This is a genomic window from Streptomyces sp. NPDC006294 (assembly GCF_042870895.1).
Lineage (GTDB): Bacteria > Actinomycetota > Actinomycetes > Streptomycetales > Streptomycetaceae > Streptomyces.
The window spans coordinates 1-222,042 of record NZ_JBIAHV010000008.1; the positions used below are offsets into that span (position 1 = coordinate 1).

The 222,042-nt window shown below is 69.9% G+C and carries 234 protein-coding genes, 6 tRNA genes, 1 pseudogene and 2 riboswitches; of the genes and pseudogenes, 106 read left to right on the forward strand and 135 right to left on the reverse strand.

Annotated features, from left to right (window positions below; translation table 11 throughout):
- The 10 genes from ACFYOP_RS15375 to xerC (ACFYOP_RS15420) all read left to right on the forward strand — a co-directional run.
- On the forward strand, window positions 1-1,074 hold a 1,074-nt coding region (locus ACFYOP_RS15375; RefSeq protein WP_388451640.1), incomplete at its 5' end, for an FtsK/SpoIIIE domain-containing protein.
- Window positions 1,075-1,162: 88 nt separating this feature from the next.
- Window positions 1,163-1,762, forward strand: a complete 600-nt coding sequence (locus ACFYOP_RS15380; protein ID WP_356893758.1) for a DUF2637 domain-containing protein — start codon at window positions 1,163-1,165, stop codon at window positions 1,760-1,762.
- A gap of 20 nt (window positions 1,763-1,782) precedes the next feature.
- A complete protein-coding gene (locus tag ACFYOP_RS15385; RefSeq protein ID WP_356893760.1) occupies window positions 1,783-1,977 on the forward strand; it encodes a hypothetical protein in 195 nt (64 codons plus the stop codon).
- 1 nt (window position 1,978) lies between these two features.
- Window positions 1,979-2,173: a mobile element transfer protein gene (locus tag ACFYOP_RS15390; protein WP_017947662.1), complete on the forward strand. Its 195-nt coding sequence runs from the start codon at window positions 1,979-1,981 to the stop codon at window positions 2,171-2,173.
- Window positions 2,174-2,189: 16 nt separating this feature from the next.
- Window positions 2,190-2,348, forward strand: coding sequence for a hypothetical protein (locus ACFYOP_RS15395; protein ID WP_017947661.1), 159 nt, complete (start codon window positions 2,190-2,192; stop codon window positions 2,346-2,348).
- A gap of 25 nt (window positions 2,349-2,373) precedes the next feature.
- A complete protein-coding gene (locus tag ACFYOP_RS15400; RefSeq protein ID WP_356893763.1) occupies window positions 2,374-2,691 on the forward strand; it encodes a SpdD-like protein in 318 nt (105 codons plus the stop codon).
- A 91-nt stretch (window positions 2,692-2,782) separates the two neighbouring features.
- Window positions 2,783-2,977: a hypothetical protein gene (locus tag ACFYOP_RS15405; protein ID WP_356893765.1), complete on the forward strand. Its 195-nt coding sequence runs from the start codon at window positions 2,783-2,785 to the stop codon at window positions 2,975-2,977.
- Entirely contained in the window at window positions 2,974-4,353 is a 1,380-nt protein-coding gene (repSA, locus tag ACFYOP_RS15410) for a replication initiator protein RepSA (RefSeq protein ID WP_356893767.1), read from the forward strand. Before ACFYOP_RS15405 ends, repSA begins: the two co-directional genes overlap by 4 nt.
- Window positions 4,350-4,556 (forward strand): excisionase family DNA-binding protein, encoded by a 207-nt coding sequence (locus ACFYOP_RS15415; RefSeq protein WP_356893769.1) that lies wholly within the window; start codon window positions 4,350-4,352, stop codon window positions 4,554-4,556. Before repSA ends, ACFYOP_RS15415 begins: the two co-directional genes overlap by 4 nt.
- Entirely contained in the window at window positions 4,544-5,779 is a 1,236-nt protein-coding gene (gene xerC / locus ACFYOP_RS15420) for a site-specific integrase (RefSeq protein ID WP_356893771.1), read from the forward strand. The genes ACFYOP_RS15415 and xerC (ACFYOP_RS15420) overlap by 13 nt, the downstream gene beginning before the upstream one ends.
- A gap of 88 nt (window positions 5,780-5,867) precedes the next feature.
- Here xerC (ACFYOP_RS15420) and ACFYOP_RS15425 read toward each other — a convergent pair.
- Window positions 5,868-5,940: transfer RNA gene (locus ACFYOP_RS15425), tRNA-Arg, on the reverse strand.
- A 205-nt stretch (window positions 5,941-6,145) separates the two neighbouring features.
- Window positions 6,146-6,239 (reverse strand) — tRNA-Ser (locus tag ACFYOP_RS15430).
- 203 nt (window positions 6,240-6,442) lie between these two features.
- Here ACFYOP_RS15430 and ACFYOP_RS15435 point away from each other — a divergent pair.
- Both ACFYOP_RS15435 and ACFYOP_RS15440 read left to right on the forward strand, forming a co-directional pair.
- Window positions 6,443-6,889, forward strand: a complete 447-nt coding sequence (locus ACFYOP_RS15435; protein ID WP_356893773.1) for an SSI family serine proteinase inhibitor — start codon at window positions 6,443-6,445, stop codon at window positions 6,887-6,889.
- 169 nt (window positions 6,890-7,058) lie between these two features.
- The gene (locus ACFYOP_RS15440) at window positions 7,059-11,201 is read left to right on the forward strand and encodes a PAS domain-containing protein (RefSeq protein WP_356893775.1); all 4,143 of its coding nucleotides are present in this window, start codon (window positions 7,059-7,061) and stop codon (window positions 11,199-11,201) included.
- Between the two features lie 164 nt (window positions 11,202-11,365).
- Here ACFYOP_RS15440 and ACFYOP_RS15445 read toward each other — a convergent pair whose 3' ends face one another.
- The 6 genes and pseudogenes from ACFYOP_RS15445 to ACFYOP_RS15470 form a co-directional block, all read right to left on the reverse strand.
- The gene (locus ACFYOP_RS15445; RefSeq protein WP_356893777.1) at window positions 11,366-13,012 is read right to left on the reverse strand and encodes a long-chain fatty acid--CoA ligase; all 1,647 of its coding nucleotides are present in this window, start codon (window positions 13,010-13,012) and stop codon (window positions 11,366-11,368) included.
- Between the two features lie 246 nt (window positions 13,013-13,258).
- Window positions 13,259-13,813, reverse strand: a complete 555-nt coding sequence (locus ACFYOP_RS15450; RefSeq protein ID WP_356893779.1) for a SigE family RNA polymerase sigma factor — start codon at window positions 13,811-13,813, stop codon at window positions 13,259-13,261.
- Window positions 13,814-13,935: 122 nt separating this feature from the next.
- A complete protein-coding gene (locus tag ACFYOP_RS15455) occupies window positions 13,936-15,105 on the reverse strand; it encodes a lipid-transfer protein (protein WP_356893781.1) in 1,170 nt (389 codons plus the stop codon).
- Window positions 15,106-15,299: 194 nt separating this feature from the next.
- Window positions 15,300-15,704, reverse strand: a pseudogene (locus tag ACFYOP_RS15460) (protein dehydratase); the annotation flags it as partial.
- Window position 15,705: 1 nt separating this feature from the next.
- A complete protein-coding gene (locus ACFYOP_RS15465) occupies window positions 15,706-16,629 on the reverse strand; it encodes an OB-fold domain-containing protein (protein ID WP_356893783.1) in 924 nt (307 codons plus the stop codon).
- A 204-nt stretch (window positions 16,630-16,833) separates the two neighbouring features.
- On the reverse strand, window positions 16,834-17,139 hold the full coding sequence (locus ACFYOP_RS15470) for a hypothetical protein (protein WP_356893785.1): 306 nt from the start codon (window positions 17,137-17,139) through the stop codon (window positions 16,834-16,836).
- A 303-nt stretch (window positions 17,140-17,442) separates the two neighbouring features.
- Between ACFYOP_RS15470 and ACFYOP_RS15475 the strand changes: the two genes are divergently transcribed.
- From ACFYOP_RS15475 to ACFYOP_RS15490, 4 genes are all read left to right on the forward strand, one after another.
- A complete protein-coding gene (locus tag ACFYOP_RS15475) occupies window positions 17,443-18,318 on the forward strand; it encodes a bifunctional DNA primase/polymerase (RefSeq protein ID WP_356893787.1) in 876 nt (291 codons plus the stop codon).
- A 616-nt stretch (window positions 18,319-18,934) separates the two neighbouring features.
- Window positions 18,935-20,119, forward strand: coding sequence for an ice-binding family protein (locus ACFYOP_RS15480; RefSeq protein WP_356893789.1), 1,185 nt, complete (start codon window positions 18,935-18,937; stop codon window positions 20,117-20,119).
- A 198-nt stretch (window positions 20,120-20,317) separates the two neighbouring features.
- Window positions 20,318-21,049 carry a DUF5819 family protein gene (locus tag ACFYOP_RS15485; protein WP_356893791.1) on the forward strand — a complete coding sequence of 244 codons (732 nt, stop codon included), beginning with the start codon at window positions 20,318-20,320 and terminating at the stop codon, window positions 21,047-21,049.
- A 61-nt stretch (window positions 21,050-21,110) separates the two neighbouring features.
- Window positions 21,111-22,205 carry an HTTM domain-containing protein gene (locus ACFYOP_RS15490; protein ID WP_388451653.1) on the forward strand — a complete coding sequence of 365 codons (1,095 nt, stop codon included), beginning with the start codon at window positions 21,111-21,113 and terminating at the stop codon, window positions 22,203-22,205.
- A gap of 206 nt (window positions 22,206-22,411) precedes the next feature.
- Here ACFYOP_RS15490 and ACFYOP_RS15495 read toward each other — a convergent pair.
- The 5 genes from ACFYOP_RS15495 to ACFYOP_RS15515 form a co-directional block, all read right to left on the reverse strand.
- Window positions 22,412-22,527, reverse strand: a tRNA-Ser gene (locus ACFYOP_RS15495).
- A 213-nt stretch (window positions 22,528-22,740) separates the two neighbouring features.
- Window positions 22,741-22,980: a hypothetical protein gene (locus ACFYOP_RS15500; RefSeq protein WP_356893793.1), complete on the reverse strand. Its 240-nt coding sequence runs from the start codon at window positions 22,978-22,980 to the stop codon at window positions 22,741-22,743.
- A gap of 179 nt (window positions 22,981-23,159) precedes the next feature.
- A riboswitch (cobalamin riboswitch) is annotated at window positions 23,160-23,280 on the reverse strand.
- Between the two features lie 121 nt (window positions 23,281-23,401).
- Entirely contained in the window at window positions 23,402-25,324 is a 1,923-nt protein-coding gene (locus tag ACFYOP_RS15505) for a DUF4231 domain-containing protein (RefSeq protein WP_356893795.1), read from the reverse strand.
- A 216-nt stretch (window positions 25,325-25,540) separates the two neighbouring features.
- Entirely contained in the window at window positions 25,541-26,194 is a 654-nt protein-coding gene (locus tag ACFYOP_RS15510) for a YdcF family protein (protein ID WP_356893797.1), read from the reverse strand.
- Entirely contained in the window at window positions 26,191-26,982 is a 792-nt protein-coding gene (locus tag ACFYOP_RS15515; protein WP_356893799.1) for a GntR family transcriptional regulator, read from the reverse strand. Before ACFYOP_RS15515 ends, ACFYOP_RS15510 begins: the two co-directional genes overlap by 4 nt.
- A gap of 550 nt (window positions 26,983-27,532) precedes the next feature.
- Between ACFYOP_RS15515 and ACFYOP_RS15520 the strand changes: the two genes are divergently transcribed.
- From ACFYOP_RS15520 to ACFYOP_RS15585, 14 genes are all read left to right on the forward strand, one after another.
- Complete coding sequence (locus ACFYOP_RS15520; RefSeq protein ID WP_356893801.1) at window positions 27,533-27,796, forward strand: DUF6284 family protein; 264 nt, start codon at window positions 27,533-27,535, stop codon at window positions 27,794-27,796.
- Window positions 27,796-28,074, forward strand: coding sequence for a DUF6303 family protein (locus ACFYOP_RS15525; RefSeq protein ID WP_356893803.1), 279 nt, complete (start codon window positions 27,796-27,798; stop codon window positions 28,072-28,074). Before ACFYOP_RS15520 ends, ACFYOP_RS15525 begins: the two co-directional genes overlap by 1 nt.
- Window positions 28,071-29,078, forward strand: coding sequence for a DUF2637 domain-containing protein (locus ACFYOP_RS15530; protein WP_356893805.1), 1,008 nt, complete (start codon window positions 28,071-28,073; stop codon window positions 29,076-29,078). The genes ACFYOP_RS15525 and ACFYOP_RS15530 overlap by 4 nt, the downstream gene beginning before the upstream one ends.
- 50 nt (window positions 29,079-29,128) lie before the next feature.
- The gene (locus tag ACFYOP_RS15535; protein WP_356894076.1) at window positions 29,129-29,818 is read left to right on the forward strand and encodes a DNA methylase; all 690 of its coding nucleotides are present in this window, start codon (window positions 29,129-29,131) and stop codon (window positions 29,816-29,818) included.
- Window positions 29,818-30,195: an RRQRL motif-containing zinc-binding protein gene (locus ACFYOP_RS15540; protein ID WP_356893807.1), complete on the forward strand. Its 378-nt coding sequence runs from the start codon at window positions 29,818-29,820 to the stop codon at window positions 30,193-30,195. The genes ACFYOP_RS15535 and ACFYOP_RS15540 overlap by 1 nt, the downstream gene beginning before the upstream one ends.
- Window positions 30,196-30,267: 72 nt before the next feature.
- A complete protein-coding gene (locus ACFYOP_RS15545) occupies window positions 30,268-31,803 on the forward strand; it encodes a hypothetical protein (RefSeq protein ID WP_356893809.1) in 1,536 nt (511 codons plus the stop codon).
- 2 nt (window positions 31,804-31,805) lie between these two features.
- Window positions 31,806-33,896 (forward strand): hypothetical protein, encoded by a 2,091-nt coding sequence (locus tag ACFYOP_RS15550; RefSeq protein WP_356893811.1) that lies wholly within the window; start codon window positions 31,806-31,808, stop codon window positions 33,894-33,896.
- 297 nt (window positions 33,897-34,193) lie between these two features.
- Window positions 34,194-34,664 (forward strand): hypothetical protein, encoded by a 471-nt coding sequence (locus ACFYOP_RS15555; protein WP_356893813.1) that lies wholly within the window; start codon window positions 34,194-34,196, stop codon window positions 34,662-34,664.
- 12 nt (window positions 34,665-34,676) lie between these two features.
- Window positions 34,677-34,958: a hypothetical protein gene (locus ACFYOP_RS15560; protein ID WP_356893814.1), complete on the forward strand. Its 282-nt coding sequence runs from the start codon at window positions 34,677-34,679 to the stop codon at window positions 34,956-34,958.
- 85 nt (window positions 34,959-35,043) lie between these two features.
- On the forward strand, window positions 35,044-35,949 hold the full coding sequence (locus ACFYOP_RS15565; RefSeq protein ID WP_356893816.1) for a bifunctional DNA primase/polymerase: 906 nt from the start codon (window positions 35,044-35,046) through the stop codon (window positions 35,947-35,949).
- The gene (locus ACFYOP_RS15570) at window positions 35,946-36,314 is read left to right on the forward strand and encodes a hypothetical protein (protein WP_356893818.1); all 369 of its coding nucleotides are present in this window, start codon (window positions 35,946-35,948) and stop codon (window positions 36,312-36,314) included. Before ACFYOP_RS15565 ends, ACFYOP_RS15570 begins: the two co-directional genes overlap by 4 nt.
- Window positions 36,311-37,567 carry a DUF3631 domain-containing protein gene (locus ACFYOP_RS15575; RefSeq protein WP_356893820.1) on the forward strand — a complete coding sequence of 419 codons (1,257 nt, stop codon included), beginning with the start codon at window positions 36,311-36,313 and terminating at the stop codon, window positions 37,565-37,567. Before ACFYOP_RS15570 ends, ACFYOP_RS15575 begins: the two co-directional genes overlap by 4 nt.
- Window positions 37,568-37,707: 140 nt before the next feature.
- Entirely contained in the window at window positions 37,708-37,893 is a 186-nt protein-coding gene (locus tag ACFYOP_RS15580) for a helix-turn-helix domain-containing protein (protein WP_356893822.1), read from the forward strand.
- Between the two features lie 64 nt (window positions 37,894-37,957).
- A complete protein-coding gene (locus ACFYOP_RS15585; RefSeq protein ID WP_356893824.1) occupies window positions 37,958-39,346 on the forward strand; it encodes a site-specific integrase in 1,389 nt (462 codons plus the stop codon).
- A gap of 143 nt (window positions 39,347-39,489) precedes the next feature.
- On the opposite strand, the gene ACFYOP_RS15590 is transcribed toward ACFYOP_RS15585, so the two are convergent.
- Window positions 39,490-39,574 (reverse strand) — tRNA-Ser (locus ACFYOP_RS15590).
- A 90-nt stretch (window positions 39,575-39,664) separates the two neighbouring features.
- Entirely contained in the window at window positions 39,665-41,224 is a 1,560-nt protein-coding gene (locus ACFYOP_RS15595) for a trypsin-like peptidase domain-containing protein (RefSeq protein WP_356893826.1), read from the reverse strand.
- Between the two features lie 318 nt (window positions 41,225-41,542).
- On the opposite strand from ACFYOP_RS15595, the gene ACFYOP_RS15600 reads away from it, so the two are divergent.
- The 3 genes from ACFYOP_RS15600 (at window position 41,543) to ACFYOP_RS15610 (ending at window position 44,219) form a co-directional block, all read left to right on the forward strand.
- The gene (locus tag ACFYOP_RS15600) at window positions 41,543-42,343 is read left to right on the forward strand and encodes a glycerophosphodiester phosphodiesterase (RefSeq protein WP_356893828.1); all 801 of its coding nucleotides are present in this window, start codon (window positions 41,543-41,545) and stop codon (window positions 42,341-42,343) included.
- A 168-nt stretch (window positions 42,344-42,511) separates the two neighbouring features.
- The gene (locus tag ACFYOP_RS15605) at window positions 42,512-43,024 is read left to right on the forward strand and encodes an ATP-binding protein (RefSeq protein ID WP_388451666.1); all 513 of its coding nucleotides are present in this window, start codon (window positions 42,512-42,514) and stop codon (window positions 43,022-43,024) included.
- A 202-nt stretch (window positions 43,025-43,226) separates the two neighbouring features.
- Window positions 43,227-44,219, forward strand: coding sequence for a DUF5926 family protein (locus ACFYOP_RS15610; RefSeq protein ID WP_356893832.1), 993 nt, complete (start codon window positions 43,227-43,229; stop codon window positions 44,217-44,219).
- Between the two features lie 1,035 nt (window positions 44,220-45,254).
- Here ACFYOP_RS15610 and ACFYOP_RS15615 read toward each other — a convergent pair.
- Complete coding sequence (locus ACFYOP_RS15615) at window positions 45,255-46,025, reverse strand: bifunctional DNA primase/polymerase (RefSeq protein WP_356893833.1); 771 nt, start codon at window positions 46,023-46,025, stop codon at window positions 45,255-45,257.
- Between the two features lie 506 nt (window positions 46,026-46,531).
- On the opposite strand from ACFYOP_RS15615, the gene ACFYOP_RS15620 reads away from it, so the two are divergent.
- Complete coding sequence (locus tag ACFYOP_RS15620; RefSeq protein WP_356893835.1) at window positions 46,532-48,067, forward strand: PP2C family protein-serine/threonine phosphatase; 1,536 nt, start codon at window positions 46,532-46,534, stop codon at window positions 48,065-48,067.
- A gap of 119 nt (window positions 48,068-48,186) precedes the next feature.
- Window positions 48,187-49,677 carry an aminopeptidase P family protein gene (locus ACFYOP_RS15625; protein ID WP_388451671.1) on the forward strand — a complete coding sequence of 497 codons (1,491 nt, stop codon included), beginning with the start codon at window positions 48,187-48,189 and terminating at the stop codon, window positions 49,675-49,677.
- Window positions 49,678-49,716: 39 nt separating this feature from the next.
- Here the strand turns inward: ACFYOP_RS15625 and ACFYOP_RS15630 are convergent, their stop codons facing one another.
- Complete coding sequence (locus ACFYOP_RS15630) at window positions 49,717-50,178, reverse strand: ATP-binding protein (protein ID WP_356893837.1); 462 nt, start codon at window positions 50,176-50,178, stop codon at window positions 49,717-49,719.
- 192 nt (window positions 50,179-50,370) lie between these two features.
- On the opposite strand from ACFYOP_RS15630, the gene ACFYOP_RS15635 reads away from it, so the two are divergent.
- The 9 genes from ACFYOP_RS15635 to ACFYOP_RS15675 all read left to right on the forward strand — a co-directional run bounded on the left by ACFYOP_RS15635 (window position 50,371) and on the right by ACFYOP_RS15675 (window position 60,071).
- Window positions 50,371-51,153, forward strand: coding sequence for a hypothetical protein (locus ACFYOP_RS15635; RefSeq protein ID WP_356893839.1), 783 nt, complete (start codon window positions 50,371-50,373; stop codon window positions 51,151-51,153).
- A gap of 91 nt (window positions 51,154-51,244) precedes the next feature.
- Window positions 51,245-51,988, forward strand: coding sequence for a YcnI family protein (locus ACFYOP_RS15640; RefSeq protein WP_356893841.1), 744 nt, complete (start codon window positions 51,245-51,247; stop codon window positions 51,986-51,988).
- A gap of 39 nt (window positions 51,989-52,027) precedes the next feature.
- Window positions 52,028-52,729, forward strand: coding sequence for an SCO family protein (locus ACFYOP_RS15645; RefSeq protein ID WP_356893843.1), 702 nt, complete (start codon window positions 52,028-52,030; stop codon window positions 52,727-52,729).
- Window positions 52,684-53,178 carry a copper chaperone PCu(A)C gene (locus ACFYOP_RS15650; RefSeq protein WP_388451676.1) on the forward strand — a complete coding sequence of 165 codons (495 nt, stop codon included), beginning with the start codon at window positions 52,684-52,686 and terminating at the stop codon, window positions 53,176-53,178. The genes ACFYOP_RS15645 and ACFYOP_RS15650 overlap by 46 nt, the downstream gene beginning before the upstream one ends.
- A gap of 22 nt (window positions 53,179-53,200) precedes the next feature.
- Entirely contained in the window at window positions 53,201-55,105 is a 1,905-nt protein-coding gene (locus tag ACFYOP_RS15655) for a copper resistance protein CopC (protein WP_356893847.1), read from the forward strand.
- 15 nt (window positions 55,106-55,120) lie between these two features.
- Window positions 55,121-56,398, forward strand: a complete 1,278-nt coding sequence (gene efeB / locus ACFYOP_RS15660) for an iron uptake transporter deferrochelatase/peroxidase subunit (protein ID WP_356893849.1) — start codon at window positions 55,121-55,123, stop codon at window positions 56,396-56,398.
- 32 nt (window positions 56,399-56,430) lie between these two features.
- A complete protein-coding gene (gene pheA, locus ACFYOP_RS15665) occupies window positions 56,431-57,366 on the forward strand; it encodes a prephenate dehydratase (RefSeq protein ID WP_356893851.1) in 936 nt (311 codons plus the stop codon).
- A 618-nt stretch (window positions 57,367-57,984) separates the two neighbouring features.
- Window positions 57,985-59,262 carry a serine--tRNA ligase gene (gene serS / locus ACFYOP_RS15670; RefSeq protein ID WP_356893853.1) on the forward strand — a complete coding sequence of 426 codons (1,278 nt, stop codon included), beginning with the start codon at window positions 57,985-57,987 and terminating at the stop codon, window positions 59,260-59,262.
- Window positions 59,259-60,071 (forward strand): HAD family hydrolase, encoded by an 813-nt coding sequence (locus ACFYOP_RS15675; RefSeq protein ID WP_356893855.1) that lies wholly within the window; start codon window positions 59,259-59,261, stop codon window positions 60,069-60,071. Before serS ends, ACFYOP_RS15675 begins: the two co-directional genes overlap by 4 nt.
- A gap of 313 nt (window positions 60,072-60,384) precedes the next feature.
- Here ACFYOP_RS15675 and ACFYOP_RS15680 read toward each other — a convergent pair whose 3' ends face one another.
- The 5 genes from ACFYOP_RS15680 to ACFYOP_RS15700 all read right to left on the reverse strand — a co-directional run bounded on the left by ACFYOP_RS15680 (window position 60,385) and on the right by ACFYOP_RS15700 (window position 64,862).
- Window positions 60,385-61,074, reverse strand: a complete 690-nt coding sequence (locus ACFYOP_RS15680) for a hypothetical protein (protein WP_356893857.1) — start codon at window positions 61,072-61,074, stop codon at window positions 60,385-60,387.
- Between the two features lie 272 nt (window positions 61,075-61,346).
- Window positions 61,347-62,066, reverse strand: coding sequence for an ABC transporter permease (locus ACFYOP_RS15685; RefSeq protein WP_356893859.1), 720 nt, complete (start codon window positions 62,064-62,066; stop codon window positions 61,347-61,349).
- A 17-nt stretch (window positions 62,067-62,083) separates the two neighbouring features.
- Complete coding sequence (locus ACFYOP_RS15690; RefSeq protein ID WP_356893861.1) at window positions 62,084-62,995, reverse strand: ABC transporter ATP-binding protein; 912 nt, start codon at window positions 62,993-62,995, stop codon at window positions 62,084-62,086.
- On the reverse strand, window positions 62,992-63,903 hold the full coding sequence (locus ACFYOP_RS15695) for an ABC transporter permease (RefSeq protein ID WP_356893863.1): 912 nt from the start codon (window positions 63,901-63,903) through the stop codon (window positions 62,992-62,994). Before ACFYOP_RS15695 ends, ACFYOP_RS15690 begins: the two co-directional genes overlap by 4 nt.
- The gene (locus ACFYOP_RS15700; RefSeq protein WP_356894080.1) at window positions 63,900-64,862 is read right to left on the reverse strand and encodes an ABC transporter ATP-binding protein; all 963 of its coding nucleotides are present in this window, start codon (window positions 64,860-64,862) and stop codon (window positions 63,900-63,902) included. The genes ACFYOP_RS15695 and ACFYOP_RS15700 overlap by 4 nt, the downstream gene beginning before the upstream one ends.
- A 264-nt stretch (window positions 64,863-65,126) precedes the next feature.
- Here ACFYOP_RS15700 and ACFYOP_RS15705 point away from each other — a divergent pair, with 264 nt between their 5' ends.
- The 3 genes from ACFYOP_RS15705 to ACFYOP_RS15715 all read left to right on the forward strand — a co-directional run bounded on the left by ACFYOP_RS15705 (window position 65,127) and on the right by ACFYOP_RS15715 (window position 68,612).
- Window positions 65,127-66,911, forward strand: a complete 1,785-nt coding sequence (locus ACFYOP_RS15705; RefSeq protein ID WP_356893865.1) for an SDR family oxidoreductase — start codon at window positions 65,127-65,129, stop codon at window positions 66,909-66,911.
- A gap of 49 nt (window positions 66,912-66,960) precedes the next feature.
- A complete protein-coding gene (locus tag ACFYOP_RS15710; protein WP_356893867.1) occupies window positions 66,961-67,902 on the forward strand; it encodes a MerR family transcriptional regulator in 942 nt (313 codons plus the stop codon).
- Window positions 67,903-68,030: 128 nt separating this feature from the next.
- On the forward strand, window positions 68,031-68,612 hold the full coding sequence (locus ACFYOP_RS15715; RefSeq protein ID WP_356893869.1) for an RNA 2'-phosphotransferase: 582 nt from the start codon (window positions 68,031-68,033) through the stop codon (window positions 68,610-68,612).
- Window positions 68,613-68,630: 18 nt separating this feature from the next.
- On the opposite strand, the gene ACFYOP_RS15720 is transcribed toward ACFYOP_RS15715, so the two are convergent.
- A complete protein-coding gene (locus ACFYOP_RS15720) occupies window positions 68,631-69,530 on the reverse strand; it encodes an LLM class flavin-dependent oxidoreductase (protein WP_356893871.1) in 900 nt (299 codons plus the stop codon).
- Between the two features lie 94 nt (window positions 69,531-69,624).
- Here ACFYOP_RS15720 and ACFYOP_RS15725 point away from each other — a divergent pair, with 94 nt between their 5' ends.
- Window positions 69,625-70,494, forward strand: coding sequence for a Cof-type HAD-IIB family hydrolase (locus ACFYOP_RS15725; protein ID WP_356893873.1), 870 nt, complete (start codon window positions 69,625-69,627; stop codon window positions 70,492-70,494).
- 30 nt (window positions 70,495-70,524) lie between these two features.
- Here ACFYOP_RS15725 and ACFYOP_RS15730 read toward each other — a convergent pair whose 3' ends face one another.
- From ACFYOP_RS15730 to ACFYOP_RS15750, 5 genes are all read right to left on the reverse strand, one after another.
- Complete coding sequence (locus tag ACFYOP_RS15730) at window positions 70,525-71,610, reverse strand: M23 family metallopeptidase (RefSeq protein WP_356893875.1); 1,086 nt, start codon at window positions 71,608-71,610, stop codon at window positions 70,525-70,527.
- A gap of 280 nt (window positions 71,611-71,890) precedes the next feature.
- Window positions 71,891-73,645, reverse strand: coding sequence for a GAF domain-containing protein (locus ACFYOP_RS15735; protein WP_356893877.1), 1,755 nt, complete (start codon window positions 73,643-73,645; stop codon window positions 71,891-71,893).
- 9 nt (window positions 73,646-73,654) lie between these two features.
- Window positions 73,655-77,221 carry a thiol reductant ABC exporter subunit CydD gene (gene cydD, locus ACFYOP_RS15740; protein ID WP_356893879.1) on the reverse strand — a complete coding sequence of 1,189 codons (3,567 nt, stop codon included), beginning with the start codon at window positions 77,219-77,221 and terminating at the stop codon, window positions 73,655-73,657.
- A gap of 15 nt (window positions 77,222-77,236) precedes the next feature.
- The gene (gene cydB, locus ACFYOP_RS15745; RefSeq protein ID WP_356893881.1) at window positions 77,237-78,238 is read right to left on the reverse strand and encodes a cytochrome d ubiquinol oxidase subunit II; all 1,002 of its coding nucleotides are present in this window, start codon (window positions 78,236-78,238) and stop codon (window positions 77,237-77,239) included.
- A 23-nt stretch (window positions 78,239-78,261) separates the two neighbouring features.
- Window positions 78,262-79,770 (reverse strand): cytochrome ubiquinol oxidase subunit I, encoded by a 1,509-nt coding sequence (locus ACFYOP_RS15750; RefSeq protein ID WP_356893883.1) that lies wholly within the window; start codon window positions 79,768-79,770, stop codon window positions 78,262-78,264.
- Between the two features lie 199 nt (window positions 79,771-79,969).
- On the opposite strand from ACFYOP_RS15750, the gene ACFYOP_RS15755 reads away from it, so the two are divergent.
- Window positions 79,970-80,356, forward strand: coding sequence for a cyclophilin-like fold protein (locus ACFYOP_RS15755; protein ID WP_356893885.1), 387 nt, complete (start codon window positions 79,970-79,972; stop codon window positions 80,354-80,356).
- Between the two features lie 20 nt (window positions 80,357-80,376).
- Here ACFYOP_RS15755 and hisC read toward each other — a convergent pair whose 3' ends face one another.
- Entirely contained in the window at window positions 80,377-81,456 is a 1,080-nt protein-coding gene (gene hisC / locus ACFYOP_RS15760; protein WP_356893887.1) for a histidinol-phosphate transaminase, read from the reverse strand.
- A gap of 407 nt (window positions 81,457-81,863) precedes the next feature.
- On the opposite strand from hisC, the gene ACFYOP_RS15765 reads away from it, so the two are divergent.
- The 3 genes from ACFYOP_RS15765 to ACFYOP_RS15775 all read left to right on the forward strand — a co-directional run bounded on the left by ACFYOP_RS15765 (window position 81,864) and on the right by ACFYOP_RS15775 (window position 85,342).
- Window positions 81,864-82,976 (forward strand): LacI family DNA-binding transcriptional regulator, encoded by a 1,113-nt coding sequence (locus ACFYOP_RS15765; RefSeq protein ID WP_356893889.1) that lies wholly within the window; start codon window positions 81,864-81,866, stop codon window positions 82,974-82,976.
- A gap of 308 nt (window positions 82,977-83,284) precedes the next feature.
- A complete protein-coding gene (locus ACFYOP_RS15770; protein WP_356893891.1) occupies window positions 83,285-84,367 on the forward strand; it encodes a metallophosphoesterase in 1,083 nt (360 codons plus the stop codon).
- A gap of 147 nt (window positions 84,368-84,514) precedes the next feature.
- On the forward strand, window positions 84,515-85,342 hold the full coding sequence (locus tag ACFYOP_RS15775) for a hypothetical protein (RefSeq protein WP_356893893.1): 828 nt from the start codon (window positions 84,515-84,517) through the stop codon (window positions 85,340-85,342).
- Window positions 85,343-85,429: 87 nt separating this feature from the next.
- Here the strand turns inward: ACFYOP_RS15775 and thiC are convergent, their stop codons facing one another.
- Window positions 85,430-87,205, reverse strand: a complete 1,776-nt coding sequence (gene thiC / locus ACFYOP_RS15780; protein ID WP_356893895.1) for a phosphomethylpyrimidine synthase ThiC — start codon at window positions 87,203-87,205, stop codon at window positions 85,430-85,432.
- Window positions 87,198-87,330, reverse strand: a riboswitch (TPP riboswitch). It overlaps the preceding gene by 8 nt.
- Window positions 87,331-87,401: 71 nt before the next feature.
- Between thiC and ACFYOP_RS15785 the strand changes: the two genes are divergently transcribed.
- Window positions 87,402-88,727, forward strand: a complete 1,326-nt coding sequence (locus ACFYOP_RS15785) for a YibE/F family protein (RefSeq protein ID WP_356893897.1) — start codon at window positions 87,402-87,404, stop codon at window positions 88,725-88,727.
- Window positions 88,728-88,745: 18 nt separating this feature from the next.
- Here ACFYOP_RS15785 and ACFYOP_RS15790 read toward each other — a convergent pair whose 3' ends face one another.
- The 4 genes from ACFYOP_RS15790 to ACFYOP_RS15805 form a co-directional block, all read right to left on the reverse strand.
- Window positions 88,746-89,180 carry an SsgA family sporulation/cell division regulator gene (locus ACFYOP_RS15790; protein WP_356893899.1) on the reverse strand — a complete coding sequence of 145 codons (435 nt, stop codon included), beginning with the start codon at window positions 89,178-89,180 and terminating at the stop codon, window positions 88,746-88,748.
- A gap of 134 nt (window positions 89,181-89,314) precedes the next feature.
- A complete protein-coding gene (locus tag ACFYOP_RS15795; protein WP_356893901.1) occupies window positions 89,315-90,088 on the reverse strand; it encodes an IclR family transcriptional regulator C-terminal domain-containing protein in 774 nt (257 codons plus the stop codon).
- 256 nt (window positions 90,089-90,344) lie between these two features.
- Window positions 90,345-90,557 carry a DUF5326 family protein gene (locus ACFYOP_RS15800; protein WP_356894082.1) on the reverse strand — a complete coding sequence of 71 codons (213 nt, stop codon included), beginning with the start codon at window positions 90,555-90,557 and terminating at the stop codon, window positions 90,345-90,347.
- A 141-nt stretch (window positions 90,558-90,698) separates the two neighbouring features.
- Window positions 90,699-91,016, reverse strand: coding sequence for a cupin domain-containing protein (locus ACFYOP_RS15805; RefSeq protein ID WP_356893903.1), 318 nt, complete (start codon window positions 91,014-91,016; stop codon window positions 90,699-90,701).
- A gap of 51 nt (window positions 91,017-91,067) precedes the next feature.
- On the opposite strand from ACFYOP_RS15805, the gene ACFYOP_RS15810 reads away from it, so the two are divergent.
- The 6 genes from ACFYOP_RS15810 to ACFYOP_RS15835 all read left to right on the forward strand — a co-directional run bounded on the left by ACFYOP_RS15810 (window position 91,068) and on the right by ACFYOP_RS15835 (window position 95,812).
- The gene (locus ACFYOP_RS15810) at window positions 91,068-91,445 is read left to right on the forward strand and encodes a phage holin family protein (RefSeq protein ID WP_356893905.1); all 378 of its coding nucleotides are present in this window, start codon (window positions 91,068-91,070) and stop codon (window positions 91,443-91,445) included.
- 11 nt (window positions 91,446-91,456) lie between these two features.
- Window positions 91,457-92,593: a cystathionine gamma-lyase gene (locus ACFYOP_RS15815; RefSeq protein WP_356894084.1), complete on the forward strand. Its 1,137-nt coding sequence runs from the start codon at window positions 91,457-91,459 to the stop codon at window positions 92,591-92,593.
- 227 nt (window positions 92,594-92,820) lie between these two features.
- The gene (locus tag ACFYOP_RS15820) at window positions 92,821-93,711 is read left to right on the forward strand and encodes a LysR family transcriptional regulator (RefSeq protein ID WP_356893907.1); all 891 of its coding nucleotides are present in this window, start codon (window positions 92,821-92,823) and stop codon (window positions 93,709-93,711) included.
- A gap of 63 nt (window positions 93,712-93,774) precedes the next feature.
- Entirely contained in the window at window positions 93,775-94,254 is a 480-nt protein-coding gene (locus tag ACFYOP_RS15825; protein ID WP_356893909.1) for an NUDIX hydrolase, read from the forward strand.
- Window positions 94,255-94,407: 153 nt separating this feature from the next.
- Window positions 94,408-94,953 carry a DUF2269 domain-containing protein gene (locus ACFYOP_RS15830; protein WP_356893911.1) on the forward strand — a complete coding sequence of 182 codons (546 nt, stop codon included), beginning with the start codon at window positions 94,408-94,410 and terminating at the stop codon, window positions 94,951-94,953.
- Between the two features lie 4 nt (window positions 94,954-94,957).
- Entirely contained in the window at window positions 94,958-95,812 is an 855-nt protein-coding gene (locus ACFYOP_RS15835) for a GNAT family N-acetyltransferase (RefSeq protein WP_356893913.1), read from the forward strand.
- Between the two features lie 65 nt (window positions 95,813-95,877).
- Here ACFYOP_RS15835 and ACFYOP_RS15840 read toward each other — a convergent pair whose 3' ends face one another.
- The 3 genes from ACFYOP_RS15840 to dnaB all read right to left on the reverse strand — a co-directional run bounded on the left by ACFYOP_RS15840 (window position 95,878) and on the right by dnaB (window position 99,235).
- The gene (locus ACFYOP_RS15840; RefSeq protein ID WP_356893915.1) at window positions 95,878-97,263 is read right to left on the reverse strand and encodes a serine hydrolase domain-containing protein; all 1,386 of its coding nucleotides are present in this window, start codon (window positions 97,261-97,263) and stop codon (window positions 95,878-95,880) included.
- A 105-nt stretch (window positions 97,264-97,368) separates the two neighbouring features.
- Window positions 97,369-97,704, reverse strand: a complete 336-nt coding sequence (locus ACFYOP_RS15845) for a hypothetical protein (RefSeq protein WP_356893917.1) — start codon at window positions 97,702-97,704, stop codon at window positions 97,369-97,371.
- 70 nt (window positions 97,705-97,774) lie between these two features.
- Window positions 97,775-99,235, reverse strand: a complete 1,461-nt coding sequence (gene dnaB / locus ACFYOP_RS15850) for a replicative DNA helicase (RefSeq protein WP_356894086.1) — start codon at window positions 99,233-99,235, stop codon at window positions 97,775-97,777.
- Between the two features lie 456 nt (window positions 99,236-99,691).
- Here dnaB and ACFYOP_RS15855 point away from each other — a divergent pair, with 456 nt between their 5' ends.
- Window positions 99,692-101,029, forward strand: a complete 1,338-nt coding sequence (locus tag ACFYOP_RS15855; protein ID WP_356893918.1) for an MATE family efflux transporter — start codon at window positions 99,692-99,694, stop codon at window positions 101,027-101,029.
- A gap of 155 nt (window positions 101,030-101,184) precedes the next feature.
- On the opposite strand, the gene rplI is transcribed toward ACFYOP_RS15855, so the two are convergent.
- From rplI to rpsF, 4 genes are all read right to left on the reverse strand, one after another.
- Window positions 101,185-101,631, reverse strand: coding sequence for a 50S ribosomal protein L9 (rplI, locus tag ACFYOP_RS15860; RefSeq protein WP_356893920.1), 447 nt, complete (start codon window positions 101,629-101,631; stop codon window positions 101,185-101,187).
- Between the two features lie 18 nt (window positions 101,632-101,649).
- Complete coding sequence (rpsR, locus tag ACFYOP_RS15865; protein WP_003956534.1) at window positions 101,650-101,886, reverse strand: 30S ribosomal protein S18; 237 nt, start codon at window positions 101,884-101,886, stop codon at window positions 101,650-101,652.
- A gap of 42 nt (window positions 101,887-101,928) precedes the next feature.
- On the reverse strand, window positions 101,929-102,513 hold the full coding sequence (locus ACFYOP_RS15870) for a single-stranded DNA-binding protein (RefSeq protein WP_356893922.1): 585 nt from the start codon (window positions 102,511-102,513) through the stop codon (window positions 101,929-101,931).
- A 73-nt stretch (window positions 102,514-102,586) separates the two neighbouring features.
- A complete protein-coding gene (rpsF, locus tag ACFYOP_RS15875) occupies window positions 102,587-102,877 on the reverse strand; it encodes a 30S ribosomal protein S6 (protein ID WP_356893924.1) in 291 nt (96 codons plus the stop codon).
- A 270-nt stretch (window positions 102,878-103,147) separates the two neighbouring features.
- Between rpsF and ACFYOP_RS15880 the strand changes: the two genes are divergently transcribed.
- From ACFYOP_RS15880 to ACFYOP_RS15890, 3 genes are all read left to right on the forward strand, one after another.
- A complete protein-coding gene (locus ACFYOP_RS15880) occupies window positions 103,148-103,462 on the forward strand; it encodes a hypothetical protein (RefSeq protein WP_356893926.1) in 315 nt (104 codons plus the stop codon).
- Between the two features lie 209 nt (window positions 103,463-103,671).
- On the forward strand, window positions 103,672-104,790 hold the full coding sequence (locus ACFYOP_RS15885; protein WP_356893928.1) for a peptidoglycan bridge formation glycyltransferase FemA/FemB family protein: 1,119 nt from the start codon (window positions 103,672-103,674) through the stop codon (window positions 104,788-104,790).
- Between the two features lie 83 nt (window positions 104,791-104,873).
- Window positions 104,874-105,905, forward strand: coding sequence for an alanine racemase (locus ACFYOP_RS15890; RefSeq protein ID WP_356893930.1), 1,032 nt, complete (start codon window positions 104,874-104,876; stop codon window positions 105,903-105,905).
- A 36-nt stretch (window positions 105,906-105,941) separates the two neighbouring features.
- On the opposite strand, the gene ACFYOP_RS15895 is transcribed toward ACFYOP_RS15890, so the two are convergent.
- On the reverse strand, window positions 105,942-107,513 hold the full coding sequence (locus ACFYOP_RS15895) for a glycosyltransferase 87 family protein (RefSeq protein WP_356893932.1): 1,572 nt from the start codon (window positions 107,511-107,513) through the stop codon (window positions 105,942-105,944).
- 147 nt (window positions 107,514-107,660) lie between these two features.
- Window positions 107,661-110,300 (reverse strand): transglycosylase domain-containing protein, encoded by a 2,640-nt coding sequence (locus ACFYOP_RS15900; protein ID WP_356893934.1) that lies wholly within the window; start codon window positions 110,298-110,300, stop codon window positions 107,661-107,663.
- A gap of 357 nt (window positions 110,301-110,657) precedes the next feature.
- Here ACFYOP_RS15900 and ACFYOP_RS15905 point away from each other — a divergent pair, with 357 nt between their 5' ends.
- From ACFYOP_RS15905 to ACFYOP_RS15920, 4 genes are all read left to right on the forward strand, one after another.
- Complete coding sequence (locus ACFYOP_RS15905) at window positions 110,658-111,374, forward strand: helix-turn-helix transcriptional regulator (RefSeq protein ID WP_356893936.1); 717 nt, start codon at window positions 110,658-110,660, stop codon at window positions 111,372-111,374.
- A gap of 58 nt (window positions 111,375-111,432) precedes the next feature.
- Window positions 111,433-112,515, forward strand: coding sequence for an inositol-3-phosphate synthase (locus tag ACFYOP_RS15910; RefSeq protein ID WP_356893938.1), 1,083 nt, complete (start codon window positions 111,433-111,435; stop codon window positions 112,513-112,515).
- A gap of 76 nt (window positions 112,516-112,591) precedes the next feature.
- A complete protein-coding gene (locus tag ACFYOP_RS15915; RefSeq protein ID WP_356893940.1) occupies window positions 112,592-113,863 on the forward strand; it encodes an MFS transporter in 1,272 nt (423 codons plus the stop codon).
- A gap of 47 nt (window positions 113,864-113,910) precedes the next feature.
- A complete protein-coding gene (locus ACFYOP_RS15920) occupies window positions 113,911-114,531 on the forward strand; it encodes a hypothetical protein (protein WP_356893942.1) in 621 nt (206 codons plus the stop codon).
- 104 nt (window positions 114,532-114,635) lie between these two features.
- Here ACFYOP_RS15920 and ACFYOP_RS15925 read toward each other — a convergent pair whose 3' ends face one another.
- Window positions 114,636-116,102, reverse strand: coding sequence for a CCA tRNA nucleotidyltransferase (locus ACFYOP_RS15925; protein ID WP_356893944.1), 1,467 nt, complete (start codon window positions 116,100-116,102; stop codon window positions 114,636-114,638).
- Between the two features lie 178 nt (window positions 116,103-116,280).
- Between ACFYOP_RS15925 and ACFYOP_RS15930 the strand changes: the two genes are divergently transcribed.
- The 7 genes from ACFYOP_RS15930 to trxA all read left to right on the forward strand — a co-directional run bounded on the left by ACFYOP_RS15930 (window position 116,281) and on the right by trxA (window position 125,859).
- Window positions 116,281-118,614: a DUF6049 family protein gene (locus ACFYOP_RS15930; RefSeq protein WP_356893946.1), complete on the forward strand. Its 2,334-nt coding sequence runs from the start codon at window positions 116,281-116,283 to the stop codon at window positions 118,612-118,614.
- A gap of 45 nt (window positions 118,615-118,659) precedes the next feature.
- Window positions 118,660-120,804, forward strand: coding sequence for a murein biosynthesis integral membrane protein MurJ (murJ, locus tag ACFYOP_RS15935; protein WP_356893948.1), 2,145 nt, complete (start codon window positions 118,660-118,662; stop codon window positions 120,802-120,804).
- Window positions 120,805-120,953: 149 nt separating this feature from the next.
- Window positions 120,954-122,711, forward strand: coding sequence for a protein kinase family protein (locus ACFYOP_RS15940; protein ID WP_356893950.1), 1,758 nt, complete (start codon window positions 120,954-120,956; stop codon window positions 122,709-122,711).
- Between the two features lie 39 nt (window positions 122,712-122,750).
- Window positions 122,751-123,455: an RNA polymerase sigma factor SigM gene (gene sigM, locus ACFYOP_RS15945; RefSeq protein ID WP_356893952.1), complete on the forward strand. Its 705-nt coding sequence runs from the start codon at window positions 122,751-122,753 to the stop codon at window positions 123,453-123,455.
- Window positions 123,452-124,369, forward strand: a complete 918-nt coding sequence (locus tag ACFYOP_RS15950) for a hypothetical protein (protein ID WP_356893954.1) — start codon at window positions 123,452-123,454, stop codon at window positions 124,367-124,369. The genes sigM and ACFYOP_RS15950 overlap by 4 nt, the downstream gene beginning before the upstream one ends.
- A 133-nt stretch (window positions 124,370-124,502) precedes the next feature.
- Window positions 124,503-125,477 (forward strand): thioredoxin-disulfide reductase, encoded by a 975-nt coding sequence (gene trxB / locus ACFYOP_RS15955; protein ID WP_356893956.1) that lies wholly within the window; start codon window positions 124,503-124,505, stop codon window positions 125,475-125,477.
- A 49-nt stretch (window positions 125,478-125,526) separates the two neighbouring features.
- A complete protein-coding gene (trxA, locus tag ACFYOP_RS15960; RefSeq protein ID WP_356893958.1) occupies window positions 125,527-125,859 on the forward strand; it encodes a thioredoxin in 333 nt (110 codons plus the stop codon).
- Window positions 125,860-125,935: 76 nt separating this feature from the next.
- On the opposite strand, the gene ACFYOP_RS15965 is transcribed toward trxA, so the two are convergent.
- The 9 genes from ACFYOP_RS15965 to rpmH all read right to left on the reverse strand — a co-directional run bounded on the left by ACFYOP_RS15965 (window position 125,936) and on the right by rpmH (window position 132,818).
- Window positions 125,936-126,553 carry a GNAT family N-acetyltransferase gene (locus tag ACFYOP_RS15965; RefSeq protein WP_356893960.1) on the reverse strand — a complete coding sequence of 206 codons (618 nt, stop codon included), beginning with the start codon at window positions 126,551-126,553 and terminating at the stop codon, window positions 125,936-125,938.
- Between the two features lie 308 nt (window positions 126,554-126,861).
- Complete coding sequence (locus ACFYOP_RS15970; protein WP_356893962.1) at window positions 126,862-127,962, reverse strand: ParB/RepB/Spo0J family partition protein; 1,101 nt, start codon at window positions 127,960-127,962, stop codon at window positions 126,862-126,864.
- Complete coding sequence (locus ACFYOP_RS15975) at window positions 127,959-129,032, reverse strand: ParA family protein (protein WP_356894088.1); 1,074 nt, start codon at window positions 129,030-129,032, stop codon at window positions 127,959-127,961. The genes ACFYOP_RS15970 and ACFYOP_RS15975 overlap by 4 nt, the downstream gene beginning before the upstream one ends.
- A 233-nt stretch (window positions 129,033-129,265) precedes the next feature.
- Window positions 129,266-129,982 (reverse strand): 16S rRNA (guanine(527)-N(7))-methyltransferase RsmG, encoded by a 717-nt coding sequence (gene rsmG, locus ACFYOP_RS15980; protein ID WP_356893963.1) that lies wholly within the window; start codon window positions 129,980-129,982, stop codon window positions 129,266-129,268.
- Between the two features lie 120 nt (window positions 129,983-130,102).
- On the reverse strand, window positions 130,103-130,615 hold the full coding sequence (locus ACFYOP_RS15985; RefSeq protein WP_356893965.1) for a R3H domain-containing nucleic acid-binding protein: 513 nt from the start codon (window positions 130,613-130,615) through the stop codon (window positions 130,103-130,105).
- Window positions 130,616-130,629: 14 nt separating this feature from the next.
- Window positions 130,630-131,928 carry a membrane protein insertase YidC gene (yidC, locus tag ACFYOP_RS15990; RefSeq protein WP_356893967.1) on the reverse strand — a complete coding sequence of 433 codons (1,299 nt, stop codon included), beginning with the start codon at window positions 131,926-131,928 and terminating at the stop codon, window positions 130,630-130,632.
- 3 nt (window positions 131,929-131,931) lie between these two features.
- On the reverse strand, window positions 131,932-132,294 hold the full coding sequence (gene yidD / locus ACFYOP_RS15995) for a membrane protein insertion efficiency factor YidD (RefSeq protein ID WP_356893969.1): 363 nt from the start codon (window positions 132,292-132,294) through the stop codon (window positions 131,932-131,934).
- Entirely contained in the window at window positions 132,291-132,662 is a 372-nt protein-coding gene (gene rnpA / locus ACFYOP_RS16000) for a ribonuclease P protein component (RefSeq protein ID WP_356893971.1), read from the reverse strand. The genes yidD and rnpA overlap by 4 nt, the downstream gene beginning before the upstream one ends.
- Window positions 132,663-132,680: 18 nt before the next feature.
- The gene (rpmH, locus tag ACFYOP_RS16005) at window positions 132,681-132,818 is read right to left on the reverse strand and encodes a 50S ribosomal protein L34 (RefSeq protein WP_078850492.1); all 138 of its coding nucleotides are present in this window, start codon (window positions 132,816-132,818) and stop codon (window positions 132,681-132,683) included.
- A 360-nt stretch (window positions 132,819-133,178) separates the two neighbouring features.
- Between rpmH and dnaA the strand changes: the two genes are divergently transcribed.
- From dnaA to ACFYOP_RS16055, 10 genes are all read left to right on the forward strand, one after another.
- Window positions 133,179-134,918, forward strand: coding sequence for a chromosomal replication initiator protein DnaA (dnaA, locus tag ACFYOP_RS16010; protein WP_356893973.1), 1,740 nt, complete (start codon window positions 133,179-133,181; stop codon window positions 134,916-134,918).
- Window positions 134,919-135,736: 818 nt separating this feature from the next.
- Window positions 135,737-136,867, forward strand: a complete 1,131-nt coding sequence (dnaN, locus tag ACFYOP_RS16015; RefSeq protein WP_356893975.1) for a DNA polymerase III subunit beta — start codon at window positions 135,737-135,739, stop codon at window positions 136,865-136,867.
- A gap of 101 nt (window positions 136,868-136,968) precedes the next feature.
- Window positions 136,969-137,847, forward strand: a complete 879-nt coding sequence (gene gnd, locus ACFYOP_RS16020) for a phosphogluconate dehydrogenase (NAD(+)-dependent, decarboxylating) (protein WP_356893977.1) — start codon at window positions 136,969-136,971, stop codon at window positions 137,845-137,847.
- 56 nt (window positions 137,848-137,903) lie between these two features.
- Window positions 137,904-139,031: a DNA replication/repair protein RecF gene (recF, locus tag ACFYOP_RS16025; RefSeq protein WP_356893979.1), complete on the forward strand. Its 1,128-nt coding sequence runs from the start codon at window positions 137,904-137,906 to the stop codon at window positions 139,029-139,031.
- Entirely contained in the window at window positions 139,028-139,585 is a 558-nt protein-coding gene (locus tag ACFYOP_RS16030) for a DciA family protein (protein WP_356893981.1), read from the forward strand. The genes recF and ACFYOP_RS16030 overlap by 4 nt, the downstream gene beginning before the upstream one ends.
- Before the next feature lie 308 nt (window positions 139,586-139,893).
- On the forward strand, window positions 139,894-141,963 hold the full coding sequence (gene gyrB, locus ACFYOP_RS16035) for a DNA topoisomerase (ATP-hydrolyzing) subunit B (RefSeq protein WP_356893983.1): 2,070 nt from the start codon (window positions 139,894-139,896) through the stop codon (window positions 141,961-141,963).
- A 41-nt stretch (window positions 141,964-142,004) separates the two neighbouring features.
- A complete protein-coding gene (gene gyrA, locus ACFYOP_RS16040; protein WP_356893985.1) occupies window positions 142,005-144,608 on the forward strand; it encodes a DNA gyrase subunit A in 2,604 nt (867 codons plus the stop codon).
- 87 nt (window positions 144,609-144,695) lie between these two features.
- Complete coding sequence (locus ACFYOP_RS16045) at window positions 144,696-145,262, forward strand: DUF3566 domain-containing protein (protein WP_356893987.1); 567 nt, start codon at window positions 144,696-144,698, stop codon at window positions 145,260-145,262.
- 83 nt (window positions 145,263-145,345) lie between these two features.
- Window positions 145,346-145,419 (forward strand) — tRNA-Ile (locus tag ACFYOP_RS16050).
- A gap of 558 nt (window positions 145,420-145,977) precedes the next feature.
- A complete protein-coding gene (locus ACFYOP_RS16055; RefSeq protein ID WP_356893989.1) occupies window positions 145,978-146,223 on the forward strand; it encodes a helix-turn-helix transcriptional regulator in 246 nt (81 codons plus the stop codon).
- Window positions 146,224-146,267: 44 nt separating this feature from the next.
- Here ACFYOP_RS16055 and ACFYOP_RS16060 read toward each other — a convergent pair whose 3' ends face one another.
- From ACFYOP_RS16060 to ACFYOP_RS16070, 3 genes are all read right to left on the reverse strand, one after another.
- Window positions 146,268-147,368, reverse strand: coding sequence for a methyltransferase domain-containing protein (locus ACFYOP_RS16060; RefSeq protein ID WP_356893991.1), 1,101 nt, complete (start codon window positions 147,366-147,368; stop codon window positions 146,268-146,270).
- Window positions 147,369-147,581: 213 nt separating this feature from the next.
- Window positions 147,582-147,869, reverse strand: a complete 288-nt coding sequence (locus ACFYOP_RS16065) for a hypothetical protein (protein ID WP_356893993.1) — start codon at window positions 147,867-147,869, stop codon at window positions 147,582-147,584.
- A complete protein-coding gene (locus ACFYOP_RS16070) occupies window positions 147,862-148,146 on the reverse strand; it encodes a hypothetical protein (protein ID WP_356893995.1) in 285 nt (94 codons plus the stop codon). The genes ACFYOP_RS16065 and ACFYOP_RS16070 overlap by 8 nt, the downstream gene beginning before the upstream one ends.
- A 403-nt stretch (window positions 148,147-148,549) precedes the next feature.
- On the opposite strand from ACFYOP_RS16070, the gene ACFYOP_RS16075 reads away from it, so the two are divergent.
- Genes ACFYOP_RS16075 through ACFYOP_RS16085 form a run of 3 tightly spaced genes read left to right on the forward strand, consistent with a single transcriptional unit; the run spans window position 148,550 to window position 150,189 of the window.
- Window positions 148,550-148,810: a hypothetical protein gene (locus tag ACFYOP_RS16075; protein ID WP_356893997.1), complete on the forward strand. Its 261-nt coding sequence runs from the start codon at window positions 148,550-148,552 to the stop codon at window positions 148,808-148,810.
- Window positions 148,782-149,309, forward strand: a complete 528-nt coding sequence (locus tag ACFYOP_RS16080; RefSeq protein ID WP_356893999.1) for a DUF6879 family protein — start codon at window positions 148,782-148,784, stop codon at window positions 149,307-149,309. The genes ACFYOP_RS16075 and ACFYOP_RS16080 overlap by 29 nt, the downstream gene beginning before the upstream one ends.
- Window positions 149,310-149,334: 25 nt before the next feature.
- Window positions 149,335-150,189: a helix-turn-helix transcriptional regulator gene (locus ACFYOP_RS16085; RefSeq protein ID WP_356894001.1), complete on the forward strand. Its 855-nt coding sequence runs from the start codon at window positions 149,335-149,337 to the stop codon at window positions 150,187-150,189.
- Between the two features lie 58 nt (window positions 150,190-150,247).
- Here ACFYOP_RS16085 and ACFYOP_RS16090 read toward each other — a convergent pair whose 3' ends face one another.
- From ACFYOP_RS16090 to ACFYOP_RS16275, 38 genes are all read right to left on the reverse strand, one after another.
- A complete protein-coding gene (locus ACFYOP_RS16090) occupies window positions 150,248-150,586 on the reverse strand; it encodes a hypothetical protein (protein WP_356894002.1) in 339 nt (112 codons plus the stop codon).
- Window positions 150,583-150,813: a hypothetical protein gene (locus ACFYOP_RS16095; RefSeq protein WP_356894004.1), complete on the reverse strand. Its 231-nt coding sequence runs from the start codon at window positions 150,811-150,813 to the stop codon at window positions 150,583-150,585. The genes ACFYOP_RS16090 and ACFYOP_RS16095 overlap by 4 nt, the downstream gene beginning before the upstream one ends.
- A 5-nt stretch (window positions 150,814-150,818) precedes the next feature.
- The gene (locus ACFYOP_RS16100; protein WP_356894006.1) at window positions 150,819-151,928 is read right to left on the reverse strand and encodes a peptidoglycan-binding protein; all 1,110 of its coding nucleotides are present in this window, start codon (window positions 151,926-151,928) and stop codon (window positions 150,819-150,821) included.
- A 5-nt stretch (window positions 151,929-151,933) separates the two neighbouring features.
- A complete protein-coding gene (locus ACFYOP_RS16105) occupies window positions 151,934-152,257 on the reverse strand; it encodes a hypothetical protein (protein WP_356894008.1) in 324 nt (107 codons plus the stop codon).
- Window positions 152,258-152,336: 79 nt separating this feature from the next.
- Complete coding sequence (locus ACFYOP_RS16110) at window positions 152,337-152,543, reverse strand: hypothetical protein (RefSeq protein ID WP_356894010.1); 207 nt, start codon at window positions 152,541-152,543, stop codon at window positions 152,337-152,339.
- 9 nt (window positions 152,544-152,552) lie between these two features.
- A complete protein-coding gene (locus tag ACFYOP_RS16115; RefSeq protein WP_356894012.1) occupies window positions 152,553-153,047 on the reverse strand; it encodes a hypothetical protein in 495 nt (164 codons plus the stop codon).
- Window positions 153,048-153,057: 10 nt separating this feature from the next.
- Window positions 153,058-156,447: a hypothetical protein gene (locus tag ACFYOP_RS16120; RefSeq protein ID WP_356894014.1), complete on the reverse strand. Its 3,390-nt coding sequence runs from the start codon at window positions 156,445-156,447 to the stop codon at window positions 153,058-153,060.
- 4 nt (window positions 156,448-156,451) lie between these two features.
- Window positions 156,452-158,602 carry a hypothetical protein gene (locus tag ACFYOP_RS16125; protein WP_356894016.1) on the reverse strand — a complete coding sequence of 717 codons (2,151 nt, stop codon included), beginning with the start codon at window positions 158,600-158,602 and terminating at the stop codon, window positions 156,452-156,454.
- Between the two features lie 206 nt (window positions 158,603-158,808).
- Window positions 158,809-159,315 (reverse strand): hypothetical protein, encoded by a 507-nt coding sequence (locus tag ACFYOP_RS16130; RefSeq protein WP_356894018.1) that lies wholly within the window; start codon window positions 159,313-159,315, stop codon window positions 158,809-158,811.
- A complete protein-coding gene (locus tag ACFYOP_RS16135; protein ID WP_356894020.1) occupies window positions 159,315-159,785 on the reverse strand; it encodes a phage tail tube protein in 471 nt (156 codons plus the stop codon). The genes ACFYOP_RS16130 and ACFYOP_RS16135 overlap by 1 nt, the downstream gene beginning before the upstream one ends.
- Before the next feature lie 12 nt (window positions 159,786-159,797).
- Entirely contained in the window at window positions 159,798-160,229 is a 432-nt protein-coding gene (locus ACFYOP_RS16140; protein WP_356894022.1) for a minor capsid protein, read from the reverse strand.
- 58 nt (window positions 160,230-160,287) lie between these two features.
- A complete protein-coding gene (locus ACFYOP_RS16145) occupies window positions 160,288-160,638 on the reverse strand; it encodes a hypothetical protein (RefSeq protein ID WP_356894024.1) in 351 nt (116 codons plus the stop codon).
- Window positions 160,635-160,952, reverse strand: a complete 318-nt coding sequence (locus ACFYOP_RS16150) for a hypothetical protein (protein WP_356894026.1) — start codon at window positions 160,950-160,952, stop codon at window positions 160,635-160,637. Before ACFYOP_RS16150 ends, ACFYOP_RS16145 begins: the two co-directional genes overlap by 4 nt.
- A complete protein-coding gene (locus ACFYOP_RS16155) occupies window positions 160,949-161,629 on the reverse strand; it encodes a hypothetical protein (RefSeq protein ID WP_356894028.1) in 681 nt (226 codons plus the stop codon). The genes ACFYOP_RS16150 and ACFYOP_RS16155 overlap by 4 nt, the downstream gene beginning before the upstream one ends.
- 67 nt (window positions 161,630-161,696) lie before the next feature.
- Entirely contained in the window at window positions 161,697-162,206 is a 510-nt protein-coding gene (locus tag ACFYOP_RS16160; RefSeq protein WP_356894030.1) for a hypothetical protein, read from the reverse strand.
- 12 nt (window positions 162,207-162,218) lie between these two features.
- Complete coding sequence (locus ACFYOP_RS16165; RefSeq protein WP_356894032.1) at window positions 162,219-162,638, reverse strand: hypothetical protein; 420 nt, start codon at window positions 162,636-162,638, stop codon at window positions 162,219-162,221.
- A 2-nt stretch (window positions 162,639-162,640) separates the two neighbouring features.
- Window positions 162,641-163,705 carry a major capsid protein gene (locus ACFYOP_RS16170; RefSeq protein ID WP_356894034.1) on the reverse strand — a complete coding sequence of 355 codons (1,065 nt, stop codon included), beginning with the start codon at window positions 163,703-163,705 and terminating at the stop codon, window positions 162,641-162,643.
- A gap of 16 nt (window positions 163,706-163,721) precedes the next feature.
- On the reverse strand, window positions 163,722-164,495 hold the full coding sequence (locus ACFYOP_RS16175) for a hypothetical protein (protein ID WP_356894036.1): 774 nt from the start codon (window positions 164,493-164,495) through the stop codon (window positions 163,722-163,724).
- A gap of 390 nt (window positions 164,496-164,885) precedes the next feature.
- Window positions 164,886-166,046, reverse strand: coding sequence for a phage minor capsid protein (locus ACFYOP_RS16180; RefSeq protein ID WP_356894038.1), 1,161 nt, complete (start codon window positions 166,044-166,046; stop codon window positions 164,886-164,888).
- Window positions 166,006-167,571 (reverse strand): capsid protein, encoded by a 1,566-nt coding sequence (locus ACFYOP_RS16185; protein WP_356894040.1) that lies wholly within the window; start codon window positions 167,569-167,571, stop codon window positions 166,006-166,008. The genes ACFYOP_RS16180 and ACFYOP_RS16185 overlap by 41 nt, the downstream gene beginning before the upstream one ends.
- The gene (locus ACFYOP_RS16190; protein ID WP_356894042.1) at window positions 167,555-167,755 is read right to left on the reverse strand and encodes a hypothetical protein; all 201 of its coding nucleotides are present in this window, start codon (window positions 167,753-167,755) and stop codon (window positions 167,555-167,557) included. Before ACFYOP_RS16190 ends, ACFYOP_RS16185 begins: the two co-directional genes overlap by 17 nt.
- Window positions 167,756-167,911, reverse strand: a complete 156-nt coding sequence (locus ACFYOP_RS16195; RefSeq protein ID WP_356894044.1) for a hypothetical protein — start codon at window positions 167,909-167,911, stop codon at window positions 167,756-167,758.
- Complete coding sequence (locus ACFYOP_RS16200) at window positions 167,911-169,203, reverse strand: PBSX family phage terminase large subunit (RefSeq protein WP_356894046.1); 1,293 nt, start codon at window positions 169,201-169,203, stop codon at window positions 167,911-167,913. Before ACFYOP_RS16200 ends, ACFYOP_RS16195 begins: the two co-directional genes overlap by 1 nt.
- A gap of 10 nt (window positions 169,204-169,213) precedes the next feature.
- Window positions 169,214-169,693 (reverse strand): helix-turn-helix domain-containing protein, encoded by a 480-nt coding sequence (locus ACFYOP_RS16205; protein WP_356894048.1) that lies wholly within the window; start codon window positions 169,691-169,693, stop codon window positions 169,214-169,216.
- Window positions 169,694-169,758: 65 nt separating this feature from the next.
- Window positions 169,759-170,259, reverse strand: coding sequence for a DUF4429 domain-containing protein (locus tag ACFYOP_RS16210; RefSeq protein WP_388451740.1), 501 nt, complete (start codon window positions 170,257-170,259; stop codon window positions 169,759-169,761).
- Window positions 170,260-170,390: 131 nt separating this feature from the next.
- A complete protein-coding gene (locus tag ACFYOP_RS16215; protein ID WP_356894052.1) occupies window positions 170,391-171,131 on the reverse strand; it encodes a site-specific DNA-methyltransferase in 741 nt (246 codons plus the stop codon).
- Window positions 171,132-171,313: 182 nt separating this feature from the next.
- A complete protein-coding gene (locus tag ACFYOP_RS16220) occupies window positions 171,314-171,730 on the reverse strand; it encodes a hypothetical protein (RefSeq protein ID WP_356894054.1) in 417 nt (138 codons plus the stop codon).
- A gap of 217 nt (window positions 171,731-171,947) precedes the next feature.
- Window positions 171,948-172,352 carry a hypothetical protein gene (locus tag ACFYOP_RS16225; RefSeq protein WP_356894056.1) on the reverse strand — a complete coding sequence of 135 codons (405 nt, stop codon included), beginning with the start codon at window positions 172,350-172,352 and terminating at the stop codon, window positions 171,948-171,950.
- 147 nt (window positions 172,353-172,499) lie between these two features.
- Window positions 172,500-172,883 (reverse strand): hypothetical protein, encoded by a 384-nt coding sequence (locus tag ACFYOP_RS16230; RefSeq protein WP_356894058.1) that lies wholly within the window; start codon window positions 172,881-172,883, stop codon window positions 172,500-172,502.
- A 161-nt stretch (window positions 172,884-173,044) separates the two neighbouring features.
- Entirely contained in the window at window positions 173,045-173,416 is a 372-nt protein-coding gene (locus ACFYOP_RS16235) for a hypothetical protein (protein WP_356894060.1), read from the reverse strand.
- 153 nt (window positions 173,417-173,569) lie between these two features.
- Complete coding sequence (locus tag ACFYOP_RS16240) at window positions 173,570-173,779, reverse strand: hypothetical protein (RefSeq protein WP_356894062.1); 210 nt, start codon at window positions 173,777-173,779, stop codon at window positions 173,570-173,572.
- A gap of 7 nt (window positions 173,780-173,786) precedes the next feature.
- Window positions 173,787-173,918 (reverse strand): hypothetical protein, encoded by a 132-nt coding sequence (locus ACFYOP_RS16245; protein ID WP_356894064.1) that lies wholly within the window; start codon window positions 173,916-173,918, stop codon window positions 173,787-173,789.
- A 140-nt stretch (window positions 173,919-174,058) separates the two neighbouring features.
- Window positions 174,059-174,670, reverse strand: coding sequence for a hypothetical protein (locus ACFYOP_RS16250; RefSeq protein ID WP_356894066.1), 612 nt, complete (start codon window positions 174,668-174,670; stop codon window positions 174,059-174,061).
- Complete coding sequence (locus ACFYOP_RS16255) at window positions 174,667-175,167, reverse strand: hypothetical protein (RefSeq protein ID WP_356894068.1); 501 nt, start codon at window positions 175,165-175,167, stop codon at window positions 174,667-174,669. The genes ACFYOP_RS16250 and ACFYOP_RS16255 overlap by 4 nt, the downstream gene beginning before the upstream one ends.
- Window positions 175,164-175,418 carry a hypothetical protein gene (locus ACFYOP_RS16260; RefSeq protein ID WP_356894070.1) on the reverse strand — a complete coding sequence of 85 codons (255 nt, stop codon included), beginning with the start codon at window positions 175,416-175,418 and terminating at the stop codon, window positions 175,164-175,166. Before ACFYOP_RS16260 ends, ACFYOP_RS16255 begins: the two co-directional genes overlap by 4 nt.
- A gap of 326 nt (window positions 175,419-175,744) precedes the next feature.
- Entirely contained in the window at window positions 175,745-176,860 is a 1,116-nt protein-coding gene (locus ACFYOP_RS16265) for a conjugal transfer protein (RefSeq protein ID WP_388451748.1), read from the reverse strand.
- 59 nt (window positions 176,861-176,919) lie between these two features.
- Window positions 176,920-177,072, reverse strand: a complete 153-nt coding sequence (locus ACFYOP_RS16270; RefSeq protein WP_388451751.1) for a hypothetical protein — start codon at window positions 177,070-177,072, stop codon at window positions 176,920-176,922.
- A complete protein-coding gene (locus ACFYOP_RS16275) occupies window positions 177,069-177,374 on the reverse strand; it encodes a hypothetical protein (protein ID WP_356897977.1) in 306 nt (101 codons plus the stop codon). Before ACFYOP_RS16275 ends, ACFYOP_RS16270 begins: the two co-directional genes overlap by 4 nt.
- Window positions 177,375-177,571: 197 nt before the next feature.
- On the opposite strand from ACFYOP_RS16275, the gene ACFYOP_RS16280 reads away from it, so the two are divergent.
- The 4 genes from ACFYOP_RS16280 to ACFYOP_RS16295 all read left to right on the forward strand — a co-directional run bounded on the left by ACFYOP_RS16280 (window position 177,572) and on the right by ACFYOP_RS16295 (window position 178,762).
- Complete coding sequence (locus ACFYOP_RS16280) at window positions 177,572-177,874, forward strand: hypothetical protein (RefSeq protein WP_356897978.1); 303 nt, start codon at window positions 177,572-177,574, stop codon at window positions 177,872-177,874.
- A 102-nt stretch (window positions 177,875-177,976) separates the two neighbouring features.
- Window positions 177,977-178,297, forward strand: a complete 321-nt coding sequence (locus ACFYOP_RS16285) for a DUF6233 domain-containing protein (protein WP_356897979.1) — start codon at window positions 177,977-177,979, stop codon at window positions 178,295-178,297.
- A gap of 26 nt (window positions 178,298-178,323) precedes the next feature.
- A complete protein-coding gene (locus ACFYOP_RS16290; RefSeq protein ID WP_356897980.1) occupies window positions 178,324-178,545 on the forward strand; it encodes a hypothetical protein in 222 nt (73 codons plus the stop codon).
- A 40-nt stretch (window positions 178,546-178,585) separates the two neighbouring features.
- On the forward strand, window positions 178,586-178,762 hold the full coding sequence (locus ACFYOP_RS16295) for a hypothetical protein (protein ID WP_356897981.1): 177 nt from the start codon (window positions 178,586-178,588) through the stop codon (window positions 178,760-178,762).
- 44 nt (window positions 178,763-178,806) lie between these two features.
- Here the strand turns inward: ACFYOP_RS16295 and ACFYOP_RS16300 are convergent, their stop codons facing one another.
- The 31 genes from ACFYOP_RS16300 to ACFYOP_RS16450 all read right to left on the reverse strand — a co-directional run bounded on the left by ACFYOP_RS16300 (window position 178,807) and on the right by ACFYOP_RS16450 (window position 197,664).
- Window positions 178,807-179,613, reverse strand: coding sequence for a phage antirepressor KilAC domain-containing protein (locus ACFYOP_RS16300; protein ID WP_356897982.1), 807 nt, complete (start codon window positions 179,611-179,613; stop codon window positions 178,807-178,809).
- Between the two features lie 367 nt (window positions 179,614-179,980).
- Window positions 179,981-180,733 (reverse strand): hypothetical protein, encoded by a 753-nt coding sequence (locus ACFYOP_RS16305; RefSeq protein ID WP_356897983.1) that lies wholly within the window; start codon window positions 180,731-180,733, stop codon window positions 179,981-179,983.
- Window positions 180,734-180,825: 92 nt separating this feature from the next.
- Window positions 180,826-181,134 carry a hypothetical protein gene (locus ACFYOP_RS16310; protein WP_356897984.1) on the reverse strand — a complete coding sequence of 103 codons (309 nt, stop codon included), beginning with the start codon at window positions 181,132-181,134 and terminating at the stop codon, window positions 180,826-180,828.
- Complete coding sequence (locus tag ACFYOP_RS16315; protein WP_356897985.1) at window positions 181,131-182,111, reverse strand: hypothetical protein; 981 nt, start codon at window positions 182,109-182,111, stop codon at window positions 181,131-181,133. Before ACFYOP_RS16315 ends, ACFYOP_RS16310 begins: the two co-directional genes overlap by 4 nt.
- Entirely contained in the window at window positions 182,108-182,926 is an 819-nt protein-coding gene (locus ACFYOP_RS16320) for a DUF6011 domain-containing protein (protein WP_356897986.1), read from the reverse strand. The genes ACFYOP_RS16315 and ACFYOP_RS16320 overlap by 4 nt, the downstream gene beginning before the upstream one ends.
- Window positions 182,905-183,138, reverse strand: a complete 234-nt coding sequence (locus ACFYOP_RS16325) for a hypothetical protein (protein ID WP_356897987.1) — start codon at window positions 183,136-183,138, stop codon at window positions 182,905-182,907. The genes ACFYOP_RS16320 and ACFYOP_RS16325 overlap by 22 nt, the downstream gene beginning before the upstream one ends.
- Window positions 183,128-183,931: a hypothetical protein gene (locus ACFYOP_RS16330; RefSeq protein ID WP_356897988.1), complete on the reverse strand. Its 804-nt coding sequence runs from the start codon at window positions 183,929-183,931 to the stop codon at window positions 183,128-183,130. Before ACFYOP_RS16330 ends, ACFYOP_RS16325 begins: the two co-directional genes overlap by 11 nt.
- 68 nt (window positions 183,932-183,999) lie before the next feature.
- Window positions 184,000-184,530: a 3'-5' exoribonuclease domain-containing protein gene (locus ACFYOP_RS16335; RefSeq protein WP_356897989.1), complete on the reverse strand. Its 531-nt coding sequence runs from the start codon at window positions 184,528-184,530 to the stop codon at window positions 184,000-184,002.
- A complete protein-coding gene (locus ACFYOP_RS16340; protein ID WP_356897990.1) occupies window positions 184,527-185,120 on the reverse strand; it encodes a hypothetical protein in 594 nt (197 codons plus the stop codon). The genes ACFYOP_RS16335 and ACFYOP_RS16340 overlap by 4 nt, the downstream gene beginning before the upstream one ends.
- A gap of 20 nt (window positions 185,121-185,140) precedes the next feature.
- Window positions 185,141-185,329 carry a hypothetical protein gene (locus ACFYOP_RS16345; RefSeq protein ID WP_356897991.1) on the reverse strand — a complete coding sequence of 63 codons (189 nt, stop codon included), beginning with the start codon at window positions 185,327-185,329 and terminating at the stop codon, window positions 185,141-185,143.
- Window positions 185,329-185,457: a hypothetical protein gene (locus ACFYOP_RS16350; RefSeq protein ID WP_356897992.1), complete on the reverse strand. Its 129-nt coding sequence runs from the start codon at window positions 185,455-185,457 to the stop codon at window positions 185,329-185,331. The genes ACFYOP_RS16345 and ACFYOP_RS16350 overlap by 1 nt, the downstream gene beginning before the upstream one ends.
- Complete coding sequence (gene ssb / locus ACFYOP_RS16355) at window positions 185,457-185,963, reverse strand: single-stranded DNA-binding protein (protein WP_356897993.1); 507 nt, start codon at window positions 185,961-185,963, stop codon at window positions 185,457-185,459. The genes ACFYOP_RS16350 and ssb overlap by 1 nt, the downstream gene beginning before the upstream one ends.
- A 57-nt stretch (window positions 185,964-186,020) precedes the next feature.
- Window positions 186,021-186,536 carry a hypothetical protein gene (locus tag ACFYOP_RS16360; protein WP_356897994.1) on the reverse strand — a complete coding sequence of 172 codons (516 nt, stop codon included), beginning with the start codon at window positions 186,534-186,536 and terminating at the stop codon, window positions 186,021-186,023.
- A gap of 8 nt (window positions 186,537-186,544) precedes the next feature.
- Window positions 186,545-186,907 carry a hypothetical protein gene (locus tag ACFYOP_RS16365; protein WP_356897995.1) on the reverse strand — a complete coding sequence of 121 codons (363 nt, stop codon included), beginning with the start codon at window positions 186,905-186,907 and terminating at the stop codon, window positions 186,545-186,547.
- On the reverse strand, window positions 186,904-187,203 hold the full coding sequence (locus tag ACFYOP_RS16370; protein WP_356897996.1) for a hypothetical protein: 300 nt from the start codon (window positions 187,201-187,203) through the stop codon (window positions 186,904-186,906). Before ACFYOP_RS16370 ends, ACFYOP_RS16365 begins: the two co-directional genes overlap by 4 nt.
- 181 nt (window positions 187,204-187,384) lie before the next feature.
- The gene (locus ACFYOP_RS16375; protein WP_356897997.1) at window positions 187,385-187,849 is read right to left on the reverse strand and encodes a hypothetical protein; all 465 of its coding nucleotides are present in this window, start codon (window positions 187,847-187,849) and stop codon (window positions 187,385-187,387) included.
- Window positions 187,849-188,547 carry a hypothetical protein gene (locus ACFYOP_RS16380; protein ID WP_356897998.1) on the reverse strand — a complete coding sequence of 233 codons (699 nt, stop codon included), beginning with the start codon at window positions 188,545-188,547 and terminating at the stop codon, window positions 187,849-187,851. The genes ACFYOP_RS16375 and ACFYOP_RS16380 overlap by 1 nt, the downstream gene beginning before the upstream one ends.
- A complete protein-coding gene (locus ACFYOP_RS16385; RefSeq protein ID WP_356897999.1) occupies window positions 188,544-189,521 on the reverse strand; it encodes a hypothetical protein in 978 nt (325 codons plus the stop codon). Before ACFYOP_RS16385 ends, ACFYOP_RS16380 begins: the two co-directional genes overlap by 4 nt.
- A gap of 65 nt (window positions 189,522-189,586) precedes the next feature.
- Window positions 189,587-190,441: a DUF2303 family protein gene (locus ACFYOP_RS16390; RefSeq protein ID WP_356898000.1), complete on the reverse strand. Its 855-nt coding sequence runs from the start codon at window positions 190,439-190,441 to the stop codon at window positions 189,587-189,589.
- Window positions 190,441-190,824 (reverse strand): hypothetical protein, encoded by a 384-nt coding sequence (locus ACFYOP_RS16395; protein ID WP_356898001.1) that lies wholly within the window; start codon window positions 190,822-190,824, stop codon window positions 190,441-190,443. The genes ACFYOP_RS16390 and ACFYOP_RS16395 overlap by 1 nt, the downstream gene beginning before the upstream one ends.
- Entirely contained in the window at window positions 190,821-191,135 is a 315-nt protein-coding gene (locus ACFYOP_RS16400) for a hypothetical protein (protein ID WP_356898002.1), read from the reverse strand. Before ACFYOP_RS16400 ends, ACFYOP_RS16395 begins: the two co-directional genes overlap by 4 nt.
- A 1-nt stretch (window position 191,136) precedes the next feature.
- Window positions 191,137-191,418, reverse strand: coding sequence for a WhiB family transcriptional regulator (locus ACFYOP_RS16405; RefSeq protein ID WP_356898003.1), 282 nt, complete (start codon window positions 191,416-191,418; stop codon window positions 191,137-191,139).
- On the reverse strand, window positions 191,415-191,705 hold the full coding sequence (locus ACFYOP_RS16410) for a hypothetical protein (RefSeq protein WP_356898004.1): 291 nt from the start codon (window positions 191,703-191,705) through the stop codon (window positions 191,415-191,417). The genes ACFYOP_RS16405 and ACFYOP_RS16410 overlap by 4 nt, the downstream gene beginning before the upstream one ends.
- Window positions 191,702-193,177 (reverse strand): UvrD-helicase domain-containing protein, encoded by a 1,476-nt coding sequence (locus ACFYOP_RS16415; RefSeq protein ID WP_356898005.1) that lies wholly within the window; start codon window positions 193,175-193,177, stop codon window positions 191,702-191,704. The genes ACFYOP_RS16410 and ACFYOP_RS16415 overlap by 4 nt, the downstream gene beginning before the upstream one ends.
- A gap of 74 nt (window positions 193,178-193,251) precedes the next feature.
- Window positions 193,252-194,517, reverse strand: coding sequence for an AAA family ATPase (locus tag ACFYOP_RS16420; RefSeq protein WP_356898006.1), 1,266 nt, complete (start codon window positions 194,515-194,517; stop codon window positions 193,252-193,254).
- The gene (locus tag ACFYOP_RS16425; RefSeq protein ID WP_356898007.1) at window positions 194,514-194,810 is read right to left on the reverse strand and encodes a hypothetical protein; all 297 of its coding nucleotides are present in this window, start codon (window positions 194,808-194,810) and stop codon (window positions 194,514-194,516) included. The genes ACFYOP_RS16420 and ACFYOP_RS16425 overlap by 4 nt, the downstream gene beginning before the upstream one ends.
- Window positions 194,807-195,424 (reverse strand): hypothetical protein, encoded by a 618-nt coding sequence (locus tag ACFYOP_RS16430; RefSeq protein WP_356898008.1) that lies wholly within the window; start codon window positions 195,422-195,424, stop codon window positions 194,807-194,809. The genes ACFYOP_RS16425 and ACFYOP_RS16430 overlap by 4 nt, the downstream gene beginning before the upstream one ends.
- Window positions 195,421-196,185 (reverse strand): BN159_2729 family protein, encoded by a 765-nt coding sequence (locus tag ACFYOP_RS16435; protein ID WP_356898009.1) that lies wholly within the window; start codon window positions 196,183-196,185, stop codon window positions 195,421-195,423. Before ACFYOP_RS16435 ends, ACFYOP_RS16430 begins: the two co-directional genes overlap by 4 nt.
- Window positions 196,182-196,493, reverse strand: a complete 312-nt coding sequence (locus tag ACFYOP_RS16440) for a hypothetical protein (RefSeq protein WP_356898010.1) — start codon at window positions 196,491-196,493, stop codon at window positions 196,182-196,184. The genes ACFYOP_RS16435 and ACFYOP_RS16440 overlap by 4 nt, the downstream gene beginning before the upstream one ends.
- Window positions 196,490-197,089, reverse strand: coding sequence for an RNA polymerase sigma factor (locus ACFYOP_RS16445; protein ID WP_356898011.1), 600 nt, complete (start codon window positions 197,087-197,089; stop codon window positions 196,490-196,492). Before ACFYOP_RS16445 ends, ACFYOP_RS16440 begins: the two co-directional genes overlap by 4 nt.
- Window positions 197,090-197,175: 86 nt before the next feature.
- Window positions 197,176-197,664, reverse strand: coding sequence for a hypothetical protein (locus tag ACFYOP_RS16450; protein ID WP_356898012.1), 489 nt, complete (start codon window positions 197,662-197,664; stop codon window positions 197,176-197,178).
- A gap of 229 nt (window positions 197,665-197,893) precedes the next feature.
- Between ACFYOP_RS16450 and ACFYOP_RS16455 the strand changes: the two genes are divergently transcribed.
- The 5 genes from ACFYOP_RS16455 to ACFYOP_RS16475 all read left to right on the forward strand — a co-directional run bounded on the left by ACFYOP_RS16455 (window position 197,894) and on the right by ACFYOP_RS16475 (window position 202,350).
- A complete protein-coding gene (locus ACFYOP_RS16455; RefSeq protein ID WP_356898013.1) occupies window positions 197,894-198,313 on the forward strand; it encodes a transcriptional regulator in 420 nt (139 codons plus the stop codon).
- A gap of 184 nt (window positions 198,314-198,497) precedes the next feature.
- A complete protein-coding gene (locus tag ACFYOP_RS16460; protein WP_356898014.1) occupies window positions 198,498-198,734 on the forward strand; it encodes a hypothetical protein in 237 nt (78 codons plus the stop codon).
- Window positions 198,735-198,816: 82 nt separating this feature from the next.
- Window positions 198,817-200,181, forward strand: a complete 1,365-nt coding sequence (gene xerC / locus ACFYOP_RS16465; RefSeq protein ID WP_356898015.1) for a tyrosine-type recombinase/integrase — start codon at window positions 198,817-198,819, stop codon at window positions 200,179-200,181.
- Between the two features lie 302 nt (window positions 200,182-200,483).
- The gene (locus ACFYOP_RS16470; protein ID WP_003958712.1) at window positions 200,484-200,618 is read left to right on the forward strand and encodes a DLW-39 family protein; all 135 of its coding nucleotides are present in this window, start codon (window positions 200,484-200,486) and stop codon (window positions 200,616-200,618) included.
- A 307-nt stretch (window positions 200,619-200,925) separates the two neighbouring features.
- Window positions 200,926-202,350, forward strand: coding sequence for a hypothetical protein (locus tag ACFYOP_RS16475; RefSeq protein WP_356898016.1), 1,425 nt, complete (start codon window positions 200,926-200,928; stop codon window positions 202,348-202,350).
- A 33-nt stretch (window positions 202,351-202,383) separates the two neighbouring features.
- Here the strand turns inward: ACFYOP_RS16475 and ACFYOP_RS16480 are convergent, their stop codons facing one another.
- Both ACFYOP_RS16480 and ACFYOP_RS16485 read right to left on the reverse strand, forming a co-directional pair.
- Window positions 202,384-203,700: a protein kinase gene (locus ACFYOP_RS16480; protein WP_356898017.1), complete on the reverse strand. Its 1,317-nt coding sequence runs from the start codon at window positions 203,698-203,700 to the stop codon at window positions 202,384-202,386.
- Window positions 203,701-203,750: 50 nt separating this feature from the next.
- Entirely contained in the window at window positions 203,751-204,299 is a 549-nt protein-coding gene (locus ACFYOP_RS16485; protein ID WP_356898018.1) for a DNA-binding protein, read from the reverse strand.
- 191 nt (window positions 204,300-204,490) lie between these two features.
- On the opposite strand from ACFYOP_RS16485, the gene ACFYOP_RS16490 reads away from it, so the two are divergent.
- Together ACFYOP_RS16490 and ACFYOP_RS16495 are read left to right on the forward strand one after the other, a co-directional pair.
- Window positions 204,491-204,563, forward strand: a tRNA-Ala gene (locus ACFYOP_RS16490).
- A 480-nt stretch (window positions 204,564-205,043) separates the two neighbouring features.
- The gene (locus ACFYOP_RS16495) at window positions 205,044-205,856 is read left to right on the forward strand and encodes a DUF6344 domain-containing protein (protein WP_356898019.1); all 813 of its coding nucleotides are present in this window, start codon (window positions 205,044-205,046) and stop codon (window positions 205,854-205,856) included.
- Between the two features lie 55 nt (window positions 205,857-205,911).
- On the opposite strand, the gene ACFYOP_RS16500 is transcribed toward ACFYOP_RS16495, so the two are convergent.
- Window positions 205,912-206,592: a DUF5324 family protein gene (locus ACFYOP_RS16500; RefSeq protein WP_356898020.1), complete on the reverse strand. Its 681-nt coding sequence runs from the start codon at window positions 206,590-206,592 to the stop codon at window positions 205,912-205,914.
- A 287-nt stretch (window positions 206,593-206,879) separates the two neighbouring features.
- Between ACFYOP_RS16500 and ACFYOP_RS16505 the strand changes: the two genes are divergently transcribed.
- Window positions 206,880-207,407, forward strand: a complete 528-nt coding sequence (locus ACFYOP_RS16505) for a peptidylprolyl isomerase (RefSeq protein WP_356898021.1) — start codon at window positions 206,880-206,882, stop codon at window positions 207,405-207,407.
- Between the two features lie 174 nt (window positions 207,408-207,581).
- Window positions 207,582-208,481 carry a rhomboid family intramembrane serine protease gene (locus ACFYOP_RS16510; protein WP_356898022.1) on the forward strand — a complete coding sequence of 300 codons (900 nt, stop codon included), beginning with the start codon at window positions 207,582-207,584 and terminating at the stop codon, window positions 208,479-208,481.
- A gap of 272 nt (window positions 208,482-208,753) precedes the next feature.
- On the opposite strand, the gene crgA is transcribed toward ACFYOP_RS16510, so the two are convergent.
- Window positions 208,754-209,008 carry a cell division protein CrgA gene (crgA, locus tag ACFYOP_RS16515; protein WP_356898023.1) on the reverse strand — a complete coding sequence of 85 codons (255 nt, stop codon included), beginning with the start codon at window positions 209,006-209,008 and terminating at the stop codon, window positions 208,754-208,756.
- A 143-nt stretch (window positions 209,009-209,151) separates the two neighbouring features.
- On the opposite strand from crgA, the gene ACFYOP_RS16520 reads away from it, so the two are divergent.
- The 6 genes from ACFYOP_RS16520 to ACFYOP_RS16545 are packed head-to-tail and all read left to right on the forward strand — an operon-like array spanning window position 209,152 to window position 213,489.
- A complete protein-coding gene (locus ACFYOP_RS16520) occupies window positions 209,152-209,919 on the forward strand; it encodes a DUF881 domain-containing protein (RefSeq protein ID WP_356898024.1) in 768 nt (255 codons plus the stop codon).
- A 30-nt stretch (window positions 209,920-209,949) separates the two neighbouring features.
- Window positions 209,950-210,657, forward strand: a complete 708-nt coding sequence (locus ACFYOP_RS16525) for a class E sortase (protein WP_356898080.1) — start codon at window positions 209,950-209,952, stop codon at window positions 210,655-210,657.
- Window positions 210,658-210,713: 56 nt separating this feature from the next.
- Window positions 210,714-210,887 carry a hypothetical protein gene (locus tag ACFYOP_RS16530; RefSeq protein WP_356898025.1) on the forward strand — a complete coding sequence of 58 codons (174 nt, stop codon included), beginning with the start codon at window positions 210,714-210,716 and terminating at the stop codon, window positions 210,885-210,887.
- Window positions 210,884-211,522, forward strand: coding sequence for an aminodeoxychorismate/anthranilate synthase component II (locus ACFYOP_RS16535; protein ID WP_356898026.1), 639 nt, complete (start codon window positions 210,884-210,886; stop codon window positions 211,520-211,522). The genes ACFYOP_RS16530 and ACFYOP_RS16535 overlap by 4 nt, the downstream gene beginning before the upstream one ends.
- The gene (locus ACFYOP_RS16540) at window positions 211,519-212,745 is read left to right on the forward strand and encodes a class E sortase (RefSeq protein WP_388451784.1); all 1,227 of its coding nucleotides are present in this window, start codon (window positions 211,519-211,521) and stop codon (window positions 212,743-212,745) included. The genes ACFYOP_RS16535 and ACFYOP_RS16540 overlap by 4 nt, the downstream gene beginning before the upstream one ends.
- Window positions 212,746-212,796: 51 nt before the next feature.
- A complete protein-coding gene (locus tag ACFYOP_RS16545) occupies window positions 212,797-213,489 on the forward strand; it encodes a class E sortase (RefSeq protein WP_356898027.1) in 693 nt (230 codons plus the stop codon).
- Window positions 213,490-213,582: 93 nt separating this feature from the next.
- Here ACFYOP_RS16545 and pknB read toward each other — a convergent pair whose 3' ends face one another.
- From pknB to ACFYOP_RS16575, 6 genes are all read right to left on the reverse strand, one after another.
- Window positions 213,583-215,610, reverse strand: coding sequence for a Stk1 family PASTA domain-containing Ser/Thr kinase (gene pknB, locus ACFYOP_RS16550; protein ID WP_356898028.1), 2,028 nt, complete (start codon window positions 215,608-215,610; stop codon window positions 213,583-213,585).
- 172 nt (window positions 215,611-215,782) lie between these two features.
- Window positions 215,783-217,240: a penicillin-binding transpeptidase domain-containing protein gene (locus ACFYOP_RS16555; RefSeq protein ID WP_356898029.1), complete on the reverse strand. Its 1,458-nt coding sequence runs from the start codon at window positions 217,238-217,240 to the stop codon at window positions 215,783-215,785.
- Entirely contained in the window at window positions 217,237-218,664 is a 1,428-nt protein-coding gene (locus ACFYOP_RS16560; protein WP_356898030.1) for an FtsW/RodA/SpoVE family cell cycle protein, read from the reverse strand. Before ACFYOP_RS16560 ends, ACFYOP_RS16555 begins: the two co-directional genes overlap by 4 nt.
- A gap of 25 nt (window positions 218,665-218,689) precedes the next feature.
- Window positions 218,690-220,189: a Stp1/IreP family PP2C-type Ser/Thr phosphatase gene (locus tag ACFYOP_RS16565; RefSeq protein ID WP_356898031.1), complete on the reverse strand. Its 1,500-nt coding sequence runs from the start codon at window positions 220,187-220,189 to the stop codon at window positions 218,690-218,692.
- A gap of 144 nt (window positions 220,190-220,333) precedes the next feature.
- Complete coding sequence (locus tag ACFYOP_RS16570) at window positions 220,334-220,846, reverse strand: FHA domain-containing protein (protein ID WP_356898032.1); 513 nt, start codon at window positions 220,844-220,846, stop codon at window positions 220,334-220,336.
- 10 nt (window positions 220,847-220,856) lie between these two features.
- The gene (locus tag ACFYOP_RS16575; RefSeq protein ID WP_356898033.1) at window positions 220,857-221,744 is read right to left on the reverse strand and encodes a DUF3662 and FHA domain-containing protein; all 888 of its coding nucleotides are present in this window, start codon (window positions 221,742-221,744) and stop codon (window positions 220,857-220,859) included.
- Between the last annotated feature and the right edge of the window lie 298 nt (window positions 221,745-222,042).

Here is a 222,042-nt window from a genome sequence, read left to right on the forward strand (position 1 = left end):
AGGCCCGGACAGGACGCCTTCGACGTGGCCGCATCGTGCGACCGGCTGCGGCACTCGTTCGCCATGTACGGCGTCACCTCGCGTGAGATCCGCTCGGGTGTGGTCGAGCTGCGGATGACCGGCTACGACGTCCTGGCCCGGGTGCAGATGCCCGCCAAGCTCGACCGCGTGCCGATGCACGTCCCTGTCGCTCTGCGCGAGGACGGAGCCGTCCACTACCGCGACTACCGCGCCTGCCCGCACGCCCTGACCATCGGGGCCACGAAGTCCGGCAAGTCCGTCTACCAGCGCAACCTGGTCGCCGAACTCGCCGCCGAGAACGTGGCCTTGGTCGGCATCGACTGCAAGCAAGGGGTGGAGCTGTTCCCGCTGGCCCGCCGGTTCTCCGCGCTGGCCGACAACCCCGACACCGCCGCCGAACTCCTCGACGCGCTCGTCACGCACATGGAAGGCGTCTACCAACTGATCCGCGCCGACCAGCGCATCACCGCCGACATCCCCGACGCAGAGATCGCCGCCGACATCTGGGACCTGCCCGACCGACTGCGCCCGACCCCGATCGTCCTGCTCGTCGACGAGGTCGCCGAACTCGCCCTGTTCGCCACCAAGGAAGAGGAGAAGCGCCGGGACCGCATCATCACCGCGCTCGCCCGCCTCGCCCAGCTCGGCCGCGCCGCCGGCATCTATCTGGAGATCTGCGGACAGCGCTTCGGCTCCGAACTCGGCAAGGGCATCACCATGCTCCGCGCCCAGCTCACCGCCCGCACCGCCCACCGCGTCAACGACGAAACCAGCGCGAACATGGCCTTCGGCGACATCGCCCCCGACGCCGTCCTGGCCGCCATCTCCATCCCGACCGACACCCCCGGCCTCGCCGTCACCGGCGACTCGACCGGCGGCTGGGCCCGCATCCGCACCCCGCACACCTCGATGCGCCAGGCCGTCAACGCCTGCAACCGGCACGCCCACCGCACCCCGAACCTGCCCGGCCTCGCCGCCTTCCGGCCCGAACTGCCGCCCACGGTCTCGCTCGTCAAAATCCCGGCCCAGGCAGAGGCACCCGCCTCCGTCTGACCCGCCCCCGCATCCCGGTCGGCGCGACCGTCTCGCGCCAGCTCCCTACCCCCGCCATGCCCAAACGCCCTGCAAAGGAGGTGAAGACATGACCCGCAAGCTGCGCATCGACGCCGTCCTGGTGCAAGCCGTGATCGCCGGGGCCCTGTCCTTCGCCCACCTGCACGACCTCGCCGCCGCTGCCGGACAGACCGGATGGAAGGCATGGGCCTACCCCGTCTCCGTCGACCTGCTCCTGGTCGCCGCCTGGCGACGACTGCGCAACGACGGACCCTCCCGGCTCGCCTGGTGCTGGTTCCTCATCGCCCTGGTCGCCTCGCTCGGTGCGAACGTCGCCACCGCCGGATTCCTCGACCTCCAACACCCACCCGCCTGGCTGCGCTTCGGCATCGCCGGATGGCCCGCCCTCGCCTTCCTCGGCGGCACCCTCCTCGCCCACTCACCCGCCGCGACCGACCCCGCCCATGAGCCGGCTCCCGTCCCTGAGCCGGAGACCGCCCCGGCCCTGCCCACAGCGCCCGAGCCCGCCCCGGCTCCGCCGGTCCCGGCCGCGCTCGTCGACCACGCCCGCAAGGTCGCCGACGACCACCAAGCCCGTACCGGCACACCGATCGACACCGACACCCTGCGCGCCCGCCTCGGCGTCCCGGCCCCGATGGCCGACGCCATCGCCGCCCAACTCGCCTGACCTCGAAGGGAGAAGCACCCGTGACCCGTGAACCGGCCGACCTGACTGCCGCCGACTACCTCGACAGTGCCCGCGAGATGACCGCCGCTGACCGGCCTTATCTCGCGCACCTGCTCGCCGAGGAAGCCGCCCAGCTCACCGGCGACCCGGCCACCGCCGCCGGTATCCGCGCCACCTACCCCGACCCGACGACCACCCGAACGGAGAGCGACTGACATGCCCGCCCGCGACCACTTCCACTCCGTCATGCGGATCGGCCCCGTACAGATCGGCACCCACCGCGACCGGCACGGCCGCACCAAGCACGCTGCCGTCTGCACCGCCGACCGCTGCGGCTGGTCCGCCGACTTCTCCAGCTCCTCGGCCGCCCAGCTCGCCGCCCGCACCCACCGCTGCCGCATCTCCGACTGAACGGGAGACCACCGCCATGGACGTTCCGCTCTGGCTCGCCCTGATCGTCGTCGGCGCCCTCGGCATCAAGCTCATCCGCCCGCCCTGGTGGCTCGTCGCCGTGCTCCTCCTCGGCGGCTTCCTCCTCGCCGACAGCCTCCTGGCCCCCGTCATCGACACCGCCATCAGCAAGTAGCCCACCGCAGAAAGGAGAACCACTCATGTTCCGACCGAAGATCCCGACCATGCCGACCCCCACCGGCATCGTCACCCCGCCCGCCGTCGAGCCGACCGCGATCGTTCAGCACACCGCTGCCCCGGCTCCGGTCCCCGTCGCCCCGGCGGCACCCGCCCGGCCCACGGTCCAGCTCACCCCCGGCACCGCGCTCGCCCTCGTCGGTGGCGGCACCGCCGTCGTCCTGGTCGTCGGCGCGGTCCTGGTCTCGATGCTCCTGGCGGTCGCCGTCACCGCGGCCTCGGTCGCCGTATGCGCGCTCGTCGTCCGCTCGCTGATCGCCTCCGAGCACAAGCGCCGCTGACCGGCCCCCGGGGCGGTCTCAACCGCCAAGTCTCGCCCGCCCCGGGAGCCGTGCCCCAACCCATCGCAAAGGACAAGAAGGGACACCCATCATGGCCCAGCCCACCACCACGCCCGCGCGGGTCTGCTCGAACTGCGACGGCTTCCCCACCGTCCGCGTCACCCTCGGCGGCCGCGACCGCCGGGGCAACCTGCGCACCATCACCGTCCACTGCCCCGCCTGCCACGGCACCGGCACCCGCCCCGCCCGCCGGCCGATCCCCGCCCGCATCGAGGTGGCCGCGTGACCCACACCGCCACCGCGGCGAGCCTGGACCCGGCCACCCTGGACGACGTCCTCCGGGTGGCCGGGTCCCCCGGCTTCGACCGCTGGAAAGACCAGATCCACCGCACCGGCGGCTGCTCCGACCCCATCCACCTCACCGGCTGGACCCTCGCCAAGGACAAGACCACCGGCGAGACCCTGCGCCGCTACTCCACCGACACCGAACCGGACGGACGGCTCCGCGTCGCCTGCGGCAACCGCCGCGCCTCCCGCTGCCCCACCTGCGCCTACACCTACGCCGGAGACACCTACCACCTCATCCGCGCCGGACTCGCCGGAGACGAGTCCAAGGACATCCCCGCCACCGTCCGCGACCACCCGCGCGTCTTCGCCACCCTCACCGCCCCGTCGTTCGGCCCGGTCCACAACCGGCCCGACCGTGGCGTCTGCCGCTGCGGCACCCACCACGCCGACGACGATCCCGCCCTGGGCACCGCCATCGACCCGGCCACCTACGACTACGCCGGGACGGTCCTGTTCAACAACCACGCCGGACAGCTCTGGCAGCGCTTCACCACCCGCCTGCGCCGCGAGATCGCCGCCCGCGCCGGGCTCACCCAACGCGAACTCAAAGACGCCCTGCGCCTCTCCTACGGCAAGGTCGCCGAGTTCCAGAAGCGCGGCGCGATCCACTTCCACGCCGTGATCCGCCTCGACGGACCCGACGGCCCCGACACCGCCCCGCCGTCCTGGGCGAGCGTGCAGCTGCTCGACGACTCCATCCGCGCCGCCGTCGCCCACTCCTACACCTCGATCACCGTCCCGGCCGCCGGGGACCAGCCCCGCCGGCCTTTCCGCTGGGGCACCCAGCTCGACATCCGCCCCGTCAAAGCCTTCGGCGACGGTACGGACATCACCGAGCAGGCCGTCGCCTCCTACGTCGCCAAGTACGCCACCAAGGCGGCCGAGTCGACCGGCAGCCTCGACCGCCGTATCGGGAACCGGGAAGTGCTCGACCTCCTGGACGTGCCCGACCACCCCCGCCGCCTCATCGAGGCCTGCCTCGACTTGGCCCCGCTCTACCCCGACCGCAAGCTGGGCGCCTGGGCTCACATGCTCGGCTTCCGCGGCCACTTCTCCACCAAGTCCCGCCGCTACTCCACCACCCTCGGCGCGCTGCGCCAGATCCGTGCCGACTACCGCGCCGCCCAGGAACACGACGCCCTCGGCGACCCGGACACCGTCCTGGTCCTCGCCTCCTGGGAGTACGCCGGGCACGGCCATACCCCCGGCGAGTCCGCCCTCGCCGCCACCATCGCCCGCGACATCCAACTCAACCGAGAAACCGCCCGCGAAGCCCTGCAAGACCAACTCGCCCTGGAAGGAGTGACCGCATGACCACCACCGTGATCGAGCGGAAGTGGCACACCACCGCAGAGGTCGCCGACATGCTCGGCTTCGGCCTCTCCAAGACCAAGATGCTCGTGCTCACCGGGGAGATCCGCTCCGTGAAGGTCGGCCGCAACCGCCGCATCCTCCCGGCCTGGGTCGACGAGTACGTCGAGCGGGTCACCACCGACGCCGAAGGGTGGGCGGCATGAGCGGCAAGCGGGGCAACGGGGAGGGCTCCATCTACCCCTACAAGAACGGCTACGCGGCCTACGTCTGGGTCACCAAGCCGGACGGCAAGCGGGCCAGGAGGTACGCCTACGGCAAGACCCGCGAAGAGGTCCACGACAAGTGGCTCAAGCTCCACGCCGAAGCGAAGAAGGGCCCGGTGCAGACCGCACACCGGACGCTCGCCGCCTTCCTCGCCTACTGGCTGGACTCAATCGTGAAGCCCAACCTCGCCCCGCTGTCGTACGTCTCGTACGAGGGGTACGTACGGCTCTACATCGGCCCGTACCTCGGTGCGAAGCGGCTCGACAAGCTGACCGTCCGGGACGTGCGCGAGTGGCTGACCAAGCTGGCGACCGTCTGCCAGTGCTGCGCCCAGGGCAAGGACGCGAAGCGGGAGCCCAACCGCCGCAAGTGCTGCGCGGTCGGGGAGTGCTGCGAGTCGTACCCGTCCCGGCGGGTGATCCAGGGTTCCCGCGATGCGCTGCGGGCCGCGCTCACCCATGCGGTTGCGGAGGAAGAGATCAGCAAGAACGTCGCCTCCCTCGTGAAGGTGCCCAAGCCTCGCCGCCGCCGGGTCAAGCCCTGGTCGGTCGCCGAGGCGGGCCAGTTCCTCACCGACGCCGCTGCCCGCGATGACCACCTCTTCGCGGCCTGGGTGCTCGTGCTCTGCCTCGGGCTGCGCCGCGGGGAGGTGTTGGGCCTGACGTGGAAGTCCGTCGACTTCGAGAACGGGGAGCTGTACGTCGACCACCAGATCCAGCGCGCCGGGCGGCAGATCCTTCACCGCGAGACCAAGACCGAGGACTCGGACGACTTCCTCCCCCTGCCGGCACTGTGCCTCAAGGCCCTGCGGATGCGCCGCGCCCAGCAGCTCGGCGACCGGAAGGCCGCCGGGGAGCTCTGGCAGGACACTCACGGCCTGATCTTCACCACGAAGTACGGCACCCCGATCGAGCCGGGCAACCTCACCCGCATGTTCGCCCTTCGTGCTCGCCGCGCCGGTCTGCGGGCCATCCCTCTACGGAACACCCGGCACACGTGCAGCTCGCTCCTGGTCGCCCTCAAGGTCCACCCGAAGGTGGCACAGCGCATCCTGCGGCATTCGCAGATCGCCATGACGATGGAGGTCTACGCCGAAGCGAGCGAGGAAGCGGTACGCGCCGCGATCGGCAAGCTGTCCGACGCGATGGGCGGCACCGGCTGACAGCGATCGGCACGGTTGCTGTACTTCGCTGCTGTACGGCCCAACGCGAGAGGCCCCCGGATCATCTCCGGGGGCCTCTGGCCTGCTGTGCACTCGGCAGGATTCGAACCTGCAACCTTCTGATCCGTAGTCAGATGCTCTATCCGTTAAGCTACGAGTGCTTGCCCGCGGCGTCAGCCGCTGGTATTACCGGCGGGCTTTCGGCCCGGTCGGCGTTGCGGGAACAACATTACATGACCTGCGCCGCGACGCGAAATCCATTAGCCGCACCCCGCCTGACCTGGGCAAATACCCGAACGGGTGTATCTGCGCGGGCCCGGGAACGACCGAAGCCCCGGCCTGGTGGCCGGGGCTTCGGTGATCAGCTGGCGGAGGCGGAGGGATTTGAACCCTCGATGGGCTTTAAGACCCAAACCGCATTAGCAGTGCGGCGCCATAGACCGGACTAGGCGACGCCTCCAGCACACCCGCACACGTGCGGGTGGTGCGTGCAGATGATGACACAGCCCAGTGGCGTGTCACCAATCGCCGTCCACGGTACTAGGCACCGGGGCCGCAGAGCAAAGCATCTTCGGTTGCGCAACGCCGGGGCCTGAGCAGCGTTAGACATGCCGGGGCCCATCACGGCCCCCGCCGGAGCCAGTGACCTTCCCAGGAGCCCCCATGCTGCGCCGCCTCTTCCTCACCGCAACCGCGTCCGCCGCCGCGCTCGCCGCGGCCGTGCCCGCCGCGGGAGCCGCCGCCTCCCCGCTGCCGCTGCCCCTGTCGCTGCTGGAGAGACCGGAGCGGCTGACCGTGATCGTCTCGGAGACGGGCAACGCCCGCACGGACGGCAGATACGAGCTCGAGTGCGGGCCCGCCGGCGGGACGCACCCGTCGGCCGAGTCGGCCTGCGACCGCCTCGAAGAGCTTTCCCGAGAGCGCCAGGACCCTTTCGCCCCGGTGCCGACGAACCGGATGTGCACCCAGCAGTTCGGCGGGCCGGCCACCGCCCGGATCACCGGAATCTGGCAGGGACGTCACGTCGACGCCACCTTCAACCGGAGCAATGGTTGCGAGATCTCACGCTGGCAGAACCTCCAGCCGGTACTGCCGGACACCAGGTCATAGGCCGACGGCGCACGTCGTGCGCACACATCCTTGGTGAGAGCTCCCCCTCATCCGCCGTCCCGGCCGCCGCCGCTGCCCTTAGACTCCCTTCAGTGACAGGCCGAGGCCCGAGGGGCAGGATGGGACAGGCCGTCCGCAATACGCAGTTGGTCAGGGAGGAACCGTCGTCGTGAGCAGCAGGCCATCCCGAGGCGCTGCTCGCCTCGCAGCCATACTCGACGCCCTCCCGGACGGGCTCGTCCTCGTCAACGCCAACGGCACGGTCGTCAACGCCAACACCATCGCGCTCGAACTCTTCGAGACACCGGGCACCGCCCTCGTCGGGCGGGGCCTGCTCGATCTGCTGCCCGAGTTCGACTCCCGGCTGATCCCCGGCTCGATGCGCCGGCCCGACGCCGCCGACCACCGGGGGCGTACCAAGCCGACCCGCATGATCGCGCGGCGTACGGACGGCGGCGAGTTCCCGGTCGAGGTGACCAGCGCGAGCCTGGAGGACGGGCGCGAGGCCTACGACTCGTACAACGCGTACACCGGCGACGAGCTGCTGATGCTGGTCGTCCGGGACCTGTCGGGGACCGTGGACACCGAGGCGGAGCTCGCACGTTCGCAGCGGCAGACCGAGATGATCCTCCGCGCCGCGTCCGAGGGCGTGGTGGGCACGGACACCGACGGGCGGGTCGTGCTGGTCAACCCGGCCGCCGCGCAGATCCTCGGCTTCCGTGCCAGCGACCTCGGCGGCCACGAGCTGCACCCGCTGATCCTCCACTCGCGGGCGGACGGCGAGCCGTTCCCGTACGAGGAGTCGCCGCTCGCCGACACCCTCAAGTCCGGCCGCAAGCACCGGGTGCGCGGCCAGGTGCTGTGGGCCAAGAACGGCGACAAGGTCTCCGTCGACCTGACGACCGCACCGGTGCGCGACGGGGACCAGCTGGTCGGCGCGGTGATGACGTTTACCGACCGGCGGCCGTACGAGGAGCAGGCGCAGAAGCACGCCGCGGAGCTCACGGAGACGACGGAGCGGCTCACGACGGAGCTGGCGGAGACGACCGAGCGGCTCACGGCCGAGCTCGACGCCACGTCGGAGCGGTACGAGGCCGAACTGGCCGACAAGGTGGACCGCTACACCGCCGCGCTGGAGAACGGCGCGGAGCGGTACGCCGAGCTGGCCGCCCGCCACGCGCAGCTGACCGCCGTGCTGGGGGAGTCGCTGCGCGGCCCGCTGGAGGAGCTGCGCACCGAGTTGAGCACGCTGGCGGCCGACCCGGCCGGCCAGCTGTGGCCCGAGGCGAACCAGATCCTCCACCATCTGGCCGCCGGTTACGCCCGGATGACGACACTTGTCGACAATGTCCTCAGCTACCAGCTGCTCGACATGGGCGCCGAACAACTCACGAAGTCCAACGTGCTGCTCGACGCCGTCGTGACGGCCGGCGTCGAGGGCGCGATCGAGCTCATCGGCCCCGGGCGGGCCCAGTTCGCCGTGCACGCGCCGCCGATCGAGGCCGAGGTCGACGGAGGCCGTCTGGCCACGGCACTCGCGCACCTGGTCGCGGACGTGGCGGGCGTCGACTCGACCGGCAAGGCCAAGCTGCCCCCCGGTGGCGGATACGTGGACTCGACCGTCGTGGTCGCGGCCGCCCAGCGCGGCGACGTCGTACGGATCGAGGTGCGCGGCCCGTTCGCCGGGGGCGACCCGGTGCACGAGCCGATCGTGCGCGGGATCGTACGGGCGCACGGCGGAGTGCTCCAGACGCACGAGGTGCCGGGCATGAGCGGCAGCGCGTACGTGCTCGAGGTGCCGCTCGGCGAGGGGGCGGGGTCGGTCACGCCGCCCGCCGCGGCCCCCGACCGGATGCCCGCCCTGCCCGCCCAGCAGTCGGCGGAGCCGTCCGTACCCGCTCCGCCGTCCGGGCCGGTGGCGGTCCCCGCGAACACGATGGGCGGTGGCGGTGGCCGCCGCCGCGCCCGACGGGCCTCCACGGACGCGTTCCTGGAGAGTCCCGTGGCCATGGAGGACCCGGTGGCGGCCGCGCCGCCGACCGGGCGGCGCCGCGCGGCACAGGCGGACGCGGAGCTCATTCCCGCCCAGGGCACCGGCGAGGACACGGGTGAGCGCCCGACCGGAAACGGTGGGACCGGGCGCCGGCGTGGCCGCCCCAGCCCCGCCGAGAACAGCGCCGTGGCCCTGCGGCCCACGGAGGGCTCCGTGGTGACGGCCGCGGAGGGCGCGAGCGGACGGGCCGCACGGGGGGAGACCGTGCCGCCGCAGGGCGTGCCGGTCGACGCCCACGGCGTCCAGTCGGCTCCTTCTGGGCGGCGCGCGCGCAGGGCCGTCGAGAGCGGCCTGCCCAGGCCGGCGGAAGGGCAGCAGGGCCCGTCGTCCGCGCAGTCGCCGCAGCCCGCACAGCCCTCCCCGGCTTCTCAGCCCCGTCAGCTCCCACAGTTGCAGAGCGCGCTGAGCATCCCGGACGCCCAGGCGGCGCAGAGGGCCCAGGACCCGCGCGAAGCCCACAACCCGCAGCCGGAGCCCCAACCGCAGGCCCAGCACACGCCGCAGCCGACCGGCCGTCGGGCCAGGCGGGCGCTGGCGGCCGCACCGGCCGAGGCCGAGGTCGAGAGCAAGGCGCCGCGTACGGCGTTCGCGCTGCCGCCCGCCGAGGCCGACAGGGCACCTGCCGCGGCGGCCGACTCAGCGGCGGAGCGGCACGACGCCGTGGCCGGGACCCCGGACGCCCAGCACCACACGCCGCCGCAGCAGCACCCGGTTCCGACGGGACGCAGGCGCGCGCGCAGCGACACGCAGCCGCCGCAGCTTCCGGCGCAGACTCAGCCCCCGCAGGACCCGGCTGAGGCGGCGACGGGTCCGGCCGGGCCGCCTGCTCCCGGCGGTCACGCGGTGCCCGGTCAGGCGGCCCATGGACAGGACGGCAGGCCGGGCGGCACCGGTACGCCGGCCGCACCCGCCGCCGTGCCCTCCTCCGACACCGGGTCCGTGTCGCTGCCCCTGCCGCCCGCGGCCCCGACGCCGGCCGAAACGCCGGCGCAGGCCCAGGTGCCGGCCGAGGCGCAGGCACCGCAGCCGCAGCCGCAGCCGCGGGGAGCAGACGGACCGCAGCCCACCGCGCTGCCCTCAGCCCAAACTCCCCCGCCCGCGGCCGCACGGGTCGCGCAGCCTCTTCCCGAGGAGCAGCCGGCGCCCGCGGACTCCACCCAGGGCCGTGCCTTCAGCGTGCGCACCCTGGGCCAGGGCGTCCCGTTCGCCCAGCACCTCACTCAGCAGCAGAACCAGACGCTCGGCTCCGGCCGCCGCCGGAAACTGGGCACGCGCCCGGACGCGGAGGATCCCGAGCTCGACGCCCGCCCCCACCCGCAGCCCGCGGCGTCGCCGACTCCCGCGCCGATGCCGTCCGCCGCGCCGCAGAACGGCGCCCGGCTGCCCGCCGACCCGGCGGACAACCGCTCGGAGGGCCGGGCGTACGCGATAGGAGCCCCGGACGAGGGCGCGGAGGGCCCGGAGCCGCTCGACGGCCCCGGCGGCGCGGTCGAGGTCGCCAACCGGCCCCAGCCGCAGCCCGTCGACGACGAGCTGCCCCCCGAGCCGCTGGACAACCCGCGCCGGCTGCTGGTGTGGCCCGCCCCCGACGTCTCCACCCAGCAGGCGCTCAGCGACCGCGGCTACCGCCCTGTCGTCGTGCACTCGCGCGAGGAGGTCGACGCGCAGATCGCGGCGTTCCCCGCCGCGCTGTTCGTGGACCCGCTCACCGGGCCGATCACCCGGACCGCCCTGCAGTCGCTGCGCCAGGCCGCCGTCGCCGCCGAGGTCCCGGTGCTGGTGACCGCGGGGCTCGGCCAGGCCACGCGGGAGGCCGCGTACGGCGCCGATCCGGCCGTGCTGCTCAAGGCGCTGGCGCCGCGCGACAGCGAGCAGCACCCGTCGCGGGTGCTGCTGATCGAGGAGCACGAGGAGATCGCCCTCGCGCTGACGTCCACGCTGGAGCGGCGCGGTATGCAGGTGGCGCGGGCCGGGGCCGACGCGGACGCGGTCACGCTCGCCGGCCAGATGCGGCCGAACCTGGTCGTGATGGACCTGATGCAGGTGCGCCGCCGGCGCGCCGGGATCATCGACTGGCTGCGGGCGAACGGCCAGCTGAACCGCACCCCGCTGGTCGTCTACACGTCGGCCGGCCTCGACCCGGCCGAGCTGCCGCGGCTGGCGTCGGGGGAGACGGTGCTCTTCCTCGCGGAGCGCTCGACGAGCAACGAGGTGCAGGCGCGCATCGTCGACCTGCTGGCGAAGATCGGCACCAACTGAGGCCGGACGCTTTGGACGCCGGACGCTTCAGACGGCCCAGAGGGGCCGGCGGTCAATGACCGTCGGCCCCTCTTCCGCTTCCCCGCTCGCCGCAAGGAGGCCAGGCCCGGCTCGGGCGGGCGCTCTTCTGCGGACACGGCCGGCGTCTCCCGCCGGTGCGGGGGCTACAGCTCGGTGACGTCGAGCTCGCCCTCCGCGTACTGCCTGCGGATGACCTTCTTGTCGAACTTGCCCACGCTGGTCTTCGGTACCGCCGGCACCACGGCCCAGCGCTCCGGCAGCTGCCACTTGGCGATCTTCCCGGCGAGGAACGTCTTCAGCGTCTCGTAGTCCGCGGTCGAGCCCTCCTTCAGCACCACGGTCGCCAGCGGGCGCTCGCCCCACTTGTCGTCGGGCACCGCGACGACCGCCGCCTCCGCGACCTCCGGGTGCGCCATGAGCGCGTTCTCCAGCTCGACGCTGGAGATCCACTCGCCGCCCGACTTGATGACGTCCTTGGCCCGGTCGGTCAGCGTCAGATAGCCGTCGGGGCTGATCACGCCGACGTCGCCGGTCTTCAGCCAGCCGTCCTCGTTGAACTTGTCCTCCGGGCGGAAGTCCTCGCCGCTCGCGCCGCCGTAGTACGCGGCGGCGATCCAGTTGCCGCGCACCTCCAGCTCACCGGCCGACTCGCCGTCCCACGGCAGGAACTCCCCGCCGGGACCGACCAGGCGCGCCTCCACGCCGGCCGGGAATCGGCCCTGCGTGATGCGGTACGGCCACTCCTCCTCGGCGGTCAGCCCGGCGGGCGGGTGCGCCATCGTGCCGAGCGGCGAGGTCTCCGTCATGCCCCAGGCGTGGCAGAGCCGCACACCGAGCTTGTCGTACGCCTCCATGAGGGACGGCGGACAGGCGGCGCCGCCGATGGTGACCTGCTGCATGGACGACAGGTCGCGGGGGTTGGCGGTGACCTCGGCGAGCAGTCCCTGCCAGATGGTGGGGACCGCCGCGGCGTGCTGCGGCCGCTCCCGCTCGATCATCTCGGCGAGCGGCGCGGGCTGCAGGAAGCGGTCGGGCATCAGCATGTTGATGCCGGTCATGAACGTGGCGTGCGGCAGGCCCCAGGCGTTCACGTGGAACTGAGGGACGACCACGAGTGTGGTGTCCTTCTCGGTCAGCCCCATCGACTCGGCCATGTTGACCTGCATGGAGTGCAGGTAGATCGAGCGGTGCGAGTAGACGACGCCCTTGGGGTCGCCCGTCGTGCCGGAGGTGTAGCACATCGCCGCCGCGGTGCGCTCGTCCAGCTCGGGCCAGTCGTAGGTGGTCGGACGGTCCGCGATCAGCTCCTCGTACTCGTGGACCTGCGCCTGCGCGTCGGCGAGGAGCGAGCGGTCACCCGGGCCGGAGACGACGATGTGCTCGATCGTCGGCAGGTGCGGCAGCAGCGGCGCCAGCAGCGGCAGCAGCGAGCCGTTGACGATCACGACGCGGTCGGCGGCGTGGTTGACGATCCAGACCAGCTGCTCCGCGGGCAGGCGGAGGTTCAGGGTGTGGAGCACGGCGCCCATGGAAGGGATCGCGAAGTACGCCTCGACGTGCTCGGCGTTGTTCCACATGAGCGTGGCGACTCTCTGGTCACCGTCGATGCCGAGCTCGTCACGGAGGGCGTTGGCCAGCTGAGTGGCGCGCCGGCCGGCGTCGGCGAAGGTGCGGCGCTGCGGCTCGGCCTCGCCCGTCCAAGTGGTGATCAGCGACTTGCCGTGGATCGTCATCCCATGCTGAAGGATGCGGGTCACAGTCAGCGGTACGTCCTGCATGGTGCTCAGCACGGCGTCCTCCCGGTGGGCGCTAGCGCTACGTGGCAGAAAAGGTGGGTAGATTCTGCGCACATACCAAGCGGTATGTCACTACCCGGGGGTAACGAATCGCAGCACATCCCCGCTCAACACCGCACAGCGACGCACTCGACTCGGCCACCGGGCGCACGCCCGTATACGCACGAAGGGGGCCTGTCCGTTCGGGCGCGGGAGCCATCCGTGCAGACGGAAGGCCGTCGCTACGGATGGAGAGCGCCGTCAGCGGACCGGCGCGAGCTCCGGGTCCTCGCGCAGCTTGGTGAGCGCCCGCGACACGGCGCTCTTGACCGTGCCGATCGACACCCCCAGCACCTCCGCCGTCTGCGCCTCGCTCAGGTCCTCGTAGTAGCGGAGCACGACCATCGCGCGCTGGCGGTCCGGCAGCTTCATCACGGCGCGCCACATCGCGTCGTGCAGCACCTGCTGCTCGGCGGGGTCGATGCCCGGCACCGTCTCCGGCTCCGGCAGCTCGTCGCAGACGAACTCGTCGACCTTGCGCTTGCGCCACTGCGACGTGCGCGTGTTCACCAGGGCCCGGCGGACGTATCCGTCGAGCGCCCGGTGGTCCTCGATCCGCTCCCAGGCGACGTACGTCTTGGTCAGCGCCGTCTGCAGCAGATCCTCCGCGTCGCTCGGGTTCGAGGTCAGCGACCGTGCGGTCCGCATCAGTACGGGCCCCCGCGCCCGTACGTACGACGAGAACGAGGTGTAGGGCGTGTACGACGGCACCGGCGCGGCGGCCTTGGAAGCGCTCGTACAGACTGGCGTGGTCATGGCTCCACGCTAGAAGCGCGCCCGCCTTCGTGGATCGGCCCCAGGTCCCGAAGCGTTGTCCCCCTCAGGTTGTAGGGCCGACGGGAGCCGAACCTCCTGAAGGTGGAGAACACCCTCACGGACTACCCGGGAGCGGCCCCGAGAACCAGTCCCGACGTCGGCACACCGGTGCCCGCGGTGACCAGGGCGGTGGCCGCGCCCGGTATCTGGTTCACCGAGGTGCCGCGGAGCTGTCTGACCGCTTCCGCGATGCCGTTCATCCCGTGCAGATACGCCTCTCCCAGCTGGCCTCCATGGGTGTTGAGCGGCAGCGTGTCCCCGGCCACGAAGTCGGCCCCCTCGCCGGGCCCGCAGAAACCGAACTCCTCCAGCTGCATCAGCACGAACGGGGTGAAGTGGTCGTAGACGATCCCGACGTCGATGTCGGCCGGGGCGAGTCCCGAGGTCCGCCACAGCTGCCGGGCGACGACCCCCATCTCGGGCAGACCGGTCAGCCCGTCGCGGTAGAAACTGGTCATCTGCTCCTGCGCCCTGCCCGCCCCCTGCGCCGCGGCGAGGATCACCGCCGGCGGGCGGGGGAGGTCGCGGGCCCGCTCGACACCGGTGACGACGAACGCCTGGCCGCCGTCGGTCTCCTGGCAGCAGTCCAGCAGCCGCAGCGGCTCGACGATCCACCGGGAGGCGGCGTGGTCGGCGAGTGTGATCGGGCGGCCGTGGAAGTACGCCGCGGGGTTGGTGGCGGCGTGCCGCCGGGCGGTGACGGCGACATGCCCGAACGCCTCGGGCGACAGCCCGTACACATGCAGATAGCGCTGGGCCGCCATCGCCACCCAGGAGGCGGGGGTGAGCAGCCCGAAGGGGAGGTTCCAGCCGAGCGCCGCGCCCTCCGCGGACGGCTCGCGGTGCTGTACGCCGGAACCGAAGCGCCGGCCGGAACGCTCGTTGAACGCCCGGTAGCAGACGACGACTTCCGCGATGCCTGCGGCGATCGCCAGCGCCGCCTGCTGCACGGTGGCGCAGGCCGCGCCGCCGCCGTAGTGGACGCGGGAGAAGAAGGACAGTTCACCGATGCCCGCGGCCTGGGCGACGGTGATCTCCGGACTGGTGTCCATGGTGAAGGTGACCATGCCGTCCACGTCCGAGGGGGCGAGGCCGGCGTCGTCCAGCGCGGCCCGTACGGCCTCGACGGCGAGCTGCAGCTCACTGCGCCCGGAGTCCTTCGAAAACTGGGTCGCCCCGATACCGACGACGGCCGCCCTGCCGCCGAGCGCGTCCTTGCCCCGGATGGTCATACGCCGCCCTCCACAGGTTTCTCGGCTCCTGGGCGGATCGCCGTGCCGGGGGCTGTCGTTGGGGTGGGGGCGGTTGCTGGAGCGGGGGCGGCGGGGGCGGCTGCCGGGCGCGCGTCGGGCGCGGGGGCAGAGCGCGCGTCGGCCGCAGTGGCCGGACGGACCCGCTCGTCCGGACGGGAACCCGCGCCCGGACGAGCGCCCGCATTCGGGAGGGTCACCGTCACCGTGCCGGTGACATGGTTGCCGAGACGGTTGGCGCCGACGACCCGGACCTCGGCGGTCGTGCCGTCGAACGTATCGATCGTGCCCCTCAACACCATCGTGTCTCCCGGATGGTTGGGCGCGCCGAGCCGGATGGCCACCCTGCGCAGCACGGCCCGTGCGCCGAAGAAGTCGGTGACGTACCGGCCCACCAGGCCGTTCGTCGTCAGGATGTTCATGAAGATGTCCGGGGAGCCCTTCTCTCTGGCGAGCTCCACGTCGTGGTGCACATCCTGGAAGTCCCGCGAGGCGATGGCTCCGGCGACGATCAGCGTCCGTGTCACGGGGACGCTGAGGGGCGGCAGCTCGGTCCCGGCACCGAGGAGTCGGGCGTCCACGTCAGCCGTCACCTCCTTGCGCGGCCCGGAACACGGGCAGCTCGAACCCGCCGTCCGCGCAGGTGAATTCCAGCTCCACCGGCATCCCGATCCGCACCTGGTCGTGCGGCACGCCCACCACGTTGCTCACGATCCGCACTCCCTCCGCGAGCTCGACCAGCCCCACCGCGAACGGGGGGTCGAACGCCGGGAACGGCGGATGATGCATGACTACATAGGAGAAGACGCTCCCCGAGCCGCCCGCCTCGACCGTGTCCCAGTCCGGCGATCCGCAGCGGCCGCATCCGGGCAGCCAAGGGAAGCGCAGCGTCCCGCACCCGCCGCAGCGCTGGATCAGCAGCCGGTGTTCTGCCACGCCCTCCCAGAAGCCCGCGTTGTCCCTGTTGACCACCGGCCGCGGCCGGCTCCCCTTCGGCCTGCGCGCCCGGGGCGTGTACTTGAGGATCCGGAAGCGATGCGTGCCCGCGGGCTCCCCGTCCGCATACACGTCCGTCCGCGTGGTGACGAAGTAGCCCGTGCCCAGCTTGGTCGTCTTGCGCTCCGACACGGACTCGACCACCGCGTCGTACGTGATCCGGTCGCCCGGTCGCAGCGGCCGCAGATACTCCTGCTCGCAGTCGGTCGCCACCACCGAGGTGTATCCCGCACCGTCGAGCAGTGCGAACAGCTCGTCCTGCGCGGCGGCCCGGCCGGTGTGCCCCGACAGGCCAGGGTCGGTGTGCCCCGACAGGCCGCCCATCGTCCAGACCTGGAGCATCGTCGGCGGAGCAACGGCGTCCGGGCCGGCGTACGCCGCGTTGCCGTCCCCCATCGCCTCGCACCAGTGCCTGATCATCGGCTCGTTGACCGGGTCCTTTCCGACGCCAGAGGCAGCGGCGGCCCTCCCCTCGTACGCCCTCAGCCGTACGTACAACTCGTCGGCCACCCCTCCCCCTCCCCTGCCGCTCTGCCCTGCCCTCTCCAGAAACTGACTGTCCGTCAGTTATCGGTGGAGTGTCAAGGCCGCGAGCACCGTCCGTCGCCCGACCCCACCCCGGCGTCCCCCTGCGGGCGCCTGCGCGGCGGCGCCCCCAAGCGCCGCCGCACAGACGATCTCCTCCCCCTGCTCACACTCCCCTCGGGCCCGCCCTCACCACAGCGGCGAGAAGTTCACGGCGACGTTGTCCTGATCGATGACCGTGAACCCGAGCCCGTTGACCCCGGCGGTATTGCTCTGATTACTGGCGCCCGGTCCGGTCGCCACCTGCTGGGTGGTGGACGAGTTGCCGAAGTTGCTGCCACCGACGCCGCTGCCGGTGATGGTCGCCACCGACACATTCGACCCGTCGTTCGCGAAGCCGCCGCTGTCGGCCTGGGCCACCCCACCGAGGACCGAGAACGCGAGCGGCAGGGCGGCGGCAAAGGCGAGAACGCGGGCAGAACGGATGCTTGCCATGTCTTTCCTCCATGAAAGGGACTGCTCAAGTGCTGTGGACGTCGGGGCGGTTGGCCGACCGCACCCGACTTGATCACGACGTCGCAAGATCAGAGTTGCCCACGCGATCCCCCGCGAACCGTCCCGGAAGGGGCGATTCGCTCGCAAGCGTGATGACATATCGATAAACCCCTTTCCTGCCCCGAGAAGAGCTCCATGGCGCACTCCGCCGACAGCCCCGCACCGCCCGGGATGAAGCGTTTCTGCACACTTTGCGGCGCACCCCCTCTTCCCTTATTCGAACCTCTGTACGAACATGGACGCATGGCCATCACCGCCCGGCAGACCGCCACCCTGGCCCTCGCCCACGCTCTCTCCGCCGCGGAGCGCGGGCTCCCCGTCATCCCCCTGTCCGCCACCAAGCTCCCCGCCCTGCGCTCGCCCCACCGGGACGACCCCCACCCGGTCCTGTGCCGGGGCGAATGCGGGCTCCCGGGCCACGGCGTCCACGACGCCACCACCGACCCGGCCGCCGTGCGGGCCCTGTTCGCCGCCGCCCCCTGGGCCACCGGTTACGGCATCGCGTGCGGCCGTCCGCCGCACCGTCTGATCGGCATCGACCTCGACGTCAAGTCCTCGACCGACTCCATGGCGGAGCTCCAGCACCTGGCGCTGCGCCATCTGTTCACGATCCCGGAGACGGTCACCGTGCTCACCCCGAGCGGCGGCCGCCACCTCTGGCTCACCGGCCCGGCCGACACCGTCGTCCCCAACTCGGCGGGCCGGCTCGCCCCCGGCATCGACGTCCGCGGCACCGCGGGCTACCTCGTCGGCCCCGGCTCGGTCACCGCCCACGGCGCGTACCGCCTCGCGCCGGGCACGGCGCACCTCGCCCCAGCGCCCTGCCCGCCCGCCCTGCTGCGCCTGATCGCCGCTCCGGCGCGCCCCCGCTCCACGCCGGGACCGGCCGCCCACCACGGAGACGGGCACGGCCTGGTCCAGTTCGTTCTCGCGGCACAGGAGGGCCAACGGAACACCCGGCTGTTCTGGGCGGCCTGCCGCGCCTACGAGAACGGCCTCGGCGACACCCTGACCGCCGCCCTCACCGACGCGGCGGTCCACGCCGGCCTCTCCGAACACGAGGCCCGCGCCACCATCGCCTCCGCCGCCCGCCTCACCTCGGACCGCAGCCCCCGCTGACCGCATCGGCGCCCGCAGACGTGCCTCCGCGATAAGGGGCGTCGCAGCGGTCGCCGGCGAACTCACGGGTCCGACGGCTCGATCCGAAGCTGAGCGCAGCGCGGCGCCCTGACGGCGCTCTCACTGGCATGGGGCTCGGCCGGTTCTCCGGCCGCGGTCGGCAATCACCCCGGAATAGTGAGCGACGGCGGCGAACGTTTCGCCGGCCTCCGCAATCCGGGTGCATCCACTGCCACCTGCTTCAATTCCACCGCGAGCGCCCGCGGCTGCAGGACCACTGACCCGGGTGAATCAGGAGATCTTCCCTGCTTCCTGGCGCCGGGGAGGTGGCTGCCATCAATTGGGTTCGATGACAGGCATCGCTGAATTCACAGCGGTTGCCGCACGGATGAATGACGGCCATTCGGCTCAACATTTGGTCACACATCCCTTGGTTCATACTGATTGCTTCCGGCAACATCCCCTGCCTGAATCATCACCCGCGTTGAGCCTCTGCGTAATATGCCGCCGACAGAAGAGGCGATTCCGTTCGACGAGGAACGCCGGATGTCACCAACCCACAGGAGTTGGCTCCTCTATGAGACTAGACATTGCCGATGCGTCGCATCGGCGCAGAATGACGGCCTGGATCGCGGGGGTACTCACCCTGCTGGTCGCCGTCGCTGTTGTGGCGGTGACGCCAACACGGGCGAGCGCCGTCGCAACGCAAGTAAACCTGGGAACGGCCGAAAGCTTCGCGGTACTGGGCGGCTCCGCGGTCACCAACACCGGCCCCTCGGTGATCAACGGAGACCTCGGAGTGAGTCCAGGGTCGTCCGTCACCGGATTCCCTCCCGGAATCGTGAACGGGGCTGTGCACGTCACGGATGCTGTGGCCGCTCAAGCCCAGAACGACCTGACCACGGCGTACAACGATGCGGCCGGTCAGGCACCGGACGTGGTGTTCCCCGACGACCCTCCGGTGGAACTCGGTGGCAGGACACTGACTCCAGGCGTCTACAACGCCCCGGTCAGTGCCGCCATCACCGGCACGCTCACCCTGGACGCCGAGAACGACCCCGACGCCGTCTGGGTGTTCCAGATCGGTTCGACGCTGACGACGGCAAGCAACAGCGAGGTTTCCCTCATCAACGGCGCTTCGCCGTGCAATGTGTTCTGGCAGATCGGAAGTTCGGCCACCCTCGGCACCGACTCCGACTTCGTGGGCACCATCATGGCCCTGACCTCCATCAGTGCCACCACGGGGGCGAACATCGAGGGACGAGCGCTGGCCCGTAACGGCGCCGTGACGCTGGACACCAATGTGATCACCCGACCTCTGTGCGAGGACGACACCACCACCGCTGACGTCGCTGCCGCAACGGGCGACGACGCCGTTGCCGCCACGGGCGATGACGCCGCCGCTGCGACCGGTGACGACGCCGCAGCCGCAACCGGTGCCGACGTAGCCGCCGCTGCCGCAGCCGCAGCCGCCGCAGCAACCGGTGACGACGCAGCCGCCGTCACCGGTGCCGACGTAGCTGCCGCTGCCGCAGCCGCAGCCGCCGCAGCAACCGGTGACGATGCCGCAGCCGCAACCGGTGACGACGCAGCCGCCACAGGTGCCCACACGGGTGGCCACGACACGGGCGGTCACGACACGGGCGGTCACGACACCGGTGGACACCACACCAGCGGTCACGACGACGACCACCCCGGGAAGCCCGGCAAGCCCGACAAGCCCGGCAAGCCCGACAAGCCTGGGAAGCCCGGCCCGTATGACATGAAGCCCCAGGAAGACAAAGTGCACATGCACCACTGAGTGAGTTCTTCCCCCACGGGTCAGCGGGGGCGACGAGTCACGCTTGATCCCTTCAGCGGAATGCACGCACGGGTGGTCGCCCCCACACGCGAGTAAGGGGTGGCGCGCGGCGGATCGGCATCGATTCCGCCGCGCGCCACCCTCGGAAGCAGGAGAAGCAGGTGCGAGCAGTCGCAATGAGAAGGACGGGGTGGAGCCGTGCCGGGCGGCGTTGAGTCGACGAAAGTAAAGGATTCACAGCAGGCCGGCACTGCGTCGGCAGCGCAGGACGGTGGCGACGAACCGCGCAGGACGAATGGAAATGCAGAGCCGCCCCGTCTGCTGATCGCCGGAACGGGAATCGCGGTGGCCCTGTGCCTCGCAGTGACCCTGGTCCATGTGGTCCTGGTATTTCTGTACGTGGCGCCCTCGAACGCCATCTCCCAGGCGTACAACCAGCAGATCAATGCGTGGGTCCGGCCCTTGTTCTCACAGAATTGGCGGCTCTTCGCCCCCGATCCGCAGTCTGTCAACAGGCAGATCTCGGCGAGGGTCGCGCACACAGCACCGAACGGCACCACACAGGTGAGCGACTGGATCGATGTGAGCTCCATGGACGATGCCGCTGTCAAACACAATGTCTTCCCGAGCCACACGGCACAGAACCAGCTGCGCCAGGCCTGGAATTCCTATCTCAAAACGCATGGCAGCGACGACCAGCCGCAGTCGGAGCGGGCTCTTCTGATCCGGAAATACCTCCGCAACATCGCGGCGGACCGCGTCACCGCCCAACGAGACGGCACCTTCGACTCCATCCAGCTGCGGGTGACCACGCTGCCGATTGCCGCTCCCCGCCCGGCGGACGGATCCCGCCCGACCTCCGCGGCACCTGCGCCGGCCACAACCCGGTACCTGCCCTGGTGGAAGGTGGACTCGCATGACGCGGACTGAGAAGGCTCCGACCACGGCACCCACAGCGCCACAAGAAGCCAACGGGCAGGCTGCCGCAGGCGTGCTCCATCGTGTGCTCCAGCGCGTGCTCGACCGGACCCACGCTTCCCTCGTCCTCCTGACCGGGCGACCGGTCTCCCTGTACGCGGCGGCGATGCTGCGCATCGGGTACGGGCTGCTCTACCTCGTCTTCCTGCTCCGGGAGTTCCCGCACCGCGACGAGATGTGGGGCCCCGGTTCGCCATGGACGCCCGAACTTGCCAGGGAGATGTACGACCAGAGCGGATGGGCCAGTCTCCTCCTCCTGTCCGACAGCCCGGTGTACTTCGAGATCTGCTACGCCGTCGCTCTTGTCACGTGCGCGCTGTTCGTACTGGGCTGGCGCACGCGTGCGGTGTCCCTGCTGTTCGCGATCGTGGTGGTGTCGTTCCACGCCAGAGCGATCTACCTGGCGGACGGCGGGGACAACCTCATGGTCCTCATGGCCGTCTACCTGGTCTTCACCGCCTGCGGCCGGCGCTGGTCCCTCGACGCTCGCAGAAACCGGCTCAAGGCGGCGGCCGACAAGGCAGGCGACCCGTGGGGCAGCGGTCTCCGTCACCGACTCGGCGGCGCCCAATCCATCTTGACCACCGTGCTGCACAACTGCGGCATGTTCGTCATCGCCGCCCAGGTCTGTTTCCTCTACGGATGCGCGGGCCTGTACAAGGTGCAGGGTCACAAGTGGGCCGACGGCTCCGCCCTCCACTACGTCCTGAACATCGGCCTGTTCCGCCCCTGGCCCGAGTTGTCCCAGGCGATCGACGGCCACCATGTACTGCTCACCGTCGTCGGCTATATGACGGTGCTGGTGCAGGTCGCCTTTCCCTTCGTCCTCTTCAGCAGGCTGAAATACCCCGTACTGCTCCTGCTTCTGGGCATGCACGTGAACATCGCGGTGCTCATGGGACTGCCGTTGTTCTCCGGCGCGATGATCGTCGCCGATGCGGTGTTCCTGCCGGACCGCTTCTACCGCGCCCTGGGGCGGCTACGGCGGCGCGGCATCCGACGAACAGGCATCACTGCGGAGGAAGCCTCCCCCGACTCCGGGACGACACCTGCCGCGGTACCTCCACAGCCCGGCCGGGCAGGCGACGCACACCCCGCAGGCCTGTGAAGAACGGAGTGGGGCCGCTCCCGGCACCCGAGTGCCTCGTTCGGACGCAGTGGCTCTCGGGTCCGGGACGCAGACGAGCGACCTGGCTGGCCACACGCACCGGTCAACGGTGGGACACCCCGCCCCAGGGTGAGACAAGGTGAACGCCAAGGGCGCGGCTCCGAACCGGAGCCGCGCCCTCTGACCTGCTACTTCTCTGACCTGCAAGCGGTGGGTGTGGGATTTGAACCCACGGTGACTCGCGCCACGACGGTTTTCAAGACCGCCACGCGTAACGCGCGCGTCCTGGTCTCACCTGCAGTTATGAGCGCACGGCGACCGCTATTCAGCCCTGTGGCCCACAGATGGCCCAGTAGCCAGGCCCTCGGGGCCAGTGACAGTCTGCTGGCCGGCTGGTAACCAGAACAACGCAACCCAGCAGACCCGCGGCGGAGCTGCTCGCCACACCGAAATTTTCTTCTGCAGCAGCAGCAGCCGACAACGCAACGCCTGCGAGGGTTGTCGGCAACTGACCGCCGCCACACCTAACCGTCGACTACTGGACAGGCTCGGCCGCGCCCGGGGTGGTCGTCGATGTCGCGGGGTTGGCCGGGGTCTGTCCGAACCCGGGGGCGAGCAGCAGCGCCAGGACCATCGCCACGGCAGCCCCCGAGCCAATCGCCGTCCCCAGATCGCCGCGGCCGGCGGTACGGGCGGTGTACTTGAAGACCGTGATGCCGACGGCAATGCTCACGACAAGGAGCAGGGCCGCCAGCGGCGCGATCTGAATAGTCACGAAGTCCTCCTGGCTGTCTCCGCCGGTGACGGCGGCAACTCGTCTGCGCGCTCGCACAGACCTCGCCCCTTCGTTGGAGAGACCTGGAGGTCGACAGCAAGAAAGCTCGATCCATATGGATCGAGCTTCAAGTCGATGTCCCGAAGCCCTCCCAGAAGGGCACGGGCGCGCGGACACGCTCGGGCACGTTCTGGATGGGCAGGTCCTCGGACTGACGCCTGGAGGCGCACACCGTTGCGGGACAGTTCCGGATTCGCACCGGATCCCCCTGCGTCCAGGGCCCATTGTACGGCCACGGAGTGCGGACCACGGCCCGGAAGTGAAGGACTGAACCAGGGCAGCAGAGCGGTGCACTCCAGCCCGTGCGACCTCGAGGGTCTCGGGCGAGGTGGGCGTCTGACCGCAGTCCAGCCGCCGCCAGTCAGATGACCTCTTGCTGTCCCTGGTTGGGTTGCTCTAGCTGCTGTTGGCGCTTGCGCTGCTCTACCCTCAGCGTCTCGACGTTCTCGGCCAGTTTCTCCAGGTTGGCCGCCTCGTCCTGCTGGTTGTACGGGGAGATCGCCAAGTCAAAGGCAGTGACGTGCTGTTCGATCGCGTCGGAAGTCTGCTGAAGGTTGAAAGCGCGTTCCCGGTACTTGAAGTAGCCAGTCACCGCAGTGGTCAGCGACACGAATGCCCCGAGAGAGATCATAATTGCCTTGCCGGGCTGCGGCTGCTCGTAGACGGCCGAGGTCACCATCATGGCCACTGACGCAACGAAGAGGCCCCACTGAAAGAAGTTGTGCACCCGTCGATAACGCCGCGTCTCGCGCCGCAACCGGTCGATCTCCTGCGGGATCGACTCCCGGTAGGAGTGCTGCCGATCCTTCGAGGACCGTGCCCCGGTGGACGCTTCGAGGATGCGCCGCTCCTCCAAAAGGTCGACTTCTAGTCTCAATTCCGCAACCGACTTCGGCTCCACCCCCTTCGGCTGACCGGTGCTCATGCGCCGGCCAAAGACGAACACCACCAGGAGCAGTGCAAGGAGCACACCACCTGCCGCGTTATACGGTCGCATGTCCACCTGGCGCCAGGTCACCGCGGTGACCACTGCCGCAGCGGAGAGCAGAAGAGCTCCGGTCAGGGCCGAGCCCACGGTCAAGAAACGCGAAATCCGGGACAGCTGTATCTGACTACTCAGCGCTGCATACGTACGCCGGTAGGCCAAGGCCCGTTCCACATGGGATACATCGACACGACCAGCCTCGGCTGCGCCCTCCTCCGTATCGCCTCTCCCATTCTCGCGACCCCTATCGAAACCCTCTTTGAGAGCCTGGTCCACAATAGCCCGAAACGCTTCTTCGGAAATAACCTCTTGCCTGCCCCGCGAAGACTCTTCGGGTGCCCTCGAATACTCCAAATCGGGAGAATCTGGAATATCGCGAAGGCCACGAAGGACTTCTTCGAGGACGCCACCCCAGGTACTAGGATCTCGGAGGTCGTGATTCGCTATCACATTCCCGATAGGAACACCCAACCAGATGGTTCCCGATCCGTCTTCACAGTTGTGCCATACCGTAGCCCGAGATAGATCGTCATGATCAGGAAACACAGACCAAGCACGGAACTCCTGAACCCCCGCGGCAAGAGCAGCGTCAATGAAGCTGTGAACGTGCGACCAGTCAACGGGCTCGGGAAAGGATTCCAAAGCGTCTTTGGCGCTCAGCGTAAGATCACCATGAGCAAGTCTAGGAAGGACCTCGTACACCCACGGTTCGTAACGAAGATCCGCTTCTTCCCGAGGTTCCGGCTCGGAACCCGCAGATGAGTTGTGCTGCGTTCCGTCGAATTCGGGTTCGAGACCCTCCAGCTCCATCTCGACGTTCTCCTCGGTGTCCAGCTGCAGGTAATGGTCTGAGTCGGAGACTGGCACGGCCCCCCGGGGAGATCTCCGTATATCCGGAACCGTCCGGTACAGGCGCTCCATGCTCGCGAGCGTCTGAAATGTAATATCTCCCCATGTCGAGCCGGGAGTCGTAGGCGGCCTATGATCCTGAATGCGAACGTCTTTCCATACGCTCTCGCCGCCATCGTTGTGCTCGAATCGCACGAGGGCCCTGTCTTGGTCGCTACCGTGCGGAGCTACAGACCAGGGGGCTAGCCACTCCACGCCAGCATCGGAAGCCGCGCTGATGAGCGTTTCGACGTTCGTCCAGTTGACTGACAGGAGGGGACACGACTTGAACACGTCCCCGCGAGTGAGCTTCCGCCCCCCGTATTCGATGCGTTCGATGAGGGCGAACACCCACGGAGGGTAGTGCTCGTGCCCGTCCGCCGGCGGAGCGGGCGGGATGTCGTCAGGCATGGCATGGCCCCCCTTTCGCAGTGGCGCTCTGGGCGTCCGAATAGTGACCCCAAGGCATCCGGAAGATTACCCGTACTACTGGTGACATCTGGCTCCAACCGCGCATCAAAGAGCACGAGTTGACCGGAAGCGCACCAGGGTGCCACTGCCGCGGAAGGCCCCTACTCCGGGTAGAGCGGGAGGGCGCGATATAGGCCGCCAGGCTCGATCCTCGCGTCAGCCGTTGGGCACGATGCGGCTTGTGAAGCCATCGGCGCAGAGGCGGTCATACGCCGCAGCGACGGGATCCGGAATCTCTTGACCGATCATGAAGCGACGTTCCGGGTAGATCAGCAACCGCTGCTGGGCGCCGACCAGCATGTCGACGACGAGCCGGGGGTCTTGGATCGAGTCCACGTACTCCGCGAGAGTCATCGACGCGGAAGCACTGATCACTTCGACGTCGGGCCAGAGTTTGCGGGCCGTCGCGTAGGCGCGCCGCTCCTCATACGGCTTGCTGACCAGCACAACGGATGAGGCGTCCACGCCGAGCCCCGCCAGCAGTTCACGGGAGAATCGGATGTTCTCCCCGGTGTTCCGCGCGTTCGGTTCGACCAGGATGACGGAGGCTGGCACGCCCAACTCGAGTGCCCGCTCCCGGTAGTGCTCCCCCTCGCCTCGCGGCATCAGCCCCTCGGTTGTCCGGCTCGTGGCACCCGTGAAGACGATCAGCGGGAACATGCCGCGCTGGTACAGATCGGCCGTCACGTCAGCCACGCCCAGATCGTGACTGCCCAGTCCGATGCCCACTGAACAGGGGCGCGGATCGTGGTGCATTTGCTGGTAGTCCCATAGAAGTTGGGCATCGGACCATGCCTGTGCCGAGATCACGCCGTCACCTCCCCCGGAGCCGAGTCGGGCACCTTGAAGTCGTACTCCCACGCAAAGCGCGAGGCCGCGTGGATACCGATGGCGAACTCGACAACCGTGCCGTCAGCCGTGAACGTGGTGCGGTGCAGCTCCACAACCCACTCGCCGGGTGCCAGCTGGAGGAGCTTCGCCTCTTCCGTCGTGGGGACACGCGCAAAGAGCTGCTCTCGCATGTGGTCGACCTCGTATCCGGCGTCGTACAGAACGCGGAAGCCTCCGCCGCGGCCGGCAGGGCCGGGCGAGGGGTCAACGATGCGCGTGCCCTCAACGTGCTCAGGCCGGTAGTAGCTGGTCAGCGTGTGCGTGGGCTGGTCACCCTCCTTCACCAGGCGAGCACGCGCGTACACGTCGGCGCCGACGGGCAGGCCGTGCGCATCGGCAACCGCCGGCGGGGCTTCAACACGGGAGACAGTCTGCGTCTGCCCTCCGCGACGGTATGACCGTCCCGACGCCACCCGGTCGGCGATGAACGCCACCTGGTCACCGTCGCGCCACTTCGCCTTGTCGTACCGAGCGATGCCGAGTCGTTTCAGCGGAGCCTGCTGCCGCACCACCGTGCCGTGGCCGCGTGACGAGGTGACCAGCCCTTCCGCTTCCAGCGCCTTGTAAGCCGCGTGGACCGTGGACTTTGAGCCCTCCCCGGCCTCGACGAGGTCTCTGATGTGGGGCAACTGCTGACCGGGCGCGTACTCGCCCGACCTGATCCGGTCCGCCAGCTTGTCCGCCAGCTCCCGCCACTTCGGCGCCATTCGAGCCTCCTCTCGACACGACCAGTCAAACACAGTCCCAGGACTGTTGACAGTCCTGGGACTGTGGGTGCATTGTCTCACTAGTGGTCACGCAGTCCCAGGACTGCGGAGTCACTGCGCTCCGAGGGGCCTTCTTTGGGCTGCTCGGACATTGCTCAACAACTGGACAGCGTGATCCACCGCAGCACCACGGCCGTGAGGACGCCGACCGAGGCGAGTGGAGACCAGCCGACCGAGACCGGGCCCGCGTCACAACCGGGCCCCACACCCCGCGCAGGGGGACACGCCATCGGCTCTAAAGAACCGCGTGGCCGACATTGACGCCGCGACGCGCCCCGGGAGCCAGACCTCTCCGGGGTTAGCGGCACCACGCGAATGGGAGGTCTGAACGACCGCGCAGCACCCGCTGCGGCCGGTTGCCTCCGCTGCTCGTCCCGTACGAGCAGCGCTGAGGGGAGCCGGATCTACCGACTTCAACGGCGTGCGGCCCCGGTGCGGGAACACCGGGGCCGCTGTGTTGAGCCGTTCCTGCCTGAGAGGAACACGACTCATGAAGCACATCGGTGCTGTTCAGGCGGTTGTTACCGCCCCCGAGTTCGACCGCGAGCCGACAGCGGCGGAGCTGGACGCGATCGACCTGGAGATGCCGCTCATCACGGCGGAGCTGGAACTGCTGGACACGCAGATCGTCACCCTGGACCGGGAGCCGTCGCCGCTGGACGTGCGCCGGATCCGGCGGGCCCGCCAGCGGGTGCTGGTCGCCCGCCGTGAGCTGACCAACCGGGGCGTCGCCGGTTCGCCGGAGGTGGCGTGATGGCCGCCGCGTTCACGGCGCAGATGTCGCGCCGCCGGGGCCGGTGGCGCCTGTATGTGGTGCTGCTCAACACCTGTGCGGCGTGGCCGGAGCGGGACCTGGGTGGCGGCACGGTGGTGCCGACTGTTCAGGAGCGTTCACGGGCGCTGAACGCGCTCGGCTACGCGCTCACGGAAGAGGCGCGGTGGGAGTGGACCGAGGACAGCGAAACCCCGGACGACCCGTCGTCAGCGGTGCTGCTGATCGCGTCGGTCACGGTGCGGGAGGCGGCGTGGTGAACAGTGTTCAGATCCGTTCAGCCGAGCGTGCGTTGTCGGTCGGGACGTGGATGATCGTGGCCGGGGCGATGCTCTACTCGATCCTCACCGTCACCCCGCTGGCTGCAGCGCACACCCCCGACGAATGGGACTGGACCGCGCCGATTCTGCCGCTGGTGGTGGACGCCGCGGTCGTCATCGTGGTCCGCCTCGATGCCGCCCTGGCCCGCCTGGGCGGGCACGGCGGCCGGTGGCCGGTCGTGCTGCGCTGGATGACCGGCTGCATGACCCTCGCCCTCAATGTCGCCGATTCCGCACTGCGAAAAGACCTGGTCGGCGTGGCCGTGCACGCGGTCGCGCCATTGCTGCTGATCGTCACCGCGGAGACCGGGCTCGCCTACCGGCGCGCCATCACCGCCGCCCAGGCCGCCCAGGAAGCCCGCCGCAAAGCGGAGCAGGCAGAGCGGGAGCAGGCAGCCGAGGAACGGCGCGCGGCGGCCGAGAAGCGGGCCCGCGAGGAACGCGAGCACGCCGCGACGCTCGCCCGTGAACAGCGTGAACACGAGGCCCGCCTCGCCCGCGAACAGACCGAACGGGAAGAGGCCGCACGCCGTGCGGACCGTGCCGAGCGCGAGGCGCGGGAGCAGGCGGAGCGGGAAGCGCGTGAACGCCGTGAACGCGAGCGTGAACAACAGCAGCGCGAGCGTGAACGCCTTGAACGCGACGCTGAACAGCGCCGCGAGGCGGAGCGTCTGGCACGGGAACAGTCGGCCCGCCGGGAGCAGGCGGAGCGCGAGGCCCGTGAACGCCGCGAACGTGCCGCGCTGCTGTCTGGCGGTCCGGTGAACGAGAAGCTGCCCGAGGACCGCGCCCGCGCCATCGTCCATGCCGCCTTCGGTGAAGGGCTGCCGGTGCGGTCGGCCGCGGACCTGTGCGGCTGGTCGATCGGCTGGGTCTCCACCCGCTACCAGGAACTGCGCGACGCTGCGGCGGACGCGCGTGCTCTGGAAGGAGCCGCCTCGTGAGGCGCCGGCCGCGTGTGCTGGATCTGTTCTGCGGTGCCGGCGGCGCGGGGATGGGCTATTGGCGGGCGGGGTTCGAGGTGGTCGGGGTGGACATCGTGCCCCGGCCCTCGTACCCGTTCCGCTTCATCGAGGGCGACGCGCTCGATGCCATGCGGGAGATGTGCCAGGACTTCCACCTGGTGCATTCCTCGCCGCCGTGCCAGTCGCAGTGCACGCTGACCAAGGGCACGAACAAGGGCCGCCGGTACGTCGACCTGATCCCGCAGATGCGGGAGCTGGGCCAGTGGTACGGGGTGCCCTGGGTCATCGAGAACGTCAACGGCGCTGGCATCCGCAAGGACCTCACCCTGTGTGGCGAGATGTTCGGGCTCGGGGTGATCCGGCACCGGCACTTCGAACTCGGCTGGTTCAACGAGGCCGCCCAGCCCCGGCACCGGCCGCACCGTGGCCCGGTCCGGGGCTGGCGGCACGGCGTGTGGCGGGACGGCCCCTACATCGCCGCCTACGGCAAAGGCGGCGGCAAGGGCAGCGTCACGGAGATGCAGCAGGCCATGGACATCACATGGACCGCTGACCATCACGAACTCACCGAGGCGATCCCGCCCGCCTACACCCGCTACATCGCCCTGCAGTTCATCGGCGGCGACTGGGGCGCCGCCTACGAACCCTCCGCAGCCGCCCGGCTCCGGCAGCTCGCCCGCACCACGCCCCACCCGAACCACTTCGCGGCAGCCGCCTGATGGCCGCCCGCTGCGACCTGTACGACCCCACCGGCCGGCGTCACGGCATCCCCACCTACCCCTGGCGCATGGCGCCGGACGGCTACGCCACCTACCGCCAACTCCGCGCTGCCGGGCTGCGGCCCGGCGGCCAGGACGTCGCCGCGCAGTGCCTACGCCCCCGCCGCCGACGCGGCCCGCTGGTCGCCTACCTGTACCGCATCGACCGCGCCCTGCCGGTCCGCCCGATGACGCCGGGCCGGTGGGCGGCTCTGGTGAAGGCGAACACCGCGCAGCGGATCTGCCCGAACTGCCGTCGCGACGCCGGGTATCGCATCCCGCGCTCGCACGGCATGTGCGGCCTGTGTGTCCACCACGAGGAACAGCGCGCCGCCTGACATCCGCAGGGCCCGGCCCTCTCCACCACAGATCCGGCCGGGCCCCTACTCCCGCGAAGGAGTGCACTCAGCATGACCGACACCACCATCACTCCGGTAGCAGCCCCCGAGGCCCCGCCGGACACCACACCGCCCCCGGCGCCCGCCCAGGCCGCTGCCGAGGTCGACCACACGCCGGGCGGGTGGCCGGTCGTCCCGCTCGCGGTGACCGGCACGAACGCCACCACCTCCCTGATGGCCGCTGCAGCGCTGGTCGGCGGACCGGCCGCGCTCGCCGTCGCCGCCACCGGCGCGGTCGTGCTGGGCACCGCCGCCGCAGCCCGCAACCGCCGTGACCAGAAGGGCAAGGGTGCCGCTCGCGGCACCCGCACGGGCACAGCAGCCGGAGCCGCACCCGCGCGGCGGCCGGGTGCCGGGCGGGTGCCGGGGCAGGCCCGTACCGGGAGCGCCGGCACCGCTAAGGCTGCTGGTCGCGGCCGGGGTAAGTCGCCCCGCGCTGCGACCGGTTCCGCTACCGGTACCAGGGCGGGAGAGCTGAACCTCGGTGGCCGCAAGGCTGCCGCGGGGTCGCCGTCCGCTGCGTCCGGCAGGAGCCGGGGCAAGGTCGGGCAGGTCAAGGCGCTGCGGGAAGCGGCCCGGCAGACGTCGCCGTCGCGGGCCGCTCGCCGGAACGAGACGACGGGCGCGCGGCGTTCGGTCGCTGATACCCGGCGGCAGGCGAAGGCCGACCAGCGGTCCGCCGGCCTGGCCGCTAAGGGTCCGGTGGGCCGGGCCGTGGGCAAGGCCGCCGGACGCGTCGGGAAAGCCCGCGGCGCGGCGATAGAGCGAACCCGTAAGGCGCGCGACCAGCGGGCCGCTGGGCAGGTCGCTGCCGAACGTGATCAGGCGCGCAAGGCACCGGCCCGCCAGAAGGCGCGTAAGGCGCTGCTGCGGTCTGCGGCCCGGTTCCAGCGCCGCCGTCTGCTGGCTGCGCTGCTGTCCGGGGCGCTCGGGTTGGTCGGGTTCATCACGTCGCCGATCGGCCGGAAGCTCGGGCTTCCGTGGCTCATCCACCCCGGCCGCCGCCTGTACGCGCGGATGATGCGCACCGCCGACGAGCAGCGCGAGCAGCGTGACGAGACCACCCTCGCCGCTCTGCAGGAGGACGAGGCCGCCGCCGACGCGGAAGCGACCGACGACAGCGGCCAGATCGGGGACACGGCAGAGCGTCCGATCGGTGTCGTCCCCGCAGCCCCCACCACCACAACCAGTGAGGGAGAGATCGTGTCTGGTTTCCGGTTCGAGGAGTACGCGGCGGAGATGGAAGCCGCCGCCAACAGCTACGACCCCGACAACGCCATGGAGATCCTGGCCATGGTCGAAGGGCTCCCGGCCGCGCTGACGTCCGTAGCGAACGTGATGCGGATCCTCGCGGAGCGGGCCGACTCGGAATTCCCGCTGGAGAAGGAAGTCGCGGACGGCTTCAACGACATCTTCGGCGCGGTCATGTCCGCGGTCGCGGTCGCGGAGGACATGGGCCCGCTGTTCCGCACCGCGCACGAGCAGGACATCGCCCGCCACGAGGACCCGCGTAACGGGCCCGAGGCCGAGAAGGGATGGAACGTCTGACCATGGCAAACAACACCGCCACGAACACGGGGCCGGTGTGGGACTGGGCTGCCGGTCACGGACCCGTGACCGGCGCCCTGTCCGCCACCACCGGATGCCTCGCCGTCGCCACCACCGGCGCCGCCGCCGGCATGCCGCCCGGCTGGGCACTCGCCATCGGCGCGGCCGGAGCGATCGGCCACACCGTCACCAGCCTCCGCGACCGGCTGTCCGCCCGCACGATCGGCATGCGCGCCGCCTCATGGCTGGTCGGCGCAGGCTGGACCACGTGGGCCATGACGACCGGCCCGCTCACCTGGACCGCCCTCGGATCCCTCGCCACCTTCGGCGTCGGCCTGGGCGCCGCCGCCCGCGCCACCCTTCTCCGGGAAGAGGCCCGGGAGCTGGAGGCGATCGCCCAGGCGGAACGACAGGTCGCCCGTGAACTGTCCGCCGAACGCCGGGCGATCGCCGCGGAATGGGTCGACCGCATCCAGCGCGTGTGCGGCATCTCTGTCCGCGTCCTGGCGGTCGAGCAGTGGCCCACGGGTGCCGGGTTCACTATCGACGCCGAACTCCCGCCCGGCGGCACCACCTACGACAAGATCGCGCGGGAGTCCGCGCGGCTGTCCGCCGACGCGCGCCTGCCGCACGGTTGCACCGCATCCGCCTCTCAGGGCGTCGACCAGGGCCGCGTCCTGATCGACGTGACCACGGTCAACGTGCTCGCCGCCGAGGTCACCTACCCCACCGACTACGGGCCGCTATCCCTGCACACCGGGATTCCGTGGGGGCTGCGGACGAACGCGGACGAGATCCGCGCCTACCTGCGCGAGCAGTGCGCGCTGGTCGTCGGGCCGACCGGTTCGGGCAAGACGAACATGGTCCACACGATCCTGGCCGGGTTCGCCCGCGCCACCGACGTCCTCACGTGGGTGATCGACCTGAACGCCGGATCCGCCGGCCTGCCGTGGGTGCGGCCCGCGCTCGACAGCAGCGGGCAGACCACGGACGGCATGCGGCCCGGTATCGACTGGCTCGCCTCCACTCCGGAGGAAGCCGCGGTGATGCTCGATGCTGCGGTCCGGATCGCCAAGCACCGGAAGATGGCCTACCAGGACCTGATGTCCAAGGCGAACACCGATCTCCTCCCGATCAGCGCGCAGATTCCCCAGATCGAGATCGTCATCGATGAGGGCGCGGAAATCCTGGCCGGCAGCGACAAGGAATCCCGCAAGCTCGCCGCCAAGATCCTCGAAGTCATCCGGATCGCCCGCGCCATGGGCATCCGCACCGTCCTGACCGCCCTCGGTGCCACCGGGGCCGTGCTCGGGAACCTGATGATCCGCCGGGAGGCCAAGGTCAGGGTCGCCCTGACCGGTGGCGAGACCGAGGGCATGGACCTGGGCAAGCAGTTCCCCGGATCCCGCGGGCTGCGCGTCGACCAGGCCCCGTACAAGGGTGCCGGGTTCATGGGCACCCCCGAATCCGCGGCGGCCCTGTTCAAGTCGTGGCGGATCCTGCCCAACCAGATCCGCGACATCATCGCCGCCACATCCGACCGGCACCCCACCCTCGACGCCACCTCGAGCAAGGCGGCCGGGCCCGAGTACGCCCGCCGCTGGGACAGCGCCCGCACCGCATGGATGCGCGACGACCAGCCCGCCACCGCCAACGCGCGGGAGACCGGCAACGGGGGCGGGCTGAATCTCTCCGCGCTCCGCGACGAGCAGCAGCCCGCGCGCACGTCCGCCGAGGAGGAACTGGCGCGCCGGTTCCGCGAGCAGATCGACGCCCAGTTCGCCACAGCCCCCGAACCCGGTACTACCGAACCGGGCCCGGCGACGGAGCAGCCGCCCACGGCGGCCGGGCTGAACCTCTCCGCGCTGCGGGGCGAGGACAACGCCGCGAAGGACGCCGCGCTCGCGCTGCTGCTCGCCGCCGGCCCCGAAGGGACCGGGGCGTCCGCGATCGCCCGCGCGCTCGCGGACGAGCACGGCACCACCCGGCAAACGGTCGTCGGATGGCTCAAGACGTGGACCGACGACGGCACCGCCGTCCGTGTCGGCACTGGCACCAAAGCCCGCTACGTCCACCGCCGCCACACTCCATAAAGGCCTTCTGCGTGTGACCAAGTGGCTGATGAATTGCTACCGATTCATGGTCCACTTTGCACCCCGGCGATCCCGCCGAAGGCTGCCGCCTTGTCGCCTGTCGCCCGCACCCGCAGGAAGGGCCCTGGGCGGCTCTGTGAGGGCCTAAAACGGCTTGTGACCTGCAAGGCGACAAGCGACAAGACAAGACAAGCGACAAGCCGCACGACAAGGCAGACGACAAGCGACACGACAAGCAAGGCACCGGGCAGCACCCCACGGCGGGGTGCTGCCCGCCGTCGTTGAAGGGACCCCGTTGTGCCCTCCCAGACCCCGTACGAGATCACCACCATCCCCGCGCAGCCGACCGTCCGGCACAGCGAGCTGCTGCCGCACGAGATCCCGCCCGGCATCCAACTCGTCACCCTGCCGGGCGGTATCCGCACCCTCGCCTACACCCAGCCCCCGGCCGCACCCGCGCCGCAGCCGGTACCGGTCGCGCAGCCGATTCCGACGTGGGCCAAGACCACCGCTCTCCTCACGCCGACGATCGGGGGCGGCGTCGCCGCTGCCGGTATCGGACTCTCCTACGCCGCACCGGGACTGATCGCCATGAGCCAAGCCCTGTGGGCCGCCGTCGCCCTCATCGCCGCCGGAGCCATCGCCCTGCCCCTCCTGCTCGGCACCGCCCGCAGCCGCACCGGCCGGGCCGCCCCAACCCAGATCACACAGAACATCACCGCCACCGGCCTCTTCGGCCGCGCCAGCGGCTCTATCAACCACCGCTGAGGAGAACCACGTATGCCCCGACTGCGCATTCGCCGGATCACCTGGCCCCGGCCCACGCTCATCCTCGCCGATACACCCCGCCCTGGCTGCGCCAACTGCGGTGGGGAGGGCGGCTTCGAGCACGACTACGGCGACTACGAGACCGGCGAATACGCCGGAACCGATTGGGAGCCCTGCCCCTGCTGGAACGAGGACCGCACATGGGTCCTGCTGCCGCTGCCGCGCCTGCCGCGTCGCCATCGCGCGCACCCGGACCCGTGGGGCTCCGGCTACCCCGACGAACCGCCCTTCTGACAAGCCGAGAGCGGCCCCCGTCTCGCCAAAGTCCGGGGCCGCTCTCGTCTGCCAGCAATCACCAAGAGAACTGGAGACATCCAGCATGACCCATGACCGCAAGTCCGCGCTGCTCGCCGCAGCGCTCGACACCGCCGCCCGCGGCTGGCCGGTCCTGCCCCTGCGGCCCGGCGGCAAGCGCCCCGCGTTGCACGGTGAGAACGCGTGCGCCCGCACCGGCCTGTGTGCCGGCGGGCACGTGAAGTGGGAGCAGCGCGCCACCACCGACCCCGCCCGCATCCGCGCCGCTTGGGCAGTCGGGCCGTTCAACGTCGGCATCGCCACCGGCCCCGCCGGCCTGCTCGTCGTCGACCTCGACAAGCCCAAGACCAACAGCAATGCGGACACGCCTTGCGGCGTGACGACCTTCCATGCGCTCTGCGAGCGCACCGGGCAGACCGTCCCCACCACCCGCACGGTGCGGACCGCGAGCGGTGGTCGGCACCTGTACTTCACCGCCCCGGCCGGTGTCCGGCTGGGCAACACGGCGAGCACCCTCGCGCCGCTGGTCGACACCCGCGCGCACGGCGGATACGTCGTCGCCCCCGGCAGCACCACCCCCGGCGGGACATACGAGGTCATCCACGACGGCCCCGTCCTGCCGCTGCCGGGGTGGCTGGTGGACGCGCTCAAGCCCGCGCCGAAGCCGTCCCGGCCAGTGCAGATCGCGCGCCCGGTCATTAGCGGTTCGCGGGTGGCCGACGTGGCGTTCGAGCGGGAGAAGGCCGCGATCCTCGCCTCCCGCGAGCCGCACCGCGAGGACACGCTCTTTCGGGCCGCGCGGTCCATGGGGCGCTTCGTGGCATGGGGCGACATCCCCCGCCACGTGGTCGAGGAGGCTTTTCAGAGCGCGGGGGAGTCGGTGGGACTCAAGCCGTACGAGTGCCGCTCGACTCTGCGCTCCGCCCTGAACTGGTCGATCCGCACCTGCCGGCCCCGGGAGACGGCATGAACAACCCGCCGCCCTGCCCCGCCCTGAAAAGCCTGCCCGCCACCACCGAGCGGGCGTCGGCAGCCGAACAGCCGGTCGTCATCACCGGCATCATGCCCGGCTTGCACATCCGCATGGTCATGAGTCCGCCGGTCGCGGACTGGCTCTGCCGCTGCGGCCACCACGAACGCGCCGTCGGCCGCGCCGCCGTCATCGAGCTGACCACCCGCGTGCGTGTCTGGCACTGCCCGCACGCCGCCGACGGACAGAACGCCCCCGCCACCGAGGGCGCGGAAGTCGTCGCCCGTCAGGGCGTCCTTTCTGCTCTTCGTCCTGACCCGCACCCGACCACCGCCGGACCGGCGGACAGGAGGACCGCCGCATGACCGCCACCAACACGACCGCCCCGGCCATCGACGGGGCCGCGCTGCTCAATGAGGTCGAAGCCTTCCACCGCCGGTTCAACGTCTTCCCCACCCAGGCCGCCTACGTCGCGGTCGCGTTGTGGGACGCGCACGCCCACCTGCTCGACTGCTTCGACTCCACGCCGCGGCTCGCGTTCCTCTCCCCGGAACCGGGGTCGGGCAAGTCCCGCGCGCTGGAGATCGTGGAAACCCTCGTGCCGCAGCCAATGGTGGCGGTCAACGCATCCCCGGCAGCACTCTTCCGGGCTGTGTCCGGCGCCGAGGGGCGGCCGACGATCCTCTTTGACGAGATCGACACCGTGTTCGGCCCAAAGGCCGGAGACAACGAGGAACTGCGCGGCTTCCTGAACGCCGGACACCGGCGCTCAGGAGTCACCTACCGGTGCGTCGGGGACGGCTCGAACCAGAGCGTGCAGCCCTTCCCTTCCTACTGCGCCGTCGCGGTCGCCGGACTCGGCTCGCTGCCGGACACGATCCTGACCCGCTCCGTCATCATCCGCATGCGCCGGCGGGCACCGAACGAGCACGTCCAGCCCTACCGGCAGCGCCGCGACGAGAAGGAGGGGCACGCCCTGCGGGACCGGCTCGCCCGCTGGGCCGACCAGGTGCGCGAGCCCTTGACCGGGGCATGGCCCGAGATGCCCGAGGGCGTCACCGACCGGCCGGCCGACGTGTGGGAGCCGCTGCTCGCCGTCGCCGACGCAGCCGGGGGCGACTGGCCGGCGCGTGCCCGCGCCGCCTGCCTGGAGCTGGTCACCGCCGCCGCGCGGGACGACGAATCCTCGCTCGGTATCCGGCTGCTGACCGACCTGCGTGACACCGTGTTCTGCGGCATCGACCGCATGCCCACCGCCGCGATCATCGAGTGCCTGACCGCGATGGACGACGCCCCGTGGGTCGACATGGGCGGCAAGCCCCTCACGCCACGCGGACTCGGACGGCTGCTCAGCGGCTACATGACCGGCGCCAACCGGCCCGTCAGAGCCCGACCGATCCGCACCCCCGGCGGCACCGTCCCGCGCGGCTACTACGCCGAGGACCTGGCCGACGCCTGGGCCCGCTACTGCCCCCCGGCCCCCGGAAAGTCCGCTACATCCGCTACATCTGCTACAGCCCAGGTCAACGGGGGTGAATCCGTAGCAGAAGAGATCCCCGGCATCTGCTACACGACCCCTCAAACCGCTACGCCCAGCGCGGCCACCGCCGCCCCGTAGCAGCAGCTATCTGCTACATCCCGCGCATCTGCTACACGAAACAGGCCCCTGACCTGCGGTGTAGCAGATGTAGCGGATGTAGCACTTCTGACAAGAGAGGGCCGGGCCCCGCTCCCTTCCCAGAGCAGGAGAAGTCACCGATGGCACGTCCGCAGATGCTCAAACTCCCGGAAGTCCTCAGCGAACTCGGCATGAGTCGCGCCGCCTTCTACCGGATGCGCGCCCGCGGTAAGGGTCCGCGCCTCATCAAGCTGCCGAACGGGCAGATCCGCGTCCGCCGCAACGACCTCGACTCCTGGCTCGCCAGCTACGAGGAAGCCGCCTGACAACCAAGCACCACCACGACTTGAGAGGGCCCGCCATCGGCGGGCCCTCTCGGCATGGGGAGACATGCTCACGTACGACGTAGACATCTGGTCCATCCGGCAACGCAAGGGCCGCCCGAAGCCGTTCGAGCTGCGGTGGCGCGTCGGCGCGCGCCCGCACTCAAGGAGCTTCAAGCTCAAAGCACAGGCAGATGGCCGGCGTTCGGAACTCATGGCGGCGCTCCGCGACCGCCAGCAGTTCGACGAGGACACCGGCCTGCCCGCGAGCGAGCTGGAAGCGCTCAACACGCCTACCTGGTACGAGCACTCCAAGGCGTACGCGGTCATGAAATGGCCCAAGGCCGCTGCCAAACACCGAGCGAGCATCGCGGAAGCGCTCGCCACGGTGACGCCGGCGTTCGTGGCGACGACGCGGGGCGCACCGGAGCCGGAGGTGCTGCGCACCTCCCTGTACTCCTGGGCGTTCCGCGCGGCCCAGGCCGACGACGGCACGTTCGTCTCCCGGGCCGACGCCGAGGAACCGCCGGCGGACGTACAGGCGGCGCTCACCTGGTTGGCCAAGCACTCGCTCAAGGTCACCGACGCGGCCAAGCCGGACCGGATGCGAGCAGCCTTGGATGCTCTCTCCCGGAGGCTCGATGGGAAGCCCGCCGCCGACAACACGGTGAACCGCAAGCGGATGGTCCTCAGCAACGCCATGCGCTACGCGATCGAGAAGGACGTCCTTTCGGTCAACCCGCTCGCCCGCGTCGACTGGGACCCGCCGACCAAAGACGACGAGGTCGATTTCCGGTACGTCCCCAATCCCAAGCAAGCCGCCGCACTCATCGCGGCCGTGCGCGAGCAGGGAACCAGGGGCGCGCACCTGGCCCCGTTCTTCGGCTGTCTCTACTACGCGGCCATGCGGCCCTCCGAGATCGCCGCCCTGACGGCAGCGGACTGCAAGCTGCCCGAGACCGGGTGGGGTGAGCTGATCCTCGCGGGCAGTCGCCCGGAAGTCGGCTCCGGGTGGACGGACGACGGCGCATCGTTCGAGCAGCGCGGGCTGAAGCGCAGGGCGCGAAAGGCGACCAGGCCCGTGCCGATCCCGCCAGTTCTCACGGCGATGCTCCGCGATCACATCGAGGCGTACGGCACTGCCGAGGACGGACGGCTGTTCCGCGCGGCCCGCGGCGGCCGGGTGCGGTCCACCGAGTACTGCGAAGTCTGGGACACGGCGCGCGGCAAGGCGCTGACCAAAGCCGAGGTGGCATCGCCGCTCGCCGATGTCCCGTACTCGCTCAGGCACGCCGGCGTCTCCCTGTGGATCAACTCCGGCGTGGACCCGGTCGAAGTCGCCCGGCGGGCAGGACACAGCCTCACGGTGCTGTTCCGCTTCTACGCGAAGATCCTGCGCGGGCAGCAGACGCTCGCCAACGACCTCATCGACAAGGGTCTGAGCAGCGGCGATTGATTAGAATCCTGGCCCACGCCTGGCCCACACGCCCTGATCAGAGGTGGGATACGGGCGGCGCAGGGTGAGACAAGGTGAACGCCAAGGGCGCGGCTCCGAACCGGAGCCGCGCCCTCTGACCTGCTACTTCTCTTACCTGCAAGCGGTGGGTGTGGGATTTGAACCCACGGTGACTCGCGCCACGACGGTTTTCAAGACCGTTCCCTTAGGCCGCTCGGGCAACCCACCCACGCCCCGCCTCACCTGCTGCGGAGCGGGCTACAGACTACCGGGCCCGCGTCGTGGAGCGCAGCAGCGTTCCAGGAAGGGGTGGGTGGGTCAGCTGTCGCCCTTGCGTTCGCCGAGGACGAGCTCGACCTCGTGGGACTTGCCGTCCCGTTCGTAGGTCAGGGCGACCTCGTCGCCCGGCTTGTGGGTCCAGATCTCGCTGATCAGCGTCGGGCCGCTGTCGATCGGCTTGCCGTTGAACCTGGTGATGACATCGCCCGCCTTGAGCCCCGCCTTCGCGGCCGGGCCGTTCGGGCTCACCGCCGGGCTGCCGCCCGCACCCTCTTCCGTGATGCGCGCGCCCGAGCCCTGCTCCGACATGTCGACCGTCGCGCCGATCACCGGGTAGACCGGCTGGCCCGTCTTGATGAGCTGCTCCGCGACCGTCTTCGCCTGGTTGATCGGGATGGCGAACCCGAGGCCGATGGAGCCTGCCTGGGTCTGGCCGAAGCCGCCGTTGCCCGCCGACTGGATGGCCGAGTTGATGCCGATGACCGCACCCCGCGAGTCCAGCAGCGGGCCGCCGGAGTTGCCCGGGTTGATGGACGCGTCGGTCTGCAGCGCGCTCATGTACGAGTTCTTGCCGCTGGAACCGTCGCCGGAGGCGACCGGGCGGTTCTTGGCGCTGATGATGCCGGTGGTGACGGTGTTGGACAGCCCGAAGGGCGCGCCGATCGCGATGGTCGAGTCGCCGACCGCGACCTTCTCCGAGTTGCCCAGCGGCAGCGGGTCGACGCCGGAGGGGGCGTTCTTGAGCTTCAGGACGGCCACGTCGTAGCCCTGGGCCCGGCCGACCACGTCGGCGTCGTACTTCTTGCCGTCGGAGAAGATCACCGACAGGTTGCCGCCCTCTGCCGCGGAGGCCACCACGTGGTTGTTGGTCAGGATGTGGCCTTCCTTGTCGTAGACGAAGCCGGTGCCGGTGCCGCCCTCGCCCTCCGAGCCCTCGATGCCCGCGCCGCCCGACTTGGCCTCGATCGTGACCACGCTGGGCAGTGCGTTCGACGCGACCGCGGCGACGGTGCCCGGTTCGCGCTTCAGGTCCTGCGGGCTGGCCGCGGAGACCGTGGTGGAGCCCGAGCCGTCGTCGTTCCGCTCGGCCGCCCAGTAGCCGACGCCGCCACCGACACCGCCGGCGACGAGTGCCGCGGCGAGGACGGTGGCCGCCAGCCCGCCGGCGCGCTTGCGCCGGGGCTGCTGGGCCGGGGGCGGCGCTCCCCAGGCGGGACCGCCGCTGCCGCCGCCGTACGAGGGGAGCGGGGGCGGCGGCGGGGGCCAGCCGCCGCCCGCGTGGTGCGCGGTCGGGGGAGCGCCGGCCGGGGCCGGTGCGGGCGGCGGGGTCTCCCCACCGTGGACGGGGATCGGCGCCGTGGCGGGCTCCGGCCCGGACCCGGGGGAGTGCGTGGGCTGCGCCGGCGAGGCCGCCGGCCGCTGCCCGCCCTGTGACGCGTCGTGTCCTTCGTGTCCTTCGTGTCCTTCGTGTCCTTCGTGTCCCGCGTCGTGCGACCCGGTTCCCGGCGCCGGGGACGTCGATCCCTCGGGAGCGGCGCCCGGCACGGGAGGTGCGGACGGGGCGGCCGGGACCGCGTTGCCCTCGTTCTCGGTGCTCACAGCTCTCTTCTCCTCAGGTTCCACGTCGGTCGCCTGCCGGCGGCCATCCGCACCGGCCGGTACCGGGTCACGTCATGACATCCGCTTCGCACGTGTCGACGGTCAGCTTTTCCCACAGCACGTCAGGCCACTGTAAGCAGGACCTGTGCGTATCCCGGCAATCCTTTACTTCCGGCAAAAGGGGCGCACCTCCACGGCACCCATCGGGTCACCCGCCGACCACGCCCCGTGCCCGGCTCGGGCATCGGCCCCAGTCCGCCCCGGCCGCTCCCGGGGGCCCCGCACACGCCTACCCCGTGGCGGTGACACCATGACGCGGTGACCCAAGCACGGCAGCAGAGCATTCAGGTCGTCGCCCACCGCGGCGCATCGGAAGACGCCCCCGAGCACACCCTGGCCGCCTATCGCAAGGCGATCGAGGACGGCGCGGACGCCCTCGAGTGCGATGTGCGGCTCACCGCCGACGGTCATCTGGTCTGTGTCCACGACCGCCGGGTGAACCGCACCTCCAACGGGCGGGGCGCGGTCTCCGCCCTCGAGCTCGCGGATCTCGCCGCCCTCGACTTCGGCTCCTGGAAGGACGCGGTGGAGAGCCCCGACTGGCGTGACCCGTCGCTCACCTCCGTCCTCACCCTGGAGCGCCTGCTGGAGCTGGTGGCCGATTCCGGCCGTCGTGTCGAGCTGGCCATCGAGACCAAGCACCCCACCCGCTGGGCCGGGCAGGTCGAGGAGCGGCTGCTGCACCTGCTGGGGCGCTTCGGGCTGGCCGCACCGGCGTCCCCCGACGACTCCGCGATACGCGTCATGAGCTTCTCCGCCCGTTCCCTGCACCGGATCGCGGCGGCCGCGCCGCGCATCCCCACCGTGTATCTGATGCAGTTCATGACCCCGCGGCTGCGGGACGGGCGGCTGCCGGGCGGCGCGCGGATCGCCGGCCCCGGCATCCGGCTCGTGCGCAACCACCCCGGCTACGTGGAGCGGCTCCACCGTGCCGGCCATCGCGTCCATGTGTGGACCGTCGACGAGCCCGAGGACGTCGAGCTCTGCGCCCGGCTTGGCGTGGAGGCGATCATCACCAACCGCCCCCGGCAGGTGCTGTCGCAGCTGGGACGGCACTGATCCGGCCACCGGCTCCTCCGACCGGTCCGGCCGCCCCGCGGGAGTGCACCGGCGCGTTCGGCGCCTGCTCGATCGTGTCGAGTGCGTCACTGGTGACCCCTTGGCCGGTTTCCGGTGCAGTCCAGTGGGGCATTCACACCGTGGCGTGGGGCAAAGGAGGTCTCGGGGGTGGCGTTTGTGGTGGCACAGGAGGTGCCCACGTCGTCGAGCATGGCCGTACCCCATGGCCCTGCGGGCGTGGGCAGGGCGCGACGCAGGATGCGCGAGCAGCTGTTCCGCGGCGGGGTGCCGGACTCGGTGGTCGACGACGCGGTGCTGATCCTTTCCGAGCTGCTCAGCAATGCGTGCCGGCACGGCAGACCGCTGGGACACGGGGACGCGGGCGACGGTGACGTACGGGCCGCGTGGCGGGTGGACGAGGCCGGGCGGCTCACCGTCGAGGTGACGGACGGAGGCGGTCCGACCCGCCCTGTTCCGGCCACGCCCTCGGTCACCGCACGGGGTGGGCGCGGGCTCAACATCATCAGCGCGCTGGCACAGGAGTGGGGCGTACGCGACAGCGCCACCGGTGAGGTCACGGTGTGGGTGATCGTCACGGAAGGGCACCGGCGGGAGGACTTCGCCGCGCGTGTCGCCGGACCGTCGTTCGACTTCGCGGACGCTTTCGACGACCTCGACTGACGCGGAGAGAACGGAGCGACGCGGGCGGACCGGGTGGTGTTGCGGCCGGACCGCACGCCCAAGGAGGCGCCCGCGTCGGGAGGCAAAGGCTCCCTGAGCGCCGACTTGGGCGGCGCCCTGGGCCGCTGCTCCCCCGCGACGGCGGCGTACGGCTAGGCTCGCGCCCGACACAGCACCGCCGCAATCGGGAGAAAGCCACACCATGGCCAAGAAGCGCCCCCAGACGAAGGCGACGAAGCCCCAGCCCAGGAACGGGGCCCGCGCCGCAGGCGTCAATGAGCCGGTTCCGGTCGTGGGAGCCCGCGAGCCCTGCCCCTGCGGCTCCGGCCGCCGCTACAAGGCCTGCCACGGCAGGGCCGCCTCGCACGCCGTGACCGAGTTGGTCCAGCGCCCCTTCGAGGGACTGCCGGGCGAGTGCGACTGGGTGGCCATGCGCGAGCTGGTACCCGCCGCGACCGTTGAACTCGCCCTGAAGGGCGGGCTTCCCGAGGGCGTGCCCTCCGTGACGCTGGCGACGGTCCTGCCCATGGCCTGGCCCGCGCTGCGCCGCGACGACGGTTCGGTCCTGCTCGGGCTGCAGAACGACACCCCCTCCGGGGACCTCAGCCGCGACCTCGCCGGCACCCTGCAGCGGGCGCTCACGACCGAGCCGGGCTCCCCGGTCACCGCCGGGACCGCCGCGGCCGACGGCGTACGGCTGCAGGACCTGCTCGATCCGGACGCGGCTTTCGAGCCGACCGTCCACTCCGGCTTCGAGTTCTGGGTGCCGGGGTCGGCCGAGGAGGCCTCCCCCGAGGTGGCCGCCTCTCTCGAACGTGCCAACGCGGCGGCCATCCCGACGATGAAACTGTCGGGCGTCGACGCGTCCTACTGGTGCGAGACCCCGGAGAAGAACCACCTCCGGTGGGTCATGCCGCACCCGGAGGAGCGGCTGCTCGACGCCCTGGCCAGACTGCATGCCGCGGGCGCCTCGTCGCTCGGCGAGGGGACCAGGCTGGTCGGCTCTTTCCGTGCGCACGGCCTGATGGTTCCGGTCTGGGACCTGCCGACCACGATGAACGCCGAGGACTGCGAGAAGCCCGCCGCGGAGTTCGCCGAACGGCTGGCCGCCGCGCTGGAGACCGAGACTCCGCTGACCGCGGAGGAGCGCCGTGCGCGCGGTGGACTCACCAACCGCCAGGTGACGCTCAGCTGAGAGTGACGATTACCGCCGGGCGTCGGGTGACACCAGTCACAACTCGCGCAATGGGGAGGTAAATCCCTGTCCGAATACGAGAGATCGAATTTGCGAACCACAGATCTCTTGTTACGGTTCTGGAAGCCCGGTCGCTGGTGCATCCCCCGTCGCCAGCGATCGGGCGCTTTCATTTCTCCGGCGCCTCTGCCGCCTCAACGGCCCCTGGCCTCCTGCGAGTTGCTCCCGGAGCGCAGCAGTAGTGGCCCGTCTCCTGTTCCGTCATGAGCAGCGAACTCGGCCACTGCGGAGTAGGCGGAAGCGGCACCACGCGAAGGCTCGCGGGGAGTTTCGCAAGTACGTGGCTCGTCGCCCGCAGCCACAACGCAGTTGGTCTGCACAGTACGTCCACCCGGTGCCATCAGAGTGAGTACGGACGTCAATTTCTCACCCGTCGCATTGCGGTAATAAGTGCGGGCCCAGGTCGAACCACTACGCGTCAGCACACAGGTCTGCGCCTCGACGCCGCCGGGAGAGGCGAGTTCCGGCCCACATCGGGAGTTAGTGCGTACGGCGGAATCACCGTAGGCTTCGCCCTCGCCTCGCGCGCCGACGCCCAACGCCCCGTCCTCGGCGGCCTGCTCGTCGGCGGCGCCGAGTCCCGGCAGCAGGTGGGCACCGGCGTCGCCGACCCCGCCCCTGGCGTGGCCGGCGGGACTCTTCTCCGGCGAGGCACCGGAGTTCGGCGCTCCCGCCGGACCCGCCGAGGCGACGAGCGGCACCAGCGTGGCGGTGACCACGGCGGCAGCGAGCCCGATCACGCGGAGATTCATCGGGCACCTGCCGGCTGCGGAGAATTCGTCACGACGGGCTGAAGATATCCGGCGAGTACGGGCGCACGGCCGACCGCGCGCCCGATTCCGGGACAACTCGGCCCGACTGCTACCCGTACGAGTGACGGTGCCGCGCCGATACGACCGGCCGGGGCCGCGCCGGTCACCGGACCGGCTCCGCCAAAGACCGGGGCGAGGCCGGGCAAGACCGAGGCCCGGGCCGTCAGTACGTGAGCCGGCTGGTGCCGTCTCCCGCCTCCGGCGGGTGGAGCCCGCCGGGTGCGCCGCTCGCGCTCGCCTCGACGAGGGCGTCGACGACCGCTTCCACGTCCGGCAGCCACGGCGCGGCTGAACCGGGCAGCGGCGCCCGCTCCCACCGCACCTGCCCCTTGCCGGTCTCCGACGGCGGCAGCACCAGGTACCCGCCGCTGCCGTGGAAGCGCAGCGAGCTGGGCACGCAGTCCTTGACGAAAAGCAGTTCGCCGAGCTGTTCCAGGGTGTAGGGCGCCACCAGGATCGACCACCGGGTGGGCGTGGCGACGACCGGGCCGAGCCGCATGTCCATCCGGTCGAGCTCCGACAGCGCACGGGCGGCGGCGCCCGCGGGCAGGCTCACGGCGCACGGCGCACGGTCGTCACCGGAGCCGGCCGCCCGGGTGGGGCCGCCGGTGGCCAGCACGATGGGCGCGGTGGGGCGGTTGGTCCACCACCAGCGGATCATCCGCTCGTCGGTGGTCGCCGCGAGGACGCCCGGGTCGAAGGGGTGTGCGCCGGGCACGACGCATTCGGGGTCGGGGCAGGCGCACCCGCGCTCGCGGTCCGCGCGGTCCCTGCCGCCGTCCGCCGGCCGGTCACCGCCTGCCGCTTTCAGTCCCACACCGGGAAGTACGGGCCATTTCCACTCGACGGCGCAGGTCAGCGCCGCTTCGAGTTGAACAGGCCCCTTCTTGCGCCGGTACCGGAGCCTGCGTCGCCTTCCGAGGATCTCGCGCATGAGCGCTCGTTCCTTTCCGTTGAACGCCGGGGTCCACATCACATAGGTGTGCAGCTGTTCACTGTGCGTACAAGTGCGCGTACTGATCGGCGTTTCATCGCCCTTGCCGGAGGCATGGGCACTCCCTGTTGCATCAGCGACAGGATCGTCGCCCGGGGGCCGAACGTGGGCTGTGGTCCATTGAACGCGTGGCGAGGTGTGGCGCGCGCCTGGCGCTCGCCGTCCCGCTGTAGTTCTTCCCCGCCACTTGGGGATGAGGCGTGGCCTGCGGCTCTTAGGACGCCGGGGCCCACCGCCAGGTTCCGGGGCGCTTTCAACTGCCCCTGGACATCACCGTTCAGGTACCCAGCACGCTTGCGATGACGCTCCTCCCGAGGGCCTTCGCCCTGGGAGTCCCCCTGCCGAACGCCTTCAGTCGACACCGATCGACCGCCATCCCATGCATTTTTCAGCCAAGTTAGCAGGTGCCCGCGCCCCTCGCGGACACCATCAATACCACTGGAACAGTGCTGGACATCACCTTACGTGTGCGTGTAGATGTGGATGCATTGATAGCGGCGCAGAATGACATGGGGGTTTGCGATGCTATTGAGCGAAACGCGACTTCCGGAAAGCCGGCTGCCATGAGCGCCCCTCACCTGCCGAAAGTGGCCGGAATCGACTCCACGGTTCCTGCTCCCGCGCACAATCCCGCACCCATGTCCGCTGCCCCCGCCCCGCTCCCCGCGGCCGGAGCCGTGCTCCAGGACCGACTGGCGGGCTGGGTCTCCGACCTCACCACGCTCCACGAACTCACTGAACGGCTGATCAGGACCGGCACGCTCGACGACGCTCTCGACGAACTGCTCGGCGCGGGCGCCGCGCTCGTCGGCGCCCGCCGCGGTCTCGTGATGCTCGAACCGGCGCGGGCCGTCGCACGCGACAGCCCTCTCGACGACGACCCCGGTCCCGGCCTCGCCAAAGGTCTGGGCCTGAGCCGCTCCGACCTCGGCCACATCGAGACGGTGCCACGCAGAGCGACGGCGTACGGCCGCATCATGGACGGCGGGCACCGCGGCCGGTCAGGCGTCCCCGCCCCCGTCGCCCACCCCGATCTGTTCGCCGACGACTCGCTCGACCCCCTCCACCGCGAGGTCGCCACCCGTCTCGGCTACGCGGCCAGTTACACGGTCCCGCTGGCGACCGAGGAGTCCGGCGCGCTCGGCGCGGCCGTGTGGCTCTACGACGAGCCGGCCACGCCCGTCGAGCGGCAGTGCCATCTGGTCGGCCTCTACATGCGCTACGCCACCGAGCACCTGGCCCGCCTGCGCGAGCTCGAGGAGGCCCGGTCCACCGTCGCGACCGTCGCCGAGGAACTGCTGCCCAGCCGGCTGCCGCGGGTGCCCGGCGTCCAGCTCGCCGCACGGCACCACACGGGGCCGCACGGCGGCGGCGACTGGTACGACGCGCTCCCGCTGCCCGAGGGCGCACTGGGCCTCGCGGCCGGGTCGGTCAGCGGCGGCGGGCCCAGCGCGCTCGCCGCGATGGGCAGACTGCGGGCGTCCCTGCGGGCGTACGCGGTGATGGAGGGCGAGGATCCGGTCGCCGTCCTGTCCGACCTCGAACTGCTGCTGCGCCTCACCGAGCCGGCGCGCACGGCGACCGCCCTCTTCGCGTACGTCGAACCGGCCGACCGGAAGATCGTGCTCGCGGGCGCGGGCCACGCGCCCCCGCTGGTGACCGGCGAACGGCGCACCGAGTTCGTCGAGACGTCCCTGTCTGCACCGCTCGGGATGCTCGCCTGCTGGGAGGCCCCGAGCGTGGAGCTGTCCCTCCAGCCGGGAGAAACGGTGCTGCTGTACAACGACGGGCTGCTGCGCCGCACCGGCGAACCCATGGACCGCGCCTTCGCGAGACTCCACTCCGCGGCGGCGAGCGTCCCGCGGGCGCTGCGCGGCGACCCCGCCGCGCTCGCCGACCAGGTGCTGCGCACACTGCTTCCCGAGGATCCGGACGCCGCCGACGGCGAGGACATTGTCCTGCTTGCCGCCCGTTTCGACTGATTCCCCACACTCCTTCGGGTCGTCTTCCGGTCACACATACGATGGAGAGGTCCCCCGTGCCGACCCGGCAGAGGGGCCAGAGTCGTAAAGGTCAAGGCCGACAAGCCCAGGAGGCACACGTGGCTGAGGAGCTCACCCCGGCGGAATCCGAACTGGCTGCCGACGCAGCGGGCGAGGAGGGCGAGGAGCAGCCGATCAAGCAGCGCAAGAACGGCCTGTACCCGGGCGTGTCCGACGAGCTGGCCGAGAACATGAGCACCGGATGGGCCGACACCGAACTGCACGGTCTGGAGCCCATCCCGCAGGCCGAGCAGACCGCTGCCCGGCGTGCCGCGCTCTCGGCGCGCTTCCCCGGCGAGCGCCTGGTGATCCCCGCGGGCAACCTGAAGACCCGCTCGAACGACACCGAGTACAGCTTCCGCGCCTCCACCGAGTACGCGTACCTGACCGGCGACCAGACAGAGGACGGCGTCCTGGTGCTGGAGCCCCGGGGCGACGGCCACACCGCCACCATCCACCTGCTGCCGCGCTCCAACCGTGAGAACGGCGAGTTCTGGCTGTCGGGCCAGGGCGAGCTGTGGGTGGGCCGCCGCCACTCCCTCGCGGAGGCCGAGCAGCTACTGGGCATCCCCGCAGAGGACGTGCGCGAGCTGACCGGCAAGCTCGGCGAGGCCACCGGACCGGTACGGGTCGTCCGCGGCCACGACGCCGCGATCGAGGCCGCGCTGACCGACAAGATCACCGCGGAGCGCGACGAGGAGCTGCGCGTCTACCTCTCCGAGGCGCGGGCCGTGAAGGACGACTTCGAGATCGGCGAGCTGCAGAAGGCGTGCGACTCCACCGCCCGCGGCTTCGAGGACGTCGTCAAGGTCCTGGACAAGGCGGAGGCCACCAGCGAGCGCTACATCGAGGGCACGTTCTTCCTGCGCGCCCGCGTCGAGGGCAACGACATCGGCTACGGCTCCATCTGCGCCGCCGGCCCGCACGCCACCACCCTCCACTGGGTGCGCAACGACGGTCCGGTCCGCTCCGGGGACCTGCTGCTGCTGGACGCCGGCGTGGAGACCCACACCCTCTACACCGCGGACATCACCCGCACCCTGCCCATCAGCGGCCGCTACACCGAGCTCCAGCGCAAGATCTACGACGCGGTCTACGAGGCCCAGGAGGCCGGCATCGCGGCCGTCAAGCCGGGCGCCAAGTACCGCGACTTCCACGACGCCGCGCAGCGGGTGCTCGCCACGAAGCTCGTCGAATGGGGTCTGGTCGAGGGCCCCGTGGAGCGGGTGCTCGAGCTGGGCCTGCAGCGCCGCTGGACCCTGCACGGCACGGGCCACATGCTCGGCATGGACGTCCACGACTGCGCCGCCGCGCGCACCGAGGCGTACGTCGACGGCACTCTGGAGCCGGGCATGTGCCTCACCGTCGAGCCCGGTCTGTACTTCCAGGCCGACGACCTGACGGTGCCCGAGGAGTACCGCGGCATCGGCGTCCGCATCGAGGACGACATCCTCGTCACGGAGGACGGCAACCGGAACCTCTCGGCTGCGCTGCCGCGCCGGGCCGACGAGGTCGAGGCGTGGATGGCCTCGCTGAAGCAGAGCCGCTGATCAGGCCGGTCAGCACGGAGCCCCGGAAGGGTGCGCCGCTCACGACACGTCGAGCAGCGCGCCCTCCCGCCATTTGAGGACCTTGTCGAAGCTCACCACGGCGCCGCGGCCCGGCCTGTTGCGGACGTGGACGTGGTCGGCGAGCTGCTCGATCAGACACAGCCCCCGGCCGCTCTCCGCGGTGGCCGGGGACACGGCGGCGGTGCGCCCGCACAGGGCGCCGCGGCTCGCGGGAAAGCCCGGACCCGAATCGGCCACCTCGATACGGCACTTCTCGCCGTCCAGGTAGGCGGTCACGCGATACGCCCTGGACGCCTCGTCGGTGTCACGGTCGCCGCCGTGCTCCACGGCGTTCGCACACGCCTCGGTCAGCGCGACCGACAGGTCGTAGGAGATGTCCGGATCGACACCCGCGGTCTCCATGGCGCCGAGCAGCAGCCGCCGGGCGAGCGGCACGCTCGCAGCCTCGCGCCGCAGATGGAGGGACCACCAGATGCTCATGCTCCAGCCTCCTGGCCACGGCTCGACATACCGATACGTATTGCCCTCCGGCACGCTCGGTAAGCGCATCGTCGCGGTGACGGCCCTCGTTCGGCGGATGCGCGTTTCCCGCCCGCCGGTGTATGTCGGCAAAGGGGATCTTCCGGACCTGCCGTACGGGCGCCGGCACCGCAGTGCGATGATGGCCCGGCCATGTCGTCCCCACGCCACGCACGCGCCGGAACCGGTCTGCGGCTGCTGAGGGCCGCGGTGTTCACCGCGGTCTGCGTCGCGCTGTCCGGGACGGGACATGTGCTGGCCGCCTGCCGGGCCGTCCCGCTGTGGACCCTGGTCCTGGGCTTTGCCGGGGTCTTCGCCCTGGTCACGCCCCTCGCGGGCAGGCAGCGTTCGCTGCCCGCCATCGCCGGGGTGCTCACCGCCGGACAGCTGGGTCTGCACACTCTCTTCGCCGCCGGCCAGACTCCGCTGCGGGTCGCGCCGACGGCCGACGAAACCCTGGTGCGGATGGCCGCGAAGCTGGTGTGCGGAGCGGGCGCCTCCGCCATGAGCGCCGCCGACGCCCGCCGCATCGTCACCCTGGCGGGCATCGCCCCGGACGGGCACACGGGGCACCCGCACACCGCGGGAGCCCTGTCCGCTCCGGAACTGCTGCCGACCCTGCCCATGGTGCTCGGGCACCTGCTGGCCGCGATCGCGACCGGCCTGGTGCTGCGCCGCGGCGACGCCGCGCTGCTGCGGCTGATCCGGCTGTCGGCCGAATCGGCCCACGAGGGCGTCCAGTCGGTGTGGCTGCGCCCGCTGCGCGCGGCCCTCGCCCTCGTACGCGCGCTGCGCAGCGGGCTCCGGGCGGCGCCCGGAACCGGGCCGTGCCCCGCACCGGCCGCGGACGGGCCCGTCCCGCTCCGTGCGGGCCGGGAACTTCAGCACACGGTGATCAGGCGCGGGCCGCCGCCCGTATTCGTCCTCAGCGCCTGACGCGGCCCGCTCGGAGGGAGTGGCGCCGCCGTGCCCGCGCACCCTGTGCGGCGAGGCACACCACAAACCTCTCACCGTGGAGCTTTCTGTCATGAACGTTTCCCGTATCGCCGCCGCGTCCGCCGTCGCCGCCGCCTCGGTACTGATGTTCTCCGGCGCGGCGTTCGCGCACGTCGGCGTCCAGCCGGAGGGCGAGGCCGCCAAGGGCGGCTACGCCGTCGTCAACGTCAAGGTGCCCAACGAGCGCGACAACGCCTCGACCGTCAAGGTCGAGATCAACTTCCCCGTGGAGCACCCTCTGTCGTCCGTGATGCCGCAGCCGGTGCCCGGCTGGAAGGCCGAGGTCGACAAGACGAAGCTGGACAAGCCGCTCGAGGTGCACGGCAAGAAGATCACCGAGGCGGTCACCAAGGTCACCTGGACCGCCGACGGCGCCAAGATCGGACCGGGCCAGTTCCAGCAGTTCCCGCTCTCGTTGGGCCGACTGCCCGAGGACGCCGACCAGCTCGTCCTCAAGGCCATCCAGACGTACGACAACAAGGAGGTCGTCCGCTGGATCGAGGAGCCTGCCGAGGGCGGCGAGGAGCCCGAGGCGCCCGCTCCGGTCCTCAAGCTGTCGGCCGCAGCCGACGACCACCACGGCGCGGCCGCGACCGGCGCCGCCGCCAAGGACGACGCCAAGGCGTCCGGCCACCAGGAGGAGCCGAAGTCCCGGCCGGGGGCCTCCGGCACCGGCAGTGACTCGACAGCCCGCATCCTTGGTGTGGTCGGCATTCTCGTCGGTGCCGCGGGCGTGGCCTTCGGCGTCCTCGCCGGCCGCCGCCGCTCCGCCTGACCCCGGTCCGTACCGAACCCGCTTGCGAAAGAGAAACCCATGCACAGCCCCAAGAGCGACGCGGAGCCCCGCCGCAGCCGGCGAGCGCCACTGATCGCGGCGGTCGCCGTCACGGCCGTCTTCGCCGTCGCGGCGGGTGTCGCCGTATCGCAGAACAGCGGCGCCGGCACCGGCAGTCCCGTCAGTCAGGTCTCCGCCGAGGCGAAGAACAAGCCCGCGACCGTACTCAGCCGGCCGTTCACCAAGCCGAACCTGGTGCTGACCGACACCAGCGGCAAGAAGTACGACCTGCGGGAGGAGACGAAGGGCAGGCCCACGCTGATCTACTTCGGCTACACGCACTGCCCCGACGTCTGCCCCCTGACGATGAGCAACCTCGCCATCGCCGAGAAGCAGCTGCCGAAGGCCGACCAGGACAAGCTCCAGGTCGTCTTCGTCACCACCGACCCCGAGCGGGACACCGCCGCCGAGCTCGGCAAGTGGCTGCCCAGCGCGGGCGACCCGTCGTTCGTCGGGCTGACCGGCGACTTCGCGACCATCCAGGCCGGGGCACGGCAGATCGGCATCGGAATCGACGCTCCGACGAAGGACGAGGACGGCACCGTCGTGTCCATGCACGGCGCCCAGGTCGTCGCCTTCTCCCCGAAGACCGACGAGGGCTACGTCCTGTACGGCGAGGACACCACGGCCGACGAATGGGCCGCGGACCTGCCGAAGCTGATCAAGGGCGAGAAGCCGTGACCCGCCGCACTCCGTTCGCCGCCGTCGCCGCGGCCGCGCTCGCCGCCGGGCTGGTGCTGGCGGGCTGCTCGGCCGACGGCGGGCCCGAGTTGAAGGTCAGCGGCGCCTTCATGCCCCAGCCCGTCGGTGACATGGCGGCCGGATTCCTCACCGTCGAGAACGACGGCGACGGCGAGGACAGACTCACCTCGATCACCAGCACGCTGTCCGACGAAGTCACGATCCACGAGACGGAGAACCAGAAGATGCGGGAGGTGAAGTCCTTCGACATCCCGGCCGGCGGCGAGCTCGACCTCGAACGCGGTGGCAGCCACATCATGTTCATGGCGCTCAAGCAGCGGCCGAAGCAGGGCGACACGGTCTCCATCGAGCTGCACTTCGAGAAGTCGGATCCGATCAAGGTCGAGCTCCCCGTGAAGGAGACCACCCACAACCCGCAGAAGCAGTGAGCACCGAGGGACTGGTCCTCCGATGACAGCCACCGCCCCGCGCCTCGGCCGCTCCCCGGCCCGGGTGCTGCTCGCCGTGCTCGTGCTGGCCGGCACGCTCCTCGGCGCGCTGCTGGCCGGCGCGACCCCCGCGTCGGCGCACGCCGTGCTCACCGGGAGCAATCCGAAGGACGGGGCGGTGGTCGCCACCGCGCCCAAGGAGGTCACGCTCACCTTCTCCGAAGAGATCGCCATGGGCGACGACTCGATCCGGGTCCTCGAACCGAGCGGCAAACGGGCCGACACCGCCGAGGTCCGCGACCTCGGCGCCGGGGGCGCCGTCACCTACGGCGTCGCACTGCACCCCGGCCTGCCCGACGGCACCTACACCGTCGCCTGGCAGGCCGTCTCCGCGGACAGCCACCCCGTCTCCGGAGCCTTCACCTTCGCCATCGGCGCGCCCTCGCAGACGACGGTCACGCTGCCGGACGAGGAGGCCGGCGGCGGACTCGTCGGATTCCTCTACGACGTCGGGCGCTACGTCTCGTACGGCGGCTTCGTCCTGCTCGTCGGCGGCGCGGCCTTCGTCCTGCTGTGCTGGCAGCGGGGCGCCGCGGTGCGGCCGGTGCAGCGCCTCGTCGTCCAGGGCTGGGCGGCCATGACCGCGGCCACCCTCGCGCTGCTTCTCCTGCGCGGCCCCTACACCGGCTCCGGCGACCTCGCGGACGTGCTCGACCTGGGCGCGCTGGCGCCCGTGCTCGCGACGAAGACGGGCGCGGCGCTCGTCTCCCGGCTGCTGCTGCTCGGCGCGGCCGCACTGTTCGTGGCCGTCCTCTTCGGTACGTACGCGAGGCGAGAGGACTCGGACGAGAAGAAGGACCTGACCTTCGGGCTGGCCGTCGGCGGCACGGTGGTCGCCGCCGGGATCGCCGCGACCTGGGCGCTGTCCGAGCACGCCTCGACCGGCGTCCAGCCGGCCGTCGCGATGCCCGTCGACGTCCTGCACCTGCTGGCCGTCGCGGTCTGGCTCGGCGGTCTCGCCACCCTGCTGACCGCCCTCTACCGGTCGCCGGCGATCGAACGCCGGGCGGTACGGCGGTTCTCCACCGCCGCCTTCGCCAGCGTGGTCGTGCTCGCCGCGACCGGGCTCTACCAGTCATGGCGACAGGTCGGCTCCTGGTCGGCGCTGACCGGCACCTGGTTCGGGCAACTGCTGCTGATCAAGGTGGGTCTGGTCGGGGTCATGCTCGGCACGGCCTGGATCTCGCGGCGCTGGACGGGGCGGCTCGCCGAGGTCACGGAGGCCGCGGAGGCCGTCCCTGAGGAATGCGAGGAGGCGGTCGCCGATTCCGGTGCGGCCGCGGAGGCCGACCCGAAGCGCGCCGCCCAACTCGCCCGGCAGCAGGCCGCCGTGGCCACCGCCGAACGGAAGCGGAACCGGGACGCGGACAGCGAGCGTTCCGGACTGCGGCGTTCCGTGCTGGCGGAGACCGCTGTCGCCGTGGTCCTGCTGGCCGTGACGACCGTGCTCACCTCCACAGAGCCGGGCCGTACGGAGGAACAGGCCGCCAAGGCCGGTGACTCCCGGCCCGCCGCGCAGCAGGCCGGGCCGGTGGAGCTCGAGATGCCGTTCGACACCGGCGGCGAGAACGGCAAGGGCACGGTACGGCTCAGCCTCGACCCGGCACTGTCCGGCGGCAACGACATGCACCTGTGGGCCCTTTCACCGGACGGCAAGCCGCTGGACGCCCCCGAGGTGAAGGTCTCCTTCACCCTGAAGGCGAAGCAGATCGGCCCGCTGCCCATCACCCCCGACCGCGTCAGCGCGGGACACTGGAGCGCGAGCGCCGTCCAGATCCCGATGCCGGGCGACTGGCAGGTCAAGGTGACCGTACGGACCTCCGACATCGACCAGACGACCATCGACGAGAACATCAAGATCGGCTGACCCACCGTGACACCCGTGACACCTGTGACCTCCGCGGACGACGCACCCGACGCACCCGACGCACCCGACGACGGCATCTCCAGGCGACGGCTGCTCGGCACCGCGGGCGCCGCCGGCGCGACCGGTCTCCTGCTCGGGGCCGGGGGCGGCGCCGCGGCCTACGCGGTGACGGAGAAGAGCCCGACGGCTCTGGCGATCGTCGGATCCACCGGCATCGCGTTCCACGACCGCCCGCACCAGGCCGGCATCACGGAGCCGCAGCAGGCGCACGGCCATCTCGTCGCCTTCGACCTCGCCCCCGGCGCCGGACGCAAGGAAGCGGCGGCACTGATGCGGCGCTGGTCGGTGCTGGCGGGTGAGCTGATGGCGGGCCGGCCGGCGGGCGGCGCGGACACGGGCGTGGCGCTCGACGCCGGGCCCTCGTCGCTGACCGTCACGTTCGGTTTCGGCCGCTCCTTCTTCGACCGCACGTCCCTGGTGGCGCAGCGGCCCGGCGGCCTGGACCCGCTGCCGTCGTTCTCCTCCGACCACCTGGACGCCAGGCGTTCCAACGGCGACCTGTGGGTGCAGATCGGCGCGAACGACGCGCTCGTCGCCTTCCACGCGCTGCGGGCGATCCAGAAGGCGGCGGGCGAGGCGGCCGGGGTGCGCTGGCAGATGAACGGCTTCAACCGCTCACCGGGGGCCACCGCCCAGCCGATGACCGCGCGGAACCTGATGGGCCAGATCGACGGCACCGGCAATCCGAAGCCGTCGGAACCCGACTTCGACCAGCGCGTCTTCGTACCGTCCGGTGGTGAGCACTCCTGGCTCGAGGGCGGCTCCTACGCGGTCGTGCGCCGCATCCGGATGCTGCTCGACGACTGGGAGGAGCTCTCCCTGCACAAGCAGGAGCAGGTCATCGGCCGGCGGAAGTCCGACGGCGCCCCGCTGACCGGCGGCACCGAGACGACCGAGCTCGCGCTGGACGCGACCGGCCCGGACGGGAAGCTCGTCATCCCCGAGAACGCGCACGCGCGCATCTCGGCCCCCGAGCAGAACGGCGGCGCCGCGATGCTGCGGCGTCCCTTCTCCTTCCACGACGGGATCGGCCCCGACGGCACCCCTGACGCCGGCCTCCTGTTCGTCTGCTGGCAGGCCGATCCGCTGCGCGGTTTCGTACCCGTGCAGCGGAAGCTGGACCGGGGGGACGCCCTCTCCCCGTTCATCCGGCACGAGGCGAGCGGGCTCTTCGCCGTGCCGGGCGGACCCGCCGAGGGCGAGTACGTGGGACAGCGTCTGCTGGAATCCTGATGGGCGCCTCCCGGGCCCATTAGGGTGACGGTATGTCGGCCACGCGCTTCACCTATCTCGGTCCCGAGGGCACCTTCACCGAAGCCGCCCTGCGCACGCTCCCGGAAGCCGCGACCCGGGAACTCGTCCCGATGGTCTCCGTACCGGCGGCGCTCGACGCCGTACGGGCCGGCGAGGCCGCGGCCGCCCTGGTACCGATCGAGAACTCGGTGGAGGGCGGCGTCACCGCCACACTCGACGAGCTGGCGTCCGGCAAGCCGCTGATGATCTACCGCGAGGTGCTGCTTCCCATCGCCTTCGCGCTGCTCGTGCGCCCCGGTACCAAGCTCTCCGAGGTGAAGACGGTGACCGGCCATCCGGTCGCCCAGCCGCAGGTGCGGAACTGGCTGCGCAACAACCTGCCGGACGCCGTGTGGGAGTCGGCCGCCTCGAACGCCGACGGGGCCAGGCAGGTACAGGAAGGGCGCTTCGACGCGGCCTTCGCGGGCGAGTTCGCCGGGGCCACCTACGGGCTGGTGCCGCTGGTCACCGAGATCCACGACGCGGAGAACGCGGAGACGCGCTTCGTCCTGGTGGGCCGCCCCGCGAGGCCCGCGGCGCCGACCGGGGCGGACAAGACGTCCGTCGTCATCTGGATGGGCGAGGACCACCCGGGCGCGCTGCTGGAGCTGCTGCAGGAGTTCGCCGTGCGCGGGGTCAACCTGATGCTCATCCAGTCCCGGCCGACGGGGGCCGGTATCGGCAACTACTGCTTCGCCGTCGACGCCGAGGGGCACATCGCGGACCGGCGGGTGGGCGAGGCGCTGATGGGTCTGAAGCGCATCTGCCCGAACGTGCGCTTCCTCGGTTCGTACCCTCGGGCCGGTGTCGCGGTGGAGGATGTGCGACCGCTGCGTGCGGGCACGTCGGACCCGGAGTTCACGGCCGCGTCGGACTGGCTGGCGCGCTGCCAGGACGGCCGCCCCTGAGACGAGCCGTCCGGCGGCGCCTGAGGCGACCCCGGCGGGCCCGGGACGTCGGCAGCCGTGCCTGACTCGACAGCGGCGGCCGGCAGCCTGCGAGTTCTGCTTGTCCACAGAGTTGTCCACAGGCGCGCTTCTCGACCTGGGGACAAGTCGACAACAGAACGCCACAGGGTCGACAAATCGCCTCACCTGCACCCCTTCCATCCACAGGGCACCGGGCCGGACTCGTCCACCCCATTCCATTGATCAACTCTTTGGACGAGAAATTCCCACTCGAATGAGTGCGTGAGCCCGGTTTGATACGGGAATTCGCCAGCTCGGGAGCGACTTCCTGAGTGATCACTCCCGGAATCCACAGATCCCCCACACAGGCTGTGGATAACCTTCCGGAACGGCCCACCCCTGTGGACAACCCGTCCGCAGCCCCGCCGCACACGGCCCCCGCACCAGGGGGAGACGGCCCGCGCCCGCCCCTTTTTGGCGAAAGCGGACCGATTGTTCGACACTGCGGGACGAAGGTTTACCGCCGCCTCCACCACCGCCACCAATTGCACCAATCACGGCAATTGGTACGAAGTAACGTGCAAGCGGAAATGGAGTCGGCACCGGTAGCCTGGTGGGGTGATTGACCTTCGCCTGCTTCGTGAGGACCCAGACCGTGTTCGCGCATCCCAGCGCGCCCGTGGAGAGGACGTCGACCTCGTCGACGCCCTGCTCTCCGCCGACGAGCGGCGAAGGTCCTCGGGCCTCCGCTTCGACGAGCTGCGCTCCGAGCAGAAGTCGCTCGGGAACCTGATCCGCAAGGCAACGCCGGACGAGCGGGCCGAGCTGCTCAAGAAGGCCGAGCAGCTGAAGACCGACGTCAAGGCGGCGGAGGCCGAGCAGAACGAGGCGGACGAAGAGACCCGCCGACTGCTGCTCCAGCTGGGCAACATCGTGCACGAGGACGTCCCGGTCGGCGGCGAGGAGGACTTCGTCGTCCTCGAGACGCACGGCGCGATCCGCGACTTCGGCGCGGAGGGCTTCACGCCCAAGGACCACCTGGAGCTCGGCGAGGCGCTCGGCGCCATCGACGTCGAGCGCGGCGCGAAGGTGTCCGGCTCACGCTTCTACTACCTCACCGGCGTCGGCGCGCTCCTGGAGCTCGCCCTCGTCAACGCGGCCATCGCGCAGGCCACGGAGGCCGGCTTCATCCCGATGCTGACGCCCGCGCTCGTCCGCCCGCGGGCCATGGAGGGCACCGGCTTCCTCGGCCAGGCCGCGGAGAACGTGTACCACCTGGAGAAGGACGACTACTACCTGGTCGGCACCTCCGAGGTCCCGCTCGCCGCGTACCACATGGACGAGATCCTGGAGGCGGACAAGCTGCCGCTGCGGTACGCGGGCTTCTCGCCCTGCTTCCGCCGCGAGGCCGGCACGTACGGCAAGGACACCCGCGGCATCTTCCGGGTCCACCAGTTCGACAAGGTCGAGATGTTCTCGTACGTCGCGCCGGAGGACGCGGAGGCCGAGCACAAGCGGCTGCTGGACTGGGAGAAGCAGTGGCTGACCGCCCTGGAGCTGCCGTTCCAGGTGATCGACGTGGCGACGGCCGACCTGGGCTCCTCGGCCTCGCGGAAGTTCGACTGCGAGGCGTGGATCCCGACCCAGGGCAAGTACCGCGAGCTGACCTCCGCGTCCAACTGCGACAGCTTCCAGGCGCGCCGCCTGTCCGTGCGGATGCGCGACGGCAAGAAGGTGCAGCCGCTGGCGACGCTGAACGGCACCCTGTGCGCCGTGCCGCGCACCATCGTGGCCATCCTGGAGAACCACCAGCTGGCCGACGGCTCGGTGCGGGTTCCCGAGATGCTCCGCCCCTACCTGGGCGGTCGTGAAGTGCTGGAGCCGATCTCCAAGTGAGCACCGCCCCCTTCCCGTACCGGCTCGTCGCCACCGATCTCGACGGAACGCTCCTGCGCACCGACGACACGGTCTCGGAGCGCACACGCGATGCGCTCGCCGCGGTCACCGCGGCGGGCGCGGCGCACATCGTCGTCACCGGGCGGGCGGTGCCGTGGACCCGGCACATCCTGGACGACCTGGGGTACGACGGTCTGGCGGTCTGCGGGCAGGGGGCGCAGGTCTACCACGCGGGTGAGCACCGCCTGCTGACCTCCGTGACGCTCGACCGGCAGCTCGCGGGCCTCGCGCTCTCCAAGATCGAGGCGGAGGTGGGCCCGCTGCTGCTCGCCGCGAGCCGCGACGGACTCGAGGGCGACGTGATCATCGGCCCCGGCTACCGGGTGCAGGAAGGCCCGCTGCCGTACGTGCCGATGCAGGACCCGGCCGACCTGTGGTCGGCCCCGCTCAACAAGGTCTACATCCAGCACCCGACACTCGGCGACGACGAACTGGCGAAGGCGGCCAGGGCGACGGTCGGCAGTCTGGTGGACGTGGTCATGGCGGGCGCGGGCGTCGTGGAGATCCTGCCGCTGGGTCTGAGCAAGGCCACGGGACTGTCGCTGGCCGCCCGGCGGCTGGGGCTTCGGGCGTCCGACACGATCGCGTTCGGCGACATGCCCAACGACATCCCGATGTTCGGCTGGGCCGCGCACGGCGTGGCGATGGCGAACGCGCACGACGAACTGAAGGCCGTGGCCCACGAGATCACCGCGTCGAACGACGACGACGGCATCGCGGTGGTCCTGGAACACCTGCTCGCCGGCTGACCCGGCCCGGTCGCCGGCGGCCTTCGCCGCCGCGCACCGGGAGGGGGCGGCCCGCGCTGACGCGCGCTCGAAGCGGCCGCCCCCGGGCGGCCACCCGGCGGTCCTGCGGAGTGCGATGACTACTCCGCCGCCTGCCGGACGCCGCCCCGAAGGGAGCACGAGGGACCGGGACTCGAACCCCTGGTCGTCATCGCGCTCCTCTCCCGGTCGGTGTGCTCCTCAACTCTCCTCGCGGCAGAATCTCGGCGCCACCGAATTTCGGGCCCCCGTCCAAGGCCTCACCTGCGGCCTCGCTTCGGCCACGCTTCGGTCTCTACCTGCGGCGTCGCCGCCTCAGGTCCCTGAGCTGACGGGCGAAGTCGTCCATCCTGGCGTCCATCCGGACCATGTCGTCGGACAGCTCGCACAGCCGGTTGCTCATCGCCGCGACGACCCGGGTGGTGGCGTCCAACCGCTGGTCGAGGCTGTCGAGCCGCTGCGACATCCGGTTCAGCACCGGCCCGAGCTCCTGGAGCGCCGAACCGACCCCTGCGAGGCAGCTCTCGACGTTCGTGACCCGCCGGTCGAGCGACGCGTAACCCTCGCGCCAGCCGTGTTCGGCGTCGAGGAGGTAGCTGCGCACCCGGCGGGCGATGTCGCTGTCGCGCAGCAGCATGGCGACGTTGAGCACGGCCCGGCGGGTGAAGAGGGTGAGACTGGAACGGCGCTGTGGATAACTTCCGCCACGCCCGGATGAGAGTGACATGTTGTCACTCTGATATTCGCGCAGGTCAGATCCCCGCAGGATCTGCATTCCGTTCTGAGTGAGCTCCTCACGATGCCGCGACGTCAACTGCCTGATGACGGCTGTGGATACTTCGAAGTACCCCGCGACCCCCTCTGTGGATACGTGCATGGAATCAGGAAGCAGGGCGAGCGCCTTCACCTTGTCGAGCGCTTCGACCCGCCCCACGTGCTCGACGCGCATCGCGCGCGACTCGAGCAGGGCGATCTCCGATGGCATGAGGATGCCTTCCGTTCGTGAACCGACGGGAACGGCCCTCTCCCCGGGCACAGGGGTGGAGATCGGCTTACGGTGCGACTCACTCAATGACCGGCCCGGACGATGTGCTCTCCGCCGGCACCGGCAATCCCCGACTTCACGAACCCTCGACGCTACGAACCCCAGTTGCCTCCACGCACCGTGGCCAACGAGCCGATAAACGTACAGTTACGCGATACGCCTCGGCCCCCGCCGGGCAGGGCAGGGGCCGAGGCGGAGAGCGGACTCCCGGATCACTCCTCGCCGGCGAGCTTGAGGACCCGCAGCTTCTGGCCCGCGTACCAGGTCGCGGCCACCGTGACGCCCGCCAGCAGGGCGACGGCGGTCGGGAGGCCCACGTCCGAGCCGATCAGGCCCTCGCCGCCGATCTTCTCGGCGAGCGCCAGGGACCACTGCTGGACGCTCAGGGTGCGGGCGCCGGGCACGAGGCTGCCGAAGAGCGTCTCCCACACCAGGGCGTAGACGAGCCCGATGACGACGGCGTGCCTGCTGACCGTGCCGAGCAGCAGGAACAGCGCGCTGTAGGCGATCGACGCGACGAGCGCCGCCACCGTGTAGGCGATGGCGATCTGCTGGCCGTTGCCGTTCAGGATGAGGCCGGCGATGAAGGTGGGCACCGCGGAGAAGGCCATCGTCACGGCGATCGCGACGATCAGCTTGGTGAAGATGATCGTCGGCCGCTTCACCGGCTTGGCCAGCAGATAGACGATCGAGCCGTCGTCGATCTCCGGGCCGATGGAGCCGGTGCCCGCGATGACACCGATCAGCGGCACCATCGTGGCGATGGCGAACCCGCCGAGGACGTCGGCGGCGACCTGGTCGTCCGCGCCGTTGAAGCCGCGTACGGCGGCCGCGATCAGCAGCAGCAGGCCGGGCAGCACGAACAGGACCGCGGCGCGGCGCCTGCCGAGGACGGCCCGATAGGTGAGCCGGGCGACTGTGGGGTCGTACATGATCGTCACAGCTCCTTTCAGGCCGCTACGAGGTAGGAGAAGACCGACTCGAGGGACTCGTCGGAGGGCGAGACCGTGAGCAGCCGGATGGAGTGCTCGCGGGCGACCTTCGGCAGCAGCTCGGTGAACCGGCCGAAGTCGACGGCCTGGATGCGCAGCGCCCCCTCCGCCAGGTCGACCTCGATCCCGGCGGTCGACGGGTCGGCGATCAGGGCCGCGGCGAGCGCCCGGTCGTCGCTGGACCGTACGAGGTAGCGGTGCGGGCGGTCCGTCATCAGCCGGCGGATACGGCGGAAGTCACCGCTGGCCGCGTGGCGTCCGGCGACGATCACCTCGATGTGCGAGGCGAGCTGCTCCACCTCCTCCAGGATGTGGGAGGAGAACAGGACCGTCCGGCCTTCGGCGCCCATCCGCCGCAGCAGCTCCATCAGCTGCATCCGCTGCCGCGGGTCCATGCCGTTGAACGGCTCGTCGAGCAGCAGCACCGACGGCTCGTGCACCAGGGCGGACGCCATCTTCACGCGCTGGCGCATGCCCTTGCTGTACGTCGAGATCTTGCGGTCCTGCGCATACTCCATCTCGACGGTGGCGAGCGCCTTCTGCGCCTCCTTGGCGCTCAGGCCGTGCAGTTCGGCGTTGGCGACGACGAACTCGCGGCCGGTGAGGAAGTCGTACATCGCCTCCCGCTCCGGGACGACGCCGATCTGCCGGTAGACCGACTCGTTCCGCCAGATCGGCGCCCCGTCGAGGGTGACGGTGCCGTTGGAGGGGGCGAGGAAGCCGCCCATCATGTTGATGAGGGTCGACTTTCCGGCGCCGTTGGGGCCGAGGAGCCCGGTCACGCCGGGGCCGACGGTCATCGTCACGTCGTTGACGGCGACGACGTTGCCGAACCACCGTGACGTGTTGTCAATGCTGATCGTGGTCACAGCCCGACCTTTCGGTAGCGGCGCATGAGGACGCCGTACGAGCCGGCGACGAGCGCGAGGACGACGAGCAGATAGACCACGCCGACACCCGCGCCGGGGCCCTCGCCGCCGGGGAAGGCCGAGGTGGCGCCGAGGAAGGCGGTCTGCACCCCGTCGATGAGCGTGACCGATGAGAACAGGCCCAGCCACTGGATGGCGCCGGCCGAGCCGGTCTCCCAGGCGATGGCCTGGACGGTGGAGACCGCGCCGTAGGTGATGGTCATGGTCGCGATGACCGCGGCGACGCCGAAGCCGCGACGCGGTGTGAACGCGGCGAGGACGAGACCGATCCCGCCGAAGAGGACGGACAGCAGCGCCACCGACACCATGCCCTGTGCGAACCCCTTCGTCTGGTCGGCGAAGTCGAACTCCGCCAGCATCGCGCCGAGGTAGAGGATCACCAGCGGTGTCGCCGTCAGCAGGAAGACGGCCGACGCCATGGCCGCGAGCTTGGCCAGGACGTAGTCGGCGCGTTCGATCGGCCGCGAGAAGTACAGCGGCACGGATTTGAAGCGAAGGTCCCGCGAGACCGACTGCGGTGCCTGCGCCGCCAGGAACAGGGCGATCAGCGCCTGCATGACGATCGCGTACCGCGTGTACTGCAGCGGCAGGTCGGTCATGTTGGGCGTGGCGACCGCCACGGCCACGATGATCGCCGCGACCAGGCACATGATGCCGAGCAGGATCATCGGCAGCACCTTGGACTTGGCCGAGCGGCCGAGTCCGAAGGCGCCGCGCAGCGACTGCGAGTAGAGGGAGCGGCGCGCGTAGGCGCGGCCGAGGCGGGGCCCGTCGTAGTGGCGGTACCCGATGTTGTGGATCCGCGTCGTCCCGGGGGCGCCCTGGCCGCCGTGCGTGGGTGTACTCATCGGGCCTGCGCCTCCATGGTCCGGGCGGCCTCGGGGCGGAAGACTTCCGCGATGTGGTGGCGTCGCTGTTCCATCCGTACGAGGCCGATGCCGAGGTCGGCGACGGCGTCCCGCACGAGGTCGTACGTCTCCTCGCCGGTCGCCTCCAGCAGCAGGATGTGGCCGGCGCCGGGCAGACCGTCCTCGGTGCGCTCGTGGATCTGGACCCCGGCGGCGGCGAGGGCCGCACGGAGCGCGGCCGTGCCGTCGGGGTGGGTGTCGGAGTCGGTGACCTCGACGGCGAGCGTGGTGGTGGTCTGGGTGAAGTCCTTGGTGGAGCTGGAACGCAGCAGCGTCCCGCCGTCGACCACGACAACGTGGCCGCAGGTGCGCTCGAGTTCGCCGAGGAGGTGGGAGGTGACCAGGACCGAGATGCCGAAGTCGGTGTGGACGCGGCGGATCAGGCCGAGCATCTCGTCGCGGCCCACCGGGTCGAGACCGTTGGTCGGCTCGTCCAGGAGGACCAGCTGCGGGTCGTGGACCAGCGCCTGGGCGAGTTTGACACGCTGTTTCATGCCGGTCGAGTAGCCGCCGATGAGGCGGTACCGCTCCTCGTAGAGGCCGACGTGGCGCAGCGTGTCCGCGGTCCGTTCCCGTGCGGCGGTCGGCGGGAGGCCGGACATGCGCGCCATGTGGACGACGAACTCGGTGGCCGACACATCGGGCGGCAGGCAGTCGTGCTCGGGCATGTAGCCCACCCGTTCACGGATCTCGGCGCCCTGGGTGGCGACGTCGAGGCCGAGCACGGCGGCACGGCCCTCCGTGGCGGGGGACAGTCCCAGCAGAATCTTGATCAACGTGGACTTGCCGGCTCCGTTGGCGCCCACCAGGCCGGTCACACCGGGGCCGATGTCCAACGAGAGCCGGTCAAGCGCGGTCACCCTGGGGAACCGCTTGCTCAGGCTTTCGGTCGCGATCACAGTCACGTTTTCGAAGGTAGTGGCGCGCGACAGGGCTGACGTCAGCCTGGCGGCTCTATCCGTCTCCGACTCAAGAGGTACGGGCCCGTAGGGGCTGTCCCACCGAAGTCGCGGCAGGCGCCCGCCTGTGGGCAACCTGGATTCCGCTTGTGCACAGCCTGCCGGGGTTGTGCACACCCCTTGACGCAGCCGCCGGACATTGTCACATTCATCGGTGTCAGCTTACGGATCGTGTCGCACAGGGGACGGACGGTGGATGAACCGGTGAGCGTGCGAGGACTGTCGGGGGCGCGGGAGCGCCGTGTCCGCACGGGCGGCATCGAGCTGTGCGTCGCCGAACTGGGCGACGCCGCGCGGCCGACCGTGATGCTGGTCCACGGCTACCCGGACAGCAAGGAGGTCTGGTCCGAGGTCGCGTCCCGCCTCGCCGAGCGCTTCCACGTCGTGCTGTACGACGTCCGGGGCCACGGCCGCTCCACGGCGCCGAAGCCGCTGCGCGGAGGTTTCACGCTGGAGAAGCTGACGGACGACTTCCTGGCCGTCGCCGACGCGGTGAGCCCGGACCGGCCCGTGCACCTGGTGGGGCACGACTGGGGGTCGGTGCAGGGCTGGGAGTTCGCCACCGTCGAACGCACCAAGGGCCGTATCGCGTCCTTCACCTCCATGTCGGGGCCGTCCCTGGACCACTTCGGCCACTGGATCAAGCGCCGGACGAGCCGCCCCACGCCGCGCAGGGTGGGCCAGTTGGCCGGTCAGGGCGCCAAGTCCTGGTACGTGTACCTGCTCCACACGCCGGTGCTCCCCGAGCTGGCCTGGCGCGGCCCGCTGGGCAAGCTCTGGCCGCGGATTCTGCAGCGGGTCGAGAAGATTCCGGCCGGTGACTACCCGACGGCCTCCCTGCCGCGGGACGCGGCCCGCGGCGCCTGGCTCTACCGGGACAACGTCAGGGCCCGGCTGCGCCGGCCCCGTGCAGACGCCCATGCCCACGTCCCGGTCCAGCTGATCACTCCGACCGGCGACGCGTTCCTCTCCGAGCGGCTCTACGACGACCTCGGCACCTGGGTGCCGCGGCTCACCCGGCGCACGCTGGACGCCAAGCACTGGGTCCCGCGTACCCGGCCCGACCAACTCGCCCTGTGGATATCGGGATTCGTCGACGCCCAGGAGGCGGGGGCCGGCCGGACAGACGGCTCGGCAGCGGCGCTGCCCCGACACGGGCCGTACGGCGAGCGGTTCGGCGACCGCCTCGTCCTGGTGACCGGTGCGGCGAGCGGCATCGGACGTGCCACGGCGCTGGCCTTCGCGAAGGCGGGAGCCCGGGTCGTGGCCGTCGACCGTGACGCGCAGGGCGCCGTGCGGACGGCCGACGCGGCGCGGGTCGCCGGCGCCGCGGCAGCGTGGGCGGAGACGGTGGACGTCAGCGACGAGCAGGCCATGGAGAAGCTCGCGCAGAAGGTCACGACCGAGCACGGGACCGTCGACGTGCTCGTCAACAACGCGGGCGTCGGTCTCTCCGGCCCGTTCCTGGCCACGACGTCCGACGACTGGCGGAAGGTGCTGGACGTCAATCTCTGGGGCGTGATCCACGGCTGCCGTATCTTCGGCAGCCTGATGGCCGGGCGCGGCCAGGGCGGTCACATCGTCAACGTCGCTTCCGCCGCCGCCTATTTGCCGACCCGGACACTGCCCGCGTACAGCACCTCGAAGGCGGCGGTGCTGATGCTCAGCGAATGCCTGCGCGCCGAACTGGCCGGCCGGGACATCGGTGTCACCGCGATCTGCCCGGGCGTCGTCAACACCAACATCACCGCCACCGCCCGCTTCGCCGGGGTGGACGAGATGGAGGAGAAGCGCCGCCAGAAGAAGACGGCCCGGCTGTACGGCCTGCGCAACTACCCTCCGGAGAAGGTCGCGGAGGCGATCCTGCGGGCAGTCGTACGGAACCAGGCGGTCGTGCCGGTCACCCCCGAGTCACACGGCGCTCGTCTCCTGTCCCGCCTCGCTCCCGGCGTGCTGCGGGCGTTCGCCAGGATCGAGCCGAGGCTGTGAGCCCTGCGGCCGACCGTCGTTGAGGGAGTGGAGAGGAGCGGAGGGGAACGTGTCGGAGCAGCCGGCGGCCGAGTACCGGATCGAGGACCTGGCGCACCACAGCGGCGCCACGGTCCGTACGATCCGCGCCTATCAGGACCGCGGGCTGCTGCCCAGGCCCGAGCGGCGCGGACGTTCCAACGTGTACGGCACCGCCCATCTCACCCGGCTGCGGCAGATCGCGGACCTGCTCGACCGCGGTTACACCCTCGCGTCGATCAAGGAGCTTCTGGAGGCCTGGGACACGGGCCGTGGGCTCGGCGGAGTGCTCGGCCTGGTCGCAGAGGTGCAGGGCCCGTGGACCGACGAGAAGGCCGACCGGATCTCCCGGCGGGAGTTGGAGCACAGATTCGGCGGGGCGAGGGACGAGGACGCCGTCGCGGAGGCGGTGGAGCTCGGCGTGCTGGAGCCCGTTCCCGGGGAGGAGGACACCTTCCTGGTGCCCAGTCCCCAGGAGCTGGCGGCGGCAGGGGAGTTGCATGCCGCCGGTGTTCCACTGAGCGCGATCACCGGGCACCTCAGGGAGGTTCGGCAGCAGGTCGAGCACATCGCCTCCCGCTTCCTGGAGTTCACGACGGAGCATGTGTTCGCCCGCTTCCTGGAGAACGGCCCTCCGGACGACGCCGACGCGGCGGAGGCGGCGGCGCTCGTGCGGCGTCTGCGGCCCCTCGCGCAGCAGACGGTGGACGCGGAACTGGCACGCGCCATGCGGACGTTCGCCACCCGCCATCTGCAGCAGCACCTCCTGCCGGAGGGGCGGGCGCAGGTGGCGGAGGGGCCTGTCGCGGTGGCACTGCCACGGGAGACGACCGAGGCCGTGGGACGCCTCGTTGGCGAGGACAACGTCGCCGCCTTCGTTCACGCAGCGGTCCAACGAGAGCTGCACAGCCGGGCTTTGGACTCCCTGACCACAAAGCGCAATGAACCGGGGCGAATTAACCAATTGGGCTGATCTCACACGGTCGTTGTCCACAGAAGCGTCAATTTTCCTGTGGATAACCGAAGTTGACTGTGGATCAAACATCCGGGACAGAATTATTTGAGTGGCGTCGCAGAGGTCCGGCCGGACACGCTGGCCGCATGAACGCAAGGACCGACCACCAACCCCCCGACGAGAGACGCACCGTCAAGGTCTCGAAGTACCTCTCCAAGCATCTGCGCCACAGCCCCGACCGCATCGGCGTCACCCTCGACGCCAACGGCTGGGTGGAGATCGACGCGCTGATGCGTGCGGCGGCCGAGCACGGCTTCCGCTTCACCCGCTCCGAGCTGGAGCACGTCGTGGCCGCCAACGACAAGCGGCGTTTCACGATCGACGGCACCCGCATCCGCGCCAACCAGGGGCACACCGTCGGCATCGACCTCGGCCTGCCCCCCGCCGAGCCGCCCGAGTACCTGTACCACGGGACCGTCGCACGCAGTCTCGACGCCATCCGCTCCGAGGGCCTGCGCCGCATGGCCCGCCACGACGTCCATCTGTCACCCGACCGCGAGACGGCGACACGCGTCGGCGCCCGCCGCGGACGCCCCGTCGTCCTGTCCGTGCACGCGGGCGAACTGCACCGGGCGGGCCACGTCTTCCGGGTGAGCGCCAACGGCGTCTGGCTCACCACCTCCGTACCGCCGCGGTTCATCCGGTTCCCGGACGCCCGGCATCCCTGAGGGCCCCCCGGCCGGCCGTCAGCCGCCCAGCTGAACCAGGGCCTCGGTCGCGATCCGCTCGAAGACCGCCTGGTCGGCGGCGAAATCCGAGTCCGGGATCGGCGCGTGGACGACGATCTCGGTGAACCCGAGGTCGAAGTGCCGGCCCGCGAAGTCCACGAAGGCGTCCAGCGACTCCAGCGGACGGCCCCGCTCAGGCGTGAAGCCGGTGAGCAGCACCTTGTCGAGTTCGGCCACGTTCCGGCCGCTGTCGGCACACGCCTTGGCCAGCTTGTCCATCTGCCCGCGCAGGGCCTCGTGCGACTGCTCGGCAGTGCCCGTCTCGAACAGCTTCGGGTCACCGGTGGTCACCCACGCCTGCCCGTACCGCGCCGCGAGCTTCAGCCCGCGAGGGCCGGTCGCGGCGACGGCGAACGGCAGCCGCGGCCGCTGCACGCACCCGGGGATGTTCCGCGCCTCCACCGCCGAGTAAAAAGTGCCCTCGTGCGTCACGGAGTCCTCGGTCAGCAGCCGGTCGAGCAGCGGCACGAACTCGGCGAGGCGGTCCGCCCGTTCCCGCGGCGTCCACGGCTCCTGACCCAGTGCGGTGGCGTCGAAACCCGTGCCGCCCGCGCCGATGCCCAGCGTGAACCGCCCGCCGGAGACGTCGTCCAGCGAGATCAGATCCTTGGCCAGCGTCACCGGATGCCGGAAGTTGGGCGAGGTGACCAGCGTGCCGAGCCGCAGCCGCCCGGTCGCCGCGGCGGCAGCCGTGAGCGTCGGAACCGCGCCGTACCAGGGGCCGTCGCGGAAGGTCCGCCACGACAGGTGGTCGTACGTGTACGCGGTGTGGAAGCCGAGCTGCTCGGCTCGCACCCACTCGTCGCGGCCGCCGCTGTGCCAGGGGCGGACGGGAAGTATCACAGTGCTCAGACGCATGCCGTCGAGCGTACGCGGCGGATCAGCTCCCGAGCACCTACTCAGATGTGCGCCCTCCCGCACGCCCGTGCACCCGGTACGGGAGAATGGCTCCGTGACCTCAGCTATCGATCCCCGCCACCTGCCCGCCACCCCGCCCCGGCTGATCGCCACCGACCTCGACGGCACGCTGCTGCGGGACGACAAGTCGGTCTCCGACCGGACGATCGCCGCACTCGCCGCCGCGGAGGCGGCCGGGATCGAGGTCTTCTTCGTCACCGGCAGGCCGGCCCGCTGGATGGACGTCGTCAGCGACCACGTCCACGGCCACGGCCTCGCGATCTGCGCGAACGGCGCCGCGGTGGTCGACCTGCACGCCGGCGGCAGAATACTGGAGGTCCGCGAGCTGCCCCGGACGACCGCGATGAACGTCGTACGGACACTGCGCGCCACCGCTCCCGGCACTTCGTTCGCGGTCGAGCTGTCCACCGGCATCCACTACGAGCCCGACTATCCGCCCTTCCATCTCGACCCGGGGGCCACCGTCGCCACGGCCGAGAAGCTCCTCCACGAGGGGGAGCCGGGCGAGGGCGCTCCGGTGATCAAACTGCTCGCCCACCACGCCGAGATGACGCCCGACGGCTTCCTCACCCTGGCCCGTACGGCCGCGGGCGAGCTGGCGTCGTTCACCCGTTCCAGCCCGACGGCGCTCCTGGAGGTCAGCGGCCTGGGTGTGAGCAAGGCGAGCACCCTCGCACTGTGCTGCGCGCAGCGCGGGATCTCCTCCGACGAGGTGGTCGCCTTCGGCGACATGCCGAACGACGTCGAGATGCTGACCTGGGCCGGCACGTCCTACGCGATGGGCAACGCGCACCCGGACGTGGTCGCCGCCGCGTCCGGGCGGACGGTCGCCAACAACGACGACGGGGTCGCGGTGGTCATCGAGCAGATCCTGGCCCGCCACGCGGAGCAGCGGCGGTCCTGAGGCACGGCTGCCGGACCGGGGGAGGGCGGCTCAGAGCTCCACGCCCCGCTCACGCAGCCAGGCCGCCGGGTCGACCCCCGACCCCAGATGCGGCGTGAGCCGCACCTCGAAGTGCAGGTGCGGCCCCGTCGAGTTGCCCGTCGTGCCCGCCTGGCCGATCCACTGACCGGCGGCCACTTTCTCGCCCTGGTCGACGGTGACGCCCGCCAGGTGCGCGTACTGCGAGTAGTAGCCGTCGGGGTGCCGCACCAGGACCTCGATGCCGAAGCCCCCGCCGCAGGAGACGGAGACGATCCGGCCCGCTCCGACGGAGCGCACGGGGGCGCCGATGTCCACGGCGAAGTCCTGGCCCGTGTGGCGGCGCGCCCACCGCTCACCCGTGCTGGCGAAACCGGCGGACAGGGTGTAGTCCTCCACGGGCGCCACCCACTTCGGCCCCTTCGGCGGGCCGCCCGGCTGCTCCAGCCGCACGGCTCCGGCGCACGTGCCCGCGGCCGCGCTGCGGTCCGCCTGGGCCTGCAGCTTCCACTGCGCCGTCTCCAGCTTGGTCTCGATACCCCGCCTGACCGCTGCCAGCCGGCTGTTGCGCACGGCGAGGTCGTTCCACGCGGCCCGGGCGTCGCGCTCCGCGGCGGTGAGCTGCCGCTCCGCCGCCCGCTCCTGGTCGAGCAGCCGGCTCACGGCCTTCTCGGCCCGGTCGGCGACGCGGTAGCCGCGCAGCAGCGCGTCCGGGTCGTCCGCGAGCAGCAGTCGGCCGGTGAGGGCGAGCGAACCGCCGGTGCGGTACTGCTCGCGCGCGACGCCGCCGATGGTGTCGTGGACGGCGGCGAGGCGCTCGCGCTGCCGCACCAGTCTGTCCTGGAGCCGGCCCGCCTCGATCCGCTGCCGGTCGGCGGCGCGCCTGCCGCGCTCGTACCGCTCGGTCGCCCTGGCCGCCTCCGCGTAGAGCCGGGCCACTTCGGCGCTCGCGGGCGGCGCCGGGCCGTCGTGCGCCGTCTCCGCACCGGCCGGCGGGGCAGGGCCGTCGCGTGCCACGGCGGACTGGACCGGTGTGCCGAGGAGCGCGCACAGCATCACCGGGACGATCACCAACCGGTCGCGGTGTCTCAAGCACATGCCCCGGATCGTCGCCCCGAGGCGGCCGGATCCCCGGGACCGCTGCGGTGTCGTAGGGCCGACTGGCCCAGCCACAGCCGCACCGCGGGCGACAACCGCCCACGGGCGAGCCCGTCCGGATCAGGCCGTACGGGCGCCCCGGGCCAGGAAGCGGGCGCCCTTGATCCCCGGAACGGCTGCGGGACGGCGGGCATTGACCCCCGGAACGGCTCGCGGTCGGTGCCGACTCCGGGAGCCGGCTCCGGCCCCGTAACGGCTCGCGGTCGGCGCCGGAGCGGCGTCAGGGCGTACGGGGACGGGGCGCGGCCCGCAGCGGGACCTCCCACGTCACCGTGGTGCCCGCCCCGTCCGGGCCGATGCCGGCGCCGCTGCCGCTCGACCCGCCGAGCGACTCCGCCCGCCGGGCGAGGTTCCGCAGCCCGCTGCGCCGCCCACCCGCCGGCAGGCCGACCCCGTCGTCCCCGACCGTCAGCCGTACGCCCGCCATGCCGTCGGGAAGTTCGACGGTGACGTCGACGACGACCTCGATCCGAGAGGCCGCCGCGTGCCGGAAGGCGTTGGACAGGGCTTCGCGCAACGCCGCGATCAGGTTCTTCCCGGCGAGTTCACCGACCGCGGTGTCGACCGGGCCGACAAAGCGGTGGACCGGCCGGAACCCGAGGGGCACGGACGCCGTGTTGATCTCCCGCAGCACCTGGGTGCGCAGGTCGGAGGGCACCTGCACATCCGTGCCGTGGTCCAGGGCGAAGACGGCCGTGCGGATTTCCTGGATGGTCACGTCGAGTTCGTCGACCGCCCGGCCGACCCCGTCACGTACCGCCGGGTCCACGGACCCGCGCTGGGCGCTCTCCAGCAACACGCCCGCGGCGAACAGCCGTTGGACGACGAGATCGTGCAGGTCCCGTGCGATGCGGTCCCGGTCCTCGAGGACGACCAGCCGCTCCCGGTCGCGCTGGGCCTCCGCCATCGTCAGCGCCAGCGCCGCCTGCGAGGCGAACTGCCTGGCCAGGGCGCGTTCCGCCACGGTGAACGGGGCCGCCCCGGCCTCCCGCGGGGTCGCGAGCGCTCCCAGCACCCGCCCGCCGCTCTGCAGCGGCAGCATCATGGTCGGCCCGTACGGGGTCGCCACGCGGGTGAGCATGCGCGGGTCGGTGGCCGCGTCCGTGGCGAACACCGCCTCGCCCGCCAGCAGCCGGGCGACGACCGGACTGTCGGCCGGGACCACGACGCCCAGCGAGGCGGCCGGCCGGTCCGCGGAGACGGCGACGACCTCGAGTCCGCCGGTCTCGGTGGTGAGCAGCACGATGCCGGCGGCCGACTCGGCGAGGCGGCGGGCCTGTTCGGCGACGACAAAGAGCGCTTCGTCCGCGTCGGCGCCGGAGAGCAGCGCGGTGGTGACGGCCACCGAGCCGTCGATCCACCGCTCGCGGCGGCGGGCGGCCTCGTACAGCCGGGCGTTGCCGATGGCGGTCCCCGCCTCTGCGGCGAGCAGCCTCACCACATGCAGATCGTCGAGGCCGAACGCGTCGCCGCCGGTCTTCTCCGCCAGGTAGAGATTGCCGAAGACCTCGTCCTGGACCCGGATGGGGACGCCGAGGAAAGAACGCGTCCGCGGGTGTTCCGGCGGGAATCCGGTGGCGCGCGGATCGGTCGTCAGATCGGTGAGCCGCACCGGCGCCGGCTCGCGGATCAGCGACCCGGGCAGCCCTCGCCGCCCGTCAGGCCGGTGCCCGATACGCCGTACGGTCTCGTCGTCCGCGCCGCAGGTCACGAAGTCGGACAGGCCCTGGCCCTCGGCGTCGACGACGCCGATCGCGGCGTAGCGCGCGCCCGCCAGCTCCGCGGCGGTGCGGCAGATCCGATCGAGCGTCGCGTGCAGTTCCAGCCCGGTGCCGACCGAGCGCATGGCCTCCAGCAGCTGCGGCACCCGCGCGGTGACCTCCGCTGACAGGCCCGGGAGGGTGCGGGCCGCCCGACCCGCGGCGTCGGGCGTGCCCTTCAGTTCCGACCGTTCCGACGGTTCCGACGAGGTCATGCCCCGAGACTAATGAGTCCCCTTTGTCAGGGAAAGTCGGGTTTCGACGCCGTCCGTGGCCTGCTCCCGCTCCAGCATCGCCCGGAAGGGACCGTCGACCACGGCGAGATCCTCGTACGGCCCGCGCTGCACGACCCGGCCGGCCTCCAGCACGACCACCTCGTCGACCGCCGCCAGGCCGCGCAGACGGTGTGCGATCAGCACGGTCGCGGGCGGCTCACCGGTCGCGGGGCGCGTGCCCGTGTCCGCCACCGGGCTCTCGGTCGCCGCCAGCAGGTCGGCGGTGAGAGCGTCGGCCGTCGCCAGGTCGAGGTGTTCGGCGGGCTCGTCCAGCACGAGCACCGGAAAGGCCGCCAGGAGCGCGCGTGCCAGGGCGAGCCGCTGGCGCTGGCCGCCGGACAGCCGGGTGCCGTGCTCGCCGACGAGCGTGTCGAGCCCGTCGGGCAGGGAGTCGGCCCAGTCCAGCAGGCGCGCGCCGGCGAGCGCCCGCCTCAGCTCGTCCTCCGTCGCGTCCGTGCGGGCCAGCCGCAGGTTCTCCCGTACGGAACTGTCGAAGAGGTGCGCGTCCTGGGCGCAGAGCCCCACGTACCGCCGCACCGCGTCGCCCTCCAGCGACGCCGCGGGGACACCGCCGATGGTGTACGTCCCGGCTCCGGCGTCCAGGAAACGCAGCAGCACCTGTGCCAGCGTCGTCTTGCCGGAGCCGGAGACGCCGACGACAGCGACCCGCCTGCCCGCGGTCAGGGTCAGGTCGAAGCCGCTCAGCGCGTCCCGCTCCTGGTCCGCGTACCGTGCGCCGATGCCGTGCAGCACCAGCGGGAAGGCGGTGGCCGGCGGGGGGAGCGGGCGGTCCGGCTCCTGTACGGGGACGGGCGCGTCGAGGATCTCGTGCACCCGCTCGGCGCTGCGCACGACACGGCGCCGGTACTGCACGGCGAGCGGCAGGGCCGACACGGCTTCGAAGGCGGCGAGCGGCGTGAGCACGACGACCGCCAGGCAGACGCCGTCGAGACGCCCCTCCGAGACCGCGCGCACACCGACCGCCGCGGCGCCCACCACGGTCAGTCCGCAGACAAGGGCGGAGAGCCCGCCGCCGAGTGCCGTGGCGGCGGCCTGCCGGGCGGCGATGCGGGTCAGCGTCCGGTCCGCGTCCCGCGTCGACGCGAGGCGCCGCGGGAGGGCTCCGGCGACGGTCAGTTCCGCCGTGCCGCGCAGCAGATCGACGACCCTGGTGGCCAGAGTCCCGCGCGCGGGGGCCAGTTGCTGCTCCGCACGCCGGGCGAACGCCCCGCCGGCGAGCGGTACGCCGACTCCCGCCACGAGCAGGCCCACGGCGAGGACCGCGCCGGCCTCGGGCAGCAGCCAGGCCGTGAACCCGACGGCTCCGGTGCCGACGAGCACGGCGGTGGCTGCGGGCAGCATCCAGCGGAGCCAGTAGTCCTGGAGGGTGTCCACATCGGCGACCAGCCGGGACAGCAGGTCACCGCGCCGGGTCCGGCCGAGCCCGGCCGGGGCGATCCGCTCGAGCCTGGCGTAGACGGCGACCCGCAGTTCGGCGAGCATCCGCAGGACGGCGTCGTGGGAGACGAGGCGCTCCGCGTACCGGAAGACCGCCCGTCCGATACCGAAGGCCCTGGTCGCCGTCACCGCCACCATCAGATGGAGGACCGGCGGCTGTTCGGACGCGCGGGAGATGAGCCATCCGGACACGGCCATGAGCCCGACGGCGGAGCCGAGGGCCAGGCTGCCGAGCAGCAGGGCCAGTGCGAGACGGCCGCGCAGTTGGCGGGCGGCAGCCCGCACCCGCACCAGCGGCGGCCGGCCCTTCGCGCCCGGCGACGCCTGCGGCGCGGTGAGCCCGACGCCCGCGGCGCCTGCAAACGCGCTGGGCCGCCCCGCCCCAACGGCGCCTGCCCGTACGGTGGATGCCACGGGCGCCGGCGCCGTACGGGAGAGGGTGACGACCCGGTCCGCCACCGCCAGGAGGGCCGGACGGTGCACGACCAGCAGCACCGTCCGTCCCCGCGCCAGCCGGCCCACCGCCTCGACGATTCCTTCCTCGGTGGCACCGTCCAGCGCGGCTGTCGGCTCGTCGAGGAGCAGCAGCGGCCGGTCCGCGAGGAACGCCCTGGCCAGCGCCAGCCGTTGCCGCTGCCCCGCCGAGAGACCCGCGCCGTCCTCCCCGATCTCCGTGTCCGGCCCCAGCGGGAGTTCGGAGACGAAGTCGTACGCCCCCGCCTCCCGCAGCGCCGCCCGGACCGCCGCGTCGTCCGCGTCCGGCCGCGCCAGCAGTACGTTCTCGGCGATCGTGCCGGCGAAGAGATACGGTCTCTGCGGCACCCAGGCGATCTGCTCCCGCCACCGCTCCATGTCCAGATCGGCGAGATCCGCCCCGCCGACCCGCACCCGCCCCTCCACCGGTGTCGCGAAGCCCAGCAGGACGTCGAGGAGCGTGGACTTGCCGACGCCGCTCTCCCCCACGAGGGCGACCGTCTCCCCCGGCGCCACCACCAGTGAGGCGCTCTCCAGCGACGCTTCGCCGCGGCGCTCATGGCGGACCGTCACCGCGTCGATCTCCAGCCGCAGCGTGCCCGGGACGGGGGCGCCCCCCGATCGACGGGGTGCGGTTTCCAGCACCTCGAAGATCTCCTCCGCCGCCGAGAGCCCCTCGGCGGCGGCGTGGAACTGGGCCCCCACCTGCCGGATCGGCAGATACGCCTCGGGGGCGAGGATGAGGATCACGAGCCCCGTGTACAGATCCAGGTCGCCGTGGACCAGACGCATTCCGATGCCGACGGCGACGAGGGCGACCGACAGCGTCGACAGGAGCTCCAGCGCGAACGACGAGAGGAACGCGATCCGCAGGGTGCGCAGGGTCGCCTGCCGGTACTGGGTGGTGATGGTCCGGATCGACTCGGCCTGCGCCTTCGCCCGGCCGAACACCTTCAGTGTCGGCAGTCCGGCGACCACGTCGAGGAAGTGGCCGGACAGCCGGGACAGCAGCCGCCACTGCCGGTCCATGCTCGTCCGCGTGGCCCAGCCGATCAGCACCATGAAGAGCGGGATCAGCGGCAGGGTCACCACGATGACCGCTGCCGAGACCCAGTCCTCCGTCACGATCCGCGCGAGCACCGCGACCGGCACCACGACCGCGAGTCCGAGCTGGGGCAGGTACCGCGCGAAGTAGTCGTCCAGCGCGTCGACACCACGGGTGGCGAGCGCGACGAGCGATCCGGTGGTCTGCCCGCTCAGCCGGCCCGGCCCCAGCTCGGCGGCCCGGTCCAGCAGCCGGCGCCGGAGCTCGGACTTCACCGCGGCGCTCGCCCGGTGCGCGGCCAGCTCGGTCAGCCAGGAGACGACCGCCCGGCCGACCGCCACCACGGCCAGCAGCGCCAAGGGGATGGTGAGATCGGAGGCGGACAGCCCCCGCTGGAACGCTCCCACCACCACCTCGGCGATGAGCATGGCCTGTGCGACGACCAAGGCCGCTCCGACGGCCCCGAGCACCACCACCGCGGCCAGGAAACCCCGGGTGGCACGTGCGTAGCGGAGCAGACGCGGATCGATCGGTTTCACGTGAAACATCCCCCGCTAGTGGGCGTCGGCGATGTGCTGGGTGCCGATCCGCTTACGGAAGACCCAGTACGTCCAGCCCTGGTAGAGCAGCACCAGCGGTGTGGCGACCGCCGCCAGCCAGGTCATGATCCTCAGCGTGTACGGGCTCGACGAGGCGTTGGTGACCGTCAGGCTCCAGGCGCTGTCGAGCGTGGACGGCATGACGTCCGGGAAGAGCGCCAGGAAGAACATCGCCACCGAGGTGGCGATGGTGACGCCCGAGAGGCCGAACGACCAGCCCTCCCGGCCCGCCTTGACGGCTCCGACCGCTCCCGCCAGCGCCGCCACCGCGACGACCAGCGCCACCAGGCTCTTGCCGTCGCCGCGCGACATCTGGGTCCACCCGAGGAAGCCGACCGCGGGGACCATGGTCAGCAGCCCCAGCTTCACCGCCATGGCCCTGGCCCGGGCCCTGATGTCCCCCAGCGTCTTCAGCGCCGCGAAGACCGCGCCGTGAAAGGTGAAGAGGGCGAGTGTCACCACTCCGCCGAGCAGTGCGTACGGGTTGAGCAGATCGACCAGGCCGCCGACGTACTCCTTGTCCGCGTCGATCTTCACGCCGCGCACGATGTTGCCGAAGGCGACGCCCCACAGAAACGCCGGCAGCAGCGAGGTCCAGAAGATCGCGTGCTCCCAGTTGGTCTGCCAGCGCTCCTCCGACCGCTTGTGCCGGTACTCGAACGCGACGCCGCGCACGATCAGGCAGACCAGGATGAGCAGCAGCGGGAGGTAGAAGCCCGAGAACAGCGTGGCGTACCACTCGGGAAAGGCGGCGAACGTCGCACCGCCCGCCGTGAGCAGCCACACCTCGTTGCCGTCCCAGACGGGACCGATGGTGTTGATCAGCACACGCCGCTCGGTGCGGTCCCTCGCCAGCAGTTTGGTGAGGACGCCGATGCCGAAGTCGAAGCCCTCCAGGAAGAAGTAGCCGATCCACAGGACGGCGATGAGTACGAACCAGACGTTGTGGAGTTCCATGCCTCAGCAGCTCCTCACGGGCCTCAGTAGGAGAAGGCCATCGGCCGGTCGGCGTCACGGTCGTCGCCGCCGATCTTGGTGGGCGGGGCGAGGTCGGCCTCCGTCAGTTCGGGCGGTCCCGCCTTGACGTACTTCACGAGCAGCCTGACCTCGATCACGGCGAGCACCGCGTAGAGCAGCGTGAAGACGGTCATCGAGACGAGGACCTCGCCCTGCGAGACACCGGGGGAGACGGCGTCACGGGTGCGTAGCACGCCGTAGACGACCCACGGCTGCCGCCCCATCTCGGTGAAGATCCAGCCCCAGGAGTTGGCGATCAGCGGGAAGGCCATCGTCCACAGCGCGATCAGCCAGTACCACCTGCCCAGCCGGGGGCTGAGCGCCTTGTTCCTGAACAGCACCAGATTCGGCACCTCGTCCTCACCGGTCCGCAGCGCGGGAGGCAACAGGAACTTGCGCCGGGTCAGCCAGAGTCCGATCAGACCGATGGTCAGCGACGCCATGCCGAAGCCGATCATCCAGCGGAAACCCCAGTAGGCGACGGGGATGTTGGGCCGGTAGTCACCGGGGCCGTACGTCTCCTGGAGCTGTTCGTTGACGTCGTTGATGCCGGGGACGTACGAGTCGAAGTCGCTGTGCGCCAGGAACGACAGCAGGCCGGGGACCTCGACGGCGACCTTGTTGTGCCCCTTGTCGACGTCGCCGTAGGCGAAGACGGAGAACGGCGCGGGCGCCTCCCCGTCCCACAGGGCCTCGGCGGCCGCCATCTTCATGGGCTGCTGCTCGTACATCACCTTGCCGAGCAGGTCGCCGCTGACCGCGGTCATGAGCCCCGCGACGGCGACGGTGACCAGACCGACCCGCAGCGAGGTCCGCATCACCGGAACATGCTTCCTGCGCGCCAGGTGGAAGGCAGCGATACCCGCCATGAAGGCGCCACCGACCAGGAAGGCCGCCGTCATGGTGTGGAAGAACTGGGTGAGCGCCGTGTTCTGGGTCAGTACCAGCCAGAAGTCGGTGAGCTCGGCCCGGCCGCGCTCCTCGTTGATCCGGTAGCCGACCGGGTGCTGCATCCAGGAGTTGGCCGCCAGGATGAAGTAGGCGGAGAGGACGGTGCCGATCGAGACCATCCAGATGCAGGCCAGGTGGATCTTCTGCGGCAGCTTGTCCCAGCCGAAGATCCACAGCCCGATGAAGGTGGACTCGAAGAAGAAGGCGATCAGCGCCTCGAAGGCGAGCGGTGCGCCGAAGACGTCGCCGACGAACCGGGAGTAGTCGGACCAGTTCATGCCGAACTGGAACTCCTGCACGATGCCCGTGACCACGCCCATGGCGATGTTGATCAGGAAGAGTTTGCCCCAGAACTTGGTGGCCCTGAGGTACTTCTCCTTGCCCGTCCGCACCCAGGCGGTCTGCAGGCCGGCGGTGAGCGCGGCGAGCGAGATCGTGAGGGGTACGAACAGGAAGTGGTAGACGGTGGTGATGCCGAACTGCCATCGCGCCAAGGTCTCGGGCGCCAGAGCGAGGTCCACGTCGTCTCTCCTTACGTCGCCGCGGTCGAGCGGCAGCCGGCCCTTCCCTTTCCACTGATTCCAGGAGGAACCGGGGCGTGCTTGTGAACGCGTTCACATTCACAAGCATTATGGCGCATACGAAATCCGCACCTTCGATCGGGGGGTCACCCTCGCGGGACCCTTCCCAAGAACTTCAACATATTGTTGAATTTCGGCTATGCAGATACGCGTCTCATGGCCGACCGGACACCTGACCGCCACCATCGAGGAAACCCCCACGAGCAAGGCGCTCATGGGGGTTCTGCCGTTCTCCGCGACCGCGCAGACCTGGGGAGAGGAGGTCTACTTCCCCACCCCGGTCAGCGTCGCCCCGGAGCCGGGCGCCCGCCAGGTGGTGGAGCCCGGCACCGTCGTCTTCTGGACCGACGGCGACGCCCTCGCCCTCCCGTACGGACCGACGCCCATCTCGCGCGGCGACGAGTGCCGCCTCGCCGGCCCGTGCAACCTGCTCGGCCGCATCGACGGCGACCCCCGCCTGCCGGCGAGCATCCGCCCCGGCGACCCGCTCAGGGTCGAGCTGGTCGAACCGGCCGAGGGGGCGTAGGCCCGACCAGCCGCAGGCCCCTAGAAGCTCTTGCGGAACGTCTCGGCTGTGTGCAGGAACACATCGTTCGCCTCGCACTCGCCGATCGTCACCCGCACCCCCTCACCCGCGAACGGCCGGACCACGACGCCGGCCTTCTCGCATGCCGCGGCGAAGTCGAGCGTGCGCTCGCCGAGGCGCAGCCAGACGAAGTTCGCCTGCGTCTGCGGCACCGTCCAGCCCTGCTCCACAAGAGCGTGGTGGACCCGCGCGCGCTCGGTGACCAGGGACCCGACCCGGCCGAGCAGCTCGTCCTCGGCGCGCAGCGAGGCGACCGCCGCGTCCTGCGCCAGCTGCGTGACACCGAACGGCACGGCCGTCTTGCGCAGCGCCGCGGCGACCGGCTCGTGGGCGACCGCGAAGCCGACCCGCAGCCCGGCCAGGCCGTACGCCTTGGAGAAGGTGCGCAGCACCGCCACGTTCGGCCGGTCCCGGTAGATCTCGAGCCCGTCGGGGACGTCGGCGTCACGGATGAACTCCCGGTACGCCTCGTCCAGCACCACCAGCACGTCGGAGGGCACCCGGTCCAGGAACCTCTCCAGCTCGGCGCGGCGCACCACCGTGCCGGTCGGGTTGTTGGGGTTGCACACGAAGATCAGCCGCGTCCGGTCGGTGATGGCGTCCGCCATGGCGTCGAGGTCGTGCACCTCCCCCTCGGTCAGCGGGACCTTCACCGACGTCGCGCCGCTGATCTGCGTGATGATCGGGTACGCCTCGAAGGAGCGCCAGGCGTAGATCACCTCGTCGCCGGGGCCGGAGGTGGACTGCAGCAGCGACTGCGCCACGCCCACGGAGCCGGTGCCGGTGGCCAGATGGGTCACCGGCACCCCGAACCGGTCCGCGAGCTCGTTCATGAGGCCGGTGCAGGCCATGTCGGGGTAGCGGTTGAAGCTCTGCGCCGCGGCCATGGCGCTCTCCATCACACCGGGCAGCGGCGGATACGGGTTCTCGTTGGAGGACAGCTTGTACGCCACCGGGCCGCCGGCCGCCGCCGGCTTGCCCGGCTTGTACGTGGGGATGCCGTCCAGCTCGGCGCGCAGCTTGGGGCTCGTCTCGCTCACCGCAGGTCCTCCTCGACCGTCCGTGCACATCGGTACCGCTCAACCAATACTGCTCACCTTATGAGGATTCGCCTCTGCTGCGAATGGCCGGACACCAAGGACCCCCGCCGGACCCGACGGGAAGCGGGGCGAAGGGCGCAATACGGGGGGAGCGCCGGACGCCATGGCGCGCGCCGGTGGCTCGCGCCGTGGCGCGCGTCACCCGTAATGGTGAGTTGAGACCTCTTCGAGACATGGCCCCCTCGCCAGGCATCAGCGGCCCAGTACCGGATACTCGACGCCCCGAGGGCTCAACTCCCTTTGCTTACAAGGAAATAGGGGCTTAATGATCATGCAGAAACGTGCCTGTCAACGCGTGCATATGCGACCGGTAGTACCCCCTGTGCGAGCCCTACTATCGGCACGCCATGACAGCAGCAGGGAAGCACCAGGTGAGCCGGACGGACACAACCCGCCGGGGCGGCAGGCAGGGTCGGGCAGGCATCAGAGACGTGGCCGCCGCGGCCGGCGTCTCCATCACGACCGTCTCCGACGCCCTCAACGGAAAGGGCCGGCTCCCGGACGCCACCCGCCGACACGTCCGAGAGGTCGCGGACCGGCTGGGCTACCGCCCGTCAGCCGCGGCCCGCACCCTCCGTACCGGGAAGTCGGGCCTGATCGGCCTGACCGTGACGACATACGGGGATGAACCTTTCACCTTCACGGAGTTCGCGTACTTCGCGGAGATGGCCAGGGCCGCGACCTCGGCCGCTCTCGCCCGCGGCTACGCGCTGGTCATCCTGCCCGCCACCTCCAGACACGACGTCTGGTCGAACGTCGCCCTCGACGGCACCGTCGTCATCGACCCCTCCGACCACGACCCGGTCGTCACCGAACTGGTCCGCCAGGGACTGCCCGTCGTCTCCGACGGCCGCCCCGCAGGCACCCTCCCGGTCACCGCCTGGGTGGACAACGACCACGAAGCCGCCGTACTCGACCTGCTCGACCATCTCGCCGCCGCCGGCGCCCGCCGGATCGGTCTGCTCACCGGCACCACCACCGACACCTACACGCGGCTCTCGACCACGGCCTACCTCCACTGGTGCGAAAGCGTCGGCCAGGACCCCGTCTACGAGTCCTACCCCGCGCACGACCCGTGCGCGGGCGCCGTCGCCGCCGACCGGCTGCTGGCCCGGCCCGACCGGCCGGACGCGGTGTACGGGCTCTTCGACCCCAACGGCACCGATCTGCTCGCCGCCGCCCGCCGCTACGGACTGCGGGTCCCCGACGATCTGCTGCTCGTGTGCTGCAGCGAGTCGACGGTCTACGCCACGACCGAGCCGCCCATCACCACGCTCTCGCTCAAGCCGCGCAGAATCGGCACGGCAGTCGTCCAGTTACTCATCGACGCGATCGAGGGAATCGACAAGGACCTGCCGATCGAGCAGGTGATACCCACGGAACTGATCGTCAGGACGTCGTCGCAGCGCCGCCCCCCGCGGACGACTGTGAGCGCTCCGCGGTCCCCCTCGCAGCCCTAGAGCCCGCTGAGCCGGGGCTCTTGGCCGGGAGAGCCCGACGGACCACGGCACATCCCACGGGCCCGGCCGGGCGGACCGCGGCGGGTCCGCGGAGGCGGCCGGACACGCCCGGACCGTGCCGCACGAGGGAGCGGACCTCCCCAATCGGGACGAAACAACCGGTGAACCGGGGGTGCTCGAGGATTCACCACCCCTGGTGCGTCACACACTGCCTGGCTCATTCCTATGATGGGCGAACGACACCGCGGACCACCCGGACCAGGCTGGGCCGAGAGGTGAACGGCGGCGCGACGGTGGTGGAGGGGTCGATGACTCAGGGGGCCGGTCAAGGACCCGTGGTGCGGACGGCGACGTTGCGCGATTTCCGTGTACCGCCGTACGCGCAGGTTCCCGTGCAGTCGCACACGTCGGGCCCGGTCCCACCGGGCCATCCCGGGAACGCCCTCCCCGAGGGCGAACCACCGGAGGGCTACACCCCCACCGCACGCGATCTGCCCGTCATCGGCCGGGGCGGCCCCGGCGACACGGTCCAGGTGCATGTCGACCCGGCCGACCTGCCCGCGCCCGACGGGCTCGGCCCGCTGTACGTCGTCGGCGACGTCCACGGCTACTTCGACGAGCTGGTGACGGCCCTGACCGCACAGGGCCTCATCGACGCCGAAGGGCGCTGGGCCGCGGGCAATGCCCGGCTCTGGTTCCTCGGGGACTTCACCGACCGGGGCCCCGACGGCATCGGGGTGATCGACCTCGTCATGCGCCTCTCGGCCGAGGCCGCAGCCGCCGGCGGCTACTGCAAGGCCCTGATGGGCAACCACGAACTGCTGCTGCTCGGCGCCAAACGCTTCGGCGACAAGCCCGTCAACTCCGGTGCCGGCACCGCCACCTTCCAGGCTGCCTGGCTTCTCAACGGCGGGCAGAAGGCCGACATGGACCGGCTGCAGGAGGTCCACCTGCAGTGGATGGCCAGGCTCGACGCGATCGTCGAGGAGGACAGCCACCTGCTCCTGCACTCCGACACGACCGCCTACCTCGACTACGGGTCCACCATCGCGGACGTCAACGACACCGTGCACGCGATCCTCACCCGGAACGACGCGGACGAGTGCTGGGACCTGTTCCGCAAGTTCACCAAGCGCTTCGCCTTCCGCGACGACGGCGGCCCGCAGGCGGTCCGGGAACTGCTCGGCGCCTACGGCGGCCGGCGCATCGTCCACGGCCACAGCCCCATTCCGTATCTGCTCGGCGAGGTGGGCACCGAGGACGGCGAGGACGGCGACCGCCCGGTGGTCGAGGGCCCGCACGTATACGCGGACGGGCTGGCGATCGCCATGGACGGCGGCGTGACCATGGCCGGAAAACTCCTTGTCCAGCAGCTCCCGCTGCCCAACTGAGTCAACCCGCGGCAGGCGATTTACGGAAACCCCCTGTCACCCTGTGCCGTAACCGCTCTACCATCGGCGTATCCGTAGCAGACTCTCCTCCGCTTACGCCCAACTGCCCGGGAAACACGGGCCGTCCGGCGGGCGGAGCATCGGGGGATGCACATGAACAGCGCTCCGCACCTGCTGAACGAGGACCGCGCCGAGTACCAGCGTGTCCTCGACGAGGCACTGCGCAACGCCCATGAACGGCCGGACCTCGCCGTGGTGGGTCTGCGCCTCAACACCGAGCAACTGCGCACCATGGCACTGAACGCGACGGCACTGATCACCACCTCCGCCGCCGCCGAGTACGAGCATTACGTGAAGGTGCGCGGCCAGATGCGCGCCCCCAGGGCCGCCACCTCGGTGCGCGGATCCGTCCTGGGGTCCGCGGCCGACGAGACGGCGCAGGGCGGGGCCGGATTCGCCGCGGTCATCGCCGTGCTGGCACCACTCCTCGCGGGAACGGCGGCGGTGATCTTCCTCCTGGTCGGCTACATCCTGAAGATGCTCACCCCCGCCCCGGCCTTCGCCGACTCCCTGCTGACGGCCGGATGGTTCTTCGGTGCCCTGACGGCTGCCGCCATCCTGGTCGCCGCGGTGGGACTGCTGCTGACGGCCCTGCGCAACGGCGCCGCCCAGGTGGCGGACGACAGCCCGGCGGGAGAACTGCCGGACGAGGTGTCGCGAGCCAAGGAGGCCTGGCGCCACGCCCTGCTGGAACGCGGCATCCTGCCCTTCCTGCGGGCCGCCCTCGCCGATCCCAGCGCCGACCCGGCGTCCACACAGCCGCCGCGGCCGGTGAGCCGGATGCCGAAGATGGGATACAGCGGGCCGGACTTCTCCAGCCCCGCGGACGGAGCGGCCACCGGCCGGCGCCCGACGTTCACCAGCCCGGACTTCACCAGCCCCGACTTCGGCGGCCCCGACCACCGCCCGGACTGACCCGGCCCGGCCACGCGAGACGCCGGGCCCGAAGGGCGGCGCCACCGATGTGGCGCCACCCCTCGCGGCATCGCGTCCCCCGACGGTTCAGTCGGCGATCGGCAGATAGACCCGGTTGCCCGCGGCGGCGAACTCCCGTGACTTCTCGGCCATGCCGGCCTCGATCTCCTCCTGGTCGCCGCCGTGCCGGCGGCGGATGTCCTGGGAGATCTTCATCGAGCAGAACTTCGGACCGCACATCGAACAGAAGTGCGCGGTCTTCGCCGGCTCCGCGGGCAGCGTCTCGTCGTGGAACTCCCGTGCCGTGTCCGGGTCGAGAGCCAGGTTGAACTGGTCCTCCCACCGGAATTCGAAGCGGGCGTCGGACAGCGCGTCGTCCCACTCCTGCGCACCCGGGTGCCCCTTGGCGAGGTCCGCCGCGTGGGCAGCGATCTTGTAGGTGATGACGCCGGTCTTCACGTCGTCGCGGTTCGGCAGGCCCAGGTGCTCCTTGGGCGTCACGTAGCAGAGCATCGCCGTGCCCCACCAGGCGATCATCGCCGCACCGATGCCGGAGGTGATGTGGTCGTACGCGGGCGCCACATCGGTGGTCAGCGGGCCGAGCGTGTAGAACGGCGCCTCCTCGCAGATCTCCTGCTGGAGGTCGATGTTCTCCTTGATCTTGTGCATCGGGACGTGGCCCGGGCCCTCGATCATGGTCTGCACGCCCATGCGCTTGGCGACCGTGTTGAGCTCACCGAGCGTCCTGAGCTCCGCGAACTGCGCCTCGTCGTTGGCGTCCGCGATCGACCCGGGCCGCAGGCCGTCGCCGAGGGAGTACGTCACGTCGTAGGCGGCGAGGATCTCGCAGAGCTCCTCGAAGTTCTCGTACAGGAACGACTCCTTGTGGTGCGCCAGGCACCACGCCGCCATGATGGAGCCGCCGCGCGAGACGATGCCGGTCTTGCGGCGGGCCGTCAGCGGCACGTAGCGCAGCAGCACGCCCGCGTGGACGGTCATGTAGTCGACGCCCTGTTCGGCCTGCTCGATGACCGTGTCCTTGTAGACGTCCCAGGTCAGCTCCTCGGCCTTGCCGTCGACCTTCTCCAGCGCCTGGTACAGCGGCACGGTCCCGATCGGCACGGGGGAGTTGCGCAGCACCCACTCGCGGGTGGTGTGGATGTTGCGCCCGGTGGACAGGTCCATGACCGTGTCGGCGCCCCAGCGGGTCGCCCAGGTCATCTTGTCGACCTCCTCCTCGATGGAGGAGGTCACGGCGGAGTTGCCGATGTTGGCGTTGACCTTCACCAGGAACCGCTTGCCGATGATCATCGGCTCGATCTCCGGGTGGTTCACGTTCGCCGGCAGCACGGCCCGGCCGGCCGCGATCTCCTCGCGCACCACCTCGGGGGAGACGTTCTCGCGGATGGCGACGTACTCCATCTCCGGCGTGATCTCGCCCCGGCGCGCGTAGGCGAGCTGGGTCACGGGCCGGCCCTCGCGTCCCCGGCGGGGCTGGCGCGGGCGGCCGGGGAAGACCGCGTCCAGGTTGCGGAGCCCGCCGCGCGGGGACGTGTGCTTGACCCCGTCGTCCTCGGGGCGGACGGGCCGCCCCGCGTACTCCTCGGTGTCGCCGCGGCCGATGATCCAGTTCTCCCGGAGCGGCGGCAGCCCGCGGCGTACGTCCGTGTCGACGTTCGGGTCGGTGTACGGGCCGGACGTGTCGTACAGCGTCACGTCCTTGCCGTTGGTGAGGTGCACCTTGCGTACCGGCACACGGAGGTCGGGGCGTGAGCCCTCGACGTATCCCTTGTGCCAGCCGATGGACTTCCCGGCCTCGTCGTTCTGGTTCGAGGCAGGCGTGCTTGCGTCCGATACGGTCATGAGACCTACTCCCTACGCCGGCATTACCCGGTAACAGGTTCGGCGGTCGGCGCAGCTGTCCCGTACGGATGTACGAAGGTCAGCGCCCTCTCAGCCCGGTGCTCCGAGCTCCCGCGTGTGCAAAGGTGCCACCACGCTAGCGTCATGTCTGGCGCGCTGAACAGAGGGCCCCTCCCGCTCTTGCGATGATCGGTCCGTGACTTCATCGCAGCAGCCCCCGGACCCGCACGGCCACGCCCACAGTCATGCGCACGCTCATGGGCCCGCCGCGCCGGTCTCCCAGCACCTTCGCAGGGTCATCGCGGCCGTGCTCATCCCCTTCGCGACGGCCGTCCTCGTTGGGCTCGCCGTCCTGTGGCCCGGCGGGGCGCCGGGGCACGAGCGCACCGGAGTCGGCTTCGACCGGCAGACGGAGCAGGGCAAGGTGGTGGCGCTCCAGAGAGTCGACTGCAAGGACGTCAACGCCGCCCAGGTCCCGCCGACCGGTGACACCTCCACCCCGCAGGGGCGCGAGGCGGTCACCTCGCAGCAGGGGCAGTGCGCGAAGGCGACCGTCGAGGTGACCACCGGCAAGGACAAGGGCCGGACCTTCGTCGAGATCGTCCAGCCTGACGCGCCGCGGCAGTTGAAGGAGGGCCAGGGCGTCGTCGTGGCCTACGCCCCCGACGCGCCCCGCGACCTCCAGTACTCGGTGACGGACATCGACCGGGGCTTCCCGATGGCGCTGCTGGCGGCGATCTTCGCCGTCGTCGTGGTCCTGGTGGGCCGGATGCGCGGGGTGATGGCCCTGGTCTCACTCGTGGTCTCGTTCGCCATCCTGACGCTGTTCATCCTGCCCGCCATCCTGCAGGGCTCGAATCCGCTGGTCGTGGCGGTGGTCGGGGCGAGCGCCATCATGCTGGTCGCGCTCTATCTGTGTCACGGCGTGACCGCGCGGACCTCCGTCGCGGTGCTCGGCACCCTGATCTCGCTGCTGCTGATCGGGCTGCTGGGCTCGCTGTTCATCGGCTGGGCCAGCCTGAGCGGCAACACCGACGACAACACCGGTCTGATCCACGGTCTCTATCCGGAGATCGACATGAGCGGTCTGCTGCTCGCCGGCGTCATCATCGGCTCGCTCGGCGTGCTCGACGACGTGACGGTGACGCAGACCTCCGCTGTGTGGGAACTCCACCAGGCCGACCCGGACATGGGCCCGCGCGCCCTCTACCGCTCCGCCATCCGCATCGGCCGCGACCACATCGCGTCCGTCGTCAACACGCTCGTACTCGCCTACGCCGGCGCCGCGTTGCCCCTGCTGCTGCTCTTCTCCATCGCGCAGTCCAGCGTGGGCACCGTCGCCAACAGCGAGCTGGTGGCCGAGGAGATCGTACGGACCCTGGTCGGCTCGATCGGGCTGGTCGCCTCGGTGCCGGTGACGACGGCGCTCGCCACGCTGGTGGTCTCCGCCGACCGCTCCGGTCCGGCGGCGCCGGACGCCGGGCCGGCCCGCGCGGGCAGGGGACGCCGGCGCAAGCGGTGACGACGAGGGAACCGGAGGTCAGCCGGCGTTCTCCTCGGCGAGGATGCGCCCGAGCGCCTCCTCCAGGTTCACCTCGAAGTCACCCAGCGTGAGCTCCTGGCCCATGGGCAGCAGCTTGTCCGTACGGTCGAGGAACGCGACGAGCGGCGCCGCCCCCGCCCGGAAGAGCGCCGAGTCCCGGCCGACACGGAGCCTGATGCTGACGTCGGAGAGGGGCCGAGGCCCGACGGGCGCGATGTGCACATCGCCGTCCCCGCTCGGCCCGTTGATCCCGTCGAGCAGCAGCTCCCGACCGAACGTCCAGGTCACCGGCGCGTCGCCGGGCAGGTGGAAGGTCATCCGCACGGCGTACGGATCCCTGGTCTCATAACCCAGTTCGACCGGAATACGGAAGGAGAGCTCCTCGGAGACGAGAAAGCTCATCTGAACCTCGGCGTGGACCGACTCGCGCATCACATACCCCGCAGCAGATGAAGCATTGAATGAAACCCGTACGGCAAAGCAAGAAGAAAACGGCCAGGAACGATCCTCCAGGCCCTCTTGCGTCATCGTGGTGGAAGGGCTAGCAGATCACAAGGAGTGATATTTCAGATACTGATAGAGAAGGCAAGTGACCCCAACAGCCCACCGATTGCCGTGCGCAACTGCTCAACCGCCGGAAGCAGTCTGGCCTCTTGATCGACGGGGAGAGAAATGGCCATCGTCGCGGCACCGGAACCGAGAGTGACTGGAATGGCAGCGCAGATTGTGCCGATTGCATATTCCTGTCGTTCCACGACGGGCTGCATGCACCGATGGGCCGCCAGCCGGTCGAGCAGAGTGCGCCGGTCGGGCACGGTGTACGGCGTCACGGGCTGCACGGGATGGCGGCTCAGATGGTCGCTGCGCGCCGGCTCGTCGAGCTGGCCCAGCAGGCACTGGCCGAGGGCGTGCGCGTGCGCGGTCTCACGGAAGTCCGCCCACTCGGGCACCGCCGGTGCGTACGGGGTGTCGGAGACGGCGACGAGTTCGATCTCACCCTCGCGGTAGACGGCGAAGTAGACAGGGACGCCGATAGCGTCACGCCAGTGGGCGAGGGACTCCTCGAGGGTGCTGCGACGACTCTCCGGCGATCCGTCGGCGACCAGCCGTTCCACCGCTTCCCCGAGCACGTACAGGCCGTTCCGGCGCCGCAGATAGTCGTCGTGGGCCAGCGTGCGCAGCAGATGATAGGCGGTCGGCAGCGGGATTCCGGCCTCTCGCGCGAGCAGCTTCGCGGGGGCCCCGTCCGGATGCGCGCCGGCGGCTTCCAGCAGCCTCAGCGCCCGCTGTACGGAGCCGATCAGAGTCGGTGCAGGAACGGCTTTCGTTTCCCCGGCCACAGGTCACCCCCCGGCGTGGTGACGGGCAGCGCGCCCGCCCGCGGGGGCCGCCCCCGCGGCCGCCGCAGCCCCAGGTCCTGGAACGACCGTTCAGCTCCGCGCCGCGCCGAAGCGCTGGTGAGAGCGATCCTGCTCCGGCCATTTCCCGGGGGCGGCAGCGTTGAACCACTCTAATGGCAGCACCGGTCGAAACACGGGTCGTGCCGGTGGTTTCCCCCTCCCGGGCTAACGGGCGGCCCTGAGACCGCCCGCTCGGCTACCAGTCACCGCGCGAACCCGAGGACGCCATGAACTTACGCACCAGGAACACCAGTCCGCCGACCAGGGCGACGAAGACCAGCAGCTTGAAGAGCAGTCCGATCACGAATCCGACGACGCTCACGATGAGCCCACCGAAAACGACCAGCGCGATCACCGGGATGGCGATCCACTTCACCCACCACGGCATCCCCGCGAATATCTCCTGCACAGCCATCTCCCCTACCTCGTTTCTCCGTATTGCCTGCCTTCGATGCTAGGCGGCCAAGAACGCCGGCAGGGGGCCGCGAGCCCTTGAACTCCCCTGATCCTCCCCCTAGGGTCTCCCGTTCGGAGCAGGCAGGGCGGGACGTCAGCTCTCAGGCGGAGAGAAGACCACCATGACCCGCAGGTCCTCGCTGATGTGATGGAACTTGTGCGGCACCCCCGCCGGCACGTACACCACGCTGCCCCGCGCCACCTGCGTGGTCTCCACCCCCACAGTGATCGACGCCCGGCCGCTCACCACGAAGTAGACCTCGTCCTGACGGTGGGGGAGCTGCGGGTCGGTCTCCCCGGCGTCCAGCGCATACAGACCGACCGACATGTTCCTTTCGCGCAGGAACTGCAGATACGCACCGTCGTTCGCGGCACGCTCCGCCTCCAGATCGTCCAATCTGAATGCCTTCATCGTGGTCCCGCCCCTGCACTTGGTCCGATCACGTCTGCCACGATCAGACACATGATGAATTTCCTAGTCAAGACGATCGCCAACGCAGGTGCCCTGTGGGTGGCCGTGTGGTTGCTGCAGGACATCACCCTGACCGGTGAGAGCACCGGCAAGAAGGCGTGGACGCTGCTCCTGGTCGCGCTGCTCTTCGGCGTGGTCAACTTCCTCGTCAAGCCTGTGGTCAAGCTGCTGACCCTGCCGCTGTTCATCCTGACCCTGGGTCTGATCACCCTGGTGATCAACGCGCTGATGCTGCTGCTCACTTCGTGGCTCGCCGACACCTTCGACCTGAGCTTCCACGTCGAAGGCTTCTGGACGGCGGTGCTCGGCGGACTGATCATCTCCATCGTCTCGTGGGCGCTGAACCTCGTTCTGCCCGACAAGGACTGAACGTGAGCGACCTGACCGCGGCCGCCCACGGCGACGGCACCACGGCGGTACGGGCCGGGCTGCCCGAGCCGGTGAAGTACGAACCGACCCTGCCCGGACCGGTCTTCGCCGCCCATTTCCACCTCCCGGGCGACCCGACCGGCCCGTACACCTACGGCCGGGACGAGAACCCGACCTGGACCCACCTGGAGCGGGCCATCGGTGAGCTCGAGGCGCCCGGGGAGACGGTCGAGACCGTCTCCTTCGCCTCCGGCATGGCGGCGATCTCCGCCGTGCTCATGTCGCAGCTGACGTCGGGAGACGTCGTCGTCATGCCGGACGACGGATACCAGGCCCTCCCGCTGGTGCACGAGCAGTTGCGGGCCTTCGGCATCGAGGTCCGCACCGCCCCCACCGGAGGGGACGCGCAGGCGGCCCTGCTCGACGGGGCGCGGCTGCTGTGGATCGAGACCCCCTCGAACCCCGGGCTCGACGTGTGCGACGTACGGCGGCTCGCCGACGTGGCCCACGCGGCAGGCGCGCTCGTCGCCGTCGACAACACCCTGGCCACACCCCTCGGTCAGCGACCCCTGGAGCTCGGTGCCGACTTCTCGGTGGCCAGCGACACCAAGGGCATGACCGGCCACGGTGACATCCTGCTCGGTCACGTGACCTGTCGTGACCCGCGGCTCGCGGCCGGTGTGCGGCGCTGGCGGAAGATCGTCGGGGCGATCCCCGGCCCGATGGAGGCGTGGCTCGCGCACCGGTCGCTGGCCACGCTGCAGTTGCGTGCCGACCGGCAGAGCGCGAACGCGCTGGCCGTCGCCCGGGCGCTCAGCGGGCGCGCGGAGGTCAGCGGTCTGCGCCACCCGGGGCTGCCGACCGACCCCGCGCACAAGATCGCGGCTGGGCAGATGCGGCGCTTCGGCTGTGTCGTGTCCTTCTGCCTGCCCGACCGCGACCATGCGGAGCGCTTCCTCGAGGGGCTGCGGCTGGTCGACGACGCGACCAGCTTCGGCGGAGTGCGCTCCACCGCCGAACGCCGCGGCCGCTGGGGCGGTGACGCCGTGCCCGAGGGCTTCATCCGCTTCTCGGCGGGGGCGGAGGACGGCGAGGACCTGGTCGCCGACGTGCTGCGCGCGCTGGACGAGGCCGCACCCTCCGCGTGAACAGGCGCCCGCCGTGGCACGCGGGCCATGGCGGGCGCCGCACATGAACGGCGGTCCGAGCCTCCCCCCTCATGGCTCGGACCGCCTCGGTTCCCGCGCGCCAAGAACCGTGTCGACAAGGCTAGTTGACTCAGCGTCAGTGTCCAATCACAGTAGCGACAGAGACCTATCGACATATTTATAGTTGGCCTGGTTCGGGGGGAACGTCGGATCAGGAAGGGCATGGCATGGATCTGGCCCTGCTGCGCACATTCGTCACCGTGCACCGGGCCGGGTCCTTCACGCGCGCCGCCGCACTGCTCGGACTCTCCCAGCCCGCGGTCACCGGCCAGATCCGTACGCTGGAGCGTCAGCTGGGCAAGCCGCTCTTCCTGCGCCGGGCGCGCGGCGTCACCCCCACCACCATCGGCGACGAGCTCGCCCACCGGGCGGCTCCTCACCTGGACGCCCTCATCGAGATAGCGGAGGCACGGCTCGACAGCGAGGCGGGGACCCGCACCCTCCATCTGGCCGGCCCGCCCGAGTTCACCTCGGTCCGCGCACTCCCCGCGCTCACTCCCCTGATCAACCAGGGGCTCGCCTTACGCGCCTCCTTCGGGAACGCGGAGGAAGTCCTCGAGGGACTCGCCGCCGGCCACCACGACCTCGCCGTCGCCACCGCCCGGCCACGGGGAAGGCTCCTCACCGCGACCGCGCTCTGCGACGAGGAGCACGTGCTCGTCGCGGCTCCCCGGTGGGCAGCGCATCTGGGGCCCGCAGTGCTGCGCAAGGGCCATGTCGTCCTGGAGCAGCTTCCGGTGGTGGAGGTCCATGAGTCCCTGCCGTTCGTCTCGCGGTACTGGCACGCCGTCTTCGACTCCCCGCCGGCTGCGGCAGGCACCGTCATCGCACCGGACCTGAGAGCGGTCCTGGAGACCACGGCCTCCGGCGCCGGGCTCGCCGTACTGCCCCGCTATCTGTGCGAGGAGGCCCTCGCGGAGGGGCGCGTGATCGCTCTCCTCGACCCTCCCGTGCCGCCGCTGCGCACCTATTTCCTCGTCATACGCACCGGCACCCTCGCCCACTCGCACATCGCCCGGGCGCACGAGGGGCTGCTGAGCGCGGCCGTCGCCTGGTGACGGACACGGCACCAGAACACCTGTATGCGTTTCAGAAGCGGAGGCATGGGCCACTCTCTTGCCATGACCGAACGACCGGTGGTCAAGCGCACCGCACGCGCCATCCTGCTCGACGGCGACGACCTCGTACTGATCAAGCGCACCAAGCCCGGGATGGATCCGTACTGGCTGACCCCGGGCGGCGGGGTCGAGCCGGAGGACGCCACCGTCGTCGACGCCCTCCACCGCGAGGTGGACGAGGAACTCGGCGCCAAGATCACGGATGTGGTGCCGTGCTTCGTCGACACCGTCGAGCACATCGCCGACGGCGGCGTGACCGGTGTGAAGGTGCAGCACTTCTTCGTGTGCCGTCTGGAGTCCATGGACCCGGCCCTGCGACACGGCCCCGAGATCGACGAGCCCTGCGGCGAGTACGAGATCGTCCGGGTGCCGTTCAGCCGCGTCGGAATCGCCGCCGTGCACCTGGTGCCGCTGTCACTGCGCCACTATCTGGACGGCAATATCGAAGGCGTGCGCGCCATGCACGCGCCCGACCTGGGCTGAGCCGATCGGCGCCGTCGAACCCGTGGATCAGAAGGCCGTCCGGATCGCGGGCGCGGAGCCGCGGGCGTCCGCTCATGTACGCCGAGGTCAGTAGCCGCGGATACTCCCGCTGTCAGACGCGGCGGGACTCCACGCACCGGCACCGTGTTTCACGTGAAACCACTCAAGCGTCCCGTTCGCCGGGCCATCCTCGTCGTCCATGTCGCCGCGTCCGCCGGCTGGCTGGGTCTCACACTCGGCCTGCTCGCGCTGGCGCTCGCGGCGTACACCACGGAATCGACCGCCGTGATCGAGGCGTCGTACCGGTCGATGAAGGTCTTCACCGACTGGCTCGTCCTGCCGGTGGCTCTCCTCACTCTTGCCAGCGGCCTGATGCTGTCGCTGGGCACCAAGTGGGGCCTGGCGCGACACCGCTGGGTCTTCACCAAGTTCTGGCTGACCCTTGCCACCGTCACGGCGTCCGTCCTGATGCTCCGTCCCGAGGTCGGCAGAGCGGCCGACACGGTCGCCTCCGGAGGCGTCGTCGCCGAGCCGCGCGACCTGCTCATGGGGCCGGCGGTCTCCCTGGCCGCCTATGTCTTCATGACCGTCATCTCCGTTCTCAAGCCATGGGGACTGACGCGCCGCGGGCGTCGGCTGCGCGTATCCGCCGGTTCACCAAAAAGGGTGGACGAACGATCATTGCGTCAGACAGCCTGACCCCATGCAGACACCGCTCTCCGACCTGCCCATCCGACGGCTGACTGCGGACGATCTGGCAGCCTGTGCCGATCTGTCCGAGGACCGCGGCTGGCCCCGCGAGGAGCACAAGTGGAGCCTGCTGCTCGCGGCAGGTACCGGTTACGGAATAGACGACCCCGACGGCAAGGGGCTGGTGACCGCCTGCGTGGTCACCCACTACGGCACCGGCCTCGCCGCCATCGGCATGGTGCTGGTGGCGGAGCGCCATGCCCGGCAGGGCGTCGGACGGCGTCTGATGAAGCATGTGCTCAGCGAGACCGGAAAGCTCCCGGCCACCCTCCATGCCACTCCCTACGGCAGGCCCCTCTACGAAGAGCTGGGCTTCACCACAACCGGGCGCGCGGAGATGGTCCGGGGCCACTTCACTCCCTCCGGGCCGCTGCCGCAGGTGGAGACCCGCCCGGCGACGGCAGAGGACCTGCCCGCGATACTCCGCCTCGACCACGAGGCCTTCGGTCTCGACCGCACCCATATGATCGCGCGGCTTCCCGCTTTCGCCGATCAGCTCCGGGTGGCGGAGGAAGAGGGAGTGCTGACGGGATACGCGGCGGTGTGGCCGAACATGGACACCCACGTCATCGGCCCCCTGATCGCCCGGGACACCGAGACGGCGAAGGCCCTGGTCTCCTCGCTGGCCGCCGGCACGGACCGGCCGCTGCGGACGGACATCGACGTACGCCACGACGAGCTCCTCACCTGGGTGAAGAAGCGCGGCCTGGCGCCGATCGCCTTCAACGACGTGATGACCCTGGGCATCACCGAACTGCCCGGCGAATGGACACGCCGGTTCGCGCCCCTGACGGTGGCTGCGGGCTAGCCTGGAGCAGCACACACTTTACGCGGCCGTTTCACGTGAAACACGGCATACGGTTCAGCGGCGGTTCAGAACCGGAACCCTCGCCAGCCGGCGGGGTCCACGCCTCCGGGCACGGCGTCCCCGGACTCGTACGGCTGCCGGGTGAAGACGAACGAGCCCAGATCCAGATGGCTCACGGAACCGTCGCCCCGGCGCACGACCCGCAGCGTCTCCCCTGCGTAGTAGCCGTCCAGACCGGTCCACGTCCCCTTTTCCACACCGGCGCGGAAGCGAGAACGACGGCCCCCGCCACGCAGCGGGGCCAGCTCCAGACCTCTGTCGGAGACCAGACGCAGAGCGTAGGCGTTCGTTCCCCAGTACCAAGGGCCGGTCAGCGCCAGCAGCTCCTGATCGACCTCGGGCAGCGGGCGCCACGGCTCTGGGATACGCGGCTCGGCGTCGGCGACGATACGTACGAGATCCGCGGCCACCGTCGCCGTCGGCGGGCCAGAGGTCGCGTTGGCCAGCGCCACGGCGGCGACGCCGTCCTCCACGCTCACCCACAGTCCCGCGAGGAACCCCGGCAGTGAGCCGGTGTGGCCGACCAGGGTGCGCCCCTCGCTCCGGATGACCTGCAGTCCCAGCCCGTAGGCGCTGTTCCACTCCCCCGCCTCCGGCGGTACGGACGGCGTCCGCATCTCCCGGACGGTCTCCGTACCGAGCACCAGGTCGTTGCCGGTGGCGAGGAAGGCGGCGAACCGGCACAGGTCCGCCGCGGTGGACCACAGTTGCCCGGCGGGGGCCATCAGCCCGAGGTCCTCCGCGGGCTCGGGAAGCATCACATCCGCCCACGGATGGACCGCCCAACCGCCCGCATGCGGCGCCTGCGGCTGCGTACTCGTCCTGGACAGCCCCAGCGGCTCAAGGATCTCCCGCCTCAGCGCCTCCTCCCATGACACCCCTCGGACCGCTTCGACCAGGGAACCGAGCAGGGTGTACCCGGGGTTGGAGTAGTGGTGCCGCCGGCCCGCGGGATGCAGCCAGGTACCGTCGCCGAGCACATCGGACAGTTCGGGCCGCGTCGAGCCCGGCGTCCGCTCCCACCAGGGAGCCGGCGCCTCGGCACGCAATCCGGCGCTGTGTCCCAGCAGTTGAGCGATGGTCACCTCGCCGGCACCGGTGCCGGGCAGATGCTTCTCCAGGGCGTCTTCGAGGTCGATCAGCCCTTCGTCCCGCAGCCGCATCACGAGAACCGCGGTGAACGGCTTGGTGATGGACCCGATGCGGTACTGGGTGTCGGCATCCGGCGCGTGCCCGTCCACACAGGTGCGGGCGCCCGTCCACACCAGTTGCCCGTCGCGCTGGACGGCTGCGGCGAACGACGGCACACGGCCCTCGCTCTGCGCGACGGCGATCCGGTGCAGCAGAGCCCGCCGCGTACCGGGGAGCAGTTTTTCCAAGGATGACGTCATGCAGCAGGTCTATCTCTGCCGGCCCACCACGTCGACCGCATTACCGGGACACGCGGACGGTGCTCATCACCCTCCTGGGGGTACGCCGAACCGCTCCGCTGTCCCTCACGGTCGGGAGACGAATCCCGCGGATCGGTCGAGCTGGAACGGACCACCGGCCGACACCGGATCCCAGCCTTGGTTCCGTGCTTCTCGAATACTCGCAGCGACATGGGCAGGGCGAATGGGCTCCGCCTCGACGCCCGACCAGTTGCCGGGATGGGCCTGACCGGTGGTGACCACCAGGGTCGTGCCTGGCCGGTCTGCGTTGGCCGCCTCGACCGCGTAGGTCATCGGTGTCCAGCAGAGTCCTTGCATGTAGGAGGGCTTCCTGCGGATCCTCCAGCGGTATTCGAACCCCTCGACGGTGATCCGCCGAGAACCCTTCTTGTTCAGCGCCATCACGCCCCCTCTCCCGCCTCCGCCCCACGGCACTCCCGCCCTCGAGTGAGGGCACTTCGTCGCGCTTCCCTCAGGTCTGCGCCATGTCGACGAAGCGTGAGTAGTGGCCCTGGAACGCGACGGTGATCGTCGCGGTGGGGCCGTTACGGTGCTTGGCCACGATCAGGTCCGCCTCGCCCGCGCGCGGTGACTCCTTCTCGTAGGCGTCCTCGCGGTGCAGCAGGATCACCATGTCCGCGTCCTGCTCGATGGAGCCCGACTCGCGAAGGTCCGAGACCATCGGCTTCTTGTCCGTTCGCTGCTCGGGGCCACGGTTCAGCTGAGACAGCGCGATCACCGGAACTTCGAGCTCCTTCGCCAGGAGCTTTAGGTTACGGGACATGTCGGAGACCTCCTGCTGCCGGCTCTCGGCCCGCTTGGAACCGCCCGACTGCATCAGCTGCAGATAGTCGATGACCACCAGCTTGAGGTCGTTTCGCTGCTTGAGCCGACGGCACTTCGCCCGGATCTCCATCATGGAGAGATTCGGGGAGTCGTCGATGTACAGCGGGGCCTGCGACACGTCCGGCATCCGGCGGGCCAGCCGTGTCCAGTCCTCGTCCGTCATCGTGCCGGACCGCATGTGATGGAGAGCCACCCGGGCCTCGGCGGACAGGAGCCTCATGGCGATCTCGTTGCGGCCCATCTCCAGGGAGAAGATCACGCTGGGCAGGTTGTTCTTGATGGACGCGGCACGCGCGAAGTCCAGCGCCAGCGTCGACTTACCCATCGCGGGACGCGCGGCGATCACGATCATCTGGCCGGGATGCAGGCCATTGGTGAGCGAGTCGAAGTCCGTGAAGCCGGTCGGCACACCGGTCATCTCACCGCTGCGGGAGCCGATCGCCTCGATCTCGTCGAGCGCACCCTCCATGATGTCGCCGAGCGGAAGATAGTCCTCGCTGGTGCGCTGCTCGGTGACGGCGTAGATCTCGGCCTGGGCGGAGTTCACGATCTCGTCGACGTCCCCGTCGGCGGCGTACCCCATTTGTGTGATCTTGGTACCGGCCTCCACGAGCCGACGCAGCACAGCGCGCTCGTGGACGATCTCCGCGTAGTACGAGGCGTTGGCCGCCGTCGGCACCGACTGGACGAGGGTGTGCAGATACGGGGCTCCGCCGACCCGGGTGATCTCGCCCCGTTTGACGAGCTCCGCCGCCACCGTGATGGGGTCGGCCGGCTCACCCTTGGCGTAGAGGTCGAGGATGGCCTGGTAGACCGTTTCATGGGCCGGCCGGTAGAAGTCGTGGCCCTTGATGATCTCCACGACGTCGGCGATGGCGTCCTTGGACAGCAGCATGCCGCCCAGCACCGACTGCTCGGCGTCCAGGTCCTGCGGCGGGACACGCTCGAACCCGGAGGACCCTCCGTCCCAGCCACCGCCGTCCCTGCCCCGGTCCTGCTGGTCCTCGCGGCCGCGTCCGTCACCGCGGCGTTGACGGGAGGCGGGGAGCCGGTCCCCCGGACTTTCGGCCGCCCACGGGTCGTCCAAGGGTTCGGAAATGCTCACCCGGGCCACCTCCTCCCAGTCCGCTCCACGGACCTACGCCGTGGCACTCTTTCTACGCCACGACTCTGACAAAACGAGCCGCCCGACTCCGCTTGCACAGGGGTTTCCGCACGCCGGGCGACGGTCCACGGTAGGCCCGCGGGCACCGTCAGCCAATCTGGTTATCCACAGGCCCTGTGGACCAAGGACCGGATGCTGTGGAGAAGTGTCCGCAACCTGTGCACGGACCGGGGGACAGCACTGTGGAAAAGTTCACGCTGCCCCACCCGTAACCCCTCTGAGCTGCTCGTTCAGCATCCACCGCCTGTGGGGGAGAAAAACTTTCCCGACCGGACCAAGATCAGAACAAACGGCCCGCGGAGGAGCTGCCAACACACCCACCGGTAAGGAGTGCAACCGTATTGCATCTCTTACCTGTGGAAGATTAGATTGGCGTCCATGACCCAGGTACCGGCAGAGCCGAAGGAACTGCGTCGGCGGCACGACCGGGAGATCATCGCACTCGCCGTTCCGGCCTTCGGCGCCCTCGTCGCGGAGCCGCTGTTCGTGATGGCGGACAGCGCGATCGTCGGCCATCTCGGTACCCCGCAACTGGCGGGTCTCGGCGTCGCCGCGGCCCTGCTGATGACCGCAGTGAGTGTCTTCGTCTTCCTCGCCTACGCGACCACGGCCGCCGTCGCCCGGAGAGTGGGCGCCGGCGATCTCCAGGCCGCCATCCGCCAGGGAATGGACGGCATCTGGCTGGCGCTGGGACTCGGCATCGCTGTCATCGGCGTCCTCCTGCCCACCGCCCCGTGGCTGGTCGAAGTCTTCGGCGCTTCGGAGACGGCGGCGCCGCACGCGATCACCTATCTGCGGATCTCCAGTCTCGGCATCCCCGCCATGCTGATCGTGCTGGCCGCCACCGGAGTCCTCCGGGGTCTCCAGGACACCCGCACCCCGCTGTACGTCGCCGTCTGCGGCTTCGCCGCCAATGCCGGGCTCAACGTGGCCCTGGTCTACGGGGCCGGCCTGGGCATCGCCGGCTCGGCATGGGGCACGGTGATCGCCCAGTGCGGCATGGCGGCCGCCTACCTCGTCGTCGTGGTCCGGGGAGCCCGGAAGCACGGCGCTTCGCTGCGTCCCGATGCCGCCGGCATACGGGCCAGCGCCCAGGCGGGCGTCCCCCTGCTGGTGCGGACCCTCTCCCTGCGGGCCGTGCTCATGATCGCCACAGCCGTCGCGGCACGGCTCGGAGACACGGAGATCGCCGCCCATCAGATCGTGCTCTCCCTGTGGAGCCTGATGGCCTTCGCGCTGGACGCCATCGCCATCGCCGGGCAGGCCATCATCGGTCGCTATCTGGGTGCCGGAGACGCCGCGGGCGCCCGGCAGGCATGCCGACGGATGGTGCAGTGGGGTGTGGCATCAGGCGTCGTGCTCGGAATCCTCGTCGTGGCCTCCCGGCCACTGGTCACCCCGCTGTTCACCGGCGACCCGGCGGTGCAGGACACGCTGATTCCCGCGCTGCTGGTCGTCGCGGTGTCGCAGCCGATCGCCGGAGTGGTCTTCGTGCTGGACGGCGTGCTGATGGGCGCGGGTGACGGCCCGTACCTAGCGGTCGCCATGCTGCTCACCCTGGCGGTCTTCGCGCCGGTCGCCCTGCTGGTTCCTGCCCTCGGCGGCGGTCTGACCGCGCTCTGGTGGGCGATGACCCTGATGATGACCGTCCGGCTGCTGACCCTCTGGTGGCGGGCGAGTTCGGGCCGCTGGATCGTGACCGGGGCGACGCGCTGAGCACCGTTTCACGTGAAACAGACACACCCCGCCGACTGCCACCGTTTCACGTGAAACAGACCCCGTGAGACAGCTCGACACCAGTTCGACAGAACGCGGAAAGGGCCGCGCCCCGAGGGGTGCGGCCCTTCCTGCTGCTCAGCAGAGCACAGCGCTTACGCGGCGACGACCTCGACGCCGACCTGCGCGGCGACCTCGGGGTGCAGACGCACGGACACCTGGTGCGAGCCCAGGGTCTTGATCGGCGAACCGAGCTCGACGCGACGCTTGTCGACCTCCGGGCCACCGGCAGCCTTGATCGCCGAGGCGACGTCGGCCGGGGTGACGGAGCCGAAAAGGCGGCCGGCGTCGCCGGAGCGAACGGCGAGGCGCACCTTGACGGCCTCGAGCTGGCCCTTGATCGAGTTGGCCTGCTCGATGGTCGCGATCTCGTGGATCTTGCGGGCGCGGCGGATCTGCGCCACGTCCTTCTCGCCACCCTTGGTCCAGCGGATCGCGAAACCGCGCGGGACCAGGTAGTTGCGAGCGTATCCGTCCTTGACGTCCACGACGTCGCCGGCGGCACCGAGGCCAGAGACCTCGTGGGTGAGGATGATCTTCATGTCTAGGTCACCCTTCCCTTATCGCGCGGTGGACGTGTAGGGCAGCAGCGCCATCTCACGGCTGTTCTTGACGGCCGTGGCGACGTCACGCTGGTGCTGCGTGCAGTTGCCGGTCACGCGGCGGGCACGGATCTTGCCGCGGTCGGAAATGAACTTCCGCAGCATGTTCGTGTCCTTGTAGTCCACGTAGACGGTCTTGTCCTTGCAGAATGCGCAGACCTTCTTCTTAGGCTTGCGCACAGGCGGCTTCGCCATGGTGTTTCTCCTGTGTGATCAAGAAGTGTGGTACGGGCCGCCCTAGAAGGGCGGCTCGTCCGAGTAGCCGCCGCCGGAACCGCCGGAGCTTCCGCCCCAGCCGCCCCCGCCCTGCTGCTGGCCGCCGCCGGCCGGAGCACCGGTGGCCCAGGGGTCACCGGCGGGTGCTCCGCCGCCCTGCGGCTGACCGGCGCCGGGGCCGCCGCCCCAGCTACCGCCCTGCTGGCCGCCGCCACCGCCGTAGCCGCCCTGGCCACCGCGGCCGGTGGTCTTGGTGACCTTGGCCGTGGCGTTCTTGAGGCTGGGGCCGACTTCCTCGACGTCCAGCTCGTAGACCGTGCGCTTGACGCCCTCGCGGTCGTCGTAGGACCGCTGCTTCAGCCGGCCCTGCACGACGACGCGCATGCCCTTCTGAAGCGACTCGGCGACGTTCTCCGCCGCCTGACGCCAGACCGAGCAGGTGAGGAAGAGGCTCTCGCCGTCCTTCCACTCATTGGTCTGACGGTCGAAGGTGCGGGGAGTGGACGCGACGCGGAACTTCGCGACCGCCGCACCGGACGGGGTGAAGCGCAGCTCGGGGTCGTCGACGAGATTGCCGACGACCGTGATGACGGTCTCGCCTGCCATGGGTGAACCTCTCGGCGGGATTGCTTCTGGCTGCTTGCTGCTACTCGAACCCGATGACCTCTGAGCTAGCTGCTCAGTGGGTCTCGGGACGGAGGACCTTGGTCCGGAGGACCGACTCGTTCAGGTTCATCTGGCGGTCGAGCTCCTTGACGACCGCAGGCTCGGCCTGCAGGTCGATGACCGAGTAGATGCCCTCGGGCTTCTTCTTGATCTCGTAAGCGAGACGACGACGGCCCCAGGTGTCGACCTTCTCCACCTTTCCGTTGCCCTCACGGACAACGGAGAGGAAGTTCTCGATCAACGGAGAGACAGCGCGCTCCTCGACATCGGGGTCGAGGATGACCATCACCTCGTAGTGACGCATGTGGAACCCACCTCCTTTGGACTCAGCGGCCACGGTCGATCCGTGGCAGGAGGGTCGTGATGCGTGAGCAACGGTATCGGCAGCCACTGACAATCCCCCTCGTCGAGTGGAGATCGCCTCATGGCCTGGGCAGACACCGGTGCAGACCGTACACAGTACCCGCACTGGGGCTTCCGGTTGAAATCCGGTGACCGATGGCCGCAATCTGTACACATCGGGTGCGCGCGGCGCTACCATGCGCCGCCTTCCGGCACAGCCAGGAGGTGCCTCATGGCACAGGCAATGCGACGTCAGTCCCCCGCTTCCCTCCTCAACACGGACGGCAAGCCCCATCCGCTCCAGGACACCCTGATGGCGGTGACGCTGGTCCTCGGCGCCCTCGCGTTCATCACGGCGATGTTCCACAACCTGCATCTGCTGAGCTCGTGGGCGGGGCTCGTCGGGATCGTCACCGGCGCGTACGGGCAGTTCATATCGGTGACTACCCGTGAGCGCTTCCTGCTGATCATCGGACTCGGCGCATCTGCCGTGGGGTTCTTCCTGGGAATGGCCCACGGTGGCCTCTTCGGCGGCGTCCTCGGCTGAGTCCTCGGCCGGAACGCGAACCGGCCACGGCCACGCCCGGCCGGCAGCGCGAGGAAGCGGAGAACAAGACAGACGGGGGAGCGGGAGCGGGCCGGTCGCGACCCGCTCCCGCGCACGGCCATTCGAGGCCCGGCCACAGACCAGTAGGCTTCGGCGCGAGAGCCGGAGCCCCTGACCCATGGGGACACACCTGCCGAGGAGCGCCCCGCATGAGCCTGACCCTGAGGACCATCAGTCGTGAGCAGCATCTGGCCTACATCCAGACTCTGCCCTCGGCCAGTCACTGCCAGGTCCCGGCATGGGCGGACGTCAAGACGGAATGGCGCTCGGAGAACCTCGGCTGGTTCGACAAGAACGGTGAACTCGTCGGCGCGGGCCTGGTCCTCTACCGCCAGCTGCCCAAGATCAAGCGCTACCTGGCGTACCTCCCCGAGGGACCGGTGATCAACTGGTACGCCCCGAACCTGGACGACTGGCTGCAGCCGATGCTGGCGCACCTCAAGAACCAGGGCGCCTTCTCGGTGAAGATGGGCCCGCCGGTCGTCATCCGCCGCTGGGACGCGCCGGCGATCAAGGCCGGCATCCAGGACCCGGACGTGAAGCGCCTGCGGGACGTGGAGGCGACGCACATCGAACCGCGCGCCTTCGAGGTGGCGGACCGGCTGCGCAAGATGGGCTGGCAGCAGGGCGAGGACGGCGGCGCCGGCTTCGGTGACGTCCAGCCGCGCTACGTCTACCAGGTGCCGCTGGCGAACCGCTCGCTCGACGACGTCCTCAAGGGCTTCAACCAGCTGTGGCGGCGCAACATCAAGAAGGCCGAGAAGGCCGGCGTCGAGGTCGTCCAGGGACGCTACGAGGACCTCGAGGAGTGGCAGCGGCTGTACGAGATCACGGCAGAGCGCGACCGCTTCCGGCCGCGCCCGCTGTCGTACTTCCAGCGCATGTGGACGGTGCTCAACAACGAGGACCCCAACCGCATGCGGCTGTACTTCGCGCGCCACAACGGGGTCAACCTGTCGGCGGCGACGATGCTCGTCGTCGGCGGCCACGTCTGGTACTCGTACGGCGCCTCGGACAACATCGGGCGCGAGGTCAGGCCCTCGAACGCGATGCAGTGGCGGATGCTCCGCGACGCGTACGCCATGGGCGCCACGGTCTACGACCTGCGGGGCATCAGCGACTCGCTCGACGAGACGGACCACCTCTTCGGCCTGATCCAGTTCAAGGTCGGCACCGGTGGCGAGGCCGTCGAGTACGTCGGCGAATGGGACTTCCCGCTCAACAAGCTGCTCCACAAGGCGCTGGACCTCTACATGTCGCGCCGCTGACGACGACGCGGACGACTCCGTAGTCTCGTAGCTCTCGTACAGACTTGATACACCGCAGCCACCAGAAAGGTTCCGGGCCGGCCATGGCGCTCTCCCTCTACGTCGACACCGCTCGCTGGCGGGCGCACCAGAAATCGGTGATCGACCAGTTTCCCGGTCTTGTCCCGGTCTGCAAGGGCAACGGCTACGGCTTCGGACACGAACGCCTGTCGGAGGAGGCCGCGCGCTTCGGCGCCGACATGCTGGCCGTGGGCACGACGTACGAGGCGGCACGGATCAAGGACTGGTTCGGCGGCGATCTGCTGGTCCTCACGCCCTTCCGGCGCGGTGAGGAGCCGGTGCCCCTGCCGGACCGGGTGGTCCGCTCGGTCTCGTCGGTCGACGGCGTGCACGCGCTGGTCGGCGCGCGGGTCGTCATCGAATGCATGAGTTCGATGAAGCGGCACGGCATCTCCGAACAGGACCTCGGCCAGTTGCACGCCGCCATCGAGGACGTGCGGCTGGAGGGCTTCGCCCTGCACCTCCCGCTCGACCGCACGGACGGCTCCGACGCGGTCGAGGAGGTCATCGGCTGCATGGACCGGCTGCGCGCCGCCAGGCTCCCGCTGCACACGATGTTCGTGAGCCATCTGCGCGCCCAGGAGCAGGCCCGGCTGCAGCAGCAGTTCCCGCAGACCCGCTTCCGCGCCCGCATCGGCACCCGGATGTGGCTCGGCGACCACGAGGCGACGGAGTACCGCGGTGCGGTGCTCGACGTCACGCGCGTGGCCAGGGGAGACCGTTTCGGCTACCGCCAGCAGAAGGCGGCGTCCGACGGCTGGCTCGTCGTCGTGGCGGGCGGTACGTCGCACGGCGTGGGCCTGGAGGCCCCCAAGGCGCTGCACGGTGTGATGCCGCGCGCCAAGGGCGTGGCACGGGCCGGTCTGGCGACGGTCAACCGCAATCTGTCGCCGTTCGTCTGGGCCGGCAAGCAGCGCTGGTTCGCCGAGCCGCCCCACATGCAGGTCTCGATCCTCTTCGTGCCCGCGGACGCCCAGGAGCCGAAGGTCGGTGACGAGCTGGTCGCGCATCTGCGGCACACGACCACCCAGTTCGACCGGCTGGTCGACCGCTAGGGCCGCCGCGCGCCCCTCCGGAGGGCGGCAGAGGGCTCAGACGGACGGCTGCGGCCCCGTACCGGCTCCGGCGCCGGAGGAGCCGGCAGAGGCGGGACGGGCGGCTGAAACGCCCCACTCCACCCGCGGCCCTTCCTCGGCCTCTGCCGCGGCATGGCGCGGCGGCTGGTGCGCCGCGCCCAGGACGAACGCGTCCGGCGCGCCGTCGAGCACACCGCCACCGGGATCGTCCGAGCCGTCCTGGCGCACCCCGTCGCGTTCCGGCATGAGGATGTCGCGCACGATCACGGCACACAGATACAGCGTCCCGAGCAGGTGCAGCGCGATGGCCAGCTGGTAGCCCTCGACGGGCAGCCCCTGGTGCTTGGCGCTGGTCGTGTACGCGAGGTACATCCAGATGCCCAGGTAGTACATGACCTCGCACGCCTGCCAGACGAGGAAGTCGCGCCAGCGGGGCCGGGCGAGCGCGGCCAGCGGAATCAGCCACAGCACGTACTGCGGCGAGTAGACCTTGTTGGTCAGGATGAAAGCGGCCACGACCAGGAAGGCGAGCTGGGCGAAACGGGGCCGGCGGGGTGCCCGCAGGGTGAGCAGGCCGATACCGGCGCAGGCCAGGAGCATCAGCAGGGTGGCGTAGGTGTTGACCTTCTCGACGTCGATCGATTCGCCGGTGCGCTGCGTGATGATCAGCCAGAAGGAGCCGAAGTCGATCCCTCGTTCCTGGCTGAAGGTGTAGAACTTCTTCCAGCCCTCGGGCGCGAGCAGCATCACGGGCAGATTGACGGCGAGCCAGGCGGCGGCCGCGCCCAGCGTCGCCGTGGTGAACTCGCGCCATTTGCCGGCCCGCCAGCACAGGAGCAGCAGCGGCCCCAGCAGCAGCACGGGGTAGAGCTTGGCGGCGGTCGCGAGTCCGATGAGGACGCCGAACGCGAGAACCCTGCCGCGGGCCCACATCAGCATGGCCGCCGCGGTGAGCGCGACGGCGAGCAGGTCCCAGTTGATGGTGGCGGTGAGCGCGAACGCCGGAGCGAGGGCGACCAGCAGCCCGTCCCAGGGGCGCCGGCGGTGGGTCCGGGCGACACAGACGGCGATGATCGCGGCGCAGATCATCAGCATGCCCGCGTTGACCATCCAGTACAGCTGCTGCTGGTCCTGGCCCGAGCTGCCGCCCAGGCTGCTGAACCAGGAGGCGACCTGCATGAACACACCGGTCAGCACGGGGTACTCCAGGTACTCCATGTCGCCGGGGAGCCGGTCGAAGTAGGGGATCAGGCCTTCGGAGAAGCCGCGGCCCACGAAGAGGTGGGGGATGTCCGAGTAGCAGGCGTGGGTGTACTGCGAGCTCGTTCCCCGGAACCAGGCCCAGTTGTAGCAGGGCAGTTTCTGCACCATGCCGAGCGCGAACATACCGATGGCGACGAGCGCCACCACATGCACGGGTGTGATTCGGCCGTTGCCCCCGCGCAGCGCCCACCGCCCTGCCGGGCCGCCGATCAGCTCGCTGCCTGCCGCGGCGATCCGGTCACGCCGCGTGGGCCGCACGTCGGGAGGAGCGGGGCGTGCGCCGGGCGGGTCCTCGTACACGCTCGTCTGTTCTGCGCTGGGCATGGTGCACATCCTGCCGTACGGAACCAGGGACACGGCGAGGGCCGCCGCCCCGGTGTCCGGCGCATTCGATGCGCCTTCCGGGTGCGGCGGCCCTCGGTGGTGCGGGCGGAGCGCCGTCAGCCGTCCCCGGCCGATGACGCCCTCACGTCACTCTTCTCCGTCACTGCCTCCGAGGAAGCCGCCACCACCGTTGCCGTTCCCGCCGCCGTTGCCGTTTCCGCCGGTCTCCGTGCCGCCGTCACTGGCGGTTGGCTCCGGGCTCGTCGTGACGCCCCCGTTGCCGCCGCCCTCGTCGGTGCCGCCATTGGTGCCGCCGTCGACGCTGCAGGTCCAGTCCTCCCACGGGTTGCAGGACTCCGTGGGCCGCCCCGGGGTCTTCGACGGCTCCTCGGACGGGCTCTCCGAAGGGCTCGGGGACGGGGACTGGGAGGGGGATTCGCTCGGGGTCGGCTTCGGGCTGGGGGCGCCGCCGCCGTAGACGGCCTCGCCGTCGATGGGCTCCGCCTCGGGGAACTTCATGACCTTCTCGCCCTTGAGGGCGTTCGACATGTAGTCCTGCCAGATCTCGGACGGGAACGACGAACCGTGGATCTTGTCCTGGCCACCGGTGTCGTACATCTCGAGGAACTCGCGCTTCTTGCTCTTCTCGTCGTCGTCGAGGCGGTACATGTCGATGGCCGTCGCCAGCTGCGGCGTGTACCCGACGAACCATGCCGACTTGTTGCCGTCGGTCGTACCGGTCTTGCCCGCGACCTCGCGGCCCGGAATCCGGGCGTTCTTGCCGGTGCCCTTCTCGACCACATCCACGAGAACGTCGGTCACGTTGTTGGCGACGTTCTTCTCGAAGGTCTGCTCGGCCTCCTGATCGTTCTCGTAGATCTTCAGGCCCTCGTACTCCACGAACTTCACCGAGTACGGCTCGCGCTGCTCGCCCTCGGCGGCGAAGGTCCCGTAGGCGCTGGCCATGCGGATGGCGCTCGGCTCGGAGATGCCGAGCGAGAAGGAGGGCACGTTCCCCTTGGTCAGGCTGGACTCGAGCAGACCCGCGTCGATGGCCGCCTCACGGACCTTCGGGATGCCGATGTCCATGCCGAGCTGCACATAGGGGGAGTTCGCGGAGTGGATCATGGCTTCGCGGAGGCTGATGTTGCCGTAGTCCTCCTGACCGTCGTTGGTCTGGAGCCACTCCTTCCCTTCCTCGTTGTGCCAGACGCTGCCGTCCCAGTTCTTGATCTTCAGTTTGTTCTTGCCGCTGTACCGGCTCTTGTCGGGATCGACGATCCGGCGCGTCTCCGCTCCCTGGTCAGCACCGAGCTCCGGATCGCGGACTCCGTCGCGCATGGCGGCGGCCAGGACGAACGGCTTGAACGTCGATCCGACCTGCGCGCCCGTCGCGTCCGAGTTGTTGGTGAAGTGCTTCGTCGCGTCCTCACCGCCGTAGATCGCGACGATCTGGCCCGTCCGGGGGTCGACCGAGGCGCCGCCGAACTGGACGTGGGTGTCCGTCTCGGGGCGCTTCTTCGGGTCGATGTTCTCCTTGATGACCTTCTTGACGGCCTTCTCGAGCTTCTCGACCTTCTTCTTGTCGAAGGTCGTGTGGATCTCGTAGCCGCCCTTGGAGAGGTCCACTTCCTTGTCGTAGCTGTTGACGAAGTTGGCATTGGCCAGGTCGACCAGGTAACCGATCTGGCCGCCGAGCTGTGCGTTCTTCCGCGGCTCCTGGATGAGGGGCAGCTCGGTGTACTTCTGGCGCTCCGCGGCGTCCAGGCGGTTGTCCTTGACCATCTCGTCAAGGACCCACCGCCAGCGCTTCGTCAGCCGCTCGCGGTTGTCCTTCGGCGTCGCCGCCGCGTCGACGGAGGTGGCGCCGGCCGGGTCGAAGTAGGTCGCGCCCTTGAGAAGCGAGGCCAGGACGGCGCACTCGCTCGCGTTCAGATCCTCGGCGTCCTTGGCGAAGTACGTGCGGGCGGCGGCCTGGATGCCGTAGGCGCCCCGGCCGTAGTAGGAGGTGTTGAGGTAGCCCGACATGATCTCGGACTTGTCCATCTCCGAGTCGATCTTCATGGAGATGAACAGCTCTTTGAACTTACGGCTGAGCGTCTGCTCCTGGTTGTCCAGTCGCGCGTTCTTCACGTACTGCTGGGTGATGGTGGAGCCACCCTGGGTCTGCTCACCCCGGGCCATGTTGAACACGGCGCGGCCGATACCCATCGGGTCGATGCCCGAGTCCTTCTCGAAGGACTTGTTCTCCGCCGAGATGACCGCGTTCTGCATCTCCTTGGGGATCTTCCCGATGTCGATGATCTGCCGGTTGACCTCACCACCGGTCGCGACCATCTGCGAGCCGTCTTCCCAGTAGTAGACGTTGTTCTGCGCCCCGGCGATCTTGGCCGGCTCCGGGATCCCGACCATGGCGTAGGCGATTGTCCCCGCCGCCATCAGGCTGGCCAGGAACCCCAGGAACAGTCCGGTGACGAGCTTCCACGACGGCACCCAGCGGCGCCATCCGTATTTGTCATGGCGGGGGTAATCGATCAGCCGCTTCTTGCCGGGCGGGCCACCGCGGCGCCCCTGGACGTCATGGGCGCCGGCACCGCGGCGGCCGCCGCCCCGCTGCGCGGCACGCCGGGCCTCGGCGCGGCCCCCGTAGGGGCGCTCCTCGCCGTGGGAGACGGAGGAAGAGGCCGCCGGGACGCCCCGACGGCCTGAAGGCTGCTGGGCGGCGCGTCTGGCCGCGGCACGCCCGCCACCCTGTGGCTGCGGCTGTTTGCGACGGTGCTCGCTCATCGAACGACTACTCCTCGGGCAGGCGAGACGCCTGGAAGCGGCAGTTGAGTTCCGGTCCCCCCGAAATGGATACGGACACGCCCTGCGCGGGGCTCATCCGTCGTGCATCCACGGCGATGACGCGTGGGGGCGTCACATGGTTCCCGGTGGTCTGCATCCGCACAGACTACGCACGGCCAAAACCGCCCAGGCCTGGAGTTCACCCCAAATCAGGCACTCGGCATGGCCGAATTGACGATGTGACGCCGCTCACTGCGGCTTCCCTTGTCGCCACAGTCGCGCCGTTCTATCGTGCTGATGTATCGAGTCGATACATCAGCACGGCATAAACGATCGGGACCGGCGAAGGAGGCGACTGTGAGCAGGCGCTCCGGCATCCTCGAGTTCGCCGTTCTCGGTCTCCTCCGTGAAGCCCCGATGCACGGATACGAGCTGCGCAAGCGGCTCAACACGTCACTGGGAATCTTCCGGGCCTTCAGCTACGGGACCCTCTACCCCTGCCTCAAGACGCTGGTCGCAAACGGCTGGTTGATCGAGGAACCGGGAAATGCTCCCGAGGACGCCCTCGCCGCATCGCTCGCGGGCCGGCGCGCCAAGATCGTCTACCGACTGACGGCAGAAGGTAAGGAGCACTTCGAGGAGCTGCTCTCCCACACCGGACCGGACGCGTGGGAGGACGAACACTTCGCGGCACGCTTCGCCTTCTTCGGACAGACGGAGCGCGAGGTGCGGATGCGGGTGCTCGAGGGCCGCCGCAGCCGGCTGGAGGAGCGCCTGGAGAAGATGCGCGCCTCGCTGGCCCGCACCCGCGAGCGCCTCGACGACTACACCCTCGAGCTGCAGCGCCACGGCATGGAGTCCGTGGAGCGCGAAGTGCGCTGGCTGAACGAGCTCATCGAGAGCGAGCGGGCAGGGCGGGATCAGCGACGACCCTCGCCCGAGAGCACCGCTCAGCAGGACGACACATCAGGAGCGAAGGACGGCCTGCCCCGGCACAGGGACGACGAGTCCTCCGGAGGGACACCTCCCCAGGGCTCCACCCCGCCGGATCCGTCCGACGACACCACCAAGTGAGACCCCGCACCGCAGGGTTTCATCAGAAATACCGAGATCACACAGGGAGCAACCGCCAATGGGTTCGGTTCGCGTAGCCATCGTCGGCGTGGGCAACTGCGCCGCCTCGCTGGTGCAGGGCGTCGAGTACTACAAGGACGCCGACCCGGCCGGCAAGGTGCCGGGTCTGATGCACGTCCAGTTCGGCGACTACCACGTGCGTGACGTGGAGTTCGTGGCCGCCTTCGACGTGGATGCCAAGAAGGTCGGCCTCGACCTCTCGGACGCCATCGGCGCCAGCGAGAACAACACCATCAAGATCTGCGACGTGCCGAACACCGGCGTCACCGTTCAGCGTGGTCACACCCTCGACGGTCTGGGCAAGTACTACCGCGAGACCATCGAGGAGTCCCCCGAGGCCCCGGTCGACATCGTCCAGATCCTCAAGGACAAGCAGGCCGACGTACTGGTCTGCTACCTGCCCGTCGGTTCCGAGGACGCTGCGAAGTACTACGCGCAGTGCGCCATCGACGCCAAGGTCGCCTTCGTCAACGCTCTTCCGGTCTTCATCGCCGGGACAAAGGAGTGGGCGGACAAGTTCACCGAGGCAGGCGTCCCGATCGTCGGTGACGACATCAAGTCCCAGGTCGGCGCCACCATCACGCACCGCGTCATGGCGAAGCTCTTCGAGGACCGGGGCGTCATCCTGGACCGCACGATGCAGCTGAACGTCGGCGGCAACATGGACTTCAAGAACATGCTCGAGCGCGAGCGCCTGGAGTCCAAGAAGATCTCCAAGACGCAGGCCGTCACCTCGCAGATCCCCGACCGTGAGATGGGCGAGAAGAACGTCCACATCGGCCCGTCGGACTACGTGGCCTGGCTGGACGACCGCAAGTGGGCCTACGTGCGCCTCGAGGGCCGTGCCTTCGGTGACGTCCCGCTGAACCTGGAGTACAAGCTCGAGGTCTGGGACTCCCCGAACTCGGCGGGTGTCATCATCGACGCCGTGCGCGCCGCGAAGATCGCCAAGGACCGCGGCATCGGCGGCCCGATCCTCTCCGCGTCCTCGTACTTCATGAAGTCCCCGCCGGTGCAGTACTTCGACGACGAGGCTCGCGAGAACGTCGAGAAGTTCATCCACGGCGAGACCGAGCGCTAAGCGTTCACGCCTGCCGACGCGGAGGGTCCCCGGGTGGTACGCCCGGGGACCCTCCGCGTATGTGACGCTTGCTCGCATGCCCGTCGTACGTGATCTGCGCGTACTCCTGCGCCTGCCGAACTTCCGCCGACTGCTGACCGTACGGTTGCTCTCCCAGTCGGCCGACGGCGTCTACCAGGTCGCCCTCGCCACGTACGTGGTCTTCTCTCCGGAGCGGCAGACCTCCCCGGCGGCGATCGCCTCCGCCATGGCGGTGCTGCTTCTCCCGTACTCCTTCATCGGCCCCTTCGCCGGAGTCCTGCTGGACCGCTGGCGGCGCCGACAGGTGTTTCTCTACGGAAATCTGCTGCGGGCCCTGCTCGCCGGCTGCACCGCCCTGCTGATCCTCGCCTCCGTCCCGGACTGGCTCTTCTACGCCTCCGCCCTGTCCGTCACGGCTGTGAACCGCTTCGTCCTCGCCGGGCTCTCGGCAGCGCTGCCGCGTGTCGTCGACGCCTCCGACCGTCTGGTGATGGCCAACTCCGTCTCACCCACCGCCGGAACACTGGCCGCGACCGCCGGCGGCGGTCTGGCCTTCCTCGCCCGAGTGGTCGGCTCCGGCTCGGACGCCGCGGTGGTCCTGCTCGGAGCGGTGCTCTATCTCTCCGCAGCGCTCGCGTCACTGCGCATGGGCCGCGACCTGCTCGGTCCCGACCAGGACGTCGTCCAGCCCCGTCTGGGCGCCGCGCTCGCCTCCACCGCACGCGGGCTGCTGGACGGGATGCGACACCTGAGCCACCGCCCGGCCGCGGCCCATGCGCTCGCCGCGATGACACTGCTGCGGTTCTGCTACGGAGCTCTGACCGTCATGGTGCTCATGCTGAGCCGCTACTCGTGGTCCACCGACGAGTCGGGCGGACTCGCCCTGCTCGGCGTGGCTCTCGCGTTCTCGGGCGCCGGCTTCTTCGCGGCGGCCGTGGTGTCGCCATGGGCGATCGGCAGGCTCGGCAGGTTCGGGTGGATGGTGGCCTGCGCGGCTGCCGCCGCCGTCCTGGAGCCGACCCTGGCCCTGCCGTTCGCCGCCGGCCCGATGCTGGTCGCCGCGTTCGTGCTCGGCCTTGTCACCCAGGGCTCGAAGATCGCCACGGACACCGTGGTGCAGACGTCTGTGGACGACGCCTTCCGGGGCAGAATCTTCTCCCTCTACGACGTGCTGTTCAACGTCGCCTTCGTCGGCGCGGCTGCCGTCGCCGCTCTCATGCTCCCCCCTGACGGCCGGTCGGTTCCGCTGGTCGTCATGGTGGCGGTGCTCTACGCGGCCGTGGCCGCGGCCTTGGGCCATTGGAGCCGGGTCGGCCGAGTGCTATAGCGTGCCCGCGTCAAATACATCGAGCGCACGTTCACGGGGGCTTCCACATGACCTATCCGCCACAGCAGGGACAAGAGCCGTACGGACAACCCGGCCCGTACGGTCAGCAGCCGCAGCAACCCGGGTACGGCTACCCCCAGCAGCCGCAGCCCGGACAGGCACAGCAACCCGGGTACGGCCACCCCCAGCAGCCGCAGCCCGCACAGCCGCAGCAACCCGGGTACGGCCACCCCCAGCAGAGCCAGCCGCAGCCCGGGTACGGCTATCCACAGCAGCCTCAGGCGCCGCAGCAGCAGTGGGGCACGCCGCCTCCCCCGCCGCCGGCACCCACGCGCGGTGGCCTCAGCCTCAAAATGAAGTTCCAGATAGCCGTGGGCGTCCTGGCCGCCATCGCATTCGCCGTCTTCTGGTTCTTGGGCCGGGACGACGCGGACACCGCGAAGGTCGGCGACTGCCTCAAGAACAACGGCAGCACCATCAACCCGGATCTTCAGGTGGTCGACTGCGGCGGCACCGAGGCGGCCTACACGGTGGTCTCCGTCCACGACGACACGACGGACCGGGCGATCTGCCAGGGCAAGGCCGACATCGGCTACTACGAGCAGACCAGCGGCCGGCGCGGTTCGGACAAGTCACTCGTGCTCTGCCTCAACCAGATCAAGAAGTAACTGCGCCGGCCGGCGTCGATGTTTCACGTGAAACGTTGACCCCGACCGTCGACTGAACGCCGAACGGCGCGATGTTTCACGTGAAACATCGCGCCGTTCGGCGTTCAGGACTGGGCCGCCCACCACTCCTTGAGAGCCGACACCGCAGCATCGCGCTCCATCGGCCCGTTCTCCAGCCGCAGATCGAGGAGGAAGGCGTATGCCTTTCCGATCGCCGGGCCGGGGCCGATCTCCAGGATCTCCTGGATCTCGTTGCCGTTCAGGTCGGGCCTGATCGCGTCCAGCTCCTCCTGCTCCTTGAGCTGGGCGATGCGCTCCTCAAGACCGTCGTAAGCGCGGGAGAGGGCACCGGCCTTGCGCTTGTTCCGCGTGGTGCAGTCCGACCGCGTCAGCTTGTGCAGCCGGTCCAGCAACGGCCCCGCATCGCGCACATACCGCCGAACCGCGGAATCGGTCCACTCACCGGTTCCGTAGCCGTGGAAGCGCAGATGCAGCTCCACGAGTCGCGAGACGTCCTTGACCATCTCGTTCGAGTACTTGAGAGCCGTCATCCGCTTCTTGGTCATCTTCGCCCCCACCACCTCGTGATGGTGGAAGGAGACCCGGCCGTCCGACTCGAACCGCCGTGTCCGGGGCTTGCCGATGTCGTGGAGCAGGGCGGCCAGCCGCAGCACCAGGTCGGGCCCGTCCTCCTCCAGGGCGATGGCCTGATCCAGCACCGTCAGAGAGTGCTCGTAGACGTCCTTGTGGCGGTGGTGCTCGTCGCTCTCGAGCCGCAGCGCCGGAAGCTCCGGCAGCACATGGGCGGCAAGGCCCGTATCGACCAGGAGCGCGAGCCCCTTACGGGGGTGAGCCGACAGCAGCAGCTTGTTGAGCTCGTCGCGCACCCGCTCGGCGGAGACGATCTCGATGCGATCCGCCATGGCCTTCATGGCGGACACCACCTCGGGTGCCACCTCGAAATCGAGCTGCGCGGCGAAACGCGCGGCCCGCATCATGCGCAGCGGGTCGTCGGAGAACGACTCCTCGGGAGTGCCGGGGGTACGCAGGACCCTCAGGGCGAGGTCTTCCAGACCACCGTGGGGATCGATGAACTCCTTCTCCGGCAGCGCCACGGCCATCGCGTTCACCGTGAAATCGCGACGGACCAGGTCCTCCTCGATCGAGTCGCCGTAGGAGACCTCCGGCTTGCGGGACGTCCGGTCGTACGCCTCCGACCGGTAGGTCGTCACCTCGATCTCGAAGCGCTGCTCGGCGTCCCCGACCTGTCCGTTCTTCTGAGCGCCGACCGTGCCGAAGGCGATGCCGACGTCCCACACGGAATCCGCCCACGGCCGGACGATCTTCAGCACATCCTCCGGCCGGGCGTCCGTCGTGAAGTCGAGGTCGTTCCCGAGCCGGCCGAGCAGCGCATCGCGGACCGAGCCCCCGACCAGTGCGAGACCGAATCCGGCATCCTGGAAGCGGCGGGCCAGATCGTCGGCGACAGGCGACACCCGCAGCAATTCACTCACCGCGCGGCGCTGCACCTGGCTCAGGGCAGTGGGGTTGTCTTCATTGGCGTTCGGCACAACAGAAAAGGGTACGTGCCCGGGCCGACCGGGTCGTCCCCGTTTCGGAGCGCGGTACGCACCTCCTGATCTTGCGGACCACTCCGCGGCACTTCGACACAGCGGGCCTCGTTACCATGCGTGGACGCAACAGGCGGAGAACCACCCAAGGCAGCAGACGACGAGGGACGGACAGCGCGTGGCCGAGGCGGCAGACTTCCAGGGGATGCGCATCTCTCCTGCGCGCCGGTGGCTGCGTCGGACAGCCTCCCTGATCACCGGCGTGCCACTCGTGGCCGGACTGCTGTGCGGTCCCGCCGCGACGCCGGCCCAGGCGGCGGAGGAGCCCACCGGGTCACGGACCGTGGATGTGTCCCTGGACACGCTCACACCGGAGGCGCCCGGCGAGAAGGACCGGATCACCGTCTCCGGAACAGTGGTCAACAAGGGCCGGCAGACGATCACCGATGCCCATGTCGATCTCCGGGTGGGTCCGGAGATCGTCGGCCGGACCGCCGTCGACCGGGCCGCGAAGAGAACCGGCTACACCTACGGTGTCGACGCTCCGACGATCGACGACAAGTACAGCGTCGAGATCCCGAAGCTGGTCTCCGGCGTCAGCTACGACTTCACCCTCTCGGTGCCGGCCGAGGAACTCGCCCTCGACGACGACGGCGGCGTCTACCAGCTGGGGGTCTCCCTCGCCGGACAGACGTCGAACCAGTCCTACGAGCGGGTGCTGGGCATCGAGCGGACCTTCCTCCCCTGGCAGCCGAAGGGCATGGAGAAGAAGACACACCTGACCTACCTCTGGCCGCTGATCTCCTCGACGCATCTCACCTCGGAGACCGGTTCGGACGAACAGCAGACGCCTGTCTTCGAGGACGAGGCCCTGGCCGCCGAGCTCGCCCCCGGTGGACGGCTCGACCAGCTCGTCTCGCTCGGCAGGGACCTGCCGGTCACCTGGGTCGTCGACCCCGACCTCCTGGCCACGGTGGACGCCATGAGAGGGAACTACCGGGTGAAGGCCGGCGACTCCACCGTCCCCGGCGAGAACCAGGACGTGGCCAAGCGATGGCTGAACTCCCTCGAGGCCGCCGTGAAGGACAAGAAGGTGGTCGCTCTCCCCTTCGCGGACCCGGATCTCGCCTCGCTGGCGCACCGGGGGAAGTCGGTCTCCGGTTCGCTCAGCCACCTTCAGCCCGCCACGGCGGTGGCTGAGGTCACGGTGGAGACGATCCTCCATGTGAAGCCGTCACTCGACTTCGCCTGGCCGGTGGAGGGTGCGATCGACTCCTCGATCGTCGATGTGGCCACCTCGGCCGGGGCGCACAAGGTGATCGCCCGCAGCGACAGCCTTCAGGACAACCTCTCCTACACGCCCACCGCGGCCCGCCCCATCGGCGGCGGCACGACGGCCGTGGTCGCCGACGCCCGGCTGTCGACCGCCTTCCAGGGCGACATGACCCGCGCCGGCGAGTCCACGCTCGCCGTACAGAACTTCCTCGCGCAGTCGCTGGCCATCACGCTCCAGGAGCCGGAGAACCAGCGGAGCATCGTCGTGGCCCCGCAGCGCGTGCCCACGATCGCCCAGGCCCAGTCCATGGCCCGCGCCCTGCGGGCGCTCGAGCCGCAGCGCTGGACGCAGCCGGTGGACCTGGTCGCCGCGGCGTCCGCCAAGCCGGACTCCGCCGCAAACACCAGAGTGCCCGGCGCCTCCCGGTACCCGGCCCGGCTGCGCAAGCAGGAACTGCCGGTCCAGGCATTCGAGGACATCAGGCAGACCCAGAGCACCCTGGACAAGTTCAAGGTCATCCTCACCTCCGCCGACCGTGTGGAGGCGCCCTTCGGACGCGCCGTCGACCGTGAGCTGTCGACGGCCTGGCGGGGCAAGCCGGCGGCCGCACAGCAGTACCGGTCGGGAGTCCATTCGTATCTGCAGAGCCTCACCGAAGAGGTCCGGCTGATCGAGAAGTCGGATGTGACCCTCTCGGGGCGCAGTGCGACCATCCCGGTCACCGTGCAGAACCAGCTGGTCCAGGGGATCGACGATCTTGTGCTGCGGCTGAAGTCCACCAATCCCAACCGTCTCCACCTCAACGGGGACAGGAACAAGGGAGTGGCGGAGCAGCCGATCACGGTCGAGGGCGGTCACAGCCAGTCCGTGAAATTCCCGGCCTCCGCCAACGCGAACGGCCAGGTCCAGATGACCGCACAGCTCTACACCGCCGACGGCACCCCTTATGGCCGGCCCATGTCGTTCACGGTGAAGGTCTCGGAGATCACCCCGACCGTCATGCTCGTCCTCGCCGGCGGCGTCCTCCTGCTCGTCCTCGCGGGCGTCAGGATGTACACCCAGCGCAAGCGCGCCGCCGCGGCGGCCACCGATACCGATACCGCGGACGATCAGGACACGCCTGACACGGAGAGTGACACCGACGGCTCCGATCCCGAGCAGCCGAGTGACCTCGCGCCTGACACCGGACCGGAAAGCGGCAACCCGTCGGGCGCTGGTGAGAAAGTGGACCGTTGAGCGATGCCGTGGCCGGTCGGCCGGGGACGATGAGGTGGGGTAGTCATGAACGCGCCGTACGACGGTGACCGCGGTCAGGGCGCGGGTGGTGACCAGGCAGGCTCGTTGCCGCCGCAGCAGCCCTCGTCAGACCCATACGCGCCGGACCCCTATGTCGACGACGCCTACGCCGGCGACCCCTTCCAGGCCCAGGATCTGTCCGCCCAGGACCCCGTGGACGAGGCGCTCTACGACCGCTCGGCACACCCCCCGCCGCCTCCGGGGACGTACCAGGAGCCGCAGCCGCTCTACCAGCAGCCCGCGGCCCCCCAGTACGCCCCCGACCCCCGCATCTGGGCGCAGACGCCTCCGCCGGAACCCGAGGGCCCGTCCCGTCATCTGCCGTACGGGGACGACGCGCGGACCACCCAGTTCACCGGGGTGGACGACCTGGTGTCCCGGGCCGGTGAGGACAAGCCCGACCCGGACGCGTTCGCGCACCTTTTCCGGGACCAGCAGTCCTCCGTGCCCCCTCCCGCCCCCGAACCGCTGCCCGCGGCGCCACCGCCCAAGAAGCCCGCCGGCCGGGCCGGCGGCCTGCTGAAGTCCAGCGCCGTGATGGCGGCGGGAACCCTGGTCTCCCGGCTCACCGGTTTCGTACGCAGCCTGGTGATCACGGCCGCCCTCGGCGCCGCGCTCCTCGGTGACACCTTCACCGTCGCCTACACGCTGCCGACGATGATCTACATCCTCACGGTCGGCGGTGGTCTGAACTCGGTCTTCGTCCCGCAGCTGGTCCGCGCGATGAAGAACGACGCCGACGGTGGCCAGGCGTTCGCCAACCGACTGCTCACGCTCGTCATGGTGGCCCTCGGCGCGATCGTCGCCGCCGCGGTCTTCGCCGCGCCGCTGCTGATCCGGCTGATGTCGGACACGATCGCCTCCGATCAGGCGGCCAACAGCGTCGCGGTCACATTCGCCCGCTACTGCCTGCCCACGATCTTCTTCATGGGCATCCACGTGGTCATGGGACAGATCCTCAACGCCCGCGGCAAGTTCGGCGCGATGATGTGGACCCCGGTCCTGAACAACATCGTCATGATCACGACGTTCGGGCTCTTCATCTGGGTCTACGGCACCTCGGCCGAGTCCCAGATGGGTGTGCAGACGATTCCGCCGGAGGGTGTCCGGCTGCTCGGCGTCGGAACGCTGCTCGGGCTGGTCGTCCAGGCGCTGGCCATGATCCCGTACCTGCGCGAGACCGGTTTCCGCTTCCGCCCGCGGTTCGACTGGAAGGGGCACGGGCTCGGCAAGACCGTGAAGCTGGCGAAGTGGACCGTGCTCTTCGTCCTTGCGAACCAGGCGGGTGTACTGGTCGTCACCCAGCTCGCCACGGCGGCCGGAAAGGCCTCCGGCGCCGAGGGCGCCGGTTTCATCGCCTACACCAACGCCCAGCTGATCTGGGGCATGCCGCAGGCCATCATCACCGTCTCGGTGATGGCGGCGCTGCTGCCCCGGATCTCCCGTGCCGCCCACGACAACGACCCCGGCGCCGTACGCGACGACATCTCGCAGGGTCTGCGCAACTCCGCCGTCGCCATCGTCCCGGTCTCGTTCGCCTTCCTGGCGCTCGGTCTCCCGATGTCCACGCTGCTGTTCGCCTCCACCGGTCTCGAGGCCGCCCGGGGCATGGGCTTCATCCTGATGGCCTTCGGTCTCGGCCTGATCCCGTACTCCGTGCAGTACGTGGTGCTGCGCGGCTTCTACGCCTACGAGGACACCCGGACGCCCTTCTACAACACGGTCATCGTCGCCGTCGTCAACGCAAGCGCCTCGGCGCTGTGTTACGTGCTGCTGCCCGCCCGGTGGGCCGTCGTCGGCATGGCCGCCTCCTACGGTCTCGCCTACGCGGTCGGCGTGGGCGTCGCCTGGCGGAGGCTCAAGAACCGCCTCGGCGGCGATCTGGACGGTTCCCACGTCATGCGTACCTACGCCCGGCTCTCCATGGCCTCCGTGCCCGCGGCAGTGGTCGCCGGGGCCGCTGCCTATGGTGTGCTCATGGCCCTCGGCAGCGGTGCCGGCGGCTCGCTGGTGGCGCTGGTGGTCGGCGGTGTGGTGCTCATGGGCGTCTTCTTCGTGGCCGCCCGGCGGATGCGCATCGAGGAACTCAACGCCATGGTCGGAATGGTGCGTGGCCGTCTCGGCCGCTAGGCCTGCGGAAACGACACAGGGCAGACTGCGTCGAACGAGTCCCGCACAACCATCGTCGGACCCCGTGTGTCGTGCATAGCGTCGGACTGTGGGCACAATTGGCATGGCTGTTGGACCATGGCGCAACGGATGGGGAGGCAGGAACGACGGTGGCGGAACGTAGCACGGCTGCCGTCGACGTGGCCGACAACGGCGGGGACGAACCGCTGACCGCCAAGGCGGGCAAGGCCACGACCGACGGGGCGGCGGAATCCCAGACGGCGAAGTCCCCTACGGCGGACTCCGGAAGCGCGACGCGGAAGGAGACGCCGGAACAGGACGGTGAACAGCAGGGCGGCCGACCGCCCCACTCCACGCCCGAACTCCACAGCGGTCACAAGCTCGCCAGACGCTACCGGCTCGAGGAGTGCGTCACCCGACTGGACGGTTTCAGCAGTTGGCGTGCGGTCGACGAGAAACTGCGGCGCGCCGTCGGCGTGCACATCCTTCCGTCCGACCACCCCCGGGCGCGCTCCGTCCTGGCAGCGGCCCGTTCCTCGGCACTGCTGGGCGACCCCCGGTTCGTCCAAGTGCTGGACGCCGTCGAAGAGAACGACCTCGTGTACGTCGTGCACGAGTGGCTCCCCGACGCCGTCGAGCTCACCGCTCTGCTGGCCGCCGGACCGTTCGAGCCGCACGACGCCTACCAGCTCGTCGACCAGATCTCCCAGGCCATGGCCGCCGCCCACCGCGAGGGCCTCGCCCACCTGAGGCTCACGCCGGGGGCCGTGCTGCGCACCTCCACGGGCCAGTACCGGATCCGCGGCCTGGCGGTGAACGCCGCCCTGCGCGGCATCTCCTCCGACGGCCCTCAACGCGCGGACACCGAAGCGATCGGCGCCCTGCTGTACGCCGCCCTGACCCAGCGCTGGCCCTACGAGACCGACGCGTACGGCCTCTCCGGGCTGCCCAAGGGAGTCGGCCTGGTCGCGCCCGACCAGGTGCGGGCCGGCGTGCACCGAGGCCTCTCCGAGCTCGCCATGCGCGCCCTGATCAACGACGGTGCCACGGCGTCCCGCGAGGAACCCCCGTGCACCACACCCGACGAACTGGCCAAGGCCGTGGCCGCGATGCCGCGCATCCGGCCGCCGGAGCCGTCCTTCACCGCACCGCCCGAGTATCAGCGCACCACATACCAGCAGGTGAACCACGGGCGGCCGGTGAACAGGCCGGGGGCGCCAGCCACCACCCAGCAGACGCCCACGCCGCCCCCGCCCCTGCAGACCCGCACCGGCAAGGCTCTCAAGTGGGCCGTCTCCGCGCTGCTCATCGCGGCCCTGGGTCTCGGCAGCTGGCAGATCGCCGACAAGCTGCTGGACGACCGGAACTCCAGGGAAGAGCCCAAGACCTCGGAGACCGCGGGCTCCGAAGGAAACGACGACAAGCCCAAGGCGCCCGAGCCTCTGGCGATCCAGGGCGCCCAGGAGTACGCGCCGGACGGCAGGCCGCAGAACGCGGCCAAGGTGGATGCCACCTATGACGACGACACGGCGAGCGACTGGCGCACCGGGTACTTCGTGGACGGGCCGGAGCTGGTGCCCGCGGTCAAGAAGGGCGTGGGCATCGTCTACGACCTGGGGTCCGACAAGGAGGTCTCCGGTGCTTCCATAGCGTTGCGCTACGGCGGCAACCACACCACGATGACTCTCTACGCGGTCGACTCCCTGTCGCCGTCCGGTTCCGTCGACTCGATGGAGAAGATCGCCACCGGTCAGACCAACGGAACCGATCTCACACTGACGGCCCAGAAGGCCACCAAGAGCCGGTACGTACTGTTGTGGATGACCGCTATGCCCTACTCCGCGCAGGACGGGTACAACGGCGCCGGACACAAGCAGGGCATCGAGAACGTGACGTTCACAGGCTGACGGACAGCCGCACCGACGAAACGGGGAGGGGGCTCACCGTTGGACAACGCGACGCTCGGCGACGCAAGCGACCAGGATCTTCTGGCACGCCACGTCGCCGGTGACCCCGACGCCTTCGGTGAACTCGTCCGACGCCACCGCGACAGACTGTGGGCCGTCGCCCTGCGCACCCTGGGGGACCGCGAGGAGGCGGCCGACGCCGTCCAGGACGCCCTGGTCTCGGCCTTCCGCGCGGCCCACACCTTCCGGGGCCAGGCCGCCGTCACCACATGGCTGCACCGCATCACCGTCAACGCATGTCTGGACCGGGCCCGGAAGGCCGCCTCCCGCAGAACCTCACCTGTCGACGACGCGGAGCGTCTGGAGCAGCTCCTGGAGCCGCACGAGTCGGCAGAGGCGCCCGCCGAGCGTCACGACCTTCATCGCGAGCTGCTGGCCGCCCTCGCCAAACTCCCGGTGGACCAGCGCGCCGCCCTCGTGCTCGTGGACATGCAGGGCTACCCGGTCGCCGAGGCCGCGCGCGTCCTGGGGGTACCGACCGGAACGGTGAAAAGCCGCTGTGCCCGGGGCCGGGCCCGCCTCCTGCCGATGCTCAGGCATCTGCGTGGTCAGGACGGGGATAACAGCGAGGTCGGCGTGGGAAGGAACCGGACGCCGGGGACATCCGTCCCACCGGCGTCGGGACCAAGAGAGACAGGGCCGAGTGACCCTGCGGCAGTGAAGGGCGGAGGTGGGCGCGCGTGACATCCTCGACCGGCAGGGCCGACACAACTGGGCACCCGGACGTCTCGGAACTCTCCGACCTCACCGAAGGCATCCTCCCTGCGTCCCGTACCGCGGAGGTGCGGCGGCACCTCGACGACTGCGGGCTCTGCTCGGACGTGCAGACGTCCCTGGGAGAGATCCGTGGCCTGCTGGGCACGCTGCCGGGTCCTCCACGTATGCCGGCCGAGATCGCGGGCCGCATCGACGCCGCTCTGGCCGCTGAAGCTCTGCTCGACTCCACCGCCCGCGGTGAAGCCGATCCCGTTTCACGTGAAACAGTGCTGCCTCCTCTCGCAGCGGAGCAGCCGGCCGTGTCCGGCCGGCCGGCAGGGCACCCGCGAGCCGCGACCGGTCCGGGGCGGAAGGGCAAGGCGCGCCGTCGCCGCACCACCGTCCTCAGCGCCGTTCTCGGTGCCGCTGCCGTGGGTGTCAGCGTGATGTTCCTGCAGTCGGTGCAGACAAGCTCCAGCGACGATGCCGCGACCGCCCAGAAGGAATCGAGCGTGAGCGCGGCGACCAGTGGCGGCGCGGAGTTCTCCGGCAGCGCTCTCGACAGCCGTGTCCACGCTCTGCTGGCGGCCGCACCCACGCAGGAGGCCGCGCCGAGGATCGAGAAGGCGCCTTCCCAGGACAGCGCTCCGACGGACGTCTCTCCGAAGAGCAGTCCGGACGCCGCTGTACCTGACTGCGTCCAGCAGGGGACAGGACGGGCCGATTCCCCGATCGCTGTCGAACAGGGGACCTACGAAGGCGCAACCGCCTATCTCGTCCTCATGGCACACCCCAAGGACAGCACCCGGGTCCAGGCGTATGTCATCGACGCCGACTGTGTCGACCGCCCGGCCGACCCCACGGGCGAGCTGCTTCTCACGCAGTCCTTCCCTCGTTCCTGACACAGTCCGCGATGTCGCCGGTGCCGCTCCGGTTTTACGGGAATGCACGCCCCGTAGGATCCGTTGGGTGGGGTGAGAGTCCTGAAACCGCCCCGTAGGCAGTTGGCAGTCTGCAGAGACGAGGAAGAAACCCGTGAGCGACGTCCGTAATGTGATCATCATCGGTTCCGGTCCCGCGGGGTATACAGCCGCGCTGTACACCGCGCGGGCATCGCTCCAGCCGCTGGTGTTCGAGGGCGCTGTCACCGCCGGCGGTGCGCTGATGAACACGACCGATGTGGAGAACTTCCCCGGCTTCCGCGACGGCATCATGGGGCCGGACCTCATGGACAACATGCGGGCCCAGGCGGAGCGTTTCGGCGCCGAACTCGTCCCCGACGACATCGTGTCGGTCGACCTGACCGGTGACATCAAGACCGTGACCGACACCGCCGGCACCGTGCACCGCGCCAAGGCCGTGATCGTCACCACCGGTTCGCAGCACCGCAAGCTGGGTCTGCCCAACGAGGACATGCTGTCCGGCCGCGGCGTCTCCTGGTGCGCGACCTGCGACGGCTTCTTCTTCAAGGACCAGGACATCGCCGTCGTCGGCGGCGGCGACACGGCTATGGAGGAAGCCACCTTCCTCTCCCGCTTCGCCAAGTCGGTCACGATCATCCACCGCCGCGACACCCTGCGGGCCTCCAAGGCCATGCAGGAGCGCGCGTTCGCCGACCCGAAGATCTCCTTCGCCTGGAACAGCGAGGTCGCGGAGATCCACGGCGACCCGAAGCTCACGGGTCTGACGCTCAACAACACACAGACGTCCGAGAAGTCGCCGCTCGCGGTGACCGGCCTCTTCATCGCGGTGGGCCACGACCCCCGGACCGAGCTGTTCAAGGGACAGCTCGAGCTGGACGGCGAGGGGTACCTCAAGGTCGAGGCTCCTTCGACGCGCACCAACCTCCCCGGAGTGTTCGCCGCCGGCGACGTCGTCGACCACACCTACCGTCAGGCCATCACCGCCGCGGGCACCGGCTGCGCCGCGGCCCTGGACGCCGAGCGCTTCCTGGCCGCCCTCTCGGACAGCGAGAAGGCTGCCGAGCCCGAGAAGACCCCCGTGGTCTGACTCCCGGATCCACTCACCCCACACCCCGCAGAGAGTTAAGGAGGCCGCCGTGGCCGGCGCCCTGAAGAACGTGACTGACGACTCCTTCGAGGAGGACGTCCTCAAGAGCGACAAGCCCGTGCTGGTGGACTTCTGGGCAGCCTGGTGCGGCCCCTGCCGCCAGATCGCGCCGTCCCTCGAAGCCATCGCGGCCGAGCACGGCGACAAGATCCAGATCGTGAAGCTCAACATCGATGAGAACCCGGCGACCGCAGCCAAGTACGGCGTCATGTCGATCCCGACGCTGAACGTTTACCAGAACGGTGAGGTCGCCAAGACCATCGTCGGTGCCAAGCCGAAGGCCGCGATCGTGCGTGACCTCGAGGGCTTCATCGGAGAGTAGGCGCGGCTCCACTGTTTCACGTGAAACATGAATGGGCCCGTCCCCCTCGGGGGGCGGGCCCATTCATTGTCCACAGTCAGAGTGGCCGGAGCGCCGGCTCCTTCTGCACAGCTCCCAACAGGCGGTCCAGCGCCAGCTCCACGTCTTCTTTCCACGAGAGCGTCGTCCGCAGCTCCAACCGCAGACGCGGGTACGTCGGATGCGGGCGCACGGTCTTGAAGCCGACGGCGAGGAGATGGTCGGCCGGCAGCACGCAGGCCGGCTCCTTCCACCGAGCGTCGCCGAACGCCTCGATGGCCCGGAACCCTCGCCGCAGCAGATCCTTGGCGACCGTCTGGACAATGACCCGGCCCAGCCCCTGCCCCTGGTAGCCGGGCATGATCCATGCCGTCATCAACTGCACCGCGTCCGCTGCCACGGGACTCGTCGGGAAGGCCATGGACCGGGGCACATAGGCCGGCGGAGCGTAAAGAACGAAGCCGACGGGAACGTCATCGACGTAGACGACCCGGCCGCAGGAACCCCACTCGAGGAGCACGGCCGAGATCCATGCCTCTTTCTCGAGCTCGGGAGTTCCGGCCTTTACCGCAGCCTCACCGCTGACCGGATCGAGTTCCCAGAAGACACACGCCCGACAACGCTTGGGAAGGTCCGGAAGGTTGTCCAGCGTGAGCGGTACGAGCCGACGCCCCATGGAGGCTGTTCCTCTCTTCCCTCGTCTGCCGCACTGCGAGCGACCGCCAGCGCGCTCCTCTCGAGGAGCAGGCTGCTGACAAAGCCACCCACCGCCCCAAGCCCAAGGCCTGCTGTCACCAGTTGGCCGTAGCTCACCGATCGCATGGCCGTCGCCTTCTCTCCGAAGTGGCTCAAGGTGGATGTGTCATACCAGAACGCATCGTATCCACGCAGCCCCGGCACCGATACCGCACCAAGGCAAAGGGCGGGTCGCGTTCCGGAGTACGGAACGCGACCCGCCCCTGTCGAGAACACCGACCGGTGAACTCAGGCGTCCGGGTCCTCTTCCGGATCCTCGCCGAGACTCTTCTCCAGAACACGCCCCTCACCGGGCGCCAAGGTGCCGAGGATGCGCTCGAGGTCCTCCATCGAGGCGAACTCGACGACGATCTTGCCCTTCTTCTGACCGAGGTCGACCTTCACGCGCGTCTCGAAGCGGTCGGAGAGCCGAGAGGCCAGATCCGACAGCGCCGGGGACAGCCGCGCGCCGGCTCGGGGGCCCTTGGGCTTGGGTGAGCTCTGCGGGTTCGAGTTGAGGAGCGTCACGATCTCCTCGACCGCCCGGACCGACAGGCCTTCCGCGACGATCCGGTGGGCCAGCCGGTCCTGCTCGTCCGAGTCGTCCACGGAGAGCAGGGCACGAGCATGGCCTGCCGACAGCACGCCCGCGGCAACCCGCCGCTGAACCGGCGGGGAAAGCCTCAGCAGCCGGAGCGTGTTGGACACCTGGGGACGGGACCGGCCGATCCGGTCCGCCAGTTGGTCGTGCGTGCAGTTGAAGTCCTTCAGCAGCTGGTCGTAGGCGGCCGCCTCTTCCAGCGGGTTCAGCTGAGCCCGGTGCAGGTTCTCCAGGAGGGCGTCCAGGAGGAGCTTCTCGTCGTCGGTGTCCCGGACGATCGCGGGGATCCGCTCGAGCCCGGCCTCGCGGCACGCGCGCCAGCGGCGCTCGCCCATGATGAGCTCGTAGCGGTTCGGACCGAGCTGTCGGACGACGACCGGCTGGAGAAGCCCGACTTCCTTGATGGAGGTGACGAGTTCCGCCAGAGCGTCCTCGTCGAACACCTCACGCGGCTGACGCGGGTTCGGGGTGATCGAGCCGAGCGGCACCTCGGCAAAGTGGGCGCCTGCCGGGGTGATCGCCTGGTCGGCGGCAGCTTCCCCCTCGGGAGAGGGAGCGGGTACCTCGGGCGGCGCCGATGCGGCCGGCAGCGTGGCGACCTTGGCCGCCGCCACCCCTCTCTCCGCAGTCAGCACGGGAGAGGCCCCTGCAGGGGCCGAGGCCCCCTGGGCATCCGGCTGCTTCTCCTGCGGAGCGGCAGGAATCAGCGCACCGAGCCCACGCCCCAATCCTCTACGTCGCTCGCTCACTGGATCCCCTCCGACATGTTCTGCTGGCTGTTCCGGCCCGTGTGGGCATGCTGCGGGTCGTAGTGGATCCCGACCCCCCGCAGAGCGATCTCCCGGGCCGCCTCGAGATACGACAGGGAGCCGCTGGACCCCGGATCATAGGTCAGCACCGTCTGCCCATAACTCGGCGCCTCCGAGATACGCACCGAGCGCGGGATACTCGTGCGCAGGACCTCCTCGCCGAAGTGGGTGCGCACCTCCTCCGCGACCTGCGAGGCGAGCCTCGTCCTGCCGTCGTACATGGTGAGCAGGATGGTCGAGACATGCAGCGTGGGGTTGAGGTGACCGCGCACCAGGTCCACGTTGCGCAGCAACTGCCCGAGCCCTTCCAGCGCGTAGTACTCGCACTGGATGGGGATCAGCACCTCCGCACCTGCCACGAGGGCATTGACCGTCAGCAGACCCAGCGAGGGGGGACAGTCGATGAGGATGTAGTCCAGCGGCTGCTCGTAGGCCTGGATCGCCCGCTGCAGTCTGCTCTCCCGCGCCACCAGCGACACCAGCTCGATCTCCGCACCGGCGAGATCGATGGTGGCGGGGGCGCAGAAGAGTCCTTCGACGTCCGGGACGGGTTGGACCACTTCGGAGAGAGGCCGGCTCTCCACCAGGACGTCATAGATCGAGGGAACCTCGGCGTGGTGATCGATTCCCAGAGCCGTAGAGGCATTGCCCTGCGGATCCAGATCGACCACAAGTACACGCGCGCCGTGGAGCGCGAGCGAAGCGGCGAGATTGACCGTGGTAGTGGTCTTTCCCACGCCGCCCTTCTGGTTGGCGACAACCATGACGCGCGTCTGCTCAGGTCGGGGCAGACCCTCACCTGCACGCCCCAGCGCCTCCACGGCCAGCTGAGCAGCACGGCCGATGGGGGTGTCGTCCATGGGCGGCGGTGTTTCACGTGAAACGTCCTCCCCCGTGGACTCGGTACGGGGACCGGGGACCGGATCGGTCATCGGTCCCGCGATGTTGGCGTCGGACCGCAAGGATTCACTCTCCTCGACATCAGGCTCGCAATGAACAGAGCGTGCCATGCTTTCGGGGTCGTGAACCAGCGAGGCCCGTGGTTCTGTGGACGAATCCACGCCTGTGGACAAATCCGTAGCCCGCAAGAGGGGCTTGCGGCCCTTCGACGGGGCGGCCGCACGGCCGCGGCTGATGATTCCCTGCAGCAGTGAGCGACGTTTCACGTGAAACACGATGCACAGGCCGCACGACCAGACCGGGACGACACTCCGAAATCAGTACGTATGGCTACGTGTATGGCTCAGCGGCGACGGCGGGTACGACTCGTCCGAGCCGCCTTGGCCCGCTTTGCGGCGAACCTCACACCGCCCGGACTCTCCCCGACCTCGACCCGCACGACAGTGGACAACGGATCGACAAGCCCTTCCCCGACCTGAAGGACCGAGGTCTCCACCACACCCAGCTTGCTGAGTGCGGCCCTGGCCCCCTGGATCTCTTCCTCCGCTGTGTCGCCCTTGAGTGCCAGCATCTCGCCGTAGGGGCGCAGCAGAGGGACACCCCAGCCGGCGAGCCGGTCCAGGGGAGCCACTGCTCGGGCGGTCACCACATGCACCGGAGTCAGCTTCCCGAGGACCTCCTCGGCCCGCCCCCGCACCACCGTCACGTGGTCCAGGCCCAGCAGCTCCACCACTTCCTGCAGGAAGTTCGTCCGGCGGAGCAGCGGTTCGAGCAGGGTGATCTTCAGGTCGGGCCGCACCAGCGCCAGGGGGATGCCGGGAAGCCCGGCTCCGGAGCCGACGTCGCAGACCGTGACGCCCTCCGGCACCACTTCCGAGAGGACGGCGCAGTTCAACAGATGCCGCTCCCACAGTCGCGGCACCTCGCGAGGACCGATCAGGCCGCGCTTGACCCCGGCGTCCGCGAGCAGCTCCGCGTACCGCACGGCCGCTGGAAAGTACTCACCGAACACCTTCCGTGCCGCCTCGGGCGCCTGGGGAAGCTGTGCTGCCTCCGTCACGAGGACCGTCCTTCCGTACCGCACTGCCGCACTGCCGCAATGTGGACTGTGGTGGCTGACTAACAGGCTGACAAAGATCGGCCCCGCCTGCGAACAGACGGGGCCGACAGAACAAAGCGGTCAGGCAGGAAGTACGACGACGAAGCGCTGCGGCTCCTCGCCCTCGGACTCACTGCGCAGACCCGCCGCCGCGACGGCGTCGTGGACGACCTTGCGCTCGAAGGGCGTCATCGGGTCCAGCTGCACCGGCTCGCCGGTGGCCTTCACCTCGGACGCCGCCTTGCCGCCGAGCTCGGCCAGCTCGGTGCGCTTCTTCGCCCGGAAGCCGGCGATGTCCAGCATGAGCCGGCAACGGTCGCCCGTTTCCCGGAGCACAGCGAGGCGCGTCAGCTCCTGCAGCGCCTCCAGCACCTCGCCGTCCCTGCCCACAAGCTTCTGCAGATCGCGGCTGGCCGTGTCGCTGATGATGGAGACCGCGGCCCGGTCGGCCTCGACGTCCATGTCGATGTCGCCGTCGAGGTCGGCGATGTCGAGCAGGCCCTCGAGGTAATCTGCCGCGATCTCCCCTTCCTGCTCGAGGCGGGTCAGGGTGTCGCCACCCTCTGCGGCAGCGGAGATGGTGCCTTCCGTCACGGATGGACTCCTTTTTACTTCTTGGACGACGGGTGCTTGGGCCGCTGCGGACCCTTGCGCTGTCCCGACTTGGGCTGGCGTGCGGAACCGGCGGCCTTGCCGCCGCCCGTGTTCGGCTTGGCATCACCCTGCGAGGAGCCTGCTCGGGCACGCCCCGCGGCGGGCTTGTCCTTCTCCAGGGACGTCTTCGCCGCAGCGCCGGTGCCGCCGGCGGGCTTGTCCACACCGGTCTGGGTCGTGGCCGCCTGGCGCTTGGACTTGGTCTGGCGCTTGGGCTGCTGGCGCTTCTGGGCGGCACCGCCCTCGGCCTCGGCCACGGCGGTCTCGCTCTTGATCACCGAGCCGTCCGCCTGCGCGGCCAGGCCGGCCTTGGCGAGACCGGTGATGAACCGGCGCTCGTTGTCGTTGCGGTCCGTGCCCTTGGCGACGATCGCCTGGACGACGGTGCGCTTGCGCCGCGAACGGACCTCACCCTGGGACGTGACGCTCTTCAGCAGACGCTGCAGGTACTGGTCCTGGGCCTTGCTGCCCGGCGTGGGGTTCTGGTTGATCACGTACATCTGCTGGCCCATGGTCCACACGTTGGTGGTCAGCCAGTAGACGAGGACACCGACGGGGAAGTTGATGCCCATCACGGCGAAGATGACCGGGAAGATGTACATCAGCATCTTCTGCTGCTGCATGTACGGGGTCTTGACCGTGAGGTCGACGTTCTTCTGCATCAGCTGGCGCTGCGTGTAGAACTGCGACGCCGACATCATGATGATCATGATCGCGGTGACGATGCGCACGTCGGTCAGTGAGGCGTTGAGCGCCTCGACCTTCGACGGGTCGTCCATGAACTTGGCGGCGATGGGAGCACCGAAGATGTGCGCCTCACGCGCACTGCTCACGAGGTCCTTGTTGAGGACACCGATCTCCTGACCCGAGGCGATCTTGCTGAGCACGTGGTAGAGCGCGAAGAAGAACGGCGACTGCGCCAGGATGGGAAGGCACGAGGAGAGCGGGTTGGTGCCCGTCTCCTTGTACAGCTTCATCATCTCTTCGGACTGACGCTGTTTGTCGTTCTTGTAGCGCTCCTGGATCGCCTTCATCTTCGGCTGGAGCGCCTGCATGTTCCGGGTCGACTTGATCTGCTTCACGAAGAGCGGGATCAGACAGATCCGGATCAGGATCACCAGCGACACGATGGACAGTCCCCAGGCCCATCCCGTGTCAGGGCCGAAGATCGCCCCGTAGAGACTGTGGAACTGGACGATGATCCACGAGACAGGCGTGGTGATAAAACTGAACAGACTGGCAATCGTGTCCACTAATCAGGCTCCTTGAGCATTGGACGAGGTCTCTGCGGCCGGGCCCTGGGATGCGGAGGCAGCCCCCGGGGCAGGCACATCAGCGGCGGAGTCCCCGCCCTTGCTGTCGCCGCGCAAGGCGTTGCGCAGCATTTCGTGCCACCGCGGGCGCTTGCGCTCGGGCACGTAGTCCACGCCGCCCGGCGACCACGGGTTGCACCGCAGGATGCGCCAGGCGGTCAGTACTGTGCCCTTGACCGCGCCGTGCCGGTCGATGGCTGTGTATCCGTAGTGGGAGCACGAGGGGTAGTACCTGCAGACGGGCCCCAGCAGCGGGCTGATCGTCCACTGATAGATCTTGATCAGAGCCAGCAGCGGGTACTTCATCGCACGCCCCCTCCCAGCAGCCGCTGCAGAGCGGCGTCCAGGTCTCGGGCCAGCTGAGCATGTTCGGCGTCACCCGCGCCGGGCAGCGCCCGTACGACCACCAGGCTACCGGGGGGCAGCTCGGAGAGCCGATCGCGCATGAGATGGCGCAGTCTCCGCTTGACCTTGTTGCGGACGACAGCACCGCCCACGGCCTTGCTCACGACGAAACCCGCACACGTCGGGGAGGCGCTCTCCCCAGGCGCGTGCGGGTCCGTTGTGCCGCTGCGAAGGTGGACGACGAGGAGCGGGCGGCCTGCCCTGCGCCCTCGCCGTACCGCAGTCGCGAAGTCCTCGCGCCGCCTCAGCCGGTTCTCGGTAGGCAGCACGTCATGCCCTGTACGCGATCAGGCGGACAGGTTGGTGCGACCCTTGCCACGACGGTTCGCCAGGATGGCGCGACCGGCACGGGTACGCATGCGCAGGCGGAAACCGTGGGTCTTCGCGCGACGACGGTTGTTCGGCTGGAAGGTGCGCTTGCTCACTCGGGGGCTCCAGAAATGATTCGTAGACGGCGGGACATCGCCTGGCTGTCACCGTGCGCCCACGAGTAGCTCGCGTTTACGCCCGAGTGCACCGCTTCACAACCACAGATCGTGATCTTTGCCCATCGGAGGCAGGCGGCAGCAGCCATCGACAACTCGACCTGGTCACGGTACGCGGGGCCGCGCCATCCGGTCAAACCAGGCCGAGACCGTGGTCCACTGTGCACAGGCTGTGGACAACAACTTGAACCACGCGGGTCGGCCTGACTACCGTGGCTGAACTCGCATTCTTTTCCTGCCTGTCTTCCCATCCCGTCCCGAGAACCACACATTCGTGGGACCTGTGAGAGAGCGTGCCTTGTGGCTGACGTACCTGCCGATCTTGCCGCAGTGTGGCCACGAGTGCTCGAGCATCTCCTCGACGAGGGGCAGCAGGGCGTGGAACCGAAGGACAAACAGTGGATCGAGCGCTGCCAGCCGCTCGCCCTGGTCGCCGACACCGCCCTGCTCGCCGTCCCCAACGAATGGGGCAAGCGGGTCCTCGAGGGCCGGCTGGCGCCTCTCATCAGCGAGACCCTGAGCCGTGAGTGCGGCCGCCCGATCCGGATCGCGATCACCGTGGACGACACCGTCGGTGAGGGGCCCGGCCCCCAGTCGCCGCCTTCCCAGCAGCAGTCCCGGTACCAGGGCCCGCAGCACGACGACCACCGGCAGGGCGACCCCTACGACAGCTACGGGCACCGGCCCTCGGACGACGGCCTCCCCACGGCGCGGCCCGCATACCCGGAGTACCAGCAGCGTCCCGAGCCCGGCTCCTGGCCGCGCACCCAGGAGGACCTGTCGTGGCAGCAGCCGCGCCTCGGCGGCTTCCAGGACAGGGACCCCTACGCCTCGGCCCCGCAGCAGCACGACTACCGCTCGCCGCAGCCGCCGGAGCGCCGGCAGTACGACTCCCGGCCGGAGCGTCATTCCATGGCCGAACCGCAGGGCCGGCACCGCGGCGGCCCCTCGGGGGCGCCCGGCCCGCTGGGCGCCCAGCCCGCGCCGGCGCCCGGTCCCGGTGAGCCGCATGCCCGCCTGAACCCCAAGTACCTCTTCGACACCTTCGTCATCGGCGCCTCCAACCGGTTCGCCCACGCGGCCGCCGTGGCGGTCGCCGAGGCGCCGGCCAAGGCGTACAACCCCCTCTTCATCTATGGGGAGTCGGGCCTCGGCAAGACGCACCTGCTGCACGCGATCGGGCACTACGCCCGCAGCCTCTACCCGGGAACCCGGGTGCGGTACGTGAGCTCGGAGGAGTTCACCAACGAGTTCATCAACTCCATTCGCGACGGCAAGGGCGACACCTTCCGCAAGCGCTACCGGGACGTCGACATCCTTCTCGTCGACGACATCCAGTTCCTGGCGAGCAAGGAGTCGACGCAGGAGGAGTTCTTCCACACCTTCAACACCCTCCACAACGCCAACAAGCAGATCGTCCTGTCCTCGGACCGGCCGCCCAAGCAGCTCATGACCCTGGAGGACCGGCTCCGCAACCGCTTCGAGTGGGGTCTGACCACGGATGTGCAGCCGCCGGAGCTTGAGACGCGTATCGCGATCCTCCGGAAGAAGGCCGTCCAGGAGCAGCTCAACGCCCCGCCGGAGGTGCTGGAATTCATCGCCTCCCGTATCTCCCGCAACATCCGGGAGCTCGAGGGCGCGCTGATCCGGGTGACGGCGTTCGCGTCGCTCAACCGGCAGCCCGTGGATCTGGGGCTCACCGAGATCGTCCTGAAGGACCTGATCCCCGGCGGGGAGGACGCGGCCCCGGAGATCACGGCGAGCGCCATCATGGCGGCCACCGCGGACTACTTCGGGCTCACAGTGGAGGACCTCTGCGGGTCGTCCCGCAGCCGTGTGCTCGTGACGGCGCGGCAGATCGCCATGTATCTGTGCCGGGAGCTCACCGACCTCTCGCTGCCGAAGATCGGTGCGCAGTTCGGCGGCCGCGACCATACGACGGTGATGCACGCCGACCGGAAGATCCGTGCGTTGATGGCGGAGCGGCGGTCCATCTACAACCAGGTCACCGAGCTCACCAACCGCATCAAGAACGGCTGACGAGCCGCCGCCACGGCACCTGAGGGCGCCCCGGGACGTGTTCCCGGGGCGCCCTCCGCCGTTTCCGGGCGCCGGCCGTGTTCGAATTCGAGTGGCGGTCGGGCCGTTCTCCACAGATGTGGGGAGAATCTTCCCTCCACAGCCTGGGGACTGGGAAGTTGTCCAGAAACGGTCCACAGCCGCACCGGTGGTCAGACTGTCCTCCCAGGTCAGTGCCTTGGGGATTTGTGGTCAACCGGCCTCCACAGCCTGTGGACACAGAAACTGTCCACAGGCTGTGATCAACGTTGTCCACCGGCGGCCCACAGGCAGCGGTTCGTTGCCCACAGCTTCTCCACACCCCTGTCCACTGTTCGGCAACGAAACACACCCGCTCACCGCGTCGAGTGAAAGCCGTCACACCAAGGGCGTCGATTGGCCTGTGGGGAACGTGGGTAAAGCTGGGGACGGCACTGGGGAGAAGTGGCCCCTGGCTGTGCACCGGGTGTGCAGAACTTTTCGGCGTCCACAGAAGACCGGGGTTGTCCACCGGCTCCGCCCACAGGCCCGGTGGACAAAAAAACGGGTCTGACCTGCGTAAACGACGTTATCCACGGTTTCCACAGGCCCTACTACTACTGCCACTCATAGTTAGCCCGGAATTCGTTTGGAAGTGGGCCCTGTGCACAACTCGGCCCCGGACCGCCCCGTGCCTCTCGCAGCGACTTGACCCCGACCCGCACCGACTGTCCCCGCCGTGCGTCAGACTGGTCCCCGGCATCAAGCCGACGACGAAGGCCAGCAGGGCGAGCCAGCAGCAACAGCAGGAGGCGGTTCGGGTGAAGATCCGGGTGGAGCGCGATGTACTCGCGGAGGCGGTGGCCTGGGTGGCCCGCAGCCTCCCGGCCCGCCCGCCGGCGCCCGTTCTTGCGGGCCTTCTTCTGAAGGCGGAGGACGGCGCGGTCAGCTTCTCGAGCTTCGACTACGAGGTCTCGGCGCGGGTCTCGGTGGAGGCGGAGGTCGACGAGGACGGCACCGTCCTGGTCTCCGGTCGTCTCCTCGCCGACATCTGCCGCGCCCTCCCCAACCGGCCGGTGGAGATTTCCACAGACGGTGTACGGGCGACCGTGGTCTGCGGCTCCTCCCGGTTCACCCTCCACACCCTTCCCGTGGAGGAGTACCCGGCCCTGCCGCAGATGCCGACCGCGACCGGCACCGTGCCCGGCGAGGTCTTCGCCTCCGCCGCGGCACAGGTCGCCATCGCCGCCGGCCGCGACGACACCCTCCCGGTGCTGACGGGTGTGCGGATCGAGATCGAGGGCGACAGCGTCACCCTGGCCTCGACCGACCGCTACCGCTTCGCGGTCCGCGAGTTCCTGTGGAAGCCGGAGAACCCGGACGCCTCGGCCGTCGCCCTGGTGCCCGCCAAGACGCTCCTGGACACGGCCAAGGCGCTCACGAGCGGCGACACGGTCACCCTGGCGCTGTCCGGCTCCGGAGCCGGTGAGGGCCTGATCGGTTTCGAGGGCGCCGGCCGGCGGACCACGACCCGGCTGCTCGAGGGCGACCTGCCCAAGTACCGCACCCTGTTCCCGACCGAGTTCAACTCGGTGGCCGTCATCGAGACGGCGCCGTTCGTCGAGGCCGTCAAGCGCGTGGCCCTCGTCGCCGAGCGGAACACCCCGGTGCGGCTCAGCTTCGAGCAGGGCGTGCTGATCCTCGAGGCCGGCTCCAGCGACGACGCACAGGCTGTGGAGCGGGTCGACGCGCAGCTGGAGGGCGACGACATCTCGATCGCCTTCAACCCGACGTTCCTTCTGGACGGTCTGAGCGCGATCGACTCGCCCGTCGCCCAGCTGTCGTTCACCACCTCCACCAAGCCGGCGCTGCTGAGCGGCAAGCCGGCCGTGGACGCGGAGGCGGACGAGGCGTACAAGTACCTGATCATGCCGGTGCGGCTGAGCGGCTGAGCAGCGGCTTCTGAGCGCGTGACCCCACAGGTGTGCACCCGTGTCCCGGCGTAGGCTCGGGCACGGGTAGGTACTGCACACAACGATTGAGGAATCATCTGATGGAGCTCGGTCTCGTCGGTCTCGGCAAGATGGGCGGCAACATGCGTGAGCGCATCCGCCGCGCCGGCCACACCGTCGTCGGTTACGACCGCAACCCGGACCTCGCTGATGTCCACAGCCTTGAGGAGCTTGTGGGCAGGCTCGAGGGCCCGCGGGTCGTCTGGGTCATGGTCCCGGCCGGGGCCGCGACGCAGTCCACGATCGACGAGCTTGCCGAACTGCTCTCCCCGGGCGATGTGGTCGTCGACGGCGGCAACTCCCGCTGGACCGACGACGAGAAGCACGCCGTCGAGCTGGGCCTCAAGGACATCGGCTTCGTCGACTGCGGCGTCTCGGGTGGTGTGTGGGGCCTGGAGAACGGCTATGCGCTGATGTACGGCGGTGACGCCGAGAACGTCGCCAAGGTCCAGCCGATCTTCGACGCCCTCAAGCCCGAGGGCGAGTTCGGAGCCGTCCACGCGGGCAAGGTGGGCGCCGGCCACTTCGCGAAGATGGTCCACAACGGCATCGAGTACGCGATGATGCAGGCCTACGCCGAGGGCTGGGAACTCCTGGAGAAGGTCGACTCGGTCACCGATGTGCGCGAGGTCTTCCGGTCCTGGCAGGAGGGCACGGTCATCCGTTCCTGGCTCCTCGACCTCGCGGTCAACGCGCTGGACGAGGACGAGCACCTCGAGCAGCTGCGCGGTTACGCGCAGGACTCCGGCGAGGGCCGTTGGACGGTCGAGGCCGCCATCGACAACGCCGTCCCGCTGCCCGCGATCACCGCGTCGCTGTTCGCCCGTTTCGCGTCCCGCCAGGACGACTCCCCGCAGATGAAGATGATCGCCGCGCTGCGCAACCAGTTCGGCGGTCACGCGGTGGAGAGCAAGAAGTAGTCAGAAGGCTGTGCACCGCGGTGCACAGCCATGCCGGGGGAAGGTCGGCGCACACCATGCACGTCACGCATCTGTCGCTGGCCGACTTCCGCTCGTACGCCCGGGTCGAGGTCCCTCTCGATCCGGGCGTCACCGCTTTCGTGGGGCCGAACGGGCAGGGCAAGACGAATCTCGTCGAGGCCGTCGGCTATCTGGCCACCCTGGCCAGCCACCGGGTCTCCTCGGACGCGCCGTTGGTGCGGATGGGGGCCGACCGGGCGGTCATCCGGGCCGCCGTCACGCAGGGGGAGCGCTCGCAACTGGTCGAGCTCGAGCTGAACCCCGGCAAGGCGAACCGTGCGCGGATCAACAGGTCCTCGCAGGTCAGACCGCGTGATGTGCTGGGCATCGTACGCACGGTGCTCTTCGCCCCGGAGGACCTGGCGCTGGTGAAGGGCGACCCCGGGGAGCGCAGGCGCTTTCTGGACGAGCTCGTCACGGCGCGCTCGCCGCGGATGGCGGGTGTCCGCTCCGACTACGAGCGGGTGCTCAAGCAGCGCAACACGCTCCTGAAGTCGGCGGCGATGGCCCGGCGGCACGGCGGGCGCGGTATGGACCTGTCGACACTCGACGTCTGGGACCAGCACCTGGCCCGCGCGGGCGCCGAGGTGACGGCCCAGCGGCTCGACCTGATCGCCGCCCTGCAGCCGCTGGCCGACAAGGCGTACGAGGCGCTCGCGCCGGGAGGCGGGCCGGTGCTGCTGGAGTACCGTTCCTCCGCCGGTCCGGCAGGGGAGTCGCACACCCGCGAGGTGCTCACCGAGCAGCTGACGGCGGCGCTGGCCGAGGTGCGCAAGCAGGAGATCGAGCGGGGCGTGACCCTCGTCGGCCCGCACCGTGACGAGCTGGTCCTGAAGCTGGGGCAACTGCCCGCCAAGGGCTACGCGAGCCACGGTGAGTCGTGGTCGTACGCGCTGGCCCTGCGGCTCGCCTCCTACGACCTGCTGCGGGCCGAGGGCAACGAGCCCGTGCTCGTACTCGACGACGTCTTCGCGGAGCTGGACACCCGGCGGCGGGAGCGGCTGGCGGAGCTGGTGGCCCCCGGAGAGCAGGTGCTGGTGACCGCGGCGGTCGACGACGACGTACCCGCCGTGCTGGCGGGCGCACGGTACGAGGTCTTCGGCGGAGCGGTGGAGCGGGTATGAGCGAGGGAGCCCAGCGGCCGGCCGGGCCCGAGACCACGGGAGCACCCGAGGCGTCGGGTGTGGATCTGGCGCGCGTGGCGCTGCGGGCCGCGAAGGAGCAGGCCAAGGCCCGCGGCGCGGCGGCCCAGCAGAAGAAGCAGGCCAGACGTGGTGGCGGGCTGCGCTCGGGCGCGCGGGCGGACGGCCGCGACCCGCTGCCGCTGGGAGCGGCGATCAACCGGCTGATCACCGAGCGGGGCTGGGAGACGCCGGCGGCCGTGGGCGGGGTGATGGGCCGCTGGCCGCAGATCGTGGGCGGCGACCTGGCCAACCACTGCGTACCGCTGCGCTACGACGAGGCTCCGGACGAGCGGGTGCTCACCGTGCAGTGCGACTCGACGGCGTGGGCGACGCAACTGCGTCTGCTCGCTCCGCGGCTGGTGGCCCGGCTCAACGAAGACCTCGGGCACGGCACCGTCCGCGCGATCAAGGTGCTGGGACCCGGTGGCCCGCAGCGGAGATACGGCCCCCTGCGGGCGCCCGGCAGTACCGGTCCGGGCGACACCTACGGATGAGGTCCGGCGGCTTTTCGCGCCGCCCGTAACGGGAGGAACCGGGCGGTGTGGCTGAGGTGTCCCTCACGGTAGCGAGAGGTTGACAGGCCGAAGCGCTCAAAGCCGGTGTGAGCCTCTTGGAGCCCCTTCCCGGATATGGGGAGTCGGACGGCGACGGTTCAGGGCGCCACAGGCGGACTCAGCTACCGGCAAACCCCCATTAGTGTCAGCGATACCGGTAGACTGGTCGACAGTCCCGCTTCTGTTGCGGGACACGTCGATTAGATGCCGAACGACGCAGCCGCTCCCCGCTAGCCGGTGAACGGCTCGTGCTGTGCCAGAAAGGGCGCTTCGTGGCCGATTCCGGCAACCCCAACGAGAACACTCCGTCCACCCCTGCCGGTCGGAACGGCGAGGTCACGGCCTCGTACGACGCCAGCGCGATCACCGTCCTCGAGGGTCTGGACGCGGTCCGCAAGCGCCCCGGCATGTACATCGGCTCGACCGGTGAGCGCGGCCTCCACCACCTCGTGCAAGAGGTCGTCGACAACTCCGTCGACGAGGCCATGGCCGGCCACGCCGACACGATCGACGTCACGATCCTCCCCGACGGCGGTGTACGGGTCGTCGACAACGGCCGTGGCATCCCGGTGGGCATCCACCCCGTCGAGAAGAGGCCGGCCGTCGAGGTCGTGCTCACCGTGCTGCACGCGGGCGGCAAGTTCGGCGGCGGCGGCTATGCCGTCTCCGGCGGTCTGCACGGCGTCGGTGTCTCCGTGGTGAACGCGCTGTCCTACAAGCTCGCCGTCGATATCAGGACGGACGGCTACCGCTGGACGCAGGAGTACAAGTCGGGCGTCCCCACCGCGCCGCTGGAGCGCCACGAGGCCACCACCGAGACCGGCACCACGGTCACGTTCTGGGCGGACCCCGACGTCTTCGAGACGACGGAGTACTCGTTCGAGACGCTCTCGCGCCGCTTCCAGGAGATGGCGTTCCTGAACAAGGGCCTGACCCTGACGCTGACCGACGAGCGCGAGTCGGCCAAGGCCACCGCCGGTGCGGAGACGGGCGAGGAGCCGGAAGACATCGCGGAACCGGCGCGGACGGTCAAGTACCACTACGAGGGCGGCATCGTCGACTTCGTGAAGTACCTGAACTCCCGCAAGGGCGAGCTCATCCACCCCACGGTCATCGACGTCGAGTCCGAGGACCGCGAGCGGATGCTCGCCGTCGAGATCGCCATGCAGTGGAACTCGCAGTACACCGAGGGTGTCTACTCCTTCGCGAACACGATCCACACGCATGAGGGCGGCACGCACGAAGAGGGCTTCCGAGCCGCTCTGACGGGCCTGGTGAACCGCTACGCGCGCGAGAAGAAGCTGCTGCGGGAGAAGGACGACAACCTCTCCGGCGAGGACATCCGCGAGGGTCTCACCGCGATCATCTCGATCAAGCTGGGCGAGCCGCAGTTCGAGGGCCAGACGAAGACCAAGCTGGGCAACACGGAGGCGAAGACCTTCGTGCAGAAGGTCGTTCACGAGACCCTCACCGACTGGTTCGACCGTAATCCGAACGAGGCCGCGGACATCATCCGCAAGGGCATCCAGGCCCAGACGGCACGCGTCGCGGCCCGCAAGGCCCGCGACCTGACACGCCGCAAGGGCCTGCTGGAGTCGGCGTCGCTGCCCGGCAAGCTGAGTGACTGCCAGTCGAACGACCCGACGAAGTGCGAGATCTTCATCGTCGAGGGCGACTCGGCCGGCGGCTCCGCCAAGTCCGGCCGTAACCCGATGTACCAGGCCATCCTGCCGATCCGCGGCAAGATCCTGAACGTCGAGAAGGCGCGGATCGACAAGATCCTGCAGAACACCGAAGTGCAGGCGCTGATCTCGGCCTTCGGCACCGGTGTCCACGAGGACTTCGACATCGCGAAGCTCCGCTATCACAAGATCATTCTGATGGCGGACGCCGACGTCGACGGTCAGCACATCAACACCCTGCTGCTCACCTTCCTGTTCCGCTTCATGCGGCCGCTGGTCGAGGCGGGGCACGTCTTCCTCTCGCGCCCGCCGCTGTACAAGATCAAGTGGGGCCGGGACGACTTCGAGTACGCCTACTCGGACCGCGAGCGCGACGCCCTGGTGGATCTGGGCAAGCGGAGCGGCAAGCGGATCAGGGAAGACTCGATCCAGCGCTTCAAGGGCCTCGGCGAGATGAACGCCGAGGAGCTGCGCATCACCACCATGGACCAGGACCACCGAGTGCTCGGCCAGGTCACGCTGGACGACGCGGCCCAGGCCGACGACCTGTTCTCGGTGCTGATGGGCGAGGACGTGGAGGCGCGGCGCTCGTTCATCCAGCGCAACGCCAAGGACGTCCGCTTCCTCGACATCTGAGTCGGTCTCAGCTGACCGCACGAAAGGACTGAAGACCAGCAATGGCCGACGAGAACACCACTGTGACGCCCGAAGAGGAGCCCATCGTTCCGGGCGTGGGCATGCGCGTGGAGCCCGTGGGGCTCGAGACCGAGATGCAGCGCTCGTATCTCGACTACGCGATGTCCGTCATCGTCTCGCGCGCGCTGCCCGACGTGCGGGACGGTCTCAAGCCCGTCCACCGGCGCGTGCTGTACGCGATGTACGACGGCGGATACCGGCCCGAGAAGGGCTTCTACAAGTGCGCCCGCGTCGTCGGTGACGTCATGGGCACGTACCACCCGCACGGCGACACCTCGATCTACGACGCCCTGGTCCGCCTGGCCCAGCACTGGTCGATGCGCATGCCGCTGGTGGACTCCAACGGCAACTTCGGTTCCCCGGGCAACGACCCGGCCGCCGCCATGCGGTACACCGAGTGCAAGATGATGCCGCTGGCCATGGAGATGCTCCGGGACATCGACGAGGAGACCGTCGACTTCCAGGACAACTACGACGGCCGGAACCAGGAGCCGACGGTCCTGCCGGCGCGCTTCCCGAACCTGCTGATCAACGGCAGCGCCGGTATTGCCGTCGGCATGGCCACCAACATCCCGCCGCACAACCTCCGCGAGGTCGCGGCCGGCGCCCAGTGGGCGCTGGAGCACCCCGAGGCCACGCACGAGGAACTGCTCGAGGCGCTGATCGAGCGGATCAAGGGCCCGGACTTCCCGACCGGCGCGCTGGTCGTCGGACGCAAGGGCATCGAGGAGGCGTACCGCACCGGTCGAGGCTCCATCACGATGCGCGCGGTCGTCGAGGTCGAGGAGATCCAGAACCGCCAGTGCCTGGTGGTCACCGAACTCCCGTACCAGACCAACCCGGACAACCTCGCGCAGAAGATCGCCGACCTGGTCAAGGACGGCAAGATCGGCGGCATCGCGGACGTCCGCGACGAGACCTCGTCGCGCACCGGCCAGCGGCTGGTGATCGTGCTCAAGCGCGACGCCGTCGCCAAGGTCGTGCTGAACAACCTGTACAAGCACACCGACCTGCAGACGAACTTCGGCGCCAACATGCTGGCGCTCGTCGACGGAGTGCCGCGGACCCTGTCGCTGGACGCGTTCATCCGCCACTGGGTGACGCACCAGATCGAGGTCATCGTCCGGCGCACCAAGTTCCGGCTGCGCAAGGCCGAGGAGCGGGCGCACATCCTGCGCGGTCTCCTCAAGGCGCTGGACGCGATCGACGAGGTCATCGCGCTGATCCGGCGCAGCGACACGGTCGACGTCGCACGAGGGGGCCTGATGGGCCTGCTCGAGATCGACGAGATCCAGGCCAACGCCATCCTCGAGATGCAGCTGCGCCGGCTGGCCGCCCTGGAGCGCCAGAAGATCGTGCAGGAGCACGACGAGCTGCAGGCGAAGATCAACGAGTACAACGCGATCCTCGCCTCGCCGGAGCGGCAGCGCGGCATCGTCAGCGACGAACTGACGGCGCTGGTCGACAAGTACGGCGACGACCGCCGCTCCAAGCTGGTGCCCTTCGACGGTGACATGTCCATCGAGGACCTGATCGCCGAGGAGGACATCGTCGTCACGATCACCCGTGGCGGCTATGTGAAGCGCACCAAGACCGACGACTACCGCTCGCAGAAGCGCGGCGGCAAGGGTGTGCGCGGGGCGAAGCTGAAGGAAGACGACATCGTCGACCACTTCTTCGTCTCCACCACCCACCACTGGCTGCTGTTCTTCACCAACAAGGGCCGGGTCTACCGGGCCAAGGCGTACGAGCTGCCGGACGCCGGCCGCGACGCGCGCGGCCAGCACGTCGCCAACCTGCTGGCCTTCCAGCCGGACGAGCAGATCGCCGAGATCCTGGCGATCCGCGACTACGAGGCCGTGCCGTACCTGGTGCTCGCCACCAAGGGCGGTCTGGTGAAGAAGACGCCCCTGAAGGACTACGACTCGCCGCGCTCCGGCGGCGTCATCGCCATCAACCTCCGTGAGACGGAGAGCGGCGAGGACGACGAACTGATCGGCGCCGAGCTGGTCTCCGCGGAGGACGACCTGCTGCTCATCAGCAAGAAGGCGCAGTCCATCCGCTTCACCGCCACGGACGACGCGCTGCGCCCGATGGGACGTGCGACGTCCGGCGTCAAGGGCATGAGTTTCCGGGAGGGCGACGAACTGCTCTCGATGAATGTCGTCCGGCCCGGTACGTTCGTGTTCACTGCCACCGATGGCGGGTACGCGAAGCGGACCGCTGTCGACGAGTACCGCGTCCAGGGCCGCGGCGGTCTGGGTATCAAGGCCGCCAAGATCGTGGAGGACCGCGGCACGCTCGTGGGCGCGCTGGTGGTCGAGGAGACCGACGAGATCCTCGCCATCACGCTCGGCGGCGGTGTGATTCGCACGCGAGTCAACGAAGTCAGGGAGACCGGCCGTGACACCATGGGCGTCCAACTGATCAACCTGGGCAAGCGCGATGCCGTCGTCGGCATCGCTCGTAACGCCGAGGCCGGTCGCGAGGCCGAAGAGGTCGAAGGGACCGAAGAGGCCGACATCGAGCCGGCCGAGGCGGAAGCCGAGGGCACACAGTCCTCGGCCGGGGAGCACGAGGAGTAGAGCGTGAGTGGAGCCACGGGCGCCGGACCGGCCGCATCCGGAGCGAACGGTGCCCGTGGCCCTGCCGCGGACTCCCAGGGGGCCACAGTGACGGACACCCGGGGGCAGCAGCCCCCGTACCAGACGTATGGCGGCGAGCAGCCTGCCCCGCAGGTCGGCCAGCCGTACCACCCTCCGCAGGCGTATCCCTCGCCGGGCGGGACGCAGGCTGGACAGCAGCGCACCGGCCAGGAAGCGGCCGCCGCGGTGCGCAGGCCCCGCACAGGGGCCCGTACGACGCCGCGTACCCGCAAGGCGCGGCTGCGGGTGGCCAAGGCCGACCCGTGGTCGGTGATGAAGGTCAGCTTCCTGCTCTCCATCGCGCTGGGGATCTGCACGGTGGTCGCCGCCGCCGTGCTGTGGATGGTCATGGACGCGATGGGTGTCTTCTCGACCGTCGGCGGCACGATCAGCGAGGCGACCGGCTCGAACGAGAGCAACGGATTCGACCTCCAGTCGTTCCTCTCGCTGCCGCGGGTGCTCATCTTCACCTCGGTCATCGCGGTGATCGATGTGGTGCTGGCCACAGCGCTGGCGACGCTCGGTGCCTTCATCTACAACCTCTCCGCCGGGTTTGTGGGCGGTGTCGAGCTCACGCTCGCCGAGGACGAGTAGCGCCGCTTCGGGGTCCCCGGGATTCCGATTTTGGCGCTGCACCGCGTGTGCGCTAATCTTCAGAGGTCAGCGCGCAGCGCGGCGGGGCTATAGCTCAGTTGGTTAGAGCGCATCCCTGATAAGGATGAGGCCACAGGTTCAAATCCTGTTAGCCCCACAGTGACCTGAGTGCAGGTCAGAGGCCCGGTGGACGGAAACGTCTACCGGGCCTTCTACATGTGTGGATCTTGAGAGTCCGGTACTGGTCCGTAACTTAGGGACTTTCGCCCAGGACGGCCCTACCGCGTGTAGAAGATCTGTCGCCATGGGTACAGTGGCGGAGTGGGGAGACGGACGTGATGCTTCCGTTCGTCTGATGCACAACCCCAGTCAGGCCCGGTGTGGATTGTCGGGAGGCTTTCCCGCCGGAAGGGACGCCCCCTGCCGCATGATTCGGCAGGGGGCGTCTTGCTGCCCAGACTAGACCGCTCCACACCGTGGTGCGGTGTGGAGCGGTTGGGCTCAGCCAGATTCAGGAGGAGCGCGCTGCGGCCGCAGCGGATGCACATCACACTGCGGCCGCGCGCCTCGACCCACCCCTCTCGGGGCGGGGAGTAGCGGAGAGCCTACGGACGACCACCGACAGTGGTCTGTACCCTGCCTGGCAAATTCTTTGATCTTGATATTTACCTGGCCAGGTAAAGACAGAGTGCCATGATCGTTCGAGCGTTGACGGGTGCCGATCGATCCGCAGCCCGACTGGGTGCTCACCCAGCGCCGTGTCATCGGCGACCGCCTGCGTGACGCACGCCTCAAGGCGAAGCTCAGTCAATGGGAGCTCGCCGAACGGGTCGGCATCGACCACAAGACCGTCCACCGCGTCGAACGCGGCACCAGCGATCCCAGCGTCGGCCTACTTCTCCAGTTGGCCCGCGCACTCGGCGTCCCGGCCAGCGACGTCCTCGCCGGCCTCACCGAGTAGAGCCTGGCCGGACCCGACGGGGGGCGGGACCGGCCAGGCGGCTTCTACGGCTCCGGAGCGACCTCGACACGAGGCTGCCCGAGCCACACCCACTGCCGGTCCGGCGTGACCGTCATCCCGAACGAGCTCGCGGCGGGGCTGCCGAGCTCCAGGTACTCGCCGTGAACCCGCTCGATCTCCTCCCACAGACTCTGCGGTCCGTACTGCCAGACGTCCTCGCCGGTGGCTGCCCGCGCCGCGGAGCCGTCCTCAGCCAGCGCCCATACCTGAACGCCGCCGGCCTCCTCCGTGTGCCACATCGAGACACCGGGCAGCCGGGCGCCGGCGTAGACGGCGAAGCCGAGCTCCAGCAGTCGCGGCAGGTCCGTAGCAGGCGGCCGCGGGCGCGCGGTGGAGTCGTCCACAGACACGTCCGTAGCCTGCCGGTGCGACCGCATCGGCATGTACGACGCCCCGCTCCGGAACCTTCCTGACGCCGACCCGTCCTCGTCCACCTGAAGTTGCACGAGAGCGCCGCTCCAGAAGTCCCGCACGAGCGGGGCCACGATCAGCCCTTCAGGCCGGACCTGCCGGACGAACTCCATCGGGATGTGCCGCAGGGCGCAGGTCGAGAGCAGACGGTCGAACGGCTCTGCATCTGACCATCCCGCTTCTCCGTCGCCACAGCGCAGCTGCGGCATGTACCCAGCTGTGTGCAAGGCGACTGCGGCCCGCTTGGCGAGCACGGGATCGATCTCGATGCTGTAGACGTGCTCCTCACCGAGACGCTCGCACAGCAGCGCTGCGACATGGCCGGTGGCTGTGCCGATCTCCAGCACCCGCTGACCGCTCTCGACCCGGAGGAGATCGAGCATCGTAGCGACCATGCTCGGCTGGGAGTTGGACGACGTCGCGATCCCGGGCCCGTCCTCCTGGCCGTCGTCGAGCTGGGTGACGACCGGCAGATCGCTGTGGACCAGGGCCAGCCAGTCCTCGCGTGATGTGATGGGCTCGCAGTGGTCCGGCTCCTGCCGCCAGATCTGGTCCGGGATGAAGGTGTCGCGCCGGACGGCTCGCCAGACGGGCGCCCATTCGTCGTCGAGCAGGCCGCGCTCCTGGAGGTCGTCCACGAGCGCGGCATACCCGTCAGTCTGGGTGGTGACCACGTCAGGCGCCGTCGCCTACGTAGCGGCCGCCCTGGCCGTCAGGGTTGGGCGGTGTGGGCGGCGGGGTCCAGGGCTTGATCGGGGCCGGATTCCCCCCGTGCTTCCCGTCGTCGGCCTGATTCCGCAGCGGGTGGGCCATGGGATCACTCTCCTCTGTGATGGTGGATACCGATACACCGCTCCGGCCGGCCTTCCGACTCGGCCGGAGCGGGGTCAGTTGGACTTCGGCGGGGCATCCGCCCTGGTGCACGTGCAGGGGGACACCGGTGCCGGAAGCCCGCTCATTGCCGCCGCAGTGCGGCTCCTGCCCCACGCTCGCGCCAGCTGCTCGGTGTCGTCGGCGGTCCACTCGCCCACGACTCTGACGCCGTCCTCGGCGGCGCAGATGAGGTGGGCGAGGATCGGCCAGCCGGGGCCGGACCCGGCCGGGCGGTGGCCGATGACTGCGTCCGGCGGCGGGGTCGTCTCGGGACAGAGGGCGCATGCCAGGGTGCTAGCCACGAGACACCTCCGCCTCGCTGTCGGCGTAGGGGTTTCCAGGCGCCGGGGTCACGCGCCAGAACGAGGTGGTCGTGGCGCGGAAGGAGCGGTGACCGGGCCGCTCTCCGGTGTGCTTGATGGCCCATGTCTCGGCCGGCAGCTGCCGTCCCTCTGTCGCGCCGGACTTCTCGCCGCACGTCGTGCACTCCGCCTCGTGCAGGGCCTGCTCCGGAGCACCCTTGGTGGTGTCCAATCCGAGGTGCCATTCAGCTGCCTTGATGATGGTGCGCCGGCTCATCCGTCGCGCTCCGTCGAGAGGACGGCGTAGAGGACCGGCACTTTGCGCTGCTGCGCGCAGGCCCTGTGGGCCAAGATCGAACGCCCGGCTCCAGAGGAGGAGCCGTGGACCCGTACGCACACATCAGCGCCAGGTTTCGGGCAGTACGTACATTCCCTGCGTTCATCGGGCACGGCGTCTCCCGGCGGTCGTCTGGGGCCCTGCGCCGCATGTGCACAGGAAGGCGGCATCGGACGCCGCTGGTCACGACCGTAGAGATCTGATGTGCACTCCTCCAGCAATGTGCAGATCTGTGCGCCCAACCACTCCAGCGCCGCGCGAGACCGCATCGCCCCCTTGACCAGCCCCTGCCGATCGAAGACGGTGTTGCACACATCTGCACACCACGTCGCAGGAGGCTGACATGTCGTTACTGTTCATCGGGATCGACCCCAACACAGGCGACCGCGAGAGTCCCACCGTCTGGGTCGACCAGGAGAAGAAGGAACTCGTCCTGCAGGGCTGGAAGCCAGACCGTGAACTCGAGGCCGAATGCGCCGCGTTCGAAGTCCCGGGGCACGCGGTCGGCATCCCGGACAGCGAGGCCGTGATCCGCATCCCCGCAAGCATGGTCCACATGATCAGGAAGGCGTGCGATGAGCTCGACCGAGCCGACGTTCGATGACCTGATCGGCGCCTGCACCCGCTCCGCAGTCCACCTCGAGATGCGGGATTCCTACGCCGTCGACTACGAGAAGGGCCCATTCGCCGACTGGCGAGCCGGCGCCCGACTGAACCCCAGCGACCGGGCATCGTGGTGGCGGCCCTGGCTCGACCTCATCGAGGAGACCGTCGCCCGGGGTGTCGTCGTGCGCCGGGCACGCATCGTGTCCGAGCCGGTCAGCGAGTACACCCGGTTCCTCTACGACGGCACGTTCACCAACGTTGCCGCGGGTGAGCAGGTGCGCTGGCTGCCCCGCCGGCAGGCATCTGCGATCGCCCTGCCCGGCAACGACTTCTGGCTGTTCGACGAACAGTGGGTCCACTGGAACCACTTCGCCGGCGACGGCTCGTCCGGCGGCGGCGAAATCACCGACGATCCCGTCGCTGCCAAGCTGTGTACCGAGGCGTTCGAAGCCGTCTGGGAACGAGCCGTTCCCCACGACCAGTACCAAATCCGCTAACAGGAAGTACCGAACAGGCCAGCTCATGTCCTTCTCTCCGTCGTCCTCGGCTCAGGCCGCCCGTGAGACCGTCGCGGCCCGGCTCCGGGACATCCGCAAGGGCGCCGGACTGACGGTCGTTGAGCTGGCCTCACGGTGCGCCTGGCACCACGCCAAGACGAGCCGCATCGAGAACGCGCGCACCGCCCCATCCGCGAAGGACATCCGCGCCTGGTGCCAGGCATGCGGGGCAGTCGACCAGGCGGACGACCTCATCGCCCAGTCGCTGAACGCCGAGTCGATGTACAGCGAGTGGCGTCACCAGGTCCGCTCGGGCCTCAAGCAGTTGCAGGACAGCTACGTTCAGTTCTTCCGCGAGACCCGCCTGTTCCGCGTCTACTCCTCGACCATGGTGCCCGGGCTGCTGCAGACCGAGGGCTACGCCTCCGCCCTGCTCAGCCGGATCGCCGAGTTCCGTGATGTGCCGGTGAACGACGGGGCCGAGGCCGCAGCCGCGCGCGTGGAACGGTCCCGGATCATCCTCGAACCTGGGCACCGATTCGTGTTCCTCATCGAGGAGGCGGCCCTGCACTACCAGCTCGGCGACTCGGACGCGATGGCCGCCCAGCTCGGACACCTCCTGACCGCGGGCGCGCTGCCGGCCGTGTCGCTCGGCATCCTGCCGCAGGAGACTCGCGAACGGCCGCAGTGGCCGCTCGAGACGTTCCACATGTACGACGACCAACTCGTCTCGGTGGAGCTGCTGTCGGCCCGAGTGAAGATCACCCAGCCCTCGGAGATCGCCCTGTATCTGAAGGCGTTCGAGGAGTTGCGGTCCATGGCCGTGTACGGCGCCCACGCACGGGCACTGATCGTGAAGGCCATCGACGCCCTGTCCTGACCCCGGACATGACGAAAGCGCCCCCGCGCCGGCCGAAGCCGGGGCGGGGGCGTAGTGCTCAGGGTGGGGCGGTCGGGGGCGGGCCGTTCAGAGCGACGTCTACGCGATCGACTGCATCCCGCATGGACAAGCCAGAGTTGGGCCGCACCTCGTGCTCGATGCTCGTGACGCGTGCCTCGATGCCGTCCAGGCGCTCCATCACACCTGCCCGGCCGGGGACCCCGGGGCGCGCCGGTCTGCCGTTCCAGTCATCCACGAAGTCGTCCACCCTGATCGCGATCCGCCGGACCCCGCGGACCAGCCGCCACAGCAGGCCGAGGAACCCGCAGATCGCGACTGCGGCGATTGACCACATGACCAGGCCGTCGACTGCGGGGACGCCCGTGCTCTCGCTCATCGGCGCCCTCCCTCGTCGACCAGGCCGATGCCGAACCGGTCGAGCAGCTGCTCGACCGCGGGCAGGGCCATGACGCGGGCGAGGCCGCCGGCGGTCGCCAGTGCGGCGCCGACCCAGGGCAGGGTGTCGGGGATGCCGGAGGCGTCCACGATCGCGGGCAGGGCCACGGCGACGCCGACGCCGGTCTGCAGGACGGTGCGCACGGTGCGCTTGGTCGTGGTCTTCATGGTGGTCAGCCCTTCACTGTGAAGCCGTGCTTCGCCCCAAGGCGGGCGAGGCTGGTCATGCCGGGGATGCCGTCGGCGTCGCGGCCGCGGTAGCCGAGGCTGCGCTGCCATGCCGCGTACGCGGTGACGGTCGCCGTGCCGAAGTGCCCGTCGACGTACCGCTCGTCGAGGAGTCCCTCGGCGGCGAGCGCCTGCTCGACGACGCGGGCGCCGCCGTAGCTGACGGGGGTGCCCTTCTTGGCGGGGTCGCGGCGGGCGGCGGCGACCAGCTGCGACAGGTCGACGGCCGGCCGGCCGCCGGGCAGGGTGCCGAGCAGCCGCTCGAGACTGGTCTCGCCCGGTACGCCGTCGGCGTCGGCGCCGCGGTAGCCGAGGCTGCGCTGAAAGGCCGCGTAGTTGGCGGTGTCGGCGTCCGACCAGCGAGGGCCGGGGCCTACCTGGTACGCGTCGCCGTGACCGCGGGCAACCAGGGCGCGGCCCACCTGTGTCACGTGGTCGCCGTGGGCGCCGTACCCGTAGGCGAGGCCGTTGATGGTGACGCGGTAGCGGGCCACGTCCGGGACGGTGCCAGACGTTCCGCCCTGCGGCGCAGTGCCGTCTGCGGGCGGCTCGTACCCCTTGGCGGGCATGCCAGCCTCGACCCACGCGTACAGGATGTCGCCGGGGCACTGGGTCGCGATGCCGTCTCGGTGGCCGCGCTTGGCGAGGGTGCGGCCGGTGCGGCGGCACGCCTCGTCGTACAGCCATCGACACGCGGCGAGGGCGGCCTCGGTGGGCTTCTGGTCGCCGCCGACGGCGATCTGCACGCCGATGCCGCTGATGTTGTGGCCGGGGCAGTGCGCGCCCTGCCTCAGCCATCCCCGGCCCTCGTAGATGTTGCCGGCTTGGTCGACGACGAAGTTGTAGCCGATCCCCGCCCAGCCCTTCGTCTGGTGCTGGTAGTCGATGGCACGGGGGATCGCGTAGCCGGTCGAGGTGATGTGGTGGGCGCCGTCGTAGTGGACGAAGAACTCGGTACGCGAGCTGAGCGACACATGTGTGGGGCCGTTGCTGGCCGGGTCGTTGTCCCACGGCCGGGCGCCCCACGTGGCGCGGCTGATGATCGTGGCGGGCATGGCTATCACACCCGCTCCGGCCAGGACCAGCGCCCGGGTCCGTCGCCCTCCGCGCGGGAGGTAGCCCAGTAGGTGTCGTTCCCGTCGAGGAGGACTTGGACGTTGACCGTGATGGTGGTCTCGTTCCAGACGCGGACGATCACCGCCGGGTAGATGTCGCCCTCCGAGGCCGAGTTCCCCACGTGCACCACGTACCCCGTGTGGCGATCGGCGCCGCCGGCCTTGCGTGCGAGCTCTGCATCGCGGCGGCGGCGGTTGATCGCGTCGGAATCGTGCTGGCTGAGGCGGTAGTGGACGATCCGGCCGACGGCCGGTGTTGGAGCAGGCACAAGAGCCTCCAGACATGCGAATGCCCCGCGCCAGCTGGCGCGGGGCGTGGCGGTGCGGGGCGGGGTGTGGGGCCGGGTGTCAGTAGGTCGCTACGGCGACATCGCGGACGTTTGCGTACACGGTCGCCCCTCCTGCGACCGATTCCACCGCAGCCCTGATCGCGGCAAGGAGGTCTTCCTTCTGCTGCACGGTGATCGCATCCGGGTTGTCGAGCCCGAACGTGATCGAGAATGAGTCGAGCGCCGAGAAACCCGTCTGGTATACGGGATATGGGATCTCAACCATTTCTGCTCCTTAGGTGATGGCGACGGCGCTGGGGAAGTCGCTTGCCAGGCCGATGTCTTCGACGCGGATGTACGAGACGTGCGTCGCGGAGGCCGCCACGATGACGTTGCCGCCGCCGGTGTTGCGGAGGTAGGTGGCGACCAGGGTCGCGGACACGTCGGCCCCGGTTGTGTTGGTACAGATCTGGCTGGAGTAGTAGTCGACGTTGGTGCCGTTGATCGGGATGTAGATCCGGAAACTCTCCAGGTAGACGGTGCCGGATGTGTTGGTCTTGCGGACCTTGAGCGTCATGGTGTCGCCCCCGGCGGACGACTGGGCGAGGCCCCTGAGGGCGATCCTGTAGGCCCGGCCGGTGCGGAAGGTCAGAGCGGCCGAGGTGATGGCGATGGCCTCGGTGGTCGTGGTGGTGGCCGTGTTGGCGGTGATCGGCGCGTATCCGATGACGCGCTGCATGCTGTCGGCGAGCCGCTGCTGGGTGATCCGCTGCCCTGCAAGCAAAGCCATTCTGCACTCCTCACAAGGCGACGATGGTGGGCTGCGCGAGGCGGAGATCCTCGCCCGCACTCTGCGATTTCTGGACGCCGTTGACGGAGCGGGTGACCGTCCACCGCTGGGGGGTGATCACCTCGAAATTGTCGTAGGCGAAAGAGGGATTCACGTTGGTGTTGGTGCCGAACGCGGAGCCAGTGAGGCCGACGGCACCTGAAGCGATCGGGTCGGTCTCGACGGTTTCGTCGAGCTGCCACGCGCCGGGCTCGCGCGTGCCGTCGGGCCAGACCCTGCCGCGTACGCGCTGGCCGTCGATACGGACCCGCAGCCACAGTTTGGTCCCGGCGCCGTAGGTGTAGGGGGTGGTGGCGGTGTCACCGACCGGGGTGACGACATGCGTCAGCTGCACGCTGACGGAGCCGTCGGTGCCCAGCACGAGGCGGCAGCGGTAGTAGGAGCCGGCCGCCCGCAGCAGCACCGCGGGCAGGAAGGCCGCGCCGGTGGCCAGCTGGTTTGGGGTGATGGATACGAGGATCTGGCAGTCGGCGACGTCTTCGATGATCTGCTGGAAGCGGAGCGTGCCGGGGTTGGCCTGCAGGGTGATGATCCCGCTCGAGCCGTCGACGCTGCGGTCGGAGGCCACGCCGCCGGCCTCGGACCAGGTGTGCCCGGAGTCGGCGGCCCCCCACGTGTCCGTCTCCAGCCGCGTGAAGGCGTCCCACGCGAGTGGCTCGATCGCGGTAGCTGTGACGACCTCCCCGCCCACGCGCACGTCGCATGGCAGGTCCTGGTCGTCCGTGGGGTCCAGGCCGCCGGTGGTGACCCAGCCCCCTTCGGGGGTGTGGACCAGGAGCTCCGTGCTGGCTGCGGTGACGGCGGCGGCGAGCTCGCTGCCGTCGGTGTCGACGCGGACCGCCGGCCCATCGTCTGCCGGGTCGTCAGCGGCGACGGTGGCCACCGTCCACGGCCCGGCGGGTGTGGCGTTGATGTAGACGTCCCACGTGAACTGGCCCAGCACCTCGGTGTAGCCCTGGCCCAGGAAGTCAATCGTGTCCGGGGGGAGAAAATTCGGAGGGTTGGCGATCTGGCCCCGGTCGCCGATCCGAAAGCGCAGCCAGTCTTCGATGAGATGCGGTGCCTTATGCAGCATCAGCCGCACTGACGGGAACCGAGCCTCGTCCCACGTGCCCAGATGCGCACGCCATCCGGCGATCGGTTCGGTCTGCTCGTCCGTGTGCAAATTGAGGGTGACCGCATCGTCGTAGATGCCGACGCCGCCGTCCTCCGGGGCTTGCACGGACAGCGGTCCGTGCTCGACGACCACGCGGCCGCTGCTGCCGCCGTCGCGGGTGATCGTGATGTCGTTGCGTAGCTGCTGGTCGTCGTCCACGGGCTCAAGCGGCGGCCCCACCTCCCCCTTTGCCGTGTAGTCCAATGACAGGGCGACGGGCTGGTTGTAGAGGCTGCTGCGGTGCCGGTAGATGAGCGCCAGGCGCTCGCGGTCCTCGTGCAGGATGCCGCCGTCGGCGTCCGCGCAGTCGCGCAGCAGCTCGAGCAGCGCGGCCGGCCGCTGGGGTCCCATCGCCTCGGCCACGCTGCCGGAGCCTGCGGTCTGGGTGATGTTCAGGCGGGTCTCCTCGTCAGCGAGGCGGGCCAGGCGTTCGGCCGCGGTCTCGCCCGCCCACGCGGTGATCGCCCCGTCGTACGCGGCGCTGACGGCCGTCGGCCAGACGGAGAGGTGGCCGATGGCCATGCCGTCCAGCGCGGCCGCGAATCCGTCGGCCGGGCTGGTGACCGCCGACACCGGACCGAGCGTTCCGGCGAAGGACGTGCCGAAACCTCCGGCATCGCCGCCGACGTCCTGCCATTCGACCCGCCAGTCGACGGTGGCGCCGTTCTGGAAGGCGTAGAAGCGGACCGCGACCCACTGATGGAAAAGGTCGCCGCTGGTCAAGGGGTGGTTCTCGAAGACGAGCGCACCCTCGGAGTCGTAGCCGCGGATCCTGGAACCGTTCTCACGGGACTGGATGAACCACTCCCGCACCGTGCCGGAGCTGCACGCGATCCGCATGAACGTCCAGTACGTGACGGCATCCGGGTTGTCGTTGCGGTAGATCCACCGCACCTGCCAGCCCGTCCACCCGGCAGACGGGGCGGGCACGACGCCGGACATATGCCGCGCCACACCGGTCGTGGACGCGAGGACGGGCAAAGGGTTGGACGAGGGCAGGCTGTCGGCTGCGGCCCACGTGACGCCGTCCAGGCGCAGCGGCCGTACACCGGCGATCGGCGAGTAAGCCTGGACCGCGTCGGCGCCCTCTTCCATGGGCCAGTAGGCGAGCGGCTCGAAGGACGGCACGGCCCGGCGCAGCGTCGAATCCAGGGCCTTGTTGCCCTGGCCGAGGCGGCGCATGACGCCGGCCGCCTCGATCGGCGTCCACACATCCCGCCCGGACACGTCCCAGCGGGGCGGCCAGGCGCTGACCTCGCCGGTGAACCGCGGTTCCCGGTTGATGAGCTCGGCTGTTCCCTCCAGGGTCCAGGTCCGGCCGGCGCCGTCGACGAAGCTGGTCGCGCCCGGGGTCTGGGTCGTGAAGTCAGGGTTGGCGACCACCGTTCCGCCAATGCCGTTGCGCAGCTCGAAGGCGTGGACACGTCCGACGAACGGCAGGTTGGTGATCCCGTCCGCAGCGCCCAGCTCGAGCTCGGCGGTGCCGGCGTGGACGCTGGTGGTCCCCGCGGTGATGACCGGGTCGCCGAGCTGTGTCCACGGGCCCGCGATCGTCGGCGCCGTGTAGAAGGTCACCGTGTTGCCACCACTGCCGTTGTCGACGTCGAGCGTGGCCCGCAGGGCGAGCCGCACCCCGACCGACGAGGGCAGCGTCTGCGTCGACCGGATCGTGATGGCGTTGGTGAAGGTGCCGTCCGGGGACCAGCGCAGGTACAGCTCCCCTTCGCTGGTGATCTGGAAGAACCATGAGCGCTGGTCCCCGGTGATCGCGTCGTACTTGGCGGCCAGCTCCCGGAAGATTCCCCACGTGGTGGGCGTGATGTCGATCCGGATGTCGAGGTCGCCCGTGATGTCGAGGGCCGCGGTGTCCGGGGTGGTGGCCTTGGTGTCGGTGTCGCCGTCGAGCAGCAGGTACGGAGTGGCCGCGGGCAGGGACACGCGCAGCGGCGTGTTCCTGCCCAGCTGCCCGAAGTAGGGCGACAGCGGGTTGCGCCCGCTGAACCTGCCGTCCCTGTTGTTCAGGGTGAGCTGGCAGCGGGACGGCTCGACCCGCTGCCCCTCGTCGGGCCGGCCTGCCGTGATGGTGATCGGCTGGCGGGTGTAGACGTACTTGGTGATGTCCGTCCAGGTGCCGCCGAGCAGCAGCTCGACGAGTACGGGCAGTTTGTCCTGAGGGAACGCCATCTCCTCACCCCCGTCCTTGGCCGAGCACGAGCTGCACGTTGCCGCCCAGGACATGGACCCGGCGGCGTAGAAGGTTGACCAGGTAGTCGGCTTCCTGAGAGCCGTCTCCGCGGATTTCGATGACCGCCTTCTGGCTGCTGCGGCTGGTGGCACCAGCACTTACGCGAGGCATCGACGTCGGGGTGGCCAGGTTGGACATGGCCTTGTCTACGGCTGGTGAGCCGGCCTGGATGCCGTCGACGACACCAGCGGGGATCCACCGGCCGACCTGCTTCGCCATCACACGGGAGGGGCTGGAGATCCCGAGGGCCTTCGCGATCGGCCCGGGGATCAGATCACGGGCCCAGCCCATCAGGGTGTCGCGCAACCAGCCGCCCATGCCCTTGATGCCGTTCCACAGGCCGAGCACGATGTCGCGGCCCTTGTTGTAGAGCAGCGAGCCCATGTTGCCGATGGCGCGGGTGATCCGGCCCGGCATGTCGCGCACCCACGCGATGAAGCTGACGACCTTCCGGGCCGCCGCGTCGCGGAATTTCTGGAAGCCCTTGCTCGCCGCCTCGCGCAGCTTCGAGCCGAGTCCCGAGATGGCGGACCAGACGCGGCCGGGCAGGCCGGTCAGCCACACGACCATCTCGGCCATCTTGCGGATGGCCCAGTCCTTCGCGTCCTGGAACCATCCACTGATCTTGTCCGGCAGGTCGGCGAACCAGCCGATGGTCGCGGCGATCGCATCGACAGCGGTCTTGATCCACGTCTTCAGGGTCGTCCAGACGGCCTGGACGATGTCCCGGAAGGTCTCGCTCTTCTGGTAGGCGATGACGACGATCGCGACTAGGGCGATGATCGCGGCGATCACCAGCCCGACCGGGTTGAGCATCATGACCGCGTTGAAGATGCCCTGCGCGATGGCCCAGGCCCGGGTCACCGCGGCAGCGATCCGGACGTACAGGTTGTAGGCCTTGACGGCCAGGACGATGATGCCGAGGGCCGTGCCGATCGCGGCCAGTACGTCCGGCGGGATCGCGTTGATCAGCTTTGCCGCCGCCATGGCAACCGCGGCCGTCACGCCGACGAGCGGCGCCATCGCGACGAGGATCTGCACAGCAGCCTTCGCCAGGGTCCCGAGGACGCCGGCACCCTCGCGGGCCAGGTCGAGGAACTGGGCGAAGCCCTCGCTGTCCTTCAGCGAGGTGCCCCAGTCGGCGAAAGCGCCGGTCATGGACACCAGCCCGCCGGTCACGCCAGCGGACGCGGGCAGAAAGGCCTGCATCAGGCCCATGAACCCCTTACCGAGGTTCCCGATCACGGTGATGAAGTTCTTCAGCGCGGTGCCGGAGGCGGCGGCCATGTCGGCGGCCCACTCCTTGAAGCCCGCGGACTTCACGCCGACCGCGATCCGGTCCAGCATGTCGCCGAACGCACCGGCGGCGGCCTTCACGAACGGGGTGAGTGTGGGCAGCAGGCTGCGCAGCAGGTTCAGGCCCTTGGTGAAGACGGGCATGGTCGTGCCCGCGAGCGAGGCGGACCACTCCTCGTGCGCCGTCTTCAGCCGGGCCTGCGCGAGCGCCGCCTCGGCGGTCGCCTTCGGCATCCCTGCCGTCTGCCGCTCGTACGCGGCCTCGGCATCCTTGGTCTTCAGCCGGGCGGAGGTGTACGCCTTCTCCGCCTTCGTCGCGAGGTCGGAGCCCTCCTTCTTCAGCTGTGCCGCCAAGGCAGCCTTGCGGGCCTCGTCCTCCTGCGCCTTCGCCAGAGTGTCGGCCGCGGCCGACGACTCCTCCATCAGCGCCAGTTGCGGCTTGGCCGCGGCCTGGAAGGCCCCGACCGCCAGGCCGGCTGCCACGGCCCCGGCGGCGAGCCCGCCCAGAGCCGTGGTCAGCGCGGCCACTGCCGGGACGCCGGCGCTGATGCCCAGCACCGCAGGCGTGACCTTCTTCAGCGCGGCGATCGCCCGGTTAGCGCCCTCGCGGATGTTTGCCCCGAGGGTCTGGCCCATGGCATCCGACTCGGTCACGAACCGGCCGTGCATGTCTCGGAGGCGCCCGTCGGCCATGCGCGTGAAGCCGGCCAGCCGTAGTTGGGCTTCCTGCAGGCCGTGTCGCCAACCTGAGTCGTCGGCCCGGATCTGGCCGACCAGTGAGCCGATGTTGAGCGCCATCTACCGTCGCCTCCTCCGCGGTCGTGGTTCGGGAGGGGCGAAGTGCCGGCTCAGCCGGGACTCGGTGGAGAGCAGGCCGAGGATGCGGACCTTCAGCCAGCGCCAGGACCGCTCACGCAGGAGGGCAGGCGACTCGAGGTCGATGCCGTACGCCTCTTGGAAGTCGGCCTCGATGAGGGGCCACTGCTCCAGCAGCAGGCCCCAGGTCAGGTCCGGGAGGCCTTGCCCTTGCTGGCGCGGCCGGTGGCCTTCCGGGTACTCGTACCACTCGTAGAGCCCCGTTTCTGGGTCTTGCTCGCCGCGGCCGATGAGGCGCGGCGGGCCTGCCGATTCGGGGCCAGGAGAGAAGGGTCGCCACCGGTGGCCCAGTACTTCTCGGCGACCTCAAGGCTCTGGGTGATCCACATGACTGTCGTGATGGCGACGTGCTTGAACCGGGGCCAGGACAGTTCGGCCCTCAGCTCGTCGTAGCGGGGGCCGAGAGCGGCCTGGTACATGTCGAGCTCCTGGGCGTCGTCGAGGAGCTCCTCGTCCGGCTCGGCACCGCTGGCCGCCATGCGCAGGCCGGTCTCCATGACGCGCTCGATCCGCAGGCCGTCCTCGGCGGATGGGCCGGGGATGGTGACGTCGTGGACGGTGCCGTCCCGGTACGTGATCGGGAGGGTGATGGAGTCGTCGAGGAAGTCGTCGAGGGGCTTGAAGGTGCCGGCCATCACGCCGCCAACGGGTTCGTGATCGGGGTGAGGGGACCGTTGCCGGTGAACGTGACCTGCACCTGGTCGAGGTCGGTGTACTCGCCGCCCTGCGGCTCCCAGTTGGGCAGCCCCTTGCCCTCGTACGCCTCCGGCAGCCCGTTGCGGTCCATGAAGCGCAGGTGGACGTTGTGGGCGTCCCCGTACGCGAAGAACGCCAGCCGGATCTTCTCGTGGACCGGGCTGTATGCCGTGTTGTCCGGGGTGGCCTTCCGGTTGAAGGTCGAGACCACCTCCCACTCCTGCGCGGTCTTGGTGTTCTCGGCCCAGCCGTCCGAGTCGTAGCTGGTGGAGTTCTCGTGGTTCGGCTCGGCGGACCACTCGAACTCGGTGACGCCGGGGCACAGTTGCCAGTCCGGCACGGCCTCCGTACCCATGTTGATCTCCAGCCGCCAGCGGCGGGCCAGGGCGGTCTCGGTCGGCGTCGACATGACGGCCTCCTTCTACTCGTACAGGTGGGGAGAGCTGCGCGATGTGCGCAGGTAGTAGTTGGCGGAGAGCTCCATGCGGCCGTGCTCGTCCTGGCCCATCAGGGCCTGCGACTGACGCCAGGCCAGGCCGACCCGGACGGTGCGGAGGTAGAAGCCCTCGCGGCCGTGCAGCAGGTCGAAGACGTCGTCTGCAAGGTCGGCGAGCGCGGTCGGGTCGTGGCCGGCGCGCATCCGGACCTGCACCGCGGTGATCGCGTCGGTGAGGCCGGTGTCCTCGACCGGGTAGGGCGACAGGCAGAGCAGCCGGTCCGGGGCTTCCGGGACGGTGCCGAGTGTGATGCCGGTGTCGTCGGCCGCGAAGACGCCGTCCGGCCGGTACACGCCGATTCCGGCGGTCGTCATCAGCTCGGCGAGCCCGCTGACGAGGTCGCTGGTGTATCCCACGGCACCACCTCCGGGCATGACGAAGACCCCGCGCGGGCAGGGCCTGGAGGTGGGTGGGTCAGCCGCGGAGCCAGCGGCGCAGCGGGACGGCCATCAGCCGCAGCATGACGTCGCGTTCCGTGTTCATCGGCTGCTCAAGGTACTTCGCCTGCCTGCCTGGCAAGTGCTTCCAGGTGAGCTCTTCGTGCTGCCGGACCGCATAGATCGTGTCGTAGCTGATGAAGCCGTCCAGGCCGTTGACGTTGACCCTGCCGGAGCGCTCGAGCGGGCCTTCGTCGAGCGGCACGAGGCGCTTGGAGACACCCAAGGTGTGTTCCAGCGCCCGGGTCAGCCCCTCGGATGCCAGGCGGCGGCCGCGGCGGTTCCAGAGCCGGTTGCCCTCCCAGGACATGCGCGCGTACTGCGTCACTGGAGGGCCACCTCCAGGTGCTCGGGCAGTGGCAGCCGGCCGCCGTTCGCCGGGTGCGCGCGGATGACCGTGGTCTTCCGCCCGTCGGGCAGCGTCACCTTCGACTTCGCTGGCGCCGTGACCGTGCCCAGGCGGCAGTAGAAGGTCGACGAGGAGGTGACTTCGTCTCCGGACGGGGCCCGTACGAGTCGGGTCCGTTCCTCGAGGAAGCCGTCGACCGGCTGCGCTGGCCCGTAGACGGCGCCGTGGGAGCCGGTGCCCTTGTAGGGCTCGACGGTGATCGTGTGCTGCAGCCACATCTTCGGCAGCTTCACGTCGTCACCAGCCCCAGCAGGAAGATGTCGGGGGTGAGTTCCGGGGATTGCAGCTTCCGGAGCGCGTCCGTGACGACCGTACGTCCACCGCCCGCTCCTCCGGGGCTGCTGCCGGCGGCGCGGGTCATGGAGGCTGAGCCGAGCTTGACCGTCCCCCACTGCCCGGCGGCGCCGAGCTCGTCGCCGGTCTCGTCCCACCATTCGATCTGCGCGCACACCGCGGCGGTGAAGGCGGCCGCGACGATCGCGTTGGTCGGCAGCCCGGTGACGTCGTCCGCCTCGTACCAGCACAGGCGGAAGACCTCCTCCTCCAGCAACTCGGAGGCGCGGGCCAGGAGCCGGTCCGCATCGGTCGGCGGAGCCGCGTGCAGGTAGTTCGCGAGCTGTGTGCTCGTGGCGTAGACGCGGCCGGTGCCGGTTCCGCCGGGTGCGGGTGCGACGGACACCAGCTCGTGCGTGACGCCCGCGCCGGTCCCGGTCACCGTCCACGTGAGCCGCCAGATGCCGGCCGTCGAGTACGTGACCGTCGCGGTCCACGTCTTCCCGCCGTCGCTCGTCGACGTGGCTGGTGTGCTGGTCGTGCCGTCCGGCGCGCGGACGGTCAGCGTCGCCGCAGTGGTGGCGTCGAACGGGTCGACGGTGAGGCTGACGGCGACGTCGTCTCCCGCGTCGGGCACGGTGTTCTCCCTCCATGCGGGTGGGGCGGGCTGGTGGCTGGCTCAGGGCTCGCCACCAGCCCGCGGTTCAGGCGCCGGAGCCGACGATGACCACGTCGTAGGTCACCGCGCTGCCTGCGCCGCTGTTGGCGACCTTCAGCAGGTCCCCGGTGCCGGCCGTGACCGCGTACGTCGTGGCGTCCGCCGCTCCGGCCACCGCGCCCACGGACGCCCCGGGGCGCAGCGTGATGGTGCCGGTCGCGTTGAGCAGCGTCGCCCAGGTGTTGGTCGCGGCCGCTCCGATCACGACATCGTTGGTGTTCGCGTCCGCGGCCGCGATGTAGATGCCCTTGACCTTGGCGAAGGTGATCGCGGCCCCGAAGGCGTCGAGGAGGACGCCCGCCAGGTCGAGATCCTCCGTCGTAGATGCGGCCAAGGTCCGCCGGTCGGACCAGACCTTGTCGGCCTGGCCTGTGTCGGTGCCTGAGCCGAGTGCCACGGAGCGACGGAAGGTGATCGGCATCCGGGCGGTGCCGAGGTCCTGGGCGCTGGTCAGTTCGGCGCTGACCGCCAGCGACATGAGGCTGGAGAGTCCCATGGGTCCTCCTGATCAGGTCGTGTCGCCCGCGGCCGGGGCCCCAGACGCCTTGGCTGCGAGCACGTCGTCACGCAGCTTCGTGATGGTGACGCGGTCCTTGCCCGCGGCCTCGGCGTCGAGGACGCGCAGGGCCTCGTCGAGGTCGGCGCCGTTGAGGTGCTCGACGACCTGCTCGACGCCGTACTCGCCCGGGTCGAACAGCTCGTCGGATCCCTCCGAGCTGGTCGTCGCCCCGGTGACCAAGCCCTCCACCGGTTCCTCGAGGGACTGCTCGGGCGACGGAGAGACGCTGTAGCCGTGCCGCCGGAAGTACTCCAGCGCGGCACGGCCCGGCTTGTCGGTGTCCTCGACGAAACCCGTACCGCGGTTGAAGCTGACACCGACGGACTCGCCGTTGAACCTGGCCTCCGGAGCCGTGATCCGGTAGCGCATGGTCAGCCCACCTTCACGTTGCGGAGGACGCCGCAGCTCTTGACGTTGCGCAGCACCGCGGCGACCGGCCCCATCTCGATCTCACCCGTCTTGACCGCGCCGGGCAGAGCGAAGTCCGGCATGAACGTCTGCACGATCGGCTGGTTGGCGACGCTCGCTCCGTGCAGTGCGTCCAGACCGAAGCTGGCCGCGTACAGGTCGGTGAGGTTGGTGATGTTGCCGCCAGCACCTGCGCCGTCCGGATCCCGGGTCTCGATGGGGATGATCGGCGCCGTGCCGACTGCGTTGTCGCCGAGGTCCATGAGCACCCACGGCCCGTACATCTCGAGCTGCCGACCGAGGTCGTCCTGCGTCTGCGTGTAGATGCCGGCCCACCGCGCCAGGGCACGCACACGCGTGATCGACCTGGTGTTGCCGAGGATGGCCTTCACGCCGGGCGGCAGCGCACCGGGGGCTCCGGAGTCCCCGCCTCCCGTGTGGGACGGCACGATCCGGCTGAGGAAGTCGTCGACGATGTCCAGCTGCGCCATCGCCTCCGCCTGGGTGTCGATGGTGCCCCGGGTCCAGTCCAGGTAGCCGGTCGAGATCCCTTCGTTGACCGGCAGGTACTCGGTGGCCTGACCGGTCAGGCTCTTGTCCAGGCCGTCGAATCCGGCCGCGTCAACGGCCGTGTCGCCGTTGATGAGCTCGTCCTGGAAGCGGGTGCGCACCGCAGTGAGCAGCTGCTGCATCTGGAAGCTGACCTCGTTGGTGGCCGAGGCTCCCAGTCGCGACAGCACGCGGTCGACGCTGAACGACCCTCCGAGCGGCTTGAGCTCCACGCTGAACCGCTGCCGGTCGGCCTCCGCCGCAACGTACTCGGCGTTGATCTGACGGAAGGCTGCGCTACGGGCGGCAGTCAGCCGGGTGTACCCGTAGGTCAGGGACGACCCGCCGGTGCCGGGAGTGACAGTGTCGTCGAATGCGATCTGGTCCAGCAGCCAGCTGTACCGCCGCAGGTTGTCGATGACCGCGTAGTCCACGTCGGCCTGGGTGTTGATCTGCGCCTGTGCAAGCGTGACCGGCACGGGGTCCTCCTCTGAATTACGTGTTGAAGGCGCCGCGTACGGCGGCGCTCAGGGATGTGGGGCGTGGCTTGGCGTCGCCTTCGCCGGTGCCGCCGCTCAGGTCTCCGCCGGACTTACCGGCGGCCTGAACGGCGAAGCTGGGGTTTTCCTTGACGGCCGCCCTGATCGCGTCGTCGACGGCGCTCGTGAAGCCCTTGGCGGACGGGTCAAGGTCGGCGATGGCCTGGAGGAAGCTGCGGGAGTCGAGGAGGGCCGCGGCCTTCGCGGACAGCTTGTCCGCGCGGCCCCACACCGTCAGCTCGACGTCCTTTGCACGAATCACCGAGTCCCGCTCGCTGATCGTGGTGTCCTTCTGCGCGATGGCTTCGGCGAGTGCAGCCGGGTCCGGTGGGGTCTCGTCCTTGACCAGACCGAGGGCTTGGCCGAGCTTCTGGGTGAGCTCCTTGACCGCGTCGTCGGCAGCCTGCTGCTTGGCGGCGTTTCGCGCCTTGCCTGCTTCAGAGCGGGCGGTGTGGAGTTCCTTCTCCAGCCGCTTGATGGTCGCGGTGTGGTCCTCCGCGTCCTTGGACTCGCGCTGCCCGCCGCTGTCCTGACCGGGCCCGGCGCCTTGGTCGCCGGTGCCTGCGGCGCCGTCGTCCTGGCCGTCGTTACTGTCGTCTCCGCTGTCGGATCCGGAGCCGTCGCCGTCCCCGCCGTCGGCGTAGAACGTCGGGGCGAAAGGGTGGACCGGGTACGGGTGGGACCAGCCAGCCCCGGCGGCTGTGAGCCGCGGCAGTGTCTTCCTCGACATGTGCCCTCCTGGGCGTGATGCGCCCGCGCCTGGCGGGCATGTGGGGTGGTCCGCGCCTGGCGGACCGGGATGTGCTGTGGCCTGCGCCTGGCAGGCCGATGGGGAGTGACCCGCGCCTGGCGGATCAGGTGTCCGGCCCGCTCCAGGCGGGCCGAGATCGTGGTGCGCTCGCTGAGCAGCGCGAGGTGAGGTCCGGCCGTACGCTGCCCTTATGAGCGACTCAGACCGGACGGAGAGGAGCGAGCCACGGTGCCCCGCCTGTGGACACCCAGTCCTCTTCGGCGAGCAGGACACGACGGCCTTCGAAGGTGAAGGACGCGAGTACCGGCGCGGAGCTGCTGTCTGCATCAACGAGGCCTGCGTCATGTACGGCCAGCCCGTGAACCTCGGCTAACGGGCCGAGCTGATCTGCTCGCGCTGGGGCTTGCGCCGGAGGTGCTCGTGCGCTGCCATGTGCTCACGCATCGCGGCCTGCCACCGGCGCACGTACGCACCCGCGCGGGCCCGCGCGACGTCGTCCATCGCAGCTGCTTGAAGCCTCTTCCACCGGCGAATGTGCCGCTCAATCTCCCGCTGCCGCTGAGTGTCGGCGTACGTCGTGCCCGGCGTCGGTGGGGCCACCGGCCGCGTCGTCACACCGGGCAGGTAGATCGAGATCGAGTGCCGGCAGTTCGGGTGGAAGAGACCTGCTGCGCGGGCCTCCGTCAACGACCCGGCGACGTGCACAGCCACGGTCGGCACCGGCCCCCGTCGCCGGAGTAGACCGCGACGGGGTTGCTCGGGCGGGGCGGCGTGCTCCAGGCGCAGAGTGTGGGGCCCGGACTGACCGTTGATGGCCAGGACCTCCCCCTCCCACGGGGCACAGAGCGGGCACTCCAGCGGAGCGTCCGAGACGATGACCAGCGTCTGCCCGATCTCGACCAGGGCGTCGACATGGCCCTCGATCGCGGCGCGCGCGGTCACGGATCGGACCGCCATCTCCGCGTACGAGGCGAGGTTCCAGGAGCGGCCGGCGCGGTCGATGAAACCGGTGATGCCACGGTCGGCGAACTCGTTGAGGGCGCGCTGGCTGGCCTGCCGTCGGGTCTCCGTGCCGAGCAGCACGTTGCCGCTGACGCGGGCCACGATGCGCTGGTAGGCGTCCACGACGGAGCGTGTGATGCGCTGGTGAAGGGGCCGCGTGTCATTCGCCATGGAAGCGGCCAGCCGGTCTACCGCCGCAGCGTTGGGCAGGGCCTCGCGCGCGACCAGTTCGCGGCCGATGTCGAGCGCGCCCATCTCCGCCACCGCAGCACCGCGGCCGCGGTTGTAGGCGGTGATCAGGGCTCTGGCGATGGCGCCGTCGGCGTCCTGCTGGAGTGCCGCCGAGATCTCCTCGACGGCACTCCGCAGGTTTCCCACCGCCGCCAGCTTCAGCTCCGCCCACCTAGGCGAATCGATGTCCGCTTCGAGAGCTGCCGCCAGACGTTCCAGGAGGGCGGTCTCTGCGCCCTCGTAGAGGACCCTCACCTCACGGGCGAGGTCCTCCGCCATCGATGGGGAAACCGGCATGCCCGTCCCCCTCTGCACCTGTGAGGACGGGGTCGGCGACCAGGCGGCCAGTTTCCTTCAGGATCCGGTCCACCTCCTCGGCCTGATCAGCCTTGTCCCACTCCGGATGGATCAGGGCAACCTTGACCTCGGTCGACGCAGCCTCCGCCTGCTGGAGCAGCGCGGCGGTCTCAGCGAGCGTCTTGACGTCGTCCTGGACCGAGTCCTGGAACCGGACGTCGGGCCGCTCGACCTCGACCCCAGTGATGCCGGGGAACATGTCGGACGCCTCCACCATGAGCAGCGTCTCGACGATGTCGGCGATGCCGACTCTCTCGAGCTCGACCTTCCTGGCCCGGGTCGACATCGACCGCGCGGTGCGGGCCTTGATCTGTGTCGCCGTGACGGCCGGCCCGTCGGAGTCGTCGCCGAACGTGCCGCCGGAGTACCCCGCGTTCCGGACCACCCTGCCGACGAGTTCCTCGATCGTGGCGCGGTGCTCCTCGTGCCGGATGTCGAACTGGTTGAGCGTGATCTGGTGGTCGCTGGTGGGCGGGATGTTCATCGCCGCGTACACCTCGCGGTCCTCCCACGACACGCCTTGCCCGATCCCGTTGCTGGTCAGGTAGCCGGACGGGATGAGGATGCGGGACTTCGCGAGCCGGACGTCGCGCATCCAGCTCGTGTACGTCTCGTCGATCGCGGAGAGGAACGTCTCCGCGCCCTGGAAGTCGCTCGCGCCGAGGCCGGCCGCGCCGGGGATGTCCCGCCAATCCCGGGCGATCATCGAGTTGGGGATGTACGAGACGGCGAGCCGTTTCCCGATCGGCAACTCGCGCGCGGGCAGGAAGTTCTTCGTGGCGTCGAACGCCTTCAGGTCGATCGGCTTGCCGAGGTTGTCCGAGGTGCCCTCGTAGACGCCGTGGAGGATCGCGCCGGGCTCGTGCCGCTCCAGGTGCCGGATGACCGTCTGCCCGTCGATGGCCAGGACGGTCCAGAAGGTGGTCGCGCGCAGGTGGTCACCGTGGGCGAACTCGGGCGCGGCGCCATCGGCGTGGACGAGGCTGATCCAGGGGCGGTCGGAGATGTCGTCGTCCCACACGAGCCGCAGGTATCCGCCGCCGAGGGCTGCTGTGACCTCGCCCTGGGCGATCAGCGTGCGGCGGAGGCCGCGCTCCATGAGCTGCTGCAGCCGCTCCTGGGTGGCGGTGTTGTCGACCTTCAGAGTCGGCGGCTCCGAGAACAGGAGATCGCTGGAAGTACGGGCGATGTCCGCGGCGAGCGGCATGTGGAGGTTCGCGCGCTTCTCGCCGTACGGGGTCGGCTCGCCCCAGAACCAGCGGGCCACCGTGCCGACGAGCCCACCGCGGTACTGGCTCGGCCGGTTCTCCATCTGCCCGAAGCGGCGCCCGGAGCTGCGCCGGTTGCGGTACCGGTAGGACAGCCGGTCCGGGTTGGCCGAGTACCAGGCGGACCAGTCCTCGAGATCGCTGCGGATCGCGGGGTGGATCGGGGGCCACGGGGTGCCCTTAGCTGGGAGCGGCATCGTCATCCCCCTCCTCTGCCGGCTGCTCCAAGGCGTCGGCCGCCGCCCGCAGGCACTGGGCGATCGCGCCGCGGACCGCCTTCACGTCTGCCATGCCGTCAAGGTCGAACGTGACCTCGCCGACGTGGAACTCCGGTTGCTCACCGACGCGGATGAAGACGGGAAGGGACCCGGTGACGGCCATCTAGATGCGCTCCTTCTCCATGAGCAGGTTCGCGAGCGACATCCAGGAGCAGGCCAGTTCGTCGTAGCGCTGCATCAGGGGGATGTTCGTGATCTCCATCTCCGCCTTCTCCAGTAGCTGCGCGGCGTGCTCCAGTGCGTCCTCGGACTTCGGCATCACGCGGCCTCCTGGAGATCGGTGCGCAGTAGGCCGCGCCACTCGTGCGCGGTGCTGTGCAGGGCGTACCTGAGGGCGTCCACGGAGTGGTCGTCGACCTTCAGGGGCTTGTCCTCGCCGGCGGCTGCGGCCTTGTCGTCCCACGCGTAGGCGGGGAGCTCGGAGAGCAGGCCTTTGCACGAGCGGTGTACGGAGAGGAGCCCGCCGCCGAACGCCACCGAGACGGAGCGAATGCCGTCTTTCACGTCGTTGTCTGCCTTCGCGACACCGCTCATGCCGTCGGCCCACAGCTGCGTCATGAAGCTCGCCGCGGACGGGTCGACGAACACCCACTGCGGGTGCACGCCTTCCTGACCGCCGTGCCGGTACGAGCCGAGCCACTTCTGCATCTCGCGGCTGTACTGGGCGTCGGTCAGCTGTCGGCGGGCGGTGCGCGACTCGTGCCGGTACTCGCTCGCGACGTACAGCCGCTCGTCCTCGCCGACGCCGACCAGGAGCGCTGAGAACGGGTTGATCGTGCCGTAGTCGACGCCGATGCACATCCAGTGCCGGATGGCCGGGATGATGTCGACGACGTGCTGCTGCTCGTCGAACATGTCGTAGACGACGCCCTCAGCCAGGCACCATTCGCCCAGGACGAACCGCTTGTAGAACAGGCCCTGGTACTCGAGCTTGAGGTTGGCGACGTAGGCCGGCGGCAGGTACGGGTTGTCGTCCAGGCCGAAGCTGAACCGGTGGAGGTCGAGGGCCTTCGGGTCCTCCGAGGTGACCTCAGTTCCGTCGCGGCGCAGGTGCAGGCGCGCCCGGTCGAGGAACTTCTTCTTCAGCCAGTGGTTCGGGCCCTCGGGGTTCGTGGTGCCGAACCACTGCGCGCCCTCGACGGAGAGGCGGGTGCCGAGCATCGAGAAGAAGCTCTCGGGGAACGTCGTGACCTCGTCGCAGTACGCCCCGGCGAGCGTCATGCCCTTGATCTTGTCGGCGGCCCGTTCATCGTTCGCGCCGGCCACGTAGATGGTGCGGCCGAAGATGATGACCTCGCCCGCGCCGGCCTTGTACCGACAGCGCTTCACGCCGACCATCGAGACGATCACGTCGATGATGTTCCGCTTCAGGGTGCGCTCGGTCTTGCCGACCATGAGCAGCGCGCCCGGGGGTCCGGTGCGGATGTAGCGCAGCCACACCATGATGCTGGAGACCGTCTTCGACGAGCGGACCGCGCCTTCCCACAGGTTCCCGCGGGCGTTCGCGAGCTGGGTCGAGCGCAGCTGCTTTCCGACGAGGGCATCGAACACGACCGCCCCCTCAGCTGCCGCCCATCATCCCCTTCAGCCAGGCGTCGACCGCGGCCAGGCCCTCGACGTCAGTCTCGGGCGGGGACAGCTTCAGCGACCGATCGATGAGGACACCGAGGGTGGTGGACAACGACCGCTTGACGTCGGCCGGCGCCTCGTCGAAGCGGTGGTCGTTGAACGTGTTCTCCTTGCCGCCGAAGCTGTAGACGACCGCGGGCTCCCACATCTGCCGGTGCACCTTCATGGCGCTCAGAGTGAGGTCGTAGGCCAGTTTCGATCGCAGCGATGCGAGGTCGGCCTGCCGGACCTCGGTCGCGGCGCGAACCTCGGCGGCCCGGTCGAAGGTGAGCCCGAGCTTCTCGGCCTGGACGCTGATGGTCCGGCCACCGCGCCCGAGTGCCTTGGCGATCTCGTTGCGGCCCTTGCCCTCGCCGTGCAGGCGCCGGATCTCGGCTCGCTCCTCGTCGGTGACCGGTCCCTTCCTGGCCATGTGACCTCCGGGCATGCAGAGGCCCGGCCGCCGGAGCACGGAACGGCCGGGCCTGGTCTCTGGTGTTACCCGCCCAGGAGGCGGGCCTTCTGCTGCTCGAATTCCTGCTGGGTGATGAGGCCCTGCTGGAGCAGGGTGCCGAGCTTGGCCAGTTCGTCGGCGACCGACACAGGGGCGGCCGCTGCGGCGTGCTGCGGCGCGTGCTGCGCGGCGATCGCCTGATCGAGAACAGACCGGAGCTTCTCGAACTCGGGCTGCTGCTGCTTGGTGAAGATCACCGAGTTTTCGTCCTTGGCCGCGTTCGAGGTCTGGCTGCCGAGTCGGCCGCGGACTTCGTTGCCGCCGGGGACGGTGAACTGGATGAAGCCGTTGACCATGGCGCCGGCGGGCTTCCATTGCACGGCGCTGATCTGGCTGATGTGCAGGCGCTTTTCGCCTTTGCCGTGGGTGGCGCGGGCGAGGAATCCCTTGCGGGTGATGGTGACGTACTGGCCGTCGAAGACGATCTGTCCGCCCTGGCCGGACACTTCGATCATGGTGAGCCCCCCTTGGGTGGTGGAGGGCATCGTGGCACGCGGAGGGCGGGCTTTGTGGGGAAACAGTGAAGGCCCACGCATTGGTGGGCCTACCGTTTTATGTCCGGGCACGCCGGACTTGGGGACAGGATGCTGGATTGATCACCGGAATGCAAGCACGGTCACGCAGCGAGGGTTGACGCAGCCTCCGCCAACCGGGCCCGGGCGGTGCGCGCGTACCTCGCAGACTGCTCGATGCCGATGAAGTTCCGGTCCTCGAGGAGGGCGGCCACGCCGGTGGTCCCGGAGCCGGTGAACGGGTCGAGGACAGTTCCGCCGGCGGGGACGATGCGCACCAGCTCGCGCATGACCTCCTCGGGCTTCTGCGTGATGTGCTGGCGCTTGTTGCCCCGGGGCTGGCTGCCGGTGAAGTGCCCGGGCAGGTAGACGGGTTCGTTGCCGGGGATCATCGCGCCGTTGCTGCCCCAGACGATGAACTCGCAGTCCTGGCGGAGGCGGCCGGGCTGCGGGCGGGCGGTGGGCTTGTGCCAGACGGCGATGCCGCGCCAGGTGAAACCGGCGGCCTGGAGGGCGTCCGTTGTGGTGGGCAGCTGTCGCCAGTCGGTGAAGACGAGGGCAGCTCCGCCGGGGCGGGCGACGCGGTAGCACTCGGCGAGGATGAGGGAGAGCCAGGCGAGGTAGCTGCGCTGGTCGCGGTTGTCGCCGGTGAAGTCGCCGAGGTCGAAGCCGTGGTGCCGGCCGCCCTCGGTGAGGTACTTCTGGCGGGCGGTCTTGCTGGTGCGCTCGGTCATGGTGCGGCCGCCGGAGTTGTACGGCGGGTCGCAGATGACGGTATCGACGGGGTCGGTCAGGGTCGGGAGGAGCGTGAGGGCGTCGCCCTCGTGCAGGGTCCAGGCGGGCATGGGTCTGCTTTCGTGCGGGTCGCACGCGCGGATGCGGGCGAGTCGGTGCACGGCCCCGGGTGGGCGTCTGCCCTCGTCATGCCCACGCTGGACGATCTCCACTTTCCCTGCTCAGGTAATCCTGGGGAGCGGCCGTGGGACGAAGAGCGCGCTGATAGGTGCCGGTGCCACCGCGGCGGGCGCTAGTCGCCCAACCCCTCCACCATCTTCAGCTTGTCGAACTTCCCGCCCTCACCTGTCCACCCCAGACCGTCAATGGCCTTGGCCATGAGGAGCACGCTGTAGTCGTCCTCCGAGAGCGGCTCGCACGCCTCCGGCCGGTCCTCCCCGCCCTCCTTGGATTTCTGTTCCACGGTGTCGAACGCGTCCTTGGCCACACCCTCGTAGCCGGAACGGACCATGCCCGCAAGCGTCGTATCGAACGCGTCGACCCGCTCCCCCGCCTCACTGATGGTCGGCGTGTCCGCGGAATCACCCCCGGTCCGCTCCGTGAGCGCGGTGGCGCAGTCCTTGGCGTTCTCGTCGCCGGACTTCGCGCAGCCGGCCGCGGCCCCGGCGAGCAGCAGGCAGGCGGCGAGCAGGGTGGTGGTGTGGCGCATGGTTCCCCCAAGGGCGTCCGGGTGAGTGCCCGGATCGTAGCCGTGGCCCACGGCGGTAAGGGCGGAAACGGTGAAGCCCCTGCCGGGGGGTGCGTTCGGCAGGGGCTTCGGGCCCGAGTAGCGCCGCAGCCAGCGAGTGCGGGGCGACGTACATGCCGGGTATCCGACAGCGGGCTACGGTCGCCACTCGGGCCGGTAGTCCGGGTGGTCGGCAGGCTCATTCTCCTGTGCTGCGCCTGTACCCACGGCGGTTCCTCAGGATCGGCGTCACGGTGCTGCCGTACCAGCGGTTTGCGGCGTCGCTCGTGTCGTCGGGTGCCGGCCAGCGGCCCTTCGAGCGCTCTGCGCGGATGGTGCCCTCGCTAATGCCGGCGGCGGCGGCAATCTCGCGGGCGGTGTACAGGCGGCGCGGCTCCAGCTGCGGGGCCTGGCGCTCGAAGTGCTCGGCAATCACCGTGTCGACGGCGGCCGGGTCGTAGACGTACGAGCGGCTGCGCTTCCCGATCGGGGCCGGCCAGGCGGGGTGGCGGGACCACTGCGCGCGCAGGGTGTCGTAGGCGCGGCCGTGGCGGGCGGCGATCTCGCGCAGGGTCTCACCGTCGGCGGGCGGGGTGTCTACCATGGTGGTCCGGCCTTTCTGGCTGGGTGGGACCGGCAGTGTTTCGCGAGCACCCCTCTTGGGGGTGTCTGGGCTTCGGCCTGGCGCTGCCGGTCTTCTGTGTCTTCAAAGGGGTGCGCCCCCGGCTGGGTGCCGGGGGCGCGGGGTGGATCAGCCCTCGTTGCCGTCCGGCAGGCTGGCCAGCCACTCGGCGATGTCGAGCATCGAGCCTTCCGCCATCAGCAGGTTCGCGGCAGCGGAGTGGGCGCGGGCCGAGTGGAACTCGTGGCCCACGAGGAGGCCGTAGATGTCCATGGCCCCGAGCCAGAGGGCGCAGGCGGCGAAGAGCTGGGCCTGGTTCTCTTCGGGCATCGGCTGGTCGATGATCAGGTCCATCGTCCGGCGGACGGCGGGGATGGCCTCGACGTTGCTGATTTCGCCGGTCGGGAGGGTGACCGGGATCGGCAGGTTGAGGCAGAGGGTGGCGAGGGCGACGTAGACGCGGCTGATGTGCTCAGCGAGCCTCTCCGTCGCGTAGTCCTCGAAGTCGGACATGTGGTCCGTCCTTTCGGTTGGGTGGTGGCTCGGGGTTCGCGGCCCCTTGCCCTTACGTGTTCCATCATAGGGCATTGATGTATTGAATTGCAACACCCTTGGTGGGGGAATGGGAGCGCCCCCGGCTGGATGCCGGGGGCGCGGGATGGGGTGGGGTCAGGTCACTCGCGGTCGGAGTGCAGCCACTCGGCCAGGTCGGTGACCGCGTCGTGAGCGATGAGCATCGCTGCCAGAGCGCCATGCGCCCGAGGCTCCGAGTACTCCATCTTCACGAGCAGCCCGTACAGGTCCATGGCGGCGAGCCACAGGATTGCCGCCGTGAACAGCTGTGCCTGGTGGTCCTCCGGGATCGGCACCTCTTCGGCGATCTCGGAGACCCGGCGGACGGCGGGCACGGTCTCCAGGTTGGAGACTGCGCCGGTCGGCAGGGAGATCGGGAGGGGCAGTGCCTCGCAGCAGGCCACGAGGCCGGTGTAGATGACGGAGAGGCGGAACGCGATGTGCTCCATCATCTCGTCCTGGGAGTCGGCCATTGTCGGCTTCCTTCCGGTTGTGGGTGGTGGGTTGGGGTTCGCGGCCCCTTCCCTCTTGGTCTCTATTATGGCGCATTGATGTATTGAATTGCAACAGTATTGGGGAAGGAAACGGCCCCAATCCCACGAAGGGACGGGGCCGTTCACCACCCGCTACACCAGTCGCCACCGGGACAAACGATCATCCGCGCCAACCGCCGCCGTCAGCCGCCGACCCGGCAGCTCCCGCGCCGGCACACCCACCGCAGCCGCGATCTCCCCGGCCGGATACCGGGCCGGCGCCCCCGCATCCGCAGCGTCAGCAACGATCTCCGCCTCGTCGCCGACGAGCAGCAACACCCTTACTCGCACTCGCTCGCTCATGTCCTCATCATCCCTTCTGCTGGGGCTCGGTGTTGGTCGACGGAGGCGGGGGCGTCGGGCGTTCGGCGGCGGCCGCCGCCTGGCTCGCCTCGTTACGGTCGCGCAGCTCGTCGACGGTCATGGTCTTCTTCAGTGCCATGCTGATGGTTCCTGTCTCGTGTTCGGGATGGGGTCCGGGGCGGCCGGATGCCTGGCAGCGAGGGCCGCCCCGGTAGACCGGCGGGAGACCGCCGGGAGACGGTGGGTAGATCGGGGTAGACGACGCGGTAGACCCACAGGTCAGGCGGCGTCTACCTGCTGGGAGACCGGCGGCGTCTCCCAGCCGGGGAAGTGGGCGTCGAGGTCACGCCGGCGGACCCCGCGGGTGGGGCTTCCGCCCACCTTGACCTTGGGGTCGACGGGGATGCGCAGAGCCTCGAAATGGGCGCGCAGATCAGCCACCGTGCGGCCCTCCCACTGGCCGTGCGCCTGAAGGTGGGTGAGGACCTCCGAGAGGTGCACCGCGGGCCGGCCGCCGAGGACCTGCCGCAGCAGTGCGAGCAGGGGCTCGACGCCGGGCTGATCGGGGGCCTCGACGGGCGGCGTGCCAGCGGCCTGTTGGGCGGCCGGGGCGGCGCGCCATGCGGACCGGACCCACCAGGCGGTGAGGAGCCACATCAGCCAGGGGATCGCGCGGACTACCGCGTACGCGACGCACGCGGCCGCGGCGAGCACGGCGAGACGCAGCAGCGGCCCGAGTGCGGCGCGCCATCCGTCCAGGTCCTCGCGTCGGCCGGCCTTCACCCAGGCGGTCAGGGCTGCGGTGCGCTGCTCGTAGACGATGCGGGAGCCGTCCGCCAGGCGCTGCGCGGCGCGCGTACGGGCGGCCGCGTCCAGAACGGCGCGCTTCACAGGGAGACCTTCCCCTCGACGAGCGCCTCGGCGTAGGCGCCGATGTCGTTGACCCCGGCAGGGAGCCAGTCCAGCAGGAGGACGATGCCCGGCAGGATTCCGAGGACTGCGCCCGTCACGAGACCGCCGACCATGCGCCGCTTGTCCTGCTTCCCCGCGCCCTTGAAAGCGAGCAGGACGCCGAAGAAGTAGAGGGTCGCGGTGACACCGCCCGCGGAGGTGAGGGTGCCCATGCGGGCCGTCGCCACCGAGGCCGAACTGGTGCCGGCGGCCGCGGAGACGGCGGTGTCGCCGCCGCCGGTGATGAGGCTGGCGATGCCGTCGGCGCTCCATCCGAGGAGGCCGCCGACGCACATGGTGGCGATGAGGCCGAGGAGCAGCGCGGAGGCGTAGGGCAGCAGGGCTTTGGGGTCGCGGCCTCCTTTCCACCAGGGCCTGATGTTGGCCCAGGCGACGGCGAGAGCGACGGCGACACCGGCCAGGCTGAGGGCGGTCATCGGTGGACTCCTGTGGTGATGGTGACGATGTCGAACCAATCGAGGGCGCCGCCGATCAGGCCGATGAGGGCGACGACGGAGGCGGTCAGCCAGCGCAGGGCCTGTGTGCGGGCGAAGGCGCGGGAGGCGAGGAGCAGGGGTACGAGGCCGAGCCCGTAGCCGTACGCGATGCCGAAGGTCTGTCGGGCATCGGCTACGCAGTACGCCCAGATGCTGCCGAGGCTGTGGCCGACTCCCGGGATCGGGATCACGGCGGCCAGGAGGGCGAGGAGCAGCTGCCAGGGCCTGGCGATGCTGGTGACCCAGGCCCACAGGCGCGTCCAGCGGGTCGGCTCGGGCGGGGGCTCGGTGGGGATCAGTGTGGCGGTGACGTGGACGTGGACCGGCCCGGGCGGCGGAGGTTGGACCGGTGCCGGCTGCGCTGGCGGTGGCGGCGGTGGGGTGGCGGCCGGTGGCGTTACCTCCCGCCACGGCGGGATGTCGTCGGGACCCGGCGGGTGATCGGGAAGTGGAGCGCCACGCGGGATGACCCGAGTTGGGGTGATCGGCGCGCGGCCCCCATCGGGACCTGATGCGGTCATGCGTATCCACCCTCCATCCGCGGCTTCTCGGGCGCGGGCTGGGGCTTCTTCGCGGCGCGAGAGAGGGCGGTCCGGATGTACGGCTCGGTGACGACCAGGCGCCGGTGCCGCTCCAGGTGCTCGGCAATCTCGCGCGCCCGCGCATCAGGACCGAGGATGGATGCGGCCTCGACGACGGCGGCCTCCACGGTGACGGGCTCCAGGCCGCTGGCCTGCGGAGCATCAGCCGCATCAGGTCGATGCACCTCGTACGTCGGGGGTCGAGTGCCGAGGATCAGAGCCACCTGGACCGCGTCCACAACGACTCCGTACGAGATGAGCAGGGCAGCCAGCTCGGCAGGGTGCATGTCCGGATGCGCATCATGGGCGATGCGGACCGCATCAGCTGGCTCCATGCGGGCGAAGTGCTCCTGGAGCTTGCGGCGCGCGGCGTGCCGGTCGGGGGTCGGCGGCTTCGGCGGGGCCGGTGGAGGGGCGTACATACCGCGCAGGGCGAGGTCGGCGCCGTCGCGGAGACGCTCACGCTGGACCTGGAGCAGCTGGGCGCCGAGCTGGGGGTCGCCGACACCGACGCGGGCGCCGAGCTTCCAGGCCTTGCGGCGGGCGGATTCCCGGGTCTCCTCGTCCGGATGCCCGGCCGCGAGCGCGGACTGGTAGGCGAGGGCCTGGACGGCGTCGGCGTTGCGGCGCTGGACCTCCATGTCGACGCCGTCGCGGTAGACGACGATCCGGCGGGCGACGAAGGCCAGCCCTTCGGCCGCGCCGGACATGGCCATGGGGGTGATGGCGTAGACGACTGCCTCGCGGATCGTGTCGGCGACGATGACACCGGTGACCGCGGCCGCCACGGGGGCGAGCCACAGGCCAACCCGTACCGGCCCGGGGGCGGTCTGGCCGAACATGGTCACCAGGAGCATGACCGTGGCGAGGATGAGGACCACGCCCTCGCCTGCGGCAACGACTCCGAGGGCGGTCGCAGTGCGGTGGAACTCGCTGGCCACGTTGGTGTAGGTGCCGGCAGCGCCGAGGGCTCCGACCGCGGCCATGGGCAGGGCGGTCACGATCAGCACGGTCTTCTGGCCGCCGGTGAGCTGGCGGGGTGTGGTTGGCACGAAGGCTCCAGCAACTCGGAGGCGCGGGCCCGCGGCGTGCGGGCCCGCGGCGGGGGTGGTCAGCGAGAGGATTCGGCGTCCGCGTCTTCGGCAGCGCGGAGGGTGATGTCGGTGTGCCGGTGGTCGTCCAGGGCCCGCTGCTTCTCGGCAGCCGCGTAGTCATCGGCGGCGGCGGCAAGCAGCGCGCGGACACGCTCCTGCTCGGTGCTCATCGGCTGGCCGCCTTCCGGAGTCGGAGGGCGTACTCGCCGCGGGTGATGCCGGCCTCGATGGGCGGCATGTGGCGCAGCAGCTTCTGCTCGGCGTCGTTGGCGTCCTCGGTGCGGAAGCCGTAGGTGGTGGTGGCGTAGCGGAGGGCGAGGGTGAGGCGGCGGGAGTCGGTGATCAGCCCGGCGGGGCGGACCGACGTGAGTCGGTCGGCGATCTGGATGAGCAGCGCGCGGGTGCCGGGGTCCAGGTCCTGGACTCGGCGGAGCGCTTCCTGCGCTGTGGTGGTGTCGGTACTCTCGAGCATGGTCATTCCTCCTGGTGAAGCAGGCGGATGGCTGGCCCCGGCCGGGCTCTCACACACCGGTCGGGGCCGACTTGTTGGAGCACGAGACCAGGGAGAGCGCGGCCTCGCCAGGACAAGTTAAACCCTAGGGTTGATGTATCGCAACCCTAGGGTTTAATCTGCGAGTGTCGGGCTCTCGCGCCCAGGAGGGAGCGGGAGTGGCGGAGGAACCCGAGGAGGTGGGGCGGCTTGTGGAGGCCATCGAGGCGATCGGCGCGATCGAGGATGACGCCGTGTGCGCGCTTGCAGTGTCGAAGCTGCTGGAGCAGTGGCCGGATCATCACTCCCGCCTGCGCGAGATCAGGCAGCAGCGCGTCCAGGCGCTCAAGGAGCAGGGCAAGACCTGGGCTGAAGTTGGCCAGATGATCGGCGGGGTCAGTGCGGCTCGGGCGCAACAGATCGGCGCCGGCCTACGAGGGTCGAAGCGTCCGCCGAAGAAGGATGTCGGTGCGGGCGAGTAGCCTGCGCAGCACGCAGGGCCCCCGCCTTCCTCCCGATGGCGGGGGCCCTGTGCTGTCTATGACCATACCTCTACTATCGAACATGTGAGCGAACAACCGTCAATGAACCGGCTTGAGGTACTCCGCTTCCTCCGCCGGGTCCAGGAGCAGCAGCTCCAGCAGACGGACCGCTGGATCGCACAGGAGCAACAGCGCGCCGCAGCCGCCGCATGCGCCGAACGCACCCGGCCCCCCGCCGACCCGGGCTTCGTCGTGTCGCACGGCATCGGCGCCGACCGCCGGCCCTTCGAGGTGCACGTCGGCGACTGCCGGATGGCGAAGCGGACGAAGCCCATCTCCCCGGAGCAGGCCCGGAGGACGCTGGCCGACGGCGTCGAGGCGTGCCAGTTCTGCCGGCCGGACACCGAGCTAGGGCTGCTGTGACCGCCGACCAGGGGCACGATGGAGAGATGACCGCGCCGATCGTCGTGCATCGGCCGTCACCGAGCGGCGGCCGCCGAGTGACCGTGCGCCGGATCGGGCGGGACGAGATCCTCGGCCTCGCGCACTCCGATCGCGACCTGATCGTGTTCCTCGAGGCGGCCGGCCTCCTCGACCCAGACCAGATCATCGACGATCCGCAGTGGGTTGAATGGCGCGGCGGCCGCGCACATCAGTGGGACGCGGCGTAACTGTCCCCGCCGCTCGCGCGTTGCCCAGCCCATGGACCCAGTGGCCGATCTCGAAGCCCTGATGGAGAAGCCGGGCGAGCGGCTGCCGCTCGTAACGGCCGGCGAAGCCCGGGCCATGCTCGGCCTCCTCGCCTTCATCGACGAGGAGACGCATCCGCAGGCGTACGAGCTGGCGCAGGAGCTGCGGGTGATGGTCGGGCAACGGCTGCCCACATAGGAGCGAGCCCTGCCAGCATGCTGGCGGGGCTCGCTATCGTCGGGTCAGGCCGCGGCGCGCTTGCCCCAGAGATCGACGACGAGGTCGATGCCCTGCGAGGTCGCGTAGGCCGTCGGGAAGATGAAGCCGTTCTTGGTCTCCTGCTTCACCACGAACATGTCGGTGTCCTGGTAGAACTTCCGCGGCATGTTCCTGTTACCGCCGGACCGGGACGTCTGCTTGCGGAAGACGTTCACCTCGACGAGCCAGCTCGTGAGGGCCCGCACATTGGTGTGCAACAGGTCCGCCAGCTCGGTCATCCCGCAGAGGCCGTCAGAGTTCAGGAAGGCGTCCCACTTGCCGGCCTTGGGGGCAAGCACCTTGTTCTCTGCGGCGAGTGTCTTGTTCTCACGCACCTGGCCGAGCAGAGCGACAAGTGCCTGTTCGTAGTCCTGCGGCAGAGCAGGTGCCGTGGCGACCGCCGTTTCCGCCTTTCGCGTCTGGACCGCGAAGTACGTCTGAGCGGCTGCCACCTCCGGCTTCCGTGGATCGCCGTTCATAGCGACCATGTAGGCCCCGTAGCGGGTGAGCTTGTAGTTCAGCCGCTTCACTCGCGGCATGTTTCCGCTGGTCCGCACGAGTTCGGGGCGCTCCGAAGCGTGGAGGTGCGGCGTCTCGCCGCTGTTCGCGATGGCCACCTTGGCCCTCTCGATGGAGTTGCGGAAGTCCTCCCACCTGACGTAGCCCAGAAGGGGCTGGAGGTCGCGCGCTGACCACCACTCCCCGTTTTCGTCCGTACGGCGGATTCTGTCGAACGGGGTGCCCCCGCTGTTGCCATCTGCGGGCAGCGCGATAGTGTCGGTGATAGCCAAGGTTTCATCCCCTTGAACTCATGGCTCCGGCGGATGGCCGTCCGCGTGAGAGCCGTTCCGAGGCCGCCTTCACATCGAAGGCGGCCTTGTTACATTCAGGTTAGGGCACGTTGCCGACACTCTGTTCGTATGGGCCACAATTCGTAAGGCACTGGGTGCCTGTCGACGCTCGGGTCTCCCTTCGAATCCACAGTTTCGGTGTCGCTCAGTGTCACTGGATGCCGCTGAATGTTGCTCAGTTCAACGGTGTCACAGGCGTCGTGTGACGCACGTCTCACCTGAATTCGTGGTAGCGAACTCCTTGAGGAAGAGGATGTGCAGCTCCCGCTGAGTTGGTTATGTGGGGGTGGCGCCGTGATGTGACGCGTCACTTCGGCAATGTCCAGGTGCGGCCGCAGCTGGTGCACCGCACGGTCGGCCGGGCACCGGCCCCGCCGTGCATGTCGAGCAGCCCGTCACACAGCGGGCATGCTGCGTCGAGGCGGACATGCCCGTCGCCGACGTCGAGGACCTGCTCGACCACCCGTGCCGAGCTGCGCGCGACCGCCCGGATGCGAAGCAGCTCGTCGTCCGACAGCGGCCGCCACGGTCCTCGTACTCCCTGCACCTGGGCTAGGAGCCACAGGGCGGCGCGGGGAACAGTGCGGCTGCTGCCGTTGAACCGCCACCGACGCGGGTCGTTCGCCTGCTTCAGGGCGAGGAGGTCCCGGCGGGCGACGTCCGCCCGGGCGGCCTTGTACGCGCGGGGGTTGGCCGGCCACTCCGACCGGGGCGGTGCCGGACTGATGGGCGAGTGCTGGATGGCGGCCGCGGTCTGGTCGGCGAGTTCGATGAGGCCAGCCTCGACGAGGGCCAGGGCGTCGAGGACGTCGAGGCGGAGGGGGGCGGCGGTCCAGCCGGGCTGGTCGGGGGATCGCTCGAGCTGGCGTAGGGCTTCGGCGCGGTAGTGGGCGGCTTCGCGGTCTTCGGCGGTCTGGTGGCGGGTGGACATGGTGGCGATGCCCATGGTGGGGGGCCAGGTCTGGGTGCGGGTGCCGAGGGCGTCTTCGAGGTCGCGCCAGTGGCGGGCGATGGCGAAGAGGTGCTGATCGGTGGCGTGCTGGCGGGTGGTGGTGGTCATCAGGGGGCTCCGGGTGGGTCGGCGGGTAGCCTGGTGATCACCTGGGGGCGCGCCCGGTCCGGGAAGACAGTGGGCGCGCCCCTGCTGCATGTTCAGCGGCGGCGGGGCGGTCCGTACGGGGATTGCCAGGCTGGCCGGTCGCGGCGGCGTACGGGCCTCGCGTTCTCGTCGAGGAGGCCGGCCGCCCGGAGTGCTGCGCCGAGCTCGGCGAGCCGCTCCCCGTACGCCCGCGCGACCGGCGCCAGCGCCTCGACAAACCGGCGGAGGGTGGTCTGCACTTCGGCCAGGCGCTCGGCGAGCGCGTCGGTGTCCCCGCTGATCTCGATGGATGCGATACCGGGCACGGGCACCCACTCGCCGTGCTGCTCGATCTCGACGGTGAGCTGTCGTCCTTCGATCACGGGGTGGCCTCCTCCGGCTGGACGACCGTCACCGTTCCGTCGGGGGGCACGATGTTGACCCAGGTGTTGTTGGGCTCGTCCTCTGCCCTCACCCAGTGGAGATCCATGTCGTACTTCTCGTACGTGGCCTGGTAGGTGACCCGGACACGGTCGCCTGCTGCCGGTTCTCTGCGGTTGTCCATGGTTGTCCGGGAGGCGGGGGCGGGGACGATGTGGTCGTTCTCGACGCAGTGCGAGGAGAGGCAGCGGCCGACGTTCAGCGCGTCCAGGGCGGCCTCGACGGCGCGCCAGATCTGGGCGTTGCGGACGACGTCCTCGAGGCGGCTTCGCTCGCCGGGCAAGGCGCGGATGTACGCGTACACGGCGTCGTAGCCGGGCTGCCGGCGGCTGGCGAGCGCCCGATGCTCCACGTCCTCCACGTCCTCCGTGCCCTCGGTCGGCTCGTCCGGGGACTCAGGGCCGGGATCGTCGTGCTCCTGGTCGACGTCCTCGGTGAGCTCGGGCTCGGGCGGGCATTGCGCGCAGCGCTGGCTCGTCGTGCAGGTGCATGGCGGCGGTTCGGGCGTCGGATGGAGCGCCTCTCGCAGATCCAGGACGGCTTCGCAGATGGAGAGAATGGCTGGCAGATCCCCTCTGCGACTCCACTCGGCGGCGACCTCGTCCGCGCGCGTGACCGCGGCCTCCGCGCGGAGTGCGCGGTCCAGGTACTCGGCGGCCAACTCTGCGGAGCGGTTCACCGCAGCCTCGGCGTCCGGCCGTACGGCGGCGAGCGCCTTCGCCAGTTCGGCGACCTTCGGATCCTGACGGTCGCCGGTGCGCACCTCGTACACGTACATGGCCGCGTCGAAGGCGCCGATCGCGGCGATGCCGAAGAGGACGGACGGGAAGATCTGCTCGTCCACGGCGAAGAGGAACGAGAGGGCGAGGTAGGCGCAGGCGGCGAGGGCGTGTCCTCGGCTGCGTAGGCGGTCGGTCATCGGCCGGCCTCGCCTTCGGGCGCCGGGGTGGGGGCTTCGAAGTTGCCGTCCGGCCAGGTCGGCGAGAGGAGTCCCAGGATCTGGCTCGCGTTGATCATGCCGCCTGGTCCTTCGCGGTCGCGCACCTGCTGGCACCGTTCGCTCGCCCGGTCGATGGCGGCGGCCAGTTGGTCGCGGTCGCAGGGCTCGCCCGGGTCATCGGTGAGTCGGTCGAGGACGTCGCGCCAGTACTCGGCGGCGACGGGTGGCCGGCCCTTGCCGCGGTCGAGCATGAACCGGAGCTTGTGCAGGGTCTCGCGCAGCTTGGCCAGCTCGGCCGCTGTGTCGCTGGGCCCCTCGGGGGCATCGTCGGCGGGTGCGTAGGTGTCGGCGAAGATGTCCGGCTTGCACGGGTAGAACTCGCCCTGCACGCCGCGGATGATCCAGTCGCCGACGTTGCCGCGCATGACGCCTTCGAGCGTCTCGATGAGCAGCACCGGGCCGCCGTCGTCGGCGGCCTCCGTGGCCTTGCCGCCCTGCTCCCGGATCCAGGCGAGGACGTCGTACGCGGTGTCGATGTTGAACTGGCGGGCGTCGATCTCGACGGGCCGCTTGCGGAAGTGGGGCGCGGGAGTCGGGCGTCCGCCCTGGGTGTTGTCCATGGGGTCCTCGGTGGTCTCGTCGAAGATGAGCTGGTCTTGTCCGGCAGCGCCTCGGCTGCCGTGGTACTTGGCGGCGCAGACGGGGCCGCGGCCGGCCGCGCGCGACTCGGGGTCGTGGAGCGGCCGGCCACAGTCCTGGCAGGTGAGCGGCATCAGCGGAGCGCCCCGGTCCATCCGGCGAGCTCCTCGGCCGTCTCCGCGTGCGCACTGGTGAGGCGCTCGTGGTCGCGGAGCAGCTCTTGGAGGGCGTTCCAGCAGCTGGCGGCGACGGTGTAGAGCTCGCGCTCGACGGGGGTGTCGAAGTGCCCGCAGGCTGCGTTCAGGCCAGTCGTGAACCGCATGGTGCGGATCTGGGCCAGGCGCTCGGGTGTCAGGTCACTGGCCATCGGTGGCTGCCTTTTGGGGGCGGTCGAGGAGCAGCTCGACGTCGCCGAAGCGGATGGTCATCGGCGGCTCGTCGGGTTCGCCGTGGACCAGGCGCCAGCGGCCGGCTTTGTGGTCCCACTCGATGTGCTGGTCGCCGGAGCTGTTGCTGATGTGGCCGTCCGGTTCGACGTGGAATGGGATGCCGGCGTCGACGAGGGCGTTGAGGCCTTCGACGGCGCGCTGCCAAGGGCCGTCTTCGGGGAGGCCGAGGGCGTGGCGGTCGGCCGGGAGGTGTCCGCTGGTGGCGGTGAGCAGCTGCTCAGCGAGGAGGCGGTTCTCGCGGCGGGCGCGGGCGCTTTCGGCTCGCCAGCGGGCGACGGCGCGGAGGGCGCGGTGGAGTCGGCGCTGTTGGTCCTCGTACCGTCGGCGGCCGAGCGGCTCGCGGCCGGAATCGGTCCAGGCCTGGATGAGGCCGAGCGCCTGCTGGTGCTGCTTGGGGGTGATGGCGGCGAGGAACTGGTTGGCCAGTTGCTCGCGGAAGACGTCGCCCATGCCGGATCCCCAGAGGCTCCAGTCGATGAGGGACCAAAGCTCGTCGGGGTGCTCGACCGGGTGCGGGTTGGGGAGTTGGCCGCGGTAGCGGGCGCAGGCGCGGAGGGCGCGGTCCAGGCGACGGCGGTATGTGATGCAGCGGCGGAGTCCGTGGTCCTGCGTGGTGTCGAGGGCGCTGTATGCCTCGACGAGGAGGCGGCCGTTCTCGTCGCGCTGTGCTTCGGCGGCGCGGAGGCGGCGGGTGGTGGTGAGTCCGAACAAGGTGTGCTCCTGGCGGTGAGCCGGGGGCGGGCCCCTGGTGTGGGCCCCAAGTCCGGTGCGGCGGTAGGTCAGGCGACGAGGTTCATGAACCGGGCCATCGCGAGGTTGTGGCGCGCGTCGGCGAGCGCGTTGTGGTGGCCGGCCTCCTGCTGCGGCAGGTCCCGCGGGGTGAGGCCGAGTCGCTTCGCCTCGGTGACCAGGTCGTCGGTCTGCATGGGCAGGCCGGCGGGGAGCTGGCTCATGGGGCCGAAGAGCTGGGCGTAGGCGACGTGGTCGTACGCCGCGTAGTAGGCCCAGAGGTCGGGGCGCGGGGTGGCGTTGATGAAGTCCTGGACGAGGCGGGCGATCTGGGCGCGGGGGCGGACGTCGGGGTGGCCGAGGTCGAGCCGGTCCAGGCCGCGGTGGCCGCGCGGGTTCTTTGTGGTCGGCAGGGAGGGCCAGACGTTGGCCATGAGCCAGCCGTGCTGGAGGACGGCGGCCTGGTCGAACTCGCTGCTGACGGCGTAGAGCTCGCGGCCGTCCTCGGCGACCATGCCGATCGAGATGAGGTCGACGGTGCGGCCGTCGTCGAGGAACTCGGTGTCGTAGAAGATCTTCATTGCGTGGGCTCCTGGCTGGTGTCGAACTGTGCGAGGACGGCCGCGTACTTCTCCCGCTCGGCGGTGTACTTGGCGACGTATTCGGCGTTGCCGTGGGTGGTCCACGTGTCGATGTGGTCCTGGGCGTACTTCATGGCTTGGCGGGCCTCGGCGGCGATCGCGGCCGGGGTCGCCCACGTGTCATCGGTGATGAGCGGCGTGCCCTCGTGGACGTGGGACCAAAGGTGCGAGTGCACGGTGTGCAGCTGCATCGAAGCGTTGCGGTCGTAGAACGCCGCCTTGTAGAAGATCCCGACGCGGCGGCGCCCCAGCTCGTCGACGATGTACGACCACATCGCATGGTCTGATGCCTCGCGCTTCCAGCCCTCCGGAAGGGTGGCTGGCGCGAACAGGGGGTCGGCCGAGTCCGGCTCGCCGAAGGTGAACCCGAGGGCCTCGAAGGCGGCCCGGTCGCGGAACTCCGTGGGCAGGCGGTCGGAGTTGACGACCTGCGCCTGTCCAGCGCGCTCCTGGGCGCCGACGAAGGCGTCGTTGCTGCCGGTGACCAGCGCCGAGGCGAGGAACCCGGTCACGTTGTCGGGGTCTCGCATGCTGCGGATGGTGTTCTCGATCAAGGCTGCTCCAGGTTGGTGGGTACGGGCAGGGTGTCGAGGGCGTCGCCGATGTCGTCGGCGATCTGGCGCCAGCGGGCGGCGAGCTGCGGGGCGGTCGTATCCCGGGTGGCTGCGGCGACCAGGAGCGCCTCGACGATCTCGGAGGCGTCCCGGGCCCCGCCGGGCAGACGAAGGACGGCGGCCATCAGCGGGCCTCTGGCGGTACGGGCGCGGTCTGCGGCGACGGTGCCGGCACTGCTGCGCCCGCGTTGTTGCAGGCGGCGAGCAGCGCGGCAGCCGTCACCACGATGGCGAGGGCGCGGAGGGTGCGCATCAGAACGGCGGCTCGTCGGAGTAGCCCTTGGCGGCGTCGACCGCCCACGGGTCATCCGCCGGCGGCTGCGTCGGCCGGGAGCGCTGCGCCTGCCCCTGAGCAGGCCGCGAACCGGGCTGGGCGCCGCCCTGGCCGCCTCCCTGCGACGCCGCATCCTTCGAGACCTTCGCGACGGAGAACGCCAGCGACGGGCCGATGCTGCGGATCATGAGCGACGGCCGCTCGTGCTTCTGACCGTCCTTCTCCCACGACTCGGTCCTGATCTCGCCGGTGACCGTGATCTCCATGCCCTTCTCCAGGGTCTCGGCCACGTTCTCCGCCAGGCGCTCCCAGACCGAACCGCGGATGAAGAAGACGTCGCCGTCCTCCCACTCCCCGGTCTGCGGGTTCTTCCTACGGGAGTTGAACGCCAGCGGGACGGAGGCGACGGCCTTCCCGGACTGGGTGAAGCGGAGCTCGGGGTCCGCGGTGAGCCGGCCGACGCCGGTGATCGTGGGCAGTGCCACAGGGGTTCTCCTTACGCGTGGAACCGGGGGGAACCGGTTCGCGGGTGGGTGGGTGGTTCAGGGGGTGTCGTTGCCTGCGTTGCGGCAGTCGGGGTAGTCGGTGCCGAGGTGGTAGCGGGGGACGGTGTAGTCGGGCTGGCCGGGCTTGGGGATGGGGCCGTGCCAGGTGTTCAGGCCGGTGCCTGTCGGGATGGGCTTGCCGCAGTGGGCGCAGATCATCGGGTGCGGCCGGGTGTCGATGTCGTAGATCCAGGCGGCGCAGATGGCGGCGACCTGGATCAACTCGGCGCGAAGGCGGGCCGGATCTGACTCGGCGGCGGCTTCTGCGAACTCCTCCAGAGCGATGTCGAGCCATGAGACGTAGCCGTCTCCCTCGGCAGCGAGCTGCTCGACCGCTTCTCGCGCGGTGGAAGCGACGAAGCTGGCGGGCCCGGTGAAGGACCAGACGCGGTCGGGTCCGGTCCCGTCGCGGTGGTGCTGGTCGCCGAACTTGGCGAGTTGCGTCTGGCGCTCGCGGTCGATGGCGTGGGCGAAGCGGCTGAGGCCGGGGGTGTTGAGCAGGGTGGGGTACATCTCGGGTCCTATCGGGGGCGGTTGTTGATGAGGTGGGCGATGCCGAGGAGGGCGGTGCGCTGGGAGGTGTCGACGGTTTCGTGCTCGATTCGGGTGTCCGCGGCTTCGTCGCGGAGGAGTTCGACGAGGTGTCGGCCGATGCCGGGGTGCATGAGGGCGATGTAGTCGGCGTTGGCGCCGTTGCTCATGGGCTCGTCGACGACTCGGACGGGCGGGAAGTGCTCGTGGCGGGGGCCGGCGTGGACGAGGCGGTCTCCGCGGCACATGGAGAGCCAGGGGCCGTGGGTGAGTTCCGGGTCGTTGAGGTGTGCCTGGAGGTCGTCGGCGGCCTTGTCGAGTGCGGCGGACGGTTGCAGTGCTTCGGTGGTCAAGGGGTCCTCCTTCGGTTTCGGTGGTCGTCGAGGCGGGTGACTCCGACGGGGAGGGCGAGCTGCTGTTGCTGGGCGGGGCAGGTGGCGATGTGGGGTTTGTGGAGTCGCTCCCAGCCGCAGAGGGGGAGTTCTGTCGTTGGGCGGCGGGAGCGGAGGGTGCCGTTGCCGTCGCGCCAGACGGCGGTGTTGCCGTCGGGGTGGGGTTCGGGGTCTACGGCGAGGCGGCGTCCGGCTTGGGTGAGGGTCCAGCGGATGGGGCGGTGGCAGTCGGGGCAGGTGGTGGGTCGGGTGGGCATGTCGGGTCCTGGTGGGTGGACTGGCGCTTCTGGGTTGTCATGGACCAGGCGACTTTGCGGGCGTCGTGGGAGCTGGCGCCGGGGAGTCGTCGGCCGGTGCTGGGCACGGTGCAGGGTTCGCCGGTGGGGGCGTGGCACCAGGCGCAGCGGACTGCCATCTCGGGGTGGCGGTAGGTGCGCATCAGACGGTCTGTCCGAGGAGTGCCGGGCCGACGCCGACCCAGCGCGGCATCCGGTACGCGGTCGTTTCGGTGAGCTCGGCTGCCTTCGCCAGGACGCGCTCCAGACCTTCGCGACGCTGATCGGGGCAGCGCAGCTGGGCCTGGACGTCGGCGAGGATCGGCCGGAGCAGGTGAGCCTGGATCTCGATGCGGCCGCGAGTGCTGTGCTGCGCGTGCTCGCTGGTGATGTGCATCCAGTCGGCTGCGTCGAGTCCGGCGGCGAGGGCCAGGGCGTCGATGTGGTCGCCCAGGGCGGTGCCGCCGGCGGTCCAGGCGTAGCGGACGGCGGCTCCTCCACAGGGCTTGTGGAAAGTGATCCACAGGAACGTCTCGGGGGCCGCAGCGTCGGTGATGCTGCGCACGAGGGCCAGCTCGACGGGTGCGCGGTCGGTGCTGGGCTCGATGGCGATGGTGGTGGTGAGCATCAGGTGGCGTCCTCGAACGTCGTCGGGGCGGGCTGGGCGGCGAGAGCTGCGGCGGAGGCGGCGCGGCGCCGTTCCTGCTCGCGCTGCTCTTCAGCGGGGTCGAGCGGCGGGAGTCCGGCGGCATCGCGGCGGGCGTCGTCGAGGCGGCTGGGGTGGACGTCCTGGCGGCGGCGGCCGCGGGTGGTGCAGCTGGTGCCGGGGAGGGCGGAGCAGCTGCGGCAGGCGACGGCGCGGGGGTTGACGACGCCGTCGCGGACACGGGGCAGGGCCTTGCCGACGGCGGCGAGGACGGCGGCCGCGCGGCCGGTCGGCTCGGTGCCGGCGGGCAGGGCCGGGCGGTCGGCGGTGCCGAGGGCAGCCTGGATGCTCTGCGGAGGGGTCCGGCCGTCGGCGGCCGCGGTGATGAGCTCGCGAACGGAGGCTGCCGATTCGGCGCCGGTCTCGAGCGGGTTGCCGTCGTAGACGACGTTCGCCAGCTCGATGCGTTCGGCGCGGCGTTCGCGGATCTCGGTGACGATCTCGGCCGGGGAGACGAAGGGGCGGCGGCGGGCGACGGCGATGACGGCGGCTCGGGCCTCGTCGACGGCGTACGGCTTGAGGATCTCGCCCCAGACGTCGGGGGTGTACTCGCCGAACTTCTGGGCTGGGCAGGCCGCGGCGACGTACTCGGCGATCTGCACGGCTTCTTCTTCGGTCACGGGGTCTGTCCTTCCTGGCGCTGTGCGGCACGGTGGGCGGCGCGGGCTCGGGCGCGGTCGAAGACGGTGTCGCCGGCGGGCTGCCCGGGGGCAGGGGTGGCGGAGCCGGGAGCGTTCATGACCTGGTTCACGACGCTCGGCAGGGTCGAGGGATGCAGGCCTTTGGTCATCCAGTGGGCGATGCCGCGGCGGATGTCGTCCGGGTCGATGTGCTCCTCGAGGAGCACCCGGATCTGCTTGGCCATCTGGCCGATGACGGACTTGGGCGGGCGCTTCGCGGTGCGCTCGAGCCACTCGCTGACGATCGTCTGGGCGGTGACGACCTCGGCCTCTTGGCTCTCTTCGACCTCGTCGATCACTTCACCGTCGAGCGCGTCGTCTTGAGCGTCAGCCGAAGACGAGGGGTCCGTGTACGAGAGAGGTCTTGTAGAGACAGGAGAGACAGTAGGTGTCCGGGATTCCCGGACACTGACGTCCGGTGTTTCCGGACACTGAGACGCGTCAGTGTCCGGGTTCTGCGGACACTGGGATTCGTCGTCAGTGTCCGGGGTTCCCGGACACTGAGGGTGGTCAGTCTCCGGATTCTCCGGACGCTGAGACTGGGGGTCAGTGTCCGGACTTTCGGGACGCTGAGCGTCGTCAGTGTCAGGGGAATCCGGATCCTGGAAGTCGTCTTCAGCGTCCGGGAGTTCCGGACACTGAAGCGCGAGGACCGCGTACTTCGCCGTGCCGTTCTTCTGACCCGCGCTGACCTTCTTCAGGCAGCCCTTCGAGACGAGAGCCTTGATCACTTCGTAGACCTGCGGGCGCGAGACCTTCGCGCGGCGGAGGATCTTCGGGGACTCGACGCTGGACCAGGTGATCCGAGTCTCGTCCCGGGCATCGTCCGCCAGCACCGCGAGCAGGAGCTTCTCGCGATGCGTGAGCGTCGTCGGTGCGTAGTCCAGCACCTCGACGTACAGGCGGATGCCCACGAACTGGTCTCCTCAGGTTGGGGGTGGCGCGGCCGGCCGGGGCGACCGGCCGCGCGTGGAGTGGGTCAGCGGGACGGGGAGCCGTTGAGCACGGCGATGTCCTCGGAGATCCCGTTGTCGATGAGCGTCCGGATGTCCGTGAACGCGGCCGCCAGGACGTCGCCGGGGCGGTCGAGCTTGATGCCGAGCCGGAGGCTCTCCTTGTCGAGGCGGTACTTGAAGCGGGCGACGACCTTGTACGGTTCGGTGCCCTCGAAGGGCCGCAGCCCGAGGGTCAGCGTCGCCGGGATGACGATGTCGCCCTTGTGGCCGGCCTTCGCGCTCGTCTCCTCGACGTACGAGAACCGGCGCTGCCCGGAGTCGAGCCGCTGCGAGGACTGGAAGTCGGCCTTCGTCGTGGCCTCGAACGACTCGGCCAGCTCCAGCATCGTCGCGCTGTCGGGCTCGACCAGGTCGACGAGGTTGTCCTCGACGAACTCGGCGAACTGGCCCTGGGGCATGAGCTGGCCGTCGATGCCCGTCCATGCCTCCCAGGCCGCGGTGTGCCGAAGCTGGAGCTGGAGGCGGTGCTCGGACCAGCGCGGGGTGTCCGCCTGGTGGGCATCGAGGACCGCGGTGACCGTGCGGCGCTCGACGTCGGCGTAGACCTCGGACTGGTCGTCGCCGTGCTTGTCGAAGTAGGCGAGGAAGCTGTCGACGTCGCGGACGATCGTCGTGCCGGACTTCCTGGCGGGCTTGCCAGTGTGCTCGGGCCCAGTGAGGTCCATCTTCTGGACGCCGCCGCCGGGGGTGACGAGGGCGTAGATGAAGCCGGGCTCGAGCTGGCGGGGCTGACCGGCGCGCATGGCGACGTCGATGATCGCCTGGGCCTCGTTCAGCTTCTCGGGCAGCGTGGCGTCGTAGCGGTTGAGGGTGGCCATTACTGGGCGCTCCTGAGGTGCGTGATGGTGGTGGGCTCGACCTCGCGCAGGCCGGTGAGGACGGGCTGGCGCGGGTCGGTGCGGGACAGGTTCATGTCGTCGTCGATGAAGAAGATCGACTTCGGGCGCTCCGTCTTCGGGAGCTTCGTCACCACGGCGTCGGTGACCGTGAGGGTGCGGCCGTCGGTCCCCGGGATCGGCTTGACGTCGATCTTGAGAGTGATCGATCCGCCCTTGCCGGTCTCCTGCACGGCCTGGACGAGGTCGTGCAGCTTCTCCGAGAGCTCGGTGTGCAGGGTGCCGCCGGCCTGCTCCTGGAGGAACTCGGCGAACGGCCGGACCTGGCGCTCCGGTTCGGTCTCGGGGGTGGGCTCGTCAGTCATGACTTCCTTTCCTGGACGGCCCGTTGGGCCGCGCGGTAGGTGTGCGGGGCGGACCGGCGCTTGCCGGACGCCACCGCGCGCTGGTCGAAGAGCGCCGAGGCACTCTGCGGGGACGGGGTGGACCAGGCGGCGTTCGGCCAGCCGGGCCCGGGCTGCGGCTCCGGTTTGCCGGCCAGAGCGGCGGGGGTGTGGAGGGGGCAGCGGAGGCCGGAGAGGTACGGGCGGATGCCGTCGACCGCGCGGCAGTGGCGGCGCTCGGCACCGATCCAGTGCCGGCACTCGGGGGCGCTCGTCCTCTCCAGCTCCGCCACGTCAGGCCGCCGCGGACTTCATGCGGCTGAGGCGGCGACGCAGGTTGTACCTCTCGGGCCCGGTCAGGCCACCGCGGACACCCCAGCGGGATTCCAGGCCGGAACTGCCCTCCAAGCGCATCGCGTCGTCGAGGCACTCCGACTGGATCAGGCAGTTGTGGCAGACGTCCTTGGCGTACCGGGTGTCGGCCACGCCATCGACCGTCCGGCTCCGCTCCCTGAACCAGATCTCGGGGTCCTCGCCGAGGCAGGCGGCGAGCTGCCAGTTCGTGTCCTGGATCATGAGGCGCCGTCCTGTTCTGCGGCGAGAGGGGCGTCGGGCCAGATCGACCAGCAGTGGACGAGGTCTGCGGACGGGCCGCCGGGCTCGGTCTCGAGGTGGGCGGTCGCGAAGGCGTCTCGCATCGGCTCGAATGTGGCCATGTAGCCGCTGGCGAACTCGGCGTCTGGCTCCTTGTCGCCAGTGGCCAGGGCGCGGTGGCCGATGACGAGCAGAGCCGCGCCGCAGAAGAGCAGGAGGAACCAGCCGGTGATGAAGACGGCGCCGATCCAGAAGAAGAGGTCGCTCATGCCGTCACCGCCGTGATGGTGTGGACCCAGGCGAGCGCGGCGCTGTCGAGGACCTCGCGGGCCCGGGTGACCGCTACGTACGCGAGGCGTCCCTCCTCCTTCGGGAGCAGGATGTGACCGGTCTTCTGGTCGGGCTTCGGCGCGCGGAAGTCGGAGTGGATCCGTACGCGCGGCCACTCGCGGCCCTTGGCCTTGTGCGCCGTGCTGACGACCAGCTCGGCCTGCTGCTCCGAGCACAGCCCGTCCGCGGCCGCGACGATCTGGTCCGTGCCGTGCTCATCGATGAGCTTCACCAGGACCTTGAGGGAGCCGTCCTCCTCCTCGGCGTACTCGCGCACCGCGTCCCAGGACGGGAAGGCCATGAACTCGGGGTGGTCCGTCGGCCGTCCGTCCTGGAGTGCCTCGGCGGCCCAGGCGAGGCGCTTGATGTCGCCGCCCCCGCCGACGAGGGCGACCTTCCGGCCGGCCTCCAGGCCCTCCATGACGATGCCCATGGCGCCGGAGTTGGTGCGGCAGAGGATTGCGTCGGGATCCTCGACCGGCCCGACCGTCGAGTTGCAGGCGTCGAAGCCGGTAAGGCGCAGCGGGGCGTCGATGGTGCGGAGCCACAGGTTCGCCTCGTCGGCGATGGCCTGGCCGAAGCGGAAGGACTGCGAGAGCGTCAGCTCGGGTGCCCCGAGCTCGTTCACGAACTTGGCCAGGGCGTCGTTCGCGCCGCGCCAGCTGTAGATCTGCTGGGCGGAGTCGCCGACGGCGATCCGCTGCGCGTGGTCCTGCGCCAGGAGCACGGCGGACAGGACGTCGTTGGTGTCCTGCGCCTCGTCGAGCAGCACCACGTCCGTGGGCAGCTTCGGCCCGGACAGGGCCCACATCTTGAGGTAGTGGTCGTGGCTCAGGTTGAGCACGCCGTCCTCGCGGAGCAGGTCCTCCCACGCGGCGCGGGCGACGGGCAGCACCAGAGCGGCGAGCTGCGCGCGGGGCTCCTTCTTCGTCAGGCCGTCATACCGGGGGATGTGCCGGGCTGTGATCTCGGTATCCGCGCTGTGGCACCAGCGGGCCACGGTGTCGAGGGCCGCCCGCATGATGACCTTCGACGTCATGGCCTTCGGCATGTTGAGGTCGGTCGAGATGGCGGGGGTGGCGCCGATGATGTTGAGGACTGTGCGGACGTCGAGGGCCTGCGCGGCCTGGTGGGCGGTCTGGCGCGGCCGCTGGAGCCGGGCGCCGTAGCGCTGGTCGAAGGCGAGGCCGTGACCGGTTTTGCACAGGACTGTGGACGGGAAGCTGCGCGAGGCGTCGGCGGCGATCGATCGGTTGTAGGCGACGTACGTCATGCGGCGTCGCCGGTCGCTGGCGGCGATCATCTTGAGCGTCGAGGACTTGCCGCAGCCCGCGCCGGCCTGGAGGACCAGGTCGATTCCGTCGCCGTACGAGTCGATGGCGTCGCGCTGTTCCGGGGTGGGGTCCACCACTGTGGTGCACCTCCTTTCTGGGGGTGCGGGCCCGTCCCGCATGGGGTCGGGGCGGGCCCGCGGTCAGTGGTGGATCAGGCGGCGTCGGCGTGGCTACCGGTGTCTGCGAGGCCGACGAGCATGTCGGCGAAGTCGCCGACCGGGTTCTCGCGGTCGCCGTAGAGCGTGAGCGTGTCGAGGAGGGTCTTGGCTTCGTCGACGGTGAGCTCGTTCGCGGAGCCGATCGGGCGGCCGATGATCAACGCGGTCGCCTGGAGCCGCCGTTCGCGCTGGTCCTTCGCGCCGAGTCCGACCTTGGAGAAGCAGGCGTGCATCATCCGCATCTGAGGCGGGGTGACTGGGGTCGCTCCCTGCTGGGCAGGGGCGGACTGCGCCTGCTGCTCGGCCGAGGCCTGGGGTGCCTCAGGCGGAGCCGTGTTTGCCGGCGGGACGGCCGCGACCGACGCCAGGCCCGGCTTCAGCGCGGTTCCGTACTCCGCGATCAGCGCGCCGACCTGGATCGGCTCCCCCGTCTTCGGGTGCAGTGTGCCGGTGGTCAGCAGGCCCCGCGATGCGGCCCGGCCGTGCAGGGCGAGCGCACCCTCGTACGTCAGACCCTCGGCCGTCAGCTCGTCGAGGATGACCTGCACCGCATCGACGCCCTGGCCGAGCTGCTCCAGGATCGTCTCCGCGAGCTCCGGGCCGGGGTGGTGGACCGAGATGCCGGCCAGGCCGTCGTACCGGGTCTTGGTGACGGTGCCCGTGCCCTCGATCATGTCGATCACGACGTCGACCTCGTACTCCGCGCCTTCGCGCTGGACGGTCTTCACGCCGACCTTCGTGACCTTCTTGCCCTCCATCTCGTAGTCGTTCTTCGTCCGCATGGTGACGATGACGTGGCCGGGGAAGCCGAGCAGGGCGTCGAGCATGTCCTGCTCCAGGTTGTTCACCGGGCCCCAGGCGGTGAACTTGCCGCCGCTTCCGCCCTTCTTGGCCTCCTCGTCGACGCGGGCGAGGAGGCCGCCCTTGCCTGCCCAGAAGTGCGACCAGCTGTCGACCAGCAGGACCGCGATCCGGGCTTCCTCGGCGGCCCTGACCGCGGCGATGAGGTTCTCCGGGCTGCAGAAGCTCATCGGGAGGTGCATGAACTCGTGCCCTCCGAGGTCCGGCCGCCCCGGGACGGGGGCGTACTTGAGGGCTGAGCCGCGCTCGGTGTCGACCACTCCGATCGGACCGCCGGCGGCGAGGGTCTCGGCGAGGCGAAGCGCGGTCTTGGTCTTGCCGCTGCCGCCAGGGCCTTGGAGGCCGATGCGGGCCTTGGCCGTTTCGCGGGTGGCGGGGGCGAAGGTGAACGTCGTCACGAGGTGCTCCGGTTGGTGCGCGGGGGCGGGGTGGTGGTGAGGCGGCCGGTGACGGTCGCGGCGATGACCCAGTCCGCAGCTCGCTGCATCGCGCCGAACCGGGTCTTGCGCTTGCGGGCGATGGCGTGGCTGTCGTTCGGCTGTAGGGCGTGGACCTCGGTGGCGTGCGTGCGGAGGCCGGCGGCGAGCTCCTGGCCGGTCTCGGCTCGCAGCTGGGCGAGCTCGGCGGCCGCGGAGTCGGCGGACATGCCGCCTGCGACGAGGCCCTGGAAGATGCGGGCGTAGGCGCTCATCGGGCACCGCCGATCGGGGCGGGCAGCTTGCCCGTCCGGCGCAGGGTGTCGTGCCAGTCGGCCGGGTACTTCTGGTGCGGCCACTGGATTTTGATGAAGTTCCGGCCGTCGCCGTACGCCTTGGATTCGACCGTCACGTTCACCGGAGTGGCGATCGACTCGGCCCCCGGCAGGTCAGCACGCACCAGCTCGTTCGTTCCGTGCGCGATCGAGCGGGCCTGGTCCGACGGCAGCCAGCCGCCGAGCTGCCGGTACGCGGTCCCGTAGTAGTCCGGCGCCAGGTCGACGAGCGACCAGCCTTCCAGCGTCACCTCGCCGTCGACCGCGAACTCGACCAGGGCCGGCGGCTGCTCGGCGCTGGCGAGGAGATCCGCACGGTCGGCAGCGTTCGCTGCGCACTGCGGGCACAACCAGCCGTCGCCGTCCTGCTCCCAGCCGCGCTCGGCAGCCTTGTTCCCCCACTCGCCGCGGAGGCATCCGCCGCGCGAGCAGCCGACGAACTCGCCGAGCACACCAGTGGATTCGAGGGCCATCGCGATACCCATCGGGGTCCGGTCCTTGCCCTGCGCGGCCAGGATCACCTTGGCCGCCGCGTTCAGCTTCTTCGTGTTCACGCGCGCTCACCGCCCTCGGCGGCCGCGGCCGCGACGGTCTCGCGCACACCCGGGACCGGCTCGTCGTCCCGGACCGGCAGCAGGGGGCCGACGAGATCGACGACGTTCGGCAGCGAGCAGCGCAACCCCGCGTCGACATCGCGGTGGTGCAGCAGCGGGACCCCGTCCTTCCGGCACCCGGCGTAGTCCCAGATGTCGCCCTGGCTGTCCCTCTGTGGGAGCGCCAGGTCGTAGACGACTCCGCCGTGGCGGTACGGCATCCGGGCGGCGGCTGCGGTCCGGGCCTCGACCTGCTGGACGTCGTACGCCACCAGCGACACCGCGACACCGTCCCGGTGCCCGGAGACGACGTGCGCGTACTCGAGCGTCTGCGGCTCGTCGGTCGTCACGCCGAGGTAGGTCCGCCACGCGGCCCACTGCTCCTGGGCCGTCACCTGGACGGTCACGAGCAGCCGGTCGCCCTGCTCCTGCACGCGCAGCAGACCGCGGCCCTCGCCGCACTCCGTACGAATGCGGGTGGCGAGCTCGGCTGCGCGGCGGCAGGAGGCGTCCCATGCGAGGGCCTGGGTCTCCAGCTCGGTGCGCGGATCCGGTGACCAGCCACCCGTGGCCCGGCGGTGCAGGATCACGCCGTACGAGCGCTCCGGGTCGACCAGGAGGCCGGCCTTGTTCAGCTCGTGCGCGACGGTCTGCGCGTACGTCTCGGAGCAGCCGACCGTCTCGCGGATCAGCTTCGCTGCCTGGGGAAGGTTCTTGTTCACGCCACACCCCCAGCGAGTGCAGTGAGCTCTGCGCCCGCGTAGACCTCGACGGGGACACCGTGCAGATGCGTCGTAAACCGGAGTCGGCCTCGATCGATCGAGACATCGGCCACGGGCACGCCCAATGCCTGACGCCAAATCTCCAGTTCAGAGGGCCACTCCAGCTGAACCCGGATGTCCGCGGTGCCGATGGACTGGAACACCATGTAGGCGCCCGGGAGACCGGGGTTGCTGGCCGCGATGTCGGCGAGGACCGCCAGGGGGCGGGCCTGCTCGCCGAGTGGCAGGCGCAGGACGGTCTCGCTCACGCTGCCACCGCCCCGGTGCTACGCAGCTCGCGCCCCAGGGAGCGGAACGCCCGCCACGACATGGTCTTGACCGCGCCCACGGAGCAGCCCATGACCGCCGCGGTGTCCGCGACCGACAGCTCCTCCAGGTACCGGTGCGTGACGACCGTCCGTTGCTGGCTGGTGAGCGCGGCGATGGCGCCCGTCACGCTGTCGCAGACGTCGTCGATCTCCAGGTGCCGGAGCGCGAGGTCTTCGGCGCTCGCGACCGTGTCCGTGGAGAAGACCTCGTCGGTCGTCCATTCGCGGCGGTAGCGGCTCGACTTGTAGTAGTCGGTGACGATGTTGCGGGCGATGATGCACAGCCAGTTGCCGACGTCGCGGCCCTGCCAGGTGAACGTGTTGATCCGGCGCAGTGCGCGGACGAAGACGTCCTGGGTGAGGTCTTCGGCGAGGTGGCGGTCGCGGACTCGTCCCTTGATGAGGCGGGACACCGCGGCGTGGTGCTCGTTGTACAGAGCAGCGAACGCCTCGGAGTCGCCGGCGCGGGCGCGGACGAGGAGCTCTGGCTCCGGTGCCGCCTCCGGCGGGTTGATCTCGGGGCTACCGTGGATCACGGCTGGCCTCCTGTTCTCGGTGATCGGGGTGGTTGGTCGGGGGTCGTCCCGGGACTTGGCGGTTACGGGGCGGCCCCCTCGGTGCTTCAGGCGGCGTTCGCCTTGCGCTTCGAGCCCAGGTAGTCGAGGACCTGCTGGGGGTCGAAGCGCCGGCTGCGGCCCGCGTAGAGCACGGGGAACTCGGGATCGACCTGGATCTGCTTGTCGATCCAGCTCATGGACTTCCGCAGGAAGCCGGCGAGCTCGGGCTGCTTCATCAGCTGCTCGGGCAGCGGCTTCTGGGATTCCCTACTCTGCGATCTCGATGTAGATGTAGATTCTCGGAGCGTGAAAACGACCGTCTCGAAGAGCTCGTCCAGCCCCCTGCTGAGCGCGGCTGCAATGAGCTGCGCGGCCCGGTCGCTGCACTCTTCGCGGGCGGTCTCGCCCTGGCCGACGATGAAGCCGACGTACGCGGCGCTGATGCCCTTGCCGGCGGGGTCGACTTCCCTCGTCTTGGCGGCGAGGCGCGGGACGCTCAGCCCGGACGCCTTCATGGCGTCCCGCAGCGGGGCTCCGTTGTCCAGTCGTCGCATGGTTGACCTCCGGCCTTTCGGCCGTAGTGGGGTAAGTGGGTCCCTGTGACCTGCTCTATCTACAGTCTGCATGTAGATGCAGATTTGGTCAAGCGGTTCACGCCAGCGTGTTCGTGGGGCACAGGGGGGCGCACAGGGGCGTGTAGATACGCCGGGTGCACCGTCAAATAAGGGTTACGACCTCTCGATCTACTTGCATATGTAGATGCGGATGGCCGATCCTCTAACCGTGAACAAGCCCCAGCTCGACCCCGGCGAGACCGACCACCCCGCCGAGGACCTCGCAGCCAGCGAGGACCTGGCGGCCATACTGACGCGCCTCATCGAGGAGATCCCTGGCAAGACACAGAAGGACCTCGCGACCGAGGCCGGCGTCGCCTATCCGACCCTCAACGCATGGCTCTCTCGCACTCGCGGCACGAGCCGCATTGCACCAGAGACGCTCCGCAGCCTGGCCGACGTCCTGTGTAGGTGGGGGGCCGACGTCACCGTTGCGCAGTTGCTCGCATCCGTGGGGCGCCCCGTGCCTGGGCCGGCCGATGAGGAACGCGAGAAGCATCTCCTCCGGATTTACAGAGAGTTGCCCGCCACCTCGCAGCGCGCGCTCCTCGAGCACGCGAAGCTGCTGCAACAGTCAGTGCGTGCCTGATTCCGCTAGGTCAGGGTTGCCTAACTGAGAGGTGAATTTTCTTGACGTAGAGTCACTGAAAAATTCAAATCTTGCATATGCCAAATCCCCTCCACAGATCCTTCACGCAGGGGTAGCCTCAGGCTCCCGCTGTCCTCCCGCATCGGGCAAATGCCGTCTCTACGCGCATCCCTGGGGGACACCTGTGTGTATTCGCATCGACGAGGTCGACGCACAGTCAGAGATCGCCATCTGGGACCCGGACGACGTCACCATCACCGTCCAGCGGGGAACCCACACCCACGAGCTGATCAGAGAACTGCACGCGCTCCTGACGATCGACCTTGGCGCACCGGAAAGCGCCGGCCTCACCTGCTTCTGCGGCGACCCCGTGTACCTCCCGGGCGAGCAGGCCGCGGTCGCCGGCACCACCACACTCTGATCAAGGACACATCGTGGGTCGTAGGAGCACTACAGCAAACCCGCGCCAGATCCGCTCGAAGGCCTGCGGCTGCAAGTTGTGCATGGCCAAGTACCCGGGCGATCGGCCGAAGACGAAAGACTGCACGGGCAGCTGGCAGGCGAGGTTCACGCCGCCCGGCCAGCGCGAGCGTGGCAGGAACTTTGAGACCGAGGACGAGGCGATCGCCTTCCTGGAACGCACTCGGACGGAGATTCGCGAGCGCAGGTGGATCGACCCCGCGCGCGGCGAGGTCACGCTGACGAAGTGGCACGGGCTCTGGTGGGAGTCGCAGACCGCGCAGCTGGAGGAGAACACCATCGACCGGGACGGCCGGTCCTGGCGCAACCACGTCGAGAAGCGCTTCGGCACCATGCGCCTGGTGGACATCACCTGGCTCGACGTCCAGAACTGGGTGAACTCGATCTGGGACGGGAACGGCGGCCCCCTCGCAGCGAGCTCGGTCACCAAGGCCTTCCAGATCCTCGACCGGATGATGACCGCGGCCAAGCACGACCGGCGCATCCCCTTCAACCCATGCGACGGCATCAAACTGCCGAGCGGCAAGGGGGTGCACCCGGACGACCGGCGGCCGCCGACGAGCGACCAGCTCGCCCTCGTGCGCGAGCAGCTCCCCGACTATCTGCGGCCTGTGCAGCAGCTCGCCGAGGAGACTGGACTCCGCTTCGGCGAGCTGGCCGGTCTCCGCTGGTGCCGAGTCGACCTTGTTTCCCGGCGGATCCAGGTCCGGGAGGTCTTGATCGAGCCGCGCGGCCACGTCAAGCGGAAGGCGTACCCGAAGTCGGACGCTGGCCTGCGGACGGTGCCGCTGACTGAGACCGCGGTGCAGCTGCTCCGCGAGCTGTGGATCGCCGAGCCGGACGCGAGCCGGGCGACGTCCGAGCCGGGCGACGGCCTGCGCACCGAGGAGCTCGTCTTCCACGGCCGGAACTCCGTCCGCCGCGGCACGAAGAAGGCCGGCGGCGAGGGTGAGCGGTACCGGGCGCCGCTGCGCCGGAGCAGCGTTCGTCGACGCTGGGTCGACGCGATCGAGAAGGCCGGCATCGCCCGGAAGACCGTGAAGAAGTGGATGGAGGATGTCGAGCACCCGGAATCGGGGCGCGTATATAAGGAGGAGCGGAAGCGCACCGACTGGTGGCCGGACTTCCACGATCAGCGGCACACCTTCGCGTCCCGCCTCCACGCGCTCGGGGTCCCGGAGGCCATCACTCAGGAGATCCTCGGGCACGAGCGGGCGGGCGAGGTCACCTGGCTCTACACCCACGCGTCGGCGGACTACGCGGGCCAGGTGCTCGCCGCCCTCGAGGGAGCTGCGCCTGATCAGGTCCAGCTCAGGATGGTGGCAGGGGAGTCCGGCGGAGTCCGGAACGAGTCCGGAACCGGCGTACGTCGGGCGGGGGTCGCATGACGTTTGCGGATGTAGAAGCGTGTAGATGCTGCGCGAGCAGGCACTTCGCGGACCAGCGGCGACGCAGATTTTGGCCCAGGCCCTGATAAGGATGAGGCCACAGGTTCAAATCCTGTTAGCCCCACAGCAAGACCAGGCCCGGCCGGAGATTCTCCGGCCGGGCCTGGTGCTTTGTCGGCCACCGGAGTTGGGGCGCGGCATGAGCCGGCCGCCGCCGGGCGCAGGTCACCGATCGGTATCGGTCGGTGTGTATAGTCGGGCGCCAGAAGTCCTCATACGTCAAGGAAAGACGAGGTCGCGCGGTGAAGAAGCTTCTCCTGGTCGCACTGGCCGCCATCGGCGGGCTCCTCGTGTACCGCCAGATCCAGGCGGATCGCGCCGAGCAGGATCTGTGGACGGAGGCGACCGACTCCGTGCCCGCAGGTTCGGGTGTGTGAGACGCAGCGTTTCTTGTACAGGGGCCCCGGCCGCGGAAGCGGCTGGGGCTCTGTGCTGTTCCCGGCCGCTTCCGGAAGAGCCTGATTCGCTTCGGTGAAGAATTCGCTTGCTTACGCAAATCCCGTGGGATGTGGTGTGCGCCGCCGGAGGAAGGGTCGCGTCGCCGGCCGGCGGGACGCGGACAAGTCGTGGGCGGACAAGCGGGGCGATTCGCCCGCGCGCGCAGACAGCGGAGGGGCGGCCGGGGCAGGATGGCACCGGGCCGACCGGCTACCCGGCGGACTCGTCGACCACAGGGAGAAGCGCGTGAAGAGGCAGCGCGGCAGGGGCCGGGTGGCGCTCGCCGGGGTGGCGGCGGCATGCGTGATGGCCACGCTGCCGGGACAGTCGTGGGCGGCGGGGGAGCCGAGCCCCTACGTCTTCGACAGCGAGGCGAAGCCCGTCGAGGGCGATCCGGTCAACATCAACGGCCCCGAGCTGACGGCCGGTTCGACGTACAAGGACTCGATCGAGCCGGGCGAGAAGCTCTACTACCGCATCAACCTGGACGACAAGTCCAACGCCTTCGTGTCCGCGGTGGCCGTCCCCGAGCCGGGCACGAAGGTCGGGTACCTCGACAAGCTCGAGGTGAGCATCGAGGACAAGTCGGGATCGGAGTGCAGCGACGGCGACGCCGCGTTCGGTTCCGCGGGCTATGCCCGGCCGGTGGCCAACTACGCGAGCCGGCGGATCGAGAAGGACAGCAACAGCTGTCAGCAGGCAGGCGCCTACTACGTGGTGCTGGAGCGGTCCGGTGGCAAGGAGTCCAGCCAGGAGACGTGGGACGTCGAGCTCCGTTACGCCTCCGAGCCGGGGCTGAAGGCCGCCGGCCCCACCGAGGCTCCCGAGAGCTGGTCCTCCGCCTCTCCCGCGGCGCCGACGAGCGGGCCGCAGCGGCGTCACGGCGGCACCAGCTTCCACGACTCCACCGGCCTCGGCGAGGGCGAGTGGCAGGACAGCATCAAGCCCGGCGAGACGCTCTTCTACCGGGTGCCGGTCGACTGGGGACAGCAGATCTTCGCCGGCGCCGACCTCGCCAACAGCCCGGCCGGTGACGGGGCGAAGAGCGTCAGCAACGCCCTAGTGCTCGCGCTGTACAACCCCGCGAGGGGCTTCGTCGACGACGAGTCCAGCATGTACTACGACGGCAAGCAGAAGACCGTCTCGCTGGACCCGCTGCCGCCCGTGGCGTACGAGAACCGCTACGACTCCGACGATTCGGCCGGTGCCATGAGGTTCGCCGGCTGGTACTACCTCTCCGTCACGCTCAACCCGAAGATCGCGGAGGAGTACGGCAAGGGCCCGGTGCCGCTGACGCTCCGGGTGAACGTCAAGGGTGAGCCGGGGAAGGCTCCCGCCTACGCCGGCCCGGCCGGCGACTTCGAGGTCACCGAGGACGACCAGGAGGCGGCCGAGACCGGCAAGAGCGCCGAGGAGGCCGCGACGGGCGACAGCATGATGCTCCTCGCGGTCGGGGGGATCGGCCTCGGGACCCTGCTGGTGCTGGGCCTCGGCGTCTGGACGCTGCTGGCCCGGCGCGGTACTCAGCAGGGCGCGGAACCGGCGGCCTTCGCCCTGCCGGGACAGCCCGGGCCCCAGGGCCTTGCGCAGGACGCTGTCCAGGGGTTCCACCAGGGCCACGCGCAGCAGCAGTACGGGTACGGGCAGCACGGGCCCCCGCAAGGGCACTGACCGGCCGCGGAGGCCGGCGGGAAGCGTGGTGGGTCAGACCTGGGTCAGCGCCCAGATCCCCACCGCGAAGCAGAGCACGGCGACGAGCAGCACCGGGACCGCGACCTTCGGGGGCGGTCCCGGCCGCTTTCCGGCGCCTGGCTGTGGAACCTGAGGCGCGTGAGCGGTGTACGTATGAGTAGCGGGGCCGCCGAACGACGGCGGCGCCGGCTGGGTCTGCTGAGTTTGCAGGGGGGAGACCGTATGTGCCGCGACAGGAGCGGAGGGGGAGAGCTGTGTCGGGCTCGGCGTGGACTCGCCCACGGCGGGCATCGCGGTCGGCGGATGCGGCTGAGCGGGGTGCGGCTGAGGGGTGTGCGGCGGCTGTGCGGGTGGCTGCTGAGGTGGTGGGGCCAGATGGAAGCTGCCTGTCTCCGAGGGCGGAGCGGGCTGCTGCACGGGCGCGCCCTGGCCGGGGGCCTGCTGCGCTGCCTCGGGGCCGTTCGGGCCGAAGCCCGCGGGGAGCGGGCCGAGTTGGTCGAAGACCTCGACGGGCTCCTCGCCCGGCGCGGGCTCGGGGAGCAGCTCCACGGCCGTCGTGAGCGCCTTGCGCGCTCCTGTGGCGCTGCGGAACCGCGCCTGCGGATCGGGCTGCAGCAGCCCCGCGATCACCTGCCAGAGCGGCTCCGGAATCCCGTGAGGGGCGCTCGGTGTGCCGTGCTCGGCGAAGTGCTCGACCAGGGCCTGGGAGTCCGGCTTTCTGCCCTGCAGCAGATAGAGGGCGACCAGGCCCGCCGCGAAGAGGTCGGCGGTGAAGTCCGGCTCCGCGCCGAGCATCTGCTCCGGCGCGAAGTAACCGGGCGTCCCCACCACATAGTTGGTCTCGGTCAGCCGGGGCTCGCCCTTGCGCATGGAGATCCCGAAGTCGGAGACCCTGAGGTGGGGCCGCCCCTTCCCGGTCGCCTCCATCAGGATGTTGGCCGGCTTGATGTCGCGGTGCACGACCCCCTCCGCGTGCACCGCGGCGAGTCCGGAGAGCAGCTGATCGAGCAGGGTGCACACGAACCGCGGCGGGAGCGGCCCGTAGTCACCGATGACATGGGCCAGGGAGCCGCCGCTCACCAGCTCCATGGTGAACAGCACCTTGTCGTCGTCCGCGGCCCAGCTGGCCGGGGCGAGGACATGGGGGTGATCGATCCGAAGCGCCTGCTCACGCACGAAGCGGAGCAGGGTGTGCGCGTCGCTCTGCTGCAGAACCTTCGCCGCCACATAGCGGCGACGGCGGTGGTCCCAGGCACGCCACACCGCGCCGACGCCACCGCGTCCGATCGGGTCGATCAGTTCGTACCGACCAGCGAAGACCTCACCCATTGTGCTGCGCCAGCTCCCCGGTTCCTTGTGGTGGCGACGGCCCGCCTCGTTCAGCTCTGGTGCGACTCGAAGTGCGAGACCGCGTCCGCGGTGCGCCCCGCGCCGTACACCCGGAGGAACTCTGCCAGTTCCGGATGGGTCGGGGCGAGGGAGTCCGCCGCATCGATGATGTCCCCGGCCGCCGAGACGGAACGGAGCAGGGACTGGATCTCCCGCACCACGCGGCGGACCGTGGGCGCCCCCGAGGTACTGGTCGAATGATTGGTCCCGGTCAGCACGGAGCCGCCCTGTGACTTCTTGATCTCGTCCATCCGGGTGGTCGCCTCCACGGCGCTCACACTGCCGTCGGCCACCTGGCCGGCCAACTCCTGCAACGCCTGGACTCGTTGGACCACCGCGGGGTTTCCGATCTTGGCTCGCTGACCGCTCATCAGCTGGGACAGCATGGGGGCGGAAAGACCGAGGACGCCCGCGAGCCGGGCCTGATTGAGCCCCAGGTCGTCGATGAGACGCCGGAAGAGAGCACCGAGCGGCTCTCCGTACCAGCTGCGCTGCAGTTCTCTGGCTCTTGCGGTTGTCTCCTGCTGCGCTGCATCCATGAGCGTCTCCCCATCGCTTCCCCAAGCGGCTTCGCTGTCGCGAACCTTGTGGTGCATCTTACGGAGCGTGGTCGGTGACGGGGAGTCCCGGCCGGAAGCCCGATGTTTTTGCAGGATCATGGGGGTGACCCGGTACTCTGGTCCACGGCGGTCGCCGGGGCGTTCCTTCTCCTCGGGTGTTCCGCTGTTCCGGGGCCTTAGCTCAGTTGGTAGAGCGCTGTCTTTGCATGGCAGATGTCAGGGGTTCGACTCCCCTAGGCTCCACTTCGGATCAGAAGAGGTCCCCCGACCGCGAAGCCGGTCGGGGGACCTCTCTGTGTTCTCTGCGGCGTTCTCCGCGGCTCTGTGTTCCCGCGACCGGCCTCTTTGCTCGCCCTTACCGGCGTGCGGCGCGTCTGTCGAATGGGCTGCCGACGCCTCCACTGCCCTTCGGCATTGCGCCATGACGGGCTCCGGGGCCTCGTCGAGTCCGTGAGTCCGCCGGGCAGTCGCTGGCTGAAGAGGTTCGGCGGGAGCGCCGTCTACCGCCCTGACCTGCATGTTCGCAGTTGTGTGGTGGATGCGGCGGAGCCCTGGACGGGCCGCGGCGGGTCCGCAAGTCGGGGCTTCGGCACGGCGGACTGGACCATCCGGGTGGTGTTCATCGGAAGAACTGCGCAGCGGCGGCGTCGCTCCACCACTTCTCGGGATGCGTACACATCATGAGGAAGGTATGTAAAACGACCAACCCGAAAGCGAGGGGTCATGGCCGCCTTCAAGGTCAGGAATCTGTGGAACGCGTTCATCACCGCGTTCTTTGCTCTGCTTGCCTCGGTGGGGCTCACCACCGGCGCCGCTGCCGCCGCGGCTCAGCCGGCCGCGCAGTCGGCGGACGAGCCGGCCGAGACCAACCGGCCGCAGGCCCGGCGCGCAACCGTGCCGGCTCAGAACAGGCGACCGGCCACCCGGCCGACGCCGACCGCACGAGAGCGGTCACTGCCACCGACGATGAAGCAGCGCATCAGCGCCGAGGCGCACGGCTCTTCGCCCTCCGTGCGACACCTGCCCGCCGTCGACACGAGCGACGCCGCTCCCGCCAGGAGCCTCGCGGCCATGCTGGGTGCTGCCGCTTCCACCGGCGTGGCCCGGGCCTCCGCCGCGGTTCCTGCTGTCGCCGTGCCCGGTAAGGACATCGCGTCCACCGTTTCGACCGCGCCCGCCGTTTCCACCGAGAGCGCTACGCCCGCCGGACCCACCAGGTCCACCGTGGGTCACGCGTCCACCGCGTTCGCCGAGGGCCGGACGTGTACCGGTACCGGTGCGACTTCGGCGGCCGGCGCTCCGGCCATCGTGGCCGGCCCTGCCGCCTCTGCGGCTCCCACCGCCTCGCCCGCTTCCCCGGCCGCAGCCACCGCGGGTGCACCGGCCGCCGCGGTCACCGCCGCCTCCCCGATCGCCGCTCCGGCCGATTTCCGCGCCGCGCAGGCCGCCCGCGCCGCCCAGGACGCCCGCATCGCGGAGGAGCTCCGCGCCGAGCAGGAGATCCGAGCCGCGCTCACCGCGCTCGTCGCAGCATGAGGCGCCGGGAGCGTTCTCCACTCCCGGCGCCCGAAGTCCGAAGTACGGCTGACCGTCAGCGACGGTCGTCGTGGTCCCCAGTCTCTGCCTCGCTCTGCTTCACCTGCACCTCGGGGTCGAGCCCGGCCTGCGTACTGCCGTCGACCGACGTCAGCGGGGCACGGTCGGAAACCTCCGTCGCGGCGGGTGGTTCCACCAGCCAGTCGGGGTTGGCCTGCTTGTCCCACCACTTCCAAGCGGCGAAGGCACCGCCGGTCAGCACACCGAGGACCGCGAGGCCCTTGACGAGACGCCCGGCCCGGGACCGCCGCTCATGCTTCCTCACCAGCTTCTGGATCTCCTTGGCCGTCACCTGACCGCGGAGCGCGGCCAGAGCGGCAGCCGAACGGGCCGCAGCCTCCTCTCGCACGGGCTGTGCGGCGGCCATCGCGTGCTCGACGCGCGGGACCGTGTAGTCGGCCGCCTGACGGGCGGCCCTCCTGGCCTGCACCTTGGCCCGGCGCGCGGCGACATCGACTTTCGGCGGTACGTGTGGTGCGACACGACTGCCGTACTGAACACGGGCCGCTGTGGCGGCCTGGGAAACCTTCGGCGCGAGCCGTACGCGGGCCTCCTGCGCATAATGCGCGGCCTGGTGCTTGGCCGTGCCGGCGTATGGCGCCACCACGTCCGCGGCGTGCAGCACGCTGTCCTTCGCCGTACCGGTCGCGGCGCGCACGCTGTCCATGCGGGTCACGGGATCCTCCTCCTCGGTGGCGTACTGAGGGTGACTGGAGTCTGTCCCCGGTTGGGGCACTGTTTCCGCCTGTCCACCCGGTTCGAAATCATGCCCGTTGAACGCCGCCCCGGCATGTGGGGCGGGCATCCGGGTCATGCCGGGAACATCGGGAACATGCGGACGACGATGCCACTGTTCGGCGCGGAACGCGCCGGTGCGACGAAGACCCGGCCGCTTCTGTCCGTAAGGCCGTCCTTCCGTGCGAGGATCGTGCGACGTCAGAGACGACTTACGGAAGGCAGATCGTGGCCGAGCAGCTTTACGCCACCCTGAAGACCAACCAAGGCGACATCGAGATCCGGCTTCTGCCGAACCACGCGCCCAAGACGGTCAAGAACTTCGTAGAACTCGCACAGGGTGAGCGCGAGTGGATCCACCCGGCAACCGGCAAGAAGTCCACCGACAGGCTGTACGACGGCACGGTCTTCCACCGCGTGATCAGCGGCTTCATGATTCAGGGCGGCGACCCGCTGGGCAACGGCACGGGCGGCCCCGGCTACGAGTTCGAGGACGAGTTCCACCCTGACCTGTCCTTCGACAAGCCGTACCTGCTGGCCATGGCCAACGCCGGCCCCGGTACCAACGGTTCGCAGTTCTTCATCACCGTGGCGCCGACCGCCTGGCTGACGCGCAAGCACACGATCTTCGGCGAGGTCAGCAGCGATGCCGGCAAGAGGGTCGTGGACGCGATCATGAAAACCGACACCAACCCGCGCACCGACCGCCCGGTGAACGACGTCGTGATCGAGTCGGTCGTCGTCGAGACCCGCTGAGGCACGGCGGCGGGACGCGTTCGAACGCCTTGCCGGGGGTAGCTGCCCGGACACGGCGGCGAGGTGCGTCGCAGCCCGTCGGCGCCGGCTTTCCCGCAGGGGAACCATTTCGCCTCGTCCGTCCGTAAGGATGGACGAGGCGATGTCGCGAGCCCAGATTGACGAGGTGACCTCATGGACCAGGCGCCAGGCAGCCCGCAGGAGCCGCAGGGCGCCCACGGCCTGCCCACCTGCTATCGGCATCCGGACCGTGAGACGGGGATCAGCTGCACCCGCTGCGACCGCCCCATCTGCACCGACTGCATGGTCGACGCCTCTGTCGGGTTCCACTGCCCGGAGTGCGTCCGCACCGGCTCCGGTACGGGGCACCGGCCGGACGCGACCCGGCCCCGGACGATCGCGGGCGGCGCCGTCGTGGCGGACTCGCGGCTGGTGACGAAGATCCTGCTCGGGCTCAACATCGTCATGTTCGGCCTGGCTCTCGGGCTGCGGGAGGAGTTCGTCGACCGGTTCACCATGATCGGCCTGGCCTACGACCCGCGCCTGACGGAGGTCGTCGGGGTGGCGGACGGCGAGTGGTACCGCCTGGCCACCGCGATGTTCCTGCACGAGGAAGCCTGGCACATCTTCTTCAACATGCTGCTGCTGTGGTGGCTGGGCGGCCCGTTGGAGGAGGCGCTGGGGAGGGTCCGGTATCTGGCGCTCTATCTGATCTCCGGTCTGGCCGGCAGCGCCCTGACGTATCTGCTCGAGGCCCCGAACCAGGGCTCGCTCGGGGCCTCCGGTGCCATCTACGGTCTGCTCGGCGCCACCGTGGTGCTGATGCGCCGGCTCAGGTACGACCTGCGGCCGATCATGGTGCTCGTCGTGATCAACCTCGTGATCACGTTCGCCTGGCAGGGCATCGCCTGGCAGGCCCACATCGGTGGCCTGGTCGCAGGGGTCGCGATCGCCTACGGCCTGGTCCACGCCCCGCCGGGCAAGCGCCGCAACACCGTCCAGTTCGCGACCTGCGCGCTCGTCCTGCTCGCGACCGTCGCCACGGTCGTCGCCAGGACCGCTTCGATCACCTGACCGTACGGCCGGGGCGGCCGAGCTTTCCCCAGAGTTGTCCACAGCGTGTGGCGGATCTTGTGCATCCTGTGGGGAACAAGCGTGCCCCTCGTCGCTGAGCTGGGGTTTCCCAGGAGCGGCAAGGGGCTGATCGCTTCATCGGCCCGGCCGACGCAGTCACATCGGCGTCAACGGAGCGAGAGTTATCCACAGATCTTCTGACCTTTTCCCCGGCCTGTGGAAAACGGTGTGGACAACTCGCGCCGGGGCTCAGGGCGCCGGCTGCCGCGCAGCTACTTCCACTGGGTCGAGACGCCGAAGCCTGCGGCGATGAAACCGAAGCCGACGACGATGTTCCAGTTGCCGAAGCTGCTGATCGGCAGCTCGCCCTCCGTCACATAGAAGAGGACGATCCAGGCGAGTCCGATCAGGAACAGCGCCAGCATCACCGGCGCGACCCAGCTGCGGTTGGTGAGCCTTATGGTCACTGCCTTCGCGGCCGGAGGCGGCGTGAAATCGGCCTTCTTGCGGATACGTGACTTCGGCACGAGGGACTCTCCTGTCGATGCGCTGCGTTACCGCGCAGGGAAACTGTGTGGCTGGCGCCGGGGCCGGAACCAGGGGGGCCACTGCTGCCCCCGGGCGTCCGTTAGCGTAGTGCTTCCGCGGTGCCGAAGGAGATAAGGGTACGTTGAGCATTTCTGCCGACTCCCCGCAAGGCCCCGTTCGCCGATTCTCATGGCGACCGGTCCGGCTGCTGACGGCTGCCGTTTTCGCCCTCGCGGGGCTGATCTTCGTGACCAGTTTCAACACTGCCAAGGGTACAGACCTGCGCACGGACGACTCCCTGCTGAGGCTGTCCGATCTGGTCCAGCAGCGCAGCGCCAAGAACGGCGAGCTCGAGGCGTCCACCGCGGCCGTGCGCGGCGACGTGGACGCCCTCGCGCAGCGCGACGACGGATCCACGCAGGCCGAGGACGCGAAGCTGAAGGCGCTGCAGCATTCCGCGGGCACCGACCCGCTCGGGGGCAGCGCCCTGACCGTGACCCTGAACGACGCTCCGCCGGACGCCCGGGCCGCGCCCGGCTACCCGGAGCCGCAGGCCAACGACCTGGTCATCCACCAGCAGGACCTCCAGGCCGTCGTCAACGCGCTGTGGCAGGGCGGCGCCAAGGGCATCCAGGTCATGGATCAGCGGCTGATCTCCACCAGCGCCGTACGCTGCGTGGGCAACACGCTCATCCTCCAGGGCCGCGTCTACTCACCGCCCTACAAGGTCACCGCTGTCGGTGACCAGGAGAAGCTTCAGAAGGCTCTGGCCGATTCCCCCGCCATCCAGAACTACCAGCTGTACGTCGAGGCGTACGGGCTCGGCTGGAAGGTCGACGAGAAGGAGTCGGTGACTCTTCCCGGCTACTCGGGCACAGTGGATCTCCACTACGCGAAGCCCGTCGGGTAAAGCCTCTGGCGCTTGGGGGAGCCGGTGTCGATCTCGGTACGTGTGCTCGTCCGGACCTTCAGTGAACTGTGCATCACCGTCGGCACCTTGATCGTCCTGTTCGTCGTCCACTTGCTCTTCTGGACCGGAGTCCAGGCCGGCCACGCCACCGACCGCCAGATCGACCGCCTGGAAGCCGACTGGACGGCGGCCCCGGGCGCCGGGCCGCCGGCCTCGGGCCGGGACGACCGGGAGCCCGTCCCGACGGCGTACGAGCCCGGTGAGCCCTTCGCGGTCATGTACATCCCCCGGTTCGGCGCCGACTGGGACTGGCCCGTCCTCCAGGGCACCGGCGCCGGCGTGCTCAAGAAGGGGCTGGGACACTACGCCTCCACGGCCACGCTCGGAGCCAGGGGGAACTTCGCGGTCGCCGGGCACCGCCGCACCCACGGCGACCCCTTCAAGGACTTCCCGAGGCTGCGCTCCGGTGACGCGGTGGTGCTCACGGACGGGACGACCTGGTTCACCTACCGCATCGCGAACAAGCCGTACCGGACGGTACCGGGCGACGTCGGCGTCATCGAACCGGTGCCCCGGCCGATGAACGAGGAGGCGGCCGCCTTCGACGGGCCGGGGCGCTATCTCACGCTGACGACCTGCGAGCCGGAGTGGGGCAGCAGCCACCGCCTGATCGCCTGGGCACACCTCGACGCGACCCACCCTGTGACCGACGGCAAACCACCAGCTTTGCGCACCTGACCCACGGGCCCCTGCGGCCCTTTAGTCTGGTGCCGTACCGAACGGAAAGGGACGGCATGTACGGCTGGATCTGGCGGCATCTGCCGGGCAACGTATGGGTACGGGCGCTGATCTCGCTCGTACTCGCCCTCGCGGTCGTCTACGTGCTGTTCCAGTACGTCTTCCCGTGGGCGGAGCCACTGCTTCCGTTCGGCGACGTGACGGTGGATGGAGAGGGAGGAGCCCAGTGAGCGCACGCGTGCTCGTCGTCGACAACTACGACAGCTTCGTCTTCAACCTCGTCCAGTACCTGTACCAACTGGGCGCCGAGTGCGAGGTCGTGCGCAACGACGAAGTCGCCCTGGAGCACGCCCAGGACGGCTTCGACGGCGTACTGCTCTCCCCCGGCCCCGGCGCTCCCGAAGAGGCCGGTGTCTGCATCGACATGGTGCGGCACTGCGCCGACACCGGGGTGCCCGTTTTCGGGGTCTGCCTCGGCATGCAGTCGATGGCCGTCGCCTACGGCGGCGTGGTGGACCGGGCGCCGGAGCTGCTGCACGGCAAGACCTCGCCCGTCACCCATGACGGCAGGGGGGTCTTCGCCGGTCTGCCGTCGCCCTTCATCGCGACGCGCTACCACTCCCTGGCGGCCGAGCCGGTTCCGTTCCCGGCCGAGCTGGAGGTGACGGCCCGCACGGCGGACGGCATCATCATGGGGCTGCGCCATCGTGAACTGCCGGTCGAGGGTGTGCAGTTCCACCCCGAGTCGGTTCTGACCGAGCACGGCCATCGGATGCTCGCCAACTGGCTGGAGCAGTGCGGGGACGCCGGCGCGGTCGGGCGTTCGGCAGGGCTCGCACCGGTGGTGGGCAAGGCTCTGGCGTGAGCGCCGTGCGCCCCGGGCACGAGCACGACCACGAGTACGAACACCGCTACGGGTACGAGCCGGAGGGCCAGGGCGAGCCGGCCTACGACCCGTTGACGGACCCCGTCCCTCCCGGGGGGCACGGATCGCCGTGGTTCAGGGCCACGAACGTCCCGGTGGCCGAGCAGCCGCAGGCACCGCAGCAGGGGTGGACCGGCCACCCGTACCCCGTGGACGAGACCGACACCTACGGGCGCGACTGGTACGCCGCCGAGCCGGGGCCCGTCCCCGCGCAGGCCACCGCGCCGGAGCCGGAGCAGGTGCGTGTCCCCGAACCGGAGCCGCGGACCCCGGTGTCCGATCCGATCCTGGTGCCCGACGACGAGACGGTGGCCCTGCGGACGTCCGACACGCGCCGTGCCGCTGACACGCCCACCGGACCGGGGCGCGCGGAGCGGCGCAGGGCGGCCAAGGGGCGCGGCCGCAGGCGTCCTGCCGCGCAGCCCGTGGAGCCGGCGGAGCCGGGAAGACCCCTCAGCCGTGTCGAGGCCCGGCGGGCCGCCCGTGCGGCCAAGGACAGCCCGACGGTCGTGGCCAGCCGCGCCATCGGTGAACTGTTCATCACCTTCGGCGTCCTGATGCTGCTGTTCGTCACCTACCAGTTGTGGTGGACGAACGTGCTCGCGGGACAGCAGGCCGACAGGGCGACCGACCAGATCCAGGAGGACTGGGCGAACGGCCGCAAGCCCGACGCCTTCGAACCCGGCCAGGGCTTCGCCATCATGTACATCCCCAAGCTGGACGTCGTCGTGCCGATCGCCGAGGGCATCGACAAGAACAAGGTGCTCGACCGGGGCATGGTCGGCCACTACGGCGAGGGACAGCTCAAGACGGCGATGCCCGAGGACAAGCAGGGCAACTTCGCGGTCGCGGGTCACCGCAACACCCACGGCGAACCGTTCCGGTACATCAACCGGCTCGAGCCGGGAGACCCGATCGTCGTCGAGACGCGGGACAAGTACTACACGTACGAAATGTCGAGCATTCTTCCGCAGACCGTGCCGTCGAACGTGAGCGTGATCAGTCCGGTACCGGAGCAGTCCGGCTTCACCAAGCCCGGCCGGTACATCACGTTGACGACGTGCACCCCCGAATTCAAGAGTACGTATCGGATGATCGTGTGGGGCAAGATGGTCGACGAACGGCCGCGCAGCGAGGGCAAACCCGACGCACTCGTCGGCTGAGACGCCAGGACGCTGAGACCCCCGGACACCTCAAGACAGGGAACAGGTGCAGTGGCACGTGCACGAGGCCGGATCGCCGGCGCCATCAGTGTCTTCGGAGAGCTGCTGATCACCGCAGGCGTGGTGCTGGGCCTCTTCGTCGCCTACTCGCTGTGGTGGACCAATGTCCTCGCCGACCGTGAGGCCTCCGAGCAGAGCGACCGGATCCGCGAGAACTGGGCGAACAGCGGCCCGCAGAGCTCGGACAAGAAGGATCTGGACCTGCGGGACGGCATAGGTTTCCTCCACGTGCCGGCCATGGGCGACGGCGAGGTGCTGGTGAAGAAGGGCACCGAGACCGACGAGCTCAACAACGGCATCGCCGGCTACTACACCGAGCCGATCAAGTCGGCCCTCCCCTGGGACGACAAGGGAAACTTCACGCTCGCCGCCCACCGGGACGGGCACGGAGCCAAGTTCCACAACATCCACAAGATCAAGAACGGCGATCCGATCGTCTTCGAGACGAAGGACGCCTGGTACGTCTACAAGGTCTACAAGACGCTGCCGAAGACCTCGAAGTACAACGTGAACGTCCTGCAGCCCGTCCCGAAGGAGTCCGGGAAGACGAAGCCGGGCCGGTACATCACGCTGACGACCTGCACGCCGATCTACACGTCGAACTACCGGTACATCGTCTGGGGCGAGCTGGAGCGCACGGAGAAGGTCGACGACGCACGCACGCCGCCGGCAGAGCTGCGCTGACGTCCGGCGCCCCGTCCGCAACGGGCTGAGCCCCGGCACCTGGAAGGTGCCGGGGCTCAGTGCTGCCTGCTGTGCGAGGTGCGGAGCGTCGCGTCAGTCGTCGCCGATGTTGCCGCCGATGAAGCCGCCACCGCCGCCGTCTCCACCGCCGTTGCCGTTGCCGCCGTTGCCCCCGCCACCGATGGTCGTGAGGACGATCGTGGTGGTGGCCGGGTCGGCAGGGGTGCCGGGCTGCGGGTTTGAGCCGGTGACGATCGCGTTGTCGTCCTGGGAGCTGCCAGGAGCGAACTGGATGGTGTTGAACCCTGCCTGCGCCAGGATCTGCTTGGCCTCCGCGACTGTCTTCGTGCGGAACTCGGGAACCGGCACCTGCGTCTGGGCCGGGCCCTTGGAGACCTGGAGGGTCACCTTGGAGCCCTTGGGGTGCTTGCCGGCCGGCAGGCTCTGGGCGATGACCTCGCCCTGCGGCTTTTCCGAGTCGACATCGACCCTGTCGACCTCGAACTCGAGCAGCTGGAGCTGGGTCGTCACCTTGCCGATCTCCTGACCGACGACATCCGGCAGATCCTGCATGGCCCGCTTGGCCACCGTGAGAGTGACCGTGGTTCCGGCCTCGGCCATGGAGCGGCCCGCAGGATCCTGCTCGAGGACCGTGCCGGGCTCGTCCTCGGAGGACTCGATCTCCTTGATCTCGACCTTGAACTTCTCGTCCTTGAGGATCTCGGTCGCCTGCTCGCTGGCCTTGTCGACAACGTCAGGCACCTTGACCTTCGGCGCGCCCTCCGAGACGACGACCTGGATGGTGTCGCCCACGTCCATCTTGGCCGGCGGCGCGGGATCCTGGGAGCAGATGCTGCCCTTGGGCTGGTCGCAGCGCTCGGTGCCGGACTGGGTGACCTGCACGTCGGCGTTCCTGGCCGCTGCCTTGGCCTCCTCCAGCGTGGAACCGACCAGCTGAGGAACCACCACCTTGCCGCCGTCGCCGCTGGTGTCGAAGAGCTCCTTGCCGATCAGCACCGCGCCGACGAGCACCAGGATGCCCGCGAGCACCAGCAGGATCGTTGAGGTGTTGGACTTCTTCTGGCGCCTGCGGCCATGGCGGTCGTCGTAGCCGAAGCCGCCGTCGTCCGGGTTCATGGGCGGCAGCATCGACGTCTGGCCCGCCGGGTCGGCCTGGCGCAGTGCCGTGGTCGGCTGGTCGCCCGGGCCGAACCCGCTGTAGCCGGCCGCGCCCATCGCCGCCGTGGCGGCGACCGGCTGGCCGTCGAGGCACGCCTCGATGTCCGCGCGCATCTCGTCGGCGGACTGGTAGCGATAGTCCGGGTCCTTGACCAGGGCCTTCAGCACGATCGCGTCCATCTCGGGCGTGATCTCGGGGTCGAAGTTGCTGGGCGGCTGCGGTTCTTCCCGTACATGCTGGTAGGCCACGGCCACCGGCGAGTCGCCCACGAAGGGCGGGCGGACGGTGAGGAGCTCGTAGAGCAGGCAACCGGTCGAGTAGAGGTCCGAGCGGGCGTCGACCTGCTCGCCCTTGGCCTGCTCCGGAGAGAGGTACTGGGCGGTGCCGATGACGGCCGCGGTCTGGGTCATGGTCATGCCGGAGTCGCCCATGGCCCGGGCGATGCCGAAGTCCATGACCTTGACCTGACCGGTCCGCGTCAGCATGACGTTGGCCGGCTTGATGTCGCGGTGGACGATGCCGGCACGGTGCGAGTACTCGAGCGCCTGCAGGATGCCCACGGTCATTTCGAGCGTCCGCTCCGGCAGCAGCTTGCGGCCGGAGTGAAGCAGCTCACGGAGGGTGGACCCGTCCACGTACTCCATGACGATGTACGGGATCGAGACGCCGGGGCCCCCACCGGAGGCCCCTTCGTACACCATGTCCTCACCCGTGTCGTAGACAGCGACGATCGCCGGGTGATTGAGCGAGGCGGCGGACTGGGCCTCACGGCGGAACCGGGCCTGGAAGGACGGGTCCCGGGCGAGATCGGCCCTCAGCGTCTTCACGGCGACAGTGCGGCCGAGCCGGGTGTCGTGGGCGAGGTAGACCTCGGCCATGCCACCACGGCCGAGCACCGAGCCCAGTTCATACCGGCCGCCGAGGCGACGCGGCTCTTCCATAACTGTTCCAGCCCTCTCCGTCAGTCCCGACCGCACCCGTGTGTGGTCCTCCGGCGTGCTGTTTCGCGCAAAGGCTACCGGGCACGCCGTACTTGATCCGCCCGCAATCGGCAGCTGATACCCGACCGGTATCGCAATGTGCAGGTATGAAGGGCGGGAGTGATGCTCGTCACTACTGCTTGTCCAGCACCGCCTGCATCACGGCCTTGGCGATCGGGGCGGCGAGGCCGCCACCGGAGATGTCGTCACGGCGGGCGTTGCTGTCCTCGACCACGACCGCGACGGCGACGGGCGAACCGTTGTCGTCCTTGGCGTACGAGATGAACCAGGCGTACGGGTTCTTGCTGTTGTTCTCGCCGTGCTGGGCGGTACCGGTCTTGCCACCGACCTTGACGCCGTCGATGGCCGCGTTGCCGCCGGTGCCGTTCTCGACGACGTTCTCCATCATCTGCTGGAGCAGCTGGGCGTTCTCCGCGGAGATCGGCCGGCTCATCTCCTCGGGGTCGTTCTGCTGGATGGTGTCCAGGTCCGGGGAGACCAGCCTGTCGACCATGTACGGCTTCATCAGCTTGCCGTCGTTGGCGATCGCCGCCGTGACCATCGCCATCTGGAGCGGGGTGGCCGCGGTGTTGAACTGACCGATGGAGGACTGCGCGTTGCCGTCCCGGGTCATCGTCTTGTCGTAGACGGAGGCGGCGGCACGCACCGGGGTGTCGATCTCCGGGTTGTTGAAGCCGAACCGCTCCGACATCTCGACCATCCTGTCCCGGCTCACGTCGTCGCCGAGCTTGGCGAAGACGGAGTTGCAGGAGACCTCCATGGCCTTGTTCAGGGTGGCGTTCTCGCAGCCGCTGGCGTGGTTGACCATCGGCGTCTTGGTGCCGGGGAGGATGTACGGCTCGGGGGTGTCGGTCGGATCGTTGATGTCCTTGACCGCGCCGTACTCGAGCGCGGCGGAGGCGGTGACGACCTTGAACGTGGAGCCGGGCGGGTACGTCTCGCGCAGCGCGCGGTTCAGCATCGGCTTGTCACTGTCCTTGGTCAGTGACGTCCACGCCTCGCCGTCCTTCTTCAGCCGGCCGGCGAAGGAGGAGGGGTCGTACGACGGGGTGGAGGCGAGGGCGAGGATCTTGCCGGTCTTCGGGTCGATCGCCGCGACGGCGCCCTTCTTGTCGCCGAGACCCTCGTAAGCGGCCTTCTGGGCCTTGGCGTCGAGGGTGGTGAGGACGTTGCCGCCCTTCTTGTCGTCGCCGGTGAACATCGCCATCGTGCGGTCGAAGAAGAGCTGGTCCGAGTTGCCGCTGAGGATGCCGTCCTCGAGCTTCTCGAGCTGGTTGGCGCCGAAGACCTGGGAGGCGTAACCCGTCACCGGGGCCCACATGGGGCCGTTGGTGTAGGTCCGCTTGTACTTGTAGTAGTCGTCCTCGGTCTCGACGGAGCCGGTGATCGCCTTGCCCTCGACGATGATGTTGCCGCGTTCGTGCGCGTAACGCTCGATCTCGACGCGCTTGTTCTTCTTGTGCGTGTTCAACTCGTCGGCCCGGACGTACTGGAGCCAGTTGTCCCGGATCATCAGGGCGAGGACCAGGATTCCGCAGAAGATCGCGATCCGGCGCAGGGGTTTGTTCACGGTCGGACCACCTGGGTCATCTCGGCGTCGGGTGACGGGGCGGGCGAGGGCGCGGGACGGCGCGCGGTGTCGCTGATACGGATCAGGATGCCGATCAGCGCCCAGTTGGCGATGACGGACGAACCACCGGCCGCGAGGAACGGCATCGTCATACCGGTCAGCGGGATCAGGCCCATCACACCGCCGGCCACGACGAACACCTGGAGGGCGAAGGCGCCGGACAGGCCGATCGCGAGCAGCTTGCCGAACGGGTCACGGGCCGCCAGCGCGGTCCGTACGCCGCGCTCGATGATCAGGCCGTACAGGAGCAGGAAGGCCATCACCCCGGCCAGCCCCAGCTCCTCCCCGACGGTCGCGAAGATGAAGTCGGAGTTGGCGGCGAAGGCGATCAGATCGGAGTTGCCCTGCCCCCAACCGGTGCCGAGGGTTCCTCCGGCGCCGAACGACATCAGTACCTCTGTCATCTGGTCGCAGGCGAAGGCTGTGCTTGTGCCCGGCTCGGCGGTCTCCAGGCATGCGAAGGGGTCGAGCCAGGCGGCCACACGGGCCTGGACGTGGCCCGCGAACTGGGAGACGACGACGGCGCCGACCATGGACATCAGCAGACCCATGACGATCCAGCTGGTCCGCTCGGTGGCCACATAGAGCATGACCACGAACATGCCGAAGAAGAGCAGCGAGGTGCCGAGGTCGTTCTCGAAGATCAGAATCAGCAGGCTCATCGCCCAGATCATCAGGATCGGACCGAGGTCGCGGCCGCGCGGCAGATACAGCCCCATGAACCGGCGGCTGGCCAGGGCGAGTGCGTCCCGCTTCACCATCAGGTAGCCGGAGAAGAAGACCGCGATCACGATCTTCGCGAACTCGCCGGGTTGGATGGAGAAGCCGGCGACCCGGATCCAGATCTTGGCGCCGAAGATCGGCACGCCGAGTCCCGGGACCAGCGGCAGCAGCAGCAGGACGATGGAGGCCGCCATGGAGATGTACGTGAACCGCTGAAGGACCCGGTGATCCTTCATGACGAGCAGCACACCGACGAAGAGCGCGATGCCGAGCGCCGAGTACATCAGCTGGTTCGTCGCCTGCGGAGCGAAGTCGTTCCGTGCGAGCAGCCGCGGCGACTGGTCCAGCCGCCAGATGAGCACCAGGCCGAGACCGTTCAGCAGGGTCGCCAGCGGCAGCATCAGCGGGTCCGCGTACTTGGCGAATCTGCGCACCACGAGGTGGGCCACGGCGGCCATCAGGCCGAGGCCGAGGCCGTATCCCATGACCCCAGCGGGGAGTTCGCCGTCCAGGGCGAGGCCCACGTTGATGTAGGCGAACACCGGGATGGCCACGGCGAAACCGAGGAGCATCAGCTCCGTGTTCCGCCGGCTCGGCGCGTCGATCGCGCCGATCGTGGTCGTGTTGGTGACAACGCTCATGGTGGAGAAGGCCCCCTACGGCCGATTACTGCTTGCCGCAGTTCGAGGCCAGCTTCTGCTCCTCCTCCGAGAGGGTGGGACCCGGGGAGGGAGAGGCTGCGGTCGGCTTGGTCTTCGCGTCCTGGGTGGCGGGTGTGCCGGCGGTGCCGCCGGCCTGGCCCTCGCCCGGAGGCGGGCTGCTGGCGCGGTCGGCCGCCTCGCGGCGCTGCTCGTCCTTCTTGCAGGCCGCGGCCTGCTTGGCGAGCTCGTCGACCTTCGCGCGAGCGGTCGTGAGGCTGTCCTCGGTGATCGTCGCCTCGACCTGCTTGCGCTGGTAGGGCGGTAGGTACTTGAGTTCGATCTCGGGGTGGTCCTTCTGGACCTCCGAGAGCGAGACCCAGGCGAGGTCCTGGCTGATGCCCCGGTACAGGGCCACGTGCTCGCCCTTGGCGCCGACGTAGTACTGGGTCTGCGTCCAGCGGTAACCGCCGTAGAGACCGCCGCCCACGACGGCCAGCGCGAGAACGATGAAGAACGAGCGCTTCAGCCACTTCCGGCCGCCGCCCCGTTTGGCGAAGTCGTCGTCGGTGTAGGTGCCGAGACTGCCCTCGGGCGGCATGCCGCCGTACCCTCCGGCGTCGCCCGAGCCGGGCGGGCCGAAGCTGCCGTTCGGAGCCTTCGGCGCGGCGGGGCGTCCCAGCCCCGCGGCGCGGCCGGCGGGCGTCTGCATGGCGCCGCCGTCGTTCAGCTGGTGCTGGTTCTCGGCGACCGCGCCGACGACGACCGGGGTGTCGCTGAGCTGACCCGCCAGGGTGTCGCCCGTGTCGGTGTCGAGGACGTCGGCGACGATGCAGGTGATGTTGTCGGGGCCGCCGCCGCGCAGCGCGAGCTGGATCAGGTCCTGCACGGTCTCCTGCGGGCCCTGGTAACTGGCGAGCGTCTCCTCCATCGTCTGGTGGGAGACGACGCCGGACAGGCCGTCGGAGCAGATCAGATAGCGGTCTCCGGCGCGGACCTCGCGGATCGAGAGGTCCGGCTCCACGTGGTCGCCACTGCCCAGCGCCCGCATCAGCAGGGAGCGCTGCGGGTGGGTGGTGGCCTCCTCCTCGGTGATCCGTCCCTCGTCGACCAGGCGCTGCACCCAGGTGTGGTCCTGCGTGATCTGGGTCAGCACGCCGTCGCGGAGGAGGTACGCGCGGGAGTCGCCGACGTGCACCAGGCCGAGTCGCTGGCCCGTCCACAGGAGGGCGGTGAGCGTGGTGCCCATGCCCTCGAGCTGCGGGTCCTCCTCGACCATCATCCGGAGCTGGTCGTTGGCCCGCTGCACGGCGGTGCCGAGCGAGGTGAGGATGTCGGAGCCGGGCACGTCGTCGTCGAGCGTGACGAGCGTGGAGATGACTTCGGACGAAGCGACCTCACCGGCCGCCTGCCCACCCATGCCGTCGGCGATGGCCAGCAGACGGGGACCGGCGTAACCGGAGTCCTCGTTGCCCTCGCGGATCATGCCCTTGTGCGATCCGGCGGCGAAACGCAGAGAAAGACTCATGCGGACCTCACCCGTCGGCTCGCCGGGCGACTGTCGCGCCAGCCGGTCTCGAGCCACACTGCCCACCCTCCGGTCGGGAGCAGCCCGTGCAGGTCACCGGTGGGGACCGCTGCGGCTCGCTCGCTCCGCTCGCTCATTGTCGTACTACTTCCGCAGCTCGATGACGGTCTTGCCGATGCGGATCGGCGCGCCCAGCGGAATCGGTGTCGGGGTGGTGAGTCGGGTCCGGTCGAGATACGTGCCGTTGGTGGACCCGAGATCCTCGACGATCCACTGGCCGTCACGGTCCGGGTAGATCCTGGCATGCCTGCTGGACGCGTAGTCGTCGTCCAGCACGATTGTTGAGTCGTGCGCCCTGCCCAGGGTGATGGTCTGGCCCTGGAGGGCGACGGTGGTACCCGTGAGTGTGCCTTCGGACACGACGAGTTTCGTCGGCGCCCCCCGCCGCTGGCGGCCTCCGGCCTGCTGCCGCTGCTGCGGCGGTGCGGCGTTCTGGCGCTGCTGCTGCGGACGCGGCTCGGCGCCGCGGCGCGAACCGCGCTGCGTCACCCGCGTCCCGAACAGATCGCTGCGGATGACCTGGACGGCCACGATGACGAACAGCCACAGAACAGCCAGGAAACCTAGCCGCATGACCGTCAGGGTCAGCTCTGACATTGCCCCCGCTTCACCCTTCGGCTTGCCGGTAAACGATGGTGGTGCTGCCCACGACGATCCGCGAGCCGTCGCGGAGCGTAGCGCGGGTGGTGTGCTGCCCGTCTACCACGATGCCGTTGGTAGACCCGAGATCCTGGATCGTCGAGGGCGTTCCGGTCCGGATCTCACAGTGCCGGCGCGATACGCCGGGGTCGTCGATCCGCACATCGGCGTCGGTGCTGCGTCCCAGCACCAGCGTCGGGCGGGAGATCTGATGGCGTGTGCCGTTGATCTCGATCCAGCGTCGTACTTGTGCACCCGGCATGGCACCGGGGCCGGGCGCCCGCTGTCCGGCCGCGGGGCCGGGCCGCGGGCCCGCGGGCGCGCCGGGAGGCGGTGCGGCCGGCATGGGAGGTGCGCCCGGGGCGCCCGCGCCGTAGGCGGGCGGCGGGTAACCGTATCCGCCGGGGGCGCCGGCCTGGGCGTCGCCGCCGAAGGGCCGACCCGCGGAGGCCTGTGGGGCGCCTGCGGGGGACTGTGACGTACTCGACGCCAGCGTCCGGCTGCGTACCCGGTAGAGGCCCGTGTCGAGGTCGTCGGCCTTCTCGAGGTGGACCTTGATCGGCCCCATGAAGGTGTAGCGCTGCTGCTTGGCGTAGTCGCGGACCAGGCCGGAGAGTTCGTCGCCGAGCTGGCCCGAGTACGGGCTCAGACGCTCGAAGTCGGGCGTGCTGAGCTCCACGATGAAGTCGTTGGGGACGACGGTCCGCTCGCGGTTCCAGATCGTCGCGTTGTTGTCGCACTCCCGCTGGAGGGCGCCCGCGATCTCGACAGGCTGGACCTCGGACTTGAACACCTTGGCGAAGGTGCCGTTGACCAGACCTTCGAGTCGCTGCTCGAAACGCTTCAGGACTCCCATGGGGCACCTCCTCCGTCGTTGTCGCCCTGATACTGCTTACTGATCGTATCCACGCGTCGGGAAATCGGCTGGTTCCCCTTGTCTGCCCCGTCGATGAGTGTCACCTCTCACACCGGATCGTAGAGGCGGCCTCTTGACAGTGTCCCGCACGCCGGACGCATACAGGAGGAGTGGGGGACGCCGCCCTACGTTCCCCGGGCACTCGATTCCTTCCTTGTTCCTCGCTCGAGGGGTCCAAACAAACGGATGTGAATCCACCCTGTGCAGCGTGCTAATCTTCTGCATGTCGCCAGGGGGT

Bases quoted from the DNA above. Each gene is read 5' to 3' on its own strand.
- ACFYOP_RS15380 (WP_356893758.1), top strand. From the start codon at position 1,163: ATGACCCGCAAGCTGCGCATCGACGCCGTCCTGGTGCAAGCCGTGATC.
- ACFYOP_RS15390 (WP_017947662.1), top strand. From the start codon at position 1,979: ATGCCCGCCCGCGACCACTTCCACTCCGTCATGCGGATCGGCCCCGTA.
- ACFYOP_RS15395 (WP_017947661.1), top strand. From the start codon at position 2,190: ATGGACGTTCCGCTCTGGCTCGCCCTGATCGTCGTCGGCGCCCTCGGC.
- ACFYOP_RS15400 (WP_356893763.1), top strand. From the start codon at position 2,374: ATGTTCCGACCGAAGATCCCGACCATGCCGACCCCCACCGGCATCGTC.
- ACFYOP_RS15405 (WP_356893765.1), top strand. From the start codon at position 2,783: ATGGCCCAGCCCACCACCACGCCCGCGCGGGTCTGCTCGAACTGCGAC.
- ACFYOP_RS15415 (WP_356893769.1), top strand. From the start codon at position 4,350: ATGACCACCACCGTGATCGAGCGGAAGTGGCACACCACCGCAGAGGTC.
- ACFYOP_RS15435 (WP_356893773.1), top strand. From the start codon at position 6,443: ATGCTGCGCCGCCTCTTCCTCACCGCAACCGCGTCCGCCGCCGCGCTC.
- ACFYOP_RS15450 (WP_356893779.1), bottom strand. From the start codon at position 13,813: ATGACCACGCCAGTCTGTACGAGCGCTTCCAAGGCCGCCGCGCCGGTG.
- ACFYOP_RS15455 (WP_356893781.1), bottom strand. From the start codon at position 15,105: ATGACCATCCGGGGCAAGGACGCGCTCGGCGGCAGGGCGGCCGTCGTC.
- ACFYOP_RS15470 (WP_356893785.1), bottom strand. From the start codon at position 17,139: ATGGCAAGCATCCGTTCTGCCCGCGTTCTCGCCTTTGCCGCCGCCCTG.
- ACFYOP_RS15475 (WP_356893787.1), top strand. From the start codon at position 17,443: ATGGCCATCACCGCCCGGCAGACCGCCACCCTGGCCCTCGCCCACGCT.
- ACFYOP_RS15480 (WP_356893789.1), top strand. From the start codon at position 18,935: ATGACGGCCTGGATCGCGGGGGTACTCACCCTGCTGGTCGCCGTCGCT.
- ACFYOP_RS15505 (WP_356893795.1), bottom strand. From the start codon at position 25,324: ATGCCTGACGACATCCCGCCCGCTCCGCCGGCGGACGGGCACGAGCAC.
- ACFYOP_RS15515 (WP_356893799.1), bottom strand. From the start codon at position 26,982: ATGGCGCCGAAGTGGCGGGAGCTGGCGGACAAGCTGGCGGACCGGATC.
- ACFYOP_RS15520 (WP_356893801.1), top strand. From the start codon at position 27,533: ATGAAGCACATCGGTGCTGTTCAGGCGGTTGTTACCGCCCCCGAGTTC.
- ACFYOP_RS15525 (WP_356893803.1), top strand. From the start codon at position 27,796: ATGGCCGCCGCGTTCACGGCGCAGATGTCGCGCCGCCGGGGCCGGTGG.
- ACFYOP_RS15535 (WP_356894076.1), top strand. From the start codon at position 29,129: ATGGGCTATTGGCGGGCGGGGTTCGAGGTGGTCGGGGTGGACATCGTG.
- ACFYOP_RS15540 (WP_356893807.1), top strand. From the start codon at position 29,818: ATGGCCGCCCGCTGCGACCTGTACGACCCCACCGGCCGGCGTCACGGC.
- ACFYOP_RS15545 (WP_356893809.1), top strand. From the start codon at position 30,268: ATGACCGACACCACCATCACTCCGGTAGCAGCCCCCGAGGCCCCGCCG.
- ACFYOP_RS15550 (WP_356893811.1), top strand. From the start codon at position 31,806: ATGGCAAACAACACCGCCACGAACACGGGGCCGGTGTGGGACTGGGCT.
- ACFYOP_RS15560 (WP_356893814.1), top strand. From the start codon at position 34,677: ATGCCCCGACTGCGCATTCGCCGGATCACCTGGCCCCGGCCCACGCTC.
- ACFYOP_RS15565 (WP_356893816.1), top strand. From the start codon at position 35,044: ATGACCCATGACCGCAAGTCCGCGCTGCTCGCCGCAGCGCTCGACACC.
- ACFYOP_RS15570 (WP_356893818.1), top strand. From the start codon at position 35,946: ATGAACAACCCGCCGCCCTGCCCCGCCCTGAAAAGCCTGCCCGCCACC.
- ACFYOP_RS15575 (WP_356893820.1), top strand. From the start codon at position 36,311: ATGACCGCCACCAACACGACCGCCCCGGCCATCGACGGGGCCGCGCTG.
- ACFYOP_RS15580 (WP_356893822.1), top strand. From the start codon at position 37,708: ATGGCACGTCCGCAGATGCTCAAACTCCCGGAAGTCCTCAGCGAACTC.
- ACFYOP_RS15585 (WP_356893824.1), top strand. From the start codon at position 37,958: ATGCTCACGTACGACGTAGACATCTGGTCCATCCGGCAACGCAAGGGC.
- ACFYOP_RS15610 (WP_356893832.1), top strand. From the start codon at position 43,227: ATGGCCAAGAAGCGCCCCCAGACGAAGGCGACGAAGCCCCAGCCCAGG.
- ACFYOP_RS15615 (WP_356893833.1), bottom strand. From the start codon at position 46,025: ATGCGCGAGATCCTCGGAAGGCGACGCAGGCTCCGGTACCGGCGCAAG.
- ACFYOP_RS15630 (WP_356893837.1), bottom strand. From the start codon at position 50,178: ATGAGCATCTGGTGGTCCCTCCATCTGCGGCGCGAGGCTGCGAGCGTG.
- ACFYOP_RS15635 (WP_356893839.1), top strand. From the start codon at position 50,371: ATGTCGTCCCCACGCCACGCACGCGCCGGAACCGGTCTGCGGCTGCTG.
- ACFYOP_RS15640 (WP_356893841.1), top strand. From the start codon at position 51,245: ATGAACGTTTCCCGTATCGCCGCCGCGTCCGCCGTCGCCGCCGCCTCG.
- ACFYOP_RS15645 (WP_356893843.1), top strand. From the start codon at position 52,028: ATGCACAGCCCCAAGAGCGACGCGGAGCCCCGCCGCAGCCGGCGAGCG.
- ACFYOP_RS15650 (WP_388451676.1), top strand. From the start codon at position 52,684: ATGGGCCGCGGACCTGCCGAAGCTGATCAAGGGCGAGAAGCCGTGACC.
- ACFYOP_RS15655 (WP_356893847.1), top strand. From the start codon at position 53,201: ATGACAGCCACCGCCCCGCGCCTCGGCCGCTCCCCGGCCCGGGTGCTG.
- pheA (WP_356893851.1), top strand. From the start codon at position 56,431: ATGTCGGCCACGCGCTTCACCTATCTCGGTCCCGAGGGCACCTTCACC.
- ACFYOP_RS15680 (WP_356893857.1), bottom strand. From the start codon at position 61,074: ATGCCATCGGAGATCGCCCTGCTCGAGTCGCGCGCGATGCGCGTCGAG.
- ACFYOP_RS15685 (WP_356893859.1), bottom strand. From the start codon at position 62,066: ATGTACGACCCCACAGTCGCCCGGCTCACCTATCGGGCCGTCCTCGGC.
- ACFYOP_RS15695 (WP_356893863.1), bottom strand. From the start codon at position 63,903: ATGAGTACACCCACGCACGGCGGCCAGGGCGCCCCCGGGACGACGCGG.
- ACFYOP_RS15715 (WP_356893869.1), top strand. From the start codon at position 68,031: ATGAACGCAAGGACCGACCACCAACCCCCCGACGAGAGACGCACCGTC.
- ACFYOP_RS15720 (WP_356893871.1), bottom strand. From the start codon at position 69,530: ATGCGTCTGAGCACTGTGATACTTCCCGTCCGCCCCTGGCACAGCGGC.
- ACFYOP_RS15730 (WP_356893875.1), bottom strand. From the start codon at position 71,610: ATGTGCTTGAGACACCGCGACCGGTTGGTGATCGTCCCGGTGATGCTG.
- ACFYOP_RS15735 (WP_356893877.1), bottom strand. From the start codon at position 73,645: ATGACCTCGTCGGAACCGTCGGAACGGTCGGAACTGAAGGGCACGCCC.
- cydB (WP_356893881.1), bottom strand. From the start codon at position 78,238: ATGGAACTCCACAACGTCTGGTTCGTACTCATCGCCGTCCTGTGGATC.
- ACFYOP_RS15755 (WP_356893885.1), top strand. From the start codon at position 79,970: ATGCAGATACGCGTCTCATGGCCGACCGGACACCTGACCGCCACCATC.
- ACFYOP_RS15765 (WP_356893889.1), top strand. From the start codon at position 81,864: ATGACAGCAGCAGGGAAGCACCAGGTGAGCCGGACGGACACAACCCGC.
- ACFYOP_RS15770 (WP_356893891.1), top strand. From the start codon at position 83,285: ATGACTCAGGGGGCCGGTCAAGGACCCGTGGTGCGGACGGCGACGTTG.
- ACFYOP_RS15775 (WP_356893893.1), top strand. From the start codon at position 84,515: ATGCACATGAACAGCGCTCCGCACCTGCTGAACGAGGACCGCGCCGAG.
- thiC (WP_356893895.1), bottom strand. From the start codon at position 87,205: ATGACCGTATCGGACGCAAGCACGCCTGCCTCGAACCAGAACGACGAG.
- ACFYOP_RS15790 (WP_356893899.1), bottom strand. From the start codon at position 89,180: ATGCGCGAGTCGGTCCACGCCGAGGTTCAGATGAGCTTTCTCGTCTCC.
- ACFYOP_RS15805 (WP_356893903.1), bottom strand. From the start codon at position 91,016: ATGAAGGCATTCAGATTGGACGATCTGGAGGCGGAGCGTGCCGCGAAC.
- ACFYOP_RS15810 (WP_356893905.1), top strand. From the start codon at position 91,068: ATGATGAATTTCCTAGTCAAGACGATCGCCAACGCAGGTGCCCTGTGG.
- ACFYOP_RS15820 (WP_356893907.1), top strand. From the start codon at position 92,821: ATGGATCTGGCCCTGCTGCGCACATTCGTCACCGTGCACCGGGCCGGG.
- ACFYOP_RS15825 (WP_356893909.1), top strand. From the start codon at position 93,775: ATGACCGAACGACCGGTGGTCAAGCGCACCGCACGCGCCATCCTGCTC.
- ACFYOP_RS15835 (WP_356893913.1), top strand. From the start codon at position 94,958: ATGCAGACACCGCTCTCCGACCTGCCCATCCGACGGCTGACTGCGGAC.
- ACFYOP_RS15840 (WP_356893915.1), bottom strand. From the start codon at position 97,263: ATGACGTCATCCTTGGAAAAACTGCTCCCCGGTACGCGGCGGGCTCTG.
- ACFYOP_RS15845 (WP_356893917.1), bottom strand. From the start codon at position 97,704: ATGGCGCTGAACAAGAAGGGTTCTCGGCGGATCACCGTCGAGGGGTTC.
- ACFYOP_RS15855 (WP_356893918.1), top strand. From the start codon at position 99,692: ATGACCCAGGTACCGGCAGAGCCGAAGGAACTGCGTCGGCGGCACGAC.
- rplI (WP_356893920.1), bottom strand. From the start codon at position 101,631: ATGAAGATCATCCTCACCCACGAGGTCTCTGGCCTCGGTGCCGCCGGC.
- rpsR (WP_003956534.1), bottom strand. From the start codon at position 101,886: ATGGCGAAGCCGCCTGTGCGCAAGCCTAAGAAGAAGGTCTGCGCATTC.
- ACFYOP_RS15870 (WP_356893922.1), bottom strand. From the start codon at position 102,513: ATGGCAGGCGAGACCGTCATCACGGTCGTCGGCAATCTCGTCGACGAC.
- rpsF (WP_356893924.1), bottom strand. From the start codon at position 102,877: ATGCGTCACTACGAGGTGATGGTCATCCTCGACCCCGATGTCGAGGAG.
- ACFYOP_RS15880 (WP_356893926.1), top strand. From the start codon at position 103,148: ATGGCACAGGCAATGCGACGTCAGTCCCCCGCTTCCCTCCTCAACACG.
- ACFYOP_RS15885 (WP_356893928.1), top strand. From the start codon at position 103,672: ATGAGCCTGACCCTGAGGACCATCAGTCGTGAGCAGCATCTGGCCTAC.
- ACFYOP_RS15890 (WP_356893930.1), top strand. From the start codon at position 104,874: ATGGCGCTCTCCCTCTACGTCGACACCGCTCGCTGGCGGGCGCACCAG.
- ACFYOP_RS15895 (WP_356893932.1), bottom strand. From the start codon at position 107,513: ATGCCCAGCGCAGAACAGACGAGCGTGTACGAGGACCCGCCCGGCGCA.
- ACFYOP_RS15900 (WP_356893934.1), bottom strand. From the start codon at position 110,300: ATGAGCGAGCACCGTCGCAAACAGCCGCAGCCACAGGGTGGCGGGCGT.
- ACFYOP_RS15910 (WP_356893938.1), top strand. From the start codon at position 111,433: ATGGGTTCGGTTCGCGTAGCCATCGTCGGCGTGGGCAACTGCGCCGCC.
- ACFYOP_RS15915 (WP_356893940.1), top strand. From the start codon at position 112,592: ATGCCCGTCGTACGTGATCTGCGCGTACTCCTGCGCCTGCCGAACTTC.
- ACFYOP_RS15920 (WP_356893942.1), top strand. From the start codon at position 113,911: ATGACCTATCCGCCACAGCAGGGACAAGAGCCGTACGGACAACCCGGC.
- murJ (WP_356893948.1), top strand. From the start codon at position 118,660: ATGAACGCGCCGTACGACGGTGACCGCGGTCAGGGCGCGGGTGGTGAC.
- ACFYOP_RS15965 (WP_356893960.1), bottom strand. From the start codon at position 126,553: ATGGGGCGTCGGCTCGTACCGCTCACGCTGGACAACCTTCCGGACCTT.
- ACFYOP_RS15975 (WP_356894088.1), bottom strand. From the start codon at position 129,032: ATGGCACGCTCTGTTCATTGCGAGCCTGATGTCGAGGAGAGTGAATCC.
- yidD (WP_356893969.1), bottom strand. From the start codon at position 132,294: ATGAAGTACCCGCTGCTGGCTCTGATCAAGATCTATCAGTGGACGATC.
- gnd (WP_356893977.1), top strand. From the start codon at position 136,969: ATGGAGCTCGGTCTCGTCGGTCTCGGCAAGATGGGCGGCAACATGCGT.
- recF (WP_356893979.1), top strand. From the start codon at position 137,904: ATGCACGTCACGCATCTGTCGCTGGCCGACTTCCGCTCGTACGCCCGG.
- ACFYOP_RS16030 (WP_356893981.1), top strand. From the start codon at position 139,028: ATGAGCGAGGGAGCCCAGCGGCCGGCCGGGCCCGAGACCACGGGAGCA.
- gyrA (WP_356893985.1), top strand. From the start codon at position 142,005: ATGGCCGACGAGAACACCACTGTGACGCCCGAAGAGGAGCCCATCGTT.
- ACFYOP_RS16070 (WP_356893995.1), bottom strand. From the start codon at position 148,146: ATGAGCCGGCGCACCATCATCAAGGCAGCTGAATGGCACCTCGGATTG.
- ACFYOP_RS16075 (WP_356893997.1), top strand. From the start codon at position 148,550: ATGTCGTTACTGTTCATCGGGATCGACCCCAACACAGGCGACCGCGAG.
- ACFYOP_RS16080 (WP_356893999.1), top strand. From the start codon at position 148,782: ATGAGCTCGACCGAGCCGACGTTCGATGACCTGATCGGCGCCTGCACC.
- ACFYOP_RS16085 (WP_356894001.1), top strand. From the start codon at position 149,335: ATGTCCTTCTCTCCGTCGTCCTCGGCTCAGGCCGCCCGTGAGACCGTC.
- ACFYOP_RS16090 (WP_356894002.1), bottom strand. From the start codon at position 150,586: ATGAGCGAGAGCACGGGCGTCCCCGCAGTCGACGGCCTGGTCATGTGG.
- ACFYOP_RS16095 (WP_356894004.1), bottom strand. From the start codon at position 150,813: ATGAAGACCACGACCAAGCGCACCGTGCGCACCGTCCTGCAGACCGGC.
- ACFYOP_RS16100 (WP_356894006.1), bottom strand. From the start codon at position 151,928: ATGCCCGCCACGATCATCAGCCGCGCCACGTGGGGCGCCCGGCCGTGG.
- ACFYOP_RS16110 (WP_356894010.1), bottom strand. From the start codon at position 152,543: ATGGTTGAGATCCCATATCCCGTATACCAGACGGGTTTCTCGGCGCTC.
- ACFYOP_RS16115 (WP_356894012.1), bottom strand. From the start codon at position 153,047: ATGGCTTTGCTTGCAGGGCAGCGGATCACCCAGCAGCGGCTCGCCGAC.
- ACFYOP_RS16120 (WP_356894014.1), bottom strand. From the start codon at position 156,447: ATGGCGTTCCCTCAGGACAAACTGCCCGTACTCGTCGAGCTGCTGCTC.
- ACFYOP_RS16125 (WP_356894016.1), bottom strand. From the start codon at position 158,602: ATGGCGCTCAACATCGGCTCACTGGTCGGCCAGATCCGGGCCGACGAC.
- ACFYOP_RS16130 (WP_356894018.1), bottom strand. From the start codon at position 159,315: ATGGCCGGCACCTTCAAGCCCCTCGACGACTTCCTCGACGACTCCATC.
- ACFYOP_RS16135 (WP_356894020.1), bottom strand. From the start codon at position 159,785: ATGTCGACGCCGACCGAGACCGCCCTGGCCCGCCGCTGGCGGCTGGAG.
- ACFYOP_RS16160 (WP_356894030.1), bottom strand. From the start codon at position 162,206: ATGGGACTCTCCAGCCTCATGTCGCTGGCGGTCAGCGCCGAACTGACC.
- ACFYOP_RS16165 (WP_356894032.1), bottom strand. From the start codon at position 162,638: ATGCGCTACCGGATCACGGCTCCGGAGGCCAGGTTCAACGGCGAGTCC.
- ACFYOP_RS16175 (WP_356894036.1), bottom strand. From the start codon at position 164,495: ATGTCGAGGAAGACACTGCCGCGGCTCACAGCCGCCGGGGCTGGCTGG.
- ACFYOP_RS16180 (WP_356894038.1), bottom strand. From the start codon at position 166,046: ATGCCGGTTTCCCCATCGATGGCGGAGGACCTCGCCCGTGAGGTGAGG.
- ACFYOP_RS16185 (WP_356894040.1), bottom strand. From the start codon at position 167,571: ATGCCGCTCCCAGCTAAGGGCACCCCGTGGCCCCCGATCCACCCCGCG.
- ACFYOP_RS16190 (WP_356894042.1), bottom strand. From the start codon at position 167,755: ATGGCCGTCACCGGGTCCCTTCCCGTCTTCATCCGCGTCGGTGAGCAA.
- ACFYOP_RS16195 (WP_356894044.1), bottom strand. From the start codon at position 167,911: ATGCCGAAGTCCGAGGACGCACTGGAGCACGCCGCGCAGCTACTGGAG.
- ACFYOP_RS16205 (WP_356894048.1), bottom strand. From the start codon at position 169,693: ATGGCCAGGAAGGGACCGGTCACCGACGAGGAGCGAGCCGAGATCCGG.
- ACFYOP_RS16210 (WP_388451740.1), bottom strand. From the start codon at position 170,259: ATGCCCTCCACCACCCAAGGGGGGCTCACCATGATCGAAGTGTCCGGC.
- ACFYOP_RS16215 (WP_356894052.1), bottom strand. From the start codon at position 171,131: ATGCCCGCCTGGACCCTGCACGAGGGCGACGCCCTCACGCTCCTCCCG.
- ACFYOP_RS16220 (WP_356894054.1), bottom strand. From the start codon at position 171,730: ATGCGCCACACCACCACCCTGCTCGCCGCCTGCCTGCTGCTCGCCGGG.
- ACFYOP_RS16225 (WP_356894056.1), bottom strand. From the start codon at position 172,352: ATGGTAGACACCCCGCCCGCCGACGGTGAGACCCTGCGCGAGATCGCC.
- ACFYOP_RS16230 (WP_356894058.1), bottom strand. From the start codon at position 172,883: ATGTCCGACTTCGAGGACTACGCGACGGAGAGGCTCGCTGAGCACATC.
- ACFYOP_RS16235 (WP_356894060.1), bottom strand. From the start codon at position 173,416: ATGGCCGACTCCCAGGACGAGATGATGGAGCACATCGCGTTCCGCCTC.
- ACFYOP_RS16240 (WP_356894062.1), bottom strand. From the start codon at position 173,779: ATGAGCGAGCGAGTGCGAGTAAGGGTGTTGCTGCTCGTCGGCGACGAG.
- ACFYOP_RS16245 (WP_356894064.1), bottom strand. From the start codon at position 173,918: ATGGCACTGAAGAAGACCATGACCGTCGACGAGCTGCGCGACCGTAAC.
- ACFYOP_RS16255 (WP_356894068.1), bottom strand. From the start codon at position 175,167: ATGACCGCCCTCAGCCTGGCCGGTGTCGCCGTCGCTCTCGCCGTCGCC.
- ACFYOP_RS16270 (WP_388451751.1), bottom strand. From the start codon at position 177,072: ATGAGCACCGAGCAGGAGCGTGTCCGCGCGCTGCTTGCCGCCGCCGCC.
- ACFYOP_RS16275 (WP_356897977.1), bottom strand. From the start codon at position 177,374: ATGCTCGAGAGTACCGACACCACCACAGCGCAGGAAGCGCTCCGCCGA.
- ACFYOP_RS16285 (WP_356897979.1), top strand. From the start codon at position 177,977: ATGAACCGGCTTGAGGTACTCCGCTTCCTCCGCCGGGTCCAGGAGCAG.
- ACFYOP_RS16290 (WP_356897980.1), top strand. From the start codon at position 178,324: ATGACCGCGCCGATCGTCGTGCATCGGCCGTCACCGAGCGGCGGCCGC.
- ACFYOP_RS16305 (WP_356897983.1), bottom strand. From the start codon at position 180,733: ATGACCACCACCACCCGCCAGCACGCCACCGATCAGCACCTCTTCGCC.
- ACFYOP_RS16315 (WP_356897985.1), bottom strand. From the start codon at position 182,111: ATGACCGACCGCCTACGCAGCCGAGGACACGCCCTCGCCGCCTGCGCC.
- ACFYOP_RS16320 (WP_356897986.1), bottom strand. From the start codon at position 182,926: ATGGACCGGGGCGCTCCGCTGATGCCGCTCACCTGCCAGGACTGTGGC.
- ACFYOP_RS16325 (WP_356897987.1), bottom strand. From the start codon at position 183,138: ATGGCCAGTGACCTGACACCCGAGCGCCTGGCCCAGATCCGCACCATG.
- ACFYOP_RS16335 (WP_356897989.1), bottom strand. From the start codon at position 184,530: ATGAAGATCTTCTACGACACCGAGTTCCTCGACGACGGCCGCACCGTC.
- ACFYOP_RS16340 (WP_356897990.1), bottom strand. From the start codon at position 185,120: ATGCGAGACCCCGACAACGTGACCGGGTTCCTCGCCTCGGCGCTGGTC.
- ACFYOP_RS16345 (WP_356897991.1), bottom strand. From the start codon at position 185,329: ATGGCCGCCGTCCTTCGTCTGCCCGGCGGGGCCCGGGACGCCTCCGAG.
- ACFYOP_RS16350 (WP_356897992.1), bottom strand. From the start codon at position 185,457: ATGCGCACCCTCCGCGCCCTCGCCATCGTGGTGACGGCTGCCGCGCTG.
- ACFYOP_RS16360 (WP_356897994.1), bottom strand. From the start codon at position 186,536: ATGTACCCCACCCTGCTCAACACCCCCGGCCTCAGCCGCTTCGCCCAC.
- ACFYOP_RS16370 (WP_356897996.1), bottom strand. From the start codon at position 187,203: ATGCCCACCCGACCCACCACCTGCCCCGACTGCCACCGCCCCATCCGC.
- ACFYOP_RS16375 (WP_356897997.1), bottom strand. From the start codon at position 187,849: ATGCTCACCACCACCATCGCCATCGAGCCCAGCACCGACCGCGCACCC.
- ACFYOP_RS16390 (WP_356898000.1), bottom strand. From the start codon at position 190,441: ATGGCCACCCTCAACCGCTACGACGCCACGCTGCCCGAGAAGCTGAAC.
- ACFYOP_RS16395 (WP_356898001.1), bottom strand. From the start codon at position 190,824: ATGACTGACGAGCCCACCCCCGAGACCGAACCGGAGCGCCAGGTCCGG.
- ACFYOP_RS16405 (WP_356898003.1), bottom strand. From the start codon at position 191,418: ATGATCCAGGACACGAACTGGCAGCTCGCCGCCTGCCTCGGCGAGGAC.
- ACFYOP_RS16410 (WP_356898004.1), bottom strand. From the start codon at position 191,705: ATGAGCGACCTCTTCTTCTGGATCGGCGCCGTCTTCATCACCGGCTGG.
- ACFYOP_RS16425 (WP_356898007.1), bottom strand. From the start codon at position 194,810: ATGAGCGCCTACGCCCGCATCTTCCAGGGCCTCGTCGCAGGCGGCATG.
- ACFYOP_RS16450 (WP_356898012.1), bottom strand. From the start codon at position 197,664: ATGCGACGACTGGACAACGGAGCCCCGCTGCGGGACGCCATGAAGGCG.
- xerC (WP_356898015.1), top strand. From the start codon at position 198,817: ATGGCCAAGTACCCGGGCGATCGGCCGAAGACGAAAGACTGCACGGGC.
- ACFYOP_RS16480 (WP_356898017.1), bottom strand. From the start codon at position 203,700: ATGGGTGAGGTCTTCGCTGGTCGGTACGAACTGATCGACCCGATCGGA.
- ACFYOP_RS16485 (WP_356898018.1), bottom strand. From the start codon at position 204,299: ATGGATGCAGCGCAGCAGGAGACAACCGCAAGAGCCAGAGAACTGCAG.
- ACFYOP_RS16495 (WP_356898019.1), top strand. From the start codon at position 205,044: ATGGCCGCCTTCAAGGTCAGGAATCTGTGGAACGCGTTCATCACCGCG.
- ACFYOP_RS16510 (WP_356898022.1), top strand. From the start codon at position 207,582: ATGGACCAGGCGCCAGGCAGCCCGCAGGAGCCGCAGGGCGCCCACGGC.
- ACFYOP_RS16530 (WP_356898025.1), top strand. From the start codon at position 210,714: ATGTACGGCTGGATCTGGCGGCATCTGCCGGGCAACGTATGGGTACGG.
- pknB (WP_356898028.1), bottom strand. From the start codon at position 215,610: ATGGAAGAGCCGCGTCGCCTCGGCGGCCGGTATGAACTGGGCTCGGTG.
- ACFYOP_RS16560 (WP_356898030.1), bottom strand. From the start codon at position 218,664: ATGAGCGTTGTCACCAACACGACCACGATCGGCGCGATCGACGCGCCG.
- ACFYOP_RS16565 (WP_356898031.1), bottom strand. From the start codon at position 220,189: ATGAGTCTTTCTCTGCGTTTCGCCGCCGGATCGCACAAGGGCATGATC.
- ACFYOP_RS16570 (WP_356898032.1), bottom strand. From the start codon at position 220,846: ATGTCAGAGCTGACCCTGACGGTCATGCGGCTAGGTTTCCTGGCTGTT.
- ACFYOP_RS16575 (WP_356898033.1), bottom strand. From the start codon at position 221,744: ATGGGAGTCCTGAAGCGTTTCGAGCAGCGACTCGAAGGTCTGGTCAAC.